Below are 226,346 nucleotides of genomic sequence, written 5' to 3'. Positions count from 1 at the left end.
TCCGCGCACCCCGGCTACTGTGCATGGGGTTGTTTTCGAGGTTCTTGATTCAGCCTTGCCGAAAACCCATCCGGAAGGCGCCCCAGTGCTTGCCGCGGACCATGATCGGTGAGGACAGGTCCTTCATCAGCACGAACTGCCCGCCGCCCATATCACGGCGATAGGTCTGCAGCAGGAAGGGTTTTGTGTTGGCCGCGACCTTCTTCACCGCGCGATCGGTGAACAGGCGGCGGTTGCGGCAATTGGCGTTGTTCCAGACCGGGTCCTTGCCCTGCGGCAGCCGGTAGTTCGGATTGTGCGTCGGCAGATAGCCGCCTCGCGCCCAGGCGACGCAGAACACGATGCGCGGATCGGATTTCTGGATCGGGTCCTGGATCGCCGGCAGCACGCGATCGGTGAACTCGACATATCTGGTGAGATATTGCTTGGGATCGGTGCCGGCGATCTCCCGGTAGTTCTCGTCCATGAGCTGGTCGAGCGTGATCTCGCCGCGATCGACCGCGGCCTCGAACTCGGCCGTGATCCGCCCGGTGGTGTCGACGACGAGGCGGATCAGCGGCGCATCCGACGTCTCCACGCCGCTGTCGGCGATCAGCGCGATCAGCCCCTCGGAGGTGTCGAGCAGCTTTGTCACGCGCTGGTCGGCGTTCTTGAGGTCGCGCGAGGACAGGTCGACGCCCTTGGCGAGCTCGTTGAGCTCGGAGATGACGGTGTCGCAATGGCCGAGATTGGAGGTCGCCGCGCGCGTGACGCTGTCGATCTCGGCCTCCACCGAGGCAAAGCCCTGCTGGACGCGCGAGATGATGCCGGAGATCTGCTGGGCGCCTTCGCCGGCGGTCTTCGCGCGCTGGGATGCATCGCTGCTCTCGCCGATCAGGCCTTCGATCTGGCCGTCGAGATCGCGCACGGTGTCGGAGATCTGGTGGGTGGCCTGCCGGGTCGCCTCCGCAAGGTTCTTGACCTCGCTTGCGACCACGGCAAACCCGCGTCCGGCATTGCCGGCGCGCGCGGCCTCGATCGTTGCGTTCAGCGCGAGCAGATTGGTCTGCTTGGCGATCGCCTCGATCGAGCCGGAGACTTTTGCCACCTGCGCCAGCGCCGCGCCGACGGCGCTCAAGCGCGCCTCGATCCGCTCCACCGCTGCGACGAGCTCGGAGATATGGCTGACCGCGGTGTCGACCGCACCGCGCGACTGCGCGATCTCGCCGACCGCTGCCGATGTCGTCGACTGCACGGCCTGCGAGGCGTTGGCGATGTCGTGGTTGGCCGAGACCATGGTCTCAGCCGTCTTCTGCAGGTGATGGAACCGCTCCGACTGGTTGGCGACGCGGTTGGCGACCTCCTGGACATTGCCGGCGATGTCAGCGAGCTCGACGCCGAGGCCGCCGATGCGGTCGGCAAGCTGGTCGATCAGGCGTTCGGCGAGCGTCCGGTTGGATCCAGTGTCCATGACGGCAAGCTGGGCAAGGGACATTTACGGGCTTTCTCCAGTCGGAGCCGTTCGCCGGCCCTCCGCGGCATTCCCATTCCAGCCTCACTTAAAGACGTGATTCGCGGCTGCCGTCTTGCCTGAGCGTGCACTACAGCTTGTAGGCCGTTCTGAACCCGCCCCAGTGCCGGCCCTGCACGCGGATCGGCACGTCGATCTCGCGCATCATCACGGTGTTGCCGTTGCCCATGTCGCGCGCATAGCTCTGGATCAGGTACGAGCGCAAATTGTGCGCCGCAGCCAACCCCGCCGGATCGTTGAAGATGCGGCGGTTGCGGCAATTGGCCATGTTCCAGGCGGTGTCGCCCGGCCGCTGCGGATGCGAATAGATCTTGTTGTGGACCGGCAGGAAGCCATTGCGGTCGACCATGGCGCAGAACGCCATGCGCGTTTCCTTGGCGAGGAAGGTTTCCTGGAAGGGCGACAATGTGCGGTCGGCCCAGTCCAGATATTTTGTGCGGTATTGCTGCGGATTGGTGCCGGCGATCTCGGCGTAGTCGGTGTCGAAGAGGTCATCGATCTTGACCTCGCCGCGCGCAATCGCCTGCTCGAACAGCTTGGTGAGTGCGTTGCCCGCCTCCATCGCGCGGGTGACGAACTCCGTGTTCTCCTCGTGGATCGACCAGAGCTTGTCTTCGATCTTCTCGCGTTGCGCGGCATTGGGGCTGACGAATTGCGCGCGGGCGCCGGCCTTGGACTGCTCGACCACGCGCAGGCGGCAGGCGCCGACGTCTTCGAGGCTGCCGTCGATGATCGCCTGCGGCGCGAGCCGGCCTACTTCCGCACCGCCGATCAAGACGCCGTCCATCGCGATCTCGTAGACCGGCAGCGCGCCGCGCGGGGTTTCGAATTTGAGATGACAGGGCAACCGTTCGGTCTTGCGGCGATCGTCGTGCTCGCTCTGGCGCAGCAGCACCGCGCAGCGTGATTTCAGCTTCTGGGCAAAGGTCGTCACGGCCTTGCCGGCGCTGGCGACGTTCTCGCCATGGGTCTCGGCGGCCTTGGTCGCGGCGTCGATCTCGGCCGCGCTTTCGCCGACCGAGATGATGAACTGCGATGCGCTGGCCGCGTTGCCGGAGACCTCGCTGGTGGTGGCGTTCTGCTCGGCGACCGCGCCATTGACGGTGTCGAACACCGGGCGGATCGCCTCGATCGCCTGCGAGATCCGGTGCACCGCGTCCGCGGAACCTGCGGCGTCGCGCTGGAGCGCGTCGATCTTTCTGGAGATCTCCTCGGTGGCGCCCTGGGTCTGTACCGCGAGTGCCTTGACCTCGGTGGCAACGACGGCAAAGCCCCTGCCGGCGGCGCCGGCGCGTGCGGCCTCGATGGTGGAGTTGAGTGCGAGCAGCGTGGTCTGCCGCGCGATCTGGGCGATCAGATTGACAACGTTGCCGATCGCCGCGGAGGATTCACGCAGGCGGTCGACATTGGCGCGCGCCTCCTGCGCGGCGGCGCTGGCCTCGTCGGCGAGCTTGCCGGCCTCGCGGACCTGCGCGCCGATGCCGTGGGCGGATTGGGTGAACTTGTCTGCGGCATGGGCAAAGCCCGAGGCGTTCGACTGGGCGGCATTGGTCCGCCCGGTCAGCGCGTCGGTGCGCTGGCGGATATCCGCAAGCGTTGCCGCGGTCGCCTCGGCGCCGCCCGCCACCGAATTGGCAGCGCGCTCGAGCTGGCGGATCATGGCGCCGAGTTCGAGTTCCAGCAGTTCCAGGATTTCCCGGGCCGAATCGACCTCGGTGGCGGGAGCGGGCGCGGGCTGTGCGGCCTGCGGGGCTGCCGCTGGTGCGGCGACGTCCGGCAGGCGCTTCCGAAATAATGCGAACGCCATCAGGTCACTCTTGTCGGGAGACGGGTGGACGCTATTTTCGCAGGCTGGGATGAAATCAGGGTTAACGATGCCTGACTTCTGGGCACGGGCGACTACTGTATTACCTCTGAGTACGAGAGGCTCTTTCATTCCGGTGGGTTAGCGGCCTATAAGGCCGCGCTTCCCGACGCTCACCTTTGGCGCACGATTCCTAGAGAAGATCACGCATGGCCGGACATTCCCAATTCAAGAACATCATGCACCGCAAGGGGCGCCAGGATGCCCAGAAGTCGAAGCTGTTCGGCAAGCTGGCGCGGGAAATCACTGTCGCGGCCAAGCTCGGCACGCCCGATCCCAACATGAACCCACGCCTGCGCGCGGCCATCATCGCGGCGCGGCAGGAGAACATGCCGAAGGACAATATCGAGCGCGCCATCAAGAAGGCGCTCGGCAACGAGGGCGAGAACTATGACGAGATCCGCTACGAGGGCTATGGCCCCGGCGGCGTCGCCGTCATCGTCGAGGCCCTGACCGACAACCGCAACCGCGCCGCCTCCGACATCCGCTCCTTCTTCACCAAATCCGGCGGCAATCTCGGCGAAACCGGCTCGGTGTCCTTCATGTTCGACCGCACCGGCATCATCGAATACGACCGCAGCGTCGCCGATGACGATGCGGTGCTCGATGCCGCGATCGAGGCCGGCGCCGACGACGTGGTCTCGGGCGAAGGCGGCCACGAGATCTACGCCTCGACCGAAGGCTATCGCGACGTCGCCAAGGCGCTGGAAGCCAAGTTCGGCGAGCCGCGCAAGGCCGCGCTGATCTGGAAGCCGCAGAACACGGTCGCGGTCGACGACGAGACCGGCGAGAAGCTGCTGAAGCTGATGGACCTGCTTAACGAGCACGACGACGTCCAGAACGTCTACGCCAATTTCGAGATTTCGGACGCGCTGGTCGCGAAGATGGGCGGGTAGGGCACGGGCCCTCCTTTCTCCGGGGACTTCTGTTCTGTTTCTGTTTCGCTATCATGGGCCAACCGCTATCACTGGCCCATGACCGCGCTCCCGATTCGCCAACCCGTTCGCATCATCGGCATCGACCCCGGCCTGCGCCGCACCGGCTGGGGCGTGATCGAGGCCGACGGCAATCGCCTGATCTATATTGCCTGCGGTTCGGTGGAACCGCCGGACGATTTGCCGCTGGCGAGCCGGCTGCTGGCGATCCATGAGGGGCTCACGGCGGTTCTCTCCCATCACACGCCGATGGAAGCCGCGGTCGAGCAGACCTTCGTGAACAAGGACGGCGTCGCGACGCTGAAGCTCGGCCAGGCCCGCGGCGTCGCCATGCTGGCGCCTGCTATGTTCGGCATCTCTGTCGCCGAATACGCGCCGAACCAGGTGAAGAAGACGGTGGTCGGCGCCGGCCACGCCGACAAGCAACAGATCGCGATGATGCTGAAGATATTGCTGCCCAAGGCCGAGCCGCCGTCGGCCGACGCCGCGGACGCGCTCGCCATCGCAATCACCCATGCCCATCACCGCCAGAGCACGGCGCTCAGGCTGAAGGTGGTGGGACTATGATCGGCAAGCTCAAGGGCCTGATCGATTCCTACGGCGAGGATTATGTGCTCCTCGACGTCGGCGGCGTCGGCTATCAGGTGCATTGCTCGGCGCGGACGCTGCAGCATCTGCCTTCGCCGGGTGAAGCAGCGGTGCTCTCGATCGAGACCTATGTCCGTGAGGATCAAATCAAACTGTTCGGCTTCCGCACCGACCAGGAGCGCGAATGGTTTCGCCTGCTCCAGACCGTGCAGGGCGTCGGTGCCAAGGTCGCGCTCGCTGTGCTCGGCACGCTCGCGCCGAACGATCTCGCCAATGCAATTGCCTTGCGCGACAAGGCTGCTGTGGCGCGCACCCCCGGCGTCGGGCCCAAGGTGGCCGAGCGCATCGTCACCGAGTTGAAGGACAAGGCGCCGGCCTTCGCCAATGTCGATCCCGCCATCGTGCATCTCGCCGGCGCTGTCGATGAGCAGCGCGCGCCGCGACCGGTCGCGGACGCGATCTCTGCGCTGGTCAATCTCGGCTACGGCCAGCCGCAGGCCGCCGCGGCCATCGCCTCGGCCTCGCGCAGCGCGGGTGAGAAAGCCGAAACGGCGCAGCTCATCCGCCTCGGCCTGAAGGAGCTCGCGAAGTGAGCGATCCCAAGGCCAACCGCATGGTCACGCCCGAGCGCCGCAGCGACGATGTCGGCGACACCGCGCTGCGTCCGCAATCGCTGTCCGACTTCGTCGGCCAGCAACAGGCGCGCAAGAATCTCTCGATCTTCATCGAGGCGGCGCGCAAGCGCGGCGAGGCGCTGGATCACGTGCTGTTCGTCGGTCCGCCCGGCCTCGGCAAGACCACGCTGGCGCAGATCGTCGCGAAGGAGCTCGGTGTCGGTTTTCGCGCGACGTCTGGTCCGGTGATCGCCAAGGCGGGCGACCTCGCCGCACTGCTCACCAACCTCGAAGAGCGCGATGTGCTCTTCATCGACGAGATCCATCGCCTCAGCCCCGCGGTGGAAGAGGTGCTCTATCCCGCAATGGAGGATTTTCAGCTCGACCTCATCATCGGCGAGGGCCCGGCGGCGCGTTCGGTCAAGATCGAGCTGTCGAAATTCACCCTCGTCGGCGCCACCACGCGCGCAGGCCTTCTGACCAATCCCCTGCGCGATCGCTTCGGCATTCCGGTGCGCCTCAACTTCTATACGATCGAGGAGCTGGAGAGCATCGTCACCCGCGGCGCGCGCGTGCTCAATGTCGGCATGAGCGCCGACGGTGCCAACGAGATCGCGCGCCGCGCCCGCGGCACGCCGCGCATTGCCGGCCGCCTGTTGCGCCGCGTGCGCGATTTTGCCTCGGCTGCCGATGCCGCCTCGATCGACCGCAAGATCGCCGACCACGCGCTGAGCGCGCTCGAGGTCGATGCCGCCGGCTTAGATGCCATGGACCGCCGCTACCTCACGACCATCGCGATGAATTATGGTGGCGGCCCGGTCGGCGTCGAGACGATGGCGGCAGCATTGTCTGAGCCGCGCGATGCGATCGAGGACATCATCGAGCCCTATCTCATTCAGTGCGGCTATCTCCAGCGCACCCCGCGCGGCCGGCTGCTCACATCGCATGCGTTTCGTCATCTCGGCATCGCCGAGCCGTCGCGCGATGCGGCGGCGCAGTTCGGCCTGTTCGGCACGGACGAAAGCGACGAGTGATCTGCGCCGGCGCGCATTGCCCTGCTGTCATGAACTTCCGGTAATCTCTTTGCAGATGATCTGCACAAGCGCACCGCAATTCCGCTCAAATCCGGCCGCATCGAGGAAGTGCATCAGAAGCGGACTTCCATGATCAATCGGCGTCATCTCATCCGTTCCATCGGCGGCCTCTCCGCCCTCGGCGTCTCGACCGCGGCTTACGGCGTTGGCGTCGAGCCGGTGTTGCGGCTGCGCGTGACTCGCTATCATCCAATGCCGCGACAATGGCCAGCGGATTTTCCGCTGAAGATCGCCGTCATCGCCGACATCCATGCCTGCGATCCCTGGATGTCGCTGGACCGGATCGAGGCCATCGTCGATCGCACCAACGCGCTGAATGCCGACCTCATCGTGCTGCTCGGCGACTATGTCGCCGGTCATCACCATGTCACGCGCATCATCCCGGCCAACGAATGGGCGAGGGTGCTGACCGGCCTCAAGGCGCCGCTCGGTGTTCATGCCGTCATGGGCAACCACGACTATTGGGACGACAAGGTCGTGCAGCGTGCCGGGCGCGGGCCGACGGTCGCCCATCGTGCGCTGGAAGCGGCTGGTATTCCCGTCTACGAGAACGACACTGTGCGTCTCACCAGGAATGGTCGCCCGTTCTGGCTCGCCGGCCTCGGCGATCAACTCGCCTATGCGCCGTCGCAGCGCTACGGCCGCGCCCAGCGCTTCGGCGCCGACGATCTCACCGCGACGCTCGCAAAGGTCAGCGATGATGCGCCAGTCATCCTACTCGCGCATGAGCCCTATATCGCGCCGCGCGTGCCCGCGCGTGTCGCGCTCCAGTTGTCCGGCCACACCCATGGCGGCCAGGTCCGTCTGTTCGGCTGGTCGCCGGCGCTTCCGCCGCAGCACGGAGTTCCGCTCGTCTACGGCCATCTGCGGCTGAAGTGCGACGTCATCATCTCCGGTGGTCTTGGTTGCAGCATCATGCCGGTCCGCGTCGGTGTGCCCCCGGAGATCGTCGAGGTGACGCTGGGGCGGGCGCCGGTGGCAACCGTGTCCTAGCCGGCTTGCGCGGCCGGCCGTTTTTGCGCAAAACGGGGCCGTTAGCGACAAGCGAAGAGGCTCGCGACGTGACAGCTCATCTCGACGGCCAGATCCGCGACGGCCGCCACCACATGCAAGTCCGCGTCTACTACGAGGACACGGATTTCTCTGACTGGACGTTGTCGTAGTAGCCAGACGTGCTGATCTTCCCCGTTTTGGCGCGATTTTCTGAGAAAAGTTTCATGCTGAAAAGGGCAGCGGCGTTGAGGTACGGTGTATATTCGTAAGGCTTCCGCTTGCGCACCGGATGCACTATGATGCAATCAACCAAGTTGCGGAAAGCGATGCGGGTTTCGATCGCCTTCGGATTTATCTTGAGCGCGGTGACCAGTCTCTTAGCCTCCGAGCGGTATCGGTCCCCGAAATTCGGATGATCGAAAGGGATCACGTTTTCGCCGCCATTGCCGAGCAACCGCAATTGCTCTTCGACAGTTTCCCGCTCCACGTCGCATTCATCTATCCGTTTCAGCAACTCATCCGGCTTACGACGGCTGTTTGCGATCGCATATGACAAGCGCTCTATCTCAGTATTCAACACATGGCGTCGACGCTCTAGGTTAGAGCGTTCGCTGTTCTTTCGCTGATCGCTCTTCCGCTCCTCCTTCCAAGCACGCATCGCCTCTTCAATGGCTTTCGACGAAAGCAATCTCTGTTCCATTTTGCCGGCAACATCCTTCAGCAGAACGTCCATATCAAAGCTGCGCGTATGCTCGCAGGTGGCTCGCTGATGCGGATTGGCGAATGCGGCGCGTGGCCCGCCATTCCGGGAGGATTGAGCGATTCGCATATGGCCGTTGCAGACGCCTGTCCCTGCCGGAAATCTAATCCGGCTGGCACGTGAGGCCGAATCGCGCAATGCTTCTGTCTCATGAGAGAAGCTTGCAGCCTAGTCTGGTCGGTGCTGGTCTTATTGTTCCGGTCGCGGGTCTCGTTGGAAGCTGAGATCCTGATCCTTCGTCATCAACTTAACATCCAGCGACGGCACCTGCCGAAGAGAGTGGCCTTCAGGGCGATGGATCGCCTGATCTTTGTTGCGTTGTATCGTTTGGTGCCGAATACCATCAAGGCGCTGACGATTGTGAAGCCGGACACCGTGATCCGTTGGCACCGTGCTGGTTTCAGATTGTATTGGCGCTGGAAATCGCGGCACCGCTGCGGTCGACCGACTGTACCGTTGGAAATTCGCCGGCTGATCCGCGAGATGAGCATCGCCAACCCGTTGTGGGGAGCGCCGAGAATCCATGGAGAGCTTCTCAAGCTCGGCATCGAGATCGGCCAGACCAGCGTCGCCAAATATATGGCGCGGAGGAGGGGCCCTCCCTCGCAGGGGTGGAAGACGTTCCTTCGCAACCATGCGGATGGCATTGTCGCAATCGACCTGTTCGTCGTGCCAACAATCTCGTTCCGGCTGCTCTATGGTTTGCTGATCATGGGTCATGGCCGGCGGCAGATACTGTGGTTTGGGGTGACCGCGCACCCGACGGCCGAATGGATCGCCAATCAGCTCACGGAAGTCTGCGGCTGGGAGCAAATCCCTCGTTACTTAATCAGGGACCGCGATCAAGCCTGGGCGGTCCAAGCTGAGGGATAGTTTGAAATGAGGTGCGCCTCGGCGCTTGGGCGCTGCGGCACTGAAAGGTATGCGAAACACGAAAGGCCAAGCGCCGTCGCAGCCTCGTCCATGATTTGGTGAAGAACATCTGGACTTGGAGAGCTTGATAGTCGGTCCACAAACCTTTGGAAGATTCGATGCATGGTTGTGCCGGCTAGTTGAACTCCAGGGAGGGGCGTGACTTCGTGATGCCATGAATCGCTGGTGCCGGTCGTCACCGGCAGTCGTAAGATTCCTAAAACGACTGCTTGAGCGGACGCCAAAGGGACGGCCTAAATCAACCCCGAGACGCCAACCCGTTCTGCTGTCGTAGGGCGTTGGTCTTCAAGTATGGATCACCCGGACTGGCGTGAAAGTGGCTCACGCCGTTCTCAAGTTGGCTCGATTCGCATAGCTAGCGGATTGTGGGAGTTTGCCTTTGATCATTTGCCCAAAAGGCAGGGCTTATTTTAGATAGCGAAAGTTCTTGACGAAGCTTGGCATTTCGATGCCGTCCCGCAGCTTCGGATCGGGAACCGGCGGAAGCTGTACCAGCCGCAGCCCGACTGATCCGGCCCACTGATCGGAGGCGTAATCCTCCGGCTCCTCATCGGGAAGGCCGTCGCTGACCTTGGCCGATACCTCGTCTAGCTTCATTCGGATGAGCTTGGTCGCCTTCCATTCCTGCTCGGCCGGCTTGCGGGCATAGTCCCAAAGACCAGGTGCCAGCCTGTCGGTAAAGACCTCGAGCGCATGACGCTTGACCTTGTCCTCACAGAATTCAGCCTTCCCGAACGCCATCACTGAACGGAAATTGACGTTGTGGTTGAATGCCGCGCGGGAGAAGACAATCCCATCCAAATGCGTGACGCTAAAACAGACTGGAATGCCTTCCTGATGCGTTTTTAGCATCCGACTGGCAGAGGAGCCGTGCCAATAAATATAGTCATCAATACGCCAGTGATTGGTCGGCGTCACATACGGCATCGAATCGATCACATACCCGATCTGGCAGACGATACCAGCGTCGATAATCGCATTGATCGTATCTCGGTCGTACTTGGCTAACCAATGATACCTCTTCAGTCGTGTCCGCTCGCTCGGTGGTTCCACGGGCTTGGAAGTCTCATCGCTGGCATTCATGTTGCTCTACACCACCATCACGGGCCGATTCCCGCGAAATTGATATACCCAAAACAAGGTCCGCCCCTTGGAGCCATTTACAAAAAATGAACGGGGCCAATTGGTGCCGAGCTCATTATTGAGTCGCAAGCACGGGATTTATTGTCGTTCTTAGTTTGGACAGGCGCGCGAGCCCCTGTTCAATTTCGTCGACGTTGTAAGCTGAAAAGCCAAGCAGAAGCCCCTGACGCTTCGTTCGACCTGCGTAGTAGGGTGACAACGGACGGAGCACTACGCCATAGTCCATAGCTTTGCGCGCGATCTCCTGATCGTCAGCGGCCTGGTCGAGCGGTATGATGACGTGCATGCCGGTGTCGGTTGAAGAAAGACGAAGCCTATTCTCGAAAATATCGCTTAGTCCACCAATCAGCCTAACCTGGCGCGCTCTATAAAGGCTCCGCATCCGTCGGATATGGGCGACGAACAGACCACGGTGCATGAATTCCGAAAGCACCATTTGCTCAATGAGCGAGGCGTGGCGATCGACCACGGCCCGCGCCTTGGCAAAGGGTTCGGCGAGGTCGGGCGGCACGACGACATAGCCTAAGCGGAATGACGGAAGAAGAATCTTCGAGAACGTCCCCAGATGGATGGTGCGTTGTCCAATGTCCAGCCCGTGAATCGAGGTTGGGGTGTGACCGACATAACGAAATTCGTTATCGTAATCATCTTCGACGATCCAGGCGCCGCAACGGCTCGCAAGTTCGATGAGGGAAGAGCGTCGCTGGAGCGAAAGCGTTGCCCCCAAGGGATAGTGTCGCGAAGACGATGTAAAAATCAGGCGCGGCGAAGGGTGTCTTGCAAGTGCCTCATCGACGCAGAGGCCTTGGTCATCGACCTCGACAGGACACAGCGAAGCGCCATTGGCCCTAAATATCGAGCGGGTGCCGACATAACCGGGTTCTTCGAGCCAAACCGGATCGCCGGGGTCGAACAGCATGCGGCTGACCAGATCAAGACTCTGCTGGGAACCCGTGGTGATAATGATCTGCTCAGAAGTGCAGGTCATACCGCGGAAGATGTTGAGATGCCGCGCAATAGCCCGTCGCAGGGGCTCGTAGCCGGCATTGGATGTATCGGCGAGAATCTCACCGCGAAGCCGCCCCGACGTCTCGTTTAGCAGGCGTAGCCAGGTTTTGATCGGAAACTCGCGCAGATCCGGAAGGTCCGGCATGAATGTCGTAGGACGTTCCGGGAAAGCATCCGTGGCCGACGCTGTAAGGCTCTTGCCCCTGCGTGACAACGATCTGAACGGATATCGTTCTCCCACGGTTGATGAAGTCTTTCTTTCGAGTGGCGACCGACCAGGCCTGCCGGCGGCCTCCAGTACATAAGTCCCGTCGCCAATACGGCTGGACAAGAAGCCCTCATCGATGAGTCGATCGAAAGCCTGCAAGATCACGTTGCGCGATACGCCGATCTCCTCAGCGAAAACGCGAGTCGATGGCAACTTAATGCTGGCCGGTATGCGTCCACTCTCAATGGCACCGCGCAGGTGATCGGCGATCTGCTGATACTTTGGAAGTACAGAGCCGTCCTCCAATTGAAATCCGATCAACGATCCGGTGACTGCTGTCTTAGACATCAAGAAAATCCCACCGTATCAATCTCGTCGATCGTGCTTCCCGGCAAATCGGCGGCGAGTACAAATTGATTGGTACCGATCTTAAAATCAAAATGGCTCTGCTCGCTGCTTGTTGTTTCGCTTAGCGTTGACTTCACAAGATGAGCTAAGGGCCTGTCGGAAGCAACTTGTTTCGTTTGATGGAGAGCGATCCGGCACGGCGTCCGAAGCGTCGCTGTTGCTCGGCCGAAAGTGTTTCGGCCGGGATAATCAAATGCGCGCATTCGCCGGGATGTGTGATGACTTGAGCATGTTGCCACTAACTTGTGCAAACCACCATCGGAAGTCTATCGGCAGGGGATGACATGAACCGCAACATTGATGAGATCAAAACTACGATTGGAAAGTATGAGGCCGGCGAAATCGATCGACGCAGTTTCGTGCGTTCTCTGACCATGCTTGGCGTCTCGACGTTTGTCGCCAACGCAGTGCTGCAGTCGCCTCTCGGAGCATCGAAGGCGTTCGCTGCCATCGGCGGATCGGAGGAGAGGGCATGGGCGCTCGCCAAGGAAGCGGCCGCGAAGGCAACCAAGAAGACGCTGACGTTGTTGATCCCGACCGGTTCGATCGGCAACATGACGCCCTATGTCGAGAAGTGGAAGAACGAGCTTGGCATCACGCTGGAGTTCATCGAGGAGCCCGATGAAGTCGTTCATACCAAGGGCATGCAGGAGGCGGTTGCCAAGACCGGCCGCTACGACGTGATGATGCCGACGGCGATGTCCTATCCGGACTGGATCGACTCTGGTGTCATTTTTGATCTCACGGACTGGGTCGAGAAGCACAACCCCGAGATCTTCGATAAGGAATGGGGAGTCGTCTTTCCCGCTAGTCATCATGCCCAGCTCTATAACGGTCGCGTCGCCGGACTTCTGAACGACGGTGATCAGATAACGCTGCTGTGCCGGGACGATCACCTGAAGAATCCGACCAAAGTGAAAGCGTTTGCCGACAAATTCGGCTATCCGCTTGGCGTACCGAAGACGTGGGGAGAGTACTACAATCTTGCACAATTCATGCATGACCCCGCCAACAAGTTCTACGGCAGTCTTGAATATCGGTCGCGCTACTATGTCAAATGGATGTTCATGCAGCGGCTGATCTCGAAGGGACGGCTGTACTTCGACCAGGATATGAATCCGACGTTCAATTCGGATGAAGGTCTGGCCGCCCTGGAAGATATGCTGGCGGTCAATCAGTATCTCCATCCCGATGCGTTCAGCTTCATCTGGTCGTCGAACTACAATTCGTTCGGCCGGGGCGAGGGCTTCATGAACATTGTCTGGCCGTCGGGCTTCAAATATTCGAAGGCGCCGTCGACGGGACCGGCCACGACAGGCAAAATTGCGGCCACGGTCATGCCGGCCGATAAGCTCAAGGACGGCAGTCTACTTTACGCCGGTCTGTTCTGCTGGGGCTATGGCTACGCGGTCTCCAAGTATTCGGCAAATCCCGAACTTGCCTACGCTTACGCCCAGTGGATGACGTCGCCGACCATCTCAGCTGATGCCATTCCGTATCTTGGCGGCTATTCCGATCCGTACCGCAAAAACCACATGCTGGCGCCCACGCAGCGGTTGAAGGACGCGTATTCGGCGGAATACCTTCAGACCCTGTACGACAACATGGTCAACACCGTGCCTGACTTCTGTCTGCCCGGTGGATTCGAATACCAGGACGCACTCGACAAGGAGGTGCATGCCTGCATGACCGGAGACAAGAAGCCGAAGGTAGCGCTCGACGACGCTTCACGTGCGTTTGACCGCATTACGCGCCGTATCGGCAAGGACAAGGTGAAGCAGTCCTGGCTGGCGCTCACAAAGAATCTCGCCGAGCCCATCAGAAAAGCCAGTGGCGCGAGCAAGTGGAGCTAAGTTTTCATCAACGACGTTCACCGGTGCCGTTTTGCGCCGGTGAACGTTATCCGGATCTGACACGGTGAACGATTTGAGCGAGTTGCGGGTATCATCGGGTAGTTCAGACCTGGCGCGAGAGGACGTGCAGCAGGTTACCTCTGCGCGCGGCAGCCTGCCTAGCAACCGGCTTGGACAGCTTTTGATGCTTCCCGGCCAGATTGTCTCGCTATTAGTGCTGATCGTTCCGCTTGCTGTCGCCTTTTACATGAGCTTCACCGACTGGACGCCAACCCACGGCTCTTTACTGCAGGCGACGCTCGTGGGGTTTGACAATTACAAGGAACTGCTGGTTTACGACACGCGGTTCGTTGAGGCGGTGGTGCGCACCTTACTTATCTCGACGGTCTGCTTGGCGCTGGAATTCGTCTTGGGCCTCTCGTTGGCGGTGTTGTTTCTTCGCGAATTCAGGGGCAAAGCAATTCTGTTTTCGGCGTTTCTGACGCCGATGATGATCCTTCCCGTTGTCGTCGGCTATACCTTCTGGATGCTGTTCCAGTCGAACGGCCCGATCAATCAGTTGCTGATGCTGGTCTTTGGATCAGGGGCAGGGCCGCAATGGTTCAGGAGCACGCCGCTCGCAATCTCGGCGGTCATCATCACGGAAGTCTGGCATTGGACGCCGTTGTTCTTTCTGATCCTGTTGTCGGGGCTCAATGCAATACCGGAAAATCCGGTGCGTGCCGCGGTAATCCTGGGAGCCACGCCGCGTCAGGTATTCTGGCGGATCGTGCTGCCGATGCTCAAGCCGGTCATCATCGTCGCTTTTGTCATCCGCGCGATGGAGATCGTAAAACTGTTCGACGAGGTGTTCATGCTGACGCGCGGTGGACCGGGCACGTCGACCGAGACTATTAGCCTCTACATCTACAAGCTCGCGTTCGCGGATTTTCAACTTGCCTACGGAGCCGCGGCTGCCTTTCTCGTTCTTCTCGGTACCCTCGGCTTGATCCACTTGTTGCTTGCGCCAATCCGCAACCAACTGCTGGAGGCGAGGCGATGACGGGACGCAAGCTCACTTGGCCGCTGGCATTCGTATTGTTCGGTGCATTGACCGTCAGTCTTTTTCCTGTGTTCTGGATCGTCATGACCGCGATCAAGCCGCCGACGGATTGGAACGCCTCGCCCGCGATCTGGGTTCCATCCCATCCCACCCTGGTCAATTTCAAGACGCTGTTCGACCCCGATGCGATCCGCGCCTATGGCGTTGGCGGCGTAAGCCAGGCCGCGACAAATTCAGTGTTCGGGTCGCTTCTTGCCTCTGTTGCCGGAACGGTTCTATCGGTGGCGATAGGCCTTTGCGCGGCTATCGGCATATCCCGGTACGCAAATGGGGGAAAGGCGACGCCTTTGATTATCCTGTCGGGACGGATGTTTCCGCCAGCGGCGATTGCGGTGCCATTCGTCATTATCTACTCGAACGTTGGATTGATCGATACGTCTTTGGGACTGATCGCGATCTACGTTGCCGGTACGCTACCGTTTTCGACTTGGATGCTGAAGAGCTTCGTCGATGACCTCCCTCGCGAAATCGAAGAAGCGGCCATGATTGACGGGCGGTCGCGGCTGATGGCGCATATTTTTGTCACCATTCCACTGATCCGGGGCGGCCTGCTGGCGACGACCTTGTTCATCTTTATTTTGAACTGGTCGGAATTCATGTTCGCCCTGGTCCTTTCCTATTCCAATGTGACGACGATCCCGGTTCAGCTCGCTCGATACGTCACCGCGACGGCGGGAACGCTCTACGGCGTTCAGGCGGCGCTTGCCGTTCTCGCGATGGTTCCTCTGATTCTGGCCGGCCTGCTCATCCAGTCGCATCTGGCGCGGGGGATGACGTTTGGCGCGGTGAAGCGATGACCGTTCCGAAGCTTGAAATCGTCAACCTACGAAAACTATTCGGTGACGAATCCCTCGTGGCTGTGGACGGCATCGACTTCACCGTCGACGGCGGCGAAACCGTCGCCCTGCTCGGGCCCTCCGGCTGCGGAAAATCGACGACGCTCAATATGATCGTTGGCCTGGAGCAGCCAACCTCGGGCGATATCCGAATCGACGGCCGTTCGGTCATCGGTGTTCCTCCCGGCAAGCGCAATGTGGGTCTGGTGTTTCAGGACTATGCCGTCTTCACCCACATGACGGTGTCCGAAAATCTGGCGTTTGGTCTGGCGATTCGTGGTCGACCCAAGGCCGAGATCGCCCGGGCAGTTCACGATGTCGCCGAATTGCTGGGCATGCAGAATAGCCTCAAACTATCAGCTGCCGAGTTGGGTGGATCTGAATTGCAGAGAGTGGCGATCGGACGGACGCTGGTAACCAAGCCGGCCATCCTGTTGCTCGACGAGCCCTTGTCGAACCTGGAGGCATCGGCACGCCTCGCAATGCGCCGGGAACTTAGGCGTTTGCAGTCGGAGATTGGGCTCACAATCATCTATGTGACCCACGATCAGATTGAGGCACTATCCCTGGCGGACCGAATTGCTGTGATGAATGCCGGAAAGCTGCAGCAAATCGAGCGGACCTCGGTGATCTGCAGGAAACCGGATCACGTCTTCGTCGCGGGGTTCATGGGCTCACCACCGATGAATCTCCTTCGCGGCGAGATCATTGGAGATGGCACGTCGCTGGGTTTTGGGCGTGACGGACTTTTCATCCGCCTTTCTTCAAACGAGGCGTTCGTTACCGATTGCGTAGGTCAGCCGATCATTCTCGGCTTGAGACCGGAATCCCTGACGCTCGCGGGTGCCAACGACGCCACGATCTGCGGAAAGGTAGCGGTTGTCGAGCCGCGTGGACCGGAAGCTGTTGTGACCGTCGAAGTCGGCACCGTTTCGCTCAAGGCCGTTGTCCCTACCGCCGAGCGGCCCCAGGAAGGTGCGGATATCGGCCTCTTGGCTGACCCTTCATCGTTCGTCTTCTTCAGCGGCGAAACTGGCCGCCGGCTTGCATCTTGAGGGAGGCCGGTTTGAAGCCCTTGCGCATCGACTCCATGCTCGCTCCAGCGGCGCTCGAGGTCCGTGGGCTTTGCAAGGCCTTTGGAGACAAGGCAGCCCTCTGCGATCTCGGGTTTGCGATTCCCGAGGGGTCGTTGACGGTTCTGCTGGGATCCGCAGGTGCTGGCAAGACCACCACACTTCGCTTGATCGCGGGGGTCGATCGACCGAATGCCGGCCGAGTTCTGATGCGCGGGCGCGATGTGACGGAGTGCGAGCCGAAGGATCGAGATATCGCGATGATCTTCGACAATCTCGCCCTTTACCCGAACAAGACGGGATTTGCCAACATCGCCAGCTCTCTGACCATTCGCGGCACGGCGAAGGCAGAGATCGAACAGCGGGTGGCGGAAGTCTCGAGCACTTTGCGGATAGCTCACGTGCTCAATCGCCTCCCTAAGACCATGAGCGGTGGAGAGCGGCAACGAGTGGCGCTGGGACGGGCGCTGATCCGCAAGCCAGGTCTTTTCTTGCTGGATGAGCCTTTGTCCAGCCTTGACGCGATGTTACGGATCGAATTGCGCGCCGAACTCAAGCGATTGCAACGCGACCTTGGTGCGACATCCCTGCTTGCCACCCCGGACTTCGCCGAAGCGATGGCGGTCGCCGATACTGTCGTCATGTTGCGGGCTGGTCGCGTCGTGCAGGTCGCGACGGCTCAATCGTTGTATGACGATCCAGCGGACCGTGAGGTAGCGCGATTTGTCGGTTCGCCGGAAATCAATCTGCTGAAGGCATTCTATGAACCCGGAATCCTCGGATCAATCCGGGTCGCTGGAGCGTCGTTCGCCGGATTGAAAAAACTGCAGAATGCACTTCCCAAAGCCGGCGGCCCATTCGAGATTGGCATTCGCCCGGAGCATTTGAAATTGCTGCCGCCAGAGCGTGCGCCAATCAAGGCCAGAGTTTTCGACATCGAACCGCTCGGCCCGAAATCGATGGTGACAGTCAAAAACGAGGAGTCGGAGATGCGCCTGATCGTCGATGCCGATGTAGCTGCTCAATATAGTGCCGGCGATGTGGTCGGACTTGACCTGGTCGATCTAGGCCTCCTGGCGTTCGATGCCGTCTCCGGCGCCCGACTGGGTTGAGAGCAAGCGAAGGCGTTCGGCGATGACGGCTGTTCCTCAGATATTCAAGACGACCTTTCAGCCCGTCGGCACCGAGGTCAAGATCAGGATGATGGAAACGATGAGAGCAGTAAAGAACGCTACAGCCGATTGGCGTCCGACCACTGACTATCGGTCGACCATCTGCACAGGATGGTGACAGCAGTCATGCGCATTTTAGTTTTTCAGCACGTCGACGTCGAGCATCCTGGAGTATTTCGGGAGCTGTGGTCGCGAGGCGGCCATTCTCTGGAGCAGATCGAACTCGACGAAGGTGACCGGATTCCTGATCTGTTGCCTTATGATCTGCTGGTCGTGATGGGCGGCCCGATGGATGTCTGGCAGGAAGACATTCATCCATGGCTGGTGCCGGAAAAAGCTGCGATACGCCGTTGGGTGGTCGAGCTGAGGCGGCCTTATCTTGGTATTTGCCTCGGCCACCAACTGCTGGCGGAAGCTCTCGGCGGCAAAGTTACGATGATGCCGCGCCCCGAAGTCGGGATCGCCGAGGTCGAGCTTACCGAAATCGGTCGGCAGGATGCGCTCCTCGCCCGCTTTGACCGGCGTTTCGATACTTTTCAGTGGCATGGCGCGGAAGTTTCCCTGCTTCCGGAGGACGCTGTCGTTCTCGCGTCCAATCAAGCCTGCGCGGTGCAGGCGTTGCGCTGGGGTCCCCACGCCTACGGCTTTCAGTATCACTGCGAGATCGTTTCGACGACCGTCGGCGACTGGGAGCGTATTCCTGCCTACAAGGCGAGTCTGATCCAGGCGCTCGGCGAGGAAGAAGCCGAGAGGCTAGGGGACGTCGTTGCACGGCGGTTGCCTGACTTCCGCCGTTCCGCCGAGCTGCTCAGCCAAAATCTATTCGCGGTCGTGACGGACATGGTCGCGGTAGCTCAGAAATAACAACGAAGAAGACAGATAGATACGGAGTTTGACCATGTTGAAAGTCGTCGAAGAAGGACCTCACGATCACGCGATGCCGACACTCGCGCTAGCGTCCCCGGAGGAAGCAAATGCGTTTGTCGAAAAGGTCAAGTCCAGCGGCTTTGACTTCGTCCGTTTTGAGCTGCCGGATATGGCGGGTCTCAGCCGTGGAAAGACGATCCCGGTTGGTCATATAGCCGGATATATGAAATCGGGCCTGAACCTCTATGGCGGCGCCGTCGCTCTCGACAGTTATTCGATTCCAGTTCGCGATTCCGGCTACAATGAAGAAATGAACTACCAAGACTGCGTCATGGTTGTCGACCAGGACACACTGACACCGGTGCCTTGGCTGGAGAAAACCGGCCGCGTGATCTGCGATACAATGTGGTACGACGGGCGGCTTCAAATGGCCTCTCCGCGTCTTCTGCTCAAGAAGATGCTCTCCCTCGCGGCGGCTCTTGGTTACACCGCCAAAATAGGACACGAATACGAGTTCTATGTTGTCGATGCGAAAACGCGTGAGCCCATATTCGGCGGACAACCGATCTTTGTGACGTCTCGCACACATCACGTACCAGCGATCGATGACCTCATTCGCGTTCTGCAGAGCCAGGGTATCGATATCATCACTTACAACGTCGAACACGGACCAGGTCAGGTCGAGATCAATTACGGTGCGCTCGACGGTGTTGCCGCTTCCGACCGGGCGTTCGTGTTCAAGGGTACCGTCAAGGAATATCTTATCAAGCACGGCTTGCTCGCGACGTTCATGACCAAGCCCTACAAGGGACTGTCGGGAAGTTGCTCCCACTTCCATATCTCGCTCCTCGATAGCAAGACGGGATCGAACGCCTTCCTCGATCCCGAAGGCGAGGACGGTATGTCCGAGACGTTCAAGCGCTTCATTCAAGGGGTGCTGGATCATATGCCCGCGGCAATGGCGGTTTGGAATCCGACGCCTAACTGCTATCGCCGGATTCGTCCGAAGACCTACGCGCCATCGAACGTTTCCTGGGGCGTACAGGACCGTTCGGCCAGCATCAGGGTGAAGGCGAGCCGTGACCAATCGACCCATATGGAGGTCCGCGTCCCCTCAGCCATGTCAAATCCTTATCTTGTGGCCGCCACGACGATAGCGGCGGGGTTGCTCGGCAACGAGCAGCAACGTCAATTGATGCCGGCCGGTACCGGTCCCAAGGAAGACGACGACCGCTACGCCAAGCTTCCGACCGAAATGCACGATGCTCTCGATGCATTTGAATCGGATACCGCGCTCCGGGAAATGCTGGGTGAGGAATTCGTGAAGGTTTACCTTTCGATGAAGCGGCAGGAGATGGCGCGTCTGAGGGATGAAATCCCGCCCGCGGAAATAAACGAGTATTTTGAGCTCTATTGATGATGATGGCGGAAACAGCGGGCGCTCGCGGGGCTCTTTGTGCGACTCACGAAGACGATGAAATCGCCTCTCTCGATGCGCTCGCTCTCTCCAGAGCCTTCTCCAATCGCGAACTCTCACCGGTCGAAGTCGCCGGCTCGCTGTTGGATCGCATCGAGCGGCTCAATCCGCAAGTTAATGCGATGGTCCATCTCGACCGTGAGAAGACGCTTGAGATGGCCCGGGTTGCCGAGCGACGTTACATTTCCGGAAACGTGCTCTCTCCACTCGATGGCGTTCCGGTCACGGTGAAGGACCTATCGTCAATAGCAGGCTGGCCGCGAAGGCGCGGCTCGCTTGCGTTTGACGGGCTGTCCCCTTGCGCTGAAGACACGTCGTGTGTTGCTCGATTGCGCGAATCCGGCGCGGTGTTTCTCGGCAAGACCGCTACGCCAGATTCCGGGTGCAAGGTTGTAACCCGCAGCGCAGTGCATGGCGTCACTCTGAATCCTTATGATCTGACGAAAACGCCCGGAGGGTCTTCCGGAGGCGCTTCAGCTGCTCTCGCTATGGGATTTGGCCCGCTTGCGGTCGGTAGCGACGGTGCGGGATCGATAAGGATCCCGGCCTCGCTCACCAACGTCTTTGGGCTGAAGCCGGGTTTTGGCCGCGTGCCGGCCTTCCCGCCGGATATCGACATGCCTCATTCGGTCGTCGGTCCGATGTCGCGTTCGGTGCAGGACGCCGCCGTCATGTTGGCCGTGATGAGCCGCCCCGAGCCACGCGATGCCTTTGCGTGGCCCGTGCCATTCTGCGTGCCGGACGACCTGGCCGACCCTGATCTACGCGAATTGGTTGTGGCGTTCTCTCCGCGCATGGGCTGCAGGGCTCCGCTTGAAGATCACGAGGTCGACGAACTCGTTCTCGAGACTATCCCTCTGCTCACCGGTGCCGGCGCCCGGGTCCTTGCAGAAGACCCAGTCTGGCCGATTGATCCTGTCGAACCCTTCCAGATATTCTGGGATACCGTTTGCACGGCGACGGTCGACGGCTTCACACAGGAAAAACGATCTTTGTTCGACCCAGCTATCCTGAAGGCCGCGGAGGCCGGACGAATGGTTAGTGTTGCGGCCTACCAGCGCGCGATGGAACAGAGACTCAAGATAACTGCCGCGTCGCGGGCGTTCTTCAATCGTTTCGACCTTCTTGTCTGCCCAGTCGTTGCTACTGCGGCGTGGCCGGTAGAGCGTGATGTGCCGGAAGGATTCGCCGGCGACGATTGGCGGTGGTGTCCATACACATTTCCCTGGAACATGACAGGACAGCCTGCGGCGTCGGTTCCCATTGGGGTCACTTCGCAAGGACTTCCCGTCGGGGTTCAGATCGTTGGACCATGGGGCGGTGAAGAAAATGTATTGCGCGCGGCCGCTGCGATCGAGCGACGCAGACATAAATAGCTCCGTCGCTCAGCTTCGCTGCGATGCGGTCGCATTCGAAGAGGGCGTAATCGGTTACGAGTTAACGGTTAAATGCTGCGCAGCAGGCTCTCCGCATGTGCACTCTAAAATCGAATGGAGTCTGAACCAGCAAATGCAGCTTCGAGCGGAGTAGGGTTTCCGCCCCAGCCATGACAGCCCGCACTTGACTCATCCCTTCAGGACACCGCTTACGTGATAAAAATCCAGTCTCCTCCGCAATTCTCGCTCTCCAAAGACAAGATTCGGGTTCTGCTTCTCGAAGGTGTGAACGACAGTGCGTTGCACACGCTGACGACCGCGGGTTATTCCAGCGTGACCCGTTTGTCGAAGGCCCTCGATGGGGATGCGCTGAAGGAAGCCGTCAAAGGTGTGCACTTGCTCGGTATCCGCTCACGCACGCAGATCACCGCAGACATTCTCGAGGCGGCGGACCGGCTCATCGCGATCGGCTGCTTCAGCGTGGGCACCAACCAGGTTGATGTCGAAACCTCCAGACGCAATGGGGTTCCGGTCTTCAATGCGCCTTTCTCCAATACGCGAAGCGTGGCGGAACTGGTTATCGGCGAGATTGTCTTTCTGCTGCGTCGGATCGTCTCGCGATCCGGTGCCGCGCACGGTGGCCAATGGGACAAGTCCGCGACCGACAGCCATGAGGTCAGAGGCAAGACACTTGGCATCGTCGGGTACGGCAACATCGGTTCGCAGCTTTCGTATCTTGCGGAAGCAATGGGCATGCGGGTGATCTTCTACGACCATACCGACAAGCTTCGCCACGGCAACACGGAGCCGGCCGCCAACCTGCACGAACTCCTGGCGCAGAGCGACGTCGTCAGCATGCACGTGTCCGAAACGGCCGCGACCCGGGGAATGATCGGTCGGGAGGAGATCCAGGCGATCAAACCCGGTGCCTATTTCATCAATAACAGCCGCGGCAGTATCGTCGATCTGGACGCGCTTGCCGATGCGTTGCGCGAGGGCAGGCTGCGCGGCGCGGCTGTCGATGTCTTTCCGGTCGAGCCGGGCTCAAACAAGGAACGCTTCGCATCGCCGTTGCAGGGGCTGGAAAACGTCATCCTGACGCCGCACGTCGCAGGTTCGACCGAGGAGGCGCAGGAGCGCATCGGCGCCGAAGTCGCACGGAAGCTCGCCGACTACAGCGATACCGGATCCACGATGGGGGCGGTCAACTTTCCGCTCGTGCAATTGCCGGCCCGACCGCTCGGCACGCGTTTCATTCAAGTTCAGCGCAACCTGCCGGGCATGCTCGGACGGCTGAACGAAGTGCTGGCGCGTCACGCCGTCAACATCGCGGCTCAATATTACGAGACTCACGCCGACGTGGGTTATGTGGTACTGGACGCGGACGCCTCGGCGGCGGACAGCCATCGTGTTCTCGCCGATATCCGGGCGCTCGAAGGAACGATCCGCGCGCGGGGTTACTCTACGAACATAAGCGCTGAGCTAAGGAGTTTTGGCGGTTTCTCAAGGCCCATCGTTTGTGGCAAGGCTCAGCTCGTAGCGTCAGGAAGGGCGAACCGGACGAGTACATCGCCGGCTTTAAGAGCTCAGTCGGTAGAATGCTCACTCGATCTAGACAGAACTCAACAGGATGCGGGTAAGGCGGGCAACGGTAAAACGTCTCACTATGCTGCCTCCAACTTTACGCGGGCACGTGTGTCACTCGGGGGTTGGCAAAATCCACCATCGGCGTCGCCGCGAGCAGCGCCTTGGTATAATCGTGCTGGGGACGGTCGAAGATATCGTCGCGGGATCCCTGCTCAACGATGCGGCCAGCTTGCATCACAACCACGCGGTCGGCAACCTGCTCGACCGCAGCGAGATCGTGGCTGATGAACAGACAGGCGAACCCATACTGCGCCTGCAGCCGTTCCAGCAGCTTGAGCACCTGCGCCTGGATGGTCATGTCGAGCGCGGACACCGGCTCGTCCGCGACCACGAACAGCGGGCCACGCACGATCGCGCGCGCAATCGCGATGCGCTGACGCTGACCGCCCGAGAGTTCATGCGGCCAGCGGTTGGCGAAATTCGCCAGACCGACCTCGTCCAGCATTTTGTCGACGCGCATAATGCGTTCCGTTGGCGCCAGATCAGCCACATGCCGTAGTGGCTCGGCGACGATCTCGTCGACGCGCATGCGGGGATCCAGCGAAGAATACGGATCCTGGAACACCAATTGCGAGGAAAGCCGAAAGTCCCGGTCGGCTGCGGCCGGTACCTCTTTGCCGCGAAAGCGGATCTGTCCCGCGACCGAGGGAATCAGCCGCGGCATCGCGCGGCCGAGCGTGGTCTTGCCGGAGCCGCTGCCGCCGACGACGGCAACCGTCTCGCCGGCGTCAATATCGAGGTCGATGCCATCGACGGCGCGGACGCCGGACCGTTGCCGGAAGAATTGCCGGCGCCCGGCGAATTCGACCTTGAGGCCGCGCACGCTCATCAGCGGCTCGCCGGTGGACCGGCGCGCCATGCCTGTCTCGCGCCGTGGGAGGGCGTCGATCAGTTGGCGGGTGTCCTCACCCCGGGACAAGGGTCCACAGTGGTTTCCATTAAGTCATGGAAGCCGAGGTTGGGATGCTGGTGGTGGAGACGATTGCGAAGATCCGTCGCGCCTATTTTGTTCATGGTCAGCCCATCAAGGCGATCTGCCGGGAGCTTGGCTATCGCGCAAGGTGGTCCGCAAGGTCATCCGTTCGGAGGCGACGGAGTTCCGGTACGAGCGAGAGACGCAGCCGCTTCCGCAGATGGGCCCGTGGAGTGCCGAGCTTGACCGGTTGCTGGCGGCGAACGAGAGCAAGACGACGCGCGAACGACTGACGCTGATCCGCTTGTTCGAAGAGCTTCGCGGCCTCGGATATGCCGGCGGCTACGACGCGGTTCGTCGCTATGCGCGGCGGTGGAGCCGAGAGCGTGGCGCCTCGACGACCTCAGCTTATGTGCCGTTGAGCTTTGCGCCCGGCGAAGCCTACCAGTTTGACTGGAGCCACGAAGTCGTCCTGTTGAGCGGGACCACGGCGGTCGTGAAGGCGGCGCATGTCCGGCTTTGCCACAGTCGGATGCTGTTTGTTCGGGCCTATCCGCGCGAGACGCAGGAGATGGTGTTTGACGCCCACGACCGGGCGTTCGCACTGTTCAAGGGGACTTGCTGGCGCGGCATCTACGACAACATGAAGACGGCGGTGGAGACGATCTTTGTCGGCATAGGCCGCCTCTACAATCGGCGCTTCCTGCAGATGTGTATCCGGCAGCTCGTCCGAGCCGGCAAGTAACCTTGCATAGAGGTTTTCACGGGTTGAATGACGGGCTGCACTCGACTCTGAGCGGAAGTTGTCGGGCGGACGGCTTGACGGTCGTCACGCGAAGCGTCCCGCCTCTAGAAACAGACGGAGGCACCCATACTGGCTAACCCAGACTCTGAAGACAGTGCCAAATTGGCTAAAAGGTTTCGTGCCAGAATTCAATGAAAGTTACAGATTGCACCACCCTTTAATGTTTCAAACCGCGGGCGGCAAGCTGGGGTCGATTCCCGTCATGTCCACGGATACATCCCACAGTCGCTGGGCGAGTACCGGATCCAGCGCCTCTGCGCTACGCTGGACCTCGCCGGAGGCGCCCCTTTTCCCTTGGAAGCCGGTCGGACCATAATACCCGCCGGATGTCACGCGCCCAGTCGCCGCTTGCAGGGTGGGCCAGGCACCCATCTCGGCGCTATTGAGGAACAGCTTGATCAGGGGTAGCAGGATTTGGAACGCTCCCATATGACGTACCAGATCGGTCGCGGCAATGCCCGGATGGCAGCCCACTGCCGTGACCGGCGAGCCCGAAGCGCGCAGACGTCTATCCAGCTCGTAGAAAAACAGTGCGTTGGCGAGCTTGCTGGCGGCATAACGCCGGATCCGGCCATAGCCTTTTTCTGCATTGAGGTCGTCCCAGTCAATTTTCGCTCCCCGATGAGCGATGCTTGAGGTCACAACGACCCTCGCCCCCTTCGTGTCAGACAGTTTGGGCAAGAGCAGCGCGGTGAGCGCGAAACACCCCAGATGATTGACGCCGAACTGAAGCTCAAATCCCTGTTTCGTGCGCATTAGAGGTGGGCTCATAACACCGGCATTGTTAATGAGGACATCGACGCGTGGCTCTTTTGCTGCCAGTTCGGCTGCGGTCCGAACACTTGTAAGGTCCGCTTGGTCAAAAGGTAGAAAGGCAAGATTCGCCTTCGGGCTCGCCTGACTGATCCGCGCCATCGCGGCTTCGGCCTTGACTTGGTCGCGGCAGGCAAGCAACACCCGTGCTCCGCGAGCCGCGAGCACCCGGGAAACTTCGAAGCCAAGGCCAGTATTGGCCCCTGTGACGACGAAGCACTTACCCGACTGGTCAGGAACATCGGCTTCGGTGAATCCGTTGCGTTTCATCAGCTTTCCTTTAATTACGTGAGTACATACTCATTTTTGAACCAAATGATATTCAGACGGCAGAGCCTTTCCAGAACAGGTCGAAAGCAGCCTGCTTGAAGTGCTCATGGTCCTTGGGATTTGCGGTGATGGCATCCATGGCGATCTCCGCCAATCCAAGCAGAACTATATCGATCGCAGACCCAGTCGTTCTCGTGGAAACCGATCCAATTGATTCGGGCAGGTGTCATGCGAAGTGCCCCGCTTCCTCAAAGGTCAGTCTCGGATTACGCGGAAACAGTGAGTCCGGCCTTCCGTAGCCAAGGCAGCAGATGAAGTTCGATTGGATGCGCGTGCCAGCGAAGAAGGCCTGGTCAACACCCGCGTTATCGAAGCCGGACATAGGCCCACAGTCGAGCCCAAGCGCACGCGCTGCGATGATGAGATATGCGCCCTGGAGACTGCCATTGCGCATCGCCGTGACCTCCGCAAGGCCCGGCTGCGCGAATGCCTTCTGAGCCGTCTCGGCATTGTAGGGTAGGAGCTTTGGAAACTGGTTGGGAAAATCCAGATCGTTGCCGATGATGACGGTCAACGGCGCTTCCAAGATTTTGGGCCGGTTCTTTTCCGCCGCAAGCCCAGCCAGTTGAGCCTTGCCCTCCGAACTCCGAACCCAAACAAACCGCGCCGGGAGCTGTTGGCCGAGGTCGGCCCCCATTTCAGGAGGTCATAAAGGTCGCGCACAATGCCCTCGTCCAGGGGCGTGTCGCTCCATCCGTTGTAGGTTCGAGCGGTGCGAAATATTTGGTCGAGGGCCTCTGATGATACTGCGTTTCTCATCTGGTTTTCCTAATCGGAGATGCGTCGACACCAAACCCCTGCTATCGATCAGTAACTAAGGCTGATCGCGCGCTGCGCCCGCGTCAAAACATCCTCTGTCACCGTCCAGAGCCGCTCGCGCAATTCCGCATGTTCGAGATGCAGACTGCCCTTGGCCGGCTTACAATCGCTCCAATAGAGCCCGGTGACACCGGCGACGAGCGGGCTCGCGGCGAGGAGCGTTTGCGTCGCGGCGCCCTGCGGCAGCGTCTTGCCGAGCGGGCGCGCAAGGCGGAGCAGCAAACGGATCGGCGCGGCGGCGTTACGCAGGAAGCCGGTGCCGAGAATGCTGCCCGGACGCAATGAATTAACGGCGATGCCGCGCTCGGCCAGCCGCTGCGACAGTTCGCGGGCGAAGAGCGCGTTGGCGAGCTTGGATTGCGCATAGAACCGCGTGGCGCTGTAGTTTTTCCGGCCATCGAGATCGCCGAACGCTATCCCCTCCTTCGGGGCCGACAGCTTGCTGGCAAGCCTCACGACCACGATCCGCGCCGTTCGGTCGGGCACCAAGTCGAGCAGGCCGTTGACCAGCCGGAAGTGCGCGACGTGGTTGACCCAGAATACAGTTGCTCCGCCTGCGAGGCTCCCATCACCCCGGCGTTGGCGATCACCGCGTCGAGCTGGCGTCCGAGGCCTTGTATTTTCCCTATGGCCGCGTCGACCGAGGCGAGGTCGCCCAGATCGCACGCGACCGGCGTTCCGCTGCCGCCGGCGCGGGCGATAGCGTCGCGCGCCGCCTGTTCGGAGCGCGCCAGCGCGATCACGTAGGCGCCGTGCGCCTGTAACGCCCGCATCGTTTCATAACCGATGCCGGAGTTGCAGCCGGTAATCAGAATGTTTTTTCTGGCCAGATCGACGCCAGAAAGCACATCGTCGGCGGTGGAGCGGCCGGCAAAGGGAATGGCGAGGGAAGATGAATTCGGCATGACGTGTTCTCGACACAGGGAGTTAGCAGTCTTCGGGTCGGCCGTAGCGGTGATACTGAATTCGCTGCATTGAAGTCTCTCGGCCGATCAGGCCGCCCCTCGTTTTCAGGCAGCCTTCAGGGCCGAGACGTCGGCCAGAGCGGTTTCGAGTGCGAGCTTGCGCTGTTCGGGGCCGCTGCCGACGCCTTCAGCACGTACGAACGCGGCGTCGCAGATGCCGATGAACCCGAAGAAACTCGTTAGGAATGTTTCCTGATGATCCATAAAGGCCATCGGAGACGAGGCGGTGTAGAATCCACCGCGGGACGAGGCGATGATCAGCTTCTTATCGCCCGCGAGACCCTCCACGCCGGTCGCGGTGTATTTGAACGTCTTGCCGGGAGAGGCAAGGCAATCAATCCAGGCCTTTAGCTGGCTGGGAATGCCGAAATTGTACATCGGAGCGCCGAGCACGACGATGTCGGCAGCGAGGAACTCGTCGAGCACGACGTTGGTTTCGGCGAATTCAGCCTGCGTCGATGCATCGACCTTGGCACCACCCTGCATGGCGGCAGCCACCATTTCGACGATGTGGCCGGCCAGCGCTCCGGCCTCGTACAGCGCCTTCATCTTGGCGAACAGGATGGTGGGCGACTGATGAGGGACGGGTGCTATCGCCAGATCGCGATAGGTGATTTCAAGAGCCGGTGTGGTCTGCTTCAGGCGGGCGACAATACTCGCCGTAAGTTGCCGGCTGACCGACTGACCGCCGGAAATGCTGGAATCGATGTGTAAGAGCTTCATCTGGTCTGGTCTCCTTAGCGCTACATCGGTCAGAGCCGCTTACGGAACAACCGCTAGGAACATTTTGTTCGTTGCACTAAAGATGCAGGTCGGCGAAAATTGCACAAGGAGGCACTATTTTGAGCGATACGCACATCGATGTGTGCAAGGGGGGCCACTCCCCCGAGGAGCGCCGCGCGTTCACGGACATATTGGCGCACATCGGCGACAAGTGGACCGTGCTGGTGGTCGGCGTGCTCTCGCTTGGACCGATGCGTTACAGTCAGATCTCCAAGCTGGTCGAGGGTGTCTCGCAACGCATGCTGACGCTCACGCTGAAGAGCCTGGAGCGCGATGGCATCGTCACGCGAACGGTTTACCCGACCAATCCGCCACGGGTGGATTACGGGCTGACCGAGCGCGGAAAAACGCTGATTGTACCCTTACAGATGCTCTGGGCGTGGGCTCAGGCCAACCGCACTGCGATCGAGGGCGCCCGCCGCGAATTCGATCAAGATCGAAACCGATGAGGGGAGGTTGTTTTGAAGTTTGTCAGTGGCGTTTCGCTCGCTGCGACTTTCGAAGGCGATCTCGACGTCACGCGGTCCTTACGCCAGCAAGGGGTGGCGTGCTACGCGGCTGGTCTTCGTGGTGGCTGAGGCAACATGGAAATGATCGCCCATCCCACCGGCAAGGGTGCGGTAGTAAATTTTACCCTTGCGTTAGCCGGCGATTGGGGGCCGCCATGGCATTACCGTCAACGCGCTCGCACCGGGATTCTTTCCGTCGAACATGACGAATGGCACGCTCGAGACGGCCGGCGCAGGCCGGCACGCCATTGCGTCGTATCGGCGACCAGGACGGTCTGAAGGGCGCAGCGATCTTGTTCGCAAGCGACGCCGGCAAACACATCACGGGTCAGATACTTGCCGTCGACGGTGATTTGACGGCTGTCTTGGCGTCTGGCTACCCGGGGGCGGCTGGCTGTCTCCAGACGCCGTGCGCGTTCCGAGCGCCGTGTCTCCTCTCGACGCTGCGGCACGCAGAAAGTGCGGTTCCTCAGAAACTCCACGGCTGGCACCATTGCTGAACCAGCGGGTGGCTCTGCCTCAACACGAACGCGATGTCCTATCACTCGATGCGTGTGAGGCTATTTAGTTTCGTTAGTCCGCCGTCAAGCATCTGTTCGATGCCTCCCTATTGACTCGGAGAATCCAATGAACCTGGTTGGAAGACTGGCGCTTGTTATCGGCCTGCTTGGTGCTTTTGCTACGTGGCTTTTTCTGGGGCCGCTGGCTGCGTTCGGTCTCCAGATCTGGGCCGCGTTCATCATGTGGGGCGCTTTCTATCATTGTGGAGGCGGCGCTTCAGGTTTCAAGGCGGCCCTGGCCGGTAGTGTCTGGGGAGCGATAATGGCTGCGGTGGCGCTTGCATTGATCGCGAAAGTCGGCGGGGGTCCGTTGGGTGCCGCCATCTGCGTTGGTATAACGGTTGCCATTTTTATCCTTGGCGCGAATATCTCCTTGCTGGCGGTCATCCCGGCGGCTGTCTACGGCTATTCGGCGGTTGCGGCATTGGCTTTGCTCAAGCCCGGTGAAGACATATTCTCAGTGGAGATCGTGACCAATCCACTCATCAACATTGTTCTTTCGATGATCATCGGATCCGCATTTGCCTTTGTATCCGAGAAGATCGTTGGGATGTTGGGAGCACAATCTGGTGCGCCGGTGGAGGTCTGAGGTGATGTAACGCCACGGGCGAGGTTGATGCTGACTGCGATGCACGGCGACGACCGGCATTGCAGTTTTGCGCTGTATCCTGAACGCTAACCTGCAAGAATCCGATCAACGCGGCCCTAGCGGCGCGGAAACGATTGGGAGGAGGGCGCAATCGTTGGACTACGCATGCTCCCGAGGCCGGGTATTCAACTGCGAAGATCGGATATTGGTCGTCCCGCCGGGGCCAGTAGCGCTGCAACAGCGACTTTGCGGTACCGGACGCGGCGATTCAAGGTCTGGGAGCCTGCCCGCTTCCTGGCTTCCACGTGCGAGACCTCTGCTAAGGAGCGCTGATGGAGTTGCTCGCCAACGAACATCCTTCAGCCGATTCGGACGGTCTTTCAGAAGGCACCGCAGCGGCCAGAGGATCGACTCATGAAAACATAAATATAAAATAATGCCCAGTTCCGAATTGTCGCGGTCACGACGGCCGGCGACGATCTTGAATTGCCGTCGTGATAGACTGAAGTTTGCATTCTGCACCCGCGTCGGCAACATCGCCGGTGGAACGAAATCGGCTAAGTCCATCAATGCACATCGCGCTTCACCTCGATCCCAAGAGCACGATGAATCTGCAGCTGCAGATCTACGAACAGCTTGCCGCTCATATCCGCGAAGGTCGGCTCAAACCGGGCGGCGTTCTTCCAAGTTCGCGCGACCTCAGCGCACAGTTAGGCGTCTCCCGAAATACTGTCTCCGAAGCTTACGAAAAATTGGTGGCGGACGGCTACATCAACGCTGCGCCCAAACGGGGTACATTCGTAAGCAAGACAATGCCTGAGGACGCGATGTCGACAGGCGCGAGACCGCTTCTCGAAAGGTCGGATTCGATGAGCTCGATCAATCTGCCGCTACCATATACAGGGCGCGGTTCGCCTGGTCTGTACGCTCCGCCCGATACACAAATCCGCATCGACTTCCGCTTCGGACGTTCCGACGCGCATTCTTTTCCCGACAAAACATGGCGCCGTCTTCTGCTGGAGTGCCTTGGCGGCGCGTCCGAACGCATCACCCAATACAACGATCCCGCCGGCATACCCGAACTTAGGCAGCTGATCGCAAACTATCTCGGTCCCTCCCGCGGAATGTCGGTCACGGCCGAGCACGTTATCATCGTGGGGGGCTTCCAGCAGGGCATAAACCTGGCCGCGCACCTGATGGTAGGCGTCAAAACGCCTGTTGTCATGGAGGCGCCCTGCTACCGCGGGGCGGCTTTCCTGTTCGAGACATATGGCGGCAAGGTGATTCCGGTGCCCGTCGATGAATTCGGAATCGATGTGAAGCGGTTGCCGGATCATCGGGTCAAACTGATCTACGTCACGCCGTCTCATCAGTTTCCTACTGGAGGAACGATGTCGCTGGAACGGAGGATGGCGCTGCTCGACTGGGCCGCCCGGAGCGGCGCATATATCCTGGAAGTCGACTACGATTCCGATTTCCGGTACGAAGGATCGTTGCTTCCATCCTTGCAATCATTGGATCGCAACGGGTGCGTCATCTACCTTAACTCCTTCTCGCGCTCGCTCGGTCCCGGATTGCGACTGGGGTATATGGTTGTTCCGCGTGACCTTTTGCAGGCGGCGACGACGCTCAAGGCTCTGATCGACAACGGTTCGCCGTGGCTGGAGCAGGCGACTCTGGCTCAGTTCATTCGGAACGGAAGCCTGACGAGCCATCTGAAGCGTCTTCGAAATACTTACCAAGGCCGCCGAGACGCCGTGAGGTCGTCCTTAGAGAAGCACTTCGGAGAAGTCGCCGTAACCGGCGACGCCGGCGGAACCCATATGCTTTGGGAGTTGCCTGGACACTGTCCGCCCGCTATCGAGCTCCAGCAACTGGCGCGAGGCGTGGGAATTGGTATCCACCCGCTGCATTCCGGAACCGTTTTGCACGGCGATTCGCTAGCAGGTTTCGAACACCGCGTCCTCCTCGGCTACGTGCACCTGACGCCGCCCCAAATCAACGAAGGCTTTGCGCGAATAGCCAACGCGCTGGCAAAAAATCGCTGATCGTCCCGGCGACGCTGCGAGCCGATTTATCAAGCAAATTGCCGCAACGACAGGCATCGATGGATGCTTTTGAAGGCAACGAAAAACCCTTAGGCGTGAACGACTTGCTGGCGCCAAGCCTCTGTTAGCGACTGGCCCTACAGGCCTCATTGCTCGGCCCTAATGTTGCATTGTTCTCGGCACGGATGCGCAGAGGAATGTGTCCTCTTCCGTTCACTATCAGGTGGGTCCGGGATGAAGTTTCGCAGATAGGAGTGTCGCGATGTCCGTTCATTCAGCCGAAACCAAAACCGTTCGTGGTGCGTGCCCGCAGGACTGCCCCGATACGTGCGCCTTCATCTATCACGTCGAAGACGGCAAGTTGGTGGAGGTCACAGGCGACCCCGCCCATCCGATGACGCGCGGAGGTCTCTGCGTGAAACTGAAGGACTTCGCCGAGCATCACTACAACCCGGACCGTATTCTCTACCCGATGAAGAGGGTTGGCTCGAAGGGATCGGGAAAGTATGAGCGCATTAGCTGGGACGAGGCGCTCTCCACGATCAAGAGCAAATGGACCGATATCATCGACCAATACGGAAGCCAGGCGATCATGCCGCATGCCTACCTGGGCAACCAAGGCACGGCGAACGGGCTTACGGCAGGCGACGCCTTCTTCAACCGCCTTGGGTCGACCGTCGCCGAAAAGACCTACTGCGAATCCGGGTCTTCGACGGCGTGGGTCATGACGGTAGGTCCGACCGGCGGCCTCGACGTCGAAAGTCTTGCCTTCGCGAAATACATCATCGTGTGGGGCATGAACATGGTCTCGACGAATCTGCATGCGTGGCCCTTCGTCCTGGAGGCCAAGAGCAAGGGCGCCAAGATCGTCGTCATCGATCCGTTCAAGTCGCGTACGGCCAAGCAAGCCGATTGGCATATCGCCATTAAGCCCGGCACCGATGCTGCGTTGGCGCTCGGCATGATGAATGTGATCATTCAAGAAGGACTTGTCGATTACGAGTACGTCGAGAAATACACGCTGGGCTATGAGGAACTCAAGGCCCGCGCCGCAGAGTTTCCTGTCGAGCGCGCCTCTGAAATTACCGGCATTCCGGCGGCCGACATCGTGAAACTCGCTCGCGAGTATGCCACGACACCGCCGGCCGCGATCCGCGAAGGCGTGGCGGTCGAGCGTTGTCCCGGCGGAGGTGACGCTGTCCGTGCAATCACTTGCCTGCCCGCATTAATCGGGGCCTGGCGCCACGTCGGCGGCGGTGCGGTCGAGATGCCGATTTACGAATTCCCGATGAGCGTCGCCCATGTCTCGAGGCCCGACTGGATTCGGCCCGGCACGCGGGTCGTCAACGAGCTCGATCTCGGCGCCGCACTCACAGGCAAGATGAAGCTCGATCCGCCAATCAAGTCGGTGTTCGTCTACAACTCCAACCCGGTTTCGCAGGCACCGGACGCCGGCGAACTGGTCAGGGGTCTTCAACGCGAGGACCTTTTCACGGTGTGCAGCGAGCTCTTCATCACCGACACCGCGAAATACGCCGACATCCTGCTACCCTCGACCATGCAGGCGGAGCAGTACGACATCATGGTGACGTGGGGTCACCTCTATATCATGTTGAACCAGCCCGCGATCCCCGCTCCGGGCGAGTGCGTTGCCAACATCGATCTCTTCCGCAGGTTGGCGAAGACCATGGGGTTCAACGACGATTATTGGGACCTGACCGACGACGAGTGGCTGGCCCTCGCCTACGACTGGGAGTCGCCGGCGCTTGAAGGCATCACGCTCGACATCCTGAAGAAAGATGGCTGGAAGCGCCTCAACGTCGGCATGCCGGACGTCCGCGCGCCACATGCCGAGGGCAACTTCAAGACGACGTCGGGCAAGTGCGAGTTCAAGTCGAGCATGGCCGAGGGCGGAAACATGGTACTCGACGTCTGGCGGTCGGGCTATACGGAGATGCAGGTAGGCGGCTACGTCGATCCCGTTCCGAACTACATCCCGCCGGCCGAAGTCATCGACAGCGCGCCGGCAAAGCGGGCGCGGTTCCCGCTGAACCTGCTTTCTCCCAAACCGCACGCCTTCCTGAATACGCAATACGGGAACGAAGCCCCGCAGATGAAGCGGCAGGGCGAGCAGAGGATCATGATCAACCCATCCGATGCGGCAAGCCGATCGATAGCAAATGGAGCTTACGTCCGGGTCTTCAACGAGCGAGGCACCTTCGAAGCCAAGGCCGATCTCACGGATGACGTTGGGGCAGGTCTCATCGTGACGAACGTTGGACACTGGCCAGGTCTCAACCGGACCGGAACGGCGGTGAACTCGACGACCGCGCCTCGCCACGCCAATCTCGGGCAGGCCGGTGTCTATTCGGACAATCGCGTCGAGGTCGAGCGGATTTAACAGTCTCGCTTCCGTAACGTCGACCGGCCAAACCGGTCGACGTTAGATTTATGATTCCAGCTACCGGGATGCCGCAGATCATGCCCCACGTTGTAACGGACAATTGCCGGCTGTGTCTTTTTACCGATTGCGTCGAACATTGCCCGGTCCAATGTTTTCATGCCGACGGCGAACGCAGTTATATTGACCCCGACGTGTGCATCGATTGCGGAGCCTGCATTCCGGCCTGTCCGGTGCAGGCAATACATGAAGTCTTCGAGCCGGATGATGAACGAGAACTGCTGGAATTAAACAGAGAACGGTCGCGCGCGTTGCCCGTGATTTCGGTCAAGCGTTCCCCGTTGCCGTCGGCGGTGGCCCGCCGGGCCGAACTTGGCTTTTGATTCCCTCGTTACGGGGCATGACCATGATCAAGCACGCTGCGATTGTTGGAAGTGGTCCCAGCGGCTTTTATGCCGCCGAGGCCCTGCTAAACGCCTTGCCGGACATCGTCATCGACATGTTCGAGCGATTGCCGACGCCGTATGGCCTGGTCCGCAGCGGCGTGGCGCCCGATCATCCCAAGCTTAAGCAAGTCACGCTTGTCTTTGACAAAATCATGCGATCAGAGCGTTTCAATTTTCTGGGAAACGTAAGCGTCGGGACTGACTTGTCGCTCGATGCACTCCAACGGTCATACGATATCGTCGTTCTGGCCTATGGCGCGAGCACCGACCGGAAAATGGGAATTTCGGGCGAGAGGCTGGCGAACAGCCACTCCGCGACCGAGTTCGTTGGATGGTACAACGGACATCCCGATTTTCGCGACTGCACGTTCGACCTCAGTCAGGAAGTTGCGGTCGTCGTGGGGCACGGCAACGTCGCGGCCGATGTTGCGCGCATACTGCTGCAACCGCCTGACGACCTCCGGCGCACCGACATTGCCGCGCACGCGCTGGAAGTGCTCGCAGAAAGCAAGATCCGTGACGTCCACCTGGTCGGTCGACGGGGGCCGGCGCAGGCAAAATTCACGACGCGCGAACTGCGCGGCCTGAGCCTCATTCCGCAATGCCAGGTTCTTACCCAAAGCAACGCGGTAACGATAGGTCCGGCCTGCGAGCTGGAGCTCGCCGACCGGTCGAACATCAACGCGTTGCAGAACGTGGAGTTCTTTCGCGGTCTAAGCAATGCCGGACAGGCACAGATAGCGCGCAAGTTGATCTTCCATTTCTGTCTCAGTCCTGAGCGGCTCGAAGGCGAAGCCGGCCGCGTCAAGCAATTCGTCTTTCGAAGGAACACGCTGCGCGGAAATTCCTTCGAGCAGGCCGCTGCCCCAACCGACGAGCTGTTTGGTATCGACTGCGGCCTGGTCTTCGGAAGCATCGGCTACCGAGGCCAGCCCCTTGAGCGCGTTCCCTTTGATTTCCGTCGCGGTGTCGTTCCCAATCGCAAGGGGCGCGTCGAGTGCGACGGGATTGCCGTGGACGGACTTTATGTGACAGGCTGGCTCAAGCGCGGCCCAACCGGCATCATCGGTACCAACCGGGCCGATAGCATAGAAACCGTGCAGCAGATATTGGAAGACTTGCCTGGCCGCATTCCAAGGCCGCAGGGAGGCAGACGGCAACTTGTCGAGTCGATTTCGCTCCGAAGCGCTCCCGTTATCGGATTGCCCGAATGGCTCACGATCGACGCCGCCGAGTGCGCGATGGGACGGCGGGCGAACAAGCCACGGGAAAAAATCACCCGCATCGCGGATATGATCGACGTCGTATCGCAGGGCCGTGCCGGCAATGCCTCGGACAGTTACGGCGAGAGGGCCGGATGATGCGCGCGAGCATTGTCAGGGTATTTCAAGTCCGTGAAACGACTCTCAACGGGTCTCACGCTGGCACCATGGGTTGTTCGGTCACTGGCACTGCTCATCAGTTGCGCAGAATTGGAAATAGATAGTGGGACAGCCCGACGGAATCGTCGCGGCGGCAGTCTCGCAACCGCCTGGCCCGCCGACGTTGGCGTGCACAATACTCGAGAGGGAGTGTCGCGTGGCAAACAATAAAGTAACGAAATTTGGTCTCAAGGCAGCAACGCCGATCGAGACTGATCTCGACGGATGGAAGAAGGTCGACGGCAATCCGACTATGAAAACCTGGATCGAATATACCGCCGACGACGGATCGTCGATCTCCGGCTGGTGGGGCGCGACGCCCGGCACCTATCATGCAACGTATGCGGCACCGGAGTTCGTTCACATGATCCAGGGTGAAATCGTCATCACGCCAGATGGCGGCACGCCGGTAATCGTCAAGGCCGGCGACGCCTTCACGGTCGAAAAGGACTTCGTCGGTACCTGGAAGATCGAAAAAGAAGTCTTCAAGCACTTTACCATCCAACTGAAGTGATGGACCGGCCGACGCCGCCGGACACTGCGGCGCCTGGACTTCGTCGGCCGCCTTGCTCGGTGTCTTAATTGCTAGGTGCATTGAAAAGGGGCCATTGAATGAGCATACCGATCTCCCCGGCCGATCAGCCTGGAAAGAGGACGCTCGTCGATGGCTTCTTTCGCACCGTGACCTACCTGAGAGTATCGGTCACGGACCGTTGCGATCTTCGTTGCGTCTACTGTATGTCGCGGGACATGACGTTCCTTCCTAAGAAGGAACTTTTGACGCTCGATGAATTGGATCGGATCTGTTCGGCATTCGTCGCACGCGGGGTGCGAAAGCTGCGTTTGACCGGCGGCGAGCCGCTGATGCGACGAGGGTTTCTCGATCTCGTTCGCAGCCTTTCGCGCCATCTCAAGTCCGAAGCTCTTCAGGAGTTGGCGCTCACGACCAACGGGACGCATCTATCGAAGTATGCAGCCGACCTTGCAGCTTTCGGCGTGAGGCGGATCAATGTCTCGCTTGATTCGCTCGATTCGGAGGTTTTCAAAAAGATAACGCGCGGCGGTGACATAGCCGTCGTGCTCGAGGGCATAGCTGCGGCCCGCGAGGCGGGTCTCAAAGTGAAGATCAACACGGTGGCACTGAGAGACCTCAACGAAGCTTCTCTCGAATCCTTGGTCGAGTGGTCGCACGCAAAGGGTCTGGAGATTACCCTTATCGAAACCATGCCACTGGGGGACACTGGCGAGGATCGGACGGATCAATACGTGCCATTGTCACGGGTCCGATCGCAGTTGGAAAAGCGCTATACACTTGTCGACCTGCCGGATACGAGCGGCGGCCCGGCGAGATACGTCCGCGTTGCGGAGACCGGTGGCCGTCTTGGATTCATCACACCGCTGACTCAAAATTTTTGCGAGACCTGTAATCGGGTCAGGGTATCGTGCAATGGGACGCTCTTCATGTGTCTTGGCAAGGACGACCAGGTTGATCTGCGACAGGCGGTCCGGGCGTCTTCGTCCGATGTGCTGTTGAACGAAGCGATCGACACCGCAATGCGACGAAAGCCTCTCGGGCATGATTTTGTCATCGACCGCCGCGGACAGTCGCCGACGCTCGCGCGCCACATGTCGGTGACGGGTGGTTGATGTCCGCATCCGCTGCAATATTCGAACCTGATTGCAAGACGGTCGCTCACGATCGTGAATTGCCCCGCCGAATGCTGGCTGCTCTCGTCTGCAACGAGCAGGCGTATCCGGATGAAATCTTGAAGCAAGTCGTCGATCGCTGCCGGTTGCGGGGCGAATGATTGGCGGGCGTCATTCAACATCGGCCCCGAGATCCCGGCCGTCGCGGCTCGACCTTGGTCTTGCGCGAACCTATCGTTGTCGCCAACCGGTAAGGGCCATATCTGCCCATCCTTGGCGGCCATTCATCTCGGAAAGGAACGGAACGCACGAAAAATGTTTCTCTTCGGGGCTGATAGCAATTTGAGGTATCACGGCTGATGGGCAGAGCCTTCGTCAAGGAATTGGATACCGACCATATCGAGGAGCTCCCGGAGCGGCCCGTTTCCGAGCATCCGAACGACGTCACCGCGGCAGGCCTGGCGCAGATCGAACATGCCCTCGCGGCGGCCAGCGAAGCCTATGCCGCTGCACAGGCATCAGCCGATCGCGCTGCGCTTGCCGCTGCGGGCCACGACCTTCGCTACTGGTCCGTCCGGCGCGCAACGGCACGCGTGGTGCCCGCCCCAATCGACCGCTCCGAAGTGCGGTTCGGCGCGTCAGTGACGATCCTGCGCGACGATGGCAGGGAGCAGACGTTCCGGATCGTCGGTGAGGACGAAGCCGATCCTGCCCAAGGCTCGATCTCACATGTCTCGCCGCTGGCGAGATCGATGTTTGGGAAGCGCGTGGGCGATGTTGTTCAAGCCGGCGCCGGCGAAGCCGAGATCATCCTGATCGAGTGACCAATACTTGCGCTCTCCAATTTGGCCGAGGGGAGCCAAGCCAGCCAATTTCGCGCGTTTCTCTAACGCGAGGACATGGTTATGGCGACTAAGCGGCCTCGTTTCACCAAACGCACGTTCGTGAGCGGCCGCTTCTGGCGCAAAGCAGCTGGTCGCTATCGTCAATGCATGAGCGCTGGAGGCGATGTCCGCATACTTCGACAAGAGGGAAAACCGCCGCACACTTTTCCGGATCATGCGCTAGTCAGTCGGGGCGCAGCTCTGCTCAGCAGCTCCATTGAAATCCATCGACCACGAAATCCTGGCCGGTCATGAACATATGCGCCTCGACGGCCAGATAGCGCACGATGCTGGCGACGTCCTCAGGCGTGCCGACCCGTCCCATGGCAATGCCTGCGGTTAATTCTGCCTTCCGATGACCGAGCAGACCGCGCAAGAGGTCGGTGGCGATAATGCCCGGACAGATCGCATTCACCGACACTTTGGGTCCGAGCTCCTTGGCAAGCGACCGCGTGAGGCCCAGGATTCCGGCCTTGGCTGCCGCATAGGCATGCTTGCTGACGGCGCTGGTCACGCCGCCCGACAGCGCGTTGATCGATGAAATCGAGATGATCCGCCCGCCGGCGTCCTGCTTCAGCATGATCGGCGCGGCCGCATGAATGAAGTTGAAGCAGCTCTTCAGGTTGATTGCGATCGTGCGGTCGAATTCCGCCTCAGTGATTTCAAGAATCGACTTTGGGTTCGGCGCGCCCGCATTGTTCAGGAGCACGTCGAGATGTCCCCATTTCGTGTTGATCTGTTCGACGATCGCGTGGGCGCGGGCAAAATCGCTCACATCGGCCTGAAAGGTCAGCGTGCGCTTGCCCCGCGCCTCGATATCGCGCGCGGTTGCTGCCATCTCCTTCTCCTGGAGATCGACGAGGGCGACGTCGAAGCCGGAATCGGCAAGCGCCAGCGCACAGGCGCGGCCGATGCCGCGCGCGCCGCCGGTGACGAGGGCCGTCTTTGTCATGGGTCCGGCCTCAGGCGGCGTGGTCGCGCGCGTAGCGGACCACGTCGGCATGGGTTGCGCACCAGACGTCGCCCTTCGTCTTGGCCAGGCGAATGAGCTCCTCGATGATCCACAGCCGCGAGCGGTAGCCGATCATGTGCGGATGGCAGGTGAGCTGAAAGATACCGCCTTCCTCATAGGCCGCTTCGAACTCGCGCCGGAACACATCGAACACATCCGACGGCGGCGTATAGGGACGCAGGCCCTGGAACCGGTGCATCATGAAATAGACCGCATCGTCGCGGATCCATTCCACCGGAAATTCGATGATGCCGGTTGGCTCGCCATCCAACAGTAGCTCGTAGCAATCGACGTCGGCCATCAGCGAGGAATCGTAGAGCAGGCCGGCCTCCTTGGTGATCCGCAGCGTGTGCGGCGAGAAATCCCAGGACGCAGTGCGCGCGCCGACCGGCCGCACCTTGGTCGTCTTCTCCAGCACGTCGGCCGCGCGCGTCATCAGGTCTTTTTCGGCCTCATAGGGCAGCACCGAGTTCAGCTCGTGGATCCAGGAATGGATGCCGATCTCGTGCCCTTCGGCGATGATGCGGCGCTGCTCGTCCGGATAGAGCAGCGCGCACACGGCCGGCACATAGAAGGTCGCCGGCACTGAGTGTTTCGCAAGCAACTTCAGGATGTTCGGGACGCCGACACGATTGCCATACTGTCCCCACGCCATGCGCCCGATCGACTTGCCGCCGTCGCGCAGCTCATTGGTCTCATGATCGGCATCGAACGACAGCGCAAACGCGCATCGCGCACCACCCTTCCAGGTCTTGGGCCGATAGGTCTTGCCGGCGCGGACCTGGTTGACCAGCCCGCGCCAGTGTTTTTCCGGCCATTGCCAGGGTTCGAGTTTTGATGTCTCGTTCATGTTGGTCCTCCCGAATGATATGTTACAGCGGGCCGCCGGTGACGGGTATCGTCTGCCCCGTGATCCACGAGGCATAGTCGGAGGCCAGAAACGTCACCGCATTGGCGACGTCCTGCGGCGCCCCCATGCGCCGCATTGCAATCGTGTTGACGAAATTGTCGCGGAACGCGGTTGGCCAGTTGTTCCACTGCCGCTCGTAATCAGGGCTCGTCGCCATGAAGCCGGGCGCAACCGTATTCACGGTGATGCCGAACGGCCCAAGTTCCTGGGCAAGCTGTTTGACCAGACCGATCTGTCCGTGCTTGGCGGCGGCATAGCTCTGGATGCCGGTGAGGCTCGTGGCAAGGCCGGCGCGGCTCGAAATAGTTACGATGCGCCCTGTGCCTCTTGTCTTCATCCCGGGCGCGACAGCCTTGATGAAGAGGAACGCGCCCTTGAGGTTGGCATCGACGATGGCGTCGAAATCGTCCGCACTCACCTCTTCCAGCGGCCGGGGCCCTTGGCCGCGCACGCCGCCCGCGACATAGACAAGGATATCGGCGCCGCCGGCTGTGCGCACGACCTCGGCAATGGAGGCCTCATCGGTGACGTCGACCTTGGCAGCGATGATCTCGCCGCCGCCATCGACGCGGCCTGCGATGGGGGCGAGGTCATCGACCAGCAGGTCGCAGGCGACGACGCGCGCGCCGTCATTGGCCAGCGATCGCGCGATGGTCTGGCCGATGCCGCGCGCGGCTCCCGCCACGATCGAGGTGCGTCCGTCGAACCGGATGAGCATGGATTGCGCTCGTTCGTTCACTCAGCTCAGTTTTGTCCCAGCGGTTTCCTTCAGGCGCCAGATCACGGCCAGCGAAATCACCGCCGAAGGCAACAGATAGAGATAGGTCGGCGACACCGGCGATCCCGTGACCTGGATGAGCCAGGTCGCGATGAATGGCGCGAACCCGCCGAAGATGGCGACTGCGAGCGCATAGCCGCTCGTCATCCAGGTGGAGCGAAGATGCGTCGGAAAGATCTCCGAGATCGCCGCGGGTCCCGCGCCCGAATAGAGCGCAAGCAAAATACCGAACAGGATCTGGAGCGGCATCACCAGAGCGAGCCCGGTGCCGTTGGTCATCAGCGAGAACAGCGGATAGGAGAGCAGTCCGATGCTGATCGCGCTCGCCATCAGGAGCGGCTTGCGGCCGACCCTATCCGACAGCGCGCCCCAGACCGGAACCGCGATCACCATGGCGATCAGGCCGATCGTGTTCGACCACAGCGCCTGGGAGGGCGTGAGCCCGGCAAAGCGCTGGGTGAAGCTCGGCATCCAGGCGAGCAGCGTGTAATAGGCGATGGTCCAGAAGATAGTGAAGCCGAAGGCGAGCGCCCCGAGCGGAAGCCCGGCGACAACCGGCTGATCGACGGCAGCCTGGCGGCTGGCTTCGTAATTCGGCGTCTCGTCGACGTTCCGGCGCAGATAGGCACCGACGAAGAACAAGAGTACGCCGAGCAGGAACGGCACGCGCCAGCCCCAGTCGAGCATCGCCGCCTGACTCAGCGACGAGGTCATGATGGCGGCAACGGCCGAGCCGAGCAGCGAGCCGCCGGCGGTCGAGACCTGCTGGAAACTGCCGAACAAGCCGCGGCGGTTTTGCGGCGCCCATTCGACCATGAAGGCGGTCGAGGTACCCCATTCGCCGCCGGCCGCGAACCCCTGCACGATGCGAAGCGCAACCAGCAGGATCGGCGCCCAGACGCCGATCGCCTCATAGGATGGCAACAGGCCGATGGCGACCGTGCCGAACGCCATCAGGAAGATGGTGAGCACCAACGCCGTCTTGCGGCCTTTGGTGTCGCCGAGACGGCCGATCACGATGCCGCCGAGCGGCCGCGCCAGGAAGCCGACGCCATAGGCCGCGAAGGCAGCGAGCAGCGAGGCGGTCGGATCGCTGTTCGGGAAGAACTTTGTGGCGATCAGCCCGGCGAGATAAGCATAGACGCCGAAATCGTACCACTCGAGCAGGTTGCCGATCGCTGCGGCCCCGATCGCCTTGTGGGAGTTGTCCGCCAGATGCGCACTCGGCGCGGCCAGAACAGAAACTTCCGCCATGCGATCACCCCGCCATGTGCATCTTTGCTGCAATATTCCACATGACAATCCGGACGGAGTCGAGGGGCAACGCGCGCGCCATGACGGCTCTGCGGTAATGGCTGACAGTTCCCCGCGGCATGGCTCTTGGGTATGGCTCTTGGGCATGGCGGCGCGGGTGGTGTCTCTCCTCTTGGTGCGGAGGCGGCCCGCGCCGTCTCCGGACGATGCTTCGGATCGCCCGGAGAACCATGAGGCTCGGCCGGGTGGCCGCGTCTCCCGCGGCGGATGTCTCCGAGAGGGTTTGATCTCGTTCGCAAGCCCGATATTGACGAGACCAATCTATGCCAAGCCTATGCCAAGTCCCAATTCGCGGAATGAGCGCTTATCGAACGGCCGCGCAAAGCGGCCGTTCATACGCAAACAGCATCGCGTGACTGATAAGGGAATAAGTAGACGGCCTCGGGGAGGGGCGCGTATAGCCGTTCACAGTGGGAAGTCGTGACATCAATGCTTCGGTGGCGCGTGCGAACATCGGGGCGTTCGTCGCAGCCGCTTTCATCCGGTCCGAGCCGAACGCCGTCGTCGCGTTGGCGACCAATGTGACGTCATTCCGAACCCGACCCCGGGCTGCGTCGCTTAATATCGTGCAATTGTCATCTTACCGAGCGGCTGGAAATGTCCCGGCCGAAGGTTTCCCTAGGCACCCCCGGCGGCCTGATGATTGATTGGCGTGGCGAGGACAACTCGACCGTCGCCCAGCGCGCGCAAACGGTTCGAGGGTTCCGCAACGCTATAACATTACCTATTTCAATTTGATTTGTGTGCGCTTGGGGTGCTGGTCCTCTACCTTCATGATGGCCGTCTGCATCACATGCACGAGGATCTCGTGGATGAGCACGCCATCGCGGTCGACGCCACAAATCCCGTTCAATGCACGCCTCAAGTCCAGTGCTCGCACGCGCACGGTCCAAACTGCGGACATGAAGCGGTGCCGCATGGTGACCATGTCGACTATCTTGTAGACGGGCGGCTGCATCATCCTCATGGTGATCATTGCGATGATCATGGGCTCGTGCAGTTAGCCTGAGAGGGCGTCCACTACGGTGATTGAACCACACGGCCCTGGCTTCCTCCGGTTTAATGGATTGCCGCTCGCTCGTAGGCCGAGATGACACTTCGGCATGGGTCAGTTGATGCTGCGGCCGTAGTAGCTTTTCATGAGCCGATAGTGGCCTCCGGTCAAACCGTACTCCTGGCGGAGGCAACTATCGCTCCTGCAAAATGTTGCGCGCCCGTCACATTGCAGAAGTTCGAAGTGAAGCCTGATCAAGCGCGAATTGTCGAAGTAGGTTGCAAAATAGTGACCGGCGCGTGGTGGATGATCTTCACACATGCGGATGACCGCATTCCGAACCTCTGGCGGCAGACGTTCGATTCGCTCCGAATTCAAAGGATCGTCGCGGACAATCTGACTGCCGCGAGCGAGCGCGATTGGTTGATTGCAAAATGAAAGCAAGGCGACTCCGGCACCGATTGCTGAATGTCGCTTGTGAAAAGTCCCCATGCGAGCACCCGTCTCCCGGTGGAAGGTTTATCAGATGCGTTCGCAGCGCAGAGACCATCCGGAATGCCGATGACCGCCAGGGTCAATGAATTGTCCGATGGTATGTGCGGCGCATCAACTTGATCAAGACCGTTGATGGCCGTTCCGAGTCAATCGCGTCCTTGTGGGAACGTCCGGTTGTGGCGCGCAAAGCGGCGATGAGACGTCGCCGCGCTCGCGCGCCGAAATCGAGTCCATGGCAGCTCTGCCAAACATTCAAATCGAACGATTGCCCAAGGGCAAATTGTCCCTACATGAGGAATTTCCGGACGATGTCGTTTCTGTCATCCGACCGTTTCTTTTCGAGGAAACAGGCCCTTTCTGCCCGGTTGTGTCCCTTGGCTGAAGCAATCATCTGGCGGCTCTTCGACCGCATCAGTCGGCGGAAATATACTGTCGTATATCGCGCGAGCCTCTCGAATTAAACGAATCCGCTCAAGCTCAGATTTTGGAATAAGTCGAACAATGTGGCCCATGGGCGTTCCAACCTAGTTTGTAGATGCGTAGACGCAGACCGAGAGACGCCCACTTACTTCATTGCTTTGAGCCCTGTGCCGTCCGCCCTACCGCCAGCGATACTCCGGGGTGCTCCGCCTCGGGTTTTCCTGACCACCCACGTCATGGCGGAAGCCTCGGACTCGGCAATTCCCTGGTTAGGCGCGGCAGGCCTCAAATCCTTGCTTCAGCAGGTCCACTGGTAGATCCCGGCCGATGAAGACAAGCCGGGATTGGGGCGCCTCGTTCTTCTTCCATGCGCGCTGACTGCCGCCCTCGATCAGCATGTGGACGCCCTGCACGACAAATCGGCGGTCATCATCAGCCATTGCGATAATGCCCTTCATGCGCAGGATGTCCGTGCCGTAACGTTGGGTGGTGTCCTGAATCCACGAGACGAACCTGGCGGGATCCATTGGATCGTCGGCCACCAGTGATAGGCTGGCAATCTCGTCGTCGTGCTCGTGAGCATGCTCCTTGGTGAGGAATCCCGGCTCGACTTCGAGGATACGATCGAGATTGAAAGCATCTCGCCCCAGTACCTTGACGAGGTCGAGGCCGCAGCGCTCCGTCCGGTGAATGGTCGCATAGGGATTGATCTTGCGGATTCGGCGTTCGACTGTCGCTAGGCCATTCTCATCGACCAGATCGGCCTTGTTGACGAGGACGACGTCGGCAAACGCGAGTTGCTCTTGGGCTTCCGGGGCCCGATCGATCTGTTCGAGAAGATGTTTGGCGTCGGTAACGGTGACGATGGCATCAAGCTTGGTCTTGCGGCGAACGTCCTCGTCGACAAAGAAAGTCTGCGCCACCGGTGCGGGATCTGCGAGCCCCGTGGTCTCGACCACGATGCCGTCGAAGGCGCGGCTTCGCCGCATCAGGCCTTCGATGATACGAATAAGATCGCCGCGGACCGTGCAGCAGATGCAGCCGTTATTCATCTCAAAGATCTCTTCGTCCGCGTCGACGATGAGATCGTTGTCGATACCGTCCTCGCCGAATTCATTGACGATCACAGCAAACCGCTTGCCGTGTGTCTCGGTGAGAATGCGGTTGAGCAGTGTGGTTTTCCCGGAGCCGAGATAGCCGGTCAGAACCGTGACAGGAATCTGTGTGAGGGCTTCCGGCATGGACGATTCCTTATGTTTAGGGGGCAGGAAAGATGATCAGTTGGCCATCGCCGTTCGCAGCGGGCGCGCGTAGCGTCATCCTTGCCAGAATGAGCGCCAGGCCCGTGCGCAGGCCGCTTTCTTGACGGTGTTGGATCCTTTTCGAACTTTGGACAGCCCGGCCGCGTGACGGACCGCCATTGGAGACCTCGCTAGTCGTATGTAATGTTATAACATTACATTATTGGAAAGCACAATATGGTTTGGCGCAATGCAAAGCTTCGGTTCCGTCAACTCCGATCATGAGGCTGGCTCCTTTTGTGCCTCGATCGACGGCAGTGGGTCACCGTGGATCTTTGCCTCAAAACCGCGCAGCCGCTGATAGATCGAGATCAGTTCGACGATCGTGCTCCACGAGTTGACGAGATACTGAAACGAGGTTCGCACTTGTGTGAACGCGTTGAGGATCTGGTTCATCGCGCCGAGGGTGATCTTGCCCGCGATGATCGTGGGCGCGAGCAGGACGTAAGGAAAGATGACGTCAGTCTGCAAATAGACGATCCGGCCGACATTGAAGTACATGAAGTTCAGATAGAGCCGGAAGTAATTCCTGCGAATGTCACTAAATAGCACGCCTAATGTCGGCGGAATGGCGCGCGCCGGGTCATCCTCGCCGAGCACGAGCTCCTTGCGATAGGCCGCTTCGACCCGCTGGTTGAGAAATTCGATTCCGGGCAAGCGGATGCCGATAAGCGCGAGAACGCCGGTGCCCAGTATCGACCAGATGACTGCAGCGAACACCAGCGGATAGGGAATCGAGCCGAGCAGAGGCAGCTCCGTGACGTTGCTGGACAGCCGCACCAGAACCGGCAGGAAGGCCAAGAGTGTCAGCACTGCGCTAATGAGATTGACCCCTAGACCTTCCATGGTGCTGGCAAAGCGCATGGTGTCTTCCTGGACCCGCTGGGAGGCGCCTTCGATCGTGCGCAGCCGTGGCCAGTTGGCGACATAGAAATCGTTCATCGCGGTCCGCCAGCGGAAAATGTAGTGGCTGACGAAGAATCGCGTCATCACGCCGACCACGACGGCCACGAGCGCGATGCCGGCAAAGGTCCACAATTCGCTGTAGAACTGCTCGACCGTGACCGGCGCTGACTTCGAAAGCGCGGCCTGGACCAGGTCGTAAAACGGTCCATACCAGCTGTTGATCGCGACTGAGACCTGAACCTGAAAGTAAGAGGTGAACAGGATCAGCGCGGAGCCAAGAATGGACCACGTCGCCCAGGGATGCGGGGCGAATAACATCCATGCAGCCGCGAAGACCACAACAGCCAGCGCAAAATAGAGATCGAACCACAGTGCCGGCGCCGACCAGAACGTCGCAAGCCCAACCGGCTTTTCCGGGGCTTGAAAGATATTGCTGGCAAACCCATACCAAACCGCCATCGCCAACGCCGTCCAAAGAATTGACGACGAAAAGAACAACTTTGGTCGGGGGAAGAATGAAACGAACATGCTTGCCGTCCTGATCGATTTAGAACTTCAGCTCAGAAGATGAACTCACCGCGGTCGTTGGCCAACTCTTGCCCCTACATGAGGCTCACTCTTTCTTGCGCGTGTACGCAGGCGCTCTCGCAAAGGTCACGGAGCAATCAGTATCTTGCGGCAGGCGGCAGGAAGGTCGGCAAGCGTTATCGGCGGCCTAGGCTTTGGCGGTGTGGTGGGAAGCCTTGGGTGGAGAACGGGCTCGCTGAACCAATAGGCAAAATCCTTTGCACTGCATCCCTCATCCGCCGAGGGCGGAGGTTGCAATTCGCATTCTCTATCGGCCGCAGGACATTTAATGCGGATGTGGAAGTGATAATCATGCCCATACATAGGGCGGACCTTGGAAAACCAGGTTCGGTCTCCCTTGGCTTCACGACAAAGTGCCTTTTTGATCGCTGCGTTGACGAAGATCCGCTCGACCTGTGGCTCCTGTGCCGCCGCTCGAATGACGAGCAGATGACTTGGCATCCAGACCTTTGGATCGACATCGAGGCGGTCGGGCCGCACCATCATTGTCGCTGACATTTCTTCGCGCTCGACGCGCGACAATTCTCGATCCGGCATCGGCGCGAGCCAGATATCAGCATCGAGCCCCACCTGATGGCTGGCGTGTCCAGTCAGCATGGGGCCACCCCGCGGCTGCGACAGGTCGCCAACAAGCAATCCGGGCCAACCCGCGACCTCGTGCACCTTGTCAGAAAGGCGCTCGAGCAGCTTGATCATGTCAGGATGCGCCCAATTGCGGTTGCGGGACAGCCGCATCACCTGCCAGGTCTTTCCATTGATGGGCAATGCTTGAGCACCTGCGAGACAACCTTTTGCATAAAACCCGATGGAATGCACGGCCAGCGAAGCAGGCAGGATTTTGCGCGCAAAGAGTTCTTTTGCGCCAAGGTGCGGATCGTTGGGATTGGCCAATGGTGGGAGCGGTTCGGGGTCGACGCTGCCTTTGTCCTGTGCCGAAGCGGGGCCAGACATGATGAGTAGGACAATCGAGGAAAGCAGGATCTTCAGCAACTGATTGCCCATCACCTCTATCCCGTGAACATCCAGAGTTGTTCGCTCGCCATATAACCTGCCAACAACAGTGTGCCAAACGCAACGATGAGCGCCGCGGCGCCGACCTCGATAGCTCTCATCGTGAGCAAGCCGAATCCGGCCTGGGCCTTAGCGACGCGGCTTGCGAGCTGTCGCGCGCTCATTGCGAGCGTTGCGATCGCTGCAACCGTCACCGCTGTGCCAAGCCCCATGATCAAGGTGGCGCCGACACCAGTCCAGAACAGGTCCTGGGCCAGCGCGAAGATGAGGACGATGATCGCGCCGGAGCATGGCCGCATTCCAACCGCGACCACCGCCGAGAGGCCTCGGCGCCAGCCGCCCGCGCCGGCGAGCTCAGCGGGCTCTGGCCCGTGGGCATGACCCCAGGCCGACTCGTGTTGGTCGTCGTGGCAGTGAAAGCTGTGCTCGTGACCGGCGCATCCATCGACCATGCATTGTCCGCCACGCATGGTCATCGCGCCAAGGCGCGGCGTGTGAAGCGGAAACGTGTTGCCGCTGTGCCCTGACGCGAGGGTGAGGACGGGCGCCTGGGTCCATGTCAGTTCACGGCAGCCGAGGAGAAAGCTGCGGCCCTTGACATACAAAAGCCGTAGGCCGATCAGGATGACCAGACCATAGCTAACGATCTCGACGAGATGAACGGTCAGCCCGATCGCCTTCGCTGTCGCGCCGAGAAGAACCGCGGCGATGGCCACCACCACAATGGCAACGACGGATTGCATGCCCGCGGACGCAAATGACAGGACAACGCCGCGATGCCAAGTCTCTTCGTTGGCCACGAGGTAGGAGGAGATCACGGTCTTGCCGTGTCCTGGGCCGACGGCATGAAAGACGCCGTAGAGAAACGAGACGCCGAAGAGGCCCCACATCGCGGCGCCGTCCTCCTTGCTCGCCCGGATGAAGCCCGACAGCGAACGATAGAAGGCCGCTTGCTGTGCAAAGATCCAGCCGGTGAGGCCCGATGCCGACATGGCACCGACAGGATGAGGGGCTCCAAACGGCGCGGCCTGCGCCGATACGACGTCAATTGCACAGGCGACGAGGACCGCCACCAGCACGGTCAAGATAACACCGCGCGATCTGGTCATGGGCACTTCACCAGGATCTTGTTGGCGAAGGTCTCTCCATAGGAGCTGGATGCGTCGAGCGGGTCACTATCGAGCTGACTGAGCCGCAACTGTTCTGCCGCTGTAGGCTGGTGTGGCAAATCATAGCTCAGCAGGCATTGCGGCGCGCCGCTCAAGGAGACCGGCTTGTCCTTGGCAAATTCGAAATCAACGAAGATCGTGGGATCGTAGACCTCGATCTGCATCGCCTTCGCGGTGGCAGCCGCCTTCAACGGCAGGCTGAAATGCAGGGTGAGGGTGGCGTTCTTGTATTCGAGCCAATAGTCGACGGGTTCCGAAAACTTGAGCTTCTTGCCGTCCGCGCGCGCGAAGGTGAAATAGCCATACTCCTTCAGCGAATCCATGTTGACCTGGGCGAGCGAGGCCAGCTCTTCCCGCGTGTATTGCCCCTTCTTCGCATGGGGGGTACCCTGGAGCGCGTAGGCGGAAAACATGTCATCGAAAGTCCAGGCGTGGCGGACGCCTGTCATGCTGCCGTCGGCTGCGTAAAGAATTTCGCTGTGGAAGGTGACCCAGACATGGGGATGAGCCTCCGCGCGATCGAAGGATAGAAAGAGCAAGAGCACTGCGCAGATGCAGGAACATGGGTGTTTTATCATTGGCCTGTCCACCGACTGGAGGTTCGATGTGAACGCCGCACATGATGAGCGGCGAACCAGCTTCTTGAGCATTCCCCGTCGATTGCGGGCAAGGCCCGGCGCTGCAGCATCTCGAGACGCGAGCCGATTGCATTGCTTCCGCCCCGAACCTCATGCGGATCAATGCGGCTCGGCCACAGGCTCTCGTTACGTAAGGGGGAATACCGCGCCCAAAGCTTGGCGCGGCCAGAGGCGCCTGCAGCGTCCGCGAATTGGCGTCAGCCGAGCGGTGGTGCGCGCGATTGAAACGGCGCGCGGTGAGTTTTCAGGACGCCATCGAAGGTGAGTGCGAACGGGTGTCCGGCGTCCGTTAGGTCAAGTGATGGCGACGCCTGCGTCGCATCCGGGATGAAGGAAGTCGCGAGTAGAAAGCCCGAGAAGCAGATCGGACAGTCCTCGTCATCGTCCGCCAGTTTCGCCGGAAGACGTGCCGCAGATTGTTGCTTCACGGGACCGTGCCATCCCCGGGCAACATCTGCTGTCGAGCGGTAGATCCCCTGGCCGGCGATGTCTCGGGCATGGATATGCCCGAATGACATCCCGAATTGCAGCGTCAAGGCAAGCAGTGCAAGACAGGCGCAGCATCGCCGCGTGAAGATACACCACAACGTTAAGTGGGTAGGCCGCAAACTGCGCACCGCCTCACATCACTTGAGCTGCGTCGCACGACGGCGCGAGCATCGCTATCCAGAACAGGTGAACGATGTGCCTGTCCAAAGATGAGTAAACAATGGAAGATATTCTTTTTCCAGTCGTGCTTTGTTTCAGCCGTATCGCGAAATTCCGATTGATCCGCCGACGCTCGACCGAAAGCATCCCGATATATCAACTTGACTTCGATTGCGCTTGCAACGTTATAACATAACCTTCGTGGTTTCAAGACGACCGCAATGAGCATCTCATCGCTAAGGACGAGGGGCGGGGCGACTTGGCTTTTTGGGGATCGGAGCCATGATTCTAAGGACCCTTGTCGCAGCAATTGCTCTCGTTGTTTCGAGCAGCGCGGATGGCTTTGGCTAGGTCCCGCCACAGGGCGGATGGTCGAATTTGACGACCCAGTGCCTGCAGCAGTTGCCGTCGATCGTTCGCGCGGAAAATCTAAGGAGCCAGAAGGCCCGTGGAAGAGAGCATCATCGTTCGCGAGGGGAGATATTGCGCGACGATGTTGCGATGGAATGGCAGGCAACTTTGTTCACTGAACGGCCTACAGAAACTGTTTCGATGGTTGTAGACGCCGTTCTTCGCGAACGAGAAGCTTGTTTACTGTCCGGTTGTTCTGAAATCATCCGCTCAGGAATGGCGTGGCATCGCCGTGAAGGTCGTCGCCGTTGGCACCGGCCAAGCGCTCGATATTGGGCGCCGCGGCGATGCGGACGTAGTGTTCGTCCATGACCGGCCTGCCGAGGACAAGTTCACGGACGAAGGACAGGGCGTGAAGCGCTTCGGCCTCGCGAGTTAGGCTGGCCTCCAAAGGGAAAACAGCGCTTCCGCGATGGCGGTGCAGCCGAGCCACCATGCCAAGCGCTCAAGCCACCATGCTAAGGACAAACAGCGGTTCGTCGTGTCGGTGGTTCCGTATGATTCCCTCCCTGGGCACCAACGCTGCCACCGATACTCTGCCCGGGTCGGACCGCGATCAGTGTGGCAGGGCGCACGCGAACCTCGAAGCGGATCGGGTCGTCTGCCTTGACACGCGGCGCGACGACGATGCTGCCGATGGGCTCACGCAGCTTCACACGGAAAGCGCGCTGGAATTGCCGACTGCAGGAATCAAGCCTAAGGCTTTTGGCACTTGCCCAGAAAAGCCCCTCTGTGCAAGACAATTGGTTCTTGGAACCGCAATGACGGGAATCGCATTTTGACAGCCTCTCTCGACGGTGAAATTCGCGATGGGCGCCATCAGATGCAGGTCCGCGTCTATTTTGAAGATACGGACTCCGGCCAAATTGTTTATCACGCGAATTTTTTGCGCTTCATGGAACGCGGCAGAACGAATTACTTACGTCTTCTCGGGACCAATCAGCACGCGCTGCTCCAAGAAGTGAGGAGCGAGGCGCCCGGCTTCGCCTTCGTTGTACGTTCGATGACAATCGATTTTCTAAAGCCGGCGGTCTTGGACGACGTGCTTGACGTGGTTACGCTCCCGCAAGAGGTGAGAGGCGCGTCAGTTACCTTGCTGCAGGAATGCAGGCGCGCAGACGATCTCCTAGTCACGGCGCGGGTACGCGTGGCGTTTATCTCAGGTGGAAAAGCGCAGCGCATCCCGAAGGCGCTGCGGCTTGCGATGGAAGGGCATAGATTCACGCCTTAGCCGTCCAGCGACCCAATGAAAGCAACCCGCTAGGCTTCTGTTGCGACATCGTCAAACCAGTGTTTTCAGGCATCGTCTATCACGCCAATTATCTGCGCTACATGGAGCGCGGCCGCACCAATCATCTGCGGCTGATGGGTGCGGAGCAGCAGGCGCTGTTCGATCAGCCCGAAACCGAGGGCGCCGGCTTTGCCTTCGTCGTGCGCTCAATGCATCTGGATTTTCACAAGCCCGCGCGGATGGATGACGTGCTCGACATCGTGACCTGGCCGGTTGCGGTCAAGGGCGCCTCCATCATGCTGGCGCAGGAGGTGCGGCGCGGTGAGGACGTGCTCGTCAAGGCCGAGGTGCGCGTCGCCTTCATCAGCGGCGGTCGGGCGCAACCGATCCCGAAATCGATCCGCGCGCTGATGAAGGCCGATTTGATTTCCTGATCGCCCGATAAGTGATCGGTCGATAAGTGATCGGCCGATAGGTAACGCCCTATCGACTCCGCCAACTGCAGCGATAGATTGTGCCCCAAACCAACCGATGAGGCCATCATGTCGCGCCCGCCGCTTCCGCCCTTCACCCGAGAGACCGCCGCGCAGAAGGCGCGCATGGCCGAGGACGCCTGGAATTCGCGCGATCCCGTGCGCGTCTCGCTCGCCTATACCGAGGACAGCCGCTGGCGCAATCGCTCGGAAGTGTTTCAGGGCCGCGAGGCGATCGTCGCGTTCCTCACCCGCAAATGGGAGAAGGAGCGGGAGTACCGCCTGATCAAGGATCTCTGGGCCTTCGACGAAAACCGCATCGCGGTGCGCTTCCAGTACGAATGGCACGACGCGAGTGGCCAGTGGTATCGCTCCTACGGCAATGAGCAGTGGGAGTTCGACGAGCACGGCCTGATGCGGCGACGCGAGGCCTCGATCAACGACATCATGATTGCGGAGAAGGATCGCCGCTTTCGTTGGCCGGCGCCCGGGCCGCGGCCGGCGGATGTGCCGGGGCTGGGGGCGGATCCGTTCTGAATTGCCTCCTCTCCCTCTCCCCGTTCTTACGGGGAGAGGGTTGGGGTGAGGGGCCGTCTCGGCAAAATTCGGTAGCAGTTGGACTCGTGGAGAGTCCCCCTCACCCGGATAGCATCTTCGATGCAATCCGACCTCTCCCCGCAAGCGGCTGTTGAATTCACACATCTTGCGGAGGAATTTGATCGCTGATTCCGTGAGTTGAGAGATGATTCGCGGGAGCGAGCGATGCGTGGGATGAATTATGGGCTGGGTCGATTTGGCGATCTGCGGCTGGAAAAAGGGGGGCTCGTTTGCATGCGGCACTTGTTGCGCGGCCCGGCTCGTGCATCCGCCAGCTCGCGCAACGCGACCGCGCACGTGAGATCCAGTTCACGCGCTTTCTGCGCAACGAGGCGGTGACGGCGGAAGAGATAGCCGCGCAGGCGGCGGAACGCACGGCGGAGCGTGCACGGGGCCGCGACGTCGTCGTGGCGCAGGATACGAGTGAGCTTTCGCTGGGTGGGCGACGTGCGAAAGCCAATGGCTATGGGCCGATCGGAAAAGGCGGAGCGCTGCGGGGCCTATTGCTGCATGCGGCTCTGGCGGCCGATGCCGGCAATGGTGGCGTGATTGGTCTCGTCGATGCCAAGGTGTGGAACCGGACGGGCGGCAAGGCCAAGCATCGACGGTCGCGAACCACGCAAGAGAAGGAATCGCAACGCTGGCTCGATAGCACGAGGCGCGCCGCGAGGGGGTTGACGGAGGCTGCGAGCATCACGGTGGTCTCGGATCGGGAAAGCGACATCTACGAGCACTTCGCGTACCGTCCGTCACAGGCGCATCTGATCGTGCGGGCATGCCAGAACCGGCGGATCGATACGGGCGAGGAAGAGCAGCAGATTGATTTGCTGTTCTCTCGTATCGATAGTTTGCCTGAGGACGGCCGGCTCAACGTCAACATTCCCGCGGCTCCGGGACGCAAGGCGCGCAGCAGCGAACTGGTCGTCCGCTTCTCGTCTGTGACCCTGCGCAGGCCCCTGCATGGCGCTGCCGATCTGCCCGAAACGGTCAAGCTGACCATGGTCGATATCCGCGAGACATCGACGCCGGAGGGCGGCAAGCCGATCCACTGGCGGCTGTTGACGACCCATCCGGTCACCAACATCGCTGAAGCGCGGCGCGTCGTTGAACTCTATCGGATGCGCTGGATCATCGAGGAATACTTCCACACGCTGAAGACTGGAGGCTTCGATATCGAGGCCGCCGACATCAGCGATCCCGAGGTCATGATCCGCTTCGCCGCTGCTGTCGCCGTCGCAGCCGTAGCGGTGATGCAATTGGTCAAGTCGCGCGATGGCACCACCGGCCAGACCCTGCTCGAGGTCTTCGATCCTGCCGATCAACCCATCATCGAGGCCGTCTCGGCAAAACTGGAAGGCAAGACCGAACGGCAAAAGAACGCGTACCCAAAAGGTTCGCTGGCCTTCGCCGCCTGGGTCATTGCCCGACTAGGCGGATGGGACGGCTACTACGGCAAGCCGGGGCCAAAAACCATGCGCCTCGGGCTCGAAGCCTTCCAGAGCATCAAATTTGGCGCCACCTTGGGCCTGCGCGATGTGTGAATCGAACAGCCGCAAGCGGGGCGAGGTGAAATCAGCGCCTCGCCAAGAACCTCGTGATCGCTCCGCCGAGCTTCGCGTTGTCCAGCGGCTGCGCCAGTGAATCCCTTGCCGTGGCAACAACCTCATCCGGCGCCTTGCCGTTGCGCAGCTCGCAGCACACTTGCGCGAACCCCACGTCGAACTCGGGGTGCGGTTGCACCGTCAGCGTTGTGCCGTTGGCGTAGAGCAGGCCGGCATGCGGGGTGAATTCGGACGAGAGGATCGTGAGCGCATCGTTCGGCGGCTCAATGACCTGATCCTGATGTGAGGCGGCGATCGCAACCGCCTCGCCCTCGACGACGCCGTTCTCCGGGAGCACCTGATAGACGTGCCGGCCGATGCCCCAGCCCTTGTCCGACTTGCGCACGGTGCCGCCGAGCGCCTGCGCAATCAGCTGATGGCCAAAGCAGACGCCGACCATCGGCGTCTTGTTGGCGTAGGCGGAGCGCACGAAATCTTCCAGCGGGGCGATCCAGTCGAGCCCGTCAAAGACGCCGGCGGCAGCACCGGTGATCAGCACGGCCTCGAGCTTGCTCGGATCTGGCAGCGCATCGCCATTCGGGATGCTGACGACGTCGACCGTGGCTGTCGGGTCCTCGGTCCGGACCATGCGCTCAAACATGTCGGGAAACGAGCCGTGCTGCTCGCGATATTTTTGCGGAACCTGCCCGGTCTCGATGATGGTGATGCGTGCCATGTGCCCCTCAGGTCAAAGATTGCGAAGCTCAGTCGCTTCCTGCCCCATGTTGCTGGTGTGGCGCTGTACGTTCCAGCAGCGCACTCTCCTTGCGGATCTCGCCGAGAAACGCCTTGGCCAGACGCGACAGCGGTTCCGCCTCCGACCATAGCATGTAGGCGACCGCACGGGTCGTCGGCGTGAACGGCCGCACGACCAGACCGTGGCCGCCGTTCTGGCGCGGCGAGAAGGGGTCGACCACGGCAGCACCGACGCCGGCGGCGGCGAGCACGCAGGCCGTATTGCAATAGCGCACCTCGACCGTCGGCTGGAACGGCGCGCCGGCCCGGGCAAAGCTGTCGCGCACGGCCTCGCCAAGCCGGGTGCCGCGTTCGAGCCCGATGAAGGGCAGGCCGGACAGATCGGAGGCCGAGATCACCGGCCTGTCGGCAAGCGGATGCTGCGGCGGCAGCACGCAGACCATCTCGCCGGTGTGTACCACCTCATGCGCGATGCCGGGATGATGCGTCAGCCCGAGCGCGAAGCCGAGCTCGGCGACGCGGCTGAGCACGCCCTCGATGATGCCCTCATAGCGCCGGACATCGAAGAACACGCGTGTCTCGGGACGACGGCGCAGGAAGCCTGATAGCGCGGAGGGAATGATGCTGTAGGCGAGCGGTGGCGTTGCCACGATGGCGAGGTGACCGGAACGGTTTTCGCGCAGATCGCGGACGCGGTTCTCGAGCTTGGCGTGCAGCGCAAAAATCGCTTCGCTCTCTTTGTAGAGCGCCATCGCCTCCGCGGTCGGGAACAGCCGGTTGTTGACGCGCTCGAACAGCGCAAAGCCCGCCTGTGCTTCCATCGTCTTCAGCGCGTTGCTGACCGCGGGCTGCGACAGTGCCAGCTCGTCGGCCGCCGCCACCGTGGTGCGGTGGCGGATGACGGCACGCAGGATCTCGAGCTGGCGCAGGTTCATATCACTGCCGATTATACTCAGGGCCAAAACATCATAGCACGATGAATTGCTTTTGCAGCCCCGCTTGCGCCTAATGGTCGCGGATTTGCATGCTGGATCAAAGGGTTCATTCGCCCATTGAGGCAGCATTGCGCACAGATTGGAGGCAATCTTGGTTCGTGTCCTTCGCGCTGCCGCCGCCCAGATGGGGCCGACTCAAAAAGCCGATACGCGCGAGCATACGTTGAAGCGGATGCTCGACATGCTGGAGGAAGCGGCGAGCCGCGGCGCCAGCCTGGTCGTGTTTCCCGAGCTCGCCTTCACCACCTTCTTTCCGCGTTGGCTGTTGAAGGGCGAAGCGCTCGACCAGTATTTCGAGCGCGGCATGCCGAACCCGGCCGTAGCCAAGCTGTTCGATCGCGCGCGTGCACTGCGCGTCGGCTTCTATGTCGGCTATGCCGAGCAGACCGCCGACGGCCGCCGCTACAATTGCGCCATCCTGGTCGATCGTGACGGCGAGATTCTCGGCCGTTATCGCAAGGTGCATCTGCCGGGCTCGGTCGAGCCGCGTGTCGGCGCGCGCTATCAGCAGCTCGAAAAGCGCTACTTCGAATATGGCGACCTCGGCTTTCCCGCGTTTCGCGCCGGCTCGGCCTGGGCGCATGCGATCATGGGCATGATGATCTGCAACGACCGCCGCTGGCCGGAATCCTGGCGCGTGCTCGGCCTGCAAGGCGTCGAGCTCGTCTGCATCGGCTACAATTCGGCCGCCTATGATCCCAATGGCGGCGTCACGGAGGATGCCTCCTTGCGCACCTTCCACTCGACGCTGGTGACGCAGGCCAACGCCTATATGAACGCGACCTGGGCGATCTCGGTCGCCAAGGCCGGCGACGAGGACGGCTCGGGCCTGATAGGCGGCTCCTGCATCGTCGATCCCAACGGCCGCATCGTCGCGCAGGCCGCGACCCTGACCGACGAGGTGATCGTCGCCGATATCGATCTCGACCTCTGCCGCCAGGGCAAGGACAAGATGTTCAATTTCGCCGCTCACCGGCGGCCTGAGCAATACAGGGTGATCGCCGAGCGCGCCGGCGTCATCGAGCCGGCCGTGCTCGACGCGGACTGACGATCTGGCACGGTGCTGGCAAGGATCGTCAAAGGAAAAGATCGGCAAAGCAAACAGTTGGCAAAGGAGCTGACATGACGCGCCTCTCGCATCTTCTCGCTTTCGCAGCGCTGGCTGCCGTGACGTCTGCGCAAGCGGCGGAGCTTCCGGCGGAGATCAAGCAGGCGGGCGCGCTAAAACTCACGGTCAACTCGACCTACGCGCCGATGGAATACCGCGATCCCGCCAGCAACGAGCTGGTCGGTCTCGACATCGATCTCGCGAACGAGCTCGCCAAGCGGCTCGGCGGCCTCAAGATCGTCTGGAGCGAGACGCCGTTCGCCGAGCTGATCCCCTCGCTCCAGACCAAGCGCGCCGATTTCATTATCTCCGGCATCTCCGATCGTGCCTCGCGGCGCGAGAGCGCCGATTTCGTCGATTACCTCACGACCGGCCCGCAGTTTTTCGTGATGGCGGAGAGCGACGCGAAGGCCGCGACCGATCTCTGCGGCAAGAAGGTCGGCACCACCCGCAGCACGAGCTTCCCGGTCGAGATCGAGAAGTGGAGCAAGCAGAATTGCGAGGCGGCCGGCAAGCCGGCGATCCAATATGTGCCGGGCGAGAACTCGATCGACGTCCGCAATCAACTCAAGCAGGGCCGCATCGACGCCGCCGTGCAGGGCAGCGAGACGCTGCCCTATGCGCAGACGCAGGAGCCGGGCAAATACCGCGTCGTCGGCGAGTCCTTCGCCAAGGGCTATCAGGGCATCATGTTCCGCAAGGACGATGCCGCGCTCCGTGAAGTCGTGACGGAGAAGCTCACCGCGATGATCGCCGATGGTTCCTACAAGGCGGTTCTCGACAAATGGGGCCTGGGCGCGAATGCCGTGACCGAACCCATGCTGAACGCGGCGCCGCAATGAAACCGGCGCCGGCACTCGCGGAGGGTCTTCCCGATCTGTCGGGAATGCGGATCGCGCGCGAGCCGCACTGGTTTCGCTGGCTCAGCGCAGCACTGATCGTCCTGGTGCTGGCGGCGATCGCGCGGGCGTTTGCCAATGGCCAGATCGAATGGTCCTATGTCAGCCGCTTCATCACCGCAAAGGTGATCCTCGAGGGCATCGTCAACACCATGGTGATGGCGGTGCTGGCGATGGCGCTCGGCATCTTTCTTGGTGTGGTCGTCGCGATCATGCGGCTGTCGCCCAACCCGGTGCTGAAGACGGTGGCGGCCGGCTACACCTGGCTGTTCCGCGGCACGCCGCTGATCCTGCAATTGCTGCTCTGGTTCAACCTCGCACTGGTGTTTCCGACCATCGGCATTCCCGGCCTCTGGAGCGCGCGTGCTGTCGACGTGATGACGCCGTTCCTGGCGGCGCTGCTCGGGCTCGGCATCAACCAGGGCGCCTACACGTCCGAAGTCATGCGCGCCGGCATGCTGTCGGTCGATATCGGACAATATGAAGCGGCGCAGGCGATCGGCATGGGACGGCTGCGTGCGCTGCGCCGGATCATTTTGCCGCAGGCCATGCGGGTCGTGATCCCGCCGCTCGGCAACGAGTTCATCGGCATGGTGAAGGCGACCTCGCTTGCGAGCGTGATCCAATATCCGGAAGTGCTGCACAACGCCGAGAACATCTACTACGCCAATTCCCGCGTGATCGAGCTCTTGATCGTCGCCGGGCTCTGGTACCTGCTCGTCGTCTCGATCCTGACGCCGCTGCAGATGCTGCTCGAGCGCCGTTTTGCACGCGGCACATTGCGATTTGCGCGATGACAAAGCCCCTCGTCGCGATTCGCTCTGTCAGCAAGAGTTTTGGAGAGTTCCAGGCTCTCAAAAACGTCTCGCTCGACGTCTGGCCCGGCGAGGTGATGTGTCTGATCGGCGCCTCCGGCTCGGGCAAGACTACGCTGCTCCGTTGCATCAACCAGCTCGCAATCATCGACAGCGGCGGCATCTGGCTCGACGGTGAGCTCCTGGGCGTGCGCGAGCAGGGCGGGCGGCTCCATCGCCTCTCCGAGCGCGAGATCGGGCGGCAGCGGCTGAAGACCGGCATGGTGTTCCAGCGCTTCAACCTGTTTCCGCACAAAACGGCGCTCGAAAACATCATCGAAGGCCCGCTCCAGGTGCAGGGCCGCAAATCCGATGAAGTCCGCGCCGACGCCATCGAGCTGCTCCGCCGCGTCGGGTTGTCCGCCAAGGCCGATTCGTATCCCGCGCAGCTCTCCGGCGGCCAGCAGCAGCGCGTGGCGATTGCGCGGGCACTTGCGATGAAGCCGATGCTGATGCTGTTCGACGAGCCGACCAGCGCGCTCGATCCGGAGCTCGTCGGCGAGGTGCTCGCGGTCATGAAGGAGCTGGCGAAAAGCGGTATGACCATGATGGTGGTGACGCACGAGCTCGGCTTCGCCCGCGAGGTCGCCGACCGCGTCGTCTACATGGACCAGGGCGCGATCGTCGAGCAGGGCCGCGCCTCGGACGTTCTGGGCGCGCCGCGCGAGGAGCGCACCCAGGCATTTCTCTCGGCAGTGATCTGACCACTATTGGAAATTGGGGGCGTATTGATGAAGAGAGTTTTGGTTGCGGCGGCGCTGTTCGGTGCCATGACCGTGTCGGCTCTAAGTACTCAGGCTTGGGCCGTCGAGCTGCCGCCTGACATCGTCAAGCGCGGCAGCATCAAGGTCGCGCTGGTGCCGAATTATCCACCGATGGAGTTCCGCGATCCCGCCACCAACGCGCTGTCCGGCTTCGACATCGATCTCGGTGAAGCCATCGGCCGCAAGCTTGGCGTCAAGATCGAATGGCAGGAGACGAGCTTCGACCAGTTCATGCCGTCGATTTCGACCGGCCGTGTCGATGCGATTCTTTCCGGCTTCACCGATTACGCGAGTAGGCACGAGACCGCGTCTTTCGTCGATTATCTCAAGAGCGGCCCGAACTTCTTCGTGCAGCAGTCGCGCGCGGCCGAGTTCAAGGACATGGCCGCGCTCTGCGGCAAGAAGGTCGGCGCCAGCCGCCGCACCAAGTTTCCGGGCGAGATCGCGGCCTGGAGCGAGAAGAACTGCGGCAGCACTCCGATCGTCTTCGTCGGCACCGACGGCTCGGCCGACGCCCGCACCCAGCTCAAGCAGGGCCGCATCGATGCCGCCGTGCAGGGCAACGAGACGCTGCCCTACATCATGAACCTCGAGCCAGGTGCCTATGCGCCGGTCGGTACGCCCATCTCGCAGCAATTCACCGGCATCGCGCTGCCGGTCAAGGAAAAGGCGCTTGCGCAGGCGATGCTTGAGGCTGTCGACGCATTGATCGCCGACGGCAGCTACAAGACCCTGCTTGCGAAGTGGAAACTGACAGACAACGCACTCGAAAAGGCAACCATCAATGCTGGACAGTAAGGCACTCCAGAGCATCCCGCTCACCCCAGCCAACACCGCAGATCCCGCGCCGGACTATCCCTGGCCCAAGCCGTACAAGTCGGCGATGTTCCTGTCCTTCGACGTCGACGCGGAGAGCGCGTGGACCAGCAAGGACGCCGTGCACGCCCAGCGGCTCATCACCATGAGCTATGGCGGCTATGAGGCGCGCGTCGGCACGCCGAAATTGCTCGAGCTGCTCGACCAGCTCGATCTCAAGGCGACGTTCTTCGTCACGGGCTGGTCGGTTGATGCGCATCCAGCGATGGCGGAGTCGATCCTCAAGGCCGGCCACGAGATCGGCCATCACGGCTATCACCATCTGCTGCCCGATCCCGGCGATCCCTGGATCGAGGACGAGCTGGAGCGCGGCTTTGAGGCGCTGAAGCGCCGGCTCGGCGTCAGGCCGACCGGCTATCGTGCGCCCTATGGCGAATTCACCGAGGAGCTGCGCGCAGCACTGGTGCGCCACGGCATCGTCTACACGTCCTCGTTCCGCGACGACGTCCGGCCCTATCGCCATCGGCTCGCCGACGGCAAGCCGGGTACGATCGAGTTGCCGGTGACCGCGAGCTATGACGACTGGATGCATGGCCTCTCGGCGCGCTTCAGCCCGCGCTCGATCTTCCCGAAGGAGCACGTGCTTTCGATCTGGAAGGACGAGCTCGACGAAACCAGGGACTGGGGCGCGATGGTGACGACGGTGCTGCATCCGCAATGCAGCGGCCGTCCGATGCGGCTGCGCCTGCTGCGCGAGTTCCTCGCTTACGCAAAGTCGTGCCCGGACGTCTGGATCACGACCGGCGAGAAGATCGCTGAAAACTTCCTGCGCCACGAGGCGGCCAACCGTTGAGCCATGCCATTGAACCTTACCATGACCCGTCGCCGCATCCTCGTCATCAACCCCAACTCCTCGGCGTCGGTGACGGCGGCGATCGATGATGCGGTGGCGCCGCTGCGCATCGCCGGCGGGCCTGAGATCGAGGTGGTCGGCCTCGCCGAGGGGCCGCCCGGCATCAGCTCGCAGCGCGATGCCGATGGCGTGGTGATGCCGCTGGTCAATCGCGTCACGGGTGACGATGCGGATGCGTTCGTGCTCGCCTGCTTCAGCGATCCCGGCCTGCACGCGGTGCGCGAGGCGGCCGGCGGTCGGCCGGTTCTGGGCATCGCCGAATGCGGGATCTTTCGCGCGCTGATGCTGGGCGAACGTTTTGGAATCATCGCGCTGTCGCCGTCGAGCATCCGCCGCCAGCAGCGTATGGCGCGGGTGATGGGTGTCGATAGCCGCTATGCGGGAAGCTGGTCGGTCGGTGCGAGCGCGGCGGAGACGGCGGGCGCGGACATCCGCGGGCGGTTGATCGACGCCGGCCGCGCGCTCGTCGCGCAATGTCGCGCCGATGTCGTGGTGATGGGCTGTGCCGGCATGGCGTCTCACCGCGCGGCGATTGCGGACGCGATCGGTGTGCCCGTGGTCGAGCCAGCACAGCAGGCGGTGGCTGCCGCGATCGGCGCGGTCTTGTTGAATACGTGAACGAATGATGCAGTCTTCCAGGAGCCTCTTGTAATGCCCATCTCCCGCCGCTCGCTCCTCAAGGCCGCCGCAACGGTGCCGGCGCTTTCGATGCCGGGCATCGTCCGTGCCGAATCCCAGAGCACGCTGCGCTTCATTCCTGTCATCGACCTCGCCTTCGTCGATCCCATCTATTCAACCGCGCAGGTGTCGCGAAACCATGGCTTCATGGTCTACGACACGCTCTATGGCATGAGCTCCGCGCTCCAGGTCTCGCCGCAGATGCTGTCAGGCCACGCTATCTCCGGTGATGGCCTGCAGTGGGACCTCAGCTTGCGCGACGGCCTGTTCTGGCACGACGGCGACCTTGTGCTCGCGCGTGACTGTGTTGCGAGCATCCGACGCTGGGCTACGCGCGACGGCTTTGGCGGCGAGCTGATGGAGGCGACTGCCGAATTGTCGGCGGCGGACGACCGTACCATCCGCTTCCGCCTCAAGCGTCCGTTCCCGCTGCTGCCGCAGGCGCTCGGCAAGGCCGCGATCAATCCCTGCTTCATGATGCCGGAGCGGCTGGCGAGCCAGGATCCGTTCAAGCCGCTGACCGAAGTCATCGGCAGCGGCCCGTTCCGCTATCTCGCCGACGAGCGCGTGCAGGGTGCCCGCAACGCCTATGCCAAATTCGAGCGCTATCAGCCGCGCACCGACGGCAAGCCGGATTGGACCGCGGGACCGAAGATCGTTCACTACGATCGCGTGGTCTGGACCACCACGCCCGATGCCGGCACCGGCGTCGCCGCGCTCCAGACCGGCGAGCAGGACTGGCAGGAAACCACGCCGCATGATCTTCTGCCGATCATCAAGGCCGCCGGTGACATCGAGACGCGCATCCTCGATCCCCGCGGCTACGCCTGCATGCTGCGCCTCAATCATCTGCAGCCGCCGTTCGACAATCCGGCCGTCCGCCGTGCGCTGCTGGGTGCTATTGATCAGTCCGCGTTCATGACCGCGGTTGCCGGCACGGAGCCAGCGTTTCAGGTGTCGCCGATTGGCTTCTTCGCGCCGGGAACGCCGATGGCAAGTGACGTCGGCCTCGACGTGTTCCGCGGTCCGCGCAACTACGACAAGGTCAAGGCCGATTTGAAGGCCGCTGGCTACAATGGCGAGAAGATTGTGGTGCTCGTGCCTACCAATTCGCTGGCGCAGAAGCCGCTCGGCGAGATCGCGGTCGATAGCTTGCGCAAGGCCGGCATGAACGTCGAATATGCCGGGCTCGATTTTGCCGTCGTGTTGCAGCGTCAGCTCAAGAAGGAGCCGATCGGGCAGGGCGGCTGGAGTGCTGCGGTCGGCAACTGGCAGGGCATCGATTGGCTCAACCCGGCCGGCAACACCAACATTCGCGGCGAAGGCAAGGTCGCCGGCTGGTATGCGAGCGAGAAGATGGGGCCGTTGCGCAGCCAGTGGCTGGCGGCATCCGAGCTCGCGGAGCAGCAGCGCATCTGCCGCGAGATCCAGGCCGTCGCCTTCGAGGAAATCCCCTATATTCCAATCGGCCTGTACAAGCAGCCAACCGCCTATCGCAAAGCCATCACCGGCATTCTCGACGGCACCGCCGTCTTCTGGAACGTACGCCCCGCATGAGCACCACAGCAATCTTCGGCAGCTATGTGCTGTCACGCAAGGACGGCGCGCAGGACGTGTTGCGCGACCATTGGGTTCTCGTTGAAGGCAAGAAGATCGCCGCGGTCACGCGCGATAAGCCGAGTGCAGACCAGGTCTACGACCGCCCGGGCCGCTTCGTGCTGCCGGGGCTGCTCAATCTGCACAATCACTGCTTCTCCGAAGCGGTGGCGCGCAGCCACAGCGAGGACGGCAACGGCCGCAAGAACAACCAGAGCATCGTCTACACGGTGCTGCTGCCGCTGACCAAGCGCGGCGCCGATATCCTGTCGGCGGAAGAGCGTCTCGCGGTCGCGCGGCTCGGCATCCTCCAGCTCCTGAAGGGCGGCGCCACCACCGTGATGGAGCCGTTCAGGAATTCGATCCCCGAGATGTTCGATGCCGCCGAGGAGATGGGCATCCGCTTCTACGGCGCGCCCTATCTCTTCTCCACCTCCGATGCGAAGGCGGGCCCGGACGGCGTGGTGCGCTATTCCGGCGACGACGGCACCGCCGACATGGCGACATGGGACGCGCTCTACCAGCGCTGGAACAATCGCGGCGACGGCCGCATCTCTCTCGCGATGAGCCCGCACGCCACCGACACCTGCGGTCCCGATCTGCTGAAGGCCTGCGCCGCGCGGGCGCGTGAGCTCGGCGTGCCCATCACGACGCACATGGCGCAGAGCCGCGCCGAGGTCGAGACCATCGGCAAACGCTATGGTGGCCGCACGCCGGCGGAGTATCTGGACTGGCTTGGCCTGCTCGCACCCGATCTCATGGCAGCGCACTGCATGTTCAGCAGTGACGACGATCTCAAGCTGATGGCCGCGTGCGGCATGACCGTGTTGAATTGCCCGCGCGTATTCGCGCGCGCCGGCGTGACGGCGGCGTTCAGCCGCTTTGCCGAGCACGGCGTCCGCACCGTGGTTGGCACCGACGGCTACAACATGGATCTGCTTGGCGAGCTCAATGCGGCCTCGCTGATCTCCAAGGTCACCTCGCAACGCGCCGATGTCGCGAACTCGCCGGAACTGATCGAGGCGAACACGGCGGTCGCGGCCGACGTCATCAAGCGGCCGGACCTCGGCCGCATTGAGCCGGGCGCGACCGCCGATCTCACCGTGGTCGATCTCACCCATCCGCATCTCCAGCCGCTGTTCGATCCGCGCCGCGCGCTGATCGCGCTCGCCAACCGCGCCAACATCGACCAGGTCATGGTCGACGGTCGCGTGCTGGTCGACGAGGGACGCTATCTCGGCGCCGACGAGGCGGCGATCACCGCGGCAGGCACGGCTGCCATCGGCAAGATCTGGGACTTGCCGGAGGCGCAGGCTGCGTTCAACGGCTGAGGGTCGCTGGTCGTAGCTCGGACACAGGTGCGCTCCCTCTCCCGCTTGCGGGCAGGGCTATCGCATGTGGCTGATGAGTTCGAGAAGGAAGGCATCGTCCCAGCCAGCGCGCTTGACCTTTTGGCGCATGGAGATGCGGGCGGGGTGAGCGCGAATGAGGTTGACCGCGTTCCGCCGCAAGGTCGCAAAGTTCTCGGGACCGTTGTCTTTTCGGGTTCGGCAGGCATCCTCGCCAAAGACGACGTCCAGGACCCAGTGCAACTGGTTCTCGATGCTCCAATGGCTGCGGACGACCTGCAAGAATCGTCTTGCAGGCATATACTTGGACAACACGTAATATCGCACGGCCGGTTTTCCGGCTGGTTTGCCATGCAGCCGTCGGCGCGAGGTAACGCGAGCGATGGCGGCCATTCCGGGAAAGCGGTTTGCCACCCCCAGGCTGCTGTTGCGCATGATGGTGGCGCGTCTGGATTCGGATCGATCGTGGGTGCTCGGCTCGAGACTCTGCGCCACGTTGCGCTTGCCCGAGCGGGTGAAGCAGCGTTCGACGTCCGCAAACAATTTGCTTTGATTCTCCTTGAGAGCCAGCACGTAGTTGGCGCCGCGTGCGAGCACCTTGTTGGCGAAGGGGCGATTGCAATGCAGGGCGTCGGCCGTGACGATGCAGCCTTCGAGCGAGAGCATTTGCAGCACGTCCAGCGCCCCTTGGGCCTCGTTGCGACCCGGTGCCTTGCACGAAGCAAGCGCCATCCGCGCCTCGGTGGCGAAGACATTGACCATGTGCAGCGGCGTAGCGCTGCGGCCCCGCTCGTAGGCTCCTCGCACCGCCTTGCCATCGACGGCCACAACACCGGTGAGTTTGATCCCGTTGGCCTCGGCGAAGGCTGCCATAAAGCATCGGAAGGCTTGCTCGAAAGCCGCAGGGTCGAGCGCGTTGAGCACGCGGCTGAACGTGTCGTGACTGGGAACTCCGTGCTCCAGCCGAAGGAATTGCCGCAACAGCTTTTCCTTGGACGATGCAAATACCTCCATGTCCGTCGCGCTCTGCCCGCCACACAGGATCGTGGCCAGCGCGATGACGATGATGTCCAGCAAATCGTGCAGCGCGTTCGGTGCACGCGGATCGGGCAACGTACTGAAGATATTGCGGATCTTGCGCATGGGGCCCCCTCTGCGAATCGGGAGCCCTCTTCAGAATCCATATTGTCGGCCCGCGCAACACCTCGCGCAAATTCACATGCGATTCCCCTGCGCTTGCGGGGGAGGGCTGGGGTGGGGGTGTCTCCACAACGGGACACTCCCCTAGAGGAGAGAGCCCCCACCCGGCGCTTCGCGCCGACCTCCCCCGCAAGCGGGAGAGGTTGCAGCGAGCCCGTGGCGAGATCGATTCAACTCAAAGCGTTCCGGTTAGATCGTCGAACTCGGCGAGCGACTTGCGCATGGTCTCGACCAGATCGAGCGCCACCGGTGAGGGACTGCGCTGCGCGGGAAACACCGCGGAGAACTCGAAGTCGATGCGCGGCAGGAAGCGGCGCACGACGACGCCACGGGTGGAAAATTCCTGCGCGGTGAAGGGATCGCAGATCGCGACGCCAAGCCCGGACGACACCATGCCGCACATGATCTCCGACAGCGTGGTCTCCACCCGCAGCACGCGGCGGACATCGTGGCGATGGAAGACCTGGTCGACGAGATGCCGGCTCGACGTGCCCGAAGACAGCGAGATGAACGTCTCGCCCTCGAAGTCGCGCGGCTCCAGCACTTCTTTTTCCGCGAGGCGATGACCCGTCGGCAGCACGGCGACGCGTGCAGGGGCGGGAAGCTTCTGGCTCGGCAGGCCGGAATGCGCGATCGGCACCTCGGCAAAGCCGACGTCGCATTGATTGTTCAACACCCAGTCGACCACGATCGGCGAGATCACGCCGAAGAAGGCGAGGTTGAGATTCGGTCGCTCCTTCAAGAAGTGACCGGTGAGCCGCGGCAAATAGCCGTTCGACAGCGCCGGCAGTGCTGCGATCCGCAGCGAGCCGGTGCGGCGGCCGCGGATTTCCTCGGCTGCGGCGGTGATGCGTTCGAGGCCGACGAAGGAGCGCTCCACCTCGGTATAGAGCGCCATCGCCGCCGCGGTTGGCACAAGGCCAGTGCCGCGCCGTTCGAACAGCTCCATTTTCAACAGCGCCTGGAGGTCGCGCAGCAACCGGCTGACCGCCGGCTGCGTGACCGTCATCAGCGCCGCCGCCTCGGTGACGCTGCCGGTCAGCATCGTCGCGCGGAAGGCCTCCACCTGCCGCGAATTGATCCGCGCCATCCCGTTTTCCATTCATAACATTTGAGCATGCAGAGGGTGCCATTATTCATTGGACGATGGAAGCTAGGGTTTGCGATCTTTTTCATCAGAGCTGGAGACAGCCCGCTTTTTCGGCAGATTGGAGGGTTCAAACCTCCGAATCGCGCCAAAACCTGCCGAGCAGGGGCCGGAGCCCTGATCGAAGCGGGGATTTGCGCGGAAGGAAATGCGGAAGCGCTTGGCCAGTGAGATTCGTCGGCACGTCACCTCATTCCGGTATTGGAGATCGGTCCACATGAAGACTTTTCGCCTTCTGACAGCGGTCAGCATCGCGGCGCTCGTCGCCGTCCCGACGGCCGTCTCGGCCCAGCAAAAGACGCTCTATGTCGCCGGCTACGGCGGGTCGTTCGAGAAGACCATCCGCGACGAGGTGATCCCGACCTTCGAGAAGGAGAACGGCGTCAAGGTCGAGTACGTCGCCGGCAATTCCACCGACACGCTGGCCAAGCTCCAGGCACAGAAAGGCAACCAGCAGATCGACGTCGCAATCGTCGACGATGGCCCGATGTACCAGGCGATCCAGCTCGGCTTCTGCGGCAAGCTCGAGGGCCTGCCGGCCGCCGATCTCTACGACACCGCGCGCTTCAAGGACGATCGCGCCGTCGCGATCGGCATCGTCGCGACCGGCTTGATGTACAACACCAAGGTGTTTGCCGAGAAAGGCTGGGCGCCGCCGACCTCGTGGAATGATCTGAAGGACACGAAATACGCCAAGCAGCTCGTCATTCCGCCGATCAACAACACCTACGGCTTAGAGGCGCTGGTGATGCTGTCGAAGATGAACGGCGGCGGCGAGGCCAACGTCGATTCCGGCTTCAAGATATTCAAGGAGCAGATCAATCCGAACGTGCTCGCCTATGAGCCGTCGCCGGGCAAGATGACCGAGCTGTTCCAGTCCGGTCAGGCCGTCATCGCGGTGTGGGGCACCGGCCGCGTGCAGAGCTTCGCCAACACCGGCTTCCCCGTCGACTTCGTCTACCCGAAGGAAGGTGCCGCAACGCTGCTGACGACGGCCTGTCCGATCGCGAAGCCCAGCGCCTCGCCGCTCGCCTCAAACTTCGTCAAGATGCTGCTCGATCCCAAAATCCAGCTCGTGATGCTGAAGGACTACGGCTACGGCCCGGTGCTGAAATCGCTGGTGGTGCCACCGGAGCTCGGCAAGATGGCCCCGATCGGCGAGCGCGCGGCAAAGCTCTATAATCCGGATTGGACCGTCATCAACGACAAGCGCGAGGAGTGGACCAAGCGCTGGAATCGCGAGGTCGAGCGCTGATCTGATCGTACGTAGCGGAGACAGCGTATGGCCTTTCTCGAGCTCGATCGGGTGGCAAAACAGTTCGGCGCGCAGACTGTGGTCGACGACTTCAGTCTCGCGGTGGGCAAGGGGGAGTTCATCTCCTTCCTCGGCCCGTCCGGCTGCGGCAAGACCACGACATTGCAGATGATCGCGGGCTTCCTCGATCCCACGCGCGGCGCGATCCGCCTCGAGGACAAGGACCTGACCGCGGTCCATCCGGCCAAGCGCGGGCTCGGCATCGTGTTCCAGAGCTACGCGCTGTTTCCGCACATGACTGCGGCGGAGAACGTCGCCTTTGGCCTCGAGATGCGCAACGTCCCGCGCGCTGACAGGGCCGAGCGCGTCCGTGCCGCGCTCGCAATGGTGGGTCTCGCCGGTTACGAGGACCGCCATCCGCGCCGGATGTCAGGCGGCCAGCAGCAGCGCGTGGCGCTGGCGCGTGCGCTGGTGATCAAGCCGAGCGTGCTGCTGCTCGACGAGCCGCTCTCAAACCTCGACGCCAAGTTGCGCGAAGAAATGCAGATCGAGCTGCGCCAGATCCAGCGCACCATCGGCACCACGACGATCCTCGTGACCCACGACCAGAACGAGGCGATGTCGCTGTCCGACCGCATCGTTGTGATGAGCCAGGGCAAGATCGAGCAGATCGGCACGCCGCAGGAGACGTATGAGAAGCCGGCCTCGGCCTTCGTCTCGCAGTTTTTGGGCAAGACCAACGATTTTGCCGGGGCGATCGATCGGACTGCGGCCCCGGCGCGGTTGATGGCTGGCTCCTGGAGCGCGCCGGCGCCGGCCGGGCTCAGCGGCCCTGTCACCGTCAGCATTCGTCCTGAAAGAATCGGCTTTGGCGATGCGGGCCTCGGCGCAAAGATCGTGACGCGCATCTTCCAGGGCAATCACTGGCTGTTCCAGTGCGACAGCGAATGCGGTCCGGCGATCGTGATCCGTCAGAATGACGGTCAACCGCAGCCGACTGAAGGCGACGCTGTTCGCCTCACCTGGCGGCCCGAAGACATGAGCGTGCGTACGAGGACCGTCGCATGAGCGCGGTCGCCGAGGAGCGCAATGCGCGTGCGCCATGGGCGCTGACGGCGCCTGCCCTCATGCTGTTCGTCGGCGTGCTGCTGATTCCGCTGGCGATGACCGTGATGCTGTCGTTCCACGATTGGGGCCAGTACAAGGGCATCGAGCCTGTCTTCATTCTGAAGAACTGGCAGGAGATCGCGACCGATCCCTATTACGCCGAAATGTTCTGGCGGACCTTTCGCATTGCGATCCTGACCACGTTGCTCACCGCTCTGCTTGGTGCGCCCGAAGCCTACATCCTCAACCGCATGAGCGGCCGCTGGAAGAGCTTTTTCCTGCTCGTGATCCTCGGACCGCTGCTGATCTCCGTGGTGGCGCGCACGCTCGGCTGGGCGCTGCTGTTCGGCGGCAACAACGGCCTCGTCAACAAGCTGCTGATGTCGGCAGGCGTCATCCGCTTCCCCATTCCCTTCATGTTCACCGAGACCGGCATGGTGGTCGCGCTTGCGCATGTGATGATGCCGTTCATGGTGTTGTCGGTGTGGGCGGCGCTGCAGCGGCTCGATTCGCAGATCGAGAATGCCGCGATGTCGCTCGGCGCCGGCCCCATCACAATCATTCGCCGCATCATCATGCCGCAGATCATGCCGGGCGTGCTGTCGGGCGCGATCATCGTGTTCTCGCTCTCGGCCAGCGCCTTTGCGACGCCCGCGATCATCGGCGGCCGCCGGCTCAAGGTCGCGGCGACGCTCGCCTACGATGAATTCCTCAACACGCTGAACTGGCCGCTCGGCGCCGCGGTCGCGACGCTCCTGCTGGTGGCGCTGGTGCTGATCGTCGTCGGCAGCAACGCGCTGATCGAACGCCGCTATGCGGAGGTGTTCCGATGAGACGGAACGGCCCGCTGGCGCTGATCTTCCACACCATCTTCGTCATCGTGATGGTGGCACCGATCCTGGTGGTCTGCCTCGTCGCCTTCACGCCCGAAGGCTTTCTGTCGCTGCCGACCAACGGCTTCTCGCTGCGCTGGTTCAGGGCGATCGGCAATTATCCCGAGTTCATACATGCCTTCTGGGTGAGCCTTGGCCTCGGCGCGCTGTCGTCCTTCGTGGCGCTGCTGTTCGCGGTGCCGGCGGCGCTCGCGATCGCACGCTATCGTTTCCGCGGGCGCGATGCGCTGGCGGCGCTGTTCCTGTCGCCGCTGATGATCCCGCATGTCGTGCTCGGCATCGCGTTCCTGCGCTTCTTCACCTCGGCCGGCCTTGGTGGCAGCTTTTCGGCGCTGATCATCGCACATGTCATCATCGTGTTTCCGTTCGCGCTGCGGCTGACGCTGGCGGCGGCAACCGGCATGGACCGCACGGTCGAGATGGCCGCGGTCTCGCTCGGCGCCGGCGGCTGGACGCTGTTTCGCCGGGTGACGCTGCCGCTGATCCTGCCGGGCGTCATCAGCGGCTGGGCGCTCGCCTTCATCCAGTCCTTCGACGATCTCACCATGACCGTCTTCCTCGCGGCGCCCGGCACCGAGACTTTGCCGGTCCGCATGTTCCTTTATATCCAGGACAACATCGATCCGCTGGTGACGTCGGTCTCGGCCTGCGTGATCGCGATCACCATGACCGCCCTCATTCTGCTCGACCGCTTCTACGGGCTCGACCGCGTGCTCGCTGGCAAGGGCGACACGGGACGATAGGAGAACCCATGCCCAAAGACTATGACGTCGCCGTGGTTGGCGGCGGACTTCTCGGCTCCGCCATTGCCTGGGGCCTCGGCCGGCTCGGCAAGAGCGTCGCCGTGCTCGACGAAGGCGACATCACCAAGCGCGCCTCGCGTGCGAATTTTGCGCTGGTCTGGGTGCAGAGCAAGGGCCTTGGCATGCCGGCTTATACGGTCTGGACCGTGCAGGCGTCGCAAGCGTGGGCCCGGCTGGCGTCCGAGTTGAAGCAACAGACGGGCCTCGATGTCTCGCTCCAGCAGAACGGCGGCTTCCATCTCACGCTCGGCGACGACGATTTCGGTCAACGCACCGAACTGGTCAACCGCATGCACAACCAGGCTGGTGCTGCCGACTACAAGATGGAGATGCTCTCGGCCTCCGAGGTGAAGAAGTCGCTGCCGCTGATCGGCCCCGAAGTCTCGGGCGGCAGCTATTGTCCGCTCGACGGTCACGTCAATTCGCTTCGCACCTTTCGCGCCTTCCACACCGGCTTCAGGGAATTCGGCATCGATTATCTCCCGGAGCAGCCGGTTTCGGCGATCAGCAAGAGCGGCGGCGAATTCCGCCTGACCACGCCGAAGGGCGAGCTTCGCGCCGCCAAGATCGTGCTCGCCGCCGGCAATGCCAACCAGACGCTGGCCCCGATGGTCGGCCTCTATGCACCGATGGGCCCGACCCGCGGCCAGATCGTGGTCACCGAGCGCACCATGCCGTTCCTGCCGCACCCGCTGACCACGATCCGCCAGACCGACGAGGGCACGGTGATGATCGGGGACAGCAAGGAAGACGAGCTCGATGATCGCGCGCTGAAGCATTCGATCAGTGCCGTGATGACCGATCGCGCGCAGCGTATGTTCCCGCATCTGGCGCGGCTCAACGTGGTCAGGAGCTGGGCCGGCATCCGCGTCATGCCGCAGGACGGTTTTCCGATCTACGACCAGTCGGAGACGCATCCCGGCGCTTTCGTCGCCTGCTGCCATTCCGGAGTGACGCTCGCTTCCAACCACGCTTTCGAGATCGCGCGGATGGTCGCGCAAGGCGCGCTCGAGCCCGATCTGGTCGGTGCGTTCTCCGCGAGCCGCTTTGGCGGCGCGGGCGCGGCAAACAACAGCGGCTACTAGAGACACTGAAGGAGCCAAGAGGCATCCCATGTTTAGACGATCCGAACAGGACAAACGCCCACAAGTGCAGATCTTCGTCGACGGCGTTGCCGTCGCGGCGCGCCAGGGCGACACCGTCTCCGCCGCACTGCTGGCATCGAGCCGCGACGTGCGCCGGTTGACCGCAGTGAGCGGCGCGCCGCGTCTGCCCTATTGCATGATGGGCGTGTGCTTCGACTGCCTCGTCACCATCGACGGCGTCGGCAATCGCCAGGGCTGCCTCGTGCCCGTCGCCGAGGGCATGCAGATCGAAATCCAGAAGGGCAAGCGGGAGATCGGACGATGACTGTGGCTCCCAAGCGCGAAGACTATGACGTCGTGGTGATCGGCGCCGGGCCCGCGGGCCTCGCGGCCGCCGCGACATCCGCCGAAGCAGGTCTCACGACGTTGCTGCTCGACGAGAATATCGGTCCTGGCGGCCAGGTGTTTCGCGCCATCTCGTCCACGCCGGTGACGGAGCGCAGTCAGCTTGGTGCCGACTATTGGGTTGGTGCCGATCTCGTGCAGTCACTCCGCGCGAGCAGCGCCGAAATCATCCACCGTGCCACGGTCTGGAGCCTCGACCGCAACCTCGACATCGCCGTCTCGATCGGCGGCGCCTCGGCCTTCGTCAAGGCGAAGCGCGTCATCCTCGCGACCGGTGCGCTGGAGCGGCCGTTTCCGATTCCCGGCTGGACATTGCCGGGCGTGATGACAGCGGGCGCCGCGCAGACCATGCTGAAATCGTCGGCGCTGGTGCCCGACGGACGCACCGTGATCGCGGGGCAGGGACCGCTGCTCTGGCTACTCGCCGCGCAGATATTGCGCCTCGGCGGCCGCATCGACCGCATCCTCGACACCACCGAGCGAAGCAATTATTTCGCCGCGCTCCCGCACGCCTTCGCGTTCCTGATCTCGCCCTATTTCGCCAAGGGCCTGTTGATGATGCGCGAGGTGAAAGCGAAGGTGCAGGTCGTCTCCAGCGTCACCGAGCTTGCAGCAATCGGCGATGGTCAGCTCACGAGCGTCAGCTACGTTGCCGGCGGCAAGCGCGAGATCATCCCTGCGGATCTCCTGTTGCTGCATCAGGGCGTCGTGCCCAACGTCAACCTTGCGATGTCCGCGGACGTTGAGCATCGCTGGGACGATTTGCAGCTGTGCTGGTCGCCTGTGCTCGACGCGAGCGGAAATTCTTCGGTCGCTGGAATCGCGATCGCCGGCGACGGTGCAGGCATCGGCGGCGCGAACGCTGCTGTGGTCCGCGGCCGCATCGCGGCGCGCGCGGCGGTGGAAGCACTGGCGCCCGCCGCCGCTGCGAAGCTCGCGCCCATGGCGACACTCCGCGCCGATCTCGCCAAGGCCGAGCGCGGCCGCGTCTTCCTCGACACGCTGTTCCGCCCGTCGCCGCAGTTCCGCATTCCCTCGGGCGACACCATTGTCTGCCGCTGCGAGGAGGTCACGGCAAAGGACGTTCTCGATTCCGTAGCGATCGGCGCGACCGGCCCGAACCAGCTCAAGGCCTATCGCCGCACCGGCATGGGGCCGTGCCAGGGCCGGCTCTGCGGCCTCACCGTCACCGAGCTGATGGCGCAGGCGCGTGGCAAGAGCCCGCAGGAGATCGGCTATTACCGGCTGCGCGCGCCGGTGAAGCCAATCACGCTCGCCGAACTCGCCGCCGTGCCGAAGAGCGAGGCCGACGTCAAGGCCGTGGTGCGCGGATGACGAGAAACGTGGATGCGATCGTCGTCGGCGGCGGCATCCACGGATGCTCGACCGCGCTGCATCTGTGCCTCGCCGGCCTGAAGCCGGTGCTGATCGAGAAGGACTATGCCGGCCGGCATGCCTCCGGCGTCAATGCCGGTGGCGTCCGCCAGCTCGCGCGGCACATTCCCGAGATCCCGCTGTCGATCCGCTCGATGGGGATCTGGGAGAAGATCAACGATCTCCTTGACGACGATTGCAGCTTTGAGAGCTACGGTCAGGTTCTCGTGGCGGAGAACGAGGACGAGCTCGCTGTCTGTCGCGCGCGCGTCGCCGAGCTGAATGCGCTGGGTTTCACCCACGAAGAGCTGATCGACGCAACCGAGCTGCGGCGGCTGGTGCCTGCGGTGGCCGAAACCTGCCCTGGTGGCGTGGTTTCGCGCCGCGACGGCGCGGCCAATCCGGCGCAGACCACGACCGCGTTTCGGCGCAAGGCCGAGCAACTCGGCGCGACCGTGCGCGAGGGTGTAGCTGCCGGCAACATCCGCTACAGCGACGGCCTCTGGCACGTCGATGTCGGCACTGAAACCTTCGCCGCGCCGGTGCTCGTCAACGCCGCCGGCGCCTGGGCCGGCAAGATTGCGGCTGCGCTTGGCGAGCCGGTGCCGGTCGAGACCGTGGCGCCGATGCTGATGATCACATCGCGTGTGCCGCACTTCATCGATCCCGTCGTGATCCTGCGCGGCCGAAAGCTCTCTTTCAAGCAGTTCAAGAACGGCACCGTGCTGATTGGCGGCGGCCATCTGGCGACGCCCTATCAGGACCGCAACGAGACGGTGCTGGACTGGAGGAGTCTCGCGACCAGCGCGCGCACCGTGTTCGAGCTGTTTCCGGTGATGCGCAGCGCCACCATCGTCCGCGCCTGGGCCGGCATCGAGGCGAAGATGAAGGACGACATTCCCGTGTTCGGGCCGAGCAGCCGCCACAAGGGTCTCTATCACCAGTTCGGCTTCTCTTTGCACGGCTTCCAGCTTGGTCCCGGCGCCGGCGCCGTGATGGCGGAGCTGATCGTCAATGGCGGCACCCAGACCCGCGTCAGCGAGCTCGGCATCGACCGCTTCCATCCTTCAACGCTCTAGGAACAAGAGAACATCATGACCATCACCCGCAGCATCCGCACGCCCATCATGCACCGCGCTGTCGAAGCCAACGGCTTCGTCTTTGTCGGCGGCACCATCGCCGACGACACTTCGGTCTCGATGGGCGAGCAGACCCGGAACATCCTCGGCAAGATCGCCGGTTACCTGAAGGAAGCCGGGACCGACAAGAGCCAGGTCGTCAGCGCCTCGATCTTCGTCACGGATCTCTCCAGGAAGAAGGAGATGGATGCGGCCTGGACCGAGTTCTTCGGCGACCATCTGCCGACCCGCGCCACCGTCGGCGTCGCCGATCTCGGTGGCGGTGCGCTGATCGAGGTGGTGGTCACCGCGCTCAAGGGCTGATCCGGTCAGTCAGATTGGGCGAACATCCCGACCAGGGTCTCGCGCAGCCAACGCTGCGCGGGAACGGTATCGTTGCGCTGGTGCCAGAACAGGCTGACGATGCGCGGCGGCGCCTGGAGCGGAAGCGGCATCGCATGCAGGAACGGCGCGTGGCGGGACTCGGAGCGGAGATCGCGCGGCAGCACCGCAATGAGATCGGACTGACGCACGGTCTCGTAGGCGGCGCTGTAATGGTTGACGGTCGCCACCAGATTGCGCGACAGCCCGCGAGAGGCGAGGAAGAGGTCGTAGGATGGCAGCGTCTTGCCTGCGAGGCTCACATCGATATGTCGGGCGTTGAGAAATGCCCGCGTGCCCAGCCGCTTCCCCGCGGCAAGCGGGTGGCCGCGCCGCATGAAGCAGGCATAGTCGACGGTCCATAGCGAGCGCGAACGGATGGCGGCCGGCTGCTGCGCCTCGTTTACATAGACGCTCAAGACACAGTCGACCCTGTTGTCCTCGAGCTGGTCGGCGATCTCCACGATGGTGTTGGGAACGGTGTGGACGCGCGACTTCGGCGCGACCTTGCCGAGATGGTTCAGCAGGTCCGGCATGACCAGCGCGGCCACATAGTCCGACATCGACAGGGTGAACTCGGTCTGGGCGCGGCCGGGATCGAACACCTGCTCGTCGAGCGCGCTACGCACGCTCTCCAGCGCCTCGCCGATCGGCTCCCACAGCACCACGGCGCGCTGCGTGGGACGGATGCCGGTGCCCGATCGCACGAACAGGGGATCGCCGAGCGCGTCGCGCAGGCGCGCGAGTGCGTTGCTAACGGCGGGCTGCGTCATTGTCAGCGCACTGGCGGCGCGCGTGACGCTGCCCTCGGTCATCAGCGCCTCGAAGACTTTCAGCAGGTTGAGGTCGAGCGCGCGGAACGACACATACATTCACCATGGTGATATACAAGATCAAGATTATAAATTATGACGATAATGTCGCTTTGTCTATGGTTCCCTCCCGAGCGGCGCGCCGGGCCCGTGAAAATCGAGGGGGACTTTCATGTCGATGATATCGGCGCGCATCGAGCGCCTTCCGTTCGCGCGCTTCCACGCGCATCTCCTGCTGATGGGCGGGCTCGGCTACACGTTCGACGCGATGGACGCGGCGGTGCTGGCCTTCATCCTGCCGGTGCTGCGCACGGCATGGAATTTGTCGAGCGTCCAGATCGGCGTGCTCGGCAGCAGCACCTATATCGGCTTCCTGTTTGGCGCCCTGTTCGCAGGAACGCTCGGTGACCTGATCGGGCGCCGTGCAGTGATGATGTCGGCGCTGGCGCTTTACTGCGCGGCGTCCATCGTCAGCGCGATGGTCGACACATGGCCGTCCTTCTTTGCCGCCCGCGTCGTCGCCGGCATGGGCACCGGCGCGGAGAGCGCGATCATCGCACCCTATCTCGCGGAATTCGTGGCGCGGCGTTACCGCGGCAGCTTTACCGGCGCGCTGGCCGGCTTCTTCTCCTTCGGCTTCGTCGCGGCGGCCTTGCTCGGTTACTTCATCGTGCCCGCCTATGATAACGGCTGGCGCATCGTGCTGGTGATCACGGCGGTGCCGGTCGTCATGCTGTTGTGGTGGCGTCGGGCCCTTCCGGAATCGCCGCGCTGGCTCGAAAGCCGCGGACGAGAGAAGGAAGCCGAAATCGTCCTCGACAGGATCGAGGCGCGCTTTGCGCGCGAGGGCGTGGTCCTGCCGCAGCCAGTTGTCGAAGCCACGGCACCGACCGGGACGGGTGGAACGCTGCTCGCCAATTTCGCAGCGCTTCTGGCTGCCCGGCAGGCGCGCATCACCATCATGACCTGGATCATGTGGCTCGCGATCACCTTCAGCTATTACTCGTTCTTCGTCTGGATCCCCGGCCTTCTGGTCCAGAACGGCATGAGCATCACCAAGAGTTTTGGTTATTCGATCGCGATCTATTGCGCGCAGATTCCCGGCTATTTCAGCGCCGCGTATTTCAACGAGCGCATCGGGCGGCAGGCGACGATCGCGACCTACATGGTGCTCGGCGGCGCCAGCGCGCTTGGCCTCGCTTTCGCGCAGAGCGACCAGCAGATCATGGTCGCGGGAATCTTCCTGTCATTGTTCATGAACGGCACCTATGCGGGCGTTTATGCCTACACCGCTGAGGTGTTCCCGACGCCGGTCAGGACGACCGGTGCCGGGCTTGCTTCCGCGATCGGCCGCATCGGTGCGATCGTCTCGCCGATCCTGGTTGGCTATCTCTATCCCAATTTCGGCTTCGCCGGCGTGTTCGGCGTAACCACCACCGTGTTGCTGCTGGGGGCGGTCACGGTCGTGCTGATGGGCGTGCCGACGCGCGGCCGGTCGCTGGAAGAGATCGCGGCAGGCGAGGTTGCATGACGCGGACCAAACCGAAGGCTGATCCCTGGCTTTGCGCCGTCGCGGCAGCGCAGAGCAGCGTGGATCAGCCGAATGCGTTGTTCGCAGCGCTCGACCAGGCCGTGAAGTCGGCGATCGGGCACAAGCTGTTCACGATCCTGATTTACGACGACGCCAGCGGCGAAGCGGCGCGGGTCTATTCCAACCTTCCCGGGCCCTATCCCGCGGGCGGACGCAAGCGCCTGGCGCCGGGTCCGTGGACCGAGGCCGTGCTCGACCGCGGCGAGGCCTATATCGGCCGCACGCAGGACGATTTGCGCAACGTATTTTCCGACCACGAACTGATTGCCTCGCTTGGCTGCGCGAGCGTGCTCAACATGCCCGTGCGCTGGCGCGGACGCACGCTCGGCTCGCTCAATCTGCTGCACGAGGCGGGCTGGTACGACGAGGACGACGTCGCTGCCTGTCTCCCCTTTGCCCAGCTTACATTGCCGGCACTGCTTGCGCCGGCGCCCTGACAGGAAACCACCATGCCCAGCATCCTCTTCAAGAACGCCGCCCTGCTTGACCCGCTCCAGCCGGAGTTGCTGACGGGCCATGACGTGCTGGTCGAGGACAATCTGATCAAGGAGGTCTCGGATCGGCCGATCAAGGTCACCGCCGATCGAACCATCGATCTGAAGGGCAAGACGCTGATGCCCGGCCTGATCGATCTTCACGTGCACACCATCGCGATCGAGCTCAATCTGGCGCAGCAGGTCCACATTCCCAACGTGCTGGTGACGCTGCGCTCGACGCTTCTGCTGCGTGGCATGCTGCGGCGAGGCTTCACGACCGTCCGCGATGCCGGCGGCGCCGGCCACGCCATGAAGCAGGCGATCGAGACCGGCCTGACCGACGGTCCGCGGCTGTTCGTGTCCGGCCGTGCGCTGAGCCAGACAGGCGGCCACGCCGACATGCGGGCGCGTTCGGATTACCTCGCCAGCGACACGGCCTGTCCCTGCTGCGTGCGCGTCGGTGCGTTGGGGCGTGTTGCCGACGGTGTCGACGGCGTACGCAAGGCTGTGCGCGAGGAGCTGCAGATGGGTGCCGACCAGATCAAGATCATGGCGTCCGGCGGCGTTGCCTCTCCGACCGATCCGGTCGGGGCCTTCGGCTACTCCGAGGACGAGATCCGCGCCATCGTCGAGGAGGCGCAGGGCCGCCAGACCTATGTGCTAGCCCATGCCTATACCGCAGCGGCGATCGCGCGCGCGGTCCGCTGCGGCGTACGCACCATCGAGCATGGCAATCTCGTCGACGAGCCGACCGCGCGCCTGATGGCCGAGAAGGGTGCCTATGTGGTGCCGACGCTTGTGACCTATGAAGCCCTCGCCAATGAGGGCGCGCAATACGGCCTGCCGCCGGAGAGCGTCGCCAAGATCGCCGACGTCCGCGATGCCGGCCTGCGCTCGCTCGAGATCTATCGCAAGGCCGGGGTGAAGATGGGCTATGGCAGCGATCTGCTTGGACCGTCGCAGCGCCTCCAGAGCGACGAATTCCGCATCCGCGCCGAAATTCAGGGCGCACGCGAGGTCATCGCCAGCGCGACCGTGATCGGGGCAGAGGTGCTCGGCATGGAGGGCAAGCTTGGCCGGATCGTGCCTGAAGCTCTCGCGGATCTACTGGTGGTCGACGGCAACCCGTTGCGCGACGTGACGTGCCTGCTCGGCCAGGGCGAACGCATTCCGATGGTGATGAAGGCGGGCAAGGTCCAGTTCGACAGGCTCGCCGCATAAACCTGACGCATTAAGACCCCCACCGAGGACATGACTTGATCTTGTCGCCCGGCGGGATTATGAGCGAGCTCTCAACAGGGATATTCGCAGCCATGGACTTTACCCCGACCGCAACGCCGATCCGCATTGCTCACGGGGAATTCCATGCCTGCTTCAATCATCCTGGCGCGCCTGTCGCTGTCCACGCCTGACGGCCGCTCGCTTCTCTCCAACATCGATCTGACTTTCGGCGCCGAACGTGCCGGTCTTGTCGGCCGCAATGGCGTCGGCAAGACGACTCTGCTCGCCGCGATCACGGGCGAGCACGTTCCGCAGTCGGGACGTGTGATCGCCAACGGCACCGTTGGGCTGCTGCGCCAGGACGCCCAGCTCAGCGCGGGTGCTGTGGTCGTCGACCTCTTCGGCGCGCGCGATGCGCTGGACCTGCTGCGCCGGGCCGAGCGTGGTGAAGCCTCGGCCGAGGAGGTCGGCGATGTCGACTGGACCCTCGAGACGCGGCTCGCATCGGCCCTGGCCCGCGTTGGCTTCGATATCGACCCCGACACGGAATTGGACCGCTTGTCGGGCGGGCAGGTCACGCGCGTTCGTCTTGCCGCGCTGCTCTTTGCCGAGCCGGACTTCCTGCTGCTGGACGAGCCCACTAACAATCTTGATCGGGACGGGCGCCGTGCCGTGATCGATCTCCTGGCCGCCTGGCGCGGCGGCGCGATCGTCGTCAGCCACGACCGGGCCCTGCTCGAGACGATGGACGCCATCGTCGAGCTGACCTCGCTCGGAGCGACGCGCTATGGCGGCAATTGGGGCAGCTACCGCGCGCAGAAGGCCGTTGAGCTTGCAGCCGTCAGGCACGACCTCGCGCATGCCGAGAAGCATCTGTCCGAGATCGACGGCAAGGCGCAGGAGGCGGCCGAGCGGAAGGCGCGTAAGGACAGCAGCGGCAAGAAGAAGCGCGCCAAGGGCGACATGCCGCGTATTCTCGCTGGTGCACGGAGGGATCGCAGCGAGGACAGCGGCGGCAAGACTGCGCAGATCACTGAGCGGCGGCGCGCGGAGGCGCTTGGTGCGGTCGACACCGCACGCCGGCGCATCGAGATCCTCCAGCCGCTGTCGGTAAAGCTGCCCTCGACGCAGCTGCCGGCGGGGAGGGAGGTGGTCTGGCTCGATCGCGTCAGTGCGGGCTATCAGCCGGAGCGGCCGGTCTTGCGTGATCTATCGCTCTCGATCGTCGGCCCGGAGCGTGCCGCGATTGTCGGGCCCAATGGCTCCGGCAAGACGACGCTGTTGAAGCTCATCGCGGGCGAGCTTCGCCCCGTCTCGGGGACCGTGCGGGTCAGGCCGGACTTCGCGCTTTTCGATCAGAAAGTCAGCCTGCTCGATCCCGCGATCTCGATCCTGGACAATTTCGCGCGCCTCAATCCAAGGGCAGGCGCCAACGAATGCCACGCCGCGCTGGCGCGCTTCATGTTTCGCGCTGATGCGGCCCTGCAGGTCGTCGGCAGCCTGAGCGGCGGGCAGCTGTTTCGTGCGGGGCTTGCCTGCGTGCTGGGCGGATCGACGCCGCCGTCACTGCTGATCCTGGACGAGCCGACCAATCATCTGGATCTCGACTCGATCGAGACCGTGGAAGCAGGCTTGAGGGCCTATGATGGCGCGCTGCTGGTCGTCAGCCATGATGAGGCGTTCCTGGAGGCGATCGGGGTCACACGGCGGCTCGATCTCGCCACCGCGAGGTGATTGTTCGGACCGGCAGAACAATGATACCGGCCGTCAGCTGATTATCTTTCGCCGGAAAAGGGGCAAATCCTCCCGTGTCAGCCGCAAGCAGCGGCCGGGAACCACGGAGAGGGCAAATGTCCAACGCAAACAAGAAGGTCGCCATTGTCACCGGGGGCTCGCGCGGCATCGGGGCGGCGATTGCCGAACGGCTCGCCGGCGACGGCTTTGCCGTTGTCATCAATTATGCCGGCAGCGCGGCTGAAGCGGAGGCGCTGGCCGCCAGGATCGCGCAGGCCGGCGGCCGGGCCATCACCGCGCAGGCAGACGTCAGCAACGCAGCCGCTGTGACGCATATGTTCGACGCGGCGGAGAGCGCGTTCGGCGGCGTCGACGTGCTCGTCAACAATGCCGGTGTGATGCGGCTGGCGGCAGTTGCCGAGGCCGACGATGCAATCTTCGACAGCCAGATCGCGATCAACCTGAAGGGCACCTTCAACACGCTGCGCGAGGCGGCGCGCCGGCTGCGCAACGGCGGCCGCATCGTCAATCTATCGTCGAGCCAGGTCGGTATCCTTTCTCCGACCTACGGCATCTACGCCGCGACCAAGGCGGCGGTCGAAGCCTTGACGCACGTGTTGTCCAAGGAACTGCGCGGTCGCAACGTCACGGTGAATGCCGTGGCGCCGGGACCGACAGCCACAAAACTGTTCCTCGACGACAAAACGCCAGAGCTGATCGATCGCCTTGCCAAGCTCGCGCCGCTGGAACGGCTTGGTCAGCCTACGGACGTCGCTGCCGCGGTCTCGTTCCTCGCCGGCCCCGATGGTGGTTGGATCAACGGGCAGGTGCTGCGCCCCAATGGCGGGATCATTTGATCCCGCCCTATAGATCCTGCTGCAATCTTTCAAAAACCCGACGCTCTGCCCCCAGCGCGTCGGGTGGAATGAATGAGTATCAATCGGTGATCCCAACACCGTTGTTGTGACGCGTGCTGCACCAATTGACCACTCCGGGAAACTACCGCAACGGAACCAGGCTGCGCCTGTCTGCGCGTCGCGGCGTCTAAGCGCCACCGCCCGGTTCGAGCGCTTCGCCCATCTCCAGCGGATGCGCCATGGTCTCGTGCAGCGCGTCGCGGTCGAGCTCGCCCTCCGAGATGCTGATGACGACGCAGGCGACGCCGTTACCGATCAGATTGGTCAGCGCGCGGCACTCGCTCATGAACTTGTCGATGCCGACCAGGATCGCGATCGACTGGATCGGAATATCAGGCACGATCGAGAGTGTCGCGGCGAGCGTGATGAAGCCGGCGCCGGTCACGCCGGATGCGCCCTTCGAGGTGATCATGGCAATGCCCAGAATGCCGAGCTCCTGCCAGATGGTTAGATGCGTGTTGGTCGCCTGCGCCAGGAACAGCGTTGCCAGCGTCATGTAGATGTTGGTGCCGTCGAGGTTGAAGCTGTAGCCGGTCGGGATGACGAGGCCGACCACCGAGCGCGAGGCGCCGAGATGCTCCATCTTCTGGATCATCTGCGGCAGCACCGTCTCCGACGACGAGGTGCCGAGCACGATCAGCAGCTCGTCCTTGATGTAGGCGATGAAGCGCAGGATCGAGAAGCCGGCGAGCCTGGCGATCGAGCCCAGCACGATCAGCACGAACAGGATGCTGGTCAGATAGAACGTGCCGATCAGGGCGGCGAGGTTGAGCAGTGAGCTGAGGCCATAGGCGCCCACGGTGAACGCCATCGCGCCGAAGGCGCCGATCGGCGCCACACGCACGATGATGCGGATGATGCCGAAAAACATCTTCGCGGCCTTGTCGATGGCGTCCGCGATCGGCTCGCCGGCCTTGCCGAGGAAGGCGATGGCGAAGCCCGAAAGGATCGAGATCAAGAGCACCTGGAGCAGGTCGCCGCGTGCGATCGCGCCCACATAGCTGTCGGGAATGATCCCCATCAGGTGGGCGACGATGCCTTCCTCCTTGGCCTTGGTGACATAGGTCGCCACCGACTTCGGATCGATCGTGGACGGATCGATGTTGAAGCCATGTCCGGGCTGGAGGATCTCTCCAACGAGCAGGCCCATCGCGAGCGCGACGGTCGAGACCGTCTCGAAATAGATCAGCGATTTCAGTCCGACCCGTCCGACGCGCTTCAGGTCGCCCATCGAGGAGATGCCGTGGACCACGGTGCAGAAGATCACCGGCGCGATCATCATCTTGATCAGCGCGATGAAGCCGTCGCCGAGCGGCTTCAGCTCCTTGCCGAGATCGGGAAAGAAATAGCCGATGAGAACGCCGAGTGCGATCGCGATCAGGACCTGGATGTAGAGGATCTTGTACCAGGGCTGGTGCCGGCGGTGGACGGCTGACTGGATCGCGACTTGTGTCATATTGCTTGCCCCGGAACGCATTGATCTTGCATGATTCACATCATGTGATGTTCGCCGCATAAGCAACAATCACATTTTTGTCGGATCGCACGAAGATCAATCGCTGCACCGCAACGGGGGGAACATGTCGAACGCAACGGGCTCGGACGAGCAGGCGCATAGCTATTTTCCGCGTTGGACGCTGAAGACCTCGGGCGTCATCATGCCCGAGGAGCGGCTGTCATGGGGCCAGACCATCGTCTCCGGTCTCCAGCATTGCGTTGCAATGTCGGGGTCGACGATCATCGCGCCGCTGCTGATGGGGTTCGATCCCAACGTTGCGGTCCTGTTCTCCGGCGTCGGCACGCTGATCTTCTTCGTCATCGTCGCGGGCCGCGTGCCGAGCTATCTCGGCTCGAGCTTCGCCTTCATCGCCGTTGTCCTCGCTGCTACTGGCTATGCCGGGCATGGGCCGAACCCGAATCTGTCGGTTGCGCTTGGCGGCATCGTTGCGGCTGGTGTGCTGTACGGTGTGATCGCGCTGGTCGTGATGTGGTCGGGGATCGGTTGGGTCGAGCGCTTGATGCCGCCGGCCGTCACCGGTGCCGTGGTCGCCGCGATCGGCCTCAACCTTGCGCCCGTGGCGGTCAAGGCGGTGATCGCCAACGCGTTCGAGACCTGGATCGGGCTCGCCACCGTTCTGATCATCGGCGTGGTTGCCGTGGCCGCCCCGGGCCTGTGGCGCCGCCTGCCGATTATCCTCGGCGCGATCGGCGGGTATGGTTTGTATCTGCTGTTCGCGAACGGCCTGGGCTTCGGCAAGCCGATCGACTTCACGCAGCTCTCGGCCGCGCCGTGGTTCGGCCTGCCGAACTTCACCACGCCGACCTTCCATGCCGATGCGATCTTTCTGATCGCGCCGGTTGCGGTCATTCTCGTCGCCGAGAACCTCGGTCACATCAAGGCCGTCGGCGCCATGACCGGCCGGAGCCTCGATGGCTATCTCGGCCGTGCGCTGTTCGCCGACAGCCTCGCAACGATCGTGGCTGCCTGCGGCGGCGGCACCGGCGTCACAACTTACGCCGAGAACATCGGCGTCATGGCGGCGACGAAGGTCTATTCGACGCTGCTGTTTGCGTTCGCCGCGACAGTTTCGGTCCTGCTCGGCTTCTCACCGAAATTCGGCGCGCTGATCCTGTCGATCCCCGGTCCTGTCATCGGCGGCCTCTCGATCGTGCTGTTCGGATTGATCGCGGCGATGGCGGGCCGGATCTGGGTCGAGAACAAGGTCGATTTCGCCAACCCGGCGAACCTGATCACCGTCGCCGTGGCGCTGACCGCAGGCGCCGGCGACCTCACGCTGAAATTCGGCGCGTTCACCATCGGCGGAATCGGCACCGCCACCTTCGGCGCCATCATTCTCTACCAGATCCTGACCTCACCGATCGCGCGCCGCGCGGAATGAATCCCAGGGATGCGCTGATGGATGGAACAAATCACCGGTTCCGTCCATGATGAGGCAACCCGGAGAAAGCTCATGCCACACACCGATCTCTCGACCGCCTTTCCCTCACGCCTCGTCGGCCGATATGCGCTGGTGACCGGTGCATCCCAGGGCATCGGCCGCGCCGTTGCTGTCAGGCTCGCCCAGGAAGGCGCGACCGTCGCCATCAATTATGTCGATCACCCCGAGAAGGCGGAGGAGACGCTGGCGCTCGCAAGGACGGGATCGGGCGATCGCGGTCACGGCAAGCTCGACCATGTCATCGTCAAGGCCGACGTCAGCAACGACCAGGAGGTGGCTGCGATGTTCGAGACGATCCTGGCGCGCTGGAAGCGCCTCGACTGTCTCGTCAACAATGCCGGCTTCCAGCGCGAATCGCCGAGCGAGGCGCTCGACATCGAAATCTATCGCCGCATCATCGACGTCAATCTCAACGGCGCCGTGCTCTGCGCGCAGAAGGCGCTGGCGCATTTCGTCGCGCGGGGCGGAGTCGGCAGCATCATCAACTGCTCCAGCGTCCACCAGATCGTTCCCAAACCAGGCTATCTCGCTTATTCGATCAGCAAGGGCGGCATAGCCAATCTGACCCGCACGCTGGCGCTGGAATTCGCCGGACGCGGCATTCGCGTCAATGCGGTCGGTCCCGGCGCGATCGACACGCCGATCAATGCGGCCTGGACCGGCGACGCCGAGAAACGTGCCAACGTCGCGAGCCACATTCCGCTCGGCCGTGTCGGGACGCCGGAAGAGATCGCCGCCGTGTTCGCCTTCCTCGCCTCGGATGACGCGAGCTACATCACCGGGCAGACCATCTATGCCTGCGGAGGGCTGACGCTGTTCCCGGAGTTTCGCGACAACTGGGCGAGCTAGAAACGCGGATTCAATGGCGGGGTTGCCAACTCAAGCTACGCCCGAACGGATCGCTCAAAAATCTCCCGCGACCAAATTGTAAGAGCCCCTGCTGCCGCGGACATAGGCCTTGGCAGCGGCAGCACATATCAGGTCGCGGTGGCAATCAAACGCATTGAGAAACCCCAATTCGTTGGAATCGCCGTTCGGCTGGAGTCGCTTCAATGCGCCTTCCTCGATGAAAAATGAGGCCTCAATGGCGCTGTCGTGTCCCCAAAATCGCACGGCGCGGCGTGTTCGGTCATAAGAGCGGCTGTGATTTGGAAAATCAATCATGGTTCGGGCCGATCAATTTGCAGGTGCCGCGCGCCGGCTTTTACGGAGGTCAGGAGCGCCGACGCTTCGTCGAGACGCCGACAAAATCTCGCGCCGGAAAGCCCTTCGGCGAAGGAAGAGACGGTAGAACCAAGCGCTCGCGCTTGCTTTAAATGATGATTTGGAGACCGGGTTACAACCCGGTTCGATGCTTATCGTGGCAAATAGTTTTTGCCGGGCCTCGCTATTCGGCAAAAGGTCACTATATCGAGGGCATCACCGCGCGCCCCTCGGCTGTTATCGGTGACTGAGAGCAATGGCTCCCGCCGCGACCAAAAGGCGGCCTATATGTCGGATTCCCCTGGATTCAGTCTTCGCGCGTGGCTCGTACCTCCGGTATTGCTACCCGCCTTCCTTGTGCTGTTGGTCGCCGCTTCGATGCTGATTCAATGGTAGTCGGCTTCGGCGCGCCTTCGCCATCGGATCAGGCAAGCAGCTCATTGGATTCAATTCAGCCGTCGTTGGCTTCCGAGCTCAATTCGAGGGCGATCCACGCCCTTGGCAGGGCTCGCGAGATGCCGTCAGGAGACAAGCGCACGGCGGCCATGCGCAGCGCCGCGGTCCTTGGAAACGCCGCCGAAATCCTCGCGTATTTCTCGGCAACGAAGGAACGCAAGCCGAATGACGATGCCGCTGACCGGCAGCAACCCACATGATGTAGTCGCCAATGCTCGAGATCGATCTTCGCAGGGGCCAGCCCCCCGGCGGCACAGAATCGTACGAGGATGCTCTGGCGGCAGAGAATGTCAGCCTGCGGCTTCTCCTCGCCCAGGCCGAAATCGATACGAGCGATCTGCTTGCCAGGGCGGGCATCGACGCCAAAGAGCGAGAGACATCCGACAAGCTACAGAAATTGATGCTTGAAGAGCTGCACCACCGCGTCAAGAACACACTTGCGACCGCTTCCGCGATCGTCGCACAGAGCCTGCGCAACGTGCAAGGCGTGGACCACGCGCAGCAGGCCATCGAGGGCCGGCTATTGGCACTCGGCCGGGCACACGATCTCCTCTTGCAGACAAGATGGGCCAACGCCGATCTCGGCGCGGTCGTTCGGAGCGCCATCGAAGCTTTCGATGATCGCAATGAGTCGAAGTTCTCGATTTCAGGACCCGATATCCGGATCAATTCGGGTGCGGTGATCGCCGTCGCGATGACACTCAACGAGCTTTGTACCAACGCCACCAAATATGGCGCCTTTTCGGTCCCAAAGGGGTGCGTCGATCTCCATTGGACGGTCGACCAGCAGACGCAACGTTTGCACCTGACCTGGACCGAGAAGGATGGTCCGTTGATCCAGCCACCCGCAAAGCGCAGCTTCGGAACGAAATTGATCGAGACGCTTGGCCGCCAACTCCAGGGCAACGTGCAACTGACCTATGCGGAGAGCGGCTTCGCGTACAGGTTCGACGTTCCACTGGCTTCTCTGAGCGTCTCGACGCCGGCATAGCCTGCAAGTGGCAGCTTGGGTACGCGGAGACTTTCAACGAAGGAGCCCGCATGTTCAAATTCTTACAGTATCGTGCAAGAGCGGCCGCGTACCGCGAACTGGCCAGGAGTTCGTCCGGCAAGGACGATACCCGCAAATTTGAGAAACTACAGGACAGCCTCGCATTGCGCGCGGACAACGAGCAGGTCCTCGCGGATAATTACGTGGATGCAGTCAACGCCGGGGAGGCGGAGCGTTCGCGCGGCGCAGCCCTCGCGGCGGAAGAAGAGCATGTTTTGCGGTGTCTCGGCGCGGCCATCATCATGCAATGGAATTCCTTGCCGACGACGCTTCAGCGGGAGATTTTCGACACCGCCGGGTCGGTTGGAACATTGCTGGAGACAGCGGCGCTCCGTGGACAGCTCGCCCGGTTTCTCCACAAGCACAAACATGACGTCGGTCCCCACAAGGTCTGACGGAAGCATTGCGATGCAATCCAGCAACAGTTGTAAAAAACCGGGCCGTCGGCGCTGCAGGCACAGGCGAACTCAACCGAACGGTTGATGTCCGGCCTGTCGCCTTTGCCCACAGTCGCGTTGGCGGCAACCGGTCAACCGACTGATCAGGATCGGCTGGCGCTTTGGAGCTGGGAGCGCAAATGCCTCGTGGGGGTCACTAAAGCGATGTTTCGTCTGATCAAATCTTTCGCTGGCGCCGCGGCGGTCTGCATGTTGACCGCAATCTTCGTCCTGGCAGTTGATCAGGTGCCCGCTGCCGCGCAAGGGGTCTGCGGCCAGGCAGGGACAGGCGCCCCCCTCGGTCTTGCGCTACTCAATGGCGTCGCTTGTGGCGGGGAGGCGACCGGTGCCGGCAGCACGGGCGATTGGTATCAGTAACGCAACCGGTGCCGTCAGCACGGCAGTCGGTGGGCTGAGCGCGGCGTCCGGAGAGGGCAGCACGGCAATCGGCTTTGACAGCGGGGCGTCCGGAGAGAGCAGCACGGCGACCGGCGCCTCCTCCCGTGCAAGCGGCGGGTCCAGCACGGCGAGCGGTGCCGGCACTAAAGCAAGCGCTGACTACAGCACGGCGACCGGCGCCTCCAGCACCGCGGCGGGCGTCGGCAGCACCGCGATGGGCGGCGGCGGTTCCATTGGTGGTGTCGAAACGGCTGCCTCCGCGTCCGGAAATTACAGCGTGGCGATCGGAGGTGGTGGCGACGGAGCCGCCGGCGTAGGCGCACATTCCAACGGCGACAAATCGATCGCGGTCGGCCTGGGCAGCGTCGCAGCGGGGGCATCTGCCACTGCGATCGGGAGCGGAGCCAGCGCCAGCACAACAAATGCCCTCGCCCTGGGCAACGCGGTGACCGCAAGCGGCGGCAATTCCTTCGCGGCCGGCAACAACTCCCACGCCACCGGGGCGAGCGCCGTCGCGATCGGCGACGGCGCAACCGCCGGCACCGGCGCCAATGCGATTGCCATCGGCACCGGTGCAGTTTCGACCGGATCGATTGCCATCGGCGCAGATTCGGCGGTGGCGCTCGGCAACACCGCCGTCGGCGATGGCGCGAAGGCCAGTGCCGCCGCGGGCAGCTCGGCATTCGGCAATGGTGCTGTTGCCTCGGCATCCAATGCCACCGCAATCGGTGCCGGCAGCAATGCTACCGCCGCCGGCGCGACGGCCTATGGACAGGGCAGCACTGCGTCCGCCGCGAGCGCGACGGCAATCGGTTCTGGCGCGACCGCGGGATTCTCGAACTCCACTGCTGTCGGCGCCGGCGCAACGGCGACCGCCGCCAATCAGGTCGCAATCGGCACGGCGAGCAACACCTATCGCATGGCCGGCGTTGCATCGGCGGCAAGCCTTGCCGCGCAGAGTGGACCAGTCTCCTTCGTCACCACCGATGCGGCCGGCAACCTAGCGACGTCGAGCTTCAACCCGGCGAGCATCACATCATTGCAGTCGCAGGTGACCTCGTTGCAGTCGCAAGTGATGGACAACCGGCTCGAAGCGCGCAGCGGTACGGCCGTCGCACTTGCGGCCGGTTCGATGCCGGCACTGCAAGCGGGCCGCAAGTTTGCGCTCTCGGCCGGCTACGGCAATTTCGAGGGTGCCAATGCGTTTGCGCTCGGCGCGACTGCGCTGCTCTACGGCGGCAAGAGCTATGCGATCATTGCCAATGCCGGCGGCGGCGTCGGACTCGAGCGTAACGTTGCAGGCGGACGCGGTGCGGTTTCGATTCAGTGGTAAACAGAACCCGTTCGTGATGACGCTTCGTTGGGGGATTGCAGGGCTTGGGCTTCTGATCCTGGGCGCGGTGACGACCTCTGCGCAGCAGACGCCGCCGCAACCGCATCCGTCGGCCTCACCGCAACAACAGCCCGCGCCAAAACCCGCCAACATCGACCGCAATGGCGTGCTCATGCTGATCCGGTCGACGCTGCTCGCGCTCGATCAGGCCAACAGGACCGGCAACTACACCGTACTGCGCGACCTCGGAGCGCCCGGCTTCCAGGCCAACACCGCAGCCAGGCTTGCGGAGATATTCGCCAAGCAGCGCGGCGACAAGCTCGATCTGTCCGGTGTCGCCGTCATCGATCCGCAATTGTCGCTGCTGCCGCAGATCGAGCCGAATGGTCTGTTGCACATGGCCGGATTTTTTCCGTCGGTGCCGTCGCAGGTGAATTTCGAACTGTTGTTTGCGCCGGTCGACGGGCAATGGCGCGTGTTCGGCGTGTCGTTGTTGGTCGGCCAGTCCGCGCCGGTGGCGCCTGCTGCGCCCGAAGCGCCCGCGGGCAAGGCCGTCATCTCGCAGAAGCAGGCTGCGCCACCGAAGCCGGGCGGGCCTTCGAAACAGCCGGCAGCGTCCGCAACGCAATGATCGGCGGATCGCCGCCGGAACGCGGGTGATCTGGCAAAATGCCGCGGCGCAGACTACATCTGCGCCATGACACACCCATCGCTCCAGGATTTCGTCGGCCGGCACGAAAGACTGTTCGTGCTGACCGGCGCCGGCTGTAGCACCAATTCCGGCATTCCCGACTATCGCGACAGCCACGGCAACTGGAAGCGGACCCAGCCGGTCAACTTCCAGGCCTTCATGTCCGAACAGCAGACGCGCCAGCGCTACTGGGCGCGCAGCCTGATCGGCTGGCGGCGGTTCGGCCAGGCCCGCCCGAACGATGCGCATCACGCGCTCGCCCGGCTCGAGGCGAGCGGGCGGTGCGAGATGCTGCTGACCCAGAATGTCGACCGGCTGCATCAATCCGCCGGCCACCGGCAGGTGATCGATTTGCACGGACGGCTCGACCTGGTTCGCTGCATGGGCTGCGGGGCCAAGACGCCGCGAAATGAATTCCAGGATGCGCTTGGCCGCGCCAATGCGGAATGGCTGACGCTCGACGCGGCGGACGCGCCTGATGGCGACGCCGATCTGGAGCATGCGGATTTCTCATTGTTCAAGGTGCCTGCTTGCGAAGCCTGCGGCGGCATCCTCAAGCCCGACGTCGTGTTCTTCGGCGAGAACGTCCCGCGCGACGTGGTCGCGGCCGCGCAGGACCATCTGGCGCAGGCCGACGCGATGCTGATCGTGGGATCGTCGCTGATGGTCTATTCCGGCTTCCGCTTCGTGAAGGCTGCCGCAGATCGGCAGATTCCGATCGCCGCGATCAATCTCGGGCGTACCCGTGCCGACGATCTCCTGACGCTCAAGGTCGAGGAGCGCTGCGAGGCGGCGCTCGCATTCCTGCTCTGAACGCGGAAGGCGGGCACGCCCTCTATCGCATAGGTGCCACGCGCTTCACCATCGGCGCGGTCGCTGGTATGGAAATTGCTGCGATTTTCGCGATAATTGGTCGATCAGCACGGAGAGTTTCGGAATGCTTGAGGGAGCCGAGGTGCGGCTTGCCGTCGATATCGGGGGCACTTTCACGGATATCGTGCTGGATGTGGGCGAGGCGCGCAAGACGCGCAAGGTGCTGACGACGCCGCAACGGCCCGAGCAGGCGGTGCTCGACGGGATGCGTCTCATTCTCGCTGACGCGAGTGCCCATATCAGCGACATCGACGTCTTCATTCATGGCACCACGCTTGCGACCAACGCCATCATCGAGCGGCGCGGCGCCAGGACCGCGCTGATTGCGACCGACGGCTTTCGCGACGTGCTCGATATCGGCACCGAGAGTCGTTACGACCAGTATGACCTTTCCATCGACAAGCCGAAGCCGCTGGCGCCGCGCTCCCTTCGCTTCACCGTGCCCGAGCGCGTCGACGCCCATGGCACCGTTCGTCTCCCGCTGGACGAAGCAGCCGTGCGCGCACTCGCGCCGAAATTGCGTGAGCTGAAGGTCGAAAGCGTCGCGATCGCCTTCCTGCATTCCTATGCCAATCCCGAGCACGAGCGTCGCGCCGCCGCGATTTTGGGCGAGGAGATGCCCGGCATCTCCGTGACAGTGTCATCGGCCGTGTGTCCGGAAATCCGGGAATATGAGCGCACGTCGACGGCGGTCGCGAACGCGTATGTGCAGCCGCTGATCGATGGCTATCTCGCCCGCATGGCGGACGCCTTGCAGGTCGAGCAGTATCGCGGCGCCATCTATCTCGTGACCTCCGGCGGCGGCGTCACCTCGATCGAGACGGCGCGGCGCTTTCCTGTGCGTCTGGTCGAATCCGGCCCCGCTGGCGGCGCCATTTTCGCGGCGCAGATCGCGGCGCGTCTTGGTGAGAGCAAGGTGCTCTCCTTCGACATGGGCGGCACCACCGCAAAGATCTGCCTGATCGAAAAATACCAGCCCGAGACCTCGCGCGTGTTCGAGGTCGATCGCGCCGCGCGTTTCCTCAAAGGCTCCGGCCTGCCGGTGCGCATCCCCGTGATCGAAATGGTCGAGATCGGCGCCGGCGGCGGCTCGATCGCCCATGTCGACGCCATGAAGCGTGTCACTGTCGGGCCCGAGAGCGCGTCTTCCGAACCGGGACCGGCCTGCTATGGCCGCGGCGGCCAGCGCCCGGCCGTGACCGATGCCGACGTTGCGCTCGGCATGATCGATCCCGACGCCTTTGCGGGTGGCACGATCAAGCTCGACCCGGAGCTTTCCAAGCAGGCGCTGCTGCGCGCGGTCGGCGAGCCGCTGGGCCTGTCGGCGGAAACCGCGGCCTATGCCGTGCACGAGGTCGTCTGCGAGAACATGGCGAGCGCGGCGCGTGTGCACGCGGTTGAGCGCGGCGAGATCGTCGGCCAGCACACGCTGATCGCCTTTGGCGGTGCCGCGCCGCTGCATGCCGCGCGTGTCGCCGAGAAGATCGGCGTTTCCAGGGTGATCGTGCCGTCGAATGCCGGCGTTGGTTCGGCAGTCGGATTCCTCGCGGCGCCCATCGCCTATGAACTCGTGCGCAGCCGCCACGTCCGGCTCGACGATTTCGACACGGGCGCGGTCTCCGACCTGCTTCGGGACATGGTGACTGAAGCGCGTGCGCTGGTCGAGCCAGGTGCGGCCGGCGCGCCGGTGCGCGAACGCCGCGCGGCGTTCATGCGCTATGTCGGCCAGGGCCATGAGATCACCGTCGAGCTGCCGAACCGGCCGCTGACATCAGCCGATCTCGCCGGCCTGCGCCAGAAATTCGAGGCGGATTATTCGGCGATGTTCGAGCGTCCGATCCCGGGCGCCGCGATCGAGGTGCTGAGCTGGTCGGTGCTCGCTACGACGGACGCGCGCAATCCCTCTGTTGTCGCCGCCGTCACGCGCAAGCCCGCGGGCAAGGCCTCCGGCAGCCGCAAATTCTTCGACGGCCGGGCTGGAGAAGTGACCGAGATCCCGCTCTACCGCCGCGAGGACATGGCACCGGGCGCGACGATTGCGGGTCCTGCCGTGATCGCCGAGGACGAAACCTCCACCTTCGTCTCGAACAGTTTTGATGCGCATATCGACGGTGCCGGCAGCATCGTCATGGAACGGAAGGCGGCCTGATCATGAGCAAGGCAAAAGGCGCGAGCCTGATCGACCTCCAGATCATGTGGCACCGGCTGATCGCCGTGGTCGAGGAGCAGGGGCAGGTGCTGCTCCGCACCGCGTTCAGCCCGATCGTGCGCGAATGTGGCGACCTCTCCGCCGGCGTGTTCGATCTTAAGGGGCGGATGCTGGCGCAGGCCGTGACGGGCACGCCCGGCCACGTCAACTCGATGGCGGAATCGGTCAAGCACTTCATCAACCACTTCCCGCTCGAGACGATGAAGCAAGGTGACGCCTACATCACCAACGATCCCTGGATGGGCACCGGCCATCTCAACGACTTCGTCGTCACCACGCCCTGCTTCAAGGACGGCAAGATCGTCGCGCTGTTCTCCTGCACGAGCCATCTCATGGACATCGGCGGCATCGGCTTCGGTCCCGACGCCACCGACGTGTTCATGGAGGGGCTCTACATCCCGATGCTGAAGCTGATCGACCAGGGCGTCGTCAACGAGACGCTGATGGCGATGATCCGCACCAACACGCGGCTGCCGATCGACACCGAGGGCGACACCTATTCGCTCGCCGGCTGCAACGACGTCGGCTGCGAGCGCCTGGTCGAGATGATGACCGAGTTCGGCATCGACACGCTCGACGAGCTCGGCGACTACATCTGCGACCGCTCGCGCGAGGCTGTGCTCGCGGAGATCGCGAAGTTGCCGAAGGGAAGCTGGCGCAACAGCATGGTCGTGGACGGCTACGATGCGCCAGTCACGCTGGCGGCGACGCTGACGATTTCGGATGCCGGCATTCACGTCGATTTCGACGGCACCTCCGCGGCTTCAAAGTTCGGCATCAACGTGCCGCTCTCCTACACTACGGCCTATACCATGTTCGGCCTCGGCTGCGTCGTCGCCTCGCAGATCCCGAACAATGCTGGCTCGCTCTCGCCGCTAACGGTGTCGGCGCCGTCGGGAGCAATCCTCAACGCACCGAAGCCGGCGCCGGTGGCGTCGCGCCACATCGTCGGCCAGATGCTGCCCGATGTCGTGTTCGGCTGCCTGCGCCAGATCATTCCCGAGCGCGTGCCCGCGGAAGGCACCTCGTGCCTGTGGAATCTGAACGTGCGCGGCCAGACCCGCTCGGGCGTCGGCGGCAATTACGGGTTCTCGATGGCGGTCACGTCCAACGGCGGCACCGGCGCGCGTTTCGGCAAGGACGGCTTGTCCGCGACCGCCTATCCCAGCGGCGTGCGCGGCACGCCGGTCGAGATCGCCGAGACGCAGACGCCGCTGATCTTCTGGCGCAAGGAGCTGCGTCCGGATTCCGGCGGAGCAGGGCGCACACGCGGCGGCCTCGGCCAGATCATCGAGGTCGGCACCGGCATCGATGCGCCCTTCGACATTCTCGCGGCGTTCGATCGCATCGACCATCCGCCACGCGGACGCGATGGCGGCCAGAACGGCGAGGCCGGTTATGTCGGCCTGAAGTCCGGCCAGAAGATGCGCGGCAAGGGCTTTCAGACCATTCCGCCGGATGACCGGCTGGTGGTGATGACCCCGGGTGGCGCCGGCATCGGCGATCCTCGGGAGCGTGCGCCGGAAAGCGTGCGCGACGACATCGAGAGCGGATTGGTGTCTTCAGACAATGCCGTGGCGATCTATGGGCGCGCGGGGTGAGTTGACTCGACTCCATCGCCTGTGTCGCGCCGCTCTATCTCGTCATGATGATCGACTTCGCGCTGCCGCCGTCGATCTGACCGAGCATCGCCATGGTGCCGAATGTGCTTTACGGCTAACCTGCGTCAGTCCGTCGATTGAGACGAAACGGTCAGTGCCGCTGCCGTTTCAAATGCGCCCTCGTGCGTCGAATTCGCGCCGCGCGTCCGTTCCGTCTTTGCACTCCCTGCGATCCGGCGTACGCTATGCCCGCGAGCAGAAGTGCAATAGCGACCACTCCAGTGAACGTAACTCCTTTGGGACTATGCGCCGAAAGGGGGGGATATTCGTTGGCAGCTCATGTCCGACGGAGAACAATCGACGTGTACTGAACTGCGGACACCCCTCGCTGCGGCGCTTGCAAGACGCAATCCACAAACACAAAGCGGGAGGAAGTGCATATGAGGAAGCAGTGGCTTTACTCGGGCTTACCTGTTCTCGTCGCTGCGACACTTGCGGCGTCGGCTGCGTGGGCTCAAGCCGTGGATACTGCCCGGATCGAGGCAGGCGGTCAGAACGATTGGCTCACCTATCACGGCTCATACAAGTCGTATCACTACAGTCCTCTGTCACAGATCAATACCGGTAATGTGAGCAATCTGGGGGTCGCCTGGATCCACATCCCCGGGCGTTCGACCCGGGGGCTGCAATCGATGCCGCTCGCGGCCGATGGCGTGCTCTACTACACCGGCTCCTATAGCCGCACCTTTGCGCTGAACGGCGCTACCGGCGAGGTGATCTGGTCCTACTTCCCCGAGCTGGATGAAGCCTTGGTCGCGCGGCAGACCCATTCGCCCTACAATCGCGGTGCCGCCCTCGGAGAGGGAAAGGTCTATGTGGGGACAATGGATGGCCATCTCATCGGGCTCGACATGAAGACCGGAAAGGTCATGTGGGACACCAAGCTGATTGATTCCCAGAAGCTGACCGTTGGGTTCACCGGAGCGCCGCTTTACGCCAAAGGCACGGTGGTGATCGGCGCGCAGGGCGGCGAATGGCCGGGCCGGGGTCCGATCTTCGGCGTTGATGCCACCACCGGCAAGAAGAAATGGGAATTCCTGACGGTTGCTGGCACCGACGAGGCCATGAAGACCTGGGGCAATGACTCCTGGCGCACCGGCGGCGGCGGCGGATGGATGCCGGGCACCTACGATGCTGAGAACAACACCATCCTGTGGGGCACTGCCAACCCGGCGCCGCTCTACGACTGGTCGGGAGCCGATTACAAGACACAGGGCGCGCGTCCGGGAGACAATCTCTACACCACCTCGGTGATCGCGCTCGATATCGATACCGGCAAGCTGAAATCCTATCACCAGGAGCTGCCTCACGACGCCTGGGACTTCGACAGCGCGGTCGGCGAGTTCGTTATGCTCGATCGCGACGGCCAGAAGTACATCGTCCATCCGAACAAGAGCGGATACATTTTCGTCTATGACCGTAACCTCGGCGTCAAGAACGTGTGGCGGATCACGCAGAACAGCAATTTCGTCAAGGACATTGATCCCAAGACGGGTGAGCTGATCGGCCGTCGCGACTTCTCCGCCGGCAAGGTTTCCGAGCCGTTGTGCCCGCACATTTCCGGTGGGGTGAGCTGGAACGCCGGGTCGTACAACCCGAAGACAGGGCTCTATTACAAGCTCGGCCAGGAATGGTGCATGACGCTCGAGGTTCAGAAGACGACTCCGATCGTTGCTCCTCAGGCTCAGCTCAACATCGGCGCCGACTTCAAGATCGCGCCGCCGCCTGGCGGTGAGATCTATGGCCATCTCGACGCGCGCGACCCCATCACCGGCGCCAAGAAGTGGGAAGTCCGCTTCCCTGAGCCACCGCTCGGAAGCGTATTGTCGACCGGAGGCAATCTGGTGTTCGTGCCGGATTCGCGGGGCACAGTTCATGCCTACGATGCCGACTCCGGGGCCGAGCTGTGGAGCCACGGCGACGGCACCGGCCATCAGGGCGGCATCATCAGCTATTCCGCCAATGGCAAGCAGTACGTAGCGGTCGTCGCCGGCTTCGGCGGCATGGCTTCGGACGACTACGCGCCGACCTTCGGCGGCGTCTACAAGAGCATGCCGCGCGACGACGGCGCGCTCGTCGTTTACAGTCTGAAATAGGGCCCTCGTGACGCCGGGAGGGAACGGCGTGACGCCGCTCCCTCCCATCAAAGCGGGGCTGATGAGCCTCGACGCGAATCGGATTCCTGAGAGGTAGGTTTAGCCGGTATGCGATTGGCTCGGAACATTACGACATTGTCGACGCCGACACTTGCCGTGCTTCTCACGATTTCAGCATTGCCGTCTCGCGCGCAGCAGCCTCCGCCGCCCGCACCGGATAGTGGAGAGCTCGATGTCGGACAGTTGTTCGCGACGACCTGCGGCTGGTGTCACTCCGCCGGCGGTCGTGCCGCGGGCAAGGGGCCGCAGCTCATGGACACCAAGCGAGATGACGACTTCATGCGCAACCGCATCAAGAACGGCAAGGAAGGCGCGATGCCCGCCTTCGGCGCGGCGTTCAGCGATGCGCAGATCGACGAGATTGTCAAATACATCCGTGCCCTGAAGCCAACTGAGGGCTAAACCGGCAAACCAGTACTGATCCACACCGGAAATCTCATGAAGACCTGTCTCCACTTCGTGGTCGGCGCCCTGGTTGGACTAATTGGTGTGGCGCAGGCCCGTTCCCTCGGTGCGATCCACGACTCCGGTGTGCTCGGACTATGCGTCCACCCTAACTCGCTGCCCTTCGCCAACAAGGCCGGTGACCCTCCGGGATTTCAGATCGAGTTGGGCGGCGCGCTGGCACGCGAGCTCGGCGTCTCGCTGCGACTCGACTGGATCATCACCCAGTATCAGATGCGAAGCGCCGGCTGCGACATTCTGCTGGATGTCATCGCCGACCGCGAGGCGCAAGGCGAAACCCGCTTGAGGATCTCAAAACCGTACTATCGCACGGGTGTCGCGCTCGCCGTGCCGTCATCCAGCACGCTCGCCTCGTTCCAGGGCCTCAACGAGCATACCAAGGTGGGGGTGCAGGTCGGATCCGTCGCAGCCATGATCATCGGTCAACGGCACGTGCCGACGTCGACCTTCGGCTTCGAGAGCGACAGCCTCGACGCGCTGTCAAACCATGAGATCGATGCCGCTGCGGTCACACCCACGGTGGCGAGCTATTTCAATCTGACGCATCCAGACAAGGCGCTCCGCATTCTGGATCGCGACGAGAGCGTGGCCGATCTCAACTGGAACGTCGCCGTCGGCATGGTCCGTCCCGATGATGCGTTGCGCGAAGCTATCGATGGCGCGCTTGAGCGATTGCGAAACGACGGAACGATCGATCGGATATACGGCCGCTACGGGGTCGTACTGCAAGCGCCGAGGTAGCTACCGCCGTCCCGGTCGGGGACGGCGGGTTATTTCGATGTCGCTACGCCGCCGCCTTCTTCCGCGCCTGCTCGGCCTTGTACAGCTCGAACTCCTCCGCGATCGCTTTCACGATCGACGGCCGCTGGCGCAGGCGCTCGTAATAGGCCTTCACGTTCGGCCATTTCGAAAGCTCGATCGGCGGCGTCGCCATGGTCCAGTTGATGACCGTGACGAGATAGGCATCGGCAACGCTGAAATGGTCGAGCAGGAACTCGCGCCCCTTCAGGTAGTTGTCGAGATAGTCGAGCCGCGACAGGTTCTTCTCCAGCACGTAGGCTTTCACGTCCTGCGACGCCTTGCGGTCGAGCACGGGCACGAACAGGCCCTTGTGCAGCTCGGTGCCGATGAAGCAAAGCCATTGATGCAGTCGCGTGCGATCGATGCCCGCCGTGGCGCCGAGGCCGGATTGCGGAAAACGGTCGGCGACGTATTGCAGGATCGCGGCGTTCTCGGTCAGCACCACGCCATCGTCGGTGCGCAGCGTCGGTACCAGGCCGATCGGATTGACGGTGCGAAAGTCGGAGCCGTCCTTCAACACCGTCTTGGTCGGCGGATCGACTTCGAGATAATTCGCCTCGGCGCCGGCCTCGTAGAGCGCGACGCGCGTCGCCATGGAGCAGGCGAGCGGCGAGAAATAAAGATCCATCGTGGGCCTCCTTGGGCAATTCTCTTTGTGAGTGTCGCTCAACCTGGCCAGATTGATTTTTGTACCATCTTGCATAATATGGGGTCGGTCAAGGATTAATTTGCGACATGGTACAAAAATCAAAGCCGCCAGCTGCTGCCACTGAGCCCGAGCGACGCGGCGAACCCGAGCGCCGCAGCGAACCTAAGCGCCGCGGGCGGCCGCGCGCCTATGAGCCCGAAATCGCGCTCGGCAAGGCACTCGATCTCTTCCGCAAGCAGGGTTTTGCCGCGACATCGCTCGACGATCTCAGCGAGGCCACCGGCATGAACCGGCCGAGCCTTTACGGCGCCTTCGGCGACAAGCGCGAGCTCTACATCAAGAGCTATCAGCGCTACCGCGAGGATGCGCGCGCCTCGATGGTCGCGATCTTTCGCGAGGAGATGCCGGTGCGCGAGCGGCTTGCGCGCATCTATGCGTCCGCGCTGAACATTTATCTGTCAGGCGAAACCGGCCCGCGCGGCTGCTTCACGGTCGTCACCGCGGCGTCCGAAGCGGTGAGCGATCCCGAGATTCGCGCCATGGTGCTGGAGGGCCTGACCGAGCTCGACAAGGCATTCGCCAACTGCTTCCGCCGCGCCAAGGAGAACGGCGAGCTACCTGCGAGCGCCGATCCTGCCGTGCTCGCGCAACTCGCCTCCGCTACCATCCACACCATCGCCATCCGCTCCCGCGCGCGCGTCTCGCGCAAGGAGCTGGAGGGAATCGTGAAGGGCGCGATTGACGTGATGGTGGGGGCTAAGCCTTAGCCGTCGCCTAATTACGCCGCCCGGATCTGCGCCAGGAAGCGATCCACCTCGTCGCGCAGGCGCTGCGACTGCTTTGACAGCTCGATCGCCGAGACCAGCACCTCTTCCGCGGCCGTGCCCGTGGCGGCGATGCCGTGGGTGACGCCTGCGATGTTCTGCGAAACCTCGCCGGTGCGCGCGGCTGCCTGCTGGACGTTCTGCGCGATCTCCTGCGTTGCCGTGCCCTGCTGGCCGACGGCCGCCGCGATCGCGGCGGAGATTTCGTCGACCTGCTGAATCGTCGCGCAGATCGACTGGATGCCCTCGACGGCGCCGGTGGTCTCGCCCTGGACGGCCGTCACCTGCGCGCCGATCTCCTCCGTCGCCTTTGCGGTCTGGGTCGCGAGCGCCTTGACTTCGGAGGCGACCACGGCAAAGCCGCGGCCGGCTTCGCCCGCGCGCGCCGCCTCGATCGTCGCATTCAGCGCCAGCAGATTGGTCTGGCCCGCAATGCTGTTGATGAAGGAGACGACGTCGCCGATTTTCTGCGCGGCGTCGGCCAGGCTCTGCACCCGCTCGTTGGACTGCCGGCCGTCGCTGGCGGCCTTGCCCACGACCTCGGTCGCATGCGCCAGCCGCCGGCTGATCTCGGTCATCGACGAGGACAATTCTTCGGCTGCGGCTGCCACCGTCTGCACGTTCTCCGAGGCCAGCGCCGAGGCCGACGACACCGCGCGGGTCTGATTGCGCGACTGCGCGACGATATCGGACATCGAGCGCGCGGTGTGCTCCATCTCGACCGCGGCCGAGGACACCGTGGTGACGACGTCGCGGATGCTGGCCTCGAAATTGTCGGCGAGCGCGGCAAAGGCGCGCCGCTTCTCCGCCTCGGACTGCGCCTTGGCCTCGAGCTGATCGGCCTGGAGCTTGCTGAAATTCACTGCGTTGTCGCGGAACACAGCGACCGCCTTCACCATCGCGCCGACTTCGTCGTTCGCCTTGCTTTCGGGGACGGCGACGTCGAGCCGGCCGTCGGCGAGCTCGCGCATCACGCTGGTGATGGAGAGGATCGGCCGCGAGATGCCGCGGGCAATGAGATAGCCGACGATCGCAGCCAGCATGAGCCCGAGCGCGGCGATCGCGATTGCGAGCATCCAGGCGCGGTCGGCGGAGGCCTCGTAATCGGAATTGTCCATCACCAGCTCGACGGCGCCGAGCGGTTTTCCGGAAAAATCCTTGATCGGCCCCAGCAGCGCGGCGATCGGCGTCGCATCGAGCTTGGCCTGCATCACGGTGAAGCCGCCGCCGGCGGCGCGACCGTAATCGGCCGCGTCGAAGAAGCTCTTGCCCTTCAGCGTGCCGCCGAACAGCTTGAAGCCCGAACCGTCGGCGAGATGGAAGGCGATGTCGACATGGCGGTTGGTCTTGAAATCGTCGAGGAAGGACTGGCCGAAGGTCAGGCCGAATTCCACCGAGCCGAGATGTTTGCCGGCTTGTGCAATCGGCACCACGCCGCGGATGCCCAACCCGGCCACGCCGCCTTCGAGGCCGACGACGACCTTGTGCTCCTGATTGGCGTCGACGACGGTCTTGCGGAAGCTCGAGAGATCATCGCCGAACTTCGCCGGCTGGTGCACGCGCAGGAAGGAGGTCGCAGGCGGCGTGTGGAATTGGAATTGCTCGACGCCGTACTCCGATTTGGTGGCGGCGAACACCGGCCCGAACAGGCGCACCAGCGCCTCGCGATCCTGCCTGGCCATCGCCTCCTGCGTCGCAGGCATCGCAGCCACGACCGCGCTCATGGCGGCGGCGCGATGGGACTCTTCGGCGATCCGCGACAGCAGCGCATCATAATGGCTGTGCAGCTCGCGCTGGTCGGCGCGGTCGATGATGCCCGCGATGATCCACATGGCCCCGAGCACCGCAATCAGTGCGGTGGCCGCTGCCGTCAGCGCCAGCGCCACCGTGATCCGCATCCTGAGGCCGAGGGGAGAGCGCATGTCCGACCCGTTCGATGAGCATTGATTAACAATGCCTATCAACTTCTCGCTAAGAGAGGGTGAACGGGGAGGATGGAGCGGGGGTTGTGGAGGGGCTATGGAGCTTTAATACCCCCGCCCGCGATCCACGACATTCTCCAGCGCGCCCCCCGCCTCGAACGTTGCGATCTGCTCGGCGACATAGGCCGAGATCGCATCCGCGTCCGTGTCGGCGGCGTTGTGCGGGGTCAGCACGACCTTGGGATGGGTCCAGAACCGGCTGTCCTTTGGCTGCGGCTCCTGCACGAAGACGTCGAGCGAGGCCGCGCCCAGTGTGCCGTCGTCGAGGCAGGCCAGGATGTCGGCTTCGTTCTGCAAGCCGCCGCGGCCGGCATTGATCAGCACGGGCGCGCCGAGCGGACTCGTGCGGTTGAGCTTTGTGAAGACGTCGCGGTTGAGAATGCTGTTTGTGTCTGGCGTCAGCGGCAACAGTGACACCAGAATGTCGGTCTTGCGCAGGAACGCATCCATTCCGGCTGTGCCGTGGAAACATTCGACGCCCTCGATCGTGCGCGGACTACGGCTCCAGCCGGCGACGCGGAAGCCGAGCCGCCGCAGCACGTCGGCGGCATCAGCGCCCAGCGTGCCGAGCCCCATCATGCCGACCGTGACCGCGCTCGCCGGCCACTGATATGTCGGCTCCCAGCGTTTGGCGCGCTGCGAGTCCCGCAGGTAAAGCTCCTGGCGGTGGTGCATCAGCACGTGCAGCACGACATATTCGGTCATGCGGTTGGTGAGATCGGGCACGGCGACGCGCACCAGCGGCACGTTGGGCAGGCTCTTGTCCGCCATCAGCGCATCGACGCCGGCGCCGAGATTGAAGATCGCCCGCAGATTCGGAAAAGAGCCGAGGTCGCCCGGTACCGGCTTCCACACCGCGGCATAGTGCACCTCGGCCGGATCGAGCCCGGCAGCCGGCAGCAGCACGACACGACGGCCGCCGCAGACCGCGTCGAACCGGGCCTTCCAGCGCTCCGGCAGCCAGTTCTGCTGCGTGCTGTTGATCAGGACGGCCAGTGTGCCTTTGGTCATTCTAAGTGCCTCGTCGGGTTCCGCTTTTGAAGGCCCTCCTTGGCACGATCCGTCGGATTTTTCTTGCAATTTTTTTCCGCAGCCCTGTCGGGGCGGGGCATAGTGGATCGTCTTTAAAACAAGCGTTCAGGGAAGGTGCTGCCCATGCTTTATGCGATCCTTTGCTATCACGACGAGGACTTCGTCGGCTCCTGGAGCAAGGACCAGGACGAGGCCGTGATGAAGAAGCTCGCCGTGGTGCAGGATAAGCTCACACAGCAGGGCCGGCTTGGCCCGGTGGCGCGGCTGCTGCCGACCACCGCGGCGGCGACCTTGCGCAAGGAAGACCCGCCGCTGGTGCTCGATGGCCCCTATGCCGAGACCAAGGAGCAACTGCTCGGCTTCTACATCGTCGACTGCAAGAATCTCGACGAGGCGCTCGACGTTGCGCGCGACCTTGGAGCTGCCAATCCCGGTGGCGCCTATGAGGTGCGGCCCGTCGGCGTGTTCAGGCCCGGGGGAATTTCAGCGTGAGCGAAGCCGACACCGGCTGGATCGAGACCGCGCTGACCTCGGCGCGACCCCAGGCGGTGGGTGCGCTGCTACGCTATTTCCGCGATCTCGATACGGCGGAGGAGGCGTTTCAGAACGCCTGCCTGCGCGCGCTCAAGACCTGGCCGCAGAACGGGCCTCCGCGCGATCCCGCGGCCTGGCTGATCATGGTCGGCCGCAACGTCGCGATCGACGAGGTGCGCCGCAACCGCAAGCAGCAGCCGCTGCCCGAGGACGACCAGGCGATCTCGGATCTCGACGATGCCGAAGGCGCGCTCGCCGAGCGGCTCGACGGCTCGCACTACCGCGACGACATTTTGCGGCTGATGTTCATCTGCTGCCACCCGCAATTGCCGGCGACGCAGCAGATCGCGCTGGCGCTGCGCATCGTCTCAGGCCTGACAGTCAAGCAGATCGCGCGCGCTTTCCTGGTCTCGGACGCCGCGATGGAGCAGCGCATTACCCGCGCCAAGGCCAAGGTCGCGGAAGCCGGGACACCTTTCGAGACACCGGGGCCGGTCGAGCGCTCCGAGCGGCTCGTCGGCGTCGCCGCGATGATCTATCTGATCTTCAACGAGGGCTATTCGGCTAGCGGCGACACGGCCGAGATCCGCAAGCCGCTGTGCGAGGAAGCGATCCGGCTGGCGCGGCTGTTGCTGCGCCTGTTCCAGAGCGAGCCTGAGATCATGGGCCTGACGGCCCTGATCCTGTTGCAGCACGCGCGCAGCGACGCGCGCTTCGCCAAGGACGGCTCGCTCATTCTCCTGGATGACCAGGATCGCGCGCTGTGGAACCGCAACATGATCGCGGAGGGGCTGGCGCTGATCGACAAGGCGATGCGCCATCGCCGCAGCGGGCCCTACCAGATTCAGGCCGCGATCGCCGCGCTGCATGCGCGCGCGTCGACGCCGGACGAGACCGACTGGACCCAGATCGACCTGCTCTACGGTGCGCTCGAAGTGGTGCAGCCCTCGCCGGTGGTGACGCTCAACCGCGCGGTCGCGGTGTCCAAGGTGCGCGGGCCGCAAGCCGCGCTCGACCTGATCGAGCCGCTGGCGCCAAAGCTCGCCAACTATTTTCATTTCTATGGCGTGCGCGGCGCCTTCCTGATGCAGCTCGGCCGCAACGACGAGGCCCGCGTCGCCTTCGACCGCGCCATCGCGCTCGCCAACACCTCGGCCGAGGCGGCCCACATCCGCATGCACATTGATCGGCTGATCAGGGACAGCCAGCCGAAAGGAGCCAATGGCGGCGCCAGGCAGGGCGCGAAGGCCAAGTGACGGGCAAAGCGACGGCCGAAATTTCGTTCCGGCAATTGTCGGCCCCCGCCGTCTCCCTTCGTCTTAATCCCGTATCCAGGGAGTCCTTCATGCTGAAAGCTATTGCCATTGTCGCCATCGTGCTCGCGGTCGGGGTCGCGGGCATCCTCGTCTTCGCCCTCACAAAACCCGGCACATTCCGTGTCGAGCGTTCGCTCGCGCTGAAGGCGCCGGCCGAGGCGATCTATCCGCTCGTCTCCGATTTTCACTTCTGGACCAGCTGGTCGCCCTATGAGGGGCGCGATCCCGCCATGAAGCGCACCTTCGGAGGAACTGCGGCTGGGAAGGGCGCGACCTATGCCTGGGACGGCAACAACAATGTCGGCGCCGGCCATATGGAGATTCTCGAGGCGAGCACGGCGTCGAAACTCCGCATCAAGCTCGATTTCGAGCGGCCTTTCGAGGGCCACAACACCGCCGAGTTCACCTTTGTGCCGCAAGGCGATGCCACACTGGTCACGTGGGCGATGTACGGTCCGGCGCCCTTCATGTCCAAGCTGATGCAGGTCTTCATCAACATGGACAGCATGATCGGCAAGGATTTTGAGGCCGGCCTCGTCAGCCTGAAGAAGCTGACCGAGAAGTAGGGCCGGTCATGGCCCAGAGAAGCGAACAGGAGAGAACGATGCTCAATCCCTATCTGTTTTATCAGGACACCTGCGAAGCGGCATTCAACTTCTACGCCAAGGTTCTCGGCGGCAAGATCGAGATGATGCTGCGTGCCTCCGAGGGGCCGCCGGATATGCAGCCCTCGCCAGGCCGCGAGAAGATGATCATGCATGCACGAATGTCGCTCCCTGGCGGCAGCGTGCTGATGGCGTCAGACGCGCCGCCGGAGCATGTCCAGAAGCCGCAGGGCTTTTCGATCTCGCTGACGATCACCGACGTTGCGGATGCCGAGCGCAAGTTCAACGCGCTCGCCGACGGCGGCACCGTCACCATGCCCTTCAGCAAGACGTTCTGGGCCAAGGGCTTTGGCATGTGCGTCGACAAGTTCGGCATTCCCTGGATGGTGAACTGTCCCGCTGAAGGAATGTGAGCGCAAGGCTCCGTTGATTCCCCGAGCTGCAGCTTCCTCTCTCCATTGTCGTGAGAGAGGGAGCGCGCCTCGTCAGCGGATCGATCCGGTCACGTCCTCGCCCGGCGGCTGCGTCACGCAGCTGCGGCAGATCACGAGCTTCGAGCCGAGTTGCCTGTCATTCTCGGCCTCGATCTCGTCCTGGACAGCCCACCATGCGTCGGAATAGGGACGCAGCGTGCCCAGCGCCCTTTGCCGCTCCACATTGGGATCGCTCTCTGGAGCTCCGTGATTGGCAAGGCGGCGTTTTGTGACAGCAGGACGATTGGGATCCTGACCGAGTCCGTCCCACGCGATCGGGCGACGCTCCGCCGCCGGCGCGCTTGCGCATCCCGCGAGCGCTGCGCAAAAACTGAGCAAGACGAGAATGTGTCGAGCCATGCCGAACCTGCCGTGCGGTGTGCCATTCAAATCAGCGCGGAAAACTTTGCATCGCGACGCTTACCCGGGACTTAAGGGAAAACGACGTCGCCGGCATGGCCGAAAGGAGATTCGTGCGCCCGATTCACTTTGCGAGAACCGCACGAGCGCCTTTGTGACATGAAGCGAATTGCATCGCACAACAACTGGCGCAAGATTAGGCTGTGAAATTTGCGCCAGAATCGCTAACTTTATTCACAATACTTACAAATTGGGGCGGGCGTGACTTGGAAGGGAGCGACCGATGGCGGCGGCGCTACAAATCAATTTTGCTCTTTGGGGAATGCTGATCTGCGCCAGCGTGAAGCTCGCGCCGATCGTGCAGATCGTTTTCCACTAGAGGAATAGCCAGTTCGCGACGGCCACGGCTCCCTGTGCGAGCACGTAGAACCAGCCGACCGTTGCGACTGCGCTCGTGATCAGGAACGACAGGGTGATGACCTGATCGCTTCCTTTCCGCGAAAATGATGACTGAGCTTGCGAACCGGCATGTCCGTCGGTGCTGATGCTGGTCATGAATCCCCTGCGGACATCGGTGTCGCTTCGTTCACTGTATGCCAGATCAACTTGGCCGTGGTGTGACGCGGTTCACACTGTTTATGGTTGTCGACGCATGACGCCATGCATCAGCTGATGAACAGCGCAATCAGCATGAAGCTCATGCCCACCACGACGAGCATGGGAACAATAAAGTAGCGCTGACGTGAGGGCCGTCGCGGCAATGGCCTTCGTCGTCGCGGCGTCTCGCTCGCGTGCGACTCGCTCACCAGAGACACGGGCTCCGACGGTGCGAGCGAGACCTTGGCGTCCGAGCCGATGTACTTCACGTAGAGCTCGAGAAGCCGCAGTTCCGACGTCAGGTCGATCAGGCCCTCGCGGTCGCGCCGCGACAGCTCCTCGAATTCGAGGGTTTCTTCGAGCTCAACGGGCCGAGGACGATCCGTCCCTGATCCGACAGGCGGTAGCGAAAATCGATGGACTCCATATGCGTACCATTTGAAAATGACCGATCTCGAAAAAGTGGAACCACCATATTCCGCAGTCGCTGCCGAGATATGACGGTCCGCAGCCATCGCGAGCCGGGTAGGCCTCGGTCTGGCCTGCATCATCATAAGCGACAGGGAAAAGCTGGAAACCGTGTAAATTGTGCACGCGTTGCGAAGCACTTAGGCGGATTTGTTTCCGGCAGGGCCGAATTCGCCGGGATCTGCCTAATCGCCGAACAGCGGAGGATTCATCGCGGTCACATCCCCGCCTGCAATCGAATTGTCATCGACAGCGCGGATAGATCGCGGCGAGGTCTCGCCCCTTCAGCAAAAGCAACCGCGAGGTGAGGCCGCCACGGCGGCTGATCCAGTCGCGAACGGGGCCCGGATAGGCCGCAAGCACGGCTTCGGATGCTTCCGGCTCGGCATAGAAGCGTCCGCGCCGGTCGACCGAACGCGCGGCATGGAAACCGAGCACAGCACGTTTGGTGACGCAGATGCGCTCGCCCGGTACGATGCTGAGCACCAGCGTGCAGGCGGACAGGCAGGGACCGTCGATCACCACGCGGTCGCCGCTCTCGCGCACTTTCTCGAACAGATCGAGGAACGGCCCGACCTGTCCGCCGGGGCTCTGGATGATGCGGATCTCGGCTCTGGCCGGGACGGAACCGAGAAAAGCTATCGATATAACGAACAGGGCGAGGCGTCGCATGGCGTCTCCACAAACTCGATCCCGTAGGGTGGGCAAAGGTGCGCTAGTGCCGTGCCCACCATTGTCGCCTCGAATCGTTCAGATGGTGGGCACGCTACGCTTTGCCCACCCTACGAGATTTGTGCCTACCCGTTCCGCCGTTCGCCGCGCAGCGTCGGCAAGCCGATGCCGGCCGCATCGAAGCCGCCATCGACGGCCAAAATTTGGCCGGTGATGTAGCTTGCGCGCTCCGAGCACAGGAAGAAGATCGCTTCCGCAAGTTCCTCCTCCAGGCCGTAGCGGTTGAGCGGGATGGCGTCGTGATAGTCGGCGCGGATCTCCCTGGTGTGCACCTGCTTCGCCATCGCGGTGTCGACCGGCCCTGGTGCGACCGCATTGACGCGGATGTTGAGCGACGCGAGTTCGACCGCGAGCTGCTTGGTGAGGTGCGCAAGCCCGGCCTTGCTGGTGCCGTAGGCCGAGCGCAGCGTCGAGGCGCGCACGGCCGAGATCGAGGTGATGTTGACGATGGCGCCGCCACCCTGCTCGCGCATCAGCGGCGCGGCCGCCTTGGTGCAGAGGAACGGGCCGGTGAGGTTGACCGCCATGATCCTGTTCCAGTCGGCATCGCTGGTCTCCAGCACGGGCGCGAACATGGCGACGCCGGCATTGTTGACCAGCGCATCGAGCCGGCCGAAGCGCTGCTCGATCGTCTTCATCGCGGCGCCGACCGCGGTCGCGTCCGAGACGTCGCAAGTCAGCGCCAGCGTCGTGTCGCCTTGGTCGATCTCCGCTGCCGCGCCGCCGAGCAATTCGCCTTCGATGTCGAGCAGCGCCACGCGCCAGCCCTCGGCCACGAATTTTCTGGCCGTCGCCAGCCCGATCCCGCGCGCGGCGCCGGTGACGAGGGCAACTTTTTGCGGGGCTTGCGGCATTGGTTGATCTGTCCTGTCTCGAAAAAGGGGCGCGTGCTCCTTTTACTGTGCTTTCCTCTCGGCGAGGAAGAGCCTGGTGAGGGCAGGTTGATCTGCGAGCATAGTGCCGGAACCGTCACCCTGAGGTGGCCGCGTAGCGGCCCTCGAAGGGCGACGGCCCGGCTGCATCCGGGCCGATTCATCCTGAGGCTCACCGTGCTTTGCACGGTGAGCCTCAGGATGACGGAGATGGAGTAAATGAGCCGAGAAAGCTTACGACAGTTCCGCAGATGCCCGCTGCATGTTCGCCGACATGTCCGCGGTCACCGCGCTCTGCTCCTCGGCCGCGGCGGCGGTGGTGGCGATGAACTCGTTGACGACGGCGACGGCCTGGGCGCGGCTGATCGCGGCGAGCTTGCCGGCTTCCTCCATGCTCCGCATCTTGTAGGCCGTGATGTCGGTGGCGAACTTGATGAAGCTGATCACCTTGCCGCTCTCGTCGAGCAGCGGCGCGTAGGAGGCGTGGACCCAGACTTCCTTGCCGTTCTTGCCGTAGCGCCTGTATTGCGTGGTCTGGAACTCGCCGCGGTTCAGGCTGGCCCAGAAATCACGATAGCGGGCGCTCTCGCGCTCGGCAGGGCTCACGAAGATACTGTGATGCTTGCCCTTGATCTCCGCGAGCGAATAGCCGCTCATCTTCAGCAGATTTTCGTTGGCATCGAGAATGGTACCGTCGAGGCCGAACTCGATCACCGCCTGCGACCGGTCGAGCGCCTCGACCTCAGCGACCGCGTGCCGGGTCTTGCTGCTCTGGAAATTGAACAATTGATGCTCCGTAATGTTCTGTCGGCGAATCGGCGGCATCAACGGCCCGCCCCTAAGCGGAAAAGTTGCACGGGCTTCTTGAACAATTGTAAACCCTTGCAGAGAACTGCGCAGGCTCCGTAGCTTCACTTGCAGGGACCACGTCACTCAATGCACGAGCGTTCTCGATTCATATGCACGGCGGAGTTCACAGCTCGGCCGTATTTGTACGGAAGCGCGTCGGATGATTTTTCGCGTCGTGTTGTCGCAGTGTGGGCGATGTCGGCGCGGTCGGGCTTGAACCGTCTTCCATGGGACGCTTGCCGAGGAGGCGATCGATGTCCGATGACCATGAGCGCGTGATCCGGAACCTGTTTGCCGCCTATCTCGCCAATGACCGGCAACAGGTGAGCAATTCGCTCGCCGACGACTTCCGCTTCACCAGCCCGTTCGATGACGATCTCGACAAGGCGACCTATTTCGAGCGCTGCTGGAGGGACACCGGCTGGATCGCCCGCCACGATATCGAGCGCGTCTTCGTCATCGGCGACGAGGCCTTCGTTACCTATCGTTGCCTGGCAAGAGATGGCAGGAGCTTTCGCAACACCGAGTTCTTCACCTTCGCCGCCGCCAAGGTCCGCCGCATCGAGGTCTATTTCGGTGCCGCCTTCCAGGACGGCCGGTTCGTGCCGCAGCCGCGTTAGGGTTGCGCAATAACCTCCAAAACAATTTTCAAACCCGTGTCGGTTCCGTAAAAGGGCGTTCGTCTTATTAGGTAAGTACGGACAGCGAAGACAAGGACCCCGCATGCGATTCATGATGCTGATGATCCCGCTCGGCTACGAGACCGCGCCGGCGGACGTGCAACTCGATCCTGAACGCGTTGCGGCGATGATGCGCTACAACGAGGCGCTGAAGGATGCCGGCGTGCTGATCACGCTGGACGGCCTGCATCCGCCGTCGACGGGCGCCCGCGTCTCGTTTGCGACCGGTGTGCCCATCGTGACCGACGGTCCCTTCGCTGAAGCCAAGGAAGTGCTGGGCGGCTACTGGATGATCGAGGTCGGCTCGCGTGCTGAGGCGATTGCCTGGGCGAAGAAGTGCCCGGCCTCGGCCAACGAGGTCATCGAGATTCGTCAGGTGCAGGAGATGGCCGACTTTTCGCCGGAAGTGCAGGAGGCTGCCGCCGGCTTTGGTGATCTGAAGAAGAAATGACCACGGCGGCCGCGGATAAATTCGTGGCCCTCGTCTATCCATCAACGAAGGGAGAGAACCGATGAGCACCGATACCTACCTTGCCGTTTTCCTCGGCAGCAAGAACAGCCCGAAATGGACCGCATGGCACGCGATGTCCGAGGCGGAGCGCAAGGCGAAGGAGCAGGAGGGCATGGCTGCCTGGAAGGCTTGGGTCGAGAAGCACCAGGGCGCGATCCAGGCGATGGGCGGCCCGCTCGGCAAGACCAAGAAGGTCGACGCCGCCGGCATCGCCGACATCACCAACGAGCTGGGCGCCTTCACCGTGGTCCGCGCCGCGTCGCACGAGGCCGCCGCGAAGATGTTCGAGAACCACCCGCACTTCGCGATCTTCCCCGGCGAGCGCGTCGAGATCATGCCGGTACTGCCGATCCCGGGTGGCTAGGGCTGCCGCCCGGACTTGCGGGAAATACGGGTTCATCAAATCCGGACCGTGCTAGTGACCTTCACGCCCGGCTCATGTAAAAGCCGTTCACATGAGCTGGCGCAAGGAAGAGCGCCGCGCCGAGCGCGGCTATCACCACGGCAATCTGAAGGAAGCCCTGTTGCAGGCTGCCCTCGGCCTGATCGCCGAGAAGGGCGCGGCCGGCTTCACCTTTGCCGATGCCGCGCGCATGGCCGGTGTCAGCGCGGCGGCGCCTTACCGGCATTTTCGCGACCGTGACGAGCTGTTGTCCTCGATCGCCCAACGCGGTTTTGAGCAGTTCGAAGCGCGTCTCACGGCAGCCTGGGATGACGGCCGCCCCGACACCGTCACCGCGTTCGAGCGTGTCGGCCGGGCCTATCTCGCCTTCGCCCGCGAGGAGCCGGCGTTCTACAATGCGATGTTCGAATCCGGCCTGCCGGTCGATGCCAATGCGGCGCTCCAGGCCGCAAGCGAGCGCGCTTTTAACGTCATTCGCGCTGCCGCAGAGCGCCTGGCGGCGCTCGCCCCACCCGGTGCGCCGCGTCCGCCGGCGATGATGATGGCGCTGCATATCTGGTCGATGGCGCATGGCGTCGCCTCCCTGTTCTCGCGCGGGGATGCCGCGCGGCGAAAACTGCCGATGTCGCCGGATGAGCTGTTGGAGGCCGAGGTGCTGATCTATCTGCGCGGCCTCGGCTTCCCGACCGAGCGCAGGCCGCAGGCGAAAAGCGCCGAGCCGCCGCCGGTGCCGCCGGAGGCTCCCTCCGGTTCCGGCGTTCCGCCGGGCGGGCCTCCAGCCGGTCCCTGGGGCAAGCCGAAATAAAGTTGCGCAAATAATTCCGCGACCCTGTCAGGCCGCCAGCTTGACAAAATCGCGGGATGGTCTAGCTATGTAAATGTTATTTACATTCACAACGGCAGATGCCGTGATGGAGAAGGGAAATGGCCTACACCGCTGATGTCAATCGCTGGCGCGGCCCCTCGGACCAGCAGCAACAGTACGAGCGGCCCCACATGCTCGACACGCCATGGCATCCCGGCTGGATTGCCGTGACCATTCTCGGCTTCATCATCTGGTGGCCGATCGGACTTGCCCTACTCTTTTTCACACTCGGGAGCAGAAGAATGTCGTGCTGGAGCAACCAGGATCGCTGGCAGAGCAAGATGGAGCGGATGCAGTACAAGATGGACCGCATGCGCGGCCGCATGGAGCGCCGTGGTTTCGGCTTCGGCTTCGGCCCGCCGTCCTCCGGCAACCGCGCCTTCGACGAATACCGCACCGAGACGCTGCAGCGGCTCGAGGAGGAGCAGGTCGAATTCAAGAACTTCCTCGACCGTCTGCGCCACGCCAAAGACAAGGAAGAGTTCGACCAGTTCATGGCCCAGCACAAGACGCGTCCGACCCCGCCGCCGGCCGACCAGCCACAGGGCTGATACCTCTCAAAGCCTTCAGGCGCATGCCCCCAAAGTCCTGATGGCCCCGAGCCGCCCGCTTGCGCACCCCGCAGGCGGGCGGTTTGGTTTTTGGGAGTAGTGAGAACCAACTGCCGACGATCCGACACTAAGACTTTGCGTACGGCGCGCTTTGGCTGGCGCTGACGTCTGGGTCAAACGCGTCATGGACCTCTATACCCGCCTGTTGCTCGGCGTGACCGCCTTCGCGGTGCTCGGCTATATCAGCTTCGTCTATGGCAGCTGCGCGGGCGATCCCGACTGCCATGTCCGCACCTGCGGCCGTCAGCTGTGCGGTGTCGTCTACAACCATCCTCAGGACCGCCCGGCGCCATAGAATCCGCGTCCCGGCAGGCGCGACTAAACCCCCGCCAGCGCCTCTCGCGCGCCAACGGGTTCGACCATGACCAACGCCGAACGCAACCAGATCAACCAGCGCATCGCGGCCCTCGAGCGCGCCAGCGCACTGTTCGGCCGGTTCGGCGGCTACGTTCCGCTGGTGATCGCATTTCTCAATCGATGGCCGACGCAGGTCGAGCTCTATCCGGACTGGCAGGTCGGCGAGTCCTGGAAGTTCTTTCTCGCCAGCTTTCTCTATTTTCTCGCCAGCCTCGCGCTCGACCGCGCCATTATTTTCGCGAAAGCGGACCTCGACCCATGATCGTGCTCCGCGATTTTGCGCTCTTCATCCTGCCCGCTCTCATCGCTGCGGGCGGCTGGCTCCATGCGCTCCGCCTGCGCAGGCAGACGGGGCCAAACCGCGTGCACGATGATCGCGAGCTTCAGCGCACTGTCACGAGCTGCGCACGGACCGACGTCAGGAAGTGTTCGTAGGCGTGGTCGACGATCTCGTTGAGTGATCGCGTTCGCGCGAACATCGCCCTGGCTTCCGTGAGAAACTCGTCGCGGGTCGGAATCTTCGGCAGATGCAGATGCGTCAGCGCATCGACGCCGTCATGGGCGCGATTGAGGATGTCGTGCAGCGTCGGCAGTTGCAACTGGGCCGGATCGGCCCGGTGCAGCGCCGACGAGATCGCGTGCGCGAGTTTTGGCGCATCGAACCGCCCGGCAAGCTCGCGGGCCGCGCGATTGATGACCCGCGCGCCGAGCGGCTGCTCGTTGCGCAGCACCTGCTCGGGCGGTGCCTTCATGTTCCAGACTACGCCGAACCAGGACAGGACCTTCAGGACGTAATAGGTCGGGTCGATCTCCCACCAGTAAAAGCCTTGGCGCACGCTGCTCTGGTAGGCGTGGTGATTGTTGTGCCAGCCTTCACCCATGGTGACCAACGCCAGCAGCCAGTTGTTGCGGGAATCGTCGCCCGTCACATAGCGCTTGCGTCCATGCACGTGGGCGAGGGAATTGATGCAGAAGGTCGCGTGATAGACCAGCACCGTGCTCCACAGGAAGCCGACGACCAGACCCGACCAGCCCGCCACCAGGAAGCAGAGCACCGCAAGCGTCACGGCCGGCAGAAGCTCCAGCCGATGCAGCCACATCAGCTCCGGATAGACTGCGAGATCGCCGACCTTCACGAGGTCGGTCGCATCGTGCTCCCGGTAGAAAATCCAGCCGAGATGGCTGTACAGGAAGCCGCGCTGACGCGGCGAATGCACGTCCAATTCGGTATCGGAATGCAGATGATGATGCCGATGCTTGGCCGCCCACCACAACACGCTCTTCTGCGCGGTGCTTTGCGCAAGCCAGGCGAGGATGAACTGGAACACCCGGCCGGTCGCAAAAGCCTTGTGCGAGAAATAGCGGTGGTAACCTGCCCCGATCGCAAACATGCGCACGACATACAGCGATCCGCAGATCGCGAGGGCCTGCCAGGTGACGCCTGACCAGATGGCCGCAACGCAGCCGAGATGGACCAGCACGAACGGCACGGCGGAGGGGTACATGATGTCGTCGTGTTGGTCGTCGGCGGGCGCGTTGGGCGACATGTCTTGGCGTGACCTTGGGTGAGCGGGCTTTGTTTCGGCAGCGCCGACGGGCGCCGGGTACGAAAAACCCGCGGATGGCGGACCACCGCGGGGCTTGAACGAGACGCTTTACGTGGGCATCCCCGGCCGACGCAAGGTCGGCCAAAGGTTCGATGGATTATATGGTTGCGGGTGCCTGGCTTGCAAGCTCGTAACCACACGGGGACCTGCGGCATGGTGCTCGGGGTGCTGCCGGTACGGCGTGGCGCGCGGCCGGGCCACGGCCTATATTCGATACGTGAGTGTTAAAATACCGGAGGCGGCGACGATGGCAGCTGCGACCGCGACCAACGACAGTCTCTGGCAGACGATACGCGACGAGGCGCGGCGCGCGATGGCGGCCGATCCTGTCTTTGGCAAATCCCTTGCCGATGCCGTCCTCGTCCATGACGATTTTGGCGCCGCGCTAGCCGATCTGATCGGGCGCAGGCTTGGTGATGATGTCACGGAACGTGCGCGTTTCACCGCCTTTGCCCTCGATGCCTTTCGCGGCTCTCCCGAATTGATCGAAGCGGCCGGCCGCGATTTGCGGGCCATCGTGCGCAGCGATCCAGCCATCGCCAGCCTGTTGGCGCCACTGCTGCATTTCAAGGGCTATGTCGCGCTGCAGGCCTGGCGCGTCTCGCACTGGCTCTGGCGTCACGACCATCGCGATGCAGCGTTGCTGTTTCAGAATGAGGCGTCGAACGTCCTGCAGGTCAGCATCCATCCGGCCGCGCAGATCGGCTCGTCCGTCTATCTCGACCACGCCACCGGCATCGTGATCGGCGCCAATGTCGTGATCGGCGACGAGGTCACGATCCTGCAGAACGTCAGCATCGGCCGCAGCAGTGAACTGCCGACGCGCTCACCGCGCATCGGGCGCGGTGTCTATATCGGCGCCGGCGCGACCATTCTCGGCGACATCAGCATCGGTGATTTCGCAAAAATCGGCGCCGGCACGGTCGTGACATCAGCTGTGCCCGGCGGCTGCACCGCGGTCGGCAATCCCGCGCGGCTGACCAACTGCCCCGAGCCGGCATCAGTGGCGTGATTCACCCATCATCAGCTTTCAATCTTCGGAGCATGCAATGAAGACGGCAATCGTGATCGGTGTCGGACCGGAGCGCGGCCTTGGCGCCCAGCTCTGCAAGCGTTTTGCGGCCCTAGGGCTCAAGGTGATCGTCGCGGGCCGGACGCAGTCGGCGTTGCAGGCGGTCGTGGATGACATCGCGAAGGCCGGCGGCGCGGCCGTTCCGTTCGTCGCCGACGCGACCAAGGAGAGCGACATCACCGCCTTGTTCGATGCTGCCGGTGAAGACCTCGACCTCGCGATCTACAACGCCGGTAACAACACGCCGGGAAAGATCATCGAGATGGACGCCGATTATTTCGAGAATGCCTGGCGCGTGGTCTGCTTCGGCGGCTTCCTGTTCGGCCGCGAGGCGGTCCGCCGCATGGTGCCGAAGAAAACCGGCACGCTGCTCTTCACCGGCGCCAGCGCCTCGCTGCGCGGACGCTCCGGCTACGGCGCGTTCAACTCGGCCAAATCAGGCGTGCGCACGCTGGCGCAGGCGATGGCCAAGGAATACGCAGGAGACGGCATCCATGTCGGCCATGTCGTGGTCGACGGCGCGATCGCCGGCGACAAGATCTTCTCGCGCTTTCCCGACGCCGCGGGCCGCGAGGACAGCCTGATCAGCATCGAGGGCATCGTCGATGCCTTCGCATTCCTCTACCGTCAGCCCGAGCGGGCTTGGTCGTTCGAGCTCGACGTGCGAACCTCGAAGGAGAAGTGGTGAATAGCGAATGGCGAGTGGGGAGTAGCGAATGTTAAGCAGAAATGGCGAATAGAGATTCTTTCAATTCGCCATTCGCTATTCGCGACTCGCCTCTCAATACCCCGCCGCCAGCCCGCTGTTGCGGCGCGGATCGTTGGCGCCGTAATAGCGGCTGTTGCCGACTTGCTTGCCGTCGAGCGACGGCGCGCCGACGATGATGACCGCGAGATGGTTCGCCGGTTGCGGCGGCCCGAACTTGTGGCCCATGCCCTCCAGAATCTTGCGCGTGTCCGGAGACAGGGCGTAGTTCTCGACATTGGTCAGGTCCGGCAACCATTGCTGGTGGATGCGCGGCATGTCGACGGCTTCCTGCGCGTCCATGCCGTAGTCGATCGCGTTGATCATCGTCTGCAGGACTGCCGTGATGATCCGGCTGCCGCCGGGGGTGCCCACCACCATGACAGTCTTGCCGTCCTTGGTGACGATGGTCGGGCTCATCGAGGATAGCGGCCGCTTTCCGGGAGCAATGGCGTTGGCCTCGCCCTGTACCAGGCCATACAGGTTCGGCACTCCGACCTTGGCCGTGAAGTCGTCCATTTCATCGTTCAGCAGCACGCCGGTCGTTGCCGCCGTCACCTTGGCTCCGAACCAGTCGTTCAGCGTGTACGTCACCGATACCGCGTTGCCGTCCTTGTCCGCGATTGAATAATGCGTCGTGTTGCTGCCCTCGTGCGGCGCGACGCCCGGCTTGATGTCCTTGGAGATTCCGGCCTTGTTCGGATCGATCACGGCGCGGATCTTGGCCGCATAGGCCTTGTCGAGCAGGCGATCGAGCGGATTCTTCACGAAGTCGGGATCACCGAGGTAGCTGTTACGGTCGACGTAAGCGTGCCGCATGGCTTCGATCTGCACGTGCACGGCCTGCGCGGAGTGATAGCCCAGCTCCTTCAGCGGATAGCCCTCCAGGATATTCAGGATCTCGCAGATGATAACGCCGCCCGAGCTCGGCGGCGGCGCGGAGACCACGTGATAGCCGCGATAATCGCATTCGACGGGCGCGAGCTCGCGCGTTTTGTAACTGTTGAGGTCGTCTTGCGTCAGCAGCCCTTTGCCGGCCTGGCTTGACGCCACGATAGCGCTGCCGACCCAGCCTTTGTAGAAGCCGTCAGTGCCCTTGCTGCTGATCTCGCGCAGGGTTTTCGCCAGTTCGGATTGCACGAGCCTGTCGCCAACGCTGAACGGCTGGCCATTGTTGAGAAATATGGCGCTCGATGCCGGATCGTCCTTGAAATCGTCGGTTGCCGTGCGCAGCAGGTCGATGTCGCCTTGGTCGAGCACAAATCCCTGTTCGGCGAGCTGGATTGCGGGGGCAAGGAGGTCGGCGCGTTTCATCGTGCCGTACTTTTCGCGCGCATATTCCATGCCCGAGACTGATCCTGGCACACCTACGGCCAGATGGCCCTTGGTCGAGATGCCCTTGATGACGTTGCCGTCCTTGTCGAGATACATGTTGGCGGTCGCAGCCTTTGGCGCCGTCTCGCGGAAATCGAGGAACGTCTTGCGGCCGTCGGCAAGCTGGATCGTCATGAAGCCGCCACCACCGAGATTGCCGGCTGCCGGATAGGCCACTGCAAGGGCATAACCGACGGCCACGGCGGCATCGACGGCGTTGCCGCCGCGCTTGAGCACATCGACGCCTACCTGCGTCGCCAGATGCTGCGCGGACACGACCATGCCGTTTTCCGCCGGGATCGGTGCGACTGAGGCCGCGCGTGCAGAGCTGAATGTAACGAGGCTGACCGATACGATCGCGGCGGTCATCCACCGCAGGCTTGTTCCCGCATTCTGCACGGCGTGCTCCCTTGGCGAGGCCGTCTGTCCCGGCCCTTGTTGGTTTATGCAAGTGCAGCCTATCAGGCGGAGTCTGTCGGGCAAATCAGTGCGGGGGAGGGAACCGACCGTGTTCCGGGGCCGCACCTTCCCACCCCCGGTAACGCCACGCGACACCATGTCTCGCACCCGGGACGTCCCCCATCTCCCTGAGCTGCCTGCCTTTCCCGCAGCCAAATTCGCCCCCGGTAACCCGGCATTAACCATCGCCGGGCTCTGGTAATGATGGACAATCGCGCCCGGAGCTGTCGTCGAGGCCCTTAGTTTTGACATCTTGGCAGGGAATGCAGGCGGCGGCTTTGGACGAGCCCCTGCACCCCAGAAAGACAAGGCTTTGAGCGGGCTTGCCGGCCGCGCCGGTTGTAGCGCGGCTTGTTGGGGAACCGGCAGCCATTTGGCTCGCCGGGACATAGATAACGATCGCCTTGAGAGGATACTGCTGATGAATCCGGCCGAAATGGCTCAGTCCGCCCTTCCGGTTGCCGCCTCCGCCGACGTGTCGCTGATCGCGCTGTTCTGGCAGGCTCACTGGATCGTGAAATGCGTCATGCTGGGCCTGCTGTCCTGCTCGGTCTGGGTCTGGGCCATCGCGATCGACAAGATTTTCCTCTACGCCCGCACCCGCCGCTCGATGGACCGCTTCGAGCAGGCGTTCTGGTCCGGCGAGTCGATCGAGGATCTCTATCGCACGCTCTCGGCCAAGCCGACCCATTCCATGGCCGCCTGTTTCGTCGCCGCGATGCGCGAATGGAAGCGCTCTTTCGAGAGCCACGCCCGCTCGGTCGCGGGCCTGCAGATGCGCATCGACAAGGTCATGAACGTCTCGATCTCCCGCGAGGTTGAGCGGCTGGAACGCCGGCTCCTGGTGCTCGCGACCGTCGGCTCCGCCGGCCCCTTTGTCGGCCTGTTCGGCACGGTCTGGGGCATCATGTCGAGCTTCCAGTCGATCGCGGCGTCGAAAAATACCTCTCTGGCGGTGGTGGCACCGGGCATCGCGGAAGCGCTGTTTGCGACCGCGGTCGGCCTTATCGCCGCCATTCCTGCCACTATTTTCTACAATAAGTTCACTTCCGAGGTGAACCGGCAGGCCCAGCGGCTCGAGGGCTTCGCTGATGAATTTTCAGCCATTTTGTCCCGTCAGATCGACGAGCGGGGCTGACGGACGGCATGTATAGTGTGAAGGCGAGATTGGGCACCAAGCCATGGGCATGAACGCAGCCAGTTCGTCCGGAGGCGGCGGCCGCCGCAGCCGGCGCAAGCCGGTCATGGCCGAGATCAACGTCACGCCGATGGTCGACGTGATGCTGGTGCTGCTCATCATCTTCATGGTGTCGGCGCCGCTTTTGACCGTGGGCGTGCCGCTCGACCTGCCGCAGACCCAGGCCAAGAGCCTTGAGACGAACGATCAGAAGCCGATCCAGATGTCGGTCGACATCAAGGGCAAGGTGTTCATCAACGATACCGAGATTGCGCTGAACGAGCTGATCCCGAAGCTGAAGGCGATCACGGACGCGCGCGGCGGGCTCGAGGAGCGTATCTATCTGCGCGCCGACAAGAAGGCGGATTACGGCACCGTGGCCAAGGTGATGGGCCAGTTGTCGGGCGCGGGCTTCAAGAAGCTGGCGCTCGTCACGGAAGCGGATCAGGGGTCTTAAGGCCGTGAAGGTGAACGTCGACAAGACACTCGTTGCGTCGATTGTCCTCCACGTCCTCGTGCTTGGATGGGGGTTGCTCACCTTTAGCAGCAGCGCTTTCGCACCGGCGGAAGAGTCGCTTCCGATCGACATCATCTCCAGCGATCAGCTCGCGCAAATCACCAACGGGCAGAAGACCGGCAAGAAGGAAGAGCCGAAGCCCAAGGTCGAGAAGATCGCCGAGGCCAAGCCCGAGGAAGATGCCGTCGGCAAGGTCACCGAGAAGAAAGAACTGATCAAGACCAATTCGACGCCGGAGCCGCCGCCAAAACCCGTCGAGAAGCCGGTCGAGAAGAAGCCCGAGCCGCCGAAACCCGTTGCCGAGGCCAAACCGAAGGACGAGCCGAAGCCGGAAGAAAAGAAGCCTGATCCGGCCAAGGAAGATCCGATCGCCGAGCTCCAGAAGAAACTGGAGACCAAAAAGCCGCCGCCCAAGCCGCCGCAGCCCAAGGCAGCGGCGGTGCAGCCGCAGCAGCAGCCGAAGCCCAAGGAGCGCACCTTCGATCCCGCGCAGATTGCTCGCGACCTCGACAAGCGCGAATCGACGCGGCACGACCTCACGGGGGCAGCGCTGAACGCGTCGGCTTCGCTTGGGTCGACAACCGGAACCGCCAACACCAACGTCGCGACCTGGCGAGGCGCGTTCATGACGGCGGTCAGACGTTGCTTCAACTCCACGTACAACGGGCAGGACGCCGATCAGTATGCGGCTGACATCGACATTCCCATGAAGATCGATGGAACGCTGGCGTCAGAGCCGATCATCGTCGCGGTGAGGGGACCGTCGCGATCGATTGCCCAGGCCATTGCCGAAAGCGCCAAGCGTGCCATCGTGCAGTGTCAGGTCTATTCGTTCTTGCCGAAGCAGCAGTACGAAACCTGGAAGAAAATCGAGACGACTTTCACCCTCAACGATACGCTGTGACATCCGAACAAAAAGAATTTTTCGATGAATGACGTTCGATCGATGAACCGCCGCCGCTTCATGACCCTGACCGGATCGACGCTCGCGATGCTCGGGGGCGGTCAGGCCTTCGCCCAGGCCCAGCAGGGCGGTCGTCTCCGCATCGACCCCACCGAATTTCGGCCGATTCCGATCGCGATCACCAATTTCGTGCCGGGGTCGCCAGCCGACGGCGACGTCGGCAACGGCGTCACGCAGGTGATCACCAACAATCTGAAACGCTCGGGCTTGTTCTCCCCGATCGACCAGGCCGCCTTCATCGAGCGCATCAGCAATATCGACGTCGCGCCGCAATTCGAGAGCTGGAAGACCCTCAACGCGCAGGCCCTCGTCACCGGCCGCATGACGCGGCAGCCGGACGGTCGCCTCAAGGCGGAATTCCGCCTGTGGGACGTCGTCACCGGCCAGCAGCTCGCCGGCCAGCAATATTTCACCTCGCCGGAATATTGGCGGCGGATCGCCCACATCATCTCCGACCAGATCTATGAGAAGATGACCGGCGAAAAGGGCTATTTCGACAGCCGCGTCGTGTTCGTCGACGAGACCGGGCCGAAGGAGCACCGCGTCAAGCGGCTCGCGATGATGGACCAGGATGGCGCCAATGTGCGCTATCTGACCCGCGGCGCCGACCTCGTGCTGACGCCTCGCTTCTCGCCGAACTCGCAAGAGATCACCTACATGGAATTCGGGCAGGGCGATCCGAAGGTCTATCTCTTCAACATCGAGACCGGCCAGCGCGAGATCGTCGGCAATTTCCCCGGCATGACCTTTGCGCCGCGCTTCTCGCCGGACGGCCAGCGCGTCATCATGAGCCTGCAGCAGGGCGGCAATTCCAACTTGTTCGTGATGGATTTGCGCTCGCGCTCGACCACGCGCCTCACCGACACGCCGGCGATCGACACGTCTCCGTCTTACTCACCGGACGGCACCCGCATCTGCTTCGAGTCCGACCGCGGCGGCAGGTCGCAGATCTATGTGATGGCGGCGGGCGGCGGACAGGCGCAGCGCATCTCTTTCTCGAAGGACGATAACAACGCCACCTATTCGACGCCGGTGTGGTCGCCGCGCGGTGATTACATCGCCTTCACCCGGCAGGGCGGTGGGCAGTTCTCGATCGGCGTCATGAAGCCGGACGGCTCCGGCGAGCGGCTCCTCACCTCCGGCTATCACAATGAGGGCCCGACCTTCTCGCCGAACGGCCGCGTGCTGATGTTCTTCCGCGATCCCGGCGGCAATGGCGGACCGTCGCTGTTCTCCGTCGACATCTCCGGCCGCAACGAGTTGAAGGTGCCGACGCCGGGCTTCGCCTCCGATCCGGCGTGGTCGCCGCTGCTGTCCGCGACCGCAGGCCAATAGGTCGACCGCGCGTTTGCAACGCGCGATGTTTTTTCGAAAAAAAAGCGCCGATTTTTCGGGTTTGTGCGTGCGCGGCAAGCTTTCCTTCACCTTGCGCCCGGCAAGGCTTGCCTAGTTGCTTGATATTTCAGCGGAAACAGTTTCGCTATTGCCGAAAAACAACTCGACTTTAACGATGTTCCCTCAGAAAGGCTTCATCTGGTGTGGGTAAAAGTACGCGCCAAACAGGACGCGCGTACAAACCAAAATGCAACTCGCAAGCCAGACAGGCGGGATCGATCAAAAACCCTCGAATCTTTCGGCGGCGCTGATCGATTCGCTGTTCGAAGCGTCCGGCCCGCTGTTCGCGGGTATCGTCTTCGTCGCCTTTGCGGCGGCTCTAACCGCGCTGAAGACTGGACAAACCCTGCTTTGGGCGTGCGTCCTGTTTCTCGTCGTTGCAGGCGCGATCAGGGTGTTCGATCTGCGGCGCTTCGACCCGCGCAAGTCGGCCTTCACGGCCGAAGATGCCGGCAAGTGGCAGAGGCGCTATCGAATCGGTGCGTTGATTCAGGCTGCCGCGATCGGCACATGGTGCTCGACCGCCTTATTGAGCAACGATGATGCCGTAGTCCACCTCATTGCTCTGTCCGTCACGACCGGGATCGTGGCCGGAGGAGCGGGAAGAGCTTATGGTCGGCCATCAATATTTCACCAGCAGGCCCTGCTTCAGTTCGGTCCTGCAGTGATCGCCTTGGCGGTACGCGGCACGCCTTACTACATCGCGATGGCGTTCGTCAGCGGCGCGTTTCTGCTGGCGATCATGCAACTTTCGGCCAATCTGCACAGAATATTCATGCGCGCGGTCGTGGCGCGTGAACGCGAAGCGGCGCTCGCCGGCCAATTCGATACCGCCTTGAATAACATGCCGCACGGTCTGTGCATGTTCCGCGTCGACAGACAGCTTGCGGTGATGAATCACCGGTTCGGCGAGATGCTGGACCTCCCCAACGATCTCGTTCGGGGTGGCACCACTGCGCGTGACATCCTGGCAGCGTGCGTCAGCTCCGGCTCCATATCGGCTGCAAGCGGCGAGATGATCATCGCCGGGATCGATCATTCGCAAGCGCAGGAGATCGTAACGGTCGATCCTGACGCAGTACGAAACCGGTCATTGTCCTGGACGGTCCAGCCGATGGCCGACGGCGGCGCAGTGCTGCTGCTCGAGGACGTGACCGAGCGACGGAATGCCGAGGCCAAGATCACCCATCTTGCCCGTTACGATGAATTGACGGCGCTCCCCAACCGCGTCCACTTCCGCAACGAGATCGAATCCCTGCTGGCGGCCTCGCGCCATTCCGACCGGCTCTCCGCGCTGCTGTTCGTCGACCTGGACCAGTTCAAGCAGGTCAACGACACGCTCGGCCATCCCTGCGGCGACCAGCTCCTCTGCGCGGTGGCCAACCGCCTGCGCGAGATGCTGCGGCCCGAGGATTTCGTCGCCCGCTTCGGCGGCGACGAGTTCGTCGTGTTCCAGCAGAACATCAACGCGGCCGAGGATGCCGCGAGCCTTGCCCGCCGTATCGTCGAGCGCCTGAGCGAGCGCTACCGGATCGACAATCACCTGGTCGAGATCGGCGCCAGCGTCGGCATCGCGCTGACCTCGCCGGAGGGCGTCAGCGCCGACACGCTGCTCAAGAACGCCGACATGGCGCTCTATCGTGCCAAGGCCGACGGCCGCGGCACCTTCTGCTTCTTCCGCGACGAGATGGCGGCCACCGTCGAGGCCCGCCGCATCCTCGAGCTCGACCTGCGCAAGGCGCTCGCCAACGAGGAATTCGAGCTGTTCTACCAGCCGCTGGTCAATCTGAAGTCCGGCAAGATCAGCACCTGCGAAGCGCTGCTGCGCTGGAATCATCCGGTGCGCGGCACGGTCTCGCCGGTCGACATCATCCCGGTCGCCGAGGACATGGGCCTGATCGTCGATCTCGGCCGCTGGATCCTGCGCCGCGCCTGCATGGAATGCATGAAGTGGCCGGAGGGCGTCAGCGTCGCCGTCAACTTCTCGCCGCAGCAATTCCACCAGCGCGACGTGCTGAGCGAGATCCGCTACGCGCTCGAGGTCTCGGGCCTGCCGGCGCACCGCCTCGAGATCGAGATCACGGAATCCTCGCTGCTGCGCAACACCCAGCTCACCCACGACATCCTGTCGCAGCTGCATGCGCTCGGCGTGCGCATCTCGCTGGACGATTTCGGCACCGGCTATTCGAGCCTCAGCTATCTGCACAACTTCCCGATGCAAAAGGTCAAGATCGACCGCTCCTTCCTCGAGGGCATCGACACTGACCGCCCGCTGACGCTGTTGCGCGGCGTGGCGCGGCTGTCGGCCGACCTCGGCATGGCGGTCGTAGTCGAAGGCATCGAGACCAACGAGCAGCTCGAGCTGGTCAGCGCCGACGGCACCGTCTCCGAAGGGCAGGGCTACCTGTTCAGCCGGCCCGTTCCGGCCGTCCGGATCCGTCAGTTGCTCAATGCTTCGCATGGCAGCCGCATGCAGGACCAGCTGATCCTGGTTTCCTCGCGATCACTCGCCTAGCTCCACACGACGCTGGAATCGCACGAAATACCGGGCGGATCCGTGCTTTTGCGGGCCCCGAAAGGTTAACCCTAACCCTCCTAAAGCTTTGCAATTATGTTAAGGAACCTTTAATCTTTCCGTACACGCGGAAGTTGACTAAGTGTTCAGGAGTTTCGGATGTCGCCTCAAACCGAGCAACGCAGGACGTCGCCGGTCCGCGGGGCGGCGCTGTTCGATCGCACCGACTACCGGCTGATCGAGACTCCCGAAGACAGAGATGCGGTCTATCACCTGCGCTACAAGGCTTATCTGAACGGCGGATTGATCTTGCCGTCAGAGAGTTGCCAGGTCCGCGATGTCTATGACGACGCGCCCAATGTCTGGATATTCGGCGTTTACATCGATGGAGAGTTGTGCAGTTCCGTTCGCATTCATCTGCTGACGCGGGAATGGCGCAGTTCCTATGCGACCGAATTGTATGGCGATGTTCTCCATACCCGCCTCGATCGAGGCGAGGTTTTTGTCGATCCGGCGCGGCTTGCCGCCGATCCCGTGAAGGCGAAGCGGCTTCCGGAGCTCCCCTATCTGACTCTGCGGTTGGCCTATCTGGCTTGCGAGTATTTCAATGCCGATACCGGCCTCGCGATGGTGCGTCCCGATCACCAGCCATTTTACCGCCGCGTGTTTTTGCATGAGCCCGTCGCCGAACCGCGCGCATTTCCGGGCTGGCATACGATGAAGACGTCGTTGATGGCGTCCGATTTCAAGAACCTCCGGGAAAAGGTGCTGACACGCTTTCCCATCATGCGCTCGAGCGCGTTCGAACGGCGGATGCTGTTCGATCGCAATAGTCAGCGCCAGGCCATGTCCCGGCCGGTGCTCGTTTCTGCGCCTCTCAGTCCTTCAGCCGTCACCCTGGGCTGACCGGCGCCGGTTCCGCCGCCTTGCGCATTGAGCCGCCCCCGGCAGGACCCTGGATAGGCCCAAAATTCCAACAGACCCGGCGTTTTTGCCGGGAAACGCGGCTTGCCTTCACCCTCGCGCCACATTTACAACCCATTAACCATGGCGGGTGCTTTTCGCTGGTTGGGGGCATTTGACCGGCTGAGGCAAGGTTCCGTCAAGGTTGACGGAACGTTCGCTTAACCAACCCCCTGTAGACCGGACAGCAGTGGACGAACGTGAGCGTGGAGGCTCCGGAATGAAATATCCTATGCGTATCCTCCAGGGATTGAAGCTGGCCGCGGTGGTTGCCATCGCACTGTCGATGGGCGCCTGCGCCAAGCAGAACGCGGGCCTGGATGCGAACGCGAGCGCGGCGACGCCGGGCAGCCAGCAGGACTTCGTGGTGAACGTGGGCGACCGCGTGTTCTTCGAGAGCGACCAGACTGATCTGACCCCGCAGGCGATCGTGACCCTCGAGAAGCAGGCGCAGTGGCTGCAGACCTATCCGCGCTATTCCTTCACCATCGAAGGTCACGCCGACGAGCGCGGCACCCGCGAATACAACATCGCGCTCGGCGCCCGCCGCGCCCAGTCGGTGCGCTCGTTCCTCGCCTCGCGCGGCATCGATGCGAACCGCATGCGCACGATCTCCTACGGCAAGGAGCGCCCGGTGGCCGTGTGTAACGACATCTCCTGCTGGTCGCAGAACCGTCGCGCTGTGACCGTGCTGAACGCGAGCTCCTGACATTTAGTCAGCCGCTGTTCATCTTCAGAAACCGATTATGCCGGCGCCCTCTCGGGCGCCGGTTTTCGTTTCAGCGATCTGTGACAGAAACCCCGTGGTGCCGGTCACATTTTTGGCGTACTGCCTTTCAAAGTGTGGCGCGTCGCATGTTCCGTCGCAGATTTCGTTTTCGTCGTCAGGGCAAGATGTCATCCAAATTCAAGGCAATTACCGGCACCGTGGCGATCGCCGCGCTGCTCTCCTTGTGCGCGCCCGTATTCGCCCAGTCGGACGATGATCCCGAGATGCGGATCGAGCGGCTGGAGAACCAGTTGCGCCAGCTCACCGGCCAGAACGAAGAGCTGCAATTTCGCAACCGCCAGCTCGAGGATCGCATCCGACAGCTCGAGGGTGGCGCGCAAGGCGCGGGTCCCGGCCAGGCTCCCAACGTCGCGGCCGTGCCGCCCGCTCAGGTCGTGCCTGGCTATCGCCAGCAGCCTCCGCAGCAGCAGGCCGCGCAGCCGAATTACGAGCAGCCGCAGATCGCTGCTCCCGCCCCAATCGTTCAGGAGCAGCCGGGTCCCGGCGCACCCGGCACGCGCCGCCGTGGCGATGCGTTCGACCCGAGCCAGACTCCGAATGCGCCTGGCGCGCCGCGCGCACTCGGTGGCGGTCAGCAACCGATGTCTGCGGGGGCTCAGGGCGGCGCGCCCGGTGGCCGCGCCCCCGGCGAACCGCTCGACCTCAACAACAATGGCGGCCGCTATCCGCAGGCCGCAGCGCCTGCGCAGCCGGGCTATCCGCCGGCTCAGCCAGGTTATCCGCCGCCGGCCGCCGGCGCCGGCGTCGCGACGCTGCCGCCCTCGGCGACGCCGCGCGACGAGTTCGATCTCGGCATCGGCTATATGCAGCGCAAGGACTATGCGCTTGCCGAGCAGACCATGAAGAGCTTTGCGGCGAAATATCCGAGCGACCCGCTGCTCGGGGACGCGCAATACTGGCTCGGCGAGAGCTATTTCCAGCGCCAGCAATATCGCGACTCGGCAGAGGCCTTCCTCGCCGTCACCACCAAATACGACAAATCGGCCAAGGCGCCGGATGCGCTGCTGCGGCTCGGCCAGTCGCTCGCCGCGCTGAAGGAGAAGGAAGCCGCCTGCGCCGCTTTCGGCGAGGTCGGCCGCAAATATCCGCGTGCATCCGCCGGCGTCAAAGCCGCGGTGGATCGCGAGCAGAAGCGGGTGAAGTGCTAGGGCATGATCCGGAAAAGTGTGCAGCGGTTTTCCGAAAAGATCATGCACCAAATAAAATCGCGCTTGGCGCGCGGCGGCGATCGCTGACAAGGCGGATGGCGCTGCGCTAAAATTGCGCCCGCCATTCACTGGCGATTGCTGGGCCGCGTCATGTCAGACGACGACAATTCTCCGATCTCTGCACGCGCGGCGAAGCAGCTCTTCGCCGAGCTGAAGGCTGCGCCGGCACTGGTGCTCGCGGTCTCAGGCGGGCCCGACTCGGTCGCGCTGATGTGGCTCGCCGCGCGCTGGCGGCGCAGCCTCGCGCGCGGCCCGGAGCTCACCGTCGTCACCGTCGATCATGGCCTGCGGGTGGAGGCGGCGCGCGAGGCGCGCGAGGTCAAGCGGCTCGCCACTGAACTCGGATTGACGCACCGGACCCTGCGCTGGCGTGGCGCCAAGCCTGCAACGGGATTGCCGGCCGCCGCGCGCGAAGCCCGCTACCGCCTGCTGGCGCAGGCGGCGCGCGTCGCCGGCGCGAGCCATGTGCTGACCGCGCATACCCGCGACGACCAGGCCGAGACCCTGTTGATGCGGCTGCTCCGCGGCAGCGGTATCGCCGGGCTGTCGGCGATGGCGCGCCTCACGACGCGCGACGGCCTCGTGCTGGCGCGCCCGCTGCTCGACGTGCCGAAATCGCAGCTCATCGCGACCCTGAAGCGGGCCAGGATCGCCTTTGCCGACGATCCGACCAACCGCGACGCCGCCTTCACGCGGCCGCGGTTGCGGGCGCTGCTGCCGCAGCTCGCGGCCGAGGGCGGCGATGCCCGCACGCTGGCGCGGCTGTCGGCGCGGCTCGCCCGGGCGAACGCGGCGGTCGAGGTGCTGACCGACGGCGCCGAGCGCTTCCTCCGTTTGCGGGATCGCGGCGCGCCGCAGCCGGGCGTTCGCAGTTTCGAGGCCGCGTCCTTCGCCACCCTGCCGCAGGAAGTCCGGCTGCGGCTCTTGCTGCGGGCCATTGACGCGCTCGGGCACGAGGGGCCGGCGGAACTCGGCAAGATCGAGACCCTGCTGGCCGCGCTCGATCAGGCCATGCGCGACCAGATCAGGGCTGCCAGCTCCCGTGCGCCCGCACATGGCCGTGCCATCCTGAAGCAGACCCTGGCGGGAGCCTTGATCAGCCTTGCCGGGGGGCGTATCCACATCGCGCCTGCGCCGGCCCGGCGGTCCCAAAGAAACCAAAAAGGGGGCTTGAAGGGCGGATGAGGGCGGATCATGACACCGGTCGTTTCAGCCGGACACCGTCAGGACACCTCGACCCGAGGGTCCGGACACCTCAACCGAGGGTCAGGACACCTTAACCAGGCAGGAAAAACCCCGGCCTTGATGCCATTATTTCAGCGGGAATCGCTTTAAGATGGGATAAATAGTCCCATCTCGTTCCCTTGGCAGCGACCGGGGCGGCACCTAAATTGTATTCGTCTAACCGAGAGGATTCCTTGGGGATTTTCTCTAGTCTGCCCAAGGATGAGGCCGCGATCCGCGCGACCACGAAGGAAGATCGATGAACGCCAATCTGCGCAATTTCGCCCTCTGGGTCATCATTGTTTTGCTGCTGTTGGCGTTGTTCACGCTCTTCCAGAATCCGGGTCAGCGGGCCTCCTCGCAGGACATCGCATTCTCGCAGCTCTTGAGCGAAGTTGACCAGGGCCGTGTCCGCGACGTCGTGATCCAGGGCCCTGACATCCATGGCACCTTCACCAACGGCTCCAGCTTCCAGACCTATGCGCCGAACGACCCGACGCTGGTGAAGCGCCTGTACGACAGCAAGGTCCAGATCACCGCGAAGCCGCCCGGCGACAACGTGCCGTGGTTCGTCTCGCTGCTGGTCTCCTGGCTCCCGTTCATCGCGCTGATCGGCGTCTGGATCTTCCTGTCGCGGCAGATGCAGGGCGGCGCCGGCAAGGCGATGGGCTTTGGCAAGTCGCGCGCGAAGATGCTGACCGAGGCCCATGGCCGCGTCACCTTCGAGGACGTCGCAGGCGTCGACGAAGCCAAGCAGGACCTGCAGGAGATCGTCGAATTCCTCCGCGACCCCGGCAAATTCCAGCGCCTCGGCGGCCGCATTCCGCGCGGCGTGCTGCTGGTCGGCCCTCCCGGCACCGGTAAGACCCTGATCGCGCGTGCGGTCGCGGGCGAAGCCAACGTGCCCTTCTTCACCATTTCGGGTTCGGACTTCGTCGAAATGTTCGTCGGCGTCGGCGCCAGCCGCGTCCGCGACATGTTCGAGCAGGCCAAGAAGAACGCGCCCTGCATCATCTTCATCGACGAAATCGACGCGGTCGGTCGTCACCGTGGCGCCGGTCTCGGCGGCGGCAATGACGAGCGCGAGCAGACGCTGAACCAGTTGCTGGTCGAGATGGACGGCTTCGAGGCGAACGAGGGCGTGATCCTGATCGCCGCGACCAACCGTCCCGACGTGCTCGATCCCGCGCTGCTGCGTCCGGGCCGCTTCGACCGCCAGGTCGTGGTGCCCAATCCCGACGTCGTCGGCCGCGAGCAGATCCTCAAGGTTCACGTCCGCAAGGTGCCGCTGGCGCCGGATATCAACCTCAAGACCATCGCGCGCGGCACGCCCGGTTTCTCCGGCGCCGACCTGATGAACCTCGTCAACGAAGCCGCCTTGACCGCTGCGCGCCGCAACAAGCGCATGGTGACCCAGGCCGAGTTCGAGGAGGCCAAGGACAAGGTGATGATGGGCGCCGAGCGCAAGTCGCTCGTCATGACCGAGGAAGAGAAACTCTTGACGGCCTATCACGAAGGCGGCCACGCCATCGTCGGCCTCAACGTCGTCGCGACCGATCCGATCCACAAGGCGACCATCATTCCGCGCGGCCGTGCGCTCGGCATGGTGATGCAGCTGCCCGAACGCGACAAGCTGTCGATGTCGCTGGAGCAGATGACCTCGCGCCTCGCCATCATGATGGGTGGCCGTGTCGCCGAAGAGCTGATCTTCGGTCGCGAGAAGGTCACCTCGGGTGCGTCGTCCGACATCGAGCAGGCCACGCGGCTTGCGCGCATGATGGTGACACGCTGGGGCCTGTCCGAGGCGCTCGGCACCGTGTCCTATGGCGAAAACCAGGACGAGGTTTTCCTCGGCATGTCGGTCTCGCGCACCCAGAACGCCTCGGAGGCGACGGTCCAGAAGATCGACACCGAGATCCGGCGTTTCGTCGAAGAGGGCTACAACGAGGCGACGCGCATTCTCACCGAGAAGCGCGCCGATCTCGAAGCGCTGGCCAAGGGCCTCTTGGAGTTCGAAACGCTGTCCGGTGACGAGATCGTCGACCTGCTCAAGGGCAAGAAGCCGAACCGCGAGTCCGTGCTCGAGCCGACCACGCCGCGCGCCTCCGCCGTGCCTCCGGCCGGCAAGTCGCGCCCGCGGCCCGATCCGGATCCCGGCCTGGAGCCGCAGCCGCAGGCGTAACGCAGGCGTCTCATGGCCGGCGCGTCCGGCAAACCGTTAGTGCAAAAGCTCGGCATCAAGCCGGGCTTTTGTATTTTTGTGGACGGTCTTTCCACTGCCTATGACGATGTCGTCGGCAAGCTGCCCGACGATGTGACGATCGCCAAAACCGCGAGGGCGCCGCTCGACATGGTGCATCTCTTCGCAGCCGAGGCCAAAGGCCTCGCCGCAAAACTGCGCGGCTATCGCAAGGCGATCGCGCCGGATGGGATGATCTGGGCGTCCTGGCCGAAGAAGGCGTCCGGCGTCGCGACCGACGTCACCGAAGCGCTGGTGCGCGAGACCGCGCTCGCCAACGGCCTCGTCGATATCAAGATCTGCGCCGTCGACGATGTCTGGTCCGGCCTCAAGCTCGTGATCCCCCTCAAGGACCGCGCCAAAGGAAAGTAGGGTGGGCAAAGGCGCTGAGCGCCGTGCCCACCATCTCTCAGCAATCACGGCAGAGATGGTGGCACGCTACGCTTTGATGTCTCACCTCGCTGCGGCACCACCACGCCCCAGAAAATGCAGTATGTCGTCTGAAAACTGCTCGGGATCCTGCAGGAACGAGAAGTGGCTGACCTCCGGCTGGATCAGTAAGCCGGCCCCCGGAATGTTCGCCGCCATGAACTCGGTGTTCTCGCGCTTGATCGCCTCGTCGTGATCGCCATCCACGATCCAGGTCGGGACCTTGATCGCTGCGAGGTCCGAGGCCGACCATTTCGGCTGGCTCTCCCACATCCTGGTGATCTCGGCGACGAAGCTCTTGTATTCCGTCGGGGTCGGCGAGAGGCGCTTGTACTCCTCGCCGGCCCTGGCGATGTAGGCGTTGAAGACGTCGCTTGTCGCAATGTCGGCAACACCTGATGGATCGGAGTTCGCCGCGAATGCGAATAGCTTGCTGACCCGCTCAGGGTGCTTCATGGCGATGTCGAGGCCGATGATCGCGCCGTCGCTCCAGCCCACGATCGCCGCCTTCTTGATCTTGAGATGGTCGAGCACACCGATGACGTCCGAGGCCATCAAATCGTAGCCATGCGGCTCCTGGTTGCGACTGCTGCGCCCATGCCCGCGGCTCTCCATGACGATGACCTGATAGTGCCGTTGCAGCGCACGGACCTGGTGCCCCCAATAATTGGCGTTGGCGAGGCCGCCATGCAGCAACAGGACGGGCTCACCCCGGCCGAATAGTGCGTACCAGACCTTGATGCCGTTGACGGGCGCGAAGCCGCTCTGTGCCGCCTTGGGCAAGGTGGGCGTCGGCGGCAGGCTCAGCCATGGCGGCGCCGCACGCGCCGCGCTGATCGAGACCGCAACCAGAGATGCGATGAAGAGATTGCGAAGAAGCATGACACGCTTTCCTGTTCGGCCACGGGGCATTGGCCGCCGCTTCGCTCGCCGCCGAGATGCGCGGGGTCACCGCGACCGAGATCAGGGTCGGCCAGATCCGGATCCGCCCCCGACTAGGCGACGATGTGCCAGTTCGGCGGCAAATATCCCAGCGTGTGGGTGCTGGTCGTCACATTATCGTTCATGTCCCAGGTCGCAACCACGCCGGCATCGTTGCGCAGCAGAATATCGGTCTTGTGGTCGCCGTTGTAGTCGCCGGTATCGATGATATGCCAGTTGCTGGGCAGCTGTCCTACCGTCTTGCTGGCGAGCATGGTGCTGTTGTTGAGGTCCCAGATCGCGACCACGCCCGCATCATTCTCCCAGAGGATATCGGTATAATTGTCGCCGTTGAAATCGCCTGTGCCCATGATGTGCCAGTTGGCCGGCACGGTGCCCAGGTCGTGGGTGTTCTGCGTGGTGGCGTCGTCCATGTCCCATGTGACGATCTTGCCGGCATCGTTGCGCCACAGAATGTCGGTGTGACCGTCCGAGTTGAAGTCGGCAGTGGCCGCGATGTGCCAGTTGAGCGGTACGACGCCAAACGAACTGCTGCTCACAAACGCCCCGTCATGCAGGTCCCAGGTCGCAAGAACGCCGGCGTCGTTGCGCAACAGGATGTCGGCGTTGCGATCGCCGTTGAAGTCGCCGGTGCCGACAATGTGCCAGTTCGACGGAAGCGCGCCGACGGTATGCGTGCTGAGCGTGGTGGTGTCGTTCATATCCCAGGTCACGACTGTGCCGTCGTCGTTCAACCACAGCAAATCGGTTTTGCCATCGCCGTTGAAGTCGGCGGTGCCATAGACATGCCAGCTGGCGGGCACGAAGCCGAACGAATTGCTTTGCACAAGCGTTCCGTCGTTCATGTCCCAGCTGGCGACGACGCCGGCGTCGTTTCGCAGCAGGATGTCGGACTTGGTGTCGCCGCCGAAATCGTTTGCCGTCGCCAGGTCGACATTCGAGACGGAGACTTTGTAGGTGCCGGTGGATTGGTCGTTATAGGCGCCGGCCTCGACATAGTAGGTTCCGCTGGTGCCCGGAGTGAAGACAAGCTGGGAGTCGGTATAGTCGGGAGCCACGTCGTCGTTGGAGCCGACCGTGTTTCCGGCGCTGTCGTGCAACACTTCGAGCGGGTCCGGGAGAGTGCCCTGGCCGAAGAGTTCGCCCTGCTCGCGGATCACGTAGTGATGGCCTGCGGCGAGAGATACCTGGAACCAGTCGCGGTCGCCGTCGGTATTTATCGTCCCGCTGCTGGATCCATTCACCGCGATCGAGCCGAACGGATGCGTCGTGTCGGTCAGCGTGTTGCGATAGTCGTCCGGGACATTCGGCGTCCAGCCCAGGATGTCCAGCAAGCGGAGATCGGTTGCCGAGAGAACATCGACATGGCCGGCTATGCCGAAGCCGAACGAATCGTCCCCGATGTCCCAATCGCCGGGGTCCTGATGGTCGAAGGTGCCGGTCGTGGCCGAGTTGTGGAACTGGGTCAGCAAGTGCGTTCCATCGACCGAAAAATATGTTGGGAGCCTCATCTCGCCCGTCGGTGTAGTCCCGATGGCCGGCGGACGAGTACCGGAACAGATCCAGTGGTCCCCAGGTCGAGTTCTGGTCGCCCAAGCCGCCCACGCGCCCGAAACCACCTTCGGTGATCTCGTGCTCGATGGCACCGATGGCATCGTAGGCACTCGAATTGGCGGATCTATTGTTTGGATCGAAATTCCAGCTGACCCCGCTGCCCAGGACCAGCTGGACATCGGTACCACTGCTGCTGGCACCGGGCAGTCCCAACACCCTCGCCATGCCTCCGGCGACCAGCCAGGTGTGACCGCCGCTCGGATCGGTGGTTGGAAGGGTGTTCACGGCCGCGATGTCGTCCGCCGTCGTCGCATGCGATACGAGAGCGCTTCTCAGCGTCGCATAGCTGACGTTGTCGACGTTGCCGAAAGTGTTCTGGGCGAGAAAGCCGGAGCCCAGGTTTGCGTAGCCGAAGCTGACGCTGATCGTGACGTTGTTGCTGAATTGACTCTGAAGCTCATGCTCGGCGGCGAGGATCGCCGTGCGATACGCATCGCTGACGCTGGATGAATAGGTGTTGAAGAAGACCAGCTGGCTGCCGGTGAAGGTCACGGTTTCGGAAGCAGGGACGATGCCGCCGGTTGGACCCGTCGTGTCTGCGGCGCTGGGTGCGGTTTGGAGCTGGGCGGCACCGGCCGGAATGACCGGGCTGACGACTTGATCGAACCACGCACTTTCGATGAAACTATCTGACTGGTCGTCCAGGAATCTGAACGCGCTAGCTGAATGTTTCATTGTCGGACCACCTCCGGGCGACGCGCAACCGTCGCCGCAGTCTCGTATCTCACGGACCAGGCTGTCTCGTATCTCGCGGACCAGGAGGATATGCTCGGAAGCTGACCGCCCCTACAGGCGCGCTGACCGCCCTTGCGGGCGCATCATTCTGGGATTCTGATTCTATTTGTCTCGATCGTCCGCCTCTTGCGGTCGTCAAGCTGCCGTCATGGTTGCGGCAAGTTTCTAAGTAAGCCCCATCCCGAAAATATCTGCCTTGAAATTGGAGATAGCTGGATCGCTTCTAAACTGCCGTTCCCGCCGCACTGCGTCAATGGAAATGTATGGAAAAATATCGCTAATTCGGTGAATGGCCGGCAATGGTTGCGAGGCAGAGACCCATCTCACGGGAAATCGGCAGGTATAAAAAAACGGGAGGAATTTCCTGCATCTCCTCGCAAAGATCGCCGCGCTGACATCCTTCATGCTGCCTGCCGCTGCGGCCGCAAGGTCAATCCGATCTCGCTTGACGGCAGCTGCGCGCCGCCGAAATCGGCCGAGCAAACCCGCAGGCTGGTGGAGAGCGACGAGGTCGCGCTGATCTTCTCCTCGATCGGCACCGCGAAGAACACCGCGATCGCAAATTATCTCCAGAGCAAGAACGTGCAGCAGCTCTTCATCGGCAACGCGATGGCGCTGGAGGCGGTGCTGAAGGCCTGCGGCGACGATCTGTCGACCGAGAACTCCTGAAGCAGGTCTGCGCGATCCACGATCTCGAACTGCCGATGCTGCTGCCCGGCATCAAGATCGACACCAGCCCGAGCGACCATGTCCCGGTCGATCAGATGCACATGAACCACGGCGATATTGCCCGCCAGATCACGAACAGGGCATCGCGGCGGGGCCAAAATGCCTCTTGTTGGCCACGATTTCGAGGGTACATTCGCCCCATCTGGGCGATGGCAGGGCAGTTGCAATGACGGCTCAGTCCCACAAGACCGCAGAAGAAGAGTACGAGGAGCAAGTCCGCATCCTCATCCGGATCGTTTCAGCCTCCACTTTGGGGCTTCTCGCTTTCGCTGCGGGCCTGCTGATCGGGACCTTTCTGTTTTCGTGATCGAAGATGAATGACCGGCTCTCCTGGAGCTGCGTCCTCACTTCGATGTCGTAGCGGCCGCGCCTTCGGCATTGTCGCGCACATGGACCACCGCGATGCCGTCGCCGTAGATCCGCTTCCAGCCCTTGATATGATCCAGCATCTGCGCTGCCGGTGAATCCGGCGTCAGCAGCGTTGCGTCGATCCTGTTGTCGTCGAGCATGCGCAAGAGGCCGGAGACGTCGCGGCCGTCTTCGGCGGCAAAATAGTCCATCAGGAATTTTTCGCCGTAGAGTTCCGATCGTCCGTCGACGAAAGGCCTGATGTCGCGGACGATGAGGTAGCCGCCAAAGCCGTAGGAATTGAAGATGCGCGCCGCCTTGCGCTCGGTCAGCACATCGACCGCGGCAACCGGAGTCTGTGCCGTCGAGAATTCGAAGGCATGACGGCCTACAAAGGTCGCCGTCGCGCTTGCGGTTGCGAGCACGATCGCCACCGCGGCCAGCGCTGCCGGAGCACCAGGAGCCATTCTCAAGCTGCGCGGGGCATCAGACACGGACATGAACCAGCCGCTCAGCGGCTGCGCCAGCACCAGAGGCACGAGCACGCCAAAGGTCTCGATGCTGCGGACATGCGCCAGCGCCATCCAGGCGGTGCCGAGGATCAGCAGCACGCGCGGCGGCGACAGCGTGAGCCCACGTGTGAGCGCGAGACCGAGCAGCCCGAGCAGCGCGCCCGCGAACGGGCTGAACGAGCTGAAATCGGCCGGACGCCATTCGGCGATGACGGAGAAGGACTTTCCGAGACTGAGGATGCGGGCCGCACCGAGCAGCGTGTCCAGGCCATAGGGCGTGCAGCAGCTCGCGACCAGCGCGCCGAGCCCGAACGCGGCCCAGCGCATCGCGAGCGCCAGCTGGCGCGGCGGCGCTGCGCGCCAGAGCGCTTCGAGACCGATCGCGCCAATCAGAGCGAGCCCGAGCACGAAGCCGCCGTGAAGATTGGCCCACAGCGCCATCAGCGGCAGCAGCAGGAAGGAGGGCGCGCGGCCGCGATCGGCTGCGGCCATCAAGCCGCCGGTCCAGGCGACCATGACCGGCAGCGCCAGCACGTGTGGGCGGGCCAGCAGATGCGGCGCCGCCAGCGTCATCGCCAGCAGGCAGAACACCAGCGCATAGGGCAGGTCGAGATGCCGTTGCAGGAAGGCCAGCAGCAATCCCATCGCCAGCGCGATCGCGGCTGCGGTCAGCACGACGGGCCCGGCCCATCCCCAATGCGAATAGGCGGTCGCGAACAGGACTTGCGACAGCCATGAGGTCGAGAGCCAGACATCACCCTGGTGCGTCAACGAATAGAAGTCGGTCCAGGGCACTGCGCGATGATCGAGGATCCACTCGCCGACCTTGATCTGCCAGAGCGTGTCCGGATCGTGCAGCAGGCTGTCGCCGCTCACCAGCAGCAGCAGAAAGGTCGCGGCCGCGATGCACAGCGGCGCCAGATTGCGCTTGGCGCGCGCGACCGGAACGCTGGCCGCGATGGTCATGGCCTGGCCGGCGCGGCGGCATCGGGCACGCCGTCCCGGACATGGATCACCGCGATGTTGTCGGCATAGAGCCGCTTCCAGCCCTTGATATGATCGAGCACCTGGGCGGCCGGGGTGTCGGCGCCCATCAGCGTGGCGTCGATCTTGTACTCTTCCAGCAGCCGCGTCAGGTTATCGAGCTTTTTGACCTCGACGCCCTTGAAGAAGTCCATCACGAACTTCTCACCATAGAGCTCCGCGCGGCCGTCCACGAAGACCGGGATATCGCGCGAGATCAGATAGCCGCCGAACTGGTAGCCGTTGAAGATGCGTTGCGCCTTGCGTTGCTGGAGCAGGTCGACGGCGGCGACCGGCGTCTGGTCCATCGTGAAGGTGAAGCGATGATGCGACATGTAGATCGAGGTCGTGGTCCAGGCCGCGGCCGCGATCATCAGCGCGCCGGTGATGGTGACATAGCGCGCTGCCCAGCTCTCGCTGGCTTGCTCAGTTTCTTGCGGCAGCGGCGATGTCTCGCCGAGCGGCTTGGCCAGCACCAGCGGCACCAGGAAGGCAAAGGCCTCGATGCTCCTGACATGGGTGAGCCCCATCCAGGTGAAGAGCAGGATCAGCAGAATGCGCGGCGGCGACAGCGTCAGGCCGCGAAACAGGCCGATCGCGATGAGGCCGAGGATCGCGCCTTCGAACGCCGAGAACGAGGCGAAATTCGCCGGCATCCATTCCGAGATGACCGACAGCAGTTCGCCGAGATTGAGGATGTTGGTCGCCCCCAGCAGCGTGCGCCAGCCATAGGGCGTGACGCAGGCAGCGGCCATGGCGGCGACGCCGAACAGGAACCAGCGCGCGAGCAGCCGTATCTGTTTGCCGGAATCCAGCGTCCAGATCGCCTCGATCGCCATCGGGCCGATCAGCGCGAGGCCGAGCACGAAGCCGCCGTGAAGGTTCGCCCACAGCGACATCAGCGGCAGCCAGACCCAGGACGGCGTGACCTTGCGGTCGGCTGCATTCATGAGAATGCCGACCCATGCGATCATCACCGGCAGCGCCAGCATGTGTGGCCGCGCCAGGATGTGGTGCAGCGACAGCAGCACGGCCAGCATCGCAAACAGCACTGCGCGCGGAATTTCGAGATGCGCCTCGAGCAGGTAGACGAAGATCGCGGCGGACGCGGCGATCGCGAGCGCGGTGAGGACCACCGGCCCGGCCCAGTCCCATTGCGCATAGGAGATGGCGAACAGGATCTGCGACAGCCAGGACGTCGAGATCCAGGGCTCGCCGGAGCGCGTGAAGGAATAGAAGTCGGTATAGGGCAGGGCGTGGTGATCGAGGATCCACTGCCCGATCTTGATCTGCCAGAACGAGTCGGAGTCCTGAAGCAGCGTGTCGCCGATATAGAGGAAGAAGAGATAGGCGCCCGCGCCGACACACAGCGGCACCAGCGCTCGCGCGCGGCTCTGCACCGTGATGCTGTTGGTGAAGGATAGGGACATGCCGCCTCGTCTTGTTCTTAGCCCTGTTGGCCGAGCGGGCGGCATTTGACCATGCCGGTCATAACTTCCAGTAAATCGCCGGAATTGGAGCGTGATGAACTCGAGCTGCGCCCCAACGGAGCTACGTTCCCTCCCCCACAAGGGGGAGGGAATGGCGAGAGCGAGACTCCACGTCCCCGCAATTTAACCGATCGTTTTAGATTTCGGTTTACCATCGGCGAATACATACAAACGGTTCCGCATTTACGCAGTCGAGTTAACTGCGGCGCAAGTCTTTGCCCTTACGTTGGGTTCCATGGTCGGGCGGCGCTGGGAAGCCGAAAAGACCAGACCAGTTGAAGCCACGTGTATCCTTTGGAGCAGTCTATGAAGAACCTCGTTTCGCGTTTCGTGAAGGACGAATCCGGCGCCACCGCCATCGAATACGGCCTGATCGCCGCCGGCATCGCGCTGGCGATCATCACCGTCGTCAACCAGCTCGGCACCACGCTGAACGCCAAGTTCGGCTCGATCTCGTCCAGCCTCAAGTAAGCCGGACGATCAACGAAATAGCGAAGAGCCCCGTCATCGACGGGGCTCTTTTGCTTTGCCGGCAGCATCGGCGCCGGGCATTCGACAATCCGGCTTAAGCCTCCTTCAAGTCCCTCGGGTGTAGGGCTTGAGCGCACCTGCGTCACCGTGTTTGTTGCGTCAAAGGAAGCCGTATGGCCGAAGCTTCGTCCGCCCCGCCTGCTGTTGCCCGTCACGGCGTACTCCCTGCGACGCTCCTCAACATCTCGTTCGTGCTGGCGATCGTCACGCTGGCGTATTTTCCGACGGCCTATCTCACGCATGCGTGGATCTATGGCGCGGACGGACGCGGCATCCCGACGGACTTCGTCAATGTCTGGGCGGCCGGAAAACTGGCGCTCGAGGGCCATCCCGCACAGGCCTGGGATTGGGACATCCAGAAGCAGGTCGAGCTTGCGCTGCTCAAGCAGGATTTTGTCGGCCATTTCGCCTGGCACTATCCGCCGCCCTTCCTGTTCGTCGCCTCTCTCCTCGCGCAGTTTCCCTATGCCGTGGCTTTCATCGGCTGGGCCGCGTTCAGCATCGTGCCTTATCTCGCCGTGATGCGCGCGATCATCGGGCGCAACGCGGGCCTGGTGCTTGCAATTGGATTTCCTGCCACCTTCATCAACATCCTGGTCGGGCAGAACGGTTTTCTCACCGCCTCCCTGATCGGCGGCATGCTTTATCTGCTGCCGACGCGGCCCGTGCTGGCTGGAATCTGCCTGGGCCTTCTGAGCTACAAACCCCAATATGGATTGCTGTTTCCGCTGGTGCTGATCGCCGCCGCCGAGTGGACGGTACTTTTCACCGCCGCTGTCGTCACGGTGACGATTGCAGGCGTGTCCTGGCTCGCATTTGGGACCGAAAGCTGGCAGGCCTTCTTCCACTGGATTCCGATGTTCTCGCAGGCTTTCTTGACCGAAGGGAGAGCGCCCTGGTTCAAGATGCAGAGCATCTTCGCGTTGGTGCGCTATGTCGGCGGCACCGAGCAGCTCGGATGGATCTTCCAGTGGGTGTTGACGGCAGCGGTCGCCGTCGTGCTGGTCGCGATGTGGCGGAGCAGGCTGCCTTACGCGTTGAAGGCGGCGATGCTCGCGGCGGCAACGCTGCTCACGACGCCCTATCTCTTCATGTACGATCTGGTTGTGCTGGGCATTGCGGTGGCCTTTCTCATCCGCGCCGGGCTCGATGAAGGTTTTGCCCGCCATGAGGTGATGGCCCTGGCTCTCGTCTTCGCGCTGCTTGCGACCTTCCTGTTTCTCGGGCAGCCGGTGGGCTTCCCGGCGATCCTCATCGTGTACGGGCTGATCCTTGGCCGCTGCGCAGCCTGGCGGGCTGCCGAGGCTGCATCATCGCTGCAGCTCGCGGCAACCCGAACGAACTGAGAAGCTCGGGCAAGCTCCGATCGGCGTGACCTGCTACGGCAGCGTCCGCTTGAAGAAGGCGACGATGTCGTGATCGAAGCGCTCATGAAACGCAGCGCGGTCGAAACCCGGCTTGCTTGTGCAGATGGCCGGCGCGCGGGTCGCGAGGTCCGCGGAGCACGGCTTCAAGAAGTCGTAATGCCCGGCGTTGGTCACGATGTGCGTCTCGGGCGGCGTCGGCAAAGCGAGCCGAACGGCTTCGGCATAATAGGGGTGTGGCAGCACTTGATCATCCTCGGCCCGCCAGAGTTGGACCGGCTGGTGGACCGCCGCTAGACCTTTGGCCCCGAAGGTAAAACCGAGCGCGGGCGCGGCGGAGACCACCGCCTTGATGCGCGGATCGTGGGTCCAGACGATAGCGGTATCCGGCAGCAACGGGTGCTCTCCCATGATCTGGCAGTCTTCGAAGGCGGGATGCGCCTTGCAGTGCGACGGAAGGGTCTGAAGCTCCGGCTCGCCGCCGGCGGCCGCCAGCACCGTGAAGCCGCCTGCCGAGAAGCCGAACGCACCAACGCGATTGGCATCGAGGTGCCCGTGGTCGCGCCACGCGCCCAGCATGTAATCCGTGAGCAGCTTCAATTGCCGTGGCCGTTCCCAGATTGCGGTCGGACGGCTTTGGTCGTGCCAGCTATCGCCATTGTGCGTCAGAGCGGCGACGACGAACCCTGCATTGGCCAGGGCCGTGGCGGTGTCGAGGTGCCCGGCATAGGACCCTGCGTGACCGTGCGATATGACCACCAGCGCCAGACCGGTGCCCTCAACCGGCGCGTTGCGGGCGACCATCTGTTGACCGGTGTCGGCCGCCTCCAGCTTCGGGGTCGTGCTGGTCGGATACCAGACGCCCACCTCGATCGGTGGGCCTTGCGGATCGTCGATGCTGAAATGCTGGAATCCGACCGCGGCGTCGGCCTGGCCGGCGGTGAGCGCGATGAGTATCGCGAAAACGGATGCAATCGTGGTGCGCATGGGAACCTCTCGGCGATGGGACGCCAAGGATCCAGCAAGCGGCGCAGGCCTGCGCCAGCAATTGTTCGCCAACGGGCGAATGGGTTCGCCGGCGGGCAAACCGCCACTATAATGGCCTTATGAGTGACACGCGCCGGAGTGACTTTCTGCGGGATTGGGCCGTCGACCTCGCGATCGCGAGCGTCTGCGCCATCTTTTTCGGCCTGATCGGACCGTTTGGGAGCTATCTGAATGGACCGATTTGGCAGCGCGTGGTGTTTCAACTCGCCTGCTTCTTGCCGGGAATCCTCCTGTTCGGATCGCTCATCCGGGTGGTGCTGCGGCTCCGCCTGAACCCGGCGATGACCTGGATGTCGATCTTCCTCGGCGTCGTCATCCTGAACGCACCCTTCCAGATCTGGGTCGTGTCGATCGCCGTATCGATATGGCCTTTCCTGAAAACCTTGCGACCACTCGATTGGTACTTTCAGGGGTTGATCACCGCCTTGCCGATTGTGCTGGGTTTCACCCTTCTTATGCAGGCCCGGTTACATCGCCGGCAACAGGCCAGGGAAGCCGGTGAAGCGCCGCCAACTGCTTTCGGGCTACTCGGTGCGCCACCTTCCGCGGTGCTTTGCCTGCAGATGGAGGACCACTATGTACGCGTCCATACCGCCGGCAACTCTCGCCTTGTACTGGCAACGCTCAACCAGGCGATGATGGCGCTCGAAAATGCCGATGGCCTGCAGGTCCATCGCTCCTGGTGGGTGGCGAGGAAGGCGGTCGTGCGGGCCATTAGCGAGGGCCGCAATCTGCGACTGCAACTCGTCAATGGAATCACGGCCCCCGTCGCCCGGTCAGCCGTCGCCATGGTGCGGGAGGCGGGCTGGTTGACGAACGAGAACCCGACGGGGGGCCGCAGCACCGAAACAGAAATAGTGTCCACATGACGGAGGCCAGGTCCGTTGTGATTCTAAGGCAGCCCATCCTATACGGTAAGGGCGTGGGCTCATTAGCGCGCAACCAAATTCGGATTGATGCGAGTTTGACGAACGCCAGATAGTTGACCGCGAGTTTGTCATATCGGGTCGCGACACGCCGACTCTGCTTGATCTTGTTGAAGAACCGCTCGACCAAGTTGCGCGTGTGATACAAATACGGGCTGAAGCAGATCGGATTTTTGCGATTTCGTTTTGGAGGAATGTTCGCCTATGCTCCTTGCTGGCGAGCAAGTTCCCTGATCCAGCCGGCGTCGTAGCCGCGATCCGCGAGCAACATCGTCTGTGGAGGCAAGGCGCTGAGGAGAAGTGAACACACTCGGTTATCATGCGCCTCGCGGGCGTTAGTGCGAGATGCACCGGCAGGCCATTGGTGTCCACGACCGCGTGAATCTTGCTGGTCAGGCCCCCTCGCGAGCGACCCATATCCTGGTGATTGTTGTCCGAGATGCAGGCTCCATGCTGGTGGACGCGCACGACTGAGGTATCGATCATCTGCACCGCGGTATCATGACCGGCAGCAAGCGCGCCCATGATTTGATCCCAGACGCCAGCCTGCCGCCACCGAACGAAGAGATTGTAACAGGTGGTGCGGGGACCATAGGTCGCGGGCAGGTCGCGCCATGGCGCACCTGAACGCAGGACCCAAAAGATGCCATTGAGCACGCGGCGGTCATTTACCCGCCGAACGCCGCGCGGCTTGTTCGGCAGCATCGGCTTAATGGCAGTCCACTCATAGTCGCTGAGTTCGTAACGCATGATTCGATGCTCCGATTTCGGAGCTTGAATCACGTCTCGGGCGGCGCCATCAACCCGCACCGGCCTATAGCGAAGCCGCTAATGCTCTGAATTTACTTCCGCTATCGGGTGCATAACCGACATGGTCGGACTTGCCGCTGGGTCGCTCGTGTAGCGATTGACCCAGAGCCGACGGAGGCAAATGGCAGGTTAATGGCTGGACTTCCTTTATAAGCTGGAGTGACTCAGGCGGCGGTTTCAGTCGCCCTTCGCAGGCGACGGGAGGTTGGCATGAAGCGTATCGGCCGGCTGGGCCTCATGATATCGAGCGTAATGTTGTACTTGCTATCGTCGTCCTCGCTTTCGGCTCAGGACGTTCTCTCGAAAGGCGCAGAGCAACAGTTGTTCAACAACGCTTGTCGAACTTGCCATTCGACCCAAAAGGACGACAATCGTCTTGGTCCTAACTTGCACCAGATTATTGGAAGGAAAGCGGGATCGCTGCCGGAGTACAATTACTCGGCGGCGATGAGGGACAGTGATTTCATCTGGGATGAAGCAAAACTCGCGCGCTTCATAGCCAATCCAGATGAGGTCGTTCCTGGGAATAAAATGGCTCCCTACGGCGGTCTTGCGTCCGTTGAGGATCGAACGAAGATCGTGCTTTTTCTGCAATCGATGCGATCCCAATAGGGCTGTCGCTCACGTGCAAGCGCAAAAAAAGCCCGCCCGAAGGCGGGGCGCAAGATACCGCGTGATCCGCAGATCACTCAGAGCCACACGATGCCTCTCCAGCGCTTCTGCGCGAGCTCGTTCTCGCTACACCAACAGTGAGCAGACTAGGATCTGCTGAAGCCTCGACTATTTTCGTTATTTTCGGGCGCGGCGTCAGAATCGCAATCTGACTGGGAGAAGCCGGCATCCCAGCTGACATGAGCGTTGGTGCAGCCGGACTCTCCTCCACCTGGGCCGCGCCCAGCACTGCAACCTGATGCCGGGAGATCGGGAAGCCTGTAACTTCGAAAGTTGGGCGCTGTAGTGCGCACGCGTTGGCGTGATTGATCGTCACGCTTCCAATGCTGGAAATGGCGGTCACTATCAGAAATGTGTTTCTCATGGGATTTCCCCTCTCTTGGTTTAGAGATATTCCCACCACAAATTCCACGCTCACCTTAATCTTGGCCCACTTGAAACCATGTGAACTGCTTCACTGTTGGTCCGAAGCATTCCGCAAAGGTTCAATTGCGTTGGGAAAGGTCAGCGTCGTTGCACTTCCACAGAAGGCCGCAGCCACGCCGAACTGACTTCAGGTTGAACTGGCGGAAAACCATTGCTACGTTTCGAGGCTCCATCATTCCTTCTAGTTGTGATGGGGCGGGCGATCAGGCTTACTGACTGTCAACCCGTTCAGTTTACTTGGGCCCTGGCGCCTCCGGGCGCATTTCAAAGTCGGCTGGGCGATGTCGTTGATGCATTTCCCTCCGTTCTTCCCGTTGACCCGGACGCGAATTTATTTCTCGGCGTGATCGCCGTTCAGGCGATTGAATTTTTGAACAGGGGGGCTGTTATGAGAGCCCGGTTGCAGAATACCTACATCGTAAGACCGATGATGGTGGCATTGCTGCTGATGTCCACGCCCGTGGCGGCTCGCGATCCAGAAGGCAAATACGCGCAAGCCGATCCCGAAATGCACAGATGGTTCGAGCAATTGAAATCCGAAGGAGGAGAGGCCTGCTGCGCTCTTTCCGACGGAAATACTTTGCAGGACACAGATTGGCGAAGCCAGAACGGGCATTTCCAAGTCTTTCTTGCGAACGAGTGGATTGACGTTCCGGACGTTGCGGTCGTGAAGGTACCCAACCGCTTCGGGAGAACGGTTGTTTGGCCCTACTATGATGACGGTCGTCCGACTGTTCGCTGTTTCATGCCGGGTAGTATGATTTAGGGGCGCGTGGTTGGTCCGGAAATGGCCCATCGCAAGCGTCCGGACGGCGCCCGGTCATGTCCGAAGTTGAGGGTAGACCAGATGGCGTCGCCTTGCGCTCGTGCGTCAATCCTCCTGACCGTACTTCTCCGGAACGGCAATGCGCCGGTGTTAAGTCTTGTCTGGTGTCAATCACCGGTCTAATAAATATTCGTTGTCCTGCGAGGCCATGAGCAATGGATCAGGGTTCGGCAATGACTGACCTGATCCTGAGATCATTTCCGTTCGCTTGCTGAATGCCGCGAAGAGACAAGAGATGAAGCCGAAGGTGTAGCCGCGGCTCAAATTTTTCAAAACGACACCTCCGTACTCCGCCTTTCTCGGAGCCCATTCTGAATCATGTGTTCGTTCGCCACGTGGCCATTGAGGCTCCGATGAAAAGCATCTGGACAAGCTCCAATTCAGTGAGGCTACCCGCTGGCGCCTTCGCTGAGGCGCTACCACGTCCGGACCAACATCGGCCAGCGGCAAACTTGAGCAGTACGCTCGAAGCGCGGCGCGGCACTGGCATTTCTAGAGGTAACCACATGCGAGGAGTGCAAGCCATGAACAAAATGCTTTGCGTATTGGCAGTGACATTCGCCGTTGTCGTACCCGCCTTCGCAGACGACGCCAAAACAATTGCACAGCGTGTCGACGACAAGTGGATCGAAGCCTTCAACAAGAAAGATGCCGCCGCTCTCACCGCGCTATACACGGCCGACGCCGTGTTGTTGCCGCAAGGTGTGGATCAACCCATCATCGGCACTGAGAATATCCGCAAATTCATGGATCAGATGGTGAATGAGAAGCTCGAAAACATGGTTCTGCCGGTCGCGCAGGCGAACATGATAGACCCAAACTCACTTTATCAAGCCGGTACCTGGTCTGCTGATGCCGGAAGCCAGCAGATCAAAGGAACCTATATGAGCGTCATCGTCCGGGATGGCGCAGATTGGAAATATCGCGCCGACACCTGGAACATGATGCCGCCCCCTCCGGCGACTGTCGGTTCAAGCTCAACAAACAAGTAGTCCCCAAACGCTGCGGTGGAGTTGTTAAACACGGCCAGCAAACTGCTGTTTTGTCCTGATCCACGGAAATGGTCGGCCTGGTGTCCCGCTTTGCGCGAGGCAAGCCGGGCCGATCAGCCCAGCCTCGACCCGCTTATGACCATATCACCAGAATGCTGCGGCGGCAGCGCATTGTCCTACAATCGACCGCGCAATTTCCGCTGTTGGCCCATCGCGTCATTTCGCTGCTACGCAGCAACACGCCGGCTATCGGGGCATAGCGGACTCTGGCGTGACGTCAGCCCAGCAAATTTACGGGTTCACGGCGCTAGCTAGGGTACGGTGTGGCCAACGGCACGTCGAGCATCGTCCGCGGATCAAGTCCGCTAACGCGAGCCCCGCTCAATGAGCGGGCAGCTTTCGAGGATTGTGCCGGAGCGGGCGCCCTCGATGGCGACACAGGGCCTGGTGGGATCGATGGCAAGCGCGTAGCGATCCAGCAGCGCGCTGCGGTCCGGTTCGCCGCGCATGTGCAATTCGCGCAGACCGCCGGGCAGGGGCGCCTTCAATCCGGCGCGGATGCGCTGGTCGAAGATGCCGCCGGGGACGATAGGTACACCGATATCGGCGAGCAGGTAGAAGCGCGACTGGGAGGGGAGCTGCGGCGCGACATAGGCGAGCGGCTTGCCGAGGATGAAGTAGGTCGCGGGCTGACCGAGCTCATCGGCGATCTTCGGCCGGTAGGCTTCGGACCAGGGACGGTGCCACCAGTCCGCCGGCTGCGACCACAATGCGATCCCTGCTGCAACCGTCAACATCAGCGCATTCAGCGGAACGGGGGACGCCGTGGGCAATGTCGGCCCCGCGCGCGCAGCGAGGCGCGCGAGCAGCAGAACGATGATCGGGCCGCACAACAATTCCAGAACCACCGCATAGCGCTGGATCGAGAACAGGCCGAGCCACGCCAGGTACGAGACTGCAAACAGCACCACCAGCTGCACGTCACGTCGTGTGAGGATCGCGCTGTTGCGCGTCATGCGCGCAAGCAGGCCGAGCACGAGCAGAACCGTCACCACCGCGAAGCGTGCGTCGCGGAACGGATGCTCGGCACCTCTGTGATCGCCCACCACCCAGTAGAAGGGGTAGGCCAGTGCGTCGAGCACGCCGTGGGGTATGAACTGCGCATCCATCAGATTGATGGCCGCCACCTCGCCTGACTGGAACACGGCATTGAACAGCGGGAAGATCGGATTGCCGGTGTCGCGCCAGGCGATCAGGCACCATTCGCCCCCGGTGAGCGCCGCGCCGATGATCCCGCCAAGTCCGAGCAGGACACTCGCGCGAAGCGGACGCGCGGCGGCGAGCACTGCTGCCGCTGCACCGATCGCGTAGACGACATTGGTCAGCTTCAGCCCGACCGCGGCGCCGATCAGGAGCCCAGCCAGCAGATAGCGGACCGTCGGCCGGCGATCCCCAACCAGGATCAGCAGGAAACCGCCGATCACGGGCAATGCCAGCAGCACGTCGGAAAAGCTCGTGCCTACTTCAGAAAGCGTCATCGGGCCCGAGGCCGCGATGGCGACCGCCGCCGCGATCGCAGCGAAGGTCGCGGCTTGTCCCAGGACCAGGCGTGCAAACAGGCAAATGAGCGCGAGGTTGAGGCCGTGAATGGCGCCGATGATCATCAGCCCATACGGCGACGGCAGGAAGTGCCGGAGGTAATAGACGGGAAAATAGACGATCGGATTGAAGTAGGTCTGAAAGCCCGGCGGGACCGCATCGACGCCATAGCGGCCATTGAGCACGGCCCAGACATTGTATTCGTGGTAGTTCTGCCAATCCCAGTTGACGTCCTCGCCCATCGCGAAGGTGTAGAGCGCGCCTGCCAGCATCGAGCAGACGACAATGGCGATGGGTGCAAGCGTCTTCCCGCGCAGGTTCGTCGTCCATGATCGCCGCAGGCCTCCGGCCGCGGGCATGGACATAGCCTCTCGCAAGTCAGTGGCGGTGGTCGCGCGTTGCAGCATCAAGGCGCCATGTGCGCAGGTCGCAGTTCTTTTTCGGAAACGCGGCGCGACGCGGAAAGGACGCTTGTGAGCTGCATGGCCGAATTCCGATTGACACAGACAGGATTATGACCGGCCAGTTAAGGTTGCATGAATCGGTGCCGGAACTTTGCCGCTTTGCGCGTAAAGGTCGCACACGGCCGAGGTTCGGATTTGCAGAATCTGACTGTCCTCGCAGCCGACGTGAAGCGCGAAAACCGGCATCACGCATTTGCTTCTTGTCATCCCCCCTGAATAGTTGTTCAGTCTTTGCGGGGCGATTTGCATCTATTGCAGTGACGAAGCGTTCGGCCGCGGGCGTGCGGCAAGCGTGTGGGACAGGAAGCGCGCCATGGTTTATCGGCGAACGCATCAAGTGGTGAAGCGCCTTGCGGCTCGGCGCAGCGCCATCCTGGCGGCGGCAAGGGAAGCCGCAGCCGAAGGCGGCATGGCGGCGGTGCAGATCGCACCGGTCGCGGTCCGGGCCAGTGTGGCGGCCGGCACCGTCTATCGCTACTTCCCCTCCAAGGCCGAGCTGATCTCCGAACTGATCTCCGAGGTCTCCCGCGACGAGCTCGCGGCGATCCGGCGCGCGGCCGATGCCGCGCCTGGCCCGTCCTCCGCGCTGGCCGCGGCCGTGACCACGGTGGCCGTCCATACGCTGTCGCAGCGCCGGCTGGCCTGGGGCATTTTGGCCGAGCCTGTCGATGTCGACGTCAGCGCCTCACGGCTTGCCAGCCGCCGCGAGATTGCCGGCGAGATCGCGGGGCGGATCGACGCCGCCGTGCGCGCCGGCCATCTGCCGGCGCAGGACACCGCGTTGGCCGCGACCGCGCTGCTGGGTGCGCTGCACGAAGCGCTGGTCGGCCCGCTTGCGCCCGACAATCTCGAAGATCCCGCGAAGATGCGCGATGCGGTGCAGACCGTGACGCTGCTTGCGCTGCGTGCCGTCGGCGTCATGGACGCCCGCGCCCGTGGTCTGGTGGTGCAGCAGACGCTGCTGCCGACGACGACCAAGGCGCTGGTCGGGGCCTGAAAACGCCGGTGCGATAGGAGCCTCGAGCTGATCGCGCTCAGGCCGTTGCCGGAGCACGTCTTTTCGCAAAACCCGCGCAAAGCAGCCGGACCGGCCGGCTACTGTGCATGGGGTTGTTTTCGCGATTTTTGTTGTCCGGGTGCCGGCCGCCTCACAGATTCGCGTCGCCCTCGGGGCCGACGGAGGCGATGCGCACCATGTTGGTGGTGCCGGGAATGCCGAGCGGCACGCCGGCGACGATGATCACGCGCTGGCCGGCACGGACGAAACCGTCGCGGAAGGCGATCTGGCCGGCGCGGCTCACCATGTCGTCCTGGTCGCGCGCATCCTCCGCCACCACGCAATGCACGCCCCACACCACGGCCAGCCGGCGGCCGGCCTGGATGTTCGGCGTGATCGCCACGACCGGCGGCTTCGGCCGCTCGCGCGCCACGCGCACGGCGGTCGAGCCTGAGCTGGTCCAGCAGATCAGGGCGGGCAGGTCGAGCGTCTCGGCGATCTGCCGCGCGGCATCCGCAATGGCGTCGCCGGCGGTTGCTTCCGGCGCGGGGCGCTGGGCCGTCAACACGGAGCGGTAGATCGGGTCGCGCTCCACTTCCTCGCCGATGCGGTTCATGGTCGAGACCGCCTCGACCGGGAATTTGCCCGCGGCCGATTCCGCCGACAGCATGATGGCGTCGGCGCCCTCATAGACCGCGGTGGCGACGTCGGAGACTTCGGCGCGGGTCGGCACCGGCGACTGGATCATCGATTCCAGCATCTGGGTTGCGATCACCACCGGCTTGCCGGCGCGTCGCGCCATGCGCGTCATTTGCTTCTGCAGGCTCGGCACCCGCTCCAGCGGCAGCTCGACGCCGAGGTCGCCGCGCGCCACCATCAGCGCGTCGGAAGCCTCGATGATGTCGGCGAGGCGGTCGATCGCCTGGGGCTTCTCGATCTTGGCCATCACCGCGGCGCGGCCGCGGATCATCTTCTTGGCTTCGAGCACGTCGTCGGCACGCTGCACGAAGGAGAGCGCAATCCAGTCGACACCCGTGACCAGTGCGGCCTCGAGGTCGGCGCGGTCCTTCGGCGTCATCGCCGAGACCGGCAGGTCCGTATCCGGAAGGCTGACGCCCTTGCGGTCGGACATCTTGCCGCCGACCACGACGCGGGTCACCGCGTGCTCTTTCGTGGTTTCCTCCGCGATCAGCCGCACCTTGCCGTCATCGAGCAGCAGCGCATGGCCGGGCCTGAGCGCCGCTAGAATTTCCGGATGAGGAAGATTGACGCGCGTGGCGTCGCCCGGGGTCTTGTCGGAATCGAGCGTGAAGGTCTGGCCGTTCTGGAGCTGGACTGCGCCTTCGGCGAATGCGCCAAGCCGGAGCTTCGGGCCTTGCAGGTCGACCAGGATGCCGATCGGGCGGCCGTAGCTACTCTCGACATTGCGGATCGTCGCCACCAGCTCCCGCATCTTGTCATGCGGGGTGTGGCTCATATTGATGCGGAACACGTCGGCGCCGGCCTCGAACAGGCGGCGGATCATCGCGAGATCCGAAGAGGCAGGTCCAAGGGTCGCGAGAATCTTGATACGGCGAAGACGCCTCATGGCTTATTTCCAGACGGTGGCGAGGGGGCTGGCGGAAGGCCAGGCGCGGCGGGGGGCGTACCACCGGGCGGGCTATTGGGCAAACCCGGAACGCCGCCACCGGGGCCGACAGGGCCGGGCATGCCGGGGACACGTTGCTGGGCAGGCTGCTCGTTGGCATCGGTGAGCTGCACCGTCCAGGCGCGCTGCTCGCCGGTATCGACCTCGAAATAGCCGGTCCGGTCATAGCCACGCGCCAGGCAGTCCTCGGTGCCGCGGATGGTGAATTCCTTGTCGCGCGAGCACATGAAGGCCTGCCCCGACCATTCGCCGCCGCGGTCATAGTCGATCGCGTAGATGTAATAATAACGGGCGACCAGCGTTCCCCGCAGCAGGGTCTCGCAGGAGCGGGACGAGATGTTCCACCAGCCCTCGGTGGTCCAGCCTTCGGCATCCTTGTAGCCAAGCGCGATGCCGACCCGGCTCGAGGTGTTATTGCAAAGCCGGAAGTCGGCCGAGGCCGGGCTGGCCCAGAGGCACAACAGGCCAACCACCAGCACCGGGACCAACCGGGCGAGCAGGCGAAGGGGGGAGCGGGGAGATTCGGCGATCATTGTCGCGGAAGCTATATCAGATCATTGACGATTTGGCGTAGGGGCGGGCGGAACCGGCCCAGGGTCACCTAAGAGCGCCGTTTGCACCGCGATATGGCAAAATCTGTGACAGGACCCCACCTGATCCCGTAAGGGTGACGACATCGGGGCCAGCCAAGGGATACAGCTATGGCGATCGACGACAAAACCAGAACGGAGCTCGAGGCGGCCGCTTTCCGGCGCCTGGTCGATCATTTGAAGACGCGGACCGACGTCCAGAACATCGATCTGATGAATCTCGCCGGCTTCTGCCGCAACTGCCTGTCCAACTGGCTCAAGGACGCCGCCGACGCGCAAGGCGTGGCGTTGAGCAAGGACGAGAGCCGCGAAGCCGTCTACGGCATGCCCTACGAGACCTGGAAGGCGAAGCACCAGGGCACGGCCAGCCCTGAGCAGCTCGAGACGATGAAGAAGGTCCATCCCCACAGCCACTGATGCGACTGTCCGGGGCGCGGGGCTTGAGTCGCACCACACAACAGCTTTCTTCGCTCGCCTGCAGGAAGGTGTGGGCGCGCTGTGGACGAGCGCGATGCTTGCTTGAACGTGAGTAGCGCCAACCCTAAGGGTTCTCGCAGCACGCGCGGTGAGGATGCCGGCGTCACCTCGTTTTGCCAGTTCCATTGGGAGTACCAAGATGGCCACCTCCGCCGCCGTCCGCGACGACGAGCCCGCGACGAAATTTGCCAAGGACCAGCTCAAATCCATCATCGAGCGCATCGAGCGGCTGGAGGAAGAGAAGAAGGCGATCTCCGACGACATCCGCGACGTCTTCGCCGAAGCCAAGGGCAACGGCTACGACGTCAAGGCGCTGCGCACCATCGTGCGCATGCGCAAGCAGGACCCCAACGAGCGCGCCGAGGCCGAGACCATTCTCGAGACCTACATGCAGGCGCTGGGGATGATCTGAGGCGATGAGGCCGCGGCGTCACCGGTAGGAGTACCTCGTCTCGCCGCAGCGCACCCAGCTTGGGCGAAATCCGCTTGTCTGCTAGAGTGCTCGGTGAAGGGACCGAGCAATGGATGTGCCTGGACCTGAGCGCAGGCTCGCAGCGGTCCTCGCGGCTGACATGGTCGGCTTTAGTCGGCTCATGGAGGCCGATGAGGCTGGCACGCTCGCGCGCCTCAAGACCCACCGGATCGAGCTGATCGATCCGGCCATTGCCAAAAACCACGGCCGCATCATCAAGACGACGGGCGACGGCATGCTCGTGGAATTCCATAGCGTCGTCGACGCCGTGCTGTGCGCCGCTGAAATTCAGAGCCGGATGGGGCGACGCAATGCCGACGTTCCGCCGCCGCGATGGATGCAATTCCGCATCGGCATCAATCTGGGCGACGTGATCGTCGACCAGAACGATATTTTCGGCGACGGCGTCAACGTCGCGGCACGGCTGGAGGCACTGGCCGAGCCCGGAGGCATCTGCATCTCGAGCGCGGTGCGCGACCAGCTCGGCGAGCGGCTTGATGGCGTTGCATTCGAGGATATCGGCGAGCAGAACGTCAAGAACATCGTCCGTCCGATCCGGGTCTACCGGATACGACTGGAGGAGAGCCCGGCAAGCGCATCAGACGGCACGAAGGGCACTGCGAGGGCGACCGGCAAGTCGAAGAAGCCGTCCATCGCCGTGTTGCCCTTCGCCAACATGAGCGGCGATCCGGAGCAGGAGTTCTTCGCGGATGGCCTGACCGAAGACATCATCACCGAGCTTTCACGTTTCCACGACCTGTTGGTGATCTCCCGCAACTCGACCTTTGTGTACAAGGGCAAGGCGGTCAAGGTGCAGGACGTCGGCCGCGAATTCGGCGTCGATTATGTCATCGAGGGCAGTGTGCGAAAGGCCGGAGATCGCGTCCGCGTCACCGTGCAGCTGATCGATGCGGAAACCGACCGGCACATTTGGGCCGAACGCTACGACGGCGAGCTCAAGGACATCTTCGCCATCCAGGACGAGATGACCCGGGCGATCGCCGCCACGTTGCCGGGCCGCGTCGAGGCGGCCACGCACGATCGGGCGAACCGCAAGCCCACGGACAACATGGCGGCTTATGAATGCGTGCTGGCCGCAAAGGTCCTGCACCATCGCTCCAATCGCGAAGACAATGCGCGGGCGCAACTTCTGCTCGACCGGGCGCTCGAGCTCGACGCGAACTATGCTCACGCACATGCGTGGAAGGCGTGCGTCCTGGGCCAGACCTGGGTCTATAGCTGGTGCGCGGATCGCGACGCCACGTTCCAACAGGTGGCTTCAGAGCTGGAGACCGCGCTGGGCCTCGACGACAATGACAGCGACGTCCACCGCATTCTCGCGGCGCTCAATTTGAACCGCGACGACCATGACAAGGCCACCTACCATCAGGAGCGGGCGCTCGCGCTCAATCCGAACTATGACCTGGTTGTGGTGCAGCAGGGCGAACTGCTGACCTGGCTGGGGAGGCCGGAGGAGGGCATCGACTGGATCAGGAAGGCGATGCGGCTGAACCCGTATCACCCGGAACGCTTCTGGAGCCATCTCGGGCGCGCCTATTATTGTGCCGAGAAATACGCCGAAGCCGCCGAGGCCTTCTCACGGGTCACACGCCCCGATCACACCCATCACGCCTTCCTCGCCGCGATCTTTGCGCAGATGGGCAACGCGATTGCGGCCGGCGCTCACGCGGCCGAGGTTCTCAAGCGCGAGCCGGCATTTTCAGTGGCCAGTCATCTCTCCACCCAGCATTATAAGCGCGGCCTGGACCGTCAGCGCTACGAGGCGGGCCTTCTAGGGGCAGGCCTGCCGGTCTGATCGTCGATCCGATCCAGGAGGAATCCGTGAGCGAGCCGCCGTTGCCGCGCGAGGTGAGCCGAGTCTTCGAGGCTTTTCCGCCGACGGTCCGCCGGCGCCTTCTCGACGTGCGCAAGCTCATCTTTGCGACGGCCAAGGCGCATGACGAGGTCGGTCCGCTGACCGAGGCGCTGAAATGGGGCGAGCCTGCCTATCTCACCGAGGAGACCGGAAGCGGCAGCACCATCCGGCTCGGGCGCGTGAAAGACTCAGAGCATCCTGCGATTCTGTTCAACTGCAAGACCACGTTGATCGATACGTTCCGCGAGCGCTTTCCGGATCAATTCGAGTATCGGCAGACGCGGGCGCTGTTGCTGCCATTGTCCGGCGCACTGCCGAAGCAGGAGCTCACGGTCTGCCTGTCGCTGGCGTTGACGTATCATCTCGATCGGCGGCGCAGGAAATAGCGAAGGCTATCAGCCTTAGCGCAACGCGGCGGTGCGCACGACGAACGACGTCGTCTCGAGCTTGGCGGTGGCGCTGCCCGAGAAACTGTCGCAGGACAGGCCCTGCATCGGATCGTCGGTGAAGCCCATCGCGATCACGGCCTGCGGCTTCACGAAATAGCCGCGCAACGCAACCGTATCGAGCTCGCCCATCAGCGTCACCGACATCGCGCGGCTGGCGCTCGGCGACAGCATCACGATCTTGAGCCAGATGCTCTCGCCCTTGGCGGCGGAGAGCCGGGTCGCGGTGGCGATCATGCCATCGGTGCTCTTGCCGACGACCGTGTTGACCTCGGTGGCCGGCGCGGCGTTGCGGGCCGCGGACACCGGGCGCACGCCGCGCGGGATCGGCGCAGAGGCGGCGACGACGTTGGCGCGGTCGACCGGGGAGGCGGCCGGCGCGTAAGCCAGTGCCTGAAGGGTTGCGTTGGAGACGCTCGCGGTCGGCTGCGGGTCGGTGGCGGCGGCAAGCGCCTGGCGCGCCCTCAGGGCTGCCACCTGGGCGGGCGTCGCCTGCTGCGGCGTGGCGGGTGCATCCCAGAAGCCGCGGGCATTGATGATGTCGGCCGGGGTCTCGGGCTTGCCGTCAGAAGATTTGCCGGCAGCCGGCTTGTCAGCGACGGGGGCGGGCTTCGGCTTTGGCGGCGCAACCAGCTGGGCGTCGGCCGAAGCGAGCTGGATCGCGGCGGCGACTGACGGCTTGGCGCGGGGCGTCGGGGCCGGATCGGCCGGCTTGGCGGCGGCTGCGACCACGGTCGGCGCTGCCGGCTTCTCGGCCGCACCTTCGTCGTCCTCGTCGCTGCTGGCGGCGGGAGCCGACTTGCCCTTGAACAGGGCAGCGAAGAAGCCCGGCTTGCTGGCGCCGTCGTCGCCGCTGCCGCGCCGTTCGATCTCAGCCTTGGCGAGCTCATAGCCCTTCAGCGGCGTGCCGTCTGTCGGCAGATGCACGGTCTTTCCGTCCGGGAAGACGCGGACGAGTTGGTCATGCGTCATGCGCGGCCAGTGCCGGATGCTGCCGGTATCGAGATGCACGAAAGGCGAGCCGGAGGTCGGGTAGAAGCCGACGCCGCCGCGCTGCAGGCGCAGGCCGGCGAAACGGATCTGCTCCAGCGGAACGTTCGGGATGTAGAAGTCCATCGCATGGCCCAGCATGTGCTGGCTGAAGCGCGCCACGCCCGAGGAGCGGCGGCGGAGCATGGCGTTGGTGGCGGGGGAGCGATAGGACGAGATGATCTGGATCGGCTGCTTGCCGTCGACGTCGCGATAGACTTCCCAAAGGATATCGAAGAGGTGACGGTCCATGACCGTCTCGTCCTGGGTGCGCCAGTCGCGCAGGAAGTGGTTCAGCGTCTTCAGCGCGGCCTCGTCGTAGCGGCCATCGCGCTTGAAAGTGACGGTGAGATCTTCGCCGGAATGGGTGTGGTGGAAGGAGAGCGTCTTGGTTTCGTTCAGCGCGGCGGCGTTATGAACCGAACCGGCAGCCGCAAGCAGCACCAGCGAGGCGAGGCCGATCCGAGATCCGACCTTCACGCCCGCATGGGACAACGACACCGCAGCAAATTGGCGTGCGAAACCAGCCAGCACGTATGAGCCCACCCAGTCGACGAGCGTTCAAAATGGACTCTCCCGCCAACCCCGTTAGCGCGCGAAAGAGGATGAACGCTTTGTTAAAGCGAGAAGGTTAATTCGAGGTTGACCTTCCCGCCCCCCAAACCAAGTCTGAATACAAACCTAACCGGCTGAGTGTGGCGAAAAAACGCCCGCTGCCCGAACTCGGGTGGCGAATGGTTAACGTTAAACGACCCCAACCATGGGACAGGGTCGCTGATTTTATTGAATAATTTTGTAAGCTGAGGCGGCTCAGCCGGGGCTTAGCGGGTGAACACCCGCTGCTGCTGGGGCCTGCGGCCGACCGGGGCCGGCGGCGGGGTCGGGGCCCCGAACAGCCGCTCGAAGAAACTCGGCCCGGACGAACCGCCGTTGTTGGCGATTGCCACGCCGGCCGGCAGCGTCGTCGCCGGGCGCGAATAGCTCGGCTGCGAGTGGGCCACGACGTTCTCCAAGTCCTTGCCGCGGCCATTCTTCAGGATGTTGATCATGGTCGTGTCGCGGCCATAGACGTCCTTGCGGAATTGCAGCTTGCCGCCGTCGTCCACGAAGGCGGTCTGGTAGGTGATGTTGACCGGGATCGGGGTCGGGAATTTCAGGTCGATTTCACCCGAGCCGTACATGCTGCGCACGCGCTCCGGCGTGTACTTCTCGCCCGGCATGGTGATGTTGAGCAGCATGGAGGCGTACTGATCCGGATATTGAACGCGCATGCAGCCGTGGCTGAAGGCGCGCTCGTCCCGCGCGAACAAATTCTTGTCCGGCGTGTCGTGCTGATAGACCAGGAACTTGTTCGGGAAGTTGAAGCGGATGCGACCGAGCGCGTTGGCTTCACCGGGCGGCTGCGAGATGTGCACCGAGCCGTCGCGGTTCTGCTCGAGCTTCAGGCCCATGCGCTGAAGCACGGTCGGGTCCTGCTGCAGCGCCGGCAGATATTCGCCATAGACGATCGACGGCGGCACGTTCCAGGTCGGGTTGACCGTGATGTACTTCATCGTCTCGGTCAGCAGCGGCGTGGCGTGCTGGCCCGGCTTGCCGGTGACGACGCGGGTGGTCCAGACCTGCTGGCCGCGCTGCATCACCTTCAGCGTGTAGTCGGGAATGTTGAGGATGACATAGGCGTCGCCCAGCGACGGCACGCCGAGGTCGCGCGGCAACCAGCGCCAGCGCTCCATGTTCACCAGCACGGTGTCGATCTGCTTGTCGCGCTTCGGGCTGTTCAGCGCCTTCACGGTCGGCGCGTCGAGCACGCCGGTTGCCTTGATCTCGGCGCCGTCCTGGAATTTTCGCACGGCGTCCGCGACCGCGGCGTCGTAATGGTCGTCGCTCGCGTTCTCGGTGATACCGAGCTTGGCGCGGAGCTGCGGCACGCGCGGATCCTGCACCACGACTTCCGCCTGCTTCTTGCCCTTGGCGGGCGTGTACTTCAGTGCCGGGCCGTCGGTGATCTCGATCACCGGGCCGTCGCCCTGGCCGCGCAGATGCGCGAGCTTCGCCTTCAGCTCCTTGTAGAGCTTCTGCGGCGGGTTGTAGCTGTCGAGCGCGGCGGAGGCGTCAGCGGCGGTCGTGACCTTGGTGAGCACCTCGCTCGGATCGGTCGGATGCTCGGGATAGAGAATGTCGGCGCTGACCTGGGACCAGTGCATGCGGCCGCTCTGCGCCTGGCGCGCATAGTCGAACATGCTGGCGGTGAGCTTGAGCTCGGCGTCCGCAAGCGCGTCGGGCGTCGTGGCGGCGGCGAAATCCGGCACCGGATAGTCGGCGGGATTGAGACCGTCGGATGCTGCATCCTTCAGCCGCGCGATCACGCCCTTGGCCGCAGCGTTGAGGCTGCCGCCTTGGGTCCAGACCGGCGCGAAGTCACGGGCGCCGTAGAACTTCTCGATAGCGGCGCGCTCGTTCTTACGGTCGAAATAGCGCGAGGTCTTGGCGCTCAAGGCGTCCTTGAGCTTGTCGGCGACCGGCTGGTCGGCCGCGAGGACGTTGCTCGCCGCCTTCACCGGTTCGGCGGCTGGGGTCGCTGCTGCCGCGGCGGGGGCGACGGGAGCCGCTGCCGGCGCTGCTGCAGTGTCGGCCTTTGCTGGTTCGGTCTTCGTGGGCTCGACCTGCGCGGGTTCGGTCTTGGCCGTCTCGCTCTTCGGCGCGTCGGCTGCCGGCGTGGTGGCGACATCGGACGGCTTGGTCTCGACCTTGTCGGGGGCCGGAGCGGCCTCGGCCTTCACGGGCTCTTTGGCAGCTTCCTTCGGGGCGTCCTGGACGGTGGCGGTGGTGTCGAGCTTGATGTCGGATGCGGTCGGGGGCGGAACGTTTGCAGGCTCGGGGCGCGGGATCGCGGCTTCTATCGCGAGCTCGGCGGCACTGCTGCGCGCCTGATCCTGTGCCAGCGCCGAGCCGGCCGATACCGTGAAGAAGGTCGCCGCGACCGCCATCAGGACACGGTCAAAGCCTGCACGGTGGTTCAAACAGTCACGCATTGTGTCGCACCCCTCGGGTGAACTGTCCCCCGTGGAACAGCTTTCGTTATCGCCTAATTGAGTTTCGGCTAAACCGCGCCGGCCTCTCGAAAGTTGCACGCCTGCACGCAACGATTCATACGCAGACGATATACAGGCCCCGGTTTTGCGGCCAGCGCTACCCGCGACAACTCACGACAAACTGACTTCAAGACAGGTCGTTTTGCAACGGATTGTGCGCTGTCATCGCGCGCTTTTCCCGGTTTCTGTCACTTCCAAGTCACGGTTTGGCTTGCCGCCGAATTTTGCCGTAATTCAACGGGTTGCGGGCGCAATGCCTGACAGCGCGAACCTCCGTTCGCATGAGGTTCAGTGCGTCTCCTCGCCGCTTTTCCCGCCATGTCCGGGAACCCCGGCTTCGTCGAGTTTGCGGTAAAGCGTGGACCTGCCGATTTTGAGGCGACGCGCCACCTCGGACATCTGTCCGCGGTAGTGCGAGATCGCGAAGCGGATGATCTCGTTCTCCATGTCATCCAGAGGACGGACATCGCCGTTGGGGGTCAACATCGAGAGAGACCCCGCCAGCGGCAGCGGCACTATCGGTATTTCATTACCCGATACCACCGAGGGCGCTGCGATCGGCTCGATCATCAGCGGTGCGGTTGGAATCTCCGTTGCGGTGTGCGGATGCGAGGCCACCAGCGGGAAGTCGTCGAGACCGAGCTGGTCGCCCTCACTCATCACCACCGCGCGGTAGACCGCGTTTTCGAGCTGGCGAATGTTGCCGGGCCAGTCGAGCTGGGCGAGATGCGCCATGGCCTCGCCGCTGACGCTGGAGATGGGGCGGTTCTCCTCGGCGGCAAAGCGCGCCAGGAAATGCCGCAGGAGGTGCGGGATGTCCTCGCGCCGGGCCCTGAGCGAAGGGATCGTCAGCGGCAGCACGTGCAGGCGGTAGAACAGATCTTCCCGGAAGTGTCCCTGTTTCACCCGCTCCAGAAGCTTGCGATTGGTCGCGGAGATGATGCGGACGTCGACTTTCACGGGCTTGCGGCCGCCGACGGCCTCGACTGCGCCTTCCTGCAGGGCGCGGAGCAATTTGACCTGCGCCGTCAGCGGCAGCTCGCTGACCTCGTCCAGAAACAGCGTGCCGCCATGGGCCTCGATGAACTTGCCGGTGTGCCGCTCGGTCGCGCCGGTGAAGGCACCCTTCTCGTGGCCGAACAGGATGGACTCGACGAGATTTTCGGGGATCGCGCCGCAATTGACTGCGACGAAGGGCTTTGCCTTGCGCTCGCCGCTGCCATGGATGGCGCGCGCGAACATCTCCTTGCCGACGCCGGACTCGCCTTCGATCAGCACGGGGATCGAGGAGTTCGCCGCCTTCTGCGCGGTGCGCATCACGCCCGCCATCGCCTCGGCGCGCGTGATGATGTCGGAGAAGGTCAGCCGGCCCTCGCGGCTGTGACGGATGCGTTGCAATTCGCCCTTGAGAGCGGAGGCGTTGAGCGCGTTGCGCAAACTGACCTGGAGCCGTTCCAGGCCGACCGGCTTGACCACGAAATCGGCTGCACCGGCGCGCATCGCCGAGATCACGTTGTCGATGCCGCCATGCGCGGTCTGCACGATGACGGGGACGTTGAGGCCAGCCTCGCGGATTTTCGCCAGCACGCCCATGCCGTCGAGTCCGGGCATGACGAGATCGAGGATCACGCCGTCGATCGCCGGAGCATCGGGGGCGGTGAGGGCGGCGATCGCGGCGTCACCGGACTCGACGACGACCGTGTCATAGCCGCATTTCTGCACCATGTTCTCGACCAGACGGCGGGCTACGGCGTCGTCGTCGGCGATCAAAATACTGGCAGCCATGGTGCTCCCCGCACGCTACTACTATCTGTCTCGAATCGGGTCACTCTGGCCGAAGCCGATTAACGCACTCTTAAACCTTGATGCCCCCGCCCGCCGCAGCGTTTGTTGAACACAGGTTTCCCACACAATGACTTCGCGCTCCAAGAACGCTCTCTCAAAGTCCGCTCTCCGTAAGCCAGCCGCCAAGACATCCGCCGTCAAGAAATCCGCCACCAAGGCAAAACCCTCCAGCAAGTCTGCGAGCAAGACCGGCAAGCTTCCCGAGTGGAACCTCGCCGATCTCTATTCCGGAATCGATGCGCCGGAAGTGGCGCGCGATCTCGCAACGATGGATGCCGATTGCGTCACGTTCGAGACCGACTACAAGGGCAAGCTCGCAACAGGCACAGCAAACGAAGATGGCGGAAAATGGCTCGCGGAAGCCGTGCGACGCTATGAGGCGATCGACGATCTCGCCGGCCGTCTCGGCTCCTATGCCGGCCTCGTCCATGCCGGCGACAGCGTGGACCCTGCGATTTCAAAGTTTTACGGCGACGTTTCCGAGCGGCTGACGACGGCATCAACGCATCTTCTGTTCTTCGCGCTCGAGCTCAACCGCGTCGATGACGATATTTTGAACCGCGCGATGCAGGCCGCCGAGCTCGCGCACTACCGTCCGTGGATCGAGGACCTGCGCAAGGAGAAGCCATATCAGCTCGATGACAAGCTCGAGCAGCTCTTCCTGGAGAAGGCGCAAACCGGTTATTCCGCGTTCAACCGATTGTTCGACCAGACCATCTCCGGCCTGCGCTTCAAGGTCGGGTCTAAAGAGCTCGCGATCGAGCCGACGCTGAATTTTCTGCAGGACCGCGACGGCGCCAAGCGCAAGGCTGCGGCCGAGGCTCTGGCGAAAACCTTCAAGGCCAATGAGCGCACCTTCGCGCTGATCACCAACACGCTCGCCAAGGACAAGGACATCTCCGATCGCTGGCGCGGTTTCAAGGATGTCGCGGACTCCCGCCATTTGAACAATCGCGTCGAGCGCGAGGTGGTGGATGCGCTGGTCGCCTCGGTCCGCGCGGCCTATCCAAAACTGTCGCATCGCTACTACGCGCTGAAGGCGAAGTGGTTCGGCAAGAAGCGGCTGGCTTATTGGGACCGCAACGCACCGCTGCCGTTCGCCGCGACCGACACCATCGGCTGGCCCGATGCGCGCAACATGGTGCTGTCGGCCTATCGCGGCTTCTCGCCAAAAATGGCCGATATCGCCGAGCGCTTCTTCACCGACCGCTGGATCGACGCGCCGGTGCGCCCGGGCAAGGCGCCGGGCGCGTTCTCGCATCCGACCACGCCGTCGGCGCATCCTTACGTGCTCATGAACTACCAGGGCAAGCCGCGCGACGTGATGACGCTCGCACATGAACTCGGCCACGGCGTGCACCAGGTGCTGGCGGCGAAGAACGGCGCGCTGATGGCGCCGACGCCGCTGACGCTGGCCGAGACCGCCAGCGTGTTCGGCGAGATGCTGACCTTCAGGCGGTTGTTGGCGCAGACCAAGAGCGCAAAGCAGCGCCAGGCGCTGCTCGCCGGCAAGGTCGAGGACATGATCAATACCGTGGTGCGGCAAATCGCGTTCTATTCGTTCGAGCGCGCGGTCCACACCGAGCGCAAGAACGGCGAACTCACCGCGACACGGCTCGGCGAGCTCTGGCTGTCGGTGCAGGGCGAGAGCCTGGGGCCGGCGATCGAGATCAAGGCGGGCTACGAGAACTACTGGATGTACATCCCGCACTTCATCCACTCGCCGTTCTACGTCTACGCCTATGCCTTCGGCGATTGCCTCGTGAACTCGCTCTATGCCGTCTACGAGAACGCGGCCGAAGGGTTTGCCGAGCGCTATCTCGACATGCTCGCCGCCGGCGGCACCAAGCACTATTCCGAGCTGCTTCGGCCGTTCGGGCTCGATGCCAAGGACCCGAAGTTCTGGGACGGTGGGCTCTCGGTCATCGCCGGGATGATCGACGAGCTGGAAGCGATGGGCTGAGGGCGCAAGGGCCCGAATTTCGGGCATGACGGCTGCACAGCATTCGTTGAACCGTCGTTCAGCGAATGCGGTCTGACGCGCGGGATCCACGATAATCGGGATTCCAAATGAGCCCATTTGCTGGAAAACCGCGCTTCGGTGCCGTTGCCCTGCCCGAAGGTTTAAGGTATCCCAACCGAAGAATTCGACTTTCGACTGGGGACATCATCAATGGCTGACCATAGCGAAGTGGCGTACACCACCGCCGACGGCAACGACTACGTTGCCCACGAGCAGACCTATGAGGGCTTCATCAAGCTCGTGAAGTACGGCACGGCCTCCGTCGCGCTGATCGTCATCCTGATGGCGATCTTTCTGACCTGATCCATCGCCTGCGGCACCGCCAACGCCGGCGGTGCTTGTTAAATTTGCATACAAGCCGGTTCCAAAACCGGTATCCAACGTTGCGGGAGTGACGCTAAGTTCGCGTGCGCGTTTTTGCCCGCGTCGCCGGAGGGCCTATGAAGATCGCCGTTGCCAAGGAAATCGATCCGTCGGAGCCGCGTGTTGCCGCTTCGCCTGATACGGTGAAGAAGTTCAAGGCGCTGGGCGCCGAGATCGCCGTCGAGCCGGGCGCCGGCCTCAAATCGGGCCTGCCGGATTCCGAGTTCACCGCCGTGGGCGCCACGGTCAGCGCCGATGCGCTGAAGGACGCCGACATCATCATCAAGGTGAAGCGCCCCGAGGCGTCCGAGCTTGCGCAATACAAGCGCGGCGCGCTCGTCATCGCCATCATGGACCCCTACGGCAACGAGGCCGCGCTGAAGACGATCGCCGATGCCGGCGTCTCGGCCTTCGCGATGGAATTGATGCCGCGCATCACCCGCGCGCAGGTGATGGACGTGCTGTCGTCGCAGGCCAACCTTGCCGGCTACCGCGCCGTGATCGAGGGTGCCGAGGCCTTCGGCCGTGCCTTCCCGATGATGATGACCGCCGCCGGCACCGTGCCTGCCGCCAAGGTGTTCGTGATGGGCGTCGGCGTCGCCGGCCTCCAGGCGATCGCGACCGCGCGGCGTCTGGGCGCCATCGTCACCGCGACCGACGTGCGGCCCGCGACGAAGGAGCAGGTGGAATCGCTCGGTGCGAAATTCCTCGCCGTCGAGGACGAGGAATTCAAGAACGCGCAGACCGCCGGTGGCTACGCCAAGGAAATGTCCAAGGAATACCAGGCCAAGCAGGCCGCGCTCACCGCCGAGCACATCAAGAAGCAGGACATCGTCATCACCACCGCTCTGATCCCGGGCCGGCCCGCGCCGAGGCTCGTCTCGGGCGAGATGGTCAAGTCGATGAAGCCGGGTTCGGTGCTGGTCGATCTCGCCGTCGAGCGCGGCGGCAATGTCGAGGGCGCCAGGCCGGGCGAGGTCGTCGACCTCGATGGCATCAAGATCGTCGGCTACACCAACGTCGCCGGCCGGGTCGCGGCCTCAGCCTCGAGCCTCTACGCACGCAATCTGTTCAATTTCATTGAGACCATGGTCGACAAGGGTAGCAAGGCTCTCGCCGTGAACTGGGACGACGAATTGGTCAAAGCCACCGCGCTAACCAAGGACGGCGCCGTCATCCACCCGAACTTCCAGCCCAAATCAACTTAATCGGGTTTAAGGAGAGCCGCCATGGAGCATGCTGCACAGCTCGTCGACCCCTTCGTCTTCCGGTTGTCGATTTTCGTTCTCGCCGTTTTCGTCGGTTATTTCGTGGTGTGGTCGGTGACCCCGGCGCTGCACACGCCGCTGATGAGCGTAACCAACGCGATCTCCTCGGTGATCGTGGTCGGCGCGCTGCTTGCGGTCGGTGTCGGCATGATATCGAGCGGTTCGGGCTGGGCGCGCGGCTTCGGCTTCGTCGCGCTCATCTTCGCCTGCGTGAACATCTTTGGCGGCTTCCTTGTCACCCAGCGCATGCTGGCGATGTACAAGAAGAAGGTGAAGTGAGCGGCATGCACCTCGGGGTGACGAAGACAAAGGGGGACCTGAGATGAACGCCAATCTGGCTGCAGTTCTGTATCTCGTGGCGGGTGTGCTGTTCATCCTGTCGCTGCGCGGGCTGTCCAGCCCCGCCTCATCCCGGCAGGGCAATTTCTTCGGCATGATCGGCATGGCGATCGCGGTTGCGACCACGCTAGCCAGTCATCCGCCGGCTGACGGCGTGGCCTGGCTGCTGGTCATCCTCGCGATCGCGATCGGCGGCGGCATCGGTGCGGTGACTGCGCGCCGCGTGCCGATGACCTCGATGCCGGAACTGGTCGCCGCGTTCCACTCGCTGGTCGGCATGGCCGCGGTGCTGGTCGCCGCCGGTGCGTTCTACGCGCCCGAGGCCTTCGACATCGGCACGCCCGGGAACATCCATGCGCAGAGCCTGGTCGAAATGTCGCTCGGCGTCGCCATCGGCGCGCTGACCTTCACCGGCTCGGTGATCGCGTTCCTGAAACTGTCGGCCCGCATGAGCGGCGCGCCGATCATCCTGCCGTTCCGCCACATCATCAACATCGCGCTGGCGATTGCGCTCGTCGTCTTCATCGTCGGGCTGGTGATGTCGGGCAGCGCGTTCGACTTCTGGATGATCGTCATCCTGGCGCTGGCGCTCGGCGTGCTCATGATCATCCCGATCGGCGGCGCCGACATGCCGGTCGTGATCTCGATGCTGAACTCCTACTCGGGCTGGGCCGCGGCCGGAATCGGCTTCACGCTGGGCAATTCCGCGCTGATCATCACCGGCGCACTGGTCGGTTCCTCCGGCGCGATCCTGTCCTACATCATGTGCCATGCGATGAACCGGTCCTTCATCTCGGTCATCCTCGGCGGATTCGGCGGTGAGACCGCGGCGGCCGGCGGCGGAGCAGGCGGCGAGCAGAAGCCCGCCAAGCTCGGCTCGGCGGACGACGCGGCCTTCATCATGAAGAATGCTTCAAAGGTCATCATCGTGCCCGGCTACGGTATGGCGGTGGCGCAGGCCCAGCACGCGCTGCGGGAAATGGGCGATATCCTGAAGAAGGAAGGCGTCGAGGTGAAGTACGCCATTCACCCGGTCGCGGGCCGCATGCCCGGCCACATGAACGTGCTGCTGGCCGAGGCCAACGTGCCCTATGACGAGGTGTTCGAGCTCGAGGACATCAACTCCGAATTCGCGCAGGCCGACATCGCTTTCGTGATCGGCGCCAACGACGTCACCAACCCGGCGGCCGAAGAGGACAAGACCTCGCCGATCTACGGCATGCCCGTGCTCCAGGTCTGGAAGGCCGGCACGGTGATGTTCATCAAGCGGTCACTGGCGTCGGGTTATGCCGGTATCGACAATCCGCTGTTCTACCGCGACAACACCATGATGCTGCTCGGCGATGCCAAGAAGGTCACCGAGAACATCGTCAAGGCGATGTAGCATCGCGCGGGAACGGCGCGTCAATCGGCGCGCCGTCCATGCGGCGGTGTGCGGCTGATGTGAGATTCCGGCCGGCATGACCGTCATCAGGTGGATCGCCATCATTCTTGCGGCCGGCTATCTCGCCGGTCTCGTGCTGCTCTATCTCAGGCAGCGCGAGATGCTGTTTCCGATCCCGACCATCGAGCGGACGGCGCCCGCTGCCGCCGGCTTTCCGGAAGCTGAAGAGCACGTCCTGGCGGCCTCCGACGGCGAGAAGGTCATCGTCTGGCACGTGCCGGCGCGACCCGGCCGCCCCGTGATTCTCTATTTCCATGGCAATGGCGATTCTCTCGCGGGCCTCGCCGGTCGCTTCAAGGCCATGACCGCTGACGGCACCGGTCTCGTTGCGCTGTCCTATCGCGGCTATGCCGGTTCGAGCGGCGCGCCGAGCGAGGACGGCCTGCTGCGTGACGCCGCTGCGGCTTATTCATTCGCGGTCGCCCGCTACGAGCCGCAACGTATCGTCGCATGGGGCTTCTCGCTCGGAACAGGTGTTGCGGTCGCAATCGCATCGGAGCAGGCGGTCGGGAAGCTCATCCTCGAAGCTCCCTACACATCGATCGCCGATGTCGTGGCCCCGCTTTACTGGTTCGCTCCGGTCCGCCTTCTGATGCGCGACCAGTTTCATTCCGACCGGCGCATCGCGCGCGTCACAGTGCCGCTGCTGATCATGCACGGCACGGAGGACCAGACCGTCCCATTCGCGCTCGGCGAGCGGCTGTTCGCGCTGGCTCACGAGCCGAAGCGATTCGTCCGCATTCCCGGCGGCGGCCACGACGACCTCGCCAGCTTCGGTGCCATCGAGATCGCGCGACAATTCATCAGCGGAGCCTGAGGGCTGACGGGCGCGATGTTCTCGCGCATAATCGGCCCCCACTTGCTTGGAGGAATTGTTGGCATGAGCGCACATGGACCGATGCCGCGGTCGTCCTGGATCTTCCCCGCTCTGGCGGTGCTGCTGTTCCTCATCGTCACCGTGACCGGCTACGGCTTCACCCTGTCGGCCGGCGGCGGCCTGTTCGCGGTCGTCCTGCTGGTGATCCTGTTCGGCACCGTGTTCGCGGCCGTGCATCATTCCGAGGTGATCGCGGAGCGGATCGGCGAGCCCTACGGCACGCTGCTGCTCACCCTTGCGGTGACCATCATCGAGGTCGCGCTGATCACGACGATCATGCTCGGCGACAAGCCCGCGCCGACGCTCGCGCGCGACACCGTCTTTGCGGTCGTCATGATCGTCTGCAACGGCCTCGTCGGCCTCTGCGTGTTCATCGGCGGACTTCGCTACCGCGAGCAGGGCTTTCAGCTCTCCGGCGCCAACGTCTATCTCAGCGTGCTGATTGCGCTCGCGACGCTGACGCTGATCATGCCCAACTACACGCTGACGACGCCGGGGCCGATCTATTCGACGCTTCAGCTCGGCTTCGTCGACCTCGTGACCATCGTGCTCTATGGCGTGTTCCTCTACACCCAGATGGTCCTGCACAAGGACTACTTCGTTCACGATCGGGCGGACGGCGAGGGCGGGACGGCCCATCTGTCGGGCAGGATGCTGGCCCTCAGCGTCGCGCTGCTCCTGATCTCGCTCCTGGCCGTCGTGCTCCTCGCCAAGAAATTCTCGCTGGTGGTGGACGCCGTCGCCGACAGGATCGGCGCCCCGCCGGCGTTTGCCGGCCTCCTGGTCGCGCTCCTGATCCTGCTGCCGGAGGGCGTCTCGGCGATCACGGCCGCCCGCCGGAACGACCTGCAGAAGAGCATTAACCTGGCGCTCGGTTCCTCGCTGGCCACCATCGGCCTGACAATCCCGGCGGTCGGGATAGCCACCTATGCGCTCGACCAGCCCCTGGTGCTGGGCCTCAATCCCCAGAACACGGCACTGATGTTCCTGACATTCTTGCTGAGCATGCTGACCTTCGGCACCGGCAGGACCAATGTCCTGTTCGGGCTGGTCCATATGGTGGTATTTGCCGTCTACGTGTTCATGGTCTTCGTGCCCTGAGCCGATTCCTTAAGGAGAGTTCCGATGCTTGCTGCCGGGTCCGAGGTTCAGGTCGACAATGACGAGGTCCGGGTGACCGAATGGCGGCTTGCCCCGGGCAGCGCGACCGGGCATCACACCCACGGAATGGACTATGTGATCGTTCCCGTCGTGGCCGGCGAAATGACCATCGTGGCGCCCAATGGGGAGCGTTCCAGGGCGCAGCTTGCGGCCGGAAAATCCTATTTTCGCAAGGCCGGCGTCCAACACGACGTACTTAACGAAACCTCAACCGAGATCGTGTTCCTTGAGATCGAGCTGAAGCCGTAACGCACGCGTAACCTTTGCCATCGATCCGTCGCAGTTGATCCCTTACAATGCCCCAAAGTTCCCGCATCAGAACGCGCGGGGAGTGGCCGAGAAATGCTGAAATACGTCGCTAAGATTTCGATGGATATTTTCCCCTCGGTGCTCGCCACGATCATCGGGGCCTATATCGTCAATCACTACATCAACGCCAGGCCGGCGGCGGATACCCCGGCGGCTATCGTCGCGCCTGCCGAGGCCGGTAAGGACGCCAAGCCGGCGGACACCGCCAACCTCCCGGCCCCAGGCGTCAAGGCCAAGGGCGTCTCCGAGAAGAATGTGACCGAGAAGGCGACGGTCGAGAAGTCCGAAACCAAGGCTACGGACGTCAAGGCTACGGACGTCAAGGCTGCGGACGTTGCTCCCGCCGAGACTGCTTCGCACGGCCGTCCTGCGGCGCGTGAGAAGGCGGCCGCCAAGTCTGCCCCGGCAGCGACCGCTCCGGTGGTTGAAGCTAATTCGGCGCCGGCTGCCGCGACCCCCGACGCCAACGATCTCGCGCGCGCGGCCATCGAGCGTCTGCGCAAGTCGCCTGAGGGCAAGGCCGCTGAGGCCAAATCCGCCGAATCCAAATCTGTCGAAGCCAAATCTGTCGAGCCGAAGTCTGCCGAGACCAAGCCGGCCGAGCGGACCTTTGAGCCTGCGGTTCGGGAAGCTGCCCGTACGCCGGAGGCCCCGCGTGTTATCTCTTTGGAGCCGTCCGCGGTGCGTCCGTTGCCGCCGCCAATCACGGTGTCGACGCCCCTGCCCGAGGCCTATGGCAATGGCGGCTCCTCGCAGGGAAGCCCGTCCTACACGGCCTCGGTCGGCAACGACGACCCGAATCGGATGACGCCCCCGGCTGACATTCCCGTGCCGGTGATTGCGCCCCCGCTCGATCTGCGCGCCGATGCCGGTGCGTCCATGCCGCGGCCGAAGAAGACCAATGTCGCCGACGAGATGCTGTCGGGCATGAAGTCGATGTTCCACTCGGTCCTGCCGAAGAGCTCCACCCCCGATTAAGACGCTCTGTCAGCCGCCGACACGGGTCAGGCCGCTGCGGGCGGCGTCATCGCGTGGGCGCAGGCTAACGGCCTTGTTGTAGGACGCCGCAGCCTTGGTCTTGTCGCCCAGCCGCTCGTACGCCTGTCCCCGCGCCGTCCAGACCTGGGCGTTGTGCGGATCGGCCTCTGCGGCCTCATCGAGATCGGCCGCCGCCTCCTTGACCTTGCCGATGGCGAGATAGCTGACGGCGCGGCCGAGCAGCGGCTCGGCCTTCTGCGGATTGAGCCCGCTTGCGGCACCGAAATCGGCGATCGCGAAGTCGTGCTCGTTATTGCCTTGGTAGAGCAGGGCGCGGCCGTAGAGCGCCTGCGCGTTGTAGGGATCGAGCGCGACGGCGCGATTGAACTCGTCGAGCGCTGCCTGCGTCTCGCCGGACTTCGCCAGGGCCTGGGCTTTTGCCGTGTGGGCCTGGGCCTCGGTGACACTGCCGGCGCTGACTGCGCTATCCGGGGCGGCAGCCGCCTTGGGCGCTTCCTGCGGCTTGTCCTTCTCCGGCATCAGTGAGCCCAAATCGAAGGAGCAGCCGCACAGTACGATCCCCACCAAGGTCAGCGCGAGCGGCTGGCGCCAGATCCGGCGCAACCGCGCCAAGCCGGGCTCGGGGAAAGGGGAGGCCATCTACGGTTCGCTCGCGCTGGTGCCGCATCTGTAGTGCCCCGTCCCAGAAAGGCACTGCTCACAAAATAATAACGCGGGCCCGGGGCCCGCGTCATTGAAAACTCAGTCCTGCAATCTCGGCAAGATCAGCGCGGTCCGCGCGGACCTGCACCTGCACCAGCGCCCGGGCCGCCGCGGCCGCCACGCTCGCCACCGGGGCCAGCGCCGAACACCGGCTTCGGCTTCATCGGCAGCAGGCCTTCGCGCTGCAGCTTCTTGCGGGCCAGCTTGCGCGCGCGGCGCACGGCTTCAGCCTTTTCGCGGGCCTTCTTCTCAGAGGGCTTCTCGTAGTGACCGCGGAGCTTCATCTCGCGGAAAATACCCTCGCGCTGCATCTTCTTCTTCAGCGCCTTGAGGGCTTGGTCGACATTGTTATCGCGAACGAGAACCTGCACGCGGCATCCTCTTCAGTGGATCGGATTTGAATTCTGGTAAGTCTAAGGGGATGGCTAAACGCCCGGCCCTTAACCTTGAGGGCGCGGATGTATCAGACAAAACCTGACATGTCCACCTGTGAGGCGGCCTTTCGGGCCTAGTTCAGCCATTAAATGAGACGAAAACTCCCCAGTGCGGTCCTAATTTGGGTGATTTGGCGCCAAAAAACGGGCCGTTTTTCCGGAGGTTGATCCGGAGATCTTGAAATCAGGGGAGACGCCACATGGATATGAAGAAATATGCGGCCGAGGCCATCGGCACGTTCTGGCTGACATTCGCAGGCTGCGGCAGCGCGGTCATCGCGGCCGGCTTTCCGCAGGTCGGCATCGGTCTGGTCGGTGTGTCCCTGGCCTTCGGCTTGAGCGTCGTCACCATGGCCTATGCGATCGGCCATATCTCGGGCTGCCATCTCAATCCGGCCGTCACGGTCGGCCTTGCCGCCGGTGGACGTTTTCCGGCAGGCCAGATCCTGCCTTACGTGATCGCGCAGGTCTGCGGCGCGATCGTCGCCGCCGAGCTGCTCTATGTGATCGCCAGTGGTGCGCCCGGATTCGACGTGACCAAGGGCTTCGCCTCCAACGGCTACGACGCGCATTCGCCCGGCCAGTACAGCATGGTCGTCTGCTTCGTCACCGAGGTGGTGATGACCATGATGTTCCTGTTCGTCATCATGGGCTCGACCCATGGCCGCGCGCCCGCGGGCTTTGCGCCGCTCGCGATCGGACTTGCGCTGGTGATGATCCATCTCGTCAGCATCCCCGTCACCAACACGTCGGTGAATCCGGCGCGCAGCACGGGCCCCGCGCTGTTCGTCGGCGGCTGGGCGCTGTCGCAGCTCTGGCTGTTCTGGGTCGCACCGTTGATCGGTGGCGCGCTCGGCGGGGTGATCTATCGCTGGCTCAGCGAGGAGCCCTCGGGCGTCGTCGCGGGCGCGAAGACGGCCTAGAGCGTTTTCGAGCGAAGTAGATACCGGTTCGCGTCAAGAAAACGCGTCAAAACCAAAATTCCAAAAAAGGGGATCGCAGCTTTTGCTGCGGTCCCCTCACTTGCTTTTTGAAGGCCTGACTTCGGTGACGTGGCCCATCTTGCGGCCGGGGCGCGGCGCGCCCTTGCCGTAGATGTGCACGGTCGCGCCGGGCACGCTCAGCCAGGTCTCGTAATCGTTGATCTCGTCGCCGATCAGATTGGTCATGGTGACGATTTCGCCGTGACGCACCGGCTTGCCGAGCGGCCAGCCGGCAATGGCGCGGATGTGCTGCTCGAACTGGGAGACCGACGCGCCGTCGAGCGTCCAGTGTCCGGAATTATGCACGCGCGGAGCGATCTCGTTGACCAGCACTTTCGGCCCAGTGCCATTGGCGAGCACGAACATTTCCACGGCGAGCACGCCGACATAGTCGAGCGCGGTCGCGATCTTGCCGGCGATGCTGCGCGCCTCTTCGGCCAGCGCATCCGGGATCGGCGCAGGTGCACGGGAAATCTTCAGAATGTGGTCGCGATGCTCGTTCTCGGTGACGTCGAAGCATTCGACCTGGCCGGCGGCCGAGCGTGCGGCGATCACGGAAATCTCGCGCTCGAACGGCACGAAAGCTTCGAGAATCGCCGATTTGGTGGCGAGGCTGGTCCAGACCTTCGCGATATCGTCGCCCTCGCGGATGATGGTCTGGCCCTTGCCGTCATAACCGAAGCGGCGGGTTTTCAGCACGGCGGGGAGGCCGATCTTGGCGATCGCCTCGCGCAGCGAAGCGACCGAGGTGACATCGGCGTAAGCCGCGGTGCCGACGCCGAGCCGGGTGACAAAATCCTTCTCGGCCAGCCGGTCCTGGGTGGTCTCGAGGATCTTGCGGTTCGGCAGCACCGGGCGACGCGCATCCAGCACCATGGCGGCCGCGGACGGCACGTTCTCGAATTCGTAGGTGATGACGTCGACGTCGTGGGCGAACAGCTCGAGCGCCTCGACATCGGCATATTCGGCGCAGGTTGCATTCAGCACGACGTCGAAGGCCGGCGAATCCGGATCGGGCGAGAACACCTGGCAGCGCAGGCCGAGCCGCGCCGCTGCCATGGCCAGCATCCGTCCGAGTTGTCCGCCGCCGAGGATTCCGATGGTGTCGCCGGGTTTCAGCTTCACCTGCTTTGCGTCAGTCACGCCTTGTCCTCCGGGCGCTCGGCAACCGCCTCGGTCTGGGCCTTGCGCCAGGCGGCCAGGCGGTCGGACAGGGCCGGATCGGACAGCGCCAGCACGGATGCCGCGAGCAGCGCCGCGTTGATCGCGCCGGCCTTGCCGATCGCGAGCGTGCCGACCGGAATGCCGGCGGGCATCTGAACGATCGAATAGAGCGAATCGATGCCCTTCAGCGTCCTGGACTCGACGGGCACGCCGAACACCGGCAGTTCCGTCAGCGCTGCGGCCATGCCCGGCAGATGCGCGGCGCCGCCGGCACCGGCGATGATGACCTTGAAACCGGCCGCCTTGGCGCCCTTGGCGAAGCCAAAGAGCCGGTCGGGGGTGCGATGGGCCGAAACGATGCGGGTGTCGGAGGTGACGCCAAGCGCTGTGAGCGTGTCGGCGGCGTGCCGCATCGTCTCCCAGTCCGACTGGCTTCCCATGATGATGGCGATCGGCGCGGTCATGACGTCAATTCTGCTCGGAAAACAGAAAGATAGGCCAGATTAACGGTTCCGGCCGGCGGCTCGCAAGGCGGTGGCAAGGAGAAGGGAATGCACTATCCTGTCTTGGTGAATCCCCGCAAGCCTTCATTGAGCAGGATGCCCATGAAGAAACCAAAAAGGGCGACCGCTGCGAAGGCCAAAAAAGGCCGAAAAACCAGCGGGAGCCGAACGAAAACTGCACCCAAGCGGCCCGCAGCTGCGGCGGCGCGCCCCGCGCCCGCAGCCCGCGCCGCCAAGGAAACCAGCAAGGAAACCAGCAAGAAAACCAAGGATACCAGCAAGGCGGCCATCCGCGGCCTGCGGACCAAGCTCACGCAAGCGCTGCGGCGCGTCGCCGAGCTTGAGGCGGCGGCCGACACCGATTTCCTGCTGGATATCCCCAACCGGCGCGGCTTCGAGCGCGAGCTCCAGCGCGCCGTCGCCTACATGAAGCGCTACCGCGCCAGCGGCGCGCTGATCGTGCTCGACGTCGACCGGTTGAAGCCGATCAACGATTCTTTCGGTCATGGCGCCGGCGACCAAGTGCTGAAGGCGATCGCCGCGACGCTGACACGGCAGATCCGCGCCTCCGACGTGGTCGGCCGTCTCGGTGGTGACGAGTTTGCCCTGCTGTTGTGGAATCTCAGCGAGACCGACGCCAAGGCGAAGGCTGTGATCTTCGAGCAGGCGATCGACGATTTGTCGTTCACCTTTCGCGGCCAGCACGTGACGGCGGGCGCCTCCGCCGGTGTCGCGTTGCTCGGTGCGCAGTCCGATGCCGTCCGCGCGCTGGAGGAGGCTGACGCCGCCATGTATGTGCGCAAGGCCCATCGGCGGCACGAGCCGCGGATCAGGCTTGTGAGCAGCTAGAGCATGATCCGGAAAAGTGTGCAGCGGTTTTCCGAAAAGATCATGCTCAAACAATAACGCTTTACAGCGTTGCAAGGTCTTCCGGCACGTTGCCGAATTTGCGCAGCAGCGTGGCATCACCGAATTCGCCGGTCATGGGATCGCCGCTGCGGCTGAACGCGACCGCGCCGATATGGCCGGCACCGCGCGACAAGGCCTCGGCGCGTCGCAGCGCAGCCGTCGAGCTCTGGCACTCTTCGGCGGCGCCCGCGACAGGCGATCCGTCGGCATCGATCAGAAAAGGCATTGCAACGTAGTAGGTGACGTCCGACATGGCGTTGCTCCGGTGATGAACTCAAGCGGCGCCGCTCTTGCCCCGCGTCCAGCTGCGCGAGGTCTCGGGAATGCAGCCGGCCGCAATCGCGGCCTGCAGCTCTTCCAGTTCGGCTTCCAGATATTCGTTGGCCATGATCAGCGCCTTGATGGTGCTGCGCAGATTGCCGTCACACATCGCGATCGCTTGATCGCACGCTTGCTCATAATAGCTGTTGTCGAGAAGGGCCGGGGCTGACATCTGCGGTGTCCTTGCGGGTTGTCCTTGGGCGTTTCCTTGGACGTTTCCTTGGGCGTCGGGGGCGAGATTTATGTTCCTCTTTTGTTCTTTTTGAGTCAAGCGGATTCATGCGCGGCAATCCGCGACTGCTCGCGGATCAGGCGATGATGTCGGGCGTGATCTGGTCTTCGATGAAGGCGATACGGTCGCGCAACAACAGCTTGCGTTTCTTCAACCGCTGTAACCGCAATAGGTCGGGGGCGGGCGATTGATGCAGTGCATCGATCGCCGCATCGAGATCTCGGTGTTCCTGCTGCAACCGGGTGAGCTCGGTTTCGAGCTCACGCTCGTCTTCATTGGTCATGTCTGCGGTGGCCGAAAACCGATAGGCTGAAATTAAGGCTGTGGATGCCCTGTGGAAATTATCGTCCTTGCGCGGCGTGATCGCAAGCGATCTGCGGCCTTCGCCTACCGCTCCCTCGCAAGATATTTCAACGATTCGCTGCGGCGTTGCGCAAGCGCATTGATATCATGGATTTTTCACCAATTGGTTCCTTACTCACGGTTCATTACATATGAATTTTCAAAAATGACGGTGCGACGACGGATACCCATCGACAGATCGAATCGGTGATGTACACTTCCCCGTCCGGATCGAATCCAAGGTTCACCCCTACCGAGGAGGTTTCGAATGACAATTCAGGCACATCTGGTTGAATTGGAACGGAAGCACAAAACTCTCGAAAACGAATTGCACGATGCTCTCGTGCACCTTTCAACAGACGACCTGCAAATTGTTGAGTTGAAGCGCCGGAAGTTGATGGTCAAGGACCAGATCGAGCGTCTGAAGCACACCGGCGACACGCTTCACTAGTAAACCCCGTAACAGCGTAAAGTTTGATCGTATCCTTTCAGGCAGGGGTGAGAGCCTTTGCGCTCATCCCTGCTGTAGGTACGCAACTCGCGCAACCGTCATTGCGCAGTGGTTAGATCTCTGCGAGCTCCGCGACGTGGTCTGCGATCGCGAGCGACGATGTCAGTCCCGGCGATTCGATGCCGAACAGATTGACCAGACCCGCGACGCCATGGTCGCGCGGACCCTGCATCAGGAAATCCTGCGTCGCTACGGCCGGCGGCACGATCTTCGGGCGGATGCCCGAATAGCTCGGCATCAACGCGCCATCGGGAAGCGTCGGCCAGTATTTGCGGATCGCAGGATAGAAGCGTTCGGCGCGTGACGGATCGACCTCATAGTCGATCGTCTCGATCCATTCGACGTCGGGGCCGAAGCGCGCCTGTCCTGCCATGTCCAGCGTGAGATGCACGCCGAGTCCGCCGGGCTCGGGCACCGGATAGATCAGGTGCGAGAATGGTGCGCGCGCGTTGCAGCTGAAATAGTTTCCCTTGGCGAGATAGGCCGGCGGAATCCGGTCGATCGGCATGCCCTCGATGTGGCGTGCCACGGTCGTCGCCGAAAGCCCGGCGGCGTTGACGAGCAGGCCGCATTGCAGCGTCATCGGCGCTTCGCCGCCGGCTTCGATCTCGATCATTCCGGCGTCCGCCTTGGCGCGGATCAGCGGTGTGTGAAACGCAAAGGCCGCGCCGGCTGCCTCGGCCTCGCCGCGCAGCGAGAGCATGTAGGCATGGCTGTCGATGATGCCGGTCGACGGCGACAGCAGCGCGGCGTCGCAGGCCAGCGCCGGCTCCAGCGCGCGCGCGGCTTCGCCCGAGAGCAACTGCATGTCGAGCACGCCGTTGGCCTCAGCATGCGCCTTGATCGATTGCAGCTTCTCGGTCTCCTTTGCATTGGTCGCGACGATCAGCTTGCCGCAATTCTTGTGCGGGATGCCGCGCTCGCCGCAATAGCGGTAGAGCGCATGCTTGCCGCTGACGCACATGCGCGCCATCCAGCTTCCGGCGCGGTAGTAGATCCCGGCATGGATCACCTCGCTGTTGCGTGACGAGGTGATGGTGCCGATGGCCTCGGCTTCCTCGAGCACGATCACTTCGCGCCCGGCCTGGGCCAGCTTCCGGGCCACCGCGAGCCCGACCACGCCGGCTCCGATGACGACGCAGTCGACCCTATCCATGGTTGCGCAGAAGTCCCGTTGAAATTGCCGAGAGGGCCGGTTTGCCTGGGAAACGCGCCGCGCGGCCGTTGTCCATTAAGGAAGCATTTATCATGTCAGGGCAATTGCCGTATTTCGCGTCAGATTTTTCTGTTGGGCGTACAGGCGTTTACCCGATCCAAACCCGTGAAGCCAGACAATCCGGAGTTGAAATCGCGGGTGGCTGATGGCTGAGAAGAACTGGCAGGAAGGCAGCATGCTTCCGATTGCTGTGCAGGCCGTCGTGTGCCTGGCCAGCGCGGTCGCGCCTTCGCGTGCCTATGCCGACAGCCTCAATCCGCCGAGCGATCTCGGCAATCTCGACCCCAATTTGATCTGGGAAGCGCTGATTGGGGGCGTTGTCGTCTGCGCCTTCCTCGCGGCCGTCGCGCTGTGGATCCATTCCGCGCTGCGCCGGAGCAAGCGTTCGCAGTTGCGGCGCAACGCCTTCGTCTCCTCCGCCATGAACAATCTCAACCAGGGCGTGGTGATGACGGATGCGCAGCGGCGCATCATCTTCTGCAACGACCGCTATATCGAGATCTACGGCCTGACGCGCTCGGACCTGTGGACCGGCATGACCGGCTACGACATCCTCGAGTTGCGGCGCCAGCGCGGCGTCCTCGCCGTCTCCGATGACGACTTCTACGAGAAGGCGGCAAGCTCCAACGGCCTGATCACCGAACTGCCGGATGGCCGCGCTATCCTGGTTAAATATTTCGTTCTGCCGAACGGCGGCTCGGTGGCGACCCATCTCGACGTCAGCGAGCAGCGCAAGCTGTCGCGGCAGCTCGCCTCGACCAAGCAATTCCTGGAAACGGTGCTGGACAACGTGCCGGCCTGCGTGGCCGCGAAGAACATCGAGGACGGCCGCTACATCTTCGCCAACCGTGCCTATGAGCGGTTCTGGGGCTTTTCGCGCGATCAGGTCGTCGGCAAGAATGCGCGCGAGCTGTTCGACCCGAAATCGGCGGCGAGCATCGAGGCGACCGACCGGGCCGCGCTGCTGGCGCCTGAAGGACAGTATCGCAACGAATTCGAGGTTGAGGTCCAGCGCGACCAGGCCCGGCGCATGGTGGCCTCGATCCGCATCGTGGTCCGCAACGAGAGCAACAAGCCGGAATTCCTGCTGGTGGTGTTCGAGGACATCACCGATCGGCAATCGCTGTCGGTGGAGCTGGAGAACACCAAGAAGTTCCTCGAGCTCGTGGTCGACAATATTCCGGTGGCGCTGATCGTGGAGCAGGTCAAGGATGGCCGCTACCTGCTCGCCAACCGCAGCGCCGAGACGATCCTCAACCGCAGGCGCGAGGAAGCGACCGGCCTGACCGCCTCCGACATCTTCAACGCCAAGGAAGCCAAGCTGATCATCGCGCGCGACGAGGCCGCGATCAAGAAGCGCGGGATGATCACCGAGGAGCATCCGATCTCCACCAAGGACGGCCTGCGCCTGTTCCTGACCCGGCGGGCCACGGTGCTCAACGATGCCGGCGAGCCGCAATATCTGATCAAGACCCACGAGGACGTCACCAACCGCCGGCAGACCGAGTCGCGGATGGCGCACATGGCCTATCATGACGGCCTCACGGATTTGCCGAACCGCGCCGCCTTCCTTCAGGCGCTGAACCAGATGATCGAGGCCTGCGAAGGGACCGACGAGGAATTTGCGGTCCTGTGCGTCGATCTCGACGGCCTCAAGGAAGTCAACGATGTGTTCGGCCATGCGCTTGGCGACAAGCTGCTGATCGAGGTGGCCCTGCGGCTGCAGGACACCGCGCGCGGCGGCCTGGTGGCGCGCCTCTCCGGCGACGAATTCGGCCTGATCATCGACGGCAAGCAGCCCGACGCGGGCCTCGCGCTGGCGCAGCAGCTCGGCGAGGCGCTTGCGCCCGAATTCCACATCGACGGCCGCGCAGTCCGCGCCGGTATCACGACCGGCATGTCGATCTTCCCGCACAACGGCCCCGATGGTGCTTCGCTGCTCGCCAATGCCGGCGCGGCCCTGTTTCGCGCCAAGCAGAAATCGCGCGGAACGATCAGCCTCTACCAGCCCGAGATGGACCAGCAGATCCGCGACCGCCGCGTGCTGCACCAGGATCTGTCGATGGCGATCAAAAACGGCGAGCTGTCGCTGGCTTTCCAACCCCAAGGCATCGCGCGCAACAGCGTCGCCGAGAGCGAGATCATCGGCTTCGAGGCGCTGGCGCGCTGGGCGCATCCGGTGCGCGGCCAGGTCTCGCCGGCCGAATTCATCCCGATTGCGGAGGAAAGCGGCCTGATCGTCGAGATGGGCGAATGGATCTTGCGGCAGGCCTGCCGCGAGGCGGCGTCGTGGCCGAAGCCGCTGCAGGTCGCGGTCAATCTGTCGCCGGCGCAGTTCATGCACGGCGACGTGGTCGGGCTCGTCCATTCGATCCTGATCGAGACCGGGCTTGCCCCCGGCCGGCTCGAGCTCGAAATCACCGAGGGCGTGCTGATCGAGGACTTCGATCGCGGCCTGGCGTTGCTGCGCCGGCTGAAGGCGCTGGGCGTCCGCATCTCGATGGACGATTTCGGCAGCGGCTATTCCTCGCTGAGCTATCTCCAGGCGTTCCCGTTCGACAAGATCAAGATCGACCGCGCCTTCATCATGAATCTCGGTCGCAATCCGCAATCGGCTGCGATCGTCCGCGCCGTGATCGACCTCGGTCACGGCCTCGAAATGTCGATCATCGCCGAGGGCGTCGAAACCATCGAGCAGCTCGCTTTCCTCGCCAGGGAAGGCTGTGACGGCGTGCAGGGCTATTTGCTCGGCAAGCCGCTGCCAATCGGGAAATATGCCGGCCTCGTCGGACGCGTCGAGGCCATGGAGCTTGCGCTCAAGACCGGCTAGTGGTGTTGGGCACTTACCTCGCTCCCTCTCGACGGCTTCATGGCGGATTACGACCTCGCGATCATCGGTGGCGGCCTGAACGGCGTCAGCCTCGCGCGTGATGCGGCCGGCCGGGGCTTAAGGGTCATCCTGATCGAGCAGGGCGATCTCGCCGGCGCCGCGTCATCGGCGACACCGCGGCTGATTCATGGCGATTTATCCGTGCTGGAGCGGCGTGGCTTCTGGCGGGTGCGCCGGGCGTTGGCCGAGCGTACGACCTGGCTCCGGATCGCGCCGCATCTGGTACGGCCGATGAGCTTTGTGATCCCCGCCCATTCGGAAGAACGTCCGCCATGGCTGCTGCGTGCAGGACTATATGTTTATGACGCCCTCACGAACCGCGGCGGCCTGCCCAGGTCGACCACGCTCGACATCACGCATCATCCGGTCGGCAACGCGCTGAAACGGCCGTTCGGCATTGCGTTCGAATATGCCGATTGCGTCGTCGACGATTCGCGCCTGGTGGTGCTCACAGCGCTGGATGCCGCCGAGCGTGGCGCCGCGATCCGGACCGGGGCGCGTTGCGTGCGCGCCGACAGGACCGACATCTGGCGGCTCGCGCTGGTCGACCGCGGACATCGCCGGGTGATCACGGCACGTGCGCTGGCCAATGCCACCGGCGGCTGGACGTCGATGGTTGCCGAGACCGTGCTGCGGCAGCCGCAGCCGGCGATGGCGGCCACACAGATGAGCCAGATCGTCGTGCCCAAACTGTTCGAGTCCGACAATGTCTACGTGTTCCAGAACAGCGACGGGCGGCTGATTTTTGCCGGCCCGTTCGAGCGTGATTTCACGCTGGTCGGCACGGTCACGCATGATTTCACCGGCGATCCCGCAATCGTCGCGATGTCAGGCGCCGATGTCAGCTATCTCTGCGAGGCCGCGAGCCGCTATTTCCGCGAGCGCGTCGCCCCGACCGACGTGGTGCGCACGGTCTCCGGCGTCAATTTGACGCCGGCGTCCGCGCGGCCACGCGACGGCACGACGCTGTTCCACGCGCGCCGGCGCAAGGCGCCGCTGCTCACGATGTTCGGTGGCGACGTCACCACCTCGCGGCTGCGCGCGGAGCGGGCAGTGACGCGCCTGACGCCGTTCTATCCGATGTCGCCGCGCTGGACCGCGGGCGCAGCATTGCCCGGCGGAGATTTCGCCTGGGATCGTTTCGAGACCGAGATCGACCTCGCGCGCCACCGCTGGCGCTTTCTCAGCGAGACGCAGGCCCGGCGCCTGGTTGCGGCCTACGGCTCGCGATTGCCAGCCGTGCTGGGCGAGGCGAAGACGCGCGACGAGCTGGGACCGGCCTTCGGTCCCGACCTGACCGGCGCCGAGGTGCGCTATCTCATGACCCGCGAATGGGCACGCTTCCCGGACGACATCCTGTGGCGCCGTTCCAAGCTCGGCCTGACCATGCCGGCGGCTGATCGTGACGCGCTGGCAGCGTTCATGGCGGGTGTGAGCTAGGCGGAATCACGTTTTCCCGGCATCCCGCCGGGATCGCGGGCACCAGGGCGGATGGCGTGGATGACGATTTCCTGACTCCCAATCTCGTAGAAGACCAGAAACGGGTAGGGCGTTGTGGTCAACCTCCGGACATCTGGATCGTCGGTCCGGAGGCCGATCTCGGGATGGGTCAGCAGCAGGCTGATCACGTCCTGGATACGCTTCTGGACGCGCACAGCTCCTTTCGGAGACGACGCCGAAATGTAGGTCAGGATAGAATCGAGATCGGCCAGCGCCGGAAGCGTGTAGCGAATCTTCACAGGCCGTGTTTGGCCCAAGTCGCCCGGACCTGAGCCTCGGTCGCGAATTCGCCTCGTACTGCGGCCTCCTTGGATGCGGCAATCGCCGATCGCTCATCCTCCGAGAGAATGACGGGAGAGGCTGCTTCCGCGCCGGCAAGCTGCAGGACGATCCGGGCAATGTCGTCCTGTGCGTCCGCAGGCAGACTGCGCGCGATCTCCAGGGCCCGATCCAGCAACTTGGTCATGTCCGTGACTATACGCCTTTTGGGACCTTGCATGAAGGCCCATTTGGAACGATCCGTCTCGAACCGGTTGAGCAAATGCCGATCCGCCGCTAGCGTGCGGCGGCATTGGGGTTGGCAGGGATCATGACTGACGAGTTGCCCAGGACGGACGCCGCGGCCCATGCGGCTGGAGATGCGCATCCGGCCGCTGGTGAGCCGCTGCTGCGCATCGAGGGCGTGGCCAAGACGTTCGGGACCTTTCGTGCGGTCGACGGCGTATCGCTTGATATCAAGGCGGGCGAGTTCTTTGCGTTGCTCGGTCCGAGCGGCTGCGGCAAGACCACGCTGCTGCGCATGCTCGCGGGCTTCGAGGCGCCAAACGAGGGACGCATCCTGCTCGGCGGCAAGGATATCGCGCAGGCGCTGCCGCACGAGCGCCCGATCAACATGATGTTCCAGAACTACGCGCTGTTTCCGCATCTCTCGGTCCGTGACAACATCGCCTTTGGCCTCAAGCGTGCCGGCATGGCACGTGCCGACATCGCAACGCGCGTCGCGGAGATGGTTGCGCTGGTGAAGCTCGACGGGCTGGAGAAGCGCAAGCCCGATCAGCTCTCCGGCGGTCAGCGGCAGCGCGTCGCACTGGCCCGCGCGCTGGCGCGTCGGCCGCAGCTTCTGCTGCTCGACGAGCCGCTCGCGGCCCTCGACAAGAAATTGCGCGAAAATACGCAAGGCGAGCTGATGGAGCTGCAGCGCCGGCTCGGCATGACCTTCATCATCGTCACCCACGACCAGGAAGAGGCGATGACGATGGCTGATAGAATCGGCGTGATGAACGCCGGCAAGCTCGCCCAGGTCGCTGGCCCCCGCGAGCTCTACGAGGCGCCGCGCTCGCGCTGGATCGCGGAGTTCGTCGGCGACATCAATCTGTTCGACGCCGAGTCCAAATTGCGCGACGGTCATCGCCTGGTCGTTGGCACGCGCGATGCGGGCACGCTGGTGGTGGCCGAGCCGCGCCAGCCCGTCGGCGAGAGCAGGTTTTCGGTCGCGATCCGCCCCGAGAAGGTCAAGCTGTCGCGTCGCGGTCCCGTGAGCGAGGCCGGCCATGAAAACGCGATCAACCGGCTGGATGGCGTGATCGCCGACATCTGCTATCTCGGCGGCACCACCACCTACAAGGTGAAGCTCGATACCGGCGGCATCGTGCAGGCGTCCGTCGCCAACAGCGCGCGCCTCGATGTCGATGCCTATAGCCTGAACCAGCAAATCGTCGCCTGGTTCACGCCGGATGATTGCGTGGTGCTGTCGTCATGAGCGCGCGCCGGATTTTCGCGCGACCGGCGCGCTTTGCCGCGATCGCACCCTATGTCTGGATGGTGCTGTTCTTCCTGGTGCCGTTCGGCTTCGTGCTGAAGATCAGCCTGTCGCAGACGGCGATCGCGCAGCCGCCTTACGAGCCGGTGTTCGACCTGACGGCCGGGTGGACCGCGATCCGGGCGGGCTTTGCCGCGCTGGGACTCGACAATTTCAGGCTGCTCGCCTCAGACGACCTTTATGTGTTCGCCTATTTGCGCAGCCTCACCGTTGCGGTGACGGCGACCGCGTTGCTGCTGCTCATCGGCTATCCCATCGCCTACGGCATGGCGCGGCTGCCGCAGCGCTGGCAGGCGGTGGCGATGGTGCTGGTGATCGTGCCGTTCTGGACCTCGTTCCTGATCCGCATCTATGCCTGGATCAACATCCTGCAGCATGACGGCCTGCTCAATCAGATCCTGCTGGCGCTGCATCTGGTTAGCCAGCCGGTGGTGTGGCTGTCCACCGACACCGCGATGTATATCGGCATCGTCTATTCCTATCTGCCGTTCATGATCCTGCCGCTCTACGCCACGCTCGCCAAGATGGAGCCGGCGCTGGAGGAGGCGGCCGGTGATCTCGGCGCGCCGCCGTGGCAGGTGTTCTGGCTGGTGACTTTCCCGCTGTCGCTGCCGGGCGTCGGCGCCGGCGTACTATTGTGCTTCATCCCGATCGTCGGCGAGTTCGTGATCCCGGATCTTCTCGCCGGCTCCAACTCGCTGATGATCGGCCAGACGCTGTGGCTCGAATTCTTCACCAACAAGGATTGGCCGGTTGCCTCGAGCGCGGCGATCGTGCTGCTCGTGGTGCTGCTGCTGCCGCTTCTGCTCTACGAGCGGCTGCAGCGGCGGCAGCTGGAGGAACGGTGAGATGCGCAAAGTCTCCCGTCTGTCCCGCTTCAACATCGCTTCGCTCGCGCTGGGCCTCACCTTCCTCTATCTGCCGATCCTTATTCTCGTCATCTATTCCTTCAACGCCTCGCGGCTGGTGACGGTGTGGGGCGGCTGGTCGCTGCGCTGGTATTACGAGTTCTTCGGCGACCGCGCCATGATCGAGGCGTCCTGGATGAGCCTGCGGGTCGCGGTTGCGTCCGCGACCATCGCCACGCTGATCGGTACGCTGGCCGCGGTGGCGCTGGCGCGCGGCGAGCGCTTTCGCGGCCGTACCCTGTTCTCCGGCATGCTCTATGCGCCGCTGGTGATGCCGGAGGTGATCACGGGACTGTCGCTGCTGCTGCTGTTCGTGGCGCTGAACGCCGAGCGCGGCTTCTGGACGGTAACGATCGCACATACCACGCTGACGATGTGCTTCGTCGCCGTCGTCGTGCAGTCGCGCCTCGGCTCGCTCGACCGGTCGCTTGAGGAGGCGGCGATGGACCTCGGCTGCGCTCCCGTCCGCGCCTTTCTGTCGGTGACACTGCCGCTGATCGCGCCGGCGATCGTCGCCGGATGGATGCTCGCCTTCACCCTCTCGCTCGACGACCTCGTGATTGCGAGCTTCACCACGGGGCCAGGCTCGGCGACGCTGCCGATCCGGATCTATTCCGAGGTGCGACTGGGGGTGAAGCCCGAGATCAATGCGATCTGCACGCTGGTGATCGCCCTGATCGGGGTCGTCATCATCATCGCCTCGCTCGCTTCAAAGCTGTCGAGCTCGCAGGGCGAGAGCGCGGCGCCGCTGTGATCCGGAGGTCGTCATGACGTTCGCCTATCAGATCCTGATCCATACGCCGCGGCCGTTCCGAGAGCTGACTTGTGGTGTTTGGGCACCGCCTGGAATCTAAGTTAACAATTCATATAGCTTATCTCGCTATCGTCGCCTCGCTTGGGGATGAGGGCGATGAAGCGACTCTATTTTGGTGTGGCCAGCACTGCGCTGGCATTGTTTTGTCTTGCCGTTCGGCCGTCGGCTGGCGCGACGCAGATGGTGTCGCTGGTGTACAACGGCTCGCCACAGTCGCCGCAGCAGATTGGCTCGGACGAATTTCGCCGCAAGCTCGCCGAGATCGCGCAGGGCCGTATCATCCTCGATGAACGCGCCGGCAACGCCATGGGAAGCGAGACGGCACTCCTGGCCGCAATGCGCAGCGGTGTGGTCGACATGGCGACGCTGTCTGGCTCGGTCGTCAGCTCCGCCGTTCCGGAATTCGGCGTGTTCGACGTTCCGTTCCTGTTCCGAGATGCCGCGCAAGCCAAGGCGGTTGCGGATGGGCCGGTTGGTGCCCTGTTCGCCAAGCATTTCGCCGACAAGGGATTGGTCCTGCTCGCGATCGGCAAGCAGGGCTTTCGCAATGTCACCAATTCGAAGCGACCGATTCATTCGCCTGCCGATCTCCAGGGGTTGAAGATCCGCGTCCTGCCGAACGAAGTCTATCAGATGACCTTCAAGGCGATGGGCGCCGAGGTCGTGCCGATGGAGTTCACGCTGGTGTATTCCGCGCTGAAGGACGGCCGCATCGACGGGCAGGAGAACCCGGTCGCTACGATTGCCGCCAGCCATCTCGAGGAAGTGCAGAAATATGCCAGCCTGACCGGGCATTTCTTTGCCCCGATCGCCTTCGTCGCCAATCGCGATGTGTTCCAGAGCCTCAAACCCGCCGACCAGGCCGCCATCATTGCCGCAGCCAAGGCCGGCGCGGAGGCGACCTGGCAGAGCGGCGCCGCGGACGAGACGAAGAAGCTCGAGGAGCTGCGCAAGGGCGGCATGGAGATCATCGAGAAGGTCGATCGCCAGCCCTTCATCGATGCCGTGAAGCCATTGGAGCCGGAATTCGAGAAGCGCTTCGGCAAGGATCTGCTCGCCCGGATCCGGGCTACGCCGTAATTCTCCGGGAAACATCATGAACCTGACATTGCTTCTGTCGCGCATCGGCATCCGCCCACGCATCTTCGGCGGCTTCGCGCTGGTCCTGGGTTTCCTCTGCGTGTTGGCCCTGCTCGCCGTGCTGCGGTTGTCCGAGATCGGTGGCACCGTCGGAGAACTCGTCACCAGCGCCGACGGTGATGCCGGCATGGCAAGGGTGCATGCCGCGCTGCTCTCGTCCAACGTCACCGTCGAGAAATTCATCCGCACGCGCAATCTCGGCGATCGCGACAGCGCGATGAAGGCGATCGACGGCTTTGGCCAGACCTTTGATCAGGTCGACCAGCAATTCGCTCGCCTGCCGGCGATTGCCGCTGGCCGAGGCGCGCTGGTGGATGCGCTCGGGACCTATCGGAAATCCTTCACGGCGGTTGCCGCTGCCGTCGATCGTTTGCGCATTGCGAGCACCAAGGGCGAGGCGCTCGGTGCCTCGGCAGGCCTCGACGTCGGTGCGATCAATGTGACAATCGCGAACCACGCTGAGCGTCTGCTCCAGCCGCTGCGTCTCGCCGGCACGGTGGATGCGATGCGCGTCGCGATGCTGCGTTTCACCATCACCCAGGCTCAGGTCGATGCCGACGACGTTTCGCTGACGATCGGCTATGCGCTGGCCGCGATTGCCGACAGTGAGGCAGAGATCGCCGATGTCGAGGCGCCGCGACTGAAGAGTCTGATTGCGGCCTTGAAGAAGGTGCTGGCCGATCAATCGGCGACGCTGACGGAGCTTTCCGCCGCAATGGGCGAGCTGCGCAAGGCCCAAGCCGATCTCGTCAAATCCAGCGGTGCGATCGACGCCAAGGCGGCCGAGATCAGCAAGGCACTCGGTGCGATGCGCACCGAGCAGAGCCGGTTGACGGCGGAATCGGTCGATCAGACGCGCAATCTCGTGTTCACCGTTGCCGCATCCGCGCTCGCCTTGGGCGCACTGTTGGCCTGGCTGATCGGGCGCAGCGTGTCGCGGCCAATCGGCCAGATGACCCTGCGCATGCAGAGCCTTGCGAAGGGCGAGCTCGATGAGGCGATCCCGGGCGGCGAGCGCGGCGACGAAATTGGCCATATGGCTGAAGCGGTCGAAGTGTTCCGCCAGAACGCGCAGACCGTTCGGCGCATGGAGCAGGGCGCTGCCGCGCAGCGCGCCGCAGCCGAGACAGAACGTGCATCGATGATGGCTCAGCTTGCCGATCGCTTCGATAGCGGCATGGAGGGCGTTATTGGCGGCGTTTCGAGCCGTGCCGAGGAGATGGGGCATAGCGCCCAGAGTCTCGCCCGCGTCGCCGAGCGCGGCCGCTCGCTCGCCGAGCAGGTCGCCGCGACATCGGCTCAGGCGTCCTCGAATGTGCAGACCGTTGCGGCCGCGACGCATCAACTCGCCGCCTCGATCAAGGAGATTTCGAGCCAGGTCGCGCGCTCGGTATCGGTCTCGGACCAGGCCAAGGAAGAAGCGTCCCGCACCGAAGCGCTGATGCGTGCGCTGTCGGATTCCGCCGAGCGGATCGGTACGGTGGTTCAGCTGATCCAGGCGATCGCGAGCCAGACCAATCTCCTGGCTCTCAATGCCACGATCGAGTCGGCGCGCGCCGGCGATGCAGGCAAGGGTTTTGCGGTGGTCGCAAACGAGGTGAAGAGCCTCGCAACCCAGACCGCGCGCGCCACTGAGGAGATCGCCGGCCTCGTCGCCGAGATCCAGGGCTCGACCGGACAGTCCGTCGCCGCGATCGGTCAGATCGGGAAAACCATAGCCGAGATGACGGAGATCGCGACCACGATTGCCTCCGCCGTCGAGGAGCAGGGCGCCGCGACCAGCGAGATCGCTCGCAATGTCGAGCAGGCCGCGAACGGCACGGCGGCCGTGACCGACCAGGTCGGCGCGGTTCGTACCGTGGCTGGAGAGACCGACGCCGGTGCCGAAGCCACGCTCTCAGCGGCCTCGGCATTGCAGGATCAAGCGCGGGCGCTCAAGAAAGCTGTCGCGGAGTTTCTGCAGACTGTACGCAAGGCGGCCTGACGGCGTCTTGCGCGCTGCGGTCCTTCGTCGGGTGCAGCGCGCAGACGATGTTCAGGACTTGACGGCGCCCGCTGTCAGCCCGCCCACCATGTAGCGGCGGAAGGCGTAATAGACCGCGGCCGGCGGCAGCGCGTAGATGAAGCCGGTGGTCATCAGCAGCTCCCAGGGCGAGTCGTCGGCGGCGAGGAAGTTGCCGAGTGCGACGGGGAGCGTGATCTCGCGGTCGTTCGAGAGCAGCAGGAACGCGTAGAGATATTCGTTCCAGGCGAGCAGCACCGCATATGTGCCGATCGCGACCAGCGAGGGCATCATCAGCGGCAGATAGACCAGGCGGAAGATCTGCAGCGTCGTCGCGCCGTCCATCACCGCGGCTTCGTCCAGCTCGACCGGCAGCTTGTCGGAGGCCTGCTTCAGCACCCAGATCGCGTAGGGGCTGGCGATCGTCACCATCGCCAGGATCAGCGCCCAGTGATTGTTGAGCAGGCCGTAATTGCCCATGGTCCGGTACATCGGCACCGCAAGGAACGCTGCCGGAATGAAATAGGTGAACAGCGCGAGGTTCAGCACCATGCGTCCGCCCGGCACCTTTAGCCGCGAGATCGAGAACGCCGCGGCGGTCGCGATGAACAGCGTCAGCACGCCGACTGCCGCTGCGATCAGCGTCGAATTCCAGAACTGCGCGTAGAAGTCGCGCAGGAAATAATGCTGCTGCTTGAACACGATCTCGAAGTTGTGCAGCGTCGGATGGTCCGGCCACAGCTTGCCCGAGAACGCGTCTTCCTTCGGGGAGATCGCGAACAGGAACATGTGGTAGATCGGGATCATCGTCCACAGGAAGACGGGAATGCCGATCAGGAGCAGCCGCGCTTCCGTCGCGACGTCACGGAGAGAGGGAAGCTTCATCGCGACAACCGTTTCATCATGAAGTACACGAGCGGCAGGACGAACGGCATCGCGCAGACGATGGAGGCCATCGCGAGCGAGAGTTGGTCGAGCCGGAGATAGCGAATGCCGAGCGTCGACAGCACGTGCGTGAGGTCGGCCGGGCCACCGCCGGTGAGCAGATAGACGCTGTTGAAATCGCCGAGCGTCCAGATCATCGAGAGCAGCGTGCAGGTGATGTAGAGCGTCTGCATCGACGGCCAGGTGATGAAGCGGAATTTCTGCCACCAGCTCGCGCCGTCGACCTCGGCGGCCTCGAACAGGTCCTGTGCGATCGCAAGGCGGCCGGTGATCAGGATCAGCGTCCAGAACGGCAGCGATTTCCAGATGTGCACGCCGATTGCCATGGTCAGCGCCACGGTCGGGTCGTTCAGCCAGTTCGGGCCGTCATCGCCGGTCAAAGAAAAAATGAGGTGGTTGACCACGCCCCATTCGGGATTGAACATGAAGCGCACCGACAGGATGGTCGGGATCGACGGCACCGCCCAGGGCAGGATGAAGATCACCGAGAGCCATTTGATCCAGGTGCGCTGCTGCGCGAAGAAGCCGGACAGGAACAGCGCGATCAGCATCTTGATGTTGATGCCGATGACCAGGAAGATCAGCGTGTTGACCGCGGCGCGCGCGAAGATCGGGTCGTTATAGAGCGCGACATAATTCGACGGGGCTCGCGCCAGCCACAGCCCGTAGCAGACGGGATAGACGACGAAGGCGAGAAAAACGAGCAGATAGGGTGCGAGCAGCACGATGCCCCAGACTTGCGCCGGGGTCAGCCGCGGCGACAAGGGCGGTGAAGGGATCGCATGATCGTCAGAGAGCGTGATCGCCATTCTTTTTGGACTCTTCTCAATCTTTCACCTCTCCCCGCTTGCGGGGAGAGGTCGGATCGCCTTCGGGCGATCCGGGTGAGGGGGTACAGGACTCACCACAAGTATAGCTCGTGGATAGAGCCCCTCACCCCAACCCTCTCCCCGTAAGAACGGGGAGAGGGAGGGATACAGTTAGCCTGCAACCTGCTTGATGCGGACGATCATCTCGTCGACGGCCTTGTCGACGGGGACCTTCTCGCTGACGACCCGGTTCATCGCCTTGGCCCAGATGTTCTCGTTGTTGAGGATCGTGAACTTCCAGTTCTTGGTGAAGTCGAACGGCGCGGTACCGCCGGTGAACTGGGTATAGACCGCCTTGCGGTGCCGGTCGGCCTGCCAGAACGGGCTGGCCTGGCTTTCCTTGGTCACCGGGAACCAGCGGCCGAGCGCGCCTTCGATATACGGGCGGACGTTCTCTTCCTGGAGCAGGAAGCTGATGAACTGCTTGCCCTCGGCCTTGTTCTTGGCGCCGGCAAAGATCAGCCCGGTCTTGACGTCGGAGCGGTAACGGATGGTCGAGCCGTCCGGCGCCTTCGGGAAGGACGCGGTGATGATGTCCTGCTCATAGGCCTTCTTGCCGGCGTCGCGCTGCTCTTGGGTGAGCGCCTGGTTCTGCGAATCCTCGAACCACTTTGCGGCGATCGAGATCGTGAAATTGTGGGTCATCACGATCGTCTTGTTGTGGAAGGCGACGTTGTTGTCCGGATCCTTCCAGGTCGTGGAGGAGGGTGGGGTGCAGCCCTTGATGTAAGTGTCGGTGTAGTCCTTCATCGCCTTGATCAGGTTCTCGCGAACCTTGGGGTCGTCGACCAGCAGCTTGCCGTCGTCGTCGACCAGCTTGACGTGGTAGGCGTCCATGAAGGTGTAGAAGGATTGGAAGGCGTCGGTGGATTCCACGCCCATCGGCTGGCCGACGCCGTAGATGCGCTGACCGGTGGCCTTGCGGATCGCCGACTGTACCTTGTCGCACCAGAACGTCCAGTAGCCTTCCCAGTCGGTCGGGATGTCGGCGACCTTGAAGCCTGCCTTCTCGAGCATGTCGTTCCAGATCTCGACATGCATGCTCTGCTGCTTCAGCGGGAAGCCATAATAGGCCTTCTTCTTGGTGACGTCGTTGTAGAGGATCGACGCGTCCAGCGTATTCTGCACGAACCGATCCTTGATCGGCTCCATGACATCGGACAGATCCTCGAGTTTGCCCTCGTAGGCCCACTTGCCCTGAACCTGCACGTCATAGCTGTCGGAATAGGCAACGTCGGGGACGGTACCTGCATCAAGAGCCGCGACCGTCTTCGGAATCATATCCTGGATCGCATACTGCGACAATTCGACCTTGATGCCGGTCTTGGCTTCAAATTTCTTGATCGTATCGATGAGCGAGTCATCTTCGGATCGGTAGAATCCCTTGACCCACCAGACCGTGATGGTCTTCTGCTGGGCAAACGCGGGTGCAGCGGCTGCAAACAGCCCGACCGCAGCGACCGCCAGTGTGACTGCGCCAATAACCTTGGATTTCACGTTTTTCTCCCTCAAGCCGCCGGTGTTTTAACCGGTCGGATAAAACACTAGCGCATGGCCGCTATCCGATCTAGCGGCATGTTGTCAGACCTAGGTCGAGGGGTATCGGGCTAAAGGAGATGCTTAACGCGGGGCATCGATGCGAACGCCGCATCAATTCGCCCCGATCAATTCGCGCGATCGGCGGACGCCGTCCTCAGTTGGATTTCGCGCTCTCTTTGGCGTTCTCCGCGGTCGGCGATCCCTCCGGCGGCTGTCGCTTTCCGCCGGTGATGCGCTGCTTCAGCAAATCGAGGAAAGGAGACGCCGCAGGCGACTGGCGGATCAGGGCCTCGGGATCGGGGAAGATCAGCGGATCGTCCCAGGGGCCCTGCACCATGAACGGCAGTTGAAAGCCGGACGTTGTGTTGAGGCTCGCCACACCCTTCATGTCGTATTCGCGCGTCGGCACCGATGCGGTGCCGGTCAGCGTGATCTTCGTCGAAGGTCCCTCGATGCGGATGTCCTCGGCGGTGGCGATCCCGTCGGCGAATTTCACGGCGATGGTGAGATTGTCAAAGGGCGTCGAGCCGTTGCGGAAATTGCCGCCGCCGGACAACGGCCGGCGCTCCAGCCGCTTCAGAAGCTGCTCGGCGTTGAAGCCCGCGATCGCGCCGTCATGCCCGGTCACGGTGGCAGTGCCGTCGAGCGACTGCACGAGGCCGAACGGGCTCGAGCCGGAAGCAAGCAGCGACACATTGATATTGCCGCGGCCGGACAGCTTGTTGAGGCCGAACAGTTCGGAGGCGCAGGCCCGGAGGTCGACGTCGATGAACTGGAATTGCGCCTTGATGTCGGCGACCGTGTCGGAGCGCGAGATGCCGAACGAGCCCTTGGCGATACCGCCATAGACCTGCGCCTCGCCGACCGAGAGCGCCAGCGTGCCGTTGCGCAAGTTCGCGCCGATCGCGGTGCGGCCGAGCTTCGTCGGGCCGACAGTCAGCTTGGCGGCCGACAGGCGCATGTCGAGGTCGGTGCTCGAAAGCCCGTTGAGATCGAACAGCTGCCTGTTCCAGTCGCGCGCGCCGCTCGCGAGCAGGCGGAAGGTGGAGATATAAGGCGTGAAGTCGAGTGCATCGGCGGCGAGCGTCGCCTGCAGTGTCTGCCGGCCGTTATTGGCGTAGGTCATGACGCCTTCGGCGGTGTTGCCGTCGAGCTCGACATTGACATTGGTGAGCGCGATCGAAGCGCCGACGACATTGGCGCGCGCCTTCAGCGCGAAGCGGCCGAAGCCGCCGCTGCCGGGTTGCGGCTGGCCGGTCCAGCGCAGGGCGTTGCGCAAGGACGGGCTGTCGATGGTGAGCGTGCCCTCCATCATCGGGCTGGTGCGGTTGGCGACGCTGCCGTCGAAGGCGAGCTTGAGCGGTGCGCTGGCGATCCGCGCCTTCAGGCCCGAGCGGTCGCCCGAAAGCGCCGCGACGAAATCGGCAAAGCTGATCGAGCCGTCGACGCGCTCGCCGCGCCAGTCGAACTGCCCGGTTGCGGCAAAGGAGCGCGAGATCGAGGGCCAGGCCAGCGACAGGTCGATGTCCTCCAGCTTCTCGGTGGCGTTCGTGGCGGCGTCCTCGTAATTGAGCACGCCGTCCTGGATCCTGATTTCGGAGAACGACACCTGACTGTCGGCGCCGGGCTTCATCGTCCGTGCGATGGTCTGGATAAAGGGTGTCCAGTTGCTCTCGCCGTCCGGCTTCAGGTTGACATGGATGTGTGGCCGCAGCAGCGTCAGGTCGGCGATCTCGAACCGTTGCAGCAGCAGCGGCAGGAGCCTGAGATTGGCGGTGAGTACGTCGACATGGAGCGCGGGGTCGGCGGTGCCGCCGCCCTTCAGGCCGACGTCATGGAACGAGATGTAGCTCGCCGGCAGCACGGAAATGTCGATGTTGCCGGCTACGCTGAGCTCGAGCCCGGTGACCTCGCGAATCTGCGCTTCCACGGCCTTGCGCAGAGCGTCGCGGTTGATGAGCCAGGAGGTCGCGATCAGGGCGATCAGCGCGACGCCGAGCAACGCCGCGATCGGCGTCCCGAGGCGCTTCATTCCTTGGGCCATGGTCAATGGCATGTCCTGATCGGGTTGGTCGCTGGAGCCAGAAGGGCGGAGCGGGAAACCTGCACGCCCCACGCCCAACCCCCGCAACTTGATGGGTTTTCTTGTCGCTTTCAAGGCCGCGGACGGGTCTGCCCACGGCGTGGGCAGCTTCTACCACCGGCTCTGGGAGCGGAGAACCCCGTATCATTGACGGCTTCGGACGATTTCGCCTAATAATCGCCGCCAATAAGGGCGCGACGCCTGCAGGCCGCAGCTTCAGTCGAGGGTTTTTGCATGAACAAGGTCTATCCTGACGCCAAGTCGGCTCTTGAGGGCGTTCTCAAGGACAACATGATGATCATGTCGGGCGGCTTCGGCCTCTGCGGCATCGCCGAGGCGCTGTCGGACGCGATCCGCGACTCCGGCGTGAAGGGTCTGACCGTTGTCTCGAACAATGCCGGCGTCGACGGCATCGGGCTTAGCCGCCTCTTGGAAACCCGCCAGATCAAGAAGATGATCTCGTCCTATGTCGGCGAGAACAAGCTGTTCGCCCAGCAATTCCTCGCCGGCGAGCTGGAACTCGAATTCAACCCGCAGGGCACGCTGGCCGAGCGCATCCGCGCCGGCGGCGCCGGCATCCCGGCGTTCTACACCAAGACCGGCGTCGGCACGCTGATCGCCGAAGGCAAGGAAGTGAAAGAGTTCGACGGCGAGAAGTATCTGATGGAGCGCGGCCTGTTCGCCGACCTCGCCATCGTGCACGCCTGGAAGGGTGATACCGCCGGCAACCTGATCTACCGCAAGACCGCGCGCAACTTTAACCCGATGATGGCGACCGCCGCCAAGATCACGGTGGCCGAGGTCGAGCATCTGGTTCCCGCCGGTGAACTCAATCCCGACCACGTCCACACGCCCGGCATCTTCGTGAAGCGCATCGTCGAGGTCGGCGCGGCCCAGAAGCGCATCGAATTCCGCAACACCCGCCCGCGCACCGCAGCTTAAGGCGCATGATCCGGAAAAGTGGATACCGGTTTTCCGACAAGATCTTGCGCTAACTAAAACAGGAGAGTCACATGGCCTGGACCCGTGAACAGATGGCTGCGCGCGCCGCGAAGGAATTGCGTGACGGCTATTACGTCAATCTCGGCATCGGCATCCCGACGCTGGTCTCGAACTACATCCCTGACGGCGTCGACGTCAGCCTCCAGAGCGAGAACGGCATGCTCGGCATGGGCCCGTTCCCCTATGAGGGCGAAGAGGACGCCGATCTGATCAACGCCGGCAAGCAGACCGTGAGCGAGCTGCCGTCGACCGCCTATTTCTCCAGCGCGGATTCCTTCGGCATGATCCGCGGCGGCCACATGGATCTGTCGATCCTCGGCGCCATGCAGGTGGCCCAGAACGGCGATCTCGCCAACTGGATGATCCCCGGCAAGATGGTCAAGGGCATGGGCGGCGCGATGGACCTCGTCGCCGGCGTCAAGCGCGTCGTCGTGGTGATGGAGCATTCCGCCAAGGACGGCGCCAAGCTCTTGAAGAAGTGCAATCTGCCGCTGACCGGCGAGCGCGTGGTCGACATGGTCGTCACTGATTTGGCCGTGTTCACCATCGACAAGCACGGCGACGGCGGCATGGCGCTGATCGAGCTCGCCGACGGCGTCACGCTCGACGAGGTCAAGGAAAAGACCGAGGCCGAATTCCGCGTCGCGCTGAAGAACACGTAAGGCAACGATCGCGAACGATTAGGAATGGCCGGGCATCGTCCCGGCCATTTTCGTTTGGGTGGAGCGCACTGTCTCCAAACCGTCATTGCGAGGAGCTCTTGCGACGAAGCAATCCAGGCTGTTTCCTCGGAGGGACTCTGGATTGCTTCGCTGCGCTAGGAATGACGGAGTATGAGGCGGGGCCGCGGCCCTTTAAGCGGCTGACGCCGACGCGACATCGGCCGGCTTCGCCAGCGGCCGCACGCCCTTGCGCCAGTCGGTGATGGTGCAGCCGAAGCGGCCGCGGAACCAGCGGGCCATCGCGCTCTGTGCAGAGAAGCCGAGCTGTGCGGCGATATCCGCCAGCGGTCGGGCGGGATCCTCGATCAGCTGGATCACGAGATCGGCGCGTTGCGCATCGAGGATCGCCGAGAAGCTGGTGCCGGCTTCGGCGAGATGCCGGTGGATGGTGCGACGGGTGCAGGCGAGATGCTCGGCCACGCGTTCGACCGTGCAGTCGCCGCTCGCGAGCAGGAGGCGCACGACCTCGTCGACCTTCTCCTCCCAGCTTGCCGGCCGGTTTTCGATCGCCTCGATCCGCTTGCGCAAATAGTTCGCGATGAGGGGATGCGCGCTCGGGATCCGCCGCTCCATGTCGTGCGCCGACAGCAGGATCGCGTCTTCCTCCGCGTTGAAGATCACGCGGCAGCCATAGAAGTCGCGGTAGCGCTTGCGATCGTGCGGCGGCGGGTAGTGCAGGTGCACCTCCTGCGGCCGCCAGTCGCTGCCGAACAGCGACTGGATGATGCGATGAACGCTGCCCAGCGCCATGTCGATCGACTGGCGTGGGGCCGTCGGTTGCCGCCCGCGCAGATGCAATGTGACGGTCACGGTTTGCTTGTCCCTGACGACGTCGAGCTTCATGCCGTCGTGATGGACGTGGATGAAGCGGGAGAATGCCTCGATCGCCTCGCCGACGGTCGCCTGTTCGCGCACGATCAGCCCGACCGCGCCGAAATTGGTCAGGCCGCCGCGCTCGGCCAGCCGTAGGCCGAAATCCTCGGCACCGGACTCCGCTGCCGACAATTCGAGCAGGCGACGCAAGGCTGGGACCGCAATGGGTGTATCGGGCTTGTCGAGGATGGTCAGCGGCAGTCTGACCTTGCGCATCATCTGCCTGGGGTCGAGCCCGACCGACCGGGCGACCTCCGGGTAACAGCTCAAGCCTGCGCTGCGAATGAGGTCGGTCATGCGACCTGTTCCTGGCAGCCATTCCGGCAGATGTCCCGAAATGTAAAGTTTCTGTCCCGATCCGTCAAATCCGGGAACAGGGCGGAACATACATAAGGGAAAGCGAAGCACCGGCGCGAATGCCGTGCTCATGACGGCGGGGCGCGATGGGGCCTCCGGCCGTCACGTGCCATTTGACCAAGACATTACTGGATCGGGATTATGCCGGGAAACATGCTTTCCAAGGGTGAGGTATTCGTCATTGAAACCGACGCCGCCTCCCGCGAACAATTGTCCGACGCGCTCCAGCAGAGCGCTTATGACGTGATCTGCTTCGCCGACGGCGCATCGCTGCTGTCGGAAGCCAAGGCGCGGATGCCGGCCTGCGTGTTGCTGGAGATGCCGCCAGATCGCTCCGCCCTCGACGTGCTCAAGCGCCTGCGCGAGGAAAACTGCATGGCGCCGGTGTTGGTAACTTCGGCGAACGGCAGCATTGCCATGGCGGTCGACGCCATCAAGAGCGGTGCGGCCGATTTCATCGAGAAGCCGTTTCGCACCCACGACGTCGTCGGCCGGATCGACGCCGCGATCGACGAATCCGTTCAGCCCGATTCGAGCCGGCAGCGCTGGCTGCCCGGTTGCGAGCCCCTGACCGCGCGCGAAGGCGATGTGCTTGCGCATCTCGCCGCCGGCCTGACCAACAAGGAGGTCGCTCGACGAATGCATCTGAGCGCGCGCACGATCGAGGGCTATCGCGCCAGCATCTTGAAGAAGGCCGGCGCCCGCAACGTGACCGATCTGCTCCGCCGCATTTTCGGCCAGGGTTCGCCCGGCCAGGCCTGAGGTTCGCCGTTGTTTCGCGGCCATGGTGCCGCCGCGGCTGCGCCCAACGGAAACCCCAATCGAACCGGTTCCTTCCCTGCCGCGTCTCACCACGATGGCGTGGCATGTTCTCGCAGCGTCCGGCTGGCGGCGCGGCGATATCGGCAGGGAGAAGTTTGATGCGCACGATCGCAAGATGTCTGGCGACGACGAGCCTGGTCCTGGTGACCGCAGCGCTCGCCTCGCCCTCATGGGCCGCCGATGTGGACGCCACATCGGCCATCGACACCGTCACGGTCTATCCTGATGGCGCCACCGTTACCCGCGTGATCGCGATCGACCTCGCCTCCGGCGACAGCACGCTGGTCGCCAGGGATTTTCCGCTCTCGCTCGACCCGTCCTCCCTCCGCGTCGAGGGCGAGGCGGGCGCCAAGCTCACGATCGGCACCGTCGACGCGCGGCCGCCGCGTGCGGCGCCGCCGGTCAATCTGCCCGAGCTCGACAAACGCATCGAGGCGCTGAAGGACGAGCGCGGCGACCTGCAAGGCGCGATCGATGCGGCGGCCGCCCGGCGCAAATTCGCGCAGCGCTTTGCCGAAGCTTCGCCCGCCGGCCTCGGCGACAAAGGCGAGGCGCGCCCGATCACCGAGTGGCGCGCGGCCTTCACCGCCGTGGCCGAGGAGGTCGCGGCCGCTGAAACGGCGATCCGCGATGCCGCACGAAAGCAGCGCGAGATCGATCGCCAGATCGCGCAACTCGAAGCGGATCGTTCGGCCAAGCCACCGAGCAAGCTGGAGGTGCGGATCGACATCGCCTCGACAGCAGCGACGAAAGCGACGCTGCGCGTCACTTACGCCGTGCGCAATGCGCGCTGGATGCCGCTCTATGACGCCCGGCTCGACACCGGAGCGAAGGATCGGAAACCGCAGCTAGAGCTTGTCCGCCGCGCCGAGGTCACGCAATCGACCGGCGAGGACTGGTCCAACGTCACGCTCGGCGTTTCCACGGTCCGCATTGGCCGCGGCGGCAGCGCGCCTGAGCTGAACTCGCTGGTCGCGCAATATCCGCAACCGCCGAAGCCAATGGCGCTCGGTGCGGCCTCTGATCTGGCGCGGCCTGCGCCAAGCGTCCGCCAGCGCTCGGCGCAGTTCGAGCCCATGTCTAAGGCCGCTGAAACGCCCGAGCTGCGCGAGCGCGCCGATGAACAGCAGGCCGCCGCCGAGATCGGCGGCTTCCAGGCGATCTTCAAAATTCCGGGCCGTGTCAGCCTCGGCGCAGCCGAGGGGGCCAAGAGCCTGCGCATCGCTTCGATGAGCGTGCCCGCCGATCTCGCGGTGCGCGCCGCGCCGGTGCTGGATCCCACCGCCTTCCTCGAAGCCAGCTTCAAGCAGACCGACGACACGACGTTGCTGCCGGGCAAGGTCGCGATCTATCGCGACGGCGTCTTCGTCGGCCGCGGCAAACTCTCCGCCTCGGCCAAGGACGACATCGTGCGGCTTGGCTTCGGCGCCGACGACAAGGTCAAGGTCGAGCGCGCAGTGCTCGAGCGCAACGAGGGCTCGGCCGGCTTGATCGTGACGACATCGAAGACCGACGAGCGCGCGTTCAAGACCACCGTTCGCAACGGCCACGATTTCCCGATTCATGTCGCGATCGAGGATCAGCTGCCGGTCAGCGAGAACGAGGAAATCGTCGTCGAGATGCTGCCGGCGACCACGCCGCCCACGGCCAAAGACATCCGTGACAAGCGCGGCGTGCTGGAATGGTCGTTCGACGCCAAGCCCGGCGAGGTCAAGGACATCAACTTCGCCTGGCGCGTCCGTTGGCCGAAGGACAAGAGCATGGTGATCGCGCCGTCGGGTTAGTTTCTCGCCGCTGGCGGCGCTTTCTTACCTCGCCCCGCTTGCGGGGAGAGGTCGAATTCGATCGCAGATCGAATTCGGGTGAGGGGGACTCTCCACGAGTCCAACTCTCACCGTCCTTGTGGATAGAGCCCCTCACCCCAACCCTCTCCCCGTAAGAACGGGGAGAGGGGGAAGAGAGACCCGGCCTTACTTCGCCTTCAGGAAATCCGCGACGTCGAGCAGCATGAACTCGTCGTCGTCGGCCTTGTTGGGATCGCGGCTCGACGAGAACGGCAGATTGTTGTCGTTGCCGACGATGATGTGAGTGTCGTCGACGCGATCGACGTTCTCGATGGTGAAGAACGGGAAGGTGTAGACGCCGTCATTGAGGGCTTTCCGCGCCTTCTTGTCGGGGTCCTGGATCTTCATCAGGTCGATATAGCCGATCTTGCGCACGGGCTTGCCGACATTGGCCTCCGAGAGCTCGATCTTGTAGACGCGCTTGAACTTGGCGACGTCAGGGAAGCAGTTGTCGCCGCGGGTGCCCGCCGGGCAGGCCTTGTCGGGCGTGCCTTCGCCGTTGTCGCGCTCGATGACGAGGCCGGCGCTCGGATCGATCATGTTGAAGTCGCCGATGGCGTTGCCGTTCTGCTCGAACACATACTGCCAGTAGCGGCCGGTGAATTTTTCCGCGGCGACGTCGAATTCGAGGATGCGGGAGGCTTCCTTGCCGTCGACCCGCTCCCAATCCTTCTTGTCGGCATCCCATAGCGGGCCCTCGAGCAGGCCGTAGAGGAACTTGCCGTCCTTCGACGAGGCAAAGCCTTCAAAACCCTTGGAGCGGCGCAGGTTGACGTTGGTGTAGGTCGCGCCCGGCGCGCCCGGCGTCCCGACCGCCCAATGGTCGGGCGAGCGCACCGGCTTGCCGTCGGCGATGGTCTCGAACACGGCGAGGATCTTGCCGGTCTTGTCGGCCTTCAGGACGTAGGGGCCGAACTCATCGCCGATCCAGAAGGTGTCGCCGATGATCTGGAAACCTTCGGTGTCGAAGTCGGAGCCGGTGAGGTAGCGCTTCTCGGTGTCCTCGTGGACGATGCGGAAGGGCACCTTCTTGTCGGGATCGTGCAGGAAGACGGTCTCCTGGCGCTCGATCTTGCCGCTGGCCCAATCCATCTTGTAGCGGTTCAGGTACAGCATCGAGTCCGGCGAGTTGGCGCGCGCGCCCATGCCGTTGTCGGTGATGACCCAGAAGCTGCCGTCGGGCATCTTCTTGATGCCGGAATGGCCCTGCAGCGGCTGGCCCTTGAACGGCAGCGAGATGCCGGTCGAGCGCTCGAACGACTTGCCCATCACCGTGCCGAGCGCGTCGACGCGCTTGCCGGTGGTGTACTTGCCCGAGGTCTTGAGATCGGCGGGCGCATCAGCCGGCGCGTCGATGAAGGTCGCGGCCGGCATCACCACGTGGCCGGCGAGCTTGGCCGGGAATTCGCCCTCGCTCTGCGCGAGCGCCGTGCTCGCGGTGAGAATGATCGTTGCGACGGTGCTGAGAAAAGTCGCGCGCATGTGCGTCTCCTGTTAACGGAGGCCGTCTTATGCGGACCGCATATTGCAGTTTTGTGAAACCGGGCCAAACGCCGCAGGCACCGGCTATTCTTTCACCGCGCCGGTCAGCGAGGACACGTAATAGTCCACGAACAGCGAGTAGAAGATCGCAACCGGCAGCGAGCCGAGCAGCGAGCCCGCCATCAGTGCGCCCCACTGGTAGACGTCGCCGGTGACGAGCTCGGTCAGGATCGCGACCGGCACGGTCTTGTTGGCGCCGCTCTGGATGAAGGCGAGCGCGTAGATGAACTCGTTCCAGGACAGCGTGAAGGAGAAGATACCGGCCGAGATCAGGCCGGGCACCGCGAGCGGCAGCGTGATCCGTCGCAGGATCTGCAGCCGGGTCGCACCGTCGACCAGCGCGCATTCCTCGAGCTCATAGGGGATCGACTTGAAATAGCCGATCAGGAGCCAGGTGCAGAACGGCACCAGGAAGGTCGGATAGACCAGGATCAGCGCCAGCGGCGAGTCGAACAGGCCGAACTGCACCACGACGGTGGCGAGCGGAATGAACAGGATCGACGGCGGCACGAGATAGGCGAGATAGATGCCGAGGCCGACATAAGGACTGCCGCGGAAGCGCAGGCGTTCGATCGCATAGGCAGCTAACGTGCTCGCGATCAGCGACAACGTGGTCGAGCCGATCGCGACCAGCATCGTCGTCCACAGCCAGCGCGGATAGGCGGTGTCGAACAGGAGGTGCTTGATATGCGCCAGCGTCGGCGAGGTGATCCAGAACGGATTGTGCTCCTTGTAGTTCATCAGCTCTGCGTTCGGCTTGAACGACGTGATCGCCATCCAGTAGAACGGAAACAGCAGGATCAGCACGAAGCAGCCGAGCGGCAGATAGATCATCATCAGCCGCCGCAGCCCGGAATCCCAGGCCATGGTGTCGGGCGCCGCTTTTGCGTTGGCCACAGTGGAGGCTTGCGCGACGGTGTCAGTCATTGCTCTCTCCCTGCTGCCATTTGCGGCGCGCCAGGCCGAAATAGGAAAACAGCGTCGCGAACACCAGGAACGGGATCATCGACACCGCGATCGCGGCACCTTCGCCGAGCTCGCCGCCGGCGATGCCGCGCTGGAACGCCAGCGTCGCCAGCAGATGCGTCGAGTTGCCCGGCCCGCCGCGGGTGATGGCGTAGACCAGCTGGAAGTCGGTGAAGGTGAAGATGATCGAGAAGGTCATGACGATGGCGAGGATCGGCATCATCATCGGGAAGGTGATGTAACGGAAGCGCTGCCAGGCGCTGGCGCCGTCGAGCATCGCGGCCTCGTAGAGCGAGGGCGAGATGGTCTGCAAGCCCGCCAGCAGCGAGATCGCGACGAAGGGAATGCCGCGCCAGATGTTGGCCGCGATCAGCGAGAACCGCGCCGGCCAGGGCGAGCCGAGGAAGTCGATATTGCTCGTGCGCCAGTGCAGCACGTCGACCAGCAGATAGGAGATGATCGAGAATTGCGGGTCGTAGATCCACCAGAACGCCAGCGCCGACAGCACCGTCGGCACGATCCAGGGCAGCAGGATGATCGCGCGCAGCAGGCTCTTGAACGGAAAATGGTTGTTGAGCAGCAGCGCGAGCCAGAAGCCGAGCGCGAACTTCCCGAAGGTCGCGATGCCCGTATAGACCACGCTGTAGAACACCGCGTTCCACCACAAGGGATCGGTGAGCAGGTATTGGAAATTCTCCAGGCCGATGAACTCGCCCTTCCGGCCGATCGTGGTGTCGGTGAAGGCGAGCCAGAGGCCGAGCCCAAGCGGATAGGTCAGGAATACCGCGAGCAGCCCGATCGCGGGCGCAAGGCACATCACGACCAGGAATGGCTTGTAATCGAACAGGCGCACCAGCCAGTTCGGTTGCCGCTGGACGAGGGCGAGAGGAGGAAGTGTAGTCACGGACATCGGTGCGTTGTCCTGTCTGAGAAAGTCACCACATCCGTCATTGCGAGCGAAGCGAAGCAATCTAGTCTGTTTCCGCGGCTACAGTCTGGGTTGCTTCGTCGCTTCGCTCCTCGCAATGACGGTCGCTGTTTCGTCGGCCGCTACTTCTGCCGCCTGAAATACCGCTTGCAGCGCTGCTCGGCTTCTGCGGCGGCGGCCTCCGGCGTGGCCGCGCCGGTCGCAACCGACGCGAACATCTGGATCAGCACGTAGTCGGCGCTGACGGCGCCGGTCGCCGTCGAGATCGGGCCCGCATAGCCGTCATAATAGGTGCTGTTCATGGTGTCCTTGAACAGCTTCACCTTGGGGTCCTGCGCCCACACGGCGGCCTCGGCATAGGCCGCGAGCGGCTGCGCCCAGTAGCCGGAATTGGCGTTGAGCCACGGCTCGTACTGGTCCTTCTCCAGCATGTATTGCAGGAAGGCCTTTGCGGCGTTGGGGTACTGGCTGTGCTTGAAAACCATGGCATTCAGCGTCAGGCCAGCCATCGGCGAGACCTTGGCCACGCCCTTCGGCAGCAGCTGATGCTCGCTGTCGTCGGCGATCGCCTTGGTCGCCGGATCGTTCTTCAGCGAGAAATACAGTGAGACGCCGTTGGCCGTCAGCGCGATCTCCTGCGCGGCATAGGCGCGGTTGTTGCTGACGTCGTTCCACGACGTCGTGCCGGCGATGAAGGTCGGGTAGAGCTGCTTGACCCAGTTCAGCGCGGCGATCGTCTCCTTGCTGTTGATGATGACGTCGCCCTCTTCGTTGAGCAGGGCGGCGTTGTGCGACCACAGCGCCCAGCTCGCAAAACCGTTGCCGTCGCCCTTGGCGTTGCCGAGCGCGAAGCCCGCCGGCTTGCCGGCCTTTTGCAGCTTCTGGCAGAGGTCGAGGATGCCGGCATGGTCTTCCGGCACCTTGTCGAAGCCGACCGATTGCAGGATCGACTTGCGGTAGATCAGGGGACCCGCGGTGGCGCCGAATGGCAGGCCGATCCAGGTGTCGCTCTTGTTCTTCTTGCCGTAGCGCTGCGCCAGCGGCAGCCAGCCGCCGTAACGCTTGCCGGCATAGTCGGCGACGTCGGTCAGCTCGATCAGCTTGTCGACATAGATGTGCGGTGCGTCGGAGAAGCCGATGATGATGTCGGGGCCGGCGCCGGAATTGGCGGTGACCGCGGTCTGCTGGTTGATGTCCTCCCAGCCGACGAAATCGACCTTGACCTCGACACCGGTCTCCTTGGTGAACTTGGCCGCATTGGCGCGGAACACGTCCTCGTCGGCCTGGACGAAGCGCACCGGCCGCAGCATGCGCAAGCTTGCGCCCTTCTCGATCGGCAGTTTCGGCGCGGGGACGTCGGCAGCCTTGATCGCGGATTGAGCGTGCGCTGCAACACCAGTGGCAGCGACCGTTGCAGCGGACAGGCCCAGCGCCAAGGCATCACGACGTGTGATGTCGTTCCTCATCAGTTCCTCCCTATGATGTCTCCCTTCCCGGCGTTGATCGCCGGTGAAGGGCCGTTTCGGTTTCTTGTCGGTCTTTCGGCGCGCTCTTTGCGGCCAGCCGCCTTAGCTGTTCGGGCCGCGGTCCATGCCGACAGGTTGCCAGCGGCGGAGCGCGGTGTCTTGCAGCACCGACGGGTTCACGCAGCTTACCGGCCACATGCCCTGAAGCACCAGTGACAATTCGTAGCCCACCCGGCGCTTGCGCGCCTCGTCGAACCGTGCCGAGGCCGAGGCGACATGGGCGGTCAGGGTCACGTTCTCCATGCCGAGGATGGGGTTGTTGTGCGACGGCGGTTCCTTCTCCAGCACGTCGAGCGCGGCATGCGCGATCCAGCCCTCCTGCAGCGCCTTGATCAGGCTCTCCTCGTCGACGGTGGCGCCGCGCCCGGTATTGATGAAGACCGAGCCCTTCTTCATCTGCCGAAAATGCTTCTCGGTCAGCATGTGATGCACTTCGGGCCGGGCAGGCGCGTGCATCGAGACGAAGTCGGATTGCGACAGCACCTCGTTCAGCGTCGCCGGGATGACGCCATGGTCCCACATCAGCGTTTCCTGGATGAAGGGATCGTAGGCCATCATGCGCAGGCCGAACGGGGCGGCGCGCTTCGCAACTGCACGCGCGACGCGGCCGAACGAGACGAAGCCGAGCGTCTGGCCCATCAGCCGCGGGATCTTCAAGAGCGCCGGCCGGCCCTCGGTCCAGCGGCCGGTACGCACCATCCTGTCCTGCTCCACCAGGCGGCGGAAGCCGGCGAGCAGCAGCATCATGGCGTGGTCGGCGACTTCCTCGATGAAGGTGTCGGGGATGTTGGTGACGGGAATGCCGCGCGCGGTCGCCGCCTTCACGTCGACGCTATCGACGCCGACCGAGCCGAGCGTGATGACCTTGCAGTTTTCCAAGCTGTCGATGATCGACTTGGTGATCGGGATGCCCTTGGCGTAGATCGCGTCGGCATTCTTGGCGGCGGCGATGAACTCCGCCTCGTTGGCCGGCGCCTCGACGATCTCGGCATCGATCGGATCGAGCGCCTCGCGCTCGTAGGAATAATCGCTGCCCGCGACCGTGAAGCTCGCGCCCTTCGGCGTCACCACCCTGTATTTCGGCATTTCCTGCTCCCGATTTGGTTTGTCGGTTCTTGTTGTGGCCCGCACCTTTGGGCGGGCCTTTGCGTCTTTTACGCGAAATCGGCGCGACCGCGTACAATCGCCGGTTGCCGGCTGATGATTATTTGCCGTTTTTGCCGGCATCGTCCGGGCTTCTACGGAGGCGTGTAAGTAACTTGCTAAGGGGTCCTGCACTAAAAATTGATTCAAATCAGAAATAACCAGCGCCGAATCCGCGCGTTCGAGGAGCCCATCGTGAAGTTGAGCAATCTGAAGATCGCCCCCAAGCTGGGCATCCTTGTCGGCGTCACCTTGTTCGGCCTGTGCATTTCCGGAGTTCTCGCCGGCTACCTGATGAAGCGCGAGATGGTGAATGCACGCATCGACCAGACCAAGGCGATCGTCGACATGGGCCGCAACTACGCGGCCACCCTGGTGAAGCGGGTCAATGCCGGCGAAATGACGAAGGATGCCGCGCTCGCCGAGCTTCGCCGCTACGGCAATGCGATGACCTATGACAACGGCTCCGGCTATCTGTTCGGCACGACCTATGACGGCATCACCCAGCTCGCGCCCGATCCGAAGCAGATCGGCACCAACCGCATGGACGTCGTGACCAACGGCCGCAAGCTGTCGGTCGAGCTGATGGACGGCGTCAAGGCCAACGGCTCGATCCTGCTGTACTATGAATACGTCAAGCCCGGCCAGGAAACGCCGATCCGCAAGATCGGTTACGCCGTCGCCGTCCCCGGCTTCGACATGTATCTCGGCACCGGCGCCTATCTCGAGGACATCGACCAGAAGATGGGCCCGGTCTACTGGCTGCTCGGCCTCGCCATGCTCGGCATCGTCATCGTCGCCGGCAGCGTCGCCTGGATGATCGGCCGCAGCATCAGTCGTCCGCTGGCACTGCTCGGCACGCGCATGAAGGATCTCGCCGACGGCAAGCTCGAGGGTGACATCCCCGGCGTTGGCCGCGGCGACGAGGTCGGTGCGATGGCTGCGACCGTCCAGATCTTCAAGGACAATGCGGTCCGTATCCGCGACCTCGAGAAGACCGAGGCCGAGGCCAAGGAGCGTGCCGCGGCGGAACGTCGCAGTGCGATGGAGGGCATCGCCAGCGACTTCGAACGCAGCGTCAACGGCATCGTCCGCTCGGTCTCCTCGGCCGCAACGGGCATGCAGGCCACGGCGCAGTCGATGACTGCGACCGCCAGCGATGCCTCGTCGCGGGCGGCAACGGTCGGTGCGGCCTCGCAGAGGGCTTCGGGCAATGTCGGCACGGTTGCCGCCGCCGCCGAGGAGCTGTCGAGCTCGGTTACGGAAATCTCCCGCCAGGTGACGCGCTCGACCGAAGTGGCGAGCCGCGCCGTCAGCGACGCCGAGCGCACCAACGCCACGGTGCAGGAGCTCTCGACCGGTGCCGAGAAGATCGGCGAGGTGGTCAAGCTCATTCATTCGATCGCGGCGCAGACCAATCTGCTCGCGCTCAACGCCACCATCGAGGCGGCGCGCGCCGGTGAATCCGGCCGCGGCTTCGCCGTCGTCGCCTCCGAGGTCAAGGCGCTGGCCAACCAGACCGCCAAGGCCACCGAGGAAATCTCCGCGCAGGTCGCGGCGATGCAGACCTCGACCAGCGATGCGGTCGCAGCGATCGGCGGCATCACCCAGACCATCGCCGAGATGAGCGAGATCACCGCCGGCATTTCGGCCTCGATCGAGCAGCAGGGCGAGGCCACCCGCGAGATCGCCCGCAACATCCAATCGGTCGCGGCCGGCTCGAACGAGATCAACGCCAATATCGGCAGCGTCACCTCGGCCGCGGAAGCGACCGGCAGTGCGGCCAGCGACGTGCTGACCAACGCCCGCGAGCTGGACAGCCAGTCCGGCGCGCTACGCAGCGCGGTGGATGGCTTCCTCGCGAAGGTGCGTGCGGCGTAAATTCTTGCGCTGAATTCCTGGCGCTGAATTCGTAGGGTGGGCAAAGATGCGAAGCGTCGTGCCCACCTTTTCTCTTTGAGTTTGCTGAGGTCTCGGTGGGCACGCTTCGCTTTGCCCACCCTACGAGAGCGCCTACTGCTTCTCGATCCCCGCGTCCCGGATCAGCCGCTCCCACAGCACCAGCTGCTCGTTCACGAATGTGCCGAGCTGCTCCGGCGTGCCGGAGAAGGCGTCCATGCCGAGCGTGGCGAGCTGGGCCTTGATCTCGGGCTTCTCGACGATCTTGCGGATTTCGGCGTTGAGCCGGGTCACGATCTCCTTCGGCATGCCGGCGGGGCCGAAATAGCCCTGCCATGACGAGATGTCGAAGTCCGGCACGCCGGCCTCCTGCATCGAAGGCAAGCTGGGGATCAGCGGCGTGCGGTCCTTGGTGGTGACGGCGAGCGCCCGCAACGCATTGCCCTGGACATGCGGCAGGCCGGTCAGGATGTCGACGAACATCATCGAGACGCGGCCGCCCATGACGTCGTTGAGCGCCGGCGGCGAGCTCTTGTAGGGTACGTGCAGGAGGTCGAGCCCGGCATTGTGCGCGAAGGTCGCGCCCGAGACGATCGCCGAGGACGAGCCGGAGGCGTAGCTCAGCTTGCCCGGATTGGCCTTGCCGTAAGCGACAAGCTCGGCGACGGTCTTGGCCGGCACGTCCGGGTGGATCACCAGCATGAAGGGCAGATCGCCGGTGCGCGCGATCGGGGTGAAATCCTTCACCGGATCGTAGGTCAGGCTCTTGAGCAGATAGGGATTGGCCGAATGCGTGGTGTTGGTCGTCACCAGCAGCGTGTAGCCGTCGGGCGCCGAGCGCGCGACATAGGTCGCCGCGATCATGCCGTTGGCGCCTGCCTTGTTCTCGATGACGATGCCGACGCCGAGCGCCTGCGACAGATGCTGCGAGATCAGCCGCGTCGTGGTGTCGGTGCCGCTGCCGGCCGCGAACGGCAGTACCAGCGTGATGTTGCGGCCCGGCCAATTATCGGCCTGCGCGGCGGATGCGGCGGCGAGACACAGCGCGGCGGCGCCGGCGGTACGCAGGACGCGCATGAGCGAAGACAGCATGTTCGGACGTTCCCCCTTTTTCGTTGGCGGGGAACCTAGCGTCTCCTCGTTGAAATCGGAAGGTGCGAGTTAACTTGGTCTCGTGCCCCGGACGCAGCGCAGCGCTTCTTCAGCGGTGCGCTGCAGAGCCGGGGCCCATGCCGCGGCAAACTGGGTCCCGGCTCTGCGCGGCGTCACTGCGTGCCGCAGCGCGTCCGGGACACGAGCGCACCGCGTCCGCGTGCAGCGGAATTACTTCACCGCCGAACCTTGTCGCGAGGCGATGACGACGCCGGCGAGCACCAGCGCGTAGCCGATCAAATGAAACGGCTGGAGCTTTTCGCCGAGCAGGACGATCGCCATCGCCGAGCCGAACACCGGCACCAGATGAAAGAACGGCGCGGCGCGGTTCGGCCCGATCAGCGCGACGCCGCGGTTGAAGAACAGATAGGCGAGCGTCGAGGGGAAGATCAGGATGTAGCCGAGCGTCAGCAGCGTCACGGTGTCGAATTGCATGACATTGCCGGACCACGCCTCCCAGACCGCCGTCGGCAGCAGCATCAAGGCGCCGCAGCAGGTGGTGAAGGACAGAAACGACAGCTGATGAACCTTCGGCCGGCGCGGGATGAAGGCGGAGTAGATGCCGAACGCCACCAGCGAGGAGGCGAACATGATGTCACCCCTGTTGAACGAGATGCTTGCCAGCGCCGCAAGATCGCCGCGCAGGATGATGATCAGCACGCCGAACAGCGAGATCGCGATGCCGGCGAGCTGACCGCGGGTCAGCCGTACGCCGAACAGCACCAGCGACCACAGCGCCACGAACAGGGGACCTGCCGACTGGATCAGCAGCGCGTTCAGCGCCTCGGTATATTGCAGGGCCCAGTAGGAGATCGCGTTGTTGAAGGCGAAGCCGACCAGCGACAGGAACAGCATCAGCGGCAGGCTTTTGCGCAAGGCCGGCCAGTCGCGCTTCAGATGCGGCCAGGAAAACGGCAGCAGGATCAGGAATACGCCGAACCAGCGGATCGTGGTCACCGTCAGCGGTGGCACATGCGCGCCGACATGGCGCGCGAGCACGATGTTGGCGGCCCAGAACAGCGAGCTCAGGCTCAGCAGCAGATAAGGCTGGTTGTTGAGCCAGCTGACCGGATTCGAGGCAGGTGGCGCGGGCGAAGCGATCGTCATTGGCGTCACATACGACCTTGCGCCGGATTGCCATCGTGACACAAGTCACGCCGCCGCAATGCTACAATGCAGGCGCGACCCGGGGAGGTGCCTTTGGCGGTCAATATGTTGAACATTGTGGGCCTGGAACGGCTCGACCGGCATGCGCCGGTGGTGATGCTGAACTTGATGCGCTTTCACGCGCGCTCGCGCGACGGTGATGGCTCCGGCTGGGATGCGTATTTGCGCTACAGCGCGATCACCGTGCCGATGATCAAGGCGCGCGGCGGCACGCTGCTGTGGACCGGCGAGGCCAGGGCGATCGCGCTCGGCCCGCATGCGGGCAACGACTGGGATTTCGTCGCGCTGGTGTTCTATCCGTCCGTCGCGGCGTTCCTCGACATGATGACGTCGGAGGCTTACGAGCGCGATGCCGACCCGCATCGCGTCAACGGCTGCGCCGAGCATGTGATCATTGCGACGAGCGAGGCGTACAGCAAATTCAAGACGAAGTAGTTGCTGTCAGTCGCTCGGCGCGCGCTTCTTCCCCTCTCCCCTTGTGGGAGAGGGTGGCTCGCCGCGGAGCGGCGAGACGGGTGAGGGGTCTCTTTCCTCACGCGCAGTTTGTCAGTCGACAGATACCCCTCATCCGGCGCCATAGCCGAAGCTTTGCTTCGGCGTTCTTAAGAACGGCGGCCGAAGGCCGCCTATGCCACCTTCTCCCGCAAGGGGAGAAGGAAGAACTCTGTCCAGACCGGATAGATAGGTAACAGAGTAGACTGGATGGATAGGTGACAGTTCTCTGTCGGCTGGGAGGATCAGCCGATGCCTTGGCGAGAGAGCTGCGCAATGGACCAACGGGTTAGCTTCATCGCGGATCAGCGAAGCGGATCGTGGACGATGACGGAGCTGTGCGAGCGCTACGAGATTAGCCGTAAGACCGGGTACAAATGGTTGGAGCGCTACCGGTTGGAAGGGGCTGGAGGGCTTGCGGATCGTTCGCACGCCGCGCGGGTGCATGGATGCGCGACGCCGCAGCACATCGTGGATGCGATTGTGGGGCTGCGGCTTGAGCGGCCGAGCTGGGGGCCGCGCAAGATCGTGAGCAAGCTTGAGGCTCGCCAAGAGGATGTCGATTGGCCATCGGCCTCGACGGCAGGCGAGATCCTTAAACGGGCGGGACTGGTTAGCAGCCGTCGGGTCCGACGACGTGCGCCGCCGCGGATGGGGCAATTGACGGTACCTCAGCATGCCAACCACGTATGGGCGCTCGATCACAAGGGCTGGATCCGACTGGGCGACGGCTCTCGGGTTGAGCCCTTCACGGCGACCGATGGCTTCAGCCGCTATTTGATTAGTTTGGCGACGACGGGCAGCACGCAACATGCCGAATGCCAACCGCTGCTGGAGCGGGCGTTTCGCGAGTACGGCTTGCCGCAGATCATCCGCTCGGACAACGGCTCGCCGTTCGCCTCGACCGGGACCACGGGTCTGACGGCGCTGTCGGTATGGTGGATCAAGCTTGGCATCCGCCACGAACGGATTGATCCTGGCCATCCGCAGCAGAACGGCCGGCACGAGCGCTTTCACCTCACACTTCTGGAAGCCATGCGGCCCCCGCCGCCAACGCGGGCCGCGCAGGCTCGTCGCTTCGCGGCATTTGTGCGCGACTACAACGAAGAACGGCCCCATGAGTCGCTTGGTCAGCGGCCGCCTGCCAGCGTGTATCAGCCTTCGCCTCGTGCGATGCCAAAGCGGCTTCCAGAACCAGATTATCCAGCCGAAGCCGCGGTGCGCCAAGTCCGCTCCAACGGCGAGATCAAATGGCGTGGCGACTTCGTCCACATCTGCAGCGCTCTCGACGGTGAAGCGGTTGCCGTCGAGGAAACCAAGGAAGGACACTGGCAAGTGCGCTTCTTCGACGTGCCGATTGGCATCATTGACCAGAAAACACGCAAGCTGCGGCGCTGCGCTAGCGCAGCGCCGCAGCCGACCAAATCATGAACGAGTGTCACCCATCCATCCGGTCTATTTTGTTACCCATCCATCCGCTGGACAACTCAGGTCGCCTGCTTCCGTGACGCCACGAACACGCCGGACAGCACCAGCGCAAAACCGATGAAGTGGAACGCCTGCGGGTGCTCGCCCAGGAAGGCCATCGCCATGATCGAGCCGAACACCGGCACGACGTGAAAGAACGGCGCGGCGCGGTTGGCGCCGATCAGGCGGACGCCGCGGTTGAAGCAGAGATAGGCGAGCGTCGAGGGAAACACCGCGACATAGAACAGGGTGAGCAGGTTCGGCCCGTCGAGCTTCATGACGGGACGCGCCGACAATTCCCAGATCTCCAGCGGAATGAGGCAGGCCGCACCGGCGCCGAAGGTGAAGGCGAGAAACGACAGGCCGTGGATCGGCGGCCGCTTCAAGGTCAGCACCGAATAGAGCGCGAAGATGATCAGCGCGACGATGAAGATCAGGTCGCCCTTGTTGAAGGCGATGTTCGACAGCGTGGTGATATCACCGTGCAGCAGGATGATGAGCACGCCGCACATCGAGAGAGCCACGCCGAAGGCCTGCACCGCGGTGAGGCGGATGCCGAGGATGACCAGCGACCACAGCGCCACGACCAAAGGTGCTGCCGACTGCAACAGCAGGGTGTTGAGCGCCTGGGTATGCTCCAGCGCCCAATATTGCAGGGTGTTGAAGGCGCCGATGCCGGTGATCGACAGCACGATCATCAGGCCGAGTTTCTCGCGGATCGCGGGCCAGTCCTGGGCGAGATGCTTCCAGGCGAACGGCAGCACCAGCAGGAAGGCGAAGGTCCAGCGCAGGAAGGACAGTGTCACCGGCGGGATGTGGCCGGCGGCGAGGCGCCCCACGACCGCATTGCCGGCCCAGCACAGCGCGGTGATGCCGAGCAGGAGATAAGGCTGGTTGGCAATCCAGTGCTGGCCGGATGTGTCGGCGCTCGTGGTCTGGCCGGTGGCGGACATTGTGATTGTTATGGCCCCGCGGTGGAATGCACCAAGGCCACCAGCCCGGCGGCATCCGGGCCGGTCGAAACCCGGCCCCGTTCAAAGACACGGAAATCGGGGCTGCATCAACGGGGGCGGGCGCATCGCGACCATGCAGCGGCCGACGCTGTGCCTAGCGCTTTGGTCGAGGTCGGTGCATGGCCTTGGAAGATTTCCGGATTTTCCGGGGATATCAAGGGCTTGGATCGGGCATTGGGTCCTCAAAAAGCCCGCTTCTTGCTTGCCTAGAGAGGCTGCTTCCTTTATCCGGTTGGCTGCCCCGCATACGAACGGCTCCAAGCCGGGAATTGGGCTGGGCGCAGGCATGATCTTAGGAAAAGTGGGTACCGGTTTTCCGTTTGGATCATGCGCATATAGAGAAAATTCTTCGAAGGATTACCCGCGAATGGCCAATGTTGTCGTCGTCGGCGCCCAGTGGGGCGACGAAGGAAAGGGCAAGATCGTCGACTGGTTGTCGGAGCAGGCGGACATCGTCGCGCGCTTCCAGGGCGGCCATAATGCCGGCCATACGCTGGTCATCAACGGCGAGACCTACAAGCTCGCGCTGTTGCCCTCGGGCGTGCTGCGCCCGTCTAAACTGGCGGTGATCGGCAACGGCGTGGTGTTCGATCCGCAGGCCTTCCTCGACGAGGTTGCCAAGCTGCGCAATCAGGGCGTCGCGGTCGGCCCGGAGAATTTGCGCGTCGCGGAGAACGTGACCCTGATCCTGCCGCTCCATCGCGAGCTCGATGCGCTGCGCGAATCGTCCAATTCTGCGACCGCGATCGGCACCACCCGCCGCGGCATCGGACCGGCCTATGAGGACAAGGTCGGCCGTCGCGCGATCCGGCTGATGGACCTCGCCGACCTCGACACGCTCCCGCACAAGATCGACCGGCTGCTTGCGCACCACAACGCGCTGCGTCGCGGCCTCAACCTGCCGGAGTTCGACGGCAACGAGATCCTGAAGGAGCTGACCGCGTTCGCGCCGCAGCTGCTGCCCTACGCCGAGACCGTGTGGCGCCTGCTCGACATCGAGCGGCGTGCCGGCAAGCGCATCCTGTTCGAAGGCGCGCAAGGTGCCCTGCTCGACGTCGACCACGGCACTTACCCTTACGTCACCTCGTCCAACACGGTGGCGGCGCAGGCCGCGACCGGAACGGGCATCGGTCCGGGCGGGGTCGGCTACGTGCTCGGCATCTGTAAGGCCTATACGACCCGGGTCGGCCAGGGGCCGTTCCCGACCGAGCTCTTGAACGAGATCGGCGAGGAGATCGGCCGTCGCGGCCGCGAGTTCGGGGTCAATACCGGGCGCAAGCGCCGCTGCGGCTGGTTCGACGCCGTGCTGGTCCGCCAGACCGTGCGGACCTGCGGCATCAACGGCCTGGCGCTGACCAAGCTCGACATTCTCGACGGCTTCGATTCGATCGAGGTCTGCGTCGGCTACAAGCTCGACGGCAAGGAGATCGATTATTTCCCGGCCGGCGAGGGGGCCCAGGCCCGGGTCGAGCCGATCTGGGAGACCATCGAGGGCTGGAAGGAGCCGACCGCCGGCGCGCGGTCCTGGGCCGACCTGCCCGCCCAGGCCATCAAATATGTCCGCCGGATCGAGGAATTGGTGGGGTGCCCGGTCGCACTTCTTTCCACCAGCCCCGAACGCGAGGATACTATCCTGGTGCAAAATCCGTTTGAGGCTTAACGATCTCTTACCAGGCCGCGGATATAGTTGAGTAGAAATGGCTGATTACTATCCGCTGATCGCCCGTGCTATTGCCGCCCTGGACCCCAACGCTCCCGGCGAAAGCCGGCGCGCGCTCTATGAGCGGGCGCGCACGGCCCTGATCGCGCAGCTGCGCAGCGTGCAGCCGCCGCTCTCCGAATCCGAGATCACCCGCGAACGGCTGTCGCTGGAAGAGGCCGTTCGCAAGGTCGAATCGGAAGCCGCCCAGCGGGCCCGCGAGGCCTCGCGCCCCGGTGGCGGCGCCCGCAGCGGGAGCGGCAGCGGCGATGCGTTCCGCCGGGCCAGCGCCCGCGCAGCCGACCACAACCCGACCGCATCCCCTCCACCGGCTCCGCCGCGCGCGCGTCCGGCCGCGCCGTCGCCGCGCCCGCCGCTTGGCGGCGACGACCAGAACGATGCTCCGCGTCCGCCCCGCGCCCCGCGTTTCGATGCGCCGCGCCAGCCTGGTCCGCCGGAGCCGCCGGCCGGGCGCTCTCCTCCGCGTCGTCCGTCTGATGCCGGACCGCCGCCGCCATTGCCGCCGGCGCCGGGCGTGCGTGGCTTCCGCGACATCACCGCCGACGTCAATGATCTCGGCGGCGCCGCCGCGCAGGCCAACCGCGCCGCGCGCCGCACCTACGCCAACGTGCCGTCGCCCTCGCCGGAATTCGACCGGCTCGAGCCGAGCCTGGAAAACCGCGCCGCCGAACCCGACGCGCCCTATTCCTATGACGAGTCGATGGAGGAGGCCGAGCGCTACGCGCCGCAGGCCCAGCCGCCGTCGCCGCGTCCGCGGATCGCAGCCGACCGCGGTGCCAAAAAGCCCAAGCGCGCCGGCTCGATCTTCCCGTTCAAGAGCGCGATCGCCATCGGCATCGTGCTGATCCTGGTCGGCGCCGGCATCCTCTGGGGCAAACAGCTGGTCCAGATCGCGACCAATTTGTTCAAGTCCTCGCCCACCCAGGTGGTCGAGGCGCCGAAGGATGCCTCGCAGCCGCAGAGCAAGCCGAAGATTCCGGATCGCGTCGGCCAGCCCTCGGCCAGCGACCAGCCGGCCGCGCCGGTTGCGCAGAAGGTCGTGCTCTATGACGAGGATCCGTCCGACCCCAAGGGCAAGCAATATGTCGGCTCGGTGGTGTGGCGGCTCGAGCCGATCAAGGCGTCGGGCAACCAGAAGGCCGACATCGCCGTGCGCGCCGACATCGAGATCCCCGACCGCAAGTTCAAGATGACGATGTCGTTCCGCCGCAACACCGACTCGTCGCTCCCGGCGAGCCACACGGCCGAGCTGACCTTCATCCTGCCGCCGGACTTTCCGGGCGGCAGCGTCTCCAACGTGCCGGGCATCCTGATGAAGTCGAACGAGCAGGCGCGCGGCACGCCGCTCGCGGGCCTCGCGGTCAAGGTCACCGACGGCTTTTTCCTGGTCGGCCTCTCCAATGTCGACGCCGACCGCGCCCGCAACGTCCAGCTCCTGAAGGAGCGCTCGTGGTTCGACGTGCCGCTGGTCTACGCCAACCAGCGCCGCGCCATCATCGCCATCGAGAAGGGCGCCCCCGGCGAGCGCGCCTTCAACGACGCCTTCGCGCAGTGGGGCGACTAGGCTTGCTTACCTCTCCCCAGCGGGGAGAGGTCGGATTGCGCTCGGCGATGCAAAGCATCGTCCGAAGCAATCCGGGTGAGGGGCCGCAACGTTCAGTGAGACTGTAACCCCTCACCCGGATCGCATCTTCGATGCGCTCCGACCTCTCCCTACGGGAGAGGTGAACAGAGCCCTCCAACGGGCAGCGGTCTACTCGAAATTCGCTAGGCCCTACTGCGCGGCCGCTTCCCGCTTGCGCGATGCCGCTGCGGCGGCCGCTTCGCGGTCCATCACGGCACGGCAGCCGGGGCTGACCTGCGCTTTTTTCTGGACCATGCAGGCCCTGATGCGCGGGATGTCCGGGATTTCACTGGAGCACAGCCGCATCGCATCGCCCGAGCACATCTGCTGCGCTTCGGACGAGAAGGCGAAGCCGGGTGAAGTCTGGAACGTGATGGCGGCGAAGGCCAACAGCGAAGCGGTGGTCTTGAAGAGCGTAGCGATGGTGCGTGTCATGAACAATGCGTCCCCGAGTTCGGTGGCTTGAACCACTTGGTTTTGGGGCGCCGCACGCGGCTTGATCTGCCGCATGTCACAGCCTTCACGCCGGGAACTGAATCCCGCATGTGGTCGCTCGATTTCTTGATATTCGAATCGAAAAGTGCTGCGCCGCCCGATTCGAGTATGCGCGATTGTTACGAAGCTGCAATGGGCGACGCGAAGGAATTCGCAGCTGTTGCGCGACCGTCACGCAAAACGTCGCGCGCAACTTGCGTGCCGATCTTACATTCCGTGGCTCTCGAACACCTTGCTGCACGATCTCGACAGTTTGGCGCGGTTGGCCTGAAGGCAACCCTGCACCGCGCCGTCATTGCCGAGGTCCTTGCGGCACAGCCGCGAGGCGTCGCGCGAGCAGGCGTTCTGCTCCTGCGGCGTGCCCATATGGCCTTGCGCAAAGGCGGGTGCGTTCGACAGGCCGCCGAGGGCCGTAAACGTGATCGTCGCCAGCAACAACAGTTTACGAGACATCGGCGGCTCCAAATCTGACAAGGAATTTAAGGGTCCAGTCTGAACCCGCCGCGTTGCCACTTGTTCCCCCGAACAGCCGCAACCCCGCTATCCAAGGTTCCGGCCACGCTGCTATAAATCCCTCTGCGTATGAGGAGTCCTTGATGAAACGCTATCTGGTGTTCGCGCTCGTCGGTCCGTTCGTGGGCGGGTTTCTGCTTTTGCTGACGACGACCTACCAGTCCGGCTACTGGACCCAGACCAATTGGGGCGAGGTCGGCAAGCTGTTCGTCGTGTTCTTCAAGACGCTGCAATACAGCTATCTGTTCGGCTTCCTGCCGTCGCTGATGATCGGCGCGGTCGACGACATCCTGCTTCACATCAGGCGCATCGGGCCGGGGCTGCGGATGCTGCTGGTCGGCCTGATCGCCTTCATCCTCGCCGCGTTCACCTACAGCTCACGCGGGGCGGATTCAGGCGCAGTGCAGTTCATCCTGTACGGCCTGGTCGGTTTCGTGCCGGCGGTGCTGTCATCCTGGCTCGTGCATCGCTATGTCGAGGAGCCGCAGCCCGCGGCGGCGGCGAGCTGAGCGCGCGACCTCAAGGCGCGGCGCAGCAACCTCTGCTGCGCTCGCGCGTTCCCCAATGGCCATGACCATGCCCGATGACAACATTCTCGCGCCACGCAGATCCCGCTCAGGGACGCAGTCGCGCGCCGATTTTTCGGACCGCGCGGCGCGCGGACCGATCATTGATCAGGACGGCCAGGAGATCCGCCCTGAACAGATTCGTCCCGAAACCCTGGAGCAGGGGTTTCAGGAGTTTCGCTTCGAGTTCGGACAAGGCAACCCGTTCGGCAACCTGACGCGCGAGCAACGCATCGCGCGGCTCGAGGCGATCGCAAAGCTGCTCGACGTCGCCTTCATCCTGCCGGGCACCAATATTCGCTACGGCATTGACGGTCTGATCGGCCTGATCCCTGTGATCGGCGACATCATCACCACCGCGATCTCGCTGTGGCTGGTGCGCGAGGCCCGTGCGCTCGGCGCGCCCTGGTACATCACCGCGCGGATGCTCGGCAATGTCGCGGTCGACGGCGTGGTCGGCATCGTGCCGTTCGTGGGCGACGCCTTCGACGTCATGTTCCGCGCCAACATGCGCAACGTGCGCCTGTTGCGCCGCTGGCTCGACAAGCAGCCGCGCCTCTGAATCCCGCCCCTATGAAAAGCAAAAAGCGCGACAGCCTTTCGGCCGTCGCGCTTTCCACGCACATCGGAGTTTTGCGAAATTTACGCCGCGTCGGCGTCGGTCTCGGCGACCGGTTCCGGCTTGCGGTGGCGCGGCAGCGGGAAGGCCTCGCTCTCATAGAGCGAGCGGATGCCGTTCTGGTCGAACCGGGCTTCCTCGACCTGGAGGTACGCGCCATTCAGCGAATCCGTCGGCAACTGCTCCATCGCGAACTGCACGGCCTCGGCCGCGGTGCCGAACCGGCGATAGGTGAAGCCCGCGCGCTTCTTCTTGCGGATGGCGGCGGGAAAGAGCTCGGCGGAGGTGTTGAAGTTGAACGGACGCAGTGGACGCATGGTCAAAGACCTCGTGATCTTGTCTGGGGCTTTAAGCGCGTGGGGTTTGGGAGGGCGGAGGCCACACTCGGCTGGGCCCGCCGCACATCATTTTCGTCCTCTAATATAGGCCGTTTTGACAGAAATGCGACCCCTGCGATGGGAGATGATGAATCCATGCATGGCAGGTCCGCAACCGCAGAAAATTAAATAATTTCAGCGACTTATATGATTTACAGCTTGCCAAGCAGCAGCAGGACGAGCAGCACCACCAGAACAACGCCGCCGATCCCCATGCCGGAATGGCCCATGCCGTAGCCATAACCGCCGATCCGACCGGACCAGCCGCCCAAGAGATAGATGATCACCAGGATGATCAGGATGGTCCCAAGTGACATGGCGTCCTCCCTGGCGGCCGCCGGATGACGCTCAACGGCTGCACCGCCAGACAAGAAAAGCACATCGCGCCGCCGGGTTCCATCGGGGAACCCGGCGGCGCGCAATCTTATTTCGGCTCCAGCTTCAGCGCCGCCGAGTTGATGCAGTAGCGCAGGCCGGTCGGCCCCGGTCCGTCCGGGAAGACGTGGCCGAGATGGCCGCTGCATTTGGAGCAGAGCACCTCGGTGCGGATCATGCCGTGCGTCGCATCCCGCTCCTCGTCGATATGGCTCTCGACCGCAGGCGCGGTGAAGCTCGGCCAGCCGCAGCCGGAGTCGAACTTGGCGTCGGACTCGAACAGCACGTTGCCGCAGCCGGCGCAGACATAGGTTCCGGCACGGTGGTCGTGCTCATATTCGCCGGAGAAGGGGCGCTCGGTCGCCTTCTCGCGCAGCACCGCGTACTGCATCGGCGACAGCTCGCGGCGCCACTGCTCTTCGCTCTTGATGACCTTGTCGTCGGTGGTTTTCGTCTTGGTGTCGGGCATGGGTCTCCCGTTTCTTTGGCGATCTCGCGATCAGTTGGTGGCCTTGCTGGCGCTCACCAGCGTCGGCTTCTCAATGTAGTTATCCGCGAACAGTTTTTTCAGGTTCTCGACCTTCGGGATGTCGTTATAGGCGATGTAAGGCTGGTTCGGGTGCAGCGTCAGATAGTCCTGATGGTAGCCCTCGGCCGGGTAGAACGCCTCCAGCGTGCCGACCTTGGTCACGATCGGCTTGCTGAACACCTTGGCGCCGTCGAGCTGGGCGATATAGGCCTCCGCGACCTTCTTCTGCTCGTCGGAGGTGGTGAAGATCGCCGAGCGATATTGGGTGCCGCTGTCCGGTCCCTGGCGGTTGAGCTGGGTTGGGTCGTGCGCCACCGAGAAGTAGATCTGGAGGATCTTGCCGTAGGAGATCTTCTTCGGGTCGAACTTGATCTCGACCGACTCGGCGTGGCCGGTCCGGCCGCTCGAGACGGTCTGGTAATCGGCGGTCGCCTTGGTGCCGCCGGCATAGCCTGAGACGGCGTTGACGACACCGGCCGTGTGCTGGAACACGCCCTGCACACCCCAGAAGCAGCCGCCGGCGATCACCGCGGTCTGGATGCCATTCGCGGGTGCTGCGTCGACTGTGGGGGCAGGGATCACGACGGCGTCTTCCGCGGCCCGGGTCGGTGCGGCAAAGGCCAGCGTCAGGGCGGTGGTGGCGGCGAGCAGGGACAGGACGGAGCGGCGCATGGCGGATCCTCTTTCGGAAGGCCTGACAGTTTAGGGCGGTTGAGGGCGGGCGAACAGCCTGCCCCGTCGTTTTCGGACATCGGAGATACGGGCGGACCGGGCGATTGTTACGGCCTTGGAGACACGAACCCGTGAAAAAAGCCGCAAGCCGTGGCCCGGCTTGGCGGGGTGGGGAACTCCAGGCTAGATGAACCGGCGCGATCGCTGATCGACTTAGAAATGTGGTGGTGGGAGCTGATCTGACAACATGCTGCGCGTCGTCCCCCTGATATCAGTCATACTCGTCGCCGGCGTCGCGATCGCAGCGGCCGAGCCGCAAGCCGGCGACGACCTCGCCATTTGCCGCGACCGCCAGGCCGACGCCCAGGCGCGGACGACGGCCTGCGAGAACCTGCTCAACGCCGACCGCGTCACCGGCAAGGACAAGGCAGTCGCGCTGTCCGTGCGTGGCAACACGTTCATCAACAAGCGCGACTACGATCGCGCCATCGATGTGCTGTCCACGGCCGTCGGCCTCGACCCAGACAACGTCATCATCCTCAATCTGCGCGGCCTCGCCTATGAGCGCACGGGGAAGGACGACCTCGCGATGGCCGACTACAACCTCGCGCTCCAGAAGCGTCCGACCTACGGTGTTCCCTACAACAATCGCGGCGTCATCCAGCTGCGCCGCGACGCGCTGCAAAGCGCGCTTGACGATTTCAGCCTGTCGATCAAATACACGCCCAAATTCATCCTCGGCTGGACCAACCGGGCTCGCGTGCGCACGCTGATGAAGGATTATGATGGCGCGCTCGCCGATTTCGCCGAGGCCGAGAAGATCGATCCGACCGCGCAGCAGATCGCCGGCAACCGCTGCACCACCTACGGCCTGATGGGCAAGTACGACCAGGCTTTTGCCGATTGCAACGGCCTGATCGAGAAGCAGCCGAGGAATGTCTACGCGATCAACAATCGCGCCGACGTCTATTTCATGAAGGGCGATCTCGATGCCGCGCTGAAGGACTACAATGCCGCGCTCCAGATCAATCCGAACAACATCCGCGCGCATTCCGGCCGCGGCCAGGTCTACGAGCGCAAGAAGGATCTCGCCCAGGCCCGCGCCGACTATCGCTCGGCCGCCTATTCGCTGACGAAATTCGACGAGCTCGACGTCGCCCGCGCCCGCACCATCGCGCAGGAGCGGCTCGCCGCGCTGACGCCGCAAACGCCGGGCGGCGCGCCCAGCGGGCGCCGCGTCGCGCTCGTGATCGGCAACGGCGCCTACAAGAACGTCCACGCTCTGCCCAATCCGCCGCGCGATTCGAAGATGATCGCGAGCGTGCTGAAGGACGTCGGCTTCCAGACCGTGATCTCGGTCAGCGACCTCACCCGCGACAAGTTCTTCGACGCGCTGAAGACTTTTGCCGACGAAGCGGAGAAGGCCGACTGGGCGGTGGTCTATTACGCCGGCCACGGTTTCGAGATCGGCGGGGTGAACTATCTCGTTCCTGTTGATGCCAAGCTCGCCGTCGACCGGGACGCCGAGACCCAGGCCGTCGCGTTGGAGCAGGTGATCGCAGCGGTGGGCGCGGCGCGAAAAGTGCGTCTGGTGATTCTGGATGCCTGCCGCGACAATCCGTTCGCGCCGACCATGCAGCACACGTTGTCGCTGAAGCTGGTCGACGAGGGCTTTTCCAACATCGAGCCCGGCGCCGGCTTCATGGTGGTCTACGCCGCCAAGCACGGCGAGACCGCGATCGACGGCGACAACGGCGCCGACAGCCCGTTCTCCACCGCGCTCGCCCGCGAGATCAGGGTTCCGAAGGTCGAGATCCGGAAGCTGTTCGACATCGTCCGCGACGACGTCTGGTCTATGACCAAGCACGAGCAGCAGCCGTTTTCATACGGCTCGCCGCCGGGCCGCGAGGATTTTTATTTTTTGGCGGGGAAGTGACAGCAGCGTGCGGGGCGCGGCATCCGCGCCTCATTCTCGGTGCCGTAGGGTGGGCAAAGCGAAGCGTGCCCACCATTTTTGTATGCGTAGAGAGATCGTGGGCACGGCGCTTTGCGCCTTTGCCCACCCTACGGGAGCGGAGTTTTAAACCACGATACTCAACCGCTTCGCCGCGCGCGTGATGCCCGTGTACAGCCACCTTGCGCGACTCTCCCCAAACGCAAAGCTCTCGTCGAACAGCACGACGTCGTCCCATTGCGAGCCCTGCGATTTGTGCACGGTCAGCACGTAGCCGTAGTCGAATTCGTCATAGGGCTTACGCTGCTCCCAGGCGATCGCCTCGATGCCGCCCTCGAAGCAGTCGGCGCGCACCGAGACCTTCGTGACCTTGTGGCCGAAATCCTCATCGGGCGAGAGCCGCATAGAGAGGATGCGCGATTTCGAGCGCGAGGCGTTGCGCGACTTCACCCGCCACAGGCCGCCGTTGAACAGGCCCTTCTTGCGGTTGTTGCGCAGGCAGACCAGCTTGTCGCCGGCGACCGGAAAAACATCCTCGATGTTCTGCCGCTGCCGCACCCGCATGTTGTAGGCGCGTCGCGTGTTGTTGCGGCCGACCAGCACCTGGTCGGCGCCCATGACGCGATCAGGATCGAGCTCCTTGCGCGACACCACCTCGCTCTCGCCGTAACGGCCGATGTCGAGCTCGCGGCCCTCGCGGACGTCCATCGACATCCGCACGATCGGATCGTCCTGAGCCTGGCGATGCACTTCGGTGAGCATCGCGTCGGGTTCGGTGTTGGTGAAGAATCCGCCGCCCTGGATCGGCGGCAGCTGCGCGGGATCGCCAAGCACCAGCAGCGGGCAGTCGAACGACATCAGGTCGCGGCCCAATTCGGCGTCGACCATCGAGCATTCGTCGATCACGATCAGCTTGGCCTTGGACGCCGGCGCGTCGTCCCACAATTCGAAACTCGGCTGCTCCTCGCCGGATTCGCGGGCGCGGTAGATCAGCGAATGGATGGTGGAGGCGTCGTCGCAACCCTTGTTGCGCATCACCAGCGCGGCCTTGCCGGTGAAGGCGGCGAACTTCACCTCACCGTCGACGCCGTCGGCGATGTGCCGCGCCAGCGTGGTCTTGCCGGTGCCGGCAAAGCCGAACAGGCGGAAAATCGGCGGTGTGCCGTTGCGGCCGGGTTTGGCCTTCAGCCAATCGCCAACGGCTTTCAGCGCGGCATCCTGGTGCGGGGTGAATGTGGGCATGTCTGCTTTGAGGAGGGGCGAAACGAAGCGATTCGCCATCCCCCAAAACTAACCATTCGCCCCGCCGGTTCAAGCGGGGCCAGCCTGTTGCCGGTGGGATCATCAGCGCAAGTTGAGATTGTGCCCGCACCGAGCCGATGCGAGAATTGACTGTCAAAGGGGAAATCCGAGTTGTGAACGCAATGGGGCTGACGGCCATCGATCTCGGGTTTCGCGGCGCGGCGAGCGGCGTGTTCCTGTTGATCGTTCTCGCGGCGCTCCAGCGTCGCCCCGCCAATCAGAATGTCTTGCTGGGCATCGCGATGTGCGCAGGCGGCATTTTCTATGCGATCGTGACCGCGCCCAGCTTCCCCAAAACGGCTTGGTGGTGGACGTTGCCGATCCTGTCCGCGCAGCCTGCCGTATTCTGGTTGTGGGCGCGCGCGGCGTTCGACGACGATTTC

The 226,346-nt window shown here is 63.2% G+C and carries 216 protein-coding genes and 8 pseudogenes (1 of these 224 running past the window's edge); 140 read left to right on the top strand and 84 right to left on the bottom strand.

Translation table 11 applies throughout. The features are described 5' to 3' along the window. Positions 1-49 precede the first annotated feature (49 nt). Both V1280_RS25155 and V1280_RS25150 read right to left on the bottom strand, forming a co-directional pair. On the bottom strand, positions 50-1,474 hold the full coding sequence (locus tag V1280_RS25155) for a methyl-accepting chemotaxis protein (protein WP_334530315.1): 1,425 nt from the start codon (positions 1,472-1,474) through the stop codon (positions 50-52). Between the two features lie 106 nt (positions 1,475-1,580). Next, positions 1,581-3,317: a methyl-accepting chemotaxis protein gene (locus V1280_RS25150; RefSeq protein WP_334530312.1), complete on the bottom strand. Its 1,737-nt coding sequence runs from the start codon at positions 3,315-3,317 to the stop codon at positions 1,581-1,583. Positions 3,318-3,523: 206 nt separating this feature from the next. On the opposite strand from V1280_RS25150, the gene V1280_RS25145 reads away from it, so the two are divergent. The 6 genes and pseudogenes from V1280_RS25145 to V1280_RS25120 all read left to right on the top strand — a co-directional run. Further along, on the top strand, positions 3,524-4,270 hold the full coding sequence (locus V1280_RS25145; protein ID WP_148772078.1) for a YebC/PmpR family DNA-binding transcriptional regulator: 747 nt from the start codon (positions 3,524-3,526) through the stop codon (positions 4,268-4,270). A gap of 78 nt (positions 4,271-4,348) precedes the next feature. Then, the gene (ruvC, locus tag V1280_RS25140) at positions 4,349-4,876 is read left to right on the top strand and encodes a crossover junction endodeoxyribonuclease RuvC (RefSeq protein WP_334530304.1); all 528 of its coding nucleotides are present in this window, start codon (positions 4,349-4,351) and stop codon (positions 4,874-4,876) included. Continuing rightward, the gene (gene ruvA / locus V1280_RS25135) at positions 4,873-5,490 is read left to right on the top strand and encodes a Holliday junction branch migration protein RuvA (RefSeq protein WP_334530302.1); all 618 of its coding nucleotides are present in this window, start codon (positions 4,873-4,875) and stop codon (positions 5,488-5,490) included. The genes ruvC and ruvA overlap by 4 nt, the downstream gene beginning before the upstream one ends. After that, positions 5,487-6,545 carry a Holliday junction branch migration DNA helicase RuvB gene (gene ruvB, locus V1280_RS25130; protein ID WP_148772075.1) on the top strand — a complete coding sequence of 353 codons (1,059 nt, stop codon included), beginning with the start codon at positions 5,487-5,489 and terminating at the stop codon, positions 6,543-6,545. Before ruvA ends, ruvB begins: the two co-directional genes overlap by 4 nt. Before the next feature lie 129 nt (positions 6,546-6,674). Further along, positions 6,675-7,598, top strand: a complete 924-nt coding sequence (locus V1280_RS25125; protein ID WP_334530298.1) for a metallophosphoesterase — start codon at positions 6,675-6,677, stop codon at positions 7,596-7,598. A 68-nt stretch (positions 7,599-7,666) separates the two neighbouring features. After that, positions 7,667-7,750: pseudogene (locus tag V1280_RS25120) on the top strand (acyl-CoA thioester hydrolase); the annotation flags it as partial. Here V1280_RS25120 and V1280_RS25115 read toward each other — a convergent pair. Next, complete coding sequence (locus V1280_RS25115) at positions 7,729-8,331, bottom strand: hypothetical protein (RefSeq protein ID WP_334530296.1); 603 nt, start codon at positions 8,329-8,331, stop codon at positions 7,729-7,731. The pseudogene V1280_RS25120 and the gene V1280_RS25115 sit on opposite strands and share 22 nt — an antisense overlap. Positions 8,332-8,571: 240 nt before the next feature. On the opposite strand from V1280_RS25115, the gene V1280_RS25110 reads away from it, so the two are divergent. Continuing rightward, complete coding sequence (locus tag V1280_RS25110; protein ID WP_334530293.1) at positions 8,572-9,231, top strand: hypothetical protein; 660 nt, start codon at positions 8,572-8,574, stop codon at positions 9,229-9,231. Between the two features lie 465 nt (positions 9,232-9,696). On the opposite strand, the gene V1280_RS25105 is transcribed toward V1280_RS25110, so the two are convergent. Beyond that, positions 9,697-10,374: a pyridoxamine 5'-phosphate oxidase family protein gene (locus V1280_RS25105; protein WP_334530290.1), complete on the bottom strand. Its 678-nt coding sequence runs from the start codon at positions 10,372-10,374 to the stop codon at positions 9,697-9,699. Between the two features lie 115 nt (positions 10,375-10,489). Then, entirely contained in the window at positions 10,490-11,998 is a 1,509-nt protein-coding gene (gene pdxR, locus V1280_RS25100) for a MocR-like pyridoxine biosynthesis transcription factor PdxR (RefSeq protein ID WP_334530287.1), read from the bottom strand. Between the two features lie 344 nt (positions 11,999-12,342). Here pdxR (V1280_RS25100) and V1280_RS25095 point away from each other — a divergent pair, with 344 nt between their 5' ends. From V1280_RS25095 to serA, 9 genes and pseudogenes are all read left to right on the top strand, one after another. Beyond that, the gene (locus V1280_RS25095; protein ID WP_334530284.1) at positions 12,343-13,911 is read left to right on the top strand and encodes an ABC transporter substrate-binding protein; all 1,569 of its coding nucleotides are present in this window, start codon (positions 12,343-12,345) and stop codon (positions 13,909-13,911) included. 64 nt (positions 13,912-13,975) lie between these two features. Further along, complete coding sequence (locus V1280_RS25090; protein WP_334530282.1) at positions 13,976-14,953, top strand: carbohydrate ABC transporter permease; 978 nt, start codon at positions 13,976-13,978, stop codon at positions 14,951-14,953. After that, positions 14,950-15,810, top strand: a complete 861-nt coding sequence (locus V1280_RS25085; RefSeq protein WP_334530279.1) for a carbohydrate ABC transporter permease — start codon at positions 14,950-14,952, stop codon at positions 15,808-15,810. Before V1280_RS25090 ends, V1280_RS25085 begins: the two co-directional genes overlap by 4 nt. Then, on the top strand, positions 15,807-16,904 hold the full coding sequence (locus tag V1280_RS25080) for an ABC transporter ATP-binding protein (protein WP_334530276.1): 1,098 nt from the start codon (positions 15,807-15,809) through the stop codon (positions 16,902-16,904). Before V1280_RS25085 ends, V1280_RS25080 begins: the two co-directional genes overlap by 4 nt. A gap of 11 nt (positions 16,905-16,915) precedes the next feature. Beyond that, the gene (locus V1280_RS25075; protein WP_334530274.1) at positions 16,916-18,034 is read left to right on the top strand and encodes an ABC transporter ATP-binding protein; all 1,119 of its coding nucleotides are present in this window, start codon (positions 16,916-16,918) and stop codon (positions 18,032-18,034) included. A gap of 186 nt (positions 18,035-18,220) precedes the next feature. Further along, a complete protein-coding gene (locus V1280_RS25070; protein ID WP_334530269.1) occupies positions 18,221-18,958 on the top strand; it encodes a type 1 glutamine amidotransferase in 738 nt (245 codons plus the stop codon). A gap of 34 nt (positions 18,959-18,992) precedes the next feature. After that, positions 18,993-20,378: a glutamine synthetase family protein gene (locus V1280_RS25065; protein WP_334530266.1), complete on the top strand. Its 1,386-nt coding sequence runs from the start codon at positions 18,993-18,995 to the stop codon at positions 20,376-20,378. Next, complete coding sequence (locus V1280_RS25060) at positions 20,378-21,814, top strand: amidase family protein (protein ID WP_334530263.1); 1,437 nt, start codon at positions 20,378-20,380, stop codon at positions 21,812-21,814. Before V1280_RS25065 ends, V1280_RS25060 begins: the two co-directional genes overlap by 1 nt. A 222-nt stretch (positions 21,815-22,036) precedes the next feature. Then, positions 22,037-23,295, top strand: a pseudogene (gene serA, locus V1280_RS25055) (phosphoglycerate dehydrogenase). Between the two features lie 200 nt (positions 23,296-23,495). Here serA and V1280_RS25050 read toward each other — a convergent pair. Beyond that, positions 23,496-24,320 (bottom strand): ATP-binding cassette domain-containing protein, encoded by an 825-nt coding sequence (locus tag V1280_RS25050; RefSeq protein WP_334530260.1) that lies wholly within the window; start codon positions 24,318-24,320, stop codon positions 23,496-23,498. 104 nt (positions 24,321-24,424) lie between these two features. Here V1280_RS25050 and istA point away from each other — a divergent pair. Further along, positions 24,425-25,104, top strand: a pseudogene (gene istA, locus V1280_RS25045) (IS21 family transposase); the annotation flags it as partial. 240 nt (positions 25,105-25,344) lie between these two features. On the opposite strand, the gene V1280_RS25040 reads toward istA, so the two are convergent. The 5 genes from V1280_RS25040 to V1280_RS25020 all read right to left on the bottom strand — a co-directional run bounded on the left by V1280_RS25040 (position 25,345) and on the right by V1280_RS25020 (position 28,829). Beyond that, positions 25,345-26,262: an oxidoreductase gene (locus V1280_RS25040; RefSeq protein WP_334530257.1), complete on the bottom strand. Its 918-nt coding sequence runs from the start codon at positions 26,260-26,262 to the stop codon at positions 25,345-25,347. A 226-nt stretch (positions 26,263-26,488) separates the two neighbouring features. Next, positions 26,489-26,959 carry a malonic semialdehyde reductase gene (locus V1280_RS25035; protein WP_442895156.1) on the bottom strand — a complete coding sequence of 157 codons (471 nt, stop codon included), beginning with the start codon at positions 26,957-26,959 and terminating at the stop codon, positions 26,489-26,491. A 170-nt stretch (positions 26,960-27,129) separates the two neighbouring features. Beyond that, positions 27,130-27,597, bottom strand: a complete 468-nt coding sequence (locus tag V1280_RS25030; RefSeq protein WP_334530254.1) for a hypothetical protein — start codon at positions 27,595-27,597, stop codon at positions 27,130-27,132. Then, positions 27,594-28,046, bottom strand: coding sequence for an SDR family NAD(P)-dependent oxidoreductase (locus V1280_RS25025; protein WP_334530251.1), 453 nt, complete (start codon positions 28,044-28,046; stop codon positions 27,594-27,596). The genes V1280_RS25030 and V1280_RS25025 overlap by 4 nt, the downstream gene beginning before the upstream one ends. A 105-nt stretch (positions 28,047-28,151) precedes the next feature. Beyond that, complete coding sequence (locus V1280_RS25020) at positions 28,152-28,829, bottom strand: FMN-dependent NADH-azoreductase (protein WP_334530248.1); 678 nt, start codon at positions 28,827-28,829, stop codon at positions 28,152-28,154. Between the two features lie 119 nt (positions 28,830-28,948). Here V1280_RS25020 and V1280_RS25015 point away from each other — a divergent pair, with 119 nt between their 5' ends. The 9 genes from V1280_RS25015 to greA all read left to right on the top strand — a co-directional run bounded on the left by V1280_RS25015 (position 28,949) and on the right by greA (position 39,334). Continuing rightward, on the top strand, positions 28,949-29,338 hold the full coding sequence (locus tag V1280_RS25015) for a winged helix-turn-helix transcriptional regulator (protein ID WP_334530245.1): 390 nt from the start codon (positions 28,949-28,951) through the stop codon (positions 29,336-29,338). A 687-nt stretch (positions 29,339-30,025) separates the two neighbouring features. Then, the gene (locus V1280_RS25010; protein ID WP_334530242.1) at positions 30,026-30,547 is read left to right on the top strand and encodes a DUF1097 domain-containing protein; all 522 of its coding nucleotides are present in this window, start codon (positions 30,026-30,028) and stop codon (positions 30,545-30,547) included. Positions 30,548-31,116: 569 nt separating this feature from the next. After that, complete coding sequence (pdxR, locus tag V1280_RS25005) at positions 31,117-32,595, top strand: MocR-like pyridoxine biosynthesis transcription factor PdxR (protein ID WP_334530239.1); 1,479 nt, start codon at positions 31,117-31,119, stop codon at positions 32,593-32,595. 262 nt (positions 32,596-32,857) lie between these two features. Further along, positions 32,858-34,996, top strand: coding sequence for a molybdopterin-containing oxidoreductase family protein (locus V1280_RS25000; protein ID WP_334530237.1), 2,139 nt, complete (start codon positions 32,858-32,860; stop codon positions 34,994-34,996). 68 nt (positions 34,997-35,064) lie between these two features. Continuing rightward, positions 35,065-35,379 carry a ferredoxin family protein gene (locus V1280_RS24995; RefSeq protein ID WP_334530234.1) on the top strand — a complete coding sequence of 105 codons (315 nt, stop codon included), beginning with the start codon at positions 35,065-35,067 and terminating at the stop codon, positions 35,377-35,379. Between the two features lie 23 nt (positions 35,380-35,402). Further along, positions 35,403-36,803: an NADP oxidoreductase gene (locus V1280_RS24990; protein WP_334530231.1), complete on the top strand. Its 1,401-nt coding sequence runs from the start codon at positions 35,403-35,405 to the stop codon at positions 36,801-36,803. 217 nt (positions 36,804-37,020) lie between these two features. Next, positions 37,021-37,377 (top strand): cupin domain-containing protein, encoded by a 357-nt coding sequence (locus V1280_RS24985; RefSeq protein ID WP_334530228.1) that lies wholly within the window; start codon positions 37,021-37,023, stop codon positions 37,375-37,377. Between the two features lie 98 nt (positions 37,378-37,475). Then, the gene (gene moaA / locus V1280_RS24980) at positions 37,476-38,510 is read left to right on the top strand and encodes a GTP 3',8-cyclase MoaA (RefSeq protein ID WP_334530225.1); all 1,035 of its coding nucleotides are present in this window, start codon (positions 37,476-37,478) and stop codon (positions 38,508-38,510) included. 359 nt (positions 38,511-38,869) lie between these two features. Then, a complete protein-coding gene (gene greA, locus V1280_RS24975; protein WP_334530223.1) occupies positions 38,870-39,334 on the top strand; it encodes a transcription elongation factor GreA in 465 nt (154 codons plus the stop codon). A 265-nt stretch (positions 39,335-39,599) separates the two neighbouring features. Here greA and V1280_RS24970 read toward each other — a convergent pair whose 3' ends face one another. From V1280_RS24970 to V1280_RS24950, 5 genes are all read right to left on the bottom strand, one after another. Continuing rightward, positions 39,600-40,346: an SDR family NAD(P)-dependent oxidoreductase gene (locus V1280_RS24970; RefSeq protein ID WP_334530220.1), complete on the bottom strand. Its 747-nt coding sequence runs from the start codon at positions 40,344-40,346 to the stop codon at positions 39,600-39,602. Between the two features lie 10 nt (positions 40,347-40,356). After that, positions 40,357-41,256, bottom strand: coding sequence for a polysaccharide deacetylase family protein (locus tag V1280_RS24965; protein WP_334530217.1), 900 nt, complete (start codon positions 41,254-41,256; stop codon positions 40,357-40,359). Positions 41,257-41,278: 22 nt separating this feature from the next. Then, positions 41,279-42,034, bottom strand: coding sequence for an SDR family NAD(P)-dependent oxidoreductase (locus V1280_RS24960; RefSeq protein ID WP_334530214.1), 756 nt, complete (start codon positions 42,032-42,034; stop codon positions 41,279-41,281). A gap of 21 nt (positions 42,035-42,055) precedes the next feature. Beyond that, positions 42,056-43,348 carry an MFS transporter gene (locus tag V1280_RS24955; RefSeq protein ID WP_334530212.1) on the bottom strand — a complete coding sequence of 431 codons (1,293 nt, stop codon included), beginning with the start codon at positions 43,346-43,348 and terminating at the stop codon, positions 42,056-42,058. A gap of 784 nt (positions 43,349-44,132) precedes the next feature. After that, on the bottom strand, positions 44,133-44,396 hold the full coding sequence (locus V1280_RS24950; protein WP_334530209.1) for a hypothetical protein: 264 nt from the start codon (positions 44,394-44,396) through the stop codon (positions 44,133-44,135). A 162-nt stretch (positions 44,397-44,558) separates the two neighbouring features. Here V1280_RS24950 and V1280_RS24945 point away from each other — a divergent pair, with 162 nt between their 5' ends. Next, positions 44,559-44,840, top strand: a complete 282-nt coding sequence (locus V1280_RS24945) for a hypothetical protein (RefSeq protein ID WP_334530206.1) — start codon at positions 44,559-44,561, stop codon at positions 44,838-44,840. Between the two features lie 377 nt (positions 44,841-45,217). Here V1280_RS24945 and V1280_RS24940 read toward each other — a convergent pair whose 3' ends face one another. The 7 genes from V1280_RS24940 to V1280_RS24910 form a co-directional block, all read right to left on the bottom strand. After that, entirely contained in the window at positions 45,218-45,409 is a 192-nt protein-coding gene (locus tag V1280_RS24940; RefSeq protein ID WP_334530203.1) for a hypothetical protein, read from the bottom strand. A 177-nt stretch (positions 45,410-45,586) separates the two neighbouring features. Further along, a complete protein-coding gene (locus V1280_RS24935; RefSeq protein ID WP_334530200.1) occupies positions 45,587-46,558 on the bottom strand; it encodes a CobW family GTP-binding protein in 972 nt (323 codons plus the stop codon). Between the two features lie 279 nt (positions 46,559-46,837). Further along, entirely contained in the window at positions 46,838-48,052 is a 1,215-nt protein-coding gene (gene sbmA, locus V1280_RS24930) for a peptide antibiotic transporter SbmA (protein ID WP_334530197.1), read from the bottom strand. Between the two features lie 126 nt (positions 48,053-48,178). After that, positions 48,179-49,114, bottom strand: a complete 936-nt coding sequence (gene mepA / locus V1280_RS24925) for a penicillin-insensitive murein endopeptidase (protein WP_334530194.1) — start codon at positions 49,112-49,114, stop codon at positions 48,179-48,181. Between the two features lie 5 nt (positions 49,115-49,119). After that, positions 49,120-50,232: a nickel/cobalt transporter gene (locus tag V1280_RS24920; RefSeq protein ID WP_334530191.1), complete on the bottom strand. Its 1,113-nt coding sequence runs from the start codon at positions 50,230-50,232 to the stop codon at positions 49,120-49,122. After that, positions 50,229-50,870: a DUF1007 family protein gene (locus V1280_RS24915; RefSeq protein ID WP_334530188.1), complete on the bottom strand. Its 642-nt coding sequence runs from the start codon at positions 50,868-50,870 to the stop codon at positions 50,229-50,231. The genes V1280_RS24920 and V1280_RS24915 overlap by 4 nt, the downstream gene beginning before the upstream one ends. A 257-nt stretch (positions 50,871-51,127) precedes the next feature. After that, a complete protein-coding gene (locus V1280_RS24910) occupies positions 51,128-51,547 on the bottom strand; it encodes a DUF2946 family protein (protein ID WP_334530185.1) in 420 nt (139 codons plus the stop codon). Positions 51,548-52,212: 665 nt separating this feature from the next. Between V1280_RS24910 and V1280_RS24905 the strand changes: the two are divergent. The 5 genes and pseudogenes from V1280_RS24905 to V1280_RS24885 all read left to right on the top strand — a co-directional run. Continuing rightward, a pseudogene (locus tag V1280_RS24905) lies at positions 52,213-52,353 on the top strand (substrate-binding domain-containing protein); the annotation flags it as partial. Positions 52,354-52,767: 414 nt separating this feature from the next. Continuing rightward, positions 52,768-53,220 (top strand): tol-pal system-associated acyl-CoA thioesterase, encoded by a 453-nt coding sequence (ybgC, locus tag V1280_RS24900; protein ID WP_334530182.1) that lies wholly within the window; start codon positions 52,768-52,770, stop codon positions 53,218-53,220. Next, complete coding sequence (locus V1280_RS24895; RefSeq protein WP_334538407.1) at positions 53,208-53,654, top strand: YbgC/FadM family acyl-CoA thioesterase; 447 nt, start codon at positions 53,208-53,210, stop codon at positions 53,652-53,654. The genes ybgC and V1280_RS24895 overlap by 13 nt, the downstream gene beginning before the upstream one ends. 108 nt (positions 53,655-53,762) lie before the next feature. Further along, complete coding sequence (locus V1280_RS24890; protein WP_334530179.1) at positions 53,763-54,230, top strand: nuclear transport factor 2 family protein; 468 nt, start codon at positions 53,763-53,765, stop codon at positions 54,228-54,230. Between the two features lie 290 nt (positions 54,231-54,520). Beyond that, complete coding sequence (locus tag V1280_RS24885) at positions 54,521-55,831, top strand: IS4 family transposase (protein ID WP_334530177.1); 1,311 nt, start codon at positions 54,521-54,523, stop codon at positions 55,829-55,831. Between the two features lie 31 nt (positions 55,832-55,862). Here the strand turns inward: V1280_RS24885 and V1280_RS24880 are convergent, their stop codons facing one another. After that, positions 55,863-56,567: a type 1 glutamine amidotransferase gene (locus tag V1280_RS24880; protein WP_334530174.1), complete on the bottom strand. Its 705-nt coding sequence runs from the start codon at positions 56,565-56,567 to the stop codon at positions 55,863-55,865. A 28-nt stretch (positions 56,568-56,595) separates the two neighbouring features. After that, the gene (locus V1280_RS24875) at positions 56,596-57,522 is read right to left on the bottom strand and encodes a LysR family transcriptional regulator (RefSeq protein ID WP_334530171.1); all 927 of its coding nucleotides are present in this window, start codon (positions 57,520-57,522) and stop codon (positions 56,596-56,598) included. 151 nt (positions 57,523-57,673) lie between these two features. On the opposite strand from V1280_RS24875, the gene V1280_RS24870 reads away from it, so the two are divergent. The 9 genes from V1280_RS24870 (at position 57,674) to V1280_RS24830 (ending at position 66,541) form a co-directional block, all read left to right on the top strand. Continuing rightward, positions 57,674-58,630, top strand: a complete 957-nt coding sequence (locus V1280_RS24870) for an N-carbamoyl-D-amino-acid hydrolase (protein ID WP_334530168.1) — start codon at positions 57,674-57,676, stop codon at positions 58,628-58,630. A gap of 74 nt (positions 58,631-58,704) precedes the next feature. Further along, the gene (locus V1280_RS24865) at positions 58,705-59,532 is read left to right on the top strand and encodes an ABC transporter substrate-binding protein (protein ID WP_334530165.1); all 828 of its coding nucleotides are present in this window, start codon (positions 58,705-58,707) and stop codon (positions 59,530-59,532) included. Then, positions 59,529-60,386 (top strand): amino acid ABC transporter permease, encoded by an 858-nt coding sequence (locus V1280_RS24860; RefSeq protein ID WP_334530162.1) that lies wholly within the window; start codon positions 59,529-59,531, stop codon positions 60,384-60,386. Before V1280_RS24865 ends, V1280_RS24860 begins: the two co-directional genes overlap by 4 nt. Beyond that, entirely contained in the window at positions 60,383-61,147 is a 765-nt protein-coding gene (locus V1280_RS24855; protein WP_334530159.1) for an amino acid ABC transporter ATP-binding protein, read from the top strand. Before V1280_RS24860 ends, V1280_RS24855 begins: the two co-directional genes overlap by 4 nt. Before the next feature lie 27 nt (positions 61,148-61,174). After that, on the top strand, positions 61,175-62,005 hold the full coding sequence (locus V1280_RS24850; RefSeq protein ID WP_334530156.1) for an ABC transporter substrate-binding protein: 831 nt from the start codon (positions 61,175-61,177) through the stop codon (positions 62,003-62,005). Continuing rightward, positions 61,992-62,876, top strand: coding sequence for a polysaccharide deacetylase family protein (locus V1280_RS24845; protein WP_334530154.1), 885 nt, complete (start codon positions 61,992-61,994; stop codon positions 62,874-62,876). Before V1280_RS24850 ends, V1280_RS24845 begins: the two co-directional genes overlap by 14 nt. A 21-nt stretch (positions 62,877-62,897) precedes the next feature. Beyond that, on the top strand, positions 62,898-63,554 hold the full coding sequence (locus V1280_RS24840; protein ID WP_334530151.1) for an aspartate/glutamate racemase family protein: 657 nt from the start codon (positions 62,898-62,900) through the stop codon (positions 63,552-63,554). Between the two features lie 33 nt (positions 63,555-63,587). Further along, positions 63,588-65,171: an ABC transporter substrate-binding protein gene (locus V1280_RS24835; RefSeq protein WP_334530148.1), complete on the top strand. Its 1,584-nt coding sequence runs from the start codon at positions 63,588-63,590 to the stop codon at positions 65,169-65,171. Beyond that, positions 65,168-66,541 (top strand): amidohydrolase family protein, encoded by a 1,374-nt coding sequence (locus V1280_RS24830; protein WP_334530145.1) that lies wholly within the window; start codon positions 65,168-65,170, stop codon positions 66,539-66,541. The genes V1280_RS24835 and V1280_RS24830 overlap by 4 nt, the downstream gene beginning before the upstream one ends. Before the next feature lie 57 nt (positions 66,542-66,598). Here the strand turns inward: V1280_RS24830 and V1280_RS24825 are convergent, their stop codons facing one another. Continuing rightward, the gene (locus V1280_RS24825; protein ID WP_334530142.1) at positions 66,599-67,702 is read right to left on the bottom strand and encodes an ISAs1 family transposase; all 1,104 of its coding nucleotides are present in this window, start codon (positions 67,700-67,702) and stop codon (positions 66,599-66,601) included. A 232-nt stretch (positions 67,703-67,934) separates the two neighbouring features. Continuing rightward, positions 67,935-68,849, bottom strand: coding sequence for a LysR substrate-binding domain-containing protein (locus V1280_RS24820; RefSeq protein WP_334530139.1), 915 nt, complete (start codon positions 68,847-68,849; stop codon positions 67,935-67,937). 274 nt (positions 68,850-69,123) lie between these two features. On the opposite strand from V1280_RS24820, the gene V1280_RS24815 reads away from it, so the two are divergent. Genes V1280_RS24815 through V1280_RS24775 form a run of 9 tightly spaced genes read left to right on the top strand, consistent with a single transcriptional unit; the run spans position 69,124 to position 77,270 of the window. After that, positions 69,124-70,161 (top strand): ABC transporter substrate-binding protein, encoded by a 1,038-nt coding sequence (locus tag V1280_RS24815; RefSeq protein ID WP_334530136.1) that lies wholly within the window; start codon positions 69,124-69,126, stop codon positions 70,159-70,161. A 27-nt stretch (positions 70,162-70,188) separates the two neighbouring features. Further along, positions 70,189-71,229, top strand: a complete 1,041-nt coding sequence (locus tag V1280_RS24810) for an ABC transporter ATP-binding protein (RefSeq protein WP_334530133.1) — start codon at positions 70,189-70,191, stop codon at positions 71,227-71,229. Beyond that, positions 71,226-72,101, top strand: a complete 876-nt coding sequence (locus V1280_RS24805; protein ID WP_334530130.1) for an ABC transporter permease — start codon at positions 71,226-71,228, stop codon at positions 72,099-72,101. The genes V1280_RS24810 and V1280_RS24805 overlap by 4 nt, the downstream gene beginning before the upstream one ends. After that, positions 72,098-72,904 (top strand): ABC transporter permease, encoded by an 807-nt coding sequence (locus V1280_RS24800; protein ID WP_334530127.1) that lies wholly within the window; start codon positions 72,098-72,100, stop codon positions 72,902-72,904. Before V1280_RS24805 ends, V1280_RS24800 begins: the two co-directional genes overlap by 4 nt. Before the next feature lie 8 nt (positions 72,905-72,912). Next, positions 72,913-74,049 carry an NAD(P)/FAD-dependent oxidoreductase gene (locus V1280_RS24795; RefSeq protein ID WP_334530124.1) on the top strand — a complete coding sequence of 379 codons (1,137 nt, stop codon included), beginning with the start codon at positions 72,913-72,915 and terminating at the stop codon, positions 74,047-74,049. A gap of 28 nt (positions 74,050-74,077) precedes the next feature. After that, positions 74,078-74,374 (top strand): (2Fe-2S)-binding protein, encoded by a 297-nt coding sequence (locus V1280_RS24790; RefSeq protein WP_334530121.1) that lies wholly within the window; start codon positions 74,078-74,080, stop codon positions 74,372-74,374. Beyond that, complete coding sequence (locus V1280_RS24785; RefSeq protein WP_334530119.1) at positions 74,371-75,789, top strand: FAD/NAD(P)-dependent oxidoreductase; 1,419 nt, start codon at positions 74,371-74,373, stop codon at positions 75,787-75,789. Before V1280_RS24790 ends, V1280_RS24785 begins: the two co-directional genes overlap by 4 nt. Continuing rightward, complete coding sequence (locus V1280_RS24780; RefSeq protein ID WP_334530116.1) at positions 75,786-76,907, top strand: NAD(P)/FAD-dependent oxidoreductase; 1,122 nt, start codon at positions 75,786-75,788, stop codon at positions 76,905-76,907. Before V1280_RS24785 ends, V1280_RS24780 begins: the two co-directional genes overlap by 4 nt. Before the next feature lie 15 nt (positions 76,908-76,922). Beyond that, positions 76,923-77,270, top strand: a complete 348-nt coding sequence (locus V1280_RS24775; protein ID WP_334530114.1) for a RidA family protein — start codon at positions 76,923-76,925, stop codon at positions 77,268-77,270. A gap of 5 nt (positions 77,271-77,275) precedes the next feature. Here V1280_RS24775 and V1280_RS24770 read toward each other — a convergent pair whose 3' ends face one another. Then, positions 77,276-78,199 (bottom strand): LysR family transcriptional regulator, encoded by a 924-nt coding sequence (locus V1280_RS24770; RefSeq protein WP_334530111.1) that lies wholly within the window; start codon positions 78,197-78,199, stop codon positions 77,276-77,278. 112 nt (positions 78,200-78,311) lie between these two features. Between V1280_RS24770 and V1280_RS24765 the strand changes: the two genes are divergently transcribed. From V1280_RS24765 to V1280_RS24745, 5 genes are all read left to right on the top strand, one after another. Then, a complete protein-coding gene (locus V1280_RS24765) occupies positions 78,312-79,670 on the top strand; it encodes an MFS transporter (RefSeq protein WP_334530108.1) in 1,359 nt (452 codons plus the stop codon). Beyond that, positions 79,667-80,167 (top strand): GAF domain-containing protein, encoded by a 501-nt coding sequence (locus tag V1280_RS24760; RefSeq protein WP_334530105.1) that lies wholly within the window; start codon positions 79,667-79,669, stop codon positions 80,165-80,167. Before V1280_RS24765 ends, V1280_RS24760 begins: the two co-directional genes overlap by 4 nt. A gap of 12 nt (positions 80,168-80,179) precedes the next feature. Next, positions 80,180-81,427, top strand: a complete 1,248-nt coding sequence (locus V1280_RS24755) for a metal-dependent hydrolase family protein (protein ID WP_334530102.1) — start codon at positions 80,180-80,182, stop codon at positions 81,425-81,427. A gap of 144 nt (positions 81,428-81,571) precedes the next feature. Next, entirely contained in the window at positions 81,572-83,161 is a 1,590-nt protein-coding gene (locus V1280_RS24750; RefSeq protein WP_334530099.1) for an ABC-F family ATP-binding cassette domain-containing protein, read from the top strand. Positions 83,162-83,277: 116 nt separating this feature from the next. Beyond that, positions 83,278-84,018, top strand: coding sequence for an SDR family oxidoreductase (locus V1280_RS24745; protein WP_334530096.1), 741 nt, complete (start codon positions 83,278-83,280; stop codon positions 84,016-84,018). A 187-nt stretch (positions 84,019-84,205) separates the two neighbouring features. On the opposite strand, the gene V1280_RS24740 is transcribed toward V1280_RS24745, so the two are convergent. Further along, on the bottom strand, positions 84,206-85,534 hold the full coding sequence (locus tag V1280_RS24740) for a dicarboxylate/amino acid:cation symporter (RefSeq protein ID WP_334530093.1): 1,329 nt from the start codon (positions 85,532-85,534) through the stop codon (positions 84,206-84,208). 124 nt (positions 85,535-85,658) lie between these two features. Between V1280_RS24740 and V1280_RS24735 the strand changes: the two genes are divergently transcribed. Beyond that, positions 85,659-86,978, top strand: a complete 1,320-nt coding sequence (locus V1280_RS24735) for a solute carrier family 23 protein (protein WP_334530090.1) — start codon at positions 85,659-85,661, stop codon at positions 86,976-86,978. A gap of 72 nt (positions 86,979-87,050) precedes the next feature. Further along, positions 87,051-87,887, top strand: a complete 837-nt coding sequence (locus V1280_RS24730; protein WP_334530087.1) for an SDR family oxidoreductase — start codon at positions 87,051-87,053, stop codon at positions 87,885-87,887. Between the two features lie 54 nt (positions 87,888-87,941). On the opposite strand, the gene V1280_RS24725 is transcribed toward V1280_RS24730, so the two are convergent. Next, positions 87,942-88,202, bottom strand: a complete 261-nt coding sequence (locus tag V1280_RS24725) for a DUF1488 domain-containing protein (protein WP_334530084.1) — start codon at positions 88,200-88,202, stop codon at positions 87,942-87,944. A gap of 428 nt (positions 88,203-88,630) precedes the next feature. Here V1280_RS24725 and V1280_RS24720 point away from each other — a divergent pair, with 428 nt between their 5' ends. The 12 genes from V1280_RS24720 to V1280_RS24665 all read left to right on the top strand — a co-directional run bounded on the left by V1280_RS24720 (position 88,631) and on the right by V1280_RS24665 (position 100,713). Next, positions 88,631-88,897: a hypothetical protein gene (locus V1280_RS24720; RefSeq protein WP_334530081.1), complete on the top strand. Its 267-nt coding sequence runs from the start codon at positions 88,631-88,633 to the stop codon at positions 88,895-88,897. 11 nt (positions 88,898-88,908) lie between these two features. Further along, on the top strand, positions 88,909-89,688 hold the full coding sequence (locus V1280_RS24715; RefSeq protein WP_334530078.1) for a sensor histidine kinase: 780 nt from the start codon (positions 88,909-88,911) through the stop codon (positions 89,686-89,688). 50 nt (positions 89,689-89,738) lie between these two features. Further along, positions 89,739-90,143 carry a hypothetical protein gene (locus tag V1280_RS24710; protein WP_334530075.1) on the top strand — a complete coding sequence of 135 codons (405 nt, stop codon included), beginning with the start codon at positions 89,739-89,741 and terminating at the stop codon, positions 90,141-90,143. 87 nt (positions 90,144-90,230) lie between these two features. Continuing rightward, complete coding sequence (locus V1280_RS24705; RefSeq protein ID WP_334530073.1) at positions 90,231-90,563, top strand: hypothetical protein; 333 nt, start codon at positions 90,231-90,233, stop codon at positions 90,561-90,563. Further along, positions 90,532-91,917 carry a hypothetical protein gene (locus V1280_RS24700; RefSeq protein ID WP_334530070.1) on the top strand — a complete coding sequence of 462 codons (1,386 nt, stop codon included), beginning with the start codon at positions 90,532-90,534 and terminating at the stop codon, positions 91,915-91,917. The genes V1280_RS24705 and V1280_RS24700 overlap by 32 nt, the downstream gene beginning before the upstream one ends. Before the next feature lie 16 nt (positions 91,918-91,933). Further along, positions 91,934-92,548 carry a hypothetical protein gene (locus V1280_RS24695; protein ID WP_334538406.1) on the top strand — a complete coding sequence of 205 codons (615 nt, stop codon included), beginning with the start codon at positions 91,934-91,936 and terminating at the stop codon, positions 92,546-92,548. Positions 92,549-92,614: 66 nt separating this feature from the next. Then, entirely contained in the window at positions 92,615-93,421 is an 807-nt protein-coding gene (locus V1280_RS24690; protein ID WP_334530067.1) for an NAD-dependent protein deacetylase, read from the top strand. Between the two features lie 124 nt (positions 93,422-93,545). Then, positions 93,546-95,630: a hydantoinase/oxoprolinase family protein gene (locus tag V1280_RS24685; RefSeq protein WP_334530064.1), complete on the top strand. Its 2,085-nt coding sequence runs from the start codon at positions 93,546-93,548 to the stop codon at positions 95,628-95,630. Between the two features lie 2 nt (positions 95,631-95,632). After that, positions 95,633-97,291: a hydantoinase B/oxoprolinase family protein gene (locus tag V1280_RS24680; protein ID WP_334530061.1), complete on the top strand. Its 1,659-nt coding sequence runs from the start codon at positions 95,633-95,635 to the stop codon at positions 97,289-97,291. 440 nt (positions 97,292-97,731) lie between these two features. Next, positions 97,732-99,447 (top strand): pyrroloquinoline quinone-dependent dehydrogenase, encoded by a 1,716-nt coding sequence (locus V1280_RS24675; RefSeq protein ID WP_334530058.1) that lies wholly within the window; start codon positions 97,732-97,734, stop codon positions 99,445-99,447. 135 nt (positions 99,448-99,582) lie between these two features. After that, a complete protein-coding gene (locus tag V1280_RS24670) occupies positions 99,583-99,909 on the top strand; it encodes a c-type cytochrome (RefSeq protein ID WP_334530055.1) in 327 nt (108 codons plus the stop codon). A 36-nt stretch (positions 99,910-99,945) separates the two neighbouring features. Continuing rightward, entirely contained in the window at positions 99,946-100,713 is a 768-nt protein-coding gene (locus tag V1280_RS24665) for a substrate-binding periplasmic protein (RefSeq protein WP_334530052.1), read from the top strand. A 43-nt stretch (positions 100,714-100,756) separates the two neighbouring features. On the opposite strand, the gene V1280_RS24660 is transcribed toward V1280_RS24665, so the two are convergent. Beyond that, the gene (locus V1280_RS24660) at positions 100,757-101,401 is read right to left on the bottom strand and encodes a glutathione binding-like protein (RefSeq protein WP_334530049.1); all 645 of its coding nucleotides are present in this window, start codon (positions 101,399-101,401) and stop codon (positions 100,757-100,759) included. 107 nt (positions 101,402-101,508) lie between these two features. On the opposite strand from V1280_RS24660, the gene V1280_RS24655 reads away from it, so the two are divergent. Further along, positions 101,509-102,189, top strand: a complete 681-nt coding sequence (locus tag V1280_RS24655) for a TetR/AcrR family transcriptional regulator (RefSeq protein ID WP_334530046.1) — start codon at positions 101,509-101,511, stop codon at positions 102,187-102,189. 11 nt (positions 102,190-102,200) lie between these two features. On the opposite strand, the gene V1280_RS24650 is transcribed toward V1280_RS24655, so the two are convergent. After that, positions 102,201-104,168, bottom strand: coding sequence for a methyl-accepting chemotaxis protein (locus tag V1280_RS24650; protein WP_334530043.1), 1,968 nt, complete (start codon positions 104,166-104,168; stop codon positions 102,201-102,203). Between the two features lie 105 nt (positions 104,169-104,273). Further along, positions 104,274-105,239, bottom strand: coding sequence for a 2-hydroxyacid dehydrogenase (locus V1280_RS24645; protein WP_334530041.1), 966 nt, complete (start codon positions 105,237-105,239; stop codon positions 104,274-104,276). Positions 105,240-105,383: 144 nt separating this feature from the next. On the opposite strand from V1280_RS24645, the gene V1280_RS24640 reads away from it, so the two are divergent. From V1280_RS24640 to V1280_RS24625, 4 genes are all read left to right on the top strand, one after another. Beyond that, complete coding sequence (locus V1280_RS24640) at positions 105,384-105,752, top strand: YciI family protein (RefSeq protein WP_014492384.1); 369 nt, start codon at positions 105,384-105,386, stop codon at positions 105,750-105,752. Next, positions 105,749-107,050: an RNA polymerase sigma factor gene (locus tag V1280_RS24635; RefSeq protein ID WP_334530036.1), complete on the top strand. Its 1,302-nt coding sequence runs from the start codon at positions 105,749-105,751 to the stop codon at positions 107,048-107,050. The genes V1280_RS24640 and V1280_RS24635 overlap by 4 nt, the downstream gene beginning before the upstream one ends. A gap of 89 nt (positions 107,051-107,139) precedes the next feature. After that, positions 107,140-107,676, top strand: coding sequence for an SRPBCC family protein (locus V1280_RS24630; RefSeq protein ID WP_334530033.1), 537 nt, complete (start codon positions 107,140-107,142; stop codon positions 107,674-107,676). A 38-nt stretch (positions 107,677-107,714) separates the two neighbouring features. Beyond that, the gene (locus V1280_RS24625; RefSeq protein ID WP_334530030.1) at positions 107,715-108,128 is read left to right on the top strand and encodes a VOC family protein; all 414 of its coding nucleotides are present in this window, start codon (positions 107,715-107,717) and stop codon (positions 108,126-108,128) included. 72 nt (positions 108,129-108,200) lie between these two features. Here the strand turns inward: V1280_RS24625 and V1280_RS24620 are convergent, their stop codons facing one another. The 6 genes and pseudogenes from V1280_RS24620 to V1280_RS24595 all read right to left on the bottom strand — a co-directional run. Further along, positions 108,201-108,548, bottom strand: a complete 348-nt coding sequence (locus V1280_RS24620; protein WP_334530027.1) for a hypothetical protein — start codon at positions 108,546-108,548, stop codon at positions 108,201-108,203. 375 nt (positions 108,549-108,923) lie between these two features. Then, entirely contained in the window at positions 108,924-109,103 is a 180-nt protein-coding gene (locus V1280_RS24615; protein WP_334530024.1) for a hypothetical protein, read from the bottom strand. Between the two features lie 110 nt (positions 109,104-109,213). Then, positions 109,214-109,660 carry a hypothetical protein gene (locus tag V1280_RS24610; RefSeq protein ID WP_334530021.1) on the bottom strand — a complete coding sequence of 149 codons (447 nt, stop codon included), beginning with the start codon at positions 109,658-109,660 and terminating at the stop codon, positions 109,214-109,216. Positions 109,661-109,856: 196 nt separating this feature from the next. Further along, positions 109,857-110,285, bottom strand: a complete 429-nt coding sequence (locus V1280_RS24605) for a hypothetical protein (RefSeq protein ID WP_334530018.1) — start codon at positions 110,283-110,285, stop codon at positions 109,857-109,859. Positions 110,286-110,410: 125 nt separating this feature from the next. Next, positions 110,411-111,199 (bottom strand): SDR family NAD(P)-dependent oxidoreductase, encoded by a 789-nt coding sequence (locus V1280_RS24600; protein WP_334530015.1) that lies wholly within the window; start codon positions 111,197-111,199, stop codon positions 110,411-110,413. Between the two features lie 363 nt (positions 111,200-111,562). Next, positions 111,563-112,003 (bottom strand): annotated as a pseudogene (locus V1280_RS24595) (PAS domain-containing protein); the annotation flags it as partial. A 317-nt stretch (positions 112,004-112,320) separates the two neighbouring features. Between V1280_RS24595 and V1280_RS24590 the strand changes: the two are divergent. From V1280_RS24590 to V1280_RS24560, 7 genes are all read left to right on the top strand, one after another. After that, positions 112,321-112,686 (top strand): nuclear transport factor 2 family protein, encoded by a 366-nt coding sequence (locus tag V1280_RS24590; RefSeq protein WP_334530012.1) that lies wholly within the window; start codon positions 112,321-112,323, stop codon positions 112,684-112,686. A 103-nt stretch (positions 112,687-112,789) separates the two neighbouring features. Next, a complete protein-coding gene (locus V1280_RS24585) occupies positions 112,790-113,197 on the top strand; it encodes a YciI family protein (RefSeq protein WP_334530009.1) in 408 nt (135 codons plus the stop codon). 61 nt (positions 113,198-113,258) lie between these two features. Further along, positions 113,259-113,621: a hypothetical protein gene (locus V1280_RS24580; RefSeq protein WP_334530006.1), complete on the top strand. Its 363-nt coding sequence runs from the start codon at positions 113,259-113,261 to the stop codon at positions 113,619-113,621. 91 nt (positions 113,622-113,712) lie between these two features. Next, complete coding sequence (locus tag V1280_RS24575; RefSeq protein WP_334530003.1) at positions 113,713-114,465, top strand: TetR/AcrR family transcriptional regulator; 753 nt, start codon at positions 113,713-113,715, stop codon at positions 114,463-114,465. A gap of 119 nt (positions 114,466-114,584) precedes the next feature. Continuing rightward, positions 114,585-115,076 (top strand): DUF2852 domain-containing protein, encoded by a 492-nt coding sequence (locus V1280_RS24570; protein WP_334530000.1) that lies wholly within the window; start codon positions 114,585-114,587, stop codon positions 115,074-115,076. 184 nt (positions 115,077-115,260) lie between these two features. Further along, positions 115,261-115,431 (top strand): hypothetical protein, encoded by a 171-nt coding sequence (locus V1280_RS24565; RefSeq protein ID WP_334529997.1) that lies wholly within the window; start codon positions 115,261-115,263, stop codon positions 115,429-115,431. Positions 115,432-115,497: 66 nt separating this feature from the next. Beyond that, the gene (locus V1280_RS24560) at positions 115,498-115,755 is read left to right on the top strand and encodes a hypothetical protein (protein WP_334529994.1); all 258 of its coding nucleotides are present in this window, start codon (positions 115,498-115,500) and stop codon (positions 115,753-115,755) included. Between the two features lie 121 nt (positions 115,756-115,876). On the opposite strand, the gene V1280_RS24555 is transcribed toward V1280_RS24560, so the two are convergent. Beyond that, a complete protein-coding gene (locus tag V1280_RS24555; RefSeq protein ID WP_334529991.1) occupies positions 115,877-117,040 on the bottom strand; it encodes an acyl-CoA desaturase in 1,164 nt (387 codons plus the stop codon). A 307-nt stretch (positions 117,041-117,347) separates the two neighbouring features. On the opposite strand from V1280_RS24555, the gene V1280_RS24550 reads away from it, so the two are divergent. Together V1280_RS24550 and V1280_RS24545 are read left to right on the top strand one after the other, a co-directional pair. After that, entirely contained in the window at positions 117,348-118,112 is a 765-nt protein-coding gene (locus V1280_RS24550) for a serine O-acetyltransferase (protein ID WP_334529986.1), read from the top strand. A 37-nt stretch (positions 118,113-118,149) separates the two neighbouring features. Next, the gene (locus tag V1280_RS24545; protein ID WP_334529983.1) at positions 118,150-118,860 is read left to right on the top strand and encodes an SDR family NAD(P)-dependent oxidoreductase; all 711 of its coding nucleotides are present in this window, start codon (positions 118,150-118,152) and stop codon (positions 118,858-118,860) included. A 93-nt stretch (positions 118,861-118,953) separates the two neighbouring features. Here the strand turns inward: V1280_RS24545 and ggt are convergent, their stop codons facing one another. Then, on the bottom strand, positions 118,954-120,660 hold the full coding sequence (gene ggt, locus V1280_RS24540; RefSeq protein ID WP_334538404.1) for a gamma-glutamyltransferase: 1,707 nt from the start codon (positions 120,658-120,660) through the stop codon (positions 118,954-118,956). 511 nt (positions 120,661-121,171) lie between these two features. On the opposite strand from ggt, the gene tolQ reads away from it, so the two are divergent. The 11 genes from tolQ (at position 121,172) to V1280_RS24485 (ending at position 134,114) form a co-directional block, all read left to right on the top strand. Continuing rightward, complete coding sequence (tolQ, locus tag V1280_RS24535; RefSeq protein WP_334529980.1) at positions 121,172-121,888, top strand: protein TolQ; 717 nt, start codon at positions 121,172-121,174, stop codon at positions 121,886-121,888. Positions 121,889-121,931: 43 nt separating this feature from the next. After that, the gene (gene tolR / locus V1280_RS24530; protein ID WP_148772006.1) at positions 121,932-122,384 is read left to right on the top strand and encodes a protein TolR; all 453 of its coding nucleotides are present in this window, start codon (positions 121,932-121,934) and stop codon (positions 122,382-122,384) included. Between the two features lie 4 nt (positions 122,385-122,388). Further along, positions 122,389-123,348 carry a protein TolA gene (locus tag V1280_RS24525; protein ID WP_334529975.1) on the top strand — a complete coding sequence of 320 codons (960 nt, stop codon included), beginning with the start codon at positions 122,389-122,391 and terminating at the stop codon, positions 123,346-123,348. Positions 123,349-123,390: 42 nt separating this feature from the next. Continuing rightward, positions 123,391-124,743 carry a Tol-Pal system beta propeller repeat protein TolB gene (tolB, locus tag V1280_RS24520; RefSeq protein ID WP_334538403.1) on the top strand — a complete coding sequence of 451 codons (1,353 nt, stop codon included), beginning with the start codon at positions 123,391-123,393 and terminating at the stop codon, positions 124,741-124,743. A 247-nt stretch (positions 124,744-124,990) separates the two neighbouring features. Beyond that, on the top strand, positions 124,991-127,318 hold the full coding sequence (locus V1280_RS24515) for a putative bifunctional diguanylate cyclase/phosphodiesterase (RefSeq protein WP_334529972.1): 2,328 nt from the start codon (positions 124,991-124,993) through the stop codon (positions 127,316-127,318). 159 nt (positions 127,319-127,477) lie between these two features. Further along, complete coding sequence (locus tag V1280_RS24510; RefSeq protein ID WP_334529969.1) at positions 127,478-128,224, top strand: N-acyl amino acid synthase FeeM domain-containing protein; 747 nt, start codon at positions 127,478-127,480, stop codon at positions 128,222-128,224. A 277-nt stretch (positions 128,225-128,501) separates the two neighbouring features. Continuing rightward, complete coding sequence (gene pal, locus V1280_RS24505) at positions 128,502-128,990, top strand: peptidoglycan-associated lipoprotein Pal (RefSeq protein WP_148772002.1); 489 nt, start codon at positions 128,502-128,504, stop codon at positions 128,988-128,990. Positions 128,991-129,175: 185 nt separating this feature from the next. Further along, a complete protein-coding gene (ybgF, locus tag V1280_RS24500; protein ID WP_334529966.1) occupies positions 129,176-130,219 on the top strand; it encodes a tol-pal system protein YbgF in 1,044 nt (347 codons plus the stop codon). A gap of 150 nt (positions 130,220-130,369) precedes the next feature. Then, positions 130,370-131,464, top strand: a complete 1,095-nt coding sequence (tilS, locus tag V1280_RS24495; RefSeq protein WP_334529964.1) for a tRNA lysidine(34) synthetase TilS — start codon at positions 130,370-130,372, stop codon at positions 131,462-131,464. Between the two features lie 298 nt (positions 131,465-131,762). Continuing rightward, positions 131,763-133,685, top strand: coding sequence for an ATP-dependent zinc metalloprotease FtsH (gene ftsH, locus V1280_RS24490; protein ID WP_148771999.1), 1,923 nt, complete (start codon positions 131,763-131,765; stop codon positions 133,683-133,685). A gap of 12 nt (positions 133,686-133,697) precedes the next feature. Continuing rightward, positions 133,698-134,114: a DUF3052 domain-containing protein gene (locus V1280_RS24485; protein ID WP_334529957.1), complete on the top strand. Its 417-nt coding sequence runs from the start codon at positions 133,698-133,700 to the stop codon at positions 134,112-134,114. Positions 134,115-134,195: 81 nt separating this feature from the next. Here the strand turns inward: V1280_RS24485 and V1280_RS24480 are convergent, their stop codons facing one another. The 3 genes and pseudogenes from V1280_RS24480 to V1280_RS46870 form a co-directional block, all read right to left on the bottom strand. After that, entirely contained in the window at positions 134,196-135,053 is an 858-nt protein-coding gene (locus tag V1280_RS24480) for an alpha/beta fold hydrolase (protein WP_334529954.1), read from the bottom strand. Positions 135,054-135,166: 113 nt separating this feature from the next. Continuing rightward, complete coding sequence (locus V1280_RS24475; RefSeq protein ID WP_334529951.1) at positions 135,167-136,585, bottom strand: FG-GAP repeat domain-containing protein; 1,419 nt, start codon at positions 136,583-136,585, stop codon at positions 135,167-135,169. Positions 136,586-136,694: 109 nt separating this feature from the next. Next, positions 136,695-137,219, bottom strand: a pseudogene (locus tag V1280_RS46870) (hypothetical protein); the annotation flags it as partial. Here V1280_RS46870 and V1280_RS24465 point away from each other — a divergent pair. The 3 genes and pseudogenes from V1280_RS24465 to V1280_RS24455 all read left to right on the top strand — a co-directional run bounded on the left by V1280_RS24465 (position 137,182) and on the right by V1280_RS24455 (position 138,361). Beyond that, entirely contained in the window at positions 137,182-137,328 is a 147-nt protein-coding gene (locus V1280_RS24465; protein WP_334529945.1) for a hypothetical protein, read from the top strand. The pseudogene V1280_RS46870 and the gene V1280_RS24465 sit on opposite strands and share 38 nt — an antisense overlap. Positions 137,329-137,882: 554 nt before the next feature. Next, positions 137,883-138,068 (top strand): annotated as a pseudogene (locus tag V1280_RS24460) (ABC transporter substrate-binding protein); the annotation flags it as partial. Between the two features lie 98 nt (positions 138,069-138,166). Continuing rightward, complete coding sequence (locus V1280_RS24455) at positions 138,167-138,361, top strand: hypothetical protein (protein ID WP_334529942.1); 195 nt, start codon at positions 138,167-138,169, stop codon at positions 138,359-138,361. Between the two features lie 174 nt (positions 138,362-138,535). Here the strand turns inward: V1280_RS24455 and V1280_RS24450 are convergent, their stop codons facing one another. Together V1280_RS24450 and V1280_RS24445 are read right to left on the bottom strand one after the other, a co-directional pair. After that, positions 138,536-140,017, bottom strand: coding sequence for a hypothetical protein (locus tag V1280_RS24450; protein WP_334529939.1), 1,482 nt, complete (start codon positions 140,015-140,017; stop codon positions 138,536-138,538). Further along, positions 140,014-141,504, bottom strand: a complete 1,491-nt coding sequence (locus V1280_RS24445; RefSeq protein WP_334529936.1) for a hypothetical protein — start codon at positions 141,502-141,504, stop codon at positions 140,014-140,016. The genes V1280_RS24450 and V1280_RS24445 overlap by 4 nt, the downstream gene beginning before the upstream one ends. 366 nt (positions 141,505-141,870) lie before the next feature. Here V1280_RS24445 and V1280_RS24440 point away from each other — a divergent pair, with 366 nt between their 5' ends. Both V1280_RS24440 and V1280_RS24435 read left to right on the top strand, forming a co-directional pair. After that, a complete protein-coding gene (locus V1280_RS24440; protein WP_148771991.1) occupies positions 141,871-142,035 on the top strand; it encodes a Flp family type IVb pilin in 165 nt (54 codons plus the stop codon). A gap of 173 nt (positions 142,036-142,208) precedes the next feature. Continuing rightward, entirely contained in the window at positions 142,209-143,441 is a 1,233-nt protein-coding gene (locus V1280_RS24435) for a glycosyltransferase family 87 protein (protein WP_334529933.1), read from the top strand. Positions 143,442-143,474: 33 nt separating this feature from the next. Here V1280_RS24435 and V1280_RS24430 read toward each other — a convergent pair whose 3' ends face one another. Continuing rightward, positions 143,475-144,446, bottom strand: a complete 972-nt coding sequence (locus V1280_RS24430) for an alpha/beta hydrolase family protein (RefSeq protein WP_334529930.1) — start codon at positions 144,444-144,446, stop codon at positions 143,475-143,477. Between the two features lie 119 nt (positions 144,447-144,565). Here V1280_RS24430 and V1280_RS24425 point away from each other — a divergent pair, with 119 nt between their 5' ends. Continuing rightward, a complete protein-coding gene (locus V1280_RS24425) occupies positions 144,566-145,375 on the top strand; it encodes a LytTR family DNA-binding domain-containing protein (RefSeq protein ID WP_334529927.1) in 810 nt (269 codons plus the stop codon). 64 nt (positions 145,376-145,439) lie between these two features. Here the strand turns inward: V1280_RS24425 and V1280_RS24420 are convergent. After that, a pseudogene (locus tag V1280_RS24420) lies at positions 145,440-146,182 on the bottom strand (IS5 family transposase); the annotation flags it as partial. A gap of 270 nt (positions 146,183-146,452) precedes the next feature. On the opposite strand from V1280_RS24420, the gene V1280_RS24415 reads away from it, so the two are divergent. The 3 genes from V1280_RS24415 to V1280_RS24405 all read left to right on the top strand — a co-directional run bounded on the left by V1280_RS24415 (position 146,453) and on the right by V1280_RS24405 (position 149,158). Further along, positions 146,453-146,854, top strand: a complete 402-nt coding sequence (locus tag V1280_RS24415; RefSeq protein ID WP_334529924.1) for a c-type cytochrome — start codon at positions 146,453-146,455, stop codon at positions 146,852-146,854. Between the two features lie 637 nt (positions 146,855-147,491). Further along, complete coding sequence (locus tag V1280_RS24410; protein WP_334529921.1) at positions 147,492-148,106, top strand: hypothetical protein; 615 nt, start codon at positions 147,492-147,494, stop codon at positions 148,104-148,106. 584 nt (positions 148,107-148,690) lie between these two features. After that, positions 148,691-149,158 (top strand): SgcJ/EcaC family oxidoreductase, encoded by a 468-nt coding sequence (locus V1280_RS24405; RefSeq protein ID WP_334529918.1) that lies wholly within the window; start codon positions 148,691-148,693, stop codon positions 149,156-149,158. A 365-nt stretch (positions 149,159-149,523) separates the two neighbouring features. Here the strand turns inward: V1280_RS24405 and V1280_RS24400 are convergent, their stop codons facing one another. Next, the gene (locus V1280_RS24400; RefSeq protein WP_334529915.1) at positions 149,524-151,116 is read right to left on the bottom strand and encodes a glycosyltransferase 87 family protein; all 1,593 of its coding nucleotides are present in this window, start codon (positions 151,114-151,116) and stop codon (positions 149,524-149,526) included. A gap of 418 nt (positions 151,117-151,534) precedes the next feature. Between V1280_RS24400 and V1280_RS24395 the strand changes: the two genes are divergently transcribed. Next, complete coding sequence (locus V1280_RS24395; RefSeq protein WP_334529912.1) at positions 151,535-152,218, top strand: helix-turn-helix domain-containing protein; 684 nt, start codon at positions 151,535-151,537, stop codon at positions 152,216-152,218. A gap of 151 nt (positions 152,219-152,369) precedes the next feature. On the opposite strand, the gene pyk is transcribed toward V1280_RS24395, so the two are convergent. Further along, positions 152,370-153,806, bottom strand: coding sequence for a pyruvate kinase (gene pyk, locus V1280_RS24390; RefSeq protein WP_334529909.1), 1,437 nt, complete (start codon positions 153,804-153,806; stop codon positions 152,370-152,372). Further along, a complete protein-coding gene (locus tag V1280_RS24385; RefSeq protein ID WP_334529907.1) occupies positions 153,803-154,399 on the bottom strand; it encodes a DUF1036 domain-containing protein in 597 nt (198 codons plus the stop codon). The genes pyk and V1280_RS24385 overlap by 4 nt, the downstream gene beginning before the upstream one ends. Before the next feature lie 168 nt (positions 154,400-154,567). Here V1280_RS24385 and V1280_RS24380 point away from each other — a divergent pair, with 168 nt between their 5' ends. The 4 genes from V1280_RS24380 (at position 154,568) to V1280_RS24365 (ending at position 157,667) form a co-directional block, all read left to right on the top strand. After that, positions 154,568-154,873, top strand: coding sequence for a DUF1244 domain-containing protein (locus V1280_RS24380; RefSeq protein WP_334529904.1), 306 nt, complete (start codon positions 154,568-154,570; stop codon positions 154,871-154,873). Positions 154,874-155,072: 199 nt separating this feature from the next. Next, positions 155,073-155,345 (top strand): DUF2312 domain-containing protein, encoded by a 273-nt coding sequence (locus tag V1280_RS24375; RefSeq protein WP_007596286.1) that lies wholly within the window; start codon positions 155,073-155,075, stop codon positions 155,343-155,345. Between the two features lie 109 nt (positions 155,346-155,454). Beyond that, positions 155,455-157,221: an adenylate/guanylate cyclase domain-containing protein gene (locus V1280_RS24370; RefSeq protein WP_334529898.1), complete on the top strand. Its 1,767-nt coding sequence runs from the start codon at positions 155,455-155,457 to the stop codon at positions 157,219-157,221. A gap of 26 nt (positions 157,222-157,247) precedes the next feature. Then, positions 157,248-157,667: a DUF1801 domain-containing protein gene (locus V1280_RS24365; protein ID WP_334529896.1), complete on the top strand. Its 420-nt coding sequence runs from the start codon at positions 157,248-157,250 to the stop codon at positions 157,665-157,667. A 15-nt stretch (positions 157,668-157,682) separates the two neighbouring features. On the opposite strand, the gene V1280_RS24360 is transcribed toward V1280_RS24365, so the two are convergent. The 3 genes from V1280_RS24360 to V1280_RS24350 all read right to left on the bottom strand — a co-directional run bounded on the left by V1280_RS24360 (position 157,683) and on the right by V1280_RS24350 (position 163,633). Then, positions 157,683-159,290 carry a DUF882 domain-containing protein gene (locus V1280_RS24360; RefSeq protein WP_334529894.1) on the bottom strand — a complete coding sequence of 536 codons (1,608 nt, stop codon included), beginning with the start codon at positions 159,288-159,290 and terminating at the stop codon, positions 157,683-157,685. Between the two features lie 287 nt (positions 159,291-159,577). Next, the gene (locus V1280_RS24355; protein WP_334529892.1) at positions 159,578-161,788 is read right to left on the bottom strand and encodes a L,D-transpeptidase family protein; all 2,211 of its coding nucleotides are present in this window, start codon (positions 161,786-161,788) and stop codon (positions 159,578-159,580) included. Positions 161,789-162,136: 348 nt separating this feature from the next. Further along, positions 162,137-163,633, bottom strand: a complete 1,497-nt coding sequence (locus V1280_RS24350; RefSeq protein WP_334529890.1) for a sigma-54-dependent transcriptional regulator — start codon at positions 163,631-163,633, stop codon at positions 162,137-162,139. 127 nt (positions 163,634-163,760) lie between these two features. On the opposite strand from V1280_RS24350, the gene V1280_RS24345 reads away from it, so the two are divergent. The 9 genes from V1280_RS24345 to V1280_RS24305 all read left to right on the top strand — a co-directional run bounded on the left by V1280_RS24345 (position 163,761) and on the right by V1280_RS24305 (position 172,455). Next, complete coding sequence (locus V1280_RS24345) at positions 163,761-165,656, top strand: M3 family oligoendopeptidase (RefSeq protein WP_334529887.1); 1,896 nt, start codon at positions 163,761-163,763, stop codon at positions 165,654-165,656. A 210-nt stretch (positions 165,657-165,866) separates the two neighbouring features. Beyond that, positions 165,867-166,019, top strand: coding sequence for an aa3-type cytochrome c oxidase subunit IV (locus tag V1280_RS24340; RefSeq protein WP_008136857.1), 153 nt, complete (start codon positions 165,867-165,869; stop codon positions 166,017-166,019). Positions 166,020-166,156: 137 nt separating this feature from the next. Next, the gene (locus V1280_RS24335) at positions 166,157-167,287 is read left to right on the top strand and encodes a Re/Si-specific NAD(P)(+) transhydrogenase subunit alpha (RefSeq protein WP_334529884.1); all 1,131 of its coding nucleotides are present in this window, start codon (positions 166,157-166,159) and stop codon (positions 167,285-167,287) included. Between the two features lie 21 nt (positions 167,288-167,308). Beyond that, complete coding sequence (locus tag V1280_RS24330; protein WP_148771975.1) at positions 167,309-167,626, top strand: proton-translocating transhydrogenase family protein; 318 nt, start codon at positions 167,309-167,311, stop codon at positions 167,624-167,626. Between the two features lie 43 nt (positions 167,627-167,669). Beyond that, positions 167,670-169,070 carry an NAD(P)(+) transhydrogenase (Re/Si-specific) subunit beta gene (locus V1280_RS24325; RefSeq protein ID WP_148771974.1) on the top strand — a complete coding sequence of 467 codons (1,401 nt, stop codon included), beginning with the start codon at positions 167,670-167,672 and terminating at the stop codon, positions 169,068-169,070. Between the two features lie 76 nt (positions 169,071-169,146). Next, complete coding sequence (locus tag V1280_RS24320; protein WP_334529877.1) at positions 169,147-169,947, top strand: alpha/beta hydrolase; 801 nt, start codon at positions 169,147-169,149, stop codon at positions 169,945-169,947. Between the two features lie 63 nt (positions 169,948-170,010). Then, on the top strand, positions 170,011-171,108 hold the full coding sequence (locus V1280_RS24315) for a calcium:proton antiporter (RefSeq protein WP_334529874.1): 1,098 nt from the start codon (positions 170,011-170,013) through the stop codon (positions 171,106-171,108). Between the two features lie 24 nt (positions 171,109-171,132). After that, positions 171,133-171,417: a cupin domain-containing protein gene (locus V1280_RS24310; protein ID WP_334529871.1), complete on the top strand. Its 285-nt coding sequence runs from the start codon at positions 171,133-171,135 to the stop codon at positions 171,415-171,417. Positions 171,418-171,510: 93 nt separating this feature from the next. Then, positions 171,511-172,455, top strand: a complete 945-nt coding sequence (locus V1280_RS24305) for a hypothetical protein (RefSeq protein ID WP_334529868.1) — start codon at positions 171,511-171,513, stop codon at positions 172,453-172,455. Positions 172,456-172,464: 9 nt separating this feature from the next. Here the strand turns inward: V1280_RS24305 and V1280_RS24300 are convergent, their stop codons facing one another. Both V1280_RS24300 and rpsU read right to left on the bottom strand, forming a co-directional pair. Beyond that, positions 172,465-173,115 (bottom strand): tetratricopeptide repeat protein, encoded by a 651-nt coding sequence (locus V1280_RS24300; RefSeq protein WP_334529865.1) that lies wholly within the window; start codon positions 173,113-173,115, stop codon positions 172,465-172,467. Positions 173,116-173,240: 125 nt separating this feature from the next. Further along, positions 173,241-173,549 (bottom strand): 30S ribosomal protein S21, encoded by a 309-nt coding sequence (gene rpsU / locus V1280_RS24295; RefSeq protein ID WP_008131187.1) that lies wholly within the window; start codon positions 173,547-173,549, stop codon positions 173,241-173,243. A 263-nt stretch (positions 173,550-173,812) separates the two neighbouring features. Here rpsU and aqpZ point away from each other — a divergent pair, with 263 nt between their 5' ends. Continuing rightward, positions 173,813-174,535, top strand: a complete 723-nt coding sequence (gene aqpZ / locus V1280_RS24290) for an aquaporin Z (RefSeq protein ID WP_148771968.1) — start codon at positions 173,813-173,815, stop codon at positions 174,533-174,535. Between the two features lie 96 nt (positions 174,536-174,631). On the opposite strand, the gene V1280_RS24285 is transcribed toward aqpZ, so the two are convergent. Next, the gene (locus V1280_RS24285; protein ID WP_334529859.1) at positions 174,632-175,738 is read right to left on the bottom strand and encodes a 5-(carboxyamino)imidazole ribonucleotide synthase; all 1,107 of its coding nucleotides are present in this window, start codon (positions 175,736-175,738) and stop codon (positions 174,632-174,634) included. Further along, positions 175,735-176,223 (bottom strand): 5-(carboxyamino)imidazole ribonucleotide mutase, encoded by a 489-nt coding sequence (purE, locus tag V1280_RS24280; RefSeq protein WP_334529856.1) that lies wholly within the window; start codon positions 176,221-176,223, stop codon positions 175,735-175,737. Before purE ends, V1280_RS24285 begins: the two co-directional genes overlap by 4 nt. A 141-nt stretch (positions 176,224-176,364) precedes the next feature. On the opposite strand from purE, the gene V1280_RS24275 reads away from it, so the two are divergent. After that, on the top strand, positions 176,365-177,111 hold the full coding sequence (locus V1280_RS24275) for a GGDEF domain-containing protein (RefSeq protein ID WP_334529853.1): 747 nt from the start codon (positions 176,365-176,367) through the stop codon (positions 177,109-177,111). A 61-nt stretch (positions 177,112-177,172) separates the two neighbouring features. On the opposite strand, the gene V1280_RS24270 is transcribed toward V1280_RS24275, so the two are convergent. From V1280_RS24270 to V1280_RS24260, 3 genes are all read right to left on the bottom strand, one after another. Continuing rightward, positions 177,173-177,424 (bottom strand): hypothetical protein, encoded by a 252-nt coding sequence (locus V1280_RS24270; RefSeq protein ID WP_128918215.1) that lies wholly within the window; start codon positions 177,422-177,424, stop codon positions 177,173-177,175. Positions 177,425-177,445: 21 nt separating this feature from the next. Further along, entirely contained in the window at positions 177,446-177,664 is a 219-nt protein-coding gene (locus V1280_RS24265; protein ID WP_334529846.1) for a hypothetical protein, read from the bottom strand. Between the two features lie 136 nt (positions 177,665-177,800). After that, complete coding sequence (locus tag V1280_RS24260) at positions 177,801-178,007, bottom strand: YdcH family protein (RefSeq protein ID WP_148771963.1); 207 nt, start codon at positions 178,005-178,007, stop codon at positions 177,801-177,803. Positions 178,008-178,334: 327 nt separating this feature from the next. Between V1280_RS24260 and V1280_RS24255 the strand changes: the two genes are divergently transcribed. Then, a complete protein-coding gene (locus tag V1280_RS24255) occupies positions 178,335-178,517 on the top strand; it encodes a YdcH family protein (protein WP_027532476.1) in 183 nt (60 codons plus the stop codon). Positions 178,518-178,629: 112 nt separating this feature from the next. On the opposite strand, the gene V1280_RS24250 is transcribed toward V1280_RS24255, so the two are convergent. Then, positions 178,630-179,733, bottom strand: a complete 1,104-nt coding sequence (locus tag V1280_RS24250; protein ID WP_334529835.1) for an NAD(P)/FAD-dependent oxidoreductase — start codon at positions 179,731-179,733, stop codon at positions 178,630-178,632. 205 nt (positions 179,734-179,938) lie between these two features. Between V1280_RS24250 and V1280_RS24245 the strand changes: the two genes are divergently transcribed. Next, positions 179,939-182,623: a sensor domain-containing protein gene (locus V1280_RS24245; RefSeq protein ID WP_334529832.1), complete on the top strand. Its 2,685-nt coding sequence runs from the start codon at positions 179,939-179,941 to the stop codon at positions 182,621-182,623. A 39-nt stretch (positions 182,624-182,662) separates the two neighbouring features. Continuing rightward, positions 182,663-184,123 carry a glycerol-3-phosphate dehydrogenase gene (locus V1280_RS24240; protein WP_334529829.1) on the top strand — a complete coding sequence of 487 codons (1,461 nt, stop codon included), beginning with the start codon at positions 182,663-182,665 and terminating at the stop codon, positions 184,121-184,123. Here the strand turns inward: V1280_RS24240 and V1280_RS24235 are convergent. Together V1280_RS24235 and V1280_RS24230 are read right to left on the bottom strand one after the other, a co-directional pair. Continuing rightward, positions 184,120-184,422, bottom strand: coding sequence for a type II toxin-antitoxin system RelE/ParE family toxin (locus V1280_RS24235; protein ID WP_334529826.1), 303 nt, complete (start codon positions 184,420-184,422; stop codon positions 184,120-184,122). The two genes, V1280_RS24240 and V1280_RS24235, sit on opposite strands and share 4 nt — an antisense overlap. Beyond that, entirely contained in the window at positions 184,419-184,649 is a 231-nt protein-coding gene (locus V1280_RS24230) for a hypothetical protein (protein WP_334529823.1), read from the bottom strand. The genes V1280_RS24235 and V1280_RS24230 overlap by 4 nt, the downstream gene beginning before the upstream one ends. A gap of 123 nt (positions 184,650-184,772) precedes the next feature. On the opposite strand from V1280_RS24230, the gene V1280_RS24225 reads away from it, so the two are divergent. From V1280_RS24225 to V1280_RS24205, 5 genes are all read left to right on the top strand, one after another. Beyond that, a complete protein-coding gene (locus V1280_RS24225; RefSeq protein WP_334529820.1) occupies positions 184,773-185,942 on the top strand; it encodes an ABC transporter ATP-binding protein in 1,170 nt (389 codons plus the stop codon). Beyond that, entirely contained in the window at positions 185,939-186,850 is a 912-nt protein-coding gene (locus V1280_RS24220; protein WP_334529817.1) for an ABC transporter permease, read from the top strand. Before V1280_RS24225 ends, V1280_RS24220 begins: the two co-directional genes overlap by 4 nt. 1 nt (position 186,851) lies before the next feature. Then, on the top strand, positions 186,852-187,664 hold the full coding sequence (locus V1280_RS24215) for an ABC transporter permease subunit (RefSeq protein WP_334529814.1): 813 nt from the start codon (positions 186,852-186,854) through the stop codon (positions 187,662-187,664). 156 nt (positions 187,665-187,820) lie between these two features. Then, positions 187,821-188,804: a TRAP transporter substrate-binding protein gene (locus tag V1280_RS24210; protein WP_442895155.1), complete on the top strand. Its 984-nt coding sequence runs from the start codon at positions 187,821-187,823 to the stop codon at positions 188,802-188,804. A 16-nt stretch (positions 188,805-188,820) separates the two neighbouring features. After that, positions 188,821-190,848 (top strand): methyl-accepting chemotaxis protein, encoded by a 2,028-nt coding sequence (locus V1280_RS24205; RefSeq protein ID WP_334529811.1) that lies wholly within the window; start codon positions 188,821-188,823, stop codon positions 190,846-190,848. Positions 190,849-190,899: 51 nt separating this feature from the next. On the opposite strand, the gene V1280_RS24200 is transcribed toward V1280_RS24205, so the two are convergent. The 4 genes from V1280_RS24200 to V1280_RS24185 form a co-directional block, all read right to left on the bottom strand. After that, positions 190,900-191,751 (bottom strand): carbohydrate ABC transporter permease, encoded by an 852-nt coding sequence (locus V1280_RS24200; RefSeq protein WP_334529808.1) that lies wholly within the window; start codon positions 191,749-191,751, stop codon positions 190,900-190,902. Next, the gene (locus V1280_RS24195) at positions 191,748-192,620 is read right to left on the bottom strand and encodes a carbohydrate ABC transporter permease (protein WP_148771954.1); all 873 of its coding nucleotides are present in this window, start codon (positions 192,618-192,620) and stop codon (positions 191,748-191,750) included. Before V1280_RS24195 ends, V1280_RS24200 begins: the two co-directional genes overlap by 4 nt. 171 nt (positions 192,621-192,791) lie before the next feature. After that, a complete protein-coding gene (locus V1280_RS24190) occupies positions 192,792-194,177 on the bottom strand; it encodes an ABC transporter substrate-binding protein (RefSeq protein WP_334529804.1) in 1,386 nt (461 codons plus the stop codon). Positions 194,178-194,373: 196 nt separating this feature from the next. Continuing rightward, positions 194,374-196,263, bottom strand: coding sequence for an AsmA family protein (locus V1280_RS24185; protein ID WP_334538401.1), 1,890 nt, complete (start codon positions 196,261-196,263; stop codon positions 194,374-194,376). 273 nt (positions 196,264-196,536) lie between these two features. Between V1280_RS24185 and V1280_RS24180 the strand changes: the two genes are divergently transcribed. Together V1280_RS24180 and V1280_RS24175 are read left to right on the top strand one after the other, a co-directional pair. After that, complete coding sequence (locus tag V1280_RS24180; protein ID WP_334529801.1) at positions 196,537-197,244, top strand: CoA transferase subunit A; 708 nt, start codon at positions 196,537-196,539, stop codon at positions 197,242-197,244. 71 nt (positions 197,245-197,315) lie between these two features. Next, positions 197,316-197,966 carry a CoA transferase subunit B gene (locus V1280_RS24175; protein ID WP_334529798.1) on the top strand — a complete coding sequence of 217 codons (651 nt, stop codon included), beginning with the start codon at positions 197,316-197,318 and terminating at the stop codon, positions 197,964-197,966. Positions 197,967-198,158: 192 nt separating this feature from the next. Here V1280_RS24175 and V1280_RS24170 read toward each other — a convergent pair whose 3' ends face one another. Beyond that, positions 198,159-199,196, bottom strand: coding sequence for an AraC family transcriptional regulator (locus tag V1280_RS24170; RefSeq protein WP_334529795.1), 1,038 nt, complete (start codon positions 199,194-199,196; stop codon positions 198,159-198,161). A 201-nt stretch (positions 199,197-199,397) separates the two neighbouring features. Here V1280_RS24170 and V1280_RS24165 point away from each other — a divergent pair, with 201 nt between their 5' ends. Continuing rightward, positions 199,398-200,018, top strand: a complete 621-nt coding sequence (locus tag V1280_RS24165) for a response regulator transcription factor (protein WP_334529792.1) — start codon at positions 199,398-199,400, stop codon at positions 200,016-200,018. Between the two features lie 158 nt (positions 200,019-200,176). Further along, on the top strand, positions 200,177-201,862 hold the full coding sequence (locus V1280_RS24160; protein WP_334529789.1) for a mucoidy inhibitor MuiA family protein: 1,686 nt from the start codon (positions 200,177-200,179) through the stop codon (positions 201,860-201,862). A gap of 186 nt (positions 201,863-202,048) precedes the next feature. Here V1280_RS24160 and V1280_RS24155 read toward each other — a convergent pair whose 3' ends face one another. From V1280_RS24155 to V1280_RS24135, 5 genes are all read right to left on the bottom strand, one after another. Beyond that, a complete protein-coding gene (locus tag V1280_RS24155) occupies positions 202,049-203,404 on the bottom strand; it encodes an esterase-like activity of phytase family protein (RefSeq protein WP_334529786.1) in 1,356 nt (451 codons plus the stop codon). A gap of 84 nt (positions 203,405-203,488) precedes the next feature. Then, on the bottom strand, positions 203,489-204,391 hold the full coding sequence (locus tag V1280_RS24150; protein ID WP_334529783.1) for a carbohydrate ABC transporter permease: 903 nt from the start codon (positions 204,389-204,391) through the stop codon (positions 203,489-203,491). After that, a complete protein-coding gene (locus V1280_RS24145) occupies positions 204,384-205,340 on the bottom strand; it encodes a carbohydrate ABC transporter permease (RefSeq protein ID WP_148771942.1) in 957 nt (318 codons plus the stop codon). Before V1280_RS24145 ends, V1280_RS24150 begins: the two co-directional genes overlap by 8 nt. Before the next feature lie 140 nt (positions 205,341-205,480). Next, entirely contained in the window at positions 205,481-206,824 is a 1,344-nt protein-coding gene (locus V1280_RS24140; RefSeq protein WP_334529777.1) for an ABC transporter substrate-binding protein, read from the bottom strand. Between the two features lie 102 nt (positions 206,825-206,926). After that, positions 206,927-207,970: a C-terminal binding protein gene (locus V1280_RS24135; protein WP_334529775.1), complete on the bottom strand. Its 1,044-nt coding sequence runs from the start codon at positions 207,968-207,970 to the stop codon at positions 206,927-206,929. A 252-nt stretch (positions 207,971-208,222) separates the two neighbouring features. Between V1280_RS24135 and V1280_RS24130 the strand changes: the two genes are divergently transcribed. Next, positions 208,223-209,908, top strand: coding sequence for a methyl-accepting chemotaxis protein (locus V1280_RS24130; protein ID WP_334529772.1), 1,686 nt, complete (start codon positions 208,223-208,225; stop codon positions 209,906-209,908). Between the two features lie 132 nt (positions 209,909-210,040). Here V1280_RS24130 and V1280_RS24125 read toward each other — a convergent pair whose 3' ends face one another. Then, positions 210,041-211,018 carry a Bug family tripartite tricarboxylate transporter substrate binding protein gene (locus V1280_RS24125; RefSeq protein ID WP_334529770.1) on the bottom strand — a complete coding sequence of 326 codons (978 nt, stop codon included), beginning with the start codon at positions 211,016-211,018 and terminating at the stop codon, positions 210,041-210,043. Between the two features lie 231 nt (positions 211,019-211,249). Next, complete coding sequence (locus V1280_RS24120) at positions 211,250-212,185, bottom strand: DMT family transporter (RefSeq protein ID WP_334529767.1); 936 nt, start codon at positions 212,183-212,185, stop codon at positions 211,250-211,252. 105 nt (positions 212,186-212,290) lie between these two features. On the opposite strand from V1280_RS24120, the gene V1280_RS24115 reads away from it, so the two are divergent. Together V1280_RS24115 and V1280_RS24110 are read left to right on the top strand one after the other, a co-directional pair. After that, positions 212,291-212,680 (top strand): DUF1330 domain-containing protein, encoded by a 390-nt coding sequence (locus tag V1280_RS24115; RefSeq protein ID WP_334529764.1) that lies wholly within the window; start codon positions 212,291-212,293, stop codon positions 212,678-212,680. A gap of 333 nt (positions 212,681-213,013) precedes the next feature. Then, positions 213,014-214,168 carry an IS481 family transposase gene (locus V1280_RS24110; protein ID WP_334529761.1) on the top strand — a complete coding sequence of 385 codons (1,155 nt, stop codon included), beginning with the start codon at positions 213,014-213,016 and terminating at the stop codon, positions 214,166-214,168. 56 nt (positions 214,169-214,224) lie between these two features. On the opposite strand, the gene V1280_RS24105 is transcribed toward V1280_RS24110, so the two are convergent. Beyond that, positions 214,225-215,157 (bottom strand): DMT family transporter, encoded by a 933-nt coding sequence (locus tag V1280_RS24105; RefSeq protein ID WP_334529758.1) that lies wholly within the window; start codon positions 215,155-215,157, stop codon positions 214,225-214,227. A 427-nt stretch (positions 215,158-215,584) separates the two neighbouring features. On the opposite strand from V1280_RS24105, the gene V1280_RS24100 reads away from it, so the two are divergent. Continuing rightward, positions 215,585-216,877 (top strand): adenylosuccinate synthase, encoded by a 1,293-nt coding sequence (locus tag V1280_RS24100; protein WP_334529755.1) that lies wholly within the window; start codon positions 215,585-215,587, stop codon positions 216,875-216,877. A 37-nt stretch (positions 216,878-216,914) separates the two neighbouring features. Beyond that, positions 216,915-218,501: a hypothetical protein gene (locus V1280_RS24095; RefSeq protein ID WP_334529752.1), complete on the top strand. Its 1,587-nt coding sequence runs from the start codon at positions 216,915-216,917 to the stop codon at positions 218,499-218,501. Positions 218,502-218,711: 210 nt separating this feature from the next. Here the strand turns inward: V1280_RS24095 and V1280_RS24090 are convergent, their stop codons facing one another. Beyond that, positions 218,712-219,071, bottom strand: coding sequence for a hypothetical protein (locus V1280_RS24090; protein ID WP_334529749.1), 360 nt, complete (start codon positions 219,069-219,071; stop codon positions 218,712-218,714). A gap of 192 nt (positions 219,072-219,263) precedes the next feature. Next, positions 219,264-219,509, bottom strand: coding sequence for a hypothetical protein (locus tag V1280_RS24085; RefSeq protein ID WP_334529746.1), 246 nt, complete (start codon positions 219,507-219,509; stop codon positions 219,264-219,266). 143 nt (positions 219,510-219,652) lie between these two features. Here V1280_RS24085 and V1280_RS24080 point away from each other — a divergent pair, with 143 nt between their 5' ends. Beyond that, a complete protein-coding gene (locus tag V1280_RS24080; protein ID WP_334529743.1) occupies positions 219,653-220,078 on the top strand; it encodes a DUF5413 family protein in 426 nt (141 codons plus the stop codon). A 61-nt stretch (positions 220,079-220,139) separates the two neighbouring features. Then, on the top strand, positions 220,140-220,697 hold the full coding sequence (locus V1280_RS24075; protein WP_334538400.1) for a DUF4112 domain-containing protein: 558 nt from the start codon (positions 220,140-220,142) through the stop codon (positions 220,695-220,697). A gap of 80 nt (positions 220,698-220,777) precedes the next feature. Here the strand turns inward: V1280_RS24075 and V1280_RS24070 are convergent, their stop codons facing one another. From V1280_RS24070 to msrA, 4 genes are all read right to left on the bottom strand, one after another. Continuing rightward, the gene (locus V1280_RS24070) at positions 220,778-221,071 is read right to left on the bottom strand and encodes a hypothetical protein (protein ID WP_027532521.1); all 294 of its coding nucleotides are present in this window, start codon (positions 221,069-221,071) and stop codon (positions 220,778-220,780) included. Between the two features lie 212 nt (positions 221,072-221,283). Beyond that, a complete protein-coding gene (locus V1280_RS24065; protein ID WP_187436663.1) occupies positions 221,284-221,448 on the bottom strand; it encodes a DUF3309 family protein in 165 nt (54 codons plus the stop codon). 107 nt (positions 221,449-221,555) lie between these two features. Beyond that, positions 221,556-221,975 (bottom strand): peptide-methionine (R)-S-oxide reductase MsrB, encoded by a 420-nt coding sequence (msrB, locus tag V1280_RS24060; protein WP_334529736.1) that lies wholly within the window; start codon positions 221,973-221,975, stop codon positions 221,556-221,558. Between the two features lie 30 nt (positions 221,976-222,005). After that, positions 222,006-222,707 carry a peptide-methionine (S)-S-oxide reductase MsrA gene (gene msrA, locus V1280_RS24055; RefSeq protein WP_334529734.1) on the bottom strand — a complete coding sequence of 234 codons (702 nt, stop codon included), beginning with the start codon at positions 222,705-222,707 and terminating at the stop codon, positions 222,006-222,008. A gap of 247 nt (positions 222,708-222,954) precedes the next feature. Here msrA and V1280_RS24050 point away from each other — a divergent pair, with 247 nt between their 5' ends. Then, on the top strand, positions 222,955-224,643 hold the full coding sequence (locus tag V1280_RS24050) for a caspase family protein (RefSeq protein ID WP_334529731.1): 1,689 nt from the start codon (positions 222,955-222,957) through the stop codon (positions 224,641-224,643). A 144-nt stretch (positions 224,644-224,787) separates the two neighbouring features. Here V1280_RS24050 and V1280_RS24045 read toward each other — a convergent pair whose 3' ends face one another. Further along, a complete protein-coding gene (locus V1280_RS24045; protein WP_334529728.1) occupies positions 224,788-225,903 on the bottom strand; it encodes an ATP-dependent DNA helicase in 1,116 nt (371 codons plus the stop codon). A 182-nt stretch (positions 225,904-226,085) separates the two neighbouring features. Here V1280_RS24045 and V1280_RS24040 point away from each other — a divergent pair, with 182 nt between their 5' ends. After that, positions 226,086-226,346: the 5' end (the start) of an AraC family transcriptional regulator gene (locus tag V1280_RS24040; protein WP_334529725.1), read on the top strand. 876 nt of this gene lie beyond the right edge of the window; 261 of the gene's 1,137 nt are visible here — the first part of the coding sequence; it begins with the start codon at positions 226,086-226,088; its stop codon lies beyond the right edge, outside the window.

Source organism: Bradyrhizobium sp. AZCC 2230 (genome assembly GCF_036924495.1).
GTDB lineage: Bacteria > Pseudomonadota > Alphaproteobacteria > Rhizobiales > Xanthobacteraceae > Bradyrhizobium > Bradyrhizobium rifense.
The sequence above is the reverse complement of the archived record's forward strand: the minus strand, read 5'-3'. Positions and strand labels throughout refer to the sequence as shown.

What these genes read in the sequence shown, in the direction of transcription:
- V1280_RS25155 (WP_334530315.1), bottom strand. Translation starts at nt 1,474, where the DNA reads ATGTCCCTTGCCCAGCTTGCCGTCATGGACACTGGATCCAACCGGACG.
- V1280_RS25150 (WP_334530312.1), bottom strand. Translation starts at nt 3,317, where the DNA reads ATGGCGTTCGCATTATTTCGGAAGCGCCTGCCGGACGTCGCCGCACCA.
- V1280_RS25145 (WP_148772078.1), top strand. Translation starts at nt 3,524, where the DNA reads ATGGCCGGACATTCCCAATTCAAGAACATCATGCACCGCAAGGGGCGC.
- ruvC (WP_334530304.1), top strand. Translation starts at nt 4,349, where the DNA reads ATGACCGCGCTCCCGATTCGCCAACCCGTTCGCATCATCGGCATCGAC.
- ruvA (WP_334530302.1), top strand. Translation starts at nt 4,873, where the DNA reads ATGATCGGCAAGCTCAAGGGCCTGATCGATTCCTACGGCGAGGATTAT.
- V1280_RS25125 (WP_334530298.1), top strand. Translation starts at nt 6,675, where the DNA reads ATGATCAATCGGCGTCATCTCATCCGTTCCATCGGCGGCCTCTCCGCC.
- V1280_RS25115 (WP_334530296.1), bottom strand. Translation starts at nt 8,331, where the DNA reads ATGGACGTTCTGCTGAAGGATGTTGCCGGCAAAATGGAACAGAGATTG.
- V1280_RS25105 (WP_334530290.1), bottom strand. Translation starts at nt 10,374, where the DNA reads ATGAATGCCAGCGATGAGACTTCCAAGCCCGTGGAACCACCGAGCGAG.
- pdxR (WP_334530287.1), bottom strand. Translation starts at nt 11,998, where the DNA reads ATGTCTAAGACAGCAGTCACCGGATCGTTGATCGGATTTCAATTGGAG.
- V1280_RS25095 (WP_334530284.1), top strand. Translation starts at nt 12,343, where the DNA reads ATGAACCGCAACATTGATGAGATCAAAACTACGATTGGAAAGTATGAG.
- V1280_RS25085 (WP_334530279.1), top strand. Translation starts at nt 14,950, where the DNA reads ATGACGGGACGCAAGCTCACTTGGCCGCTGGCATTCGTATTGTTCGGT.
- V1280_RS25080 (WP_334530276.1), top strand. Translation starts at nt 15,807, where the DNA reads ATGACCGTTCCGAAGCTTGAAATCGTCAACCTACGAAAACTATTCGGT.
- V1280_RS25070 (WP_334530269.1), top strand. Translation starts at nt 18,221, where the DNA reads ATGCGCATTTTAGTTTTTCAGCACGTCGACGTCGAGCATCCTGGAGTA.
- V1280_RS25065 (WP_334530266.1), top strand. Translation starts at nt 18,993, where the DNA reads ATGTTGAAAGTCGTCGAAGAAGGACCTCACGATCACGCGATGCCGACA.
- V1280_RS25060 (WP_334530263.1), top strand. Translation starts at nt 20,378, where the DNA reads ATGATGATGGCGGAAACAGCGGGCGCTCGCGGGGCTCTTTGTGCGACT.
- V1280_RS25050 (WP_334530260.1), bottom strand. Translation starts at nt 24,320, where the DNA reads ATGGCGCGCCGGTCCACCGGCGAGCCGCTGATGAGCGTGCGCGGCCTC.
- V1280_RS25040 (WP_334530257.1), bottom strand. Translation starts at nt 26,262, where the DNA reads ATGAAACGCAACGGATTCACCGAAGCCGATGTTCCTGACCAGTCGGGT.
- V1280_RS25035 (WP_442895156.1), bottom strand. Translation starts at nt 26,959, where the DNA reads ATGGGGGCCGACCTCGGCCAACAGCTCCCGGCGCGGTTTGTTTGGGTT.
- V1280_RS25025 (WP_334530251.1), bottom strand. Translation starts at nt 28,046, where the DNA reads ATGCCGAATTCATCTTCCCTCGCCATTCCCTTTGCCGGCCGCTCCACC.
- V1280_RS25020 (WP_334530248.1), bottom strand. Translation starts at nt 28,829, where the DNA reads ATGAAGCTCTTACACATCGATTCCAGCATTTCCGGCGGTCAGTCGGTC.
- V1280_RS25010 (WP_334530242.1), top strand. Translation starts at nt 30,026, where the DNA reads ATGAACCTGGTTGGAAGACTGGCGCTTGTTATCGGCCTGCTTGGTGCT.
- pdxR (WP_334530239.1), top strand. Translation starts at nt 31,117, where the DNA reads ATGCACATCGCGCTTCACCTCGATCCCAAGAGCACGATGAATCTGCAG.
- V1280_RS25000 (WP_334530237.1), top strand. Translation starts at nt 32,858, where the DNA reads ATGTCCGTTCATTCAGCCGAAACCAAAACCGTTCGTGGTGCGTGCCCG.
- V1280_RS24995 (WP_334530234.1), top strand. Translation starts at nt 35,065, where the DNA reads ATGCCGCAGATCATGCCCCACGTTGTAACGGACAATTGCCGGCTGTGT.
- V1280_RS24990 (WP_334530231.1), top strand. Translation starts at nt 35,403, where the DNA reads ATGATCAAGCACGCTGCGATTGTTGGAAGTGGTCCCAGCGGCTTTTAT.
- moaA (WP_334530225.1), top strand. Translation starts at nt 37,476, where the DNA reads ATGAGCATACCGATCTCCCCGGCCGATCAGCCTGGAAAGAGGACGCTC.
- greA (WP_334530223.1), top strand. Translation starts at nt 38,870, where the DNA reads ATGGGCAGAGCCTTCGTCAAGGAATTGGATACCGACCATATCGAGGAG.
- V1280_RS24970 (WP_334530220.1), bottom strand. Translation starts at nt 40,346, where the DNA reads ATGACAAAGACGGCCCTCGTCACCGGCGGCGCGCGCGGCATCGGCCGC.
- V1280_RS24965 (WP_334530217.1), bottom strand. Translation starts at nt 41,256, where the DNA reads ATGAACGAGACATCAAAACTCGAACCCTGGCAATGGCCGGAAAAACAC.
- V1280_RS24960 (WP_334530214.1), bottom strand. Translation starts at nt 42,034, where the DNA reads ATGCTCATCCGGTTCGACGGACGCACCTCGATCGTGGCGGGAGCCGCG.
- V1280_RS24955 (WP_334530212.1), bottom strand. Translation starts at nt 43,348, where the DNA reads ATGGCGGAAGTTTCTGTTCTGGCCGCGCCGAGTGCGCATCTGGCGGAC.
- V1280_RS24950 (WP_334530209.1), bottom strand. Translation starts at nt 44,396, where the DNA reads ATGATCATCGCAATGATCACCATGAGGATGATGCAGCCGCCCGTCTAC.
- V1280_RS24940 (WP_334530203.1), bottom strand. Translation starts at nt 45,409, where the DNA reads ATGGGCCACATTGTTCGACTTATTCCAAAATCTGAGCTTGAGCGGATT.
- V1280_RS24935 (WP_334530200.1), bottom strand. Translation starts at nt 46,558, where the DNA reads ATGCCGGAAGCCCTCACACAGATTCCTGTCACGGTTCTGACCGGCTAT.
- sbmA (WP_334530197.1), bottom strand. Translation starts at nt 48,052, where the DNA reads ATGTTCGTTTCATTCTTCCCCCGACCAAAGTTGTTCTTTTCGTCGTCA.
- mepA (WP_334530194.1), bottom strand. Translation starts at nt 49,114, where the DNA reads ATGGGCAATCAGTTGCTGAAGATCCTGCTTTCCTCGATTGTCCTACTC.
- V1280_RS24920 (WP_334530191.1), bottom strand. Translation starts at nt 50,232, where the DNA reads ATGACCAGATCGCGCGGTGTTATCTTGACCGTGCTGGTGGCGGTCCTC.
- V1280_RS24915 (WP_334530188.1), bottom strand. Translation starts at nt 50,870, where the DNA reads ATGATAAAACACCCATGTTCCTGCATCTGCGCAGTGCTCTTGCTCTTT.
- V1280_RS24890 (WP_334530179.1), top strand. Translation starts at nt 53,763, where the DNA reads ATGTCGCGCCCGCCGCTTCCGCCCTTCACCCGAGAGACCGCCGCGCAG.
- V1280_RS24880 (WP_334530174.1), bottom strand. Translation starts at nt 56,567, where the DNA reads ATGGCACGCATCACCATCATCGAGACCGGGCAGGTTCCGCAAAAATAT.
- V1280_RS24875 (WP_334530171.1), bottom strand. Translation starts at nt 57,522, where the DNA reads ATGAACCTGCGCCAGCTCGAGATCCTGCGTGCCGTCATCCGCCACCGC.
- V1280_RS24865 (WP_334530165.1), top strand. Translation starts at nt 58,705, where the DNA reads ATGACGCGCCTCTCGCATCTTCTCGCTTTCGCAGCGCTGGCTGCCGTG.
- V1280_RS24860 (WP_334530162.1), top strand. Translation starts at nt 59,529, where the DNA reads ATGAAACCGGCGCCGGCACTCGCGGAGGGTCTTCCCGATCTGTCGGGA.
- V1280_RS24855 (WP_334530159.1), top strand. Translation starts at nt 60,383, where the DNA reads ATGACAAAGCCCCTCGTCGCGATTCGCTCTGTCAGCAAGAGTTTTGGA.
- V1280_RS24850 (WP_334530156.1), top strand. Translation starts at nt 61,175, where the DNA reads ATGAAGAGAGTTTTGGTTGCGGCGGCGCTGTTCGGTGCCATGACCGTG.
- V1280_RS24845 (WP_334530154.1), top strand. Translation starts at nt 61,992, where the DNA reads ATGCTGGACAGTAAGGCACTCCAGAGCATCCCGCTCACCCCAGCCAAC.
- V1280_RS24840 (WP_334530151.1), top strand. Translation starts at nt 62,898, where the DNA reads ATGACCCGTCGCCGCATCCTCGTCATCAACCCCAACTCCTCGGCGTCG.
- V1280_RS24835 (WP_334530148.1), top strand. Translation starts at nt 63,588, where the DNA reads ATGCCCATCTCCCGCCGCTCGCTCCTCAAGGCCGCCGCAACGGTGCCG.
- V1280_RS24830 (WP_334530145.1), top strand. Translation starts at nt 65,168, where the DNA reads ATGAGCACCACAGCAATCTTCGGCAGCTATGTGCTGTCACGCAAGGAC.
- V1280_RS24825 (WP_334530142.1), bottom strand. Translation starts at nt 67,702, where the DNA reads ATGCGCAAGATCCGCAATATCTTCAGTACGTTGCCCGATCCGCGTGCA.
- V1280_RS24820 (WP_334530139.1), bottom strand. Translation starts at nt 68,849, where the DNA reads ATGGCGCGGATCAATTCGCGGCAGGTGGAGGCCTTCCGCGCGACGATG.
- V1280_RS24815 (WP_334530136.1), top strand. Translation starts at nt 69,124, where the DNA reads ATGAAGACTTTTCGCCTTCTGACAGCGGTCAGCATCGCGGCGCTCGTC.
- V1280_RS24810 (WP_334530133.1), top strand. Translation starts at nt 70,189, where the DNA reads ATGGCCTTTCTCGAGCTCGATCGGGTGGCAAAACAGTTCGGCGCGCAG.
- V1280_RS24805 (WP_334530130.1), top strand. Translation starts at nt 71,226, where the DNA reads ATGAGCGCGGTCGCCGAGGAGCGCAATGCGCGTGCGCCATGGGCGCTG.
- V1280_RS24800 (WP_334530127.1), top strand. Translation starts at nt 72,098, where the DNA reads ATGAGACGGAACGGCCCGCTGGCGCTGATCTTCCACACCATCTTCGTC.
- V1280_RS24795 (WP_334530124.1), top strand. Translation starts at nt 72,913, where the DNA reads ATGCCCAAAGACTATGACGTCGCCGTGGTTGGCGGCGGACTTCTCGGC.
- V1280_RS24790 (WP_334530121.1), top strand. Translation starts at nt 74,078, where the DNA reads ATGTTTAGACGATCCGAACAGGACAAACGCCCACAAGTGCAGATCTTC.
- V1280_RS24785 (WP_334530119.1), top strand. Translation starts at nt 74,371, where the DNA reads ATGACTGTGGCTCCCAAGCGCGAAGACTATGACGTCGTGGTGATCGGC.
- V1280_RS24780 (WP_334530116.1), top strand. Translation starts at nt 75,786, where the DNA reads ATGACGAGAAACGTGGATGCGATCGTCGTCGGCGGCGGCATCCACGGA.
- V1280_RS24775 (WP_334530114.1), top strand. Translation starts at nt 76,923, where the DNA reads ATGACCATCACCCGCAGCATCCGCACGCCCATCATGCACCGCGCTGTC.
- V1280_RS24770 (WP_334530111.1), bottom strand. Translation starts at nt 78,199, where the DNA reads ATGTATGTGTCGTTCCGCGCGCTCGACCTCAACCTGCTGAAAGTCTTC.
- V1280_RS24765 (WP_334530108.1), top strand. Translation starts at nt 78,312, where the DNA reads ATGTCGATGATATCGGCGCGCATCGAGCGCCTTCCGTTCGCGCGCTTC.
- V1280_RS24760 (WP_334530105.1), top strand. Translation starts at nt 79,667, where the DNA reads ATGACGCGGACCAAACCGAAGGCTGATCCCTGGCTTTGCGCCGTCGCG.
- V1280_RS24755 (WP_334530102.1), top strand. Translation starts at nt 80,180, where the DNA reads ATGCCCAGCATCCTCTTCAAGAACGCCGCCCTGCTTGACCCGCTCCAG.
- V1280_RS24750 (WP_334530099.1), top strand. Translation starts at nt 81,572, where the DNA reads ATGCCTGCTTCAATCATCCTGGCGCGCCTGTCGCTGTCCACGCCTGAC.
- V1280_RS24745 (WP_334530096.1), top strand. Translation starts at nt 83,278, where the DNA reads ATGTCCAACGCAAACAAGAAGGTCGCCATTGTCACCGGGGGCTCGCGC.
- V1280_RS24740 (WP_334530093.1), bottom strand. Translation starts at nt 85,534, where the DNA reads ATGACACAAGTCGCGATCCAGTCAGCCGTCCACCGCCGGCACCAGCCC.
- V1280_RS24735 (WP_334530090.1), top strand. Translation starts at nt 85,659, where the DNA reads ATGTCGAACGCAACGGGCTCGGACGAGCAGGCGCATAGCTATTTTCCG.
- V1280_RS24730 (WP_334530087.1), top strand. Translation starts at nt 87,051, where the DNA reads ATGCCACACACCGATCTCTCGACCGCCTTTCCCTCACGCCTCGTCGGC.
- V1280_RS24725 (WP_334530084.1), bottom strand. Translation starts at nt 88,202, where the DNA reads ATGATTGATTTTCCAAATCACAGCCGCTCTTATGACCGAACACGCCGC.
- V1280_RS24720 (WP_334530081.1), top strand. Translation starts at nt 88,631, where the DNA reads ATGGTAGTCGGCTTCGGCGCGCCTTCGCCATCGGATCAGGCAAGCAGC.
- V1280_RS24715 (WP_334530078.1), top strand. Translation starts at nt 88,909, where the DNA reads ATGCTCGAGATCGATCTTCGCAGGGGCCAGCCCCCCGGCGGCACAGAA.
- V1280_RS24710 (WP_334530075.1), top strand. Translation starts at nt 89,739, where the DNA reads ATGTTCAAATTCTTACAGTATCGTGCAAGAGCGGCCGCGTACCGCGAA.
- V1280_RS24705 (WP_334530073.1), top strand. Translation starts at nt 90,231, where the DNA reads ATGTCCGGCCTGTCGCCTTTGCCCACAGTCGCGTTGGCGGCAACCGGT.
- V1280_RS24695 (WP_334538406.1), top strand. Translation starts at nt 91,934, where the DNA reads ATGACGCTTCGTTGGGGGATTGCAGGGCTTGGGCTTCTGATCCTGGGC.
- V1280_RS24690 (WP_334530067.1), top strand. Translation starts at nt 92,615, where the DNA reads ATGACACACCCATCGCTCCAGGATTTCGTCGGCCGGCACGAAAGACTG.
- V1280_RS24685 (WP_334530064.1), top strand. Translation starts at nt 93,546, where the DNA reads ATGCTTGAGGGAGCCGAGGTGCGGCTTGCCGTCGATATCGGGGGCACT.
- V1280_RS24680 (WP_334530061.1), top strand. Translation starts at nt 95,633, where the DNA reads ATGAGCAAGGCAAAAGGCGCGAGCCTGATCGACCTCCAGATCATGTGG.
- V1280_RS24675 (WP_334530058.1), top strand. Translation starts at nt 97,732, where the DNA reads ATGAGGAAGCAGTGGCTTTACTCGGGCTTACCTGTTCTCGTCGCTGCG.
- V1280_RS24665 (WP_334530052.1), top strand. Translation starts at nt 99,946, where the DNA reads ATGAAGACCTGTCTCCACTTCGTGGTCGGCGCCCTGGTTGGACTAATT.
- V1280_RS24660 (WP_334530049.1), bottom strand. Translation starts at nt 101,401, where the DNA reads ATGGATCTTTATTTCTCGCCGCTCGCCTGCTCCATGGCGACGCGCGTC.
- V1280_RS24655 (WP_334530046.1), top strand. Translation starts at nt 101,509, where the DNA reads ATGGTACAAAAATCAAAGCCGCCAGCTGCTGCCACTGAGCCCGAGCGA.
- V1280_RS24650 (WP_334530043.1), bottom strand. Translation starts at nt 104,168, where the DNA reads ATGCGCTCTCCCCTCGGCCTCAGGATGCGGATCACGGTGGCGCTGGCG.
- V1280_RS24645 (WP_334530041.1), bottom strand. Translation starts at nt 105,239, where the DNA reads ATGACCAAAGGCACACTGGCCGTCCTGATCAACAGCACGCAGCAGAAC.
- V1280_RS24640 (WP_014492384.1), top strand. Translation starts at nt 105,384, where the DNA reads ATGCTTTATGCGATCCTTTGCTATCACGACGAGGACTTCGTCGGCTCC.
- V1280_RS24630 (WP_334530033.1), top strand. Translation starts at nt 107,140, where the DNA reads ATGCTGAAAGCTATTGCCATTGTCGCCATCGTGCTCGCGGTCGGGGTC.
- V1280_RS24625 (WP_334530030.1), top strand. Translation starts at nt 107,715, where the DNA reads ATGCTCAATCCCTATCTGTTTTATCAGGACACCTGCGAAGCGGCATTC.
- V1280_RS24620 (WP_334530027.1), bottom strand. Translation starts at nt 108,548, where the DNA reads ATGGCTCGACACATTCTCGTCTTGCTCAGTTTTTGCGCAGCGCTCGCG.
- V1280_RS24615 (WP_334530024.1), bottom strand. Translation starts at nt 109,103, where the DNA reads ATGACCAGCATCAGCACCGACGGACATGCCGGTTCGCAAGCTCAGTCA.
- V1280_RS24610 (WP_334530021.1), bottom strand. Translation starts at nt 109,660, where the DNA reads ATGGCTGCGGACCGTCATATCTCGGCAGCGACTGCGGAATATGGTGGT.
- V1280_RS24605 (WP_334530018.1), bottom strand. Translation starts at nt 110,285, where the DNA reads ATGCGACGCCTCGCCCTGTTCGTTATATCGATAGCTTTTCTCGGTTCC.
- V1280_RS24600 (WP_334530015.1), bottom strand. Translation starts at nt 111,199, where the DNA reads ATGCCGCAAGCCCCGCAAAAAGTTGCCCTCGTCACCGGCGCCGCGCGC.
- V1280_RS24590 (WP_334530012.1), top strand. Translation starts at nt 112,321, where the DNA reads ATGTCCGATGACCATGAGCGCGTGATCCGGAACCTGTTTGCCGCCTAT.
- V1280_RS24585 (WP_334530009.1), top strand. Translation starts at nt 112,790, where the DNA reads ATGCGATTCATGATGCTGATGATCCCGCTCGGCTACGAGACCGCGCCG.
- V1280_RS24580 (WP_334530006.1), top strand. Translation starts at nt 113,259, where the DNA reads ATGAGCACCGATACCTACCTTGCCGTTTTCCTCGGCAGCAAGAACAGC.
- V1280_RS24575 (WP_334530003.1), top strand. Translation starts at nt 113,713, where the DNA reads ATGAGCTGGCGCAAGGAAGAGCGCCGCGCCGAGCGCGGCTATCACCAC.
- V1280_RS24570 (WP_334530000.1), top strand. Translation starts at nt 114,585, where the DNA reads ATGGCCTACACCGCTGATGTCAATCGCTGGCGCGGCCCCTCGGACCAG.
- V1280_RS24565 (WP_334529997.1), top strand. Translation starts at nt 115,261, where the DNA reads ATGGACCTCTATACCCGCCTGTTGCTCGGCGTGACCGCCTTCGCGGTG.
- V1280_RS24560 (WP_334529994.1), top strand. Translation starts at nt 115,498, where the DNA reads ATGACCAACGCCGAACGCAACCAGATCAACCAGCGCATCGCGGCCCTC.
- V1280_RS24555 (WP_334529991.1), bottom strand. Translation starts at nt 117,040, where the DNA reads ATGTCGCCCAACGCGCCCGCCGACGACCAACACGACGACATCATGTAC.
- V1280_RS24550 (WP_334529986.1), top strand. Translation starts at nt 117,348, where the DNA reads ATGGCAGCTGCGACCGCGACCAACGACAGTCTCTGGCAGACGATACGC.
- V1280_RS24545 (WP_334529983.1), top strand. Translation starts at nt 118,150, where the DNA reads ATGAAGACGGCAATCGTGATCGGTGTCGGACCGGAGCGCGGCCTTGGC.
- ggt (WP_334538404.1), bottom strand. Translation starts at nt 120,660, where the DNA reads ATGACCGCCGCGATCGTATCGGTCAGCCTCGTTACATTCAGCTCTGCA.
- tolQ (WP_334529980.1), top strand. Translation starts at nt 121,172, where the DNA reads ATGAATCCGGCCGAAATGGCTCAGTCCGCCCTTCCGGTTGCCGCCTCC.
- tolR (WP_148772006.1), top strand. Translation starts at nt 121,932, where the DNA reads ATGGGCATGAACGCAGCCAGTTCGTCCGGAGGCGGCGGCCGCCGCAGC.
- tolB (WP_334538403.1), top strand. Translation starts at nt 123,391, where the DNA reads ATGAACCGCCGCCGCTTCATGACCCTGACCGGATCGACGCTCGCGATG.
- V1280_RS24515 (WP_334529972.1), top strand. Translation starts at nt 124,991, where the DNA reads ATGCAACTCGCAAGCCAGACAGGCGGGATCGATCAAAAACCCTCGAAT.
- V1280_RS24510 (WP_334529969.1), top strand. Translation starts at nt 127,478, where the DNA reads ATGTCGCCTCAAACCGAGCAACGCAGGACGTCGCCGGTCCGCGGGGCG.
- pal (WP_148772002.1), top strand. Translation starts at nt 128,502, where the DNA reads ATGAAATATCCTATGCGTATCCTCCAGGGATTGAAGCTGGCCGCGGTG.
- ybgF (WP_334529966.1), top strand. Translation starts at nt 129,176, where the DNA reads ATGTCATCCAAATTCAAGGCAATTACCGGCACCGTGGCGATCGCCGCG.
- tilS (WP_334529964.1), top strand. Translation starts at nt 130,370, where the DNA reads ATGTCAGACGACGACAATTCTCCGATCTCTGCACGCGCGGCGAAGCAG.
- ftsH (WP_148771999.1), top strand. Translation starts at nt 131,763, where the DNA reads ATGAACGCCAATCTGCGCAATTTCGCCCTCTGGGTCATCATTGTTTTG.
- V1280_RS24485 (WP_334529957.1), top strand. Translation starts at nt 133,698, where the DNA reads ATGGCCGGCGCGTCCGGCAAACCGTTAGTGCAAAAGCTCGGCATCAAG.
- V1280_RS24480 (WP_334529954.1), bottom strand. Translation starts at nt 135,053, where the DNA reads ATGCTTCTTCGCAATCTCTTCATCGCATCTCTGGTTGCGGTCTCGATC.
- V1280_RS24455 (WP_334529942.1), top strand. Translation starts at nt 138,167, where the DNA reads ATGCTGCTGCCCGGCATCAAGATCGACACCAGCCCGAGCGACCATGTC.
- V1280_RS24450 (WP_334529939.1), bottom strand. Translation starts at nt 140,017, where the DNA reads ATGACCATCGCGGCCAGCGTTCCGGTCGCGCGCGCCAAGCGCAATCTG.
- V1280_RS24445 (WP_334529936.1), bottom strand. Translation starts at nt 141,504, where the DNA reads ATGTCCCTATCCTTCACCAACAGCATCACGGTGCAGAGCCGCGCGCGA.
- V1280_RS24440 (WP_148771991.1), top strand. Translation starts at nt 141,871, where the DNA reads ATGAAGAACCTCGTTTCGCGTTTCGTGAAGGACGAATCCGGCGCCACC.
- V1280_RS24435 (WP_334529933.1), top strand. Translation starts at nt 142,209, where the DNA reads ATGGCCGAAGCTTCGTCCGCCCCGCCTGCTGTTGCCCGTCACGGCGTA.
- V1280_RS24430 (WP_334529930.1), bottom strand. Translation starts at nt 144,446, where the DNA reads ATGCGCACCACGATTGCATCCGTTTTCGCGATACTCATCGCGCTCACC.
- V1280_RS24425 (WP_334529927.1), top strand. Translation starts at nt 144,566, where the DNA reads ATGAGTGACACGCGCCGGAGTGACTTTCTGCGGGATTGGGCCGTCGAC.
- V1280_RS24415 (WP_334529924.1), top strand. Translation starts at nt 146,453, where the DNA reads ATGAAGCGTATCGGCCGGCTGGGCCTCATGATATCGAGCGTAATGTTG.
- V1280_RS24405 (WP_334529918.1), top strand. Translation starts at nt 148,691, where the DNA reads ATGAACAAAATGCTTTGCGTATTGGCAGTGACATTCGCCGTTGTCGTA.
- V1280_RS24400 (WP_334529915.1), bottom strand. Translation starts at nt 151,116, where the DNA reads ATGCCCGCGGCCGGAGGCCTGCGGCGATCATGGACGACGAACCTGCGC.
- V1280_RS24395 (WP_334529912.1), top strand. Translation starts at nt 151,535, where the DNA reads ATGGTTTATCGGCGAACGCATCAAGTGGTGAAGCGCCTTGCGGCTCGG.
- pyk (WP_334529909.1), bottom strand. Translation starts at nt 153,806, where the DNA reads ATGAGGCGTCTTCGCCGTATCAAGATTCTCGCGACCCTTGGACCTGCC.
- V1280_RS24385 (WP_334529907.1), bottom strand. Translation starts at nt 154,399, where the DNA reads ATGATCGCCGAATCTCCCCGCTCCCCCCTTCGCCTGCTCGCCCGGTTG.
- V1280_RS24380 (WP_334529904.1), top strand. Translation starts at nt 154,568, where the DNA reads ATGGCGATCGACGACAAAACCAGAACGGAGCTCGAGGCGGCCGCTTTC.
- V1280_RS24375 (WP_007596286.1), top strand. Translation starts at nt 155,073, where the DNA reads ATGGCCACCTCCGCCGCCGTCCGCGACGACGAGCCCGCGACGAAATTT.
- V1280_RS24370 (WP_334529898.1), top strand. Translation starts at nt 155,455, where the DNA reads ATGGATGTGCCTGGACCTGAGCGCAGGCTCGCAGCGGTCCTCGCGGCT.
- V1280_RS24355 (WP_334529892.1), bottom strand. Translation starts at nt 161,788, where the DNA reads ATGCGTGACTGTTTGAACCACCGTGCAGGCTTTGACCGTGTCCTGATG.
- V1280_RS24350 (WP_334529890.1), bottom strand. Translation starts at nt 163,633, where the DNA reads ATGGCTGCCAGTATTTTGATCGCCGACGACGACGCCGTAGCCCGCCGT.
- V1280_RS24345 (WP_334529887.1), top strand. Translation starts at nt 163,761, where the DNA reads ATGACTTCGCGCTCCAAGAACGCTCTCTCAAAGTCCGCTCTCCGTAAG.
- V1280_RS24340 (WP_008136857.1), top strand. Translation starts at nt 165,867, where the DNA reads ATGGCTGACCATAGCGAAGTGGCGTACACCACCGCCGACGGCAACGAC.
- V1280_RS24335 (WP_334529884.1), top strand. Translation starts at nt 166,157, where the DNA reads ATGAAGATCGCCGTTGCCAAGGAAATCGATCCGTCGGAGCCGCGTGTT.
- V1280_RS24330 (WP_148771975.1), top strand. Translation starts at nt 167,309, where the DNA reads ATGGAGCATGCTGCACAGCTCGTCGACCCCTTCGTCTTCCGGTTGTCG.
- V1280_RS24325 (WP_148771974.1), top strand. Translation starts at nt 167,670, where the DNA reads ATGAACGCCAATCTGGCTGCAGTTCTGTATCTCGTGGCGGGTGTGCTG.
- V1280_RS24320 (WP_334529877.1), top strand. Translation starts at nt 169,147, where the DNA reads ATGACCGTCATCAGGTGGATCGCCATCATTCTTGCGGCCGGCTATCTC.
- V1280_RS24315 (WP_334529874.1), top strand. Translation starts at nt 170,011, where the DNA reads ATGAGCGCACATGGACCGATGCCGCGGTCGTCCTGGATCTTCCCCGCT.
- V1280_RS24310 (WP_334529871.1), top strand. Translation starts at nt 171,133, where the DNA reads ATGCTTGCTGCCGGGTCCGAGGTTCAGGTCGACAATGACGAGGTCCGG.
- V1280_RS24305 (WP_334529868.1), top strand. Translation starts at nt 171,511, where the DNA reads ATGCTGAAATACGTCGCTAAGATTTCGATGGATATTTTCCCCTCGGTG.
- V1280_RS24300 (WP_334529865.1), bottom strand. Translation starts at nt 173,115, where the DNA reads ATGGCCTCCCCTTTCCCCGAGCCCGGCTTGGCGCGGTTGCGCCGGATC.
- aqpZ (WP_148771968.1), top strand. Translation starts at nt 173,813, where the DNA reads ATGGATATGAAGAAATATGCGGCCGAGGCCATCGGCACGTTCTGGCTG.
- purE (WP_334529856.1), bottom strand. Translation starts at nt 176,223, where the DNA reads ATGACCGCGCCGATCGCCATCATCATGGGAAGCCAGTCGGACTGGGAG.
- V1280_RS24275 (WP_334529853.1), top strand. Translation starts at nt 176,365, where the DNA reads ATGAAGAAACCAAAAAGGGCGACCGCTGCGAAGGCCAAAAAAGGCCGA.
- V1280_RS24270 (WP_128918215.1), bottom strand. Translation starts at nt 177,424, where the DNA reads ATGTCGGACGTCACCTACTACGTTGCAATGCCTTTTCTGATCGATGCC.
- V1280_RS24265 (WP_334529846.1), bottom strand. Translation starts at nt 177,664, where the DNA reads ATGTCAGCCCCGGCCCTTCTCGACAACAGCTATTATGAGCAAGCGTGC.
- V1280_RS24260 (WP_148771963.1), bottom strand. Translation starts at nt 178,007, where the DNA reads ATGACCAATGAAGACGAGCGTGAGCTCGAAACCGAGCTCACCCGGTTG.
- V1280_RS24255 (WP_027532476.1), top strand. Translation starts at nt 178,335, where the DNA reads ATGACAATTCAGGCACATCTGGTTGAATTGGAACGGAAGCACAAAACT.
- V1280_RS24250 (WP_334529835.1), bottom strand. Translation starts at nt 179,733, where the DNA reads ATGGATAGGGTCGACTGCGTCGTCATCGGAGCCGGCGTGGTCGGGCTC.
- V1280_RS24245 (WP_334529832.1), top strand. Translation starts at nt 179,939, where the DNA reads ATGGCTGAGAAGAACTGGCAGGAAGGCAGCATGCTTCCGATTGCTGTG.
- V1280_RS24240 (WP_334529829.1), top strand. Translation starts at nt 182,663, where the DNA reads ATGGCGGATTACGACCTCGCGATCATCGGTGGCGGCCTGAACGGCGTC.
- V1280_RS24230 (WP_334529823.1), bottom strand. Translation starts at nt 184,649, where the DNA reads ATGACCAAGTTGCTGGATCGGGCCCTGGAGATCGCGCGCAGTCTGCCT.
- V1280_RS24225 (WP_334529820.1), top strand. Translation starts at nt 184,773, where the DNA reads ATGACTGACGAGTTGCCCAGGACGGACGCCGCGGCCCATGCGGCTGGA.
- V1280_RS24220 (WP_334529817.1), top strand. Translation starts at nt 185,939, where the DNA reads ATGAGCGCGCGCCGGATTTTCGCGCGACCGGCGCGCTTTGCCGCGATC.
- V1280_RS24215 (WP_334529814.1), top strand. Translation starts at nt 186,852, where the DNA reads ATGCGCAAAGTCTCCCGTCTGTCCCGCTTCAACATCGCTTCGCTCGCG.
- V1280_RS24210 (WP_442895155.1), top strand. Translation starts at nt 187,821, where the DNA reads ATGAAGCGACTCTATTTTGGTGTGGCCAGCACTGCGCTGGCATTGTTT.
- V1280_RS24205 (WP_334529811.1), top strand. Translation starts at nt 188,821, where the DNA reads ATGAACCTGACATTGCTTCTGTCGCGCATCGGCATCCGCCCACGCATC.
- V1280_RS24200 (WP_334529808.1), bottom strand. Translation starts at nt 191,751, where the DNA reads ATGAAGCTTCCCTCTCTCCGTGACGTCGCGACGGAAGCGCGGCTGCTC.
- V1280_RS24195 (WP_148771954.1), bottom strand. Translation starts at nt 192,620, where the DNA reads ATGGCGATCACGCTCTCTGACGATCATGCGATCCCTTCACCGCCCTTG.
- V1280_RS24185 (WP_334538401.1), bottom strand. Translation starts at nt 196,263, where the DNA reads ATGGCCCAAGGAATGAAGCGCCTCGGGACGCCGATCGCGGCGTTGCTC.
- V1280_RS24180 (WP_334529801.1), top strand. Translation starts at nt 196,537, where the DNA reads ATGAACAAGGTCTATCCTGACGCCAAGTCGGCTCTTGAGGGCGTTCTC.
- V1280_RS24175 (WP_334529798.1), top strand. Translation starts at nt 197,316, where the DNA reads ATGGCCTGGACCCGTGAACAGATGGCTGCGCGCGCCGCGAAGGAATTG.
- V1280_RS24170 (WP_334529795.1), bottom strand. Translation starts at nt 199,196, where the DNA reads ATGACCGACCTCATTCGCAGCGCAGGCTTGAGCTGTTACCCGGAGGTC.
- V1280_RS24165 (WP_334529792.1), top strand. Translation starts at nt 199,398, where the DNA reads ATGCCGGGAAACATGCTTTCCAAGGGTGAGGTATTCGTCATTGAAACC.
- V1280_RS24160 (WP_334529789.1), top strand. Translation starts at nt 200,177, where the DNA reads ATGCGCACGATCGCAAGATGTCTGGCGACGACGAGCCTGGTCCTGGTG.
- V1280_RS24155 (WP_334529786.1), bottom strand. Translation starts at nt 203,404, where the DNA reads ATGCGCGCGACTTTTCTCAGCACCGTCGCAACGATCATTCTCACCGCG.
- V1280_RS24150 (WP_334529783.1), bottom strand. Translation starts at nt 204,391, where the DNA reads ATGACTGACACCGTCGCGCAAGCCTCCACTGTGGCCAACGCAAAAGCG.
- V1280_RS24145 (WP_148771942.1), bottom strand. Translation starts at nt 205,340, where the DNA reads ATGTCCGTGACTACACTTCCTCCTCTCGCCCTCGTCCAGCGGCAACCG.
- V1280_RS24140 (WP_334529777.1), bottom strand. Translation starts at nt 206,824, where the DNA reads ATGAGGAACGACATCACACGTCGTGATGCCTTGGCGCTGGGCCTGTCC.
- V1280_RS24135 (WP_334529775.1), bottom strand. Translation starts at nt 207,970, where the DNA reads ATGCCGAAATACAGGGTGGTGACGCCGAAGGGCGCGAGCTTCACGGTC.
- V1280_RS24125 (WP_334529770.1), bottom strand. Translation starts at nt 211,018, where the DNA reads ATGCTGTCTTCGCTCATGCGCGTCCTGCGTACCGCCGGCGCCGCCGCG.
- V1280_RS24120 (WP_334529767.1), bottom strand. Translation starts at nt 212,185, where the DNA reads ATGACGATCGCTTCGCCCGCGCCACCTGCCTCGAATCCGGTCAGCTGG.
- V1280_RS24115 (WP_334529764.1), top strand. Translation starts at nt 212,291, where the DNA reads ATGTTGAACATTGTGGGCCTGGAACGGCTCGACCGGCATGCGCCGGTG.
- V1280_RS24110 (WP_334529761.1), top strand. Translation starts at nt 213,014, where the DNA reads ATGGACCAACGGGTTAGCTTCATCGCGGATCAGCGAAGCGGATCGTGG.
- V1280_RS24105 (WP_334529758.1), bottom strand. Translation starts at nt 215,157, where the DNA reads ATGTCCGCCACCGGCCAGACCACGAGCGCCGACACATCCGGCCAGCAC.
- V1280_RS24100 (WP_334529755.1), top strand. Translation starts at nt 215,585, where the DNA reads ATGGCCAATGTTGTCGTCGTCGGCGCCCAGTGGGGCGACGAAGGAAAG.
- V1280_RS24095 (WP_334529752.1), top strand. Translation starts at nt 216,915, where the DNA reads ATGGCTGATTACTATCCGCTGATCGCCCGTGCTATTGCCGCCCTGGAC.
- V1280_RS24090 (WP_334529749.1), bottom strand. Translation starts at nt 219,071, where the DNA reads ATGCGGCAGATCAAGCCGCGTGCGGCGCCCCAAAACCAAGTGGTTCAA.
- V1280_RS24085 (WP_334529746.1), bottom strand. Translation starts at nt 219,509, where the DNA reads ATGTCTCGTAAACTGTTGTTGCTGGCGACGATCACGTTTACGGCCCTC.
- V1280_RS24080 (WP_334529743.1), top strand. Translation starts at nt 219,653, where the DNA reads ATGAAACGCTATCTGGTGTTCGCGCTCGTCGGTCCGTTCGTGGGCGGG.
- V1280_RS24075 (WP_334538400.1), top strand. Translation starts at nt 220,140, where the DNA reads ATGACCATGCCCGATGACAACATTCTCGCGCCACGCAGATCCCGCTCA.
- V1280_RS24070 (WP_027532521.1), bottom strand. Translation starts at nt 221,071, where the DNA reads ATGCGTCCACTGCGTCCGTTCAACTTCAACACCTCCGCCGAGCTCTTT.
- V1280_RS24065 (WP_187436663.1), bottom strand. Translation starts at nt 221,448, where the DNA reads ATGTCACTTGGGACCATCCTGATCATCCTGGTGATCATCTATCTCTTG.
- msrB (WP_334529736.1), bottom strand. Translation starts at nt 221,975, where the DNA reads ATGCCCGACACCAAGACGAAAACCACCGACGACAAGGTCATCAAGAGC.
- msrA (WP_334529734.1), bottom strand. Translation starts at nt 222,707, where the DNA reads ATGCGCCGCTCCGTCCTGTCCCTGCTCGCCGCCACCACCGCCCTGACG.
- V1280_RS24050 (WP_334529731.1), top strand. Translation starts at nt 222,955, where the DNA reads ATGCTGCGCGTCGTCCCCCTGATATCAGTCATACTCGTCGCCGGCGTC.
- V1280_RS24045 (WP_334529728.1), bottom strand. Translation starts at nt 225,903, where the DNA reads ATGCCCACATTCACCCCGCACCAGGATGCCGCGCTGAAAGCCGTTGGC.